The organism is Tumidithrix helvetica PCC 7403 (assembly GCF_965232925.1).
GTDB lineage: Bacteria > Cyanobacteriota > Cyanobacteriia > Pseudanabaenales > Pseudanabaenaceae > Tumidithrix > Tumidithrix helvetica.
Window position 1 is genome coordinate 1 of sequence record NZ_CBDDRA010000005.1, and the last position, 230,686, is coordinate 230,686.

At 45.3% G+C, this 230,686-nt stretch carries 199 protein-coding genes, 1 tRNA gene, 4 pseudogenes and 2 riboswitches (1 of these 206 cut by a window edge); of the genes and pseudogenes, 110 read left to right on the top strand and 94 right to left on the bottom strand.

The features are described 5' to 3' along the window. The 3 genes from ACP2WE_RS06040 to bchL all read right to left on the bottom strand — a co-directional run. Positions 1-544: ISAs1 family transposase (locus ACP2WE_RS06040; RefSeq protein WP_425214693.1), on the bottom strand; the 544-nt coding region annotated here is incomplete at its 3' end. A 229-nt stretch (positions 545-773) separates the two neighbouring features. Then, positions 774-2,171 carry a ferredoxin:protochlorophyllide reductase (ATP-dependent) subunit N gene (locus tag ACP2WE_RS06045; RefSeq protein ID WP_425214694.1) on the bottom strand — a complete coding sequence of 466 codons (1,398 nt, stop codon included), beginning with the start codon at positions 2,169-2,171 and terminating at the stop codon, positions 774-776. Between the two features lie 129 nt (positions 2,172-2,300). Next, positions 2,301-3,158, bottom strand: a complete 858-nt coding sequence (gene bchL, locus ACP2WE_RS06050; RefSeq protein ID WP_425214695.1) for a ferredoxin:protochlorophyllide reductase (ATP-dependent) iron-sulfur ATP-binding protein — start codon at positions 3,156-3,158, stop codon at positions 2,301-2,303. A gap of 647 nt (positions 3,159-3,805) precedes the next feature. On the opposite strand from bchL, the gene ACP2WE_RS06055 reads away from it, so the two are divergent. The 6 genes from ACP2WE_RS06055 to ACP2WE_RS06080 all read left to right on the top strand — a co-directional run bounded on the left by ACP2WE_RS06055 (position 3,806) and on the right by ACP2WE_RS06080 (position 10,679). Beyond that, entirely contained in the window at positions 3,806-5,563 is a 1,758-nt protein-coding gene (locus tag ACP2WE_RS06055; RefSeq protein WP_425214696.1) for a DEAD/DEAH box helicase, read from the top strand. A gap of 73 nt (positions 5,564-5,636) precedes the next feature. Continuing rightward, on the top strand, positions 5,637-7,073 hold the full coding sequence (locus ACP2WE_RS06060; protein WP_425214697.1) for an aromatic ring-hydroxylating dioxygenase subunit alpha: 1,437 nt from the start codon (positions 5,637-5,639) through the stop codon (positions 7,071-7,073). Between the two features lie 108 nt (positions 7,074-7,181). Further along, positions 7,182-8,018, top strand: a complete 837-nt coding sequence (locus ACP2WE_RS06065) for a Cof-type HAD-IIB family hydrolase (protein WP_425214698.1) — start codon at positions 7,182-7,184, stop codon at positions 8,016-8,018. A gap of 117 nt (positions 8,019-8,135) precedes the next feature. Further along, on the top strand, positions 8,136-9,197 hold the full coding sequence (locus ACP2WE_RS06070; RefSeq protein WP_425214699.1) for a glutathione S-transferase family protein: 1,062 nt from the start codon (positions 8,136-8,138) through the stop codon (positions 9,195-9,197). 403 nt (positions 9,198-9,600) lie between these two features. Beyond that, entirely contained in the window at positions 9,601-10,188 is a 588-nt protein-coding gene (locus ACP2WE_RS06075; protein WP_425214700.1) for a hypothetical protein, read from the top strand. A 38-nt stretch (positions 10,189-10,226) separates the two neighbouring features. Then, positions 10,227-10,679, top strand: coding sequence for a hypothetical protein (locus ACP2WE_RS06080; protein WP_425214701.1), 453 nt, complete (start codon positions 10,227-10,229; stop codon positions 10,677-10,679). A 76-nt stretch (positions 10,680-10,755) separates the two neighbouring features. Here ACP2WE_RS06080 and ACP2WE_RS06085 read toward each other — a convergent pair whose 3' ends face one another. Further along, on the bottom strand, positions 10,756-12,261 hold the full coding sequence (locus tag ACP2WE_RS06085) for a protein kinase domain-containing protein (protein WP_425214702.1): 1,506 nt from the start codon (positions 12,259-12,261) through the stop codon (positions 10,756-10,758). Positions 12,262-12,550: 289 nt separating this feature from the next. On the opposite strand from ACP2WE_RS06085, the gene ACP2WE_RS06090 reads away from it, so the two are divergent. Then, on the top strand, positions 12,551-13,078 hold the full coding sequence (locus tag ACP2WE_RS06090; protein ID WP_425214703.1) for a pentapeptide repeat-containing protein: 528 nt from the start codon (positions 12,551-12,553) through the stop codon (positions 13,076-13,078). Positions 13,079-13,135: 57 nt separating this feature from the next. On the opposite strand, the gene mraY is transcribed toward ACP2WE_RS06090, so the two are convergent. After that, positions 13,136-14,236 (bottom strand): phospho-N-acetylmuramoyl-pentapeptide-transferase, encoded by a 1,101-nt coding sequence (mraY, locus tag ACP2WE_RS06095; RefSeq protein ID WP_425214704.1) that lies wholly within the window; start codon positions 14,234-14,236, stop codon positions 13,136-13,138. 297 nt (positions 14,237-14,533) lie between these two features. Between mraY and ACP2WE_RS06100 the strand changes: the two genes are divergently transcribed. The 3 genes from ACP2WE_RS06100 to ACP2WE_RS06110 all read left to right on the top strand — a co-directional run bounded on the left by ACP2WE_RS06100 (position 14,534) and on the right by ACP2WE_RS06110 (position 17,255). Further along, entirely contained in the window at positions 14,534-15,904 is a 1,371-nt protein-coding gene (locus tag ACP2WE_RS06100) for a 16S rRNA (cytosine(967)-C(5))-methyltransferase (protein ID WP_425214705.1), read from the top strand. A gap of 202 nt (positions 15,905-16,106) precedes the next feature. Beyond that, positions 16,107-16,760, top strand: a complete 654-nt coding sequence (locus ACP2WE_RS06105; RefSeq protein ID WP_425214706.1) for a pentapeptide repeat-containing protein — start codon at positions 16,107-16,109, stop codon at positions 16,758-16,760. Between the two features lie 147 nt (positions 16,761-16,907). Next, positions 16,908-17,255 carry a hypothetical protein gene (locus tag ACP2WE_RS06110; RefSeq protein ID WP_425214707.1) on the top strand — a complete coding sequence of 116 codons (348 nt, stop codon included), beginning with the start codon at positions 16,908-16,910 and terminating at the stop codon, positions 17,253-17,255. Positions 17,256-17,312: 57 nt separating this feature from the next. Here ACP2WE_RS06110 and ACP2WE_RS06115 read toward each other — a convergent pair whose 3' ends face one another. Further along, positions 17,313-18,437 carry a tetratricopeptide repeat protein gene (locus ACP2WE_RS06115; RefSeq protein WP_425214708.1) on the bottom strand — a complete coding sequence of 375 codons (1,125 nt, stop codon included), beginning with the start codon at positions 18,435-18,437 and terminating at the stop codon, positions 17,313-17,315. 390 nt (positions 18,438-18,827) lie between these two features. On the opposite strand from ACP2WE_RS06115, the gene ACP2WE_RS06120 reads away from it, so the two are divergent. The 7 genes from ACP2WE_RS06120 to ACP2WE_RS06150 all read left to right on the top strand — a co-directional run bounded on the left by ACP2WE_RS06120 (position 18,828) and on the right by ACP2WE_RS06150 (position 22,885). Next, positions 18,828-19,295: a hypothetical protein gene (locus tag ACP2WE_RS06120; protein WP_425214709.1), complete on the top strand. Its 468-nt coding sequence runs from the start codon at positions 18,828-18,830 to the stop codon at positions 19,293-19,295. A gap of 147 nt (positions 19,296-19,442) precedes the next feature. Beyond that, positions 19,443-20,081, top strand: coding sequence for a thiopurine S-methyltransferase (tmpT, locus tag ACP2WE_RS06125; RefSeq protein WP_425214710.1), 639 nt, complete (start codon positions 19,443-19,445; stop codon positions 20,079-20,081). 21 nt (positions 20,082-20,102) lie between these two features. Continuing rightward, positions 20,103-20,567: a hypothetical protein gene (locus tag ACP2WE_RS06130; protein WP_425214711.1), complete on the top strand. Its 465-nt coding sequence runs from the start codon at positions 20,103-20,105 to the stop codon at positions 20,565-20,567. A gap of 54 nt (positions 20,568-20,621) precedes the next feature. Beyond that, the gene (locus tag ACP2WE_RS06135; RefSeq protein WP_425214712.1) at positions 20,622-20,894 is read left to right on the top strand and encodes a hypothetical protein; all 273 of its coding nucleotides are present in this window, start codon (positions 20,622-20,624) and stop codon (positions 20,892-20,894) included. An 83-nt stretch (positions 20,895-20,977) separates the two neighbouring features. Next, positions 20,978-21,265 carry a BrnT family toxin gene (locus ACP2WE_RS06140; RefSeq protein ID WP_425214713.1) on the top strand — a complete coding sequence of 96 codons (288 nt, stop codon included), beginning with the start codon at positions 20,978-20,980 and terminating at the stop codon, positions 21,263-21,265. Then, positions 21,234-21,512, top strand: a complete 279-nt coding sequence (locus ACP2WE_RS06145) for a BrnA antitoxin family protein (protein ID WP_425214714.1) — start codon at positions 21,234-21,236, stop codon at positions 21,510-21,512. Before ACP2WE_RS06140 ends, ACP2WE_RS06145 begins: the two co-directional genes overlap by 32 nt. 134 nt (positions 21,513-21,646) lie before the next feature. Beyond that, a complete protein-coding gene (locus tag ACP2WE_RS06150; RefSeq protein ID WP_425214715.1) occupies positions 21,647-22,885 on the top strand; it encodes a DUF4365 domain-containing protein in 1,239 nt (412 codons plus the stop codon). A gap of 201 nt (positions 22,886-23,086) precedes the next feature. Here the strand turns inward: ACP2WE_RS06150 and ACP2WE_RS06155 are convergent, their stop codons facing one another. Then, the gene (locus ACP2WE_RS06155) at positions 23,087-24,502 is read right to left on the bottom strand and encodes an anthranilate synthase component I (protein ID WP_425214716.1); all 1,416 of its coding nucleotides are present in this window, start codon (positions 24,500-24,502) and stop codon (positions 23,087-23,089) included. A gap of 384 nt (positions 24,503-24,886) precedes the next feature. Between ACP2WE_RS06155 and psbB the strand changes: the two genes are divergently transcribed. From psbB to ACP2WE_RS06200, 9 genes are all read left to right on the top strand, one after another. Then, entirely contained in the window at positions 24,887-26,419 is a 1,533-nt protein-coding gene (gene psbB, locus ACP2WE_RS06160; RefSeq protein WP_425214717.1) for a photosystem II chlorophyll-binding protein CP47, read from the top strand. Between the two features lie 6 nt (positions 26,420-26,425). Continuing rightward, positions 26,426-26,533, top strand: coding sequence for a photosystem II reaction center protein T (locus ACP2WE_RS06165; RefSeq protein ID WP_330485794.1), 108 nt, complete (start codon positions 26,426-26,428; stop codon positions 26,531-26,533). A gap of 247 nt (positions 26,534-26,780) precedes the next feature. Continuing rightward, on the top strand, positions 26,781-33,167 hold the full coding sequence (locus ACP2WE_RS06170; RefSeq protein WP_425214718.1) for an ATP-binding sensor histidine kinase: 6,387 nt from the start codon (positions 26,781-26,783) through the stop codon (positions 33,165-33,167). Between the two features lie 52 nt (positions 33,168-33,219). After that, a complete protein-coding gene (locus tag ACP2WE_RS06175) occupies positions 33,220-34,572 on the top strand; it encodes a hybrid sensor histidine kinase/response regulator (RefSeq protein ID WP_425214719.1) in 1,353 nt (450 codons plus the stop codon). Between the two features lie 50 nt (positions 34,573-34,622). After that, positions 34,623-36,365, top strand: a complete 1,743-nt coding sequence (locus ACP2WE_RS06180; protein ID WP_425214720.1) for a putative bifunctional diguanylate cyclase/phosphodiesterase — start codon at positions 34,623-34,625, stop codon at positions 36,363-36,365. Between the two features lie 96 nt (positions 36,366-36,461). Beyond that, positions 36,462-43,559: a PAS domain S-box protein gene (locus ACP2WE_RS06185; protein WP_425214721.1), complete on the top strand. Its 7,098-nt coding sequence runs from the start codon at positions 36,462-36,464 to the stop codon at positions 43,557-43,559. A 48-nt stretch (positions 43,560-43,607) separates the two neighbouring features. Next, positions 43,608-48,752: a PAS domain S-box protein gene (locus tag ACP2WE_RS06190; protein ID WP_425214722.1), complete on the top strand. Its 5,145-nt coding sequence runs from the start codon at positions 43,608-43,610 to the stop codon at positions 48,750-48,752. Continuing rightward, positions 48,749-50,830, top strand: a complete 2,082-nt coding sequence (locus ACP2WE_RS06195; RefSeq protein ID WP_425214723.1) for a GAF domain-containing sensor histidine kinase — start codon at positions 48,749-48,751, stop codon at positions 50,828-50,830. Before ACP2WE_RS06190 ends, ACP2WE_RS06195 begins: the two co-directional genes overlap by 4 nt. Continuing rightward, positions 50,823-56,435 (top strand): PAS domain S-box protein, encoded by a 5,613-nt coding sequence (locus ACP2WE_RS06200; RefSeq protein ID WP_425214724.1) that lies wholly within the window; start codon positions 50,823-50,825, stop codon positions 56,433-56,435. Before ACP2WE_RS06195 ends, ACP2WE_RS06200 begins: the two co-directional genes overlap by 8 nt. Before the next feature lie 224 nt (positions 56,436-56,659). Here the strand turns inward: ACP2WE_RS06200 and ACP2WE_RS06205 are convergent, their stop codons facing one another. From ACP2WE_RS06205 to ACP2WE_RS06225, 5 genes are all read right to left on the bottom strand, one after another. After that, positions 56,660-58,471: a ribonuclease J gene (locus tag ACP2WE_RS06205; RefSeq protein WP_425214725.1), complete on the bottom strand. Its 1,812-nt coding sequence runs from the start codon at positions 58,469-58,471 to the stop codon at positions 56,660-56,662. A 146-nt stretch (positions 58,472-58,617) separates the two neighbouring features. Next, positions 58,618-59,511, bottom strand: coding sequence for a 4-hydroxy-tetrahydrodipicolinate synthase (gene dapA, locus ACP2WE_RS06210; RefSeq protein ID WP_425214726.1), 894 nt, complete (start codon positions 59,509-59,511; stop codon positions 58,618-58,620). Positions 59,512-59,663: 152 nt separating this feature from the next. After that, positions 59,664-60,680, bottom strand: coding sequence for an aspartate-semialdehyde dehydrogenase (locus ACP2WE_RS06215; protein WP_425214727.1), 1,017 nt, complete (start codon positions 60,678-60,680; stop codon positions 59,664-59,666). Positions 60,681-61,127: 447 nt separating this feature from the next. Then, a complete protein-coding gene (locus tag ACP2WE_RS06220) occupies positions 61,128-61,400 on the bottom strand; it encodes a DUF3143 domain-containing protein (protein ID WP_425214728.1) in 273 nt (90 codons plus the stop codon). Between the two features lie 20 nt (positions 61,401-61,420). Beyond that, positions 61,421-61,915, bottom strand: coding sequence for a J domain-containing protein (locus ACP2WE_RS06225; protein ID WP_425214729.1), 495 nt, complete (start codon positions 61,913-61,915; stop codon positions 61,421-61,423). 274 nt (positions 61,916-62,189) lie between these two features. On the opposite strand from ACP2WE_RS06225, the gene ACP2WE_RS06230 reads away from it, so the two are divergent. Beyond that, the gene (locus ACP2WE_RS06230) at positions 62,190-63,053 is read left to right on the top strand and encodes a phosphatidate cytidylyltransferase (protein WP_425214730.1); all 864 of its coding nucleotides are present in this window, start codon (positions 62,190-62,192) and stop codon (positions 63,051-63,053) included. A gap of 47 nt (positions 63,054-63,100) precedes the next feature. Here ACP2WE_RS06230 and ACP2WE_RS06235 read toward each other — a convergent pair whose 3' ends face one another. Then, entirely contained in the window at positions 63,101-64,189 is a 1,089-nt protein-coding gene (locus tag ACP2WE_RS06235) for a hybrid sensor histidine kinase/response regulator (RefSeq protein ID WP_425214731.1), read from the bottom strand. 248 nt (positions 64,190-64,437) lie between these two features. Here ACP2WE_RS06235 and ACP2WE_RS06240 point away from each other — a divergent pair, with 248 nt between their 5' ends. The 5 genes from ACP2WE_RS06240 (at position 64,438) to ACP2WE_RS06260 (ending at position 69,273) form a co-directional block, all read left to right on the top strand. Next, a complete protein-coding gene (locus ACP2WE_RS06240; protein ID WP_425214732.1) occupies positions 64,438-65,343 on the top strand; it encodes a M15 family metallopeptidase in 906 nt (301 codons plus the stop codon). Positions 65,344-65,384: 41 nt separating this feature from the next. Continuing rightward, positions 65,385-66,077, top strand: coding sequence for a M15 family metallopeptidase (locus ACP2WE_RS06245; protein WP_425214733.1), 693 nt, complete (start codon positions 65,385-65,387; stop codon positions 66,075-66,077). Positions 66,078-66,117: 40 nt separating this feature from the next. Next, the gene (locus ACP2WE_RS06250) at positions 66,118-66,888 is read left to right on the top strand and encodes a hypothetical protein (protein ID WP_425214734.1); all 771 of its coding nucleotides are present in this window, start codon (positions 66,118-66,120) and stop codon (positions 66,886-66,888) included. Positions 66,889-66,999: 111 nt separating this feature from the next. Continuing rightward, a complete protein-coding gene (locus ACP2WE_RS06255) occupies positions 67,000-67,206 on the top strand; it encodes an NAD(P)H dehydrogenase subunit NdhS (protein WP_408648743.1) in 207 nt (68 codons plus the stop codon). A 213-nt stretch (positions 67,207-67,419) separates the two neighbouring features. Next, positions 67,420-69,273: an N-acetylmuramoyl-L-alanine amidase gene (locus ACP2WE_RS06260; protein ID WP_425214735.1), complete on the top strand. Its 1,854-nt coding sequence runs from the start codon at positions 67,420-67,422 to the stop codon at positions 69,271-69,273. 8 nt (positions 69,274-69,281) lie between these two features. On the opposite strand, the gene nrdR is transcribed toward ACP2WE_RS06260, so the two are convergent. Beyond that, positions 69,282-69,758 (bottom strand): transcriptional regulator NrdR, encoded by a 477-nt coding sequence (nrdR, locus tag ACP2WE_RS06265; protein ID WP_425214736.1) that lies wholly within the window; start codon positions 69,756-69,758, stop codon positions 69,282-69,284. A 168-nt stretch (positions 69,759-69,926) separates the two neighbouring features. Between nrdR and rpe the strand changes: the two genes are divergently transcribed. From rpe to trhO, 10 genes are all read left to right on the top strand, one after another. Continuing rightward, positions 69,927-70,616: a ribulose-phosphate 3-epimerase gene (gene rpe / locus ACP2WE_RS06270; protein WP_425214737.1), complete on the top strand. Its 690-nt coding sequence runs from the start codon at positions 69,927-69,929 to the stop codon at positions 70,614-70,616. 358 nt (positions 70,617-70,974) lie between these two features. Next, a complete protein-coding gene (locus ACP2WE_RS06275; protein WP_425214738.1) occupies positions 70,975-72,042 on the top strand; it encodes a S1C family serine protease in 1,068 nt (355 codons plus the stop codon). A gap of 352 nt (positions 72,043-72,394) precedes the next feature. After that, positions 72,395-73,660, top strand: coding sequence for a vWA domain-containing protein (locus tag ACP2WE_RS06280; RefSeq protein ID WP_425214739.1), 1,266 nt, complete (start codon positions 72,395-72,397; stop codon positions 73,658-73,660). Positions 73,661-73,698: 38 nt separating this feature from the next. Next, entirely contained in the window at positions 73,699-74,418 is a 720-nt protein-coding gene (locus ACP2WE_RS06285; RefSeq protein WP_425214740.1) for a double zinc ribbon and FHA domain-containing protein, read from the top strand. 355 nt (positions 74,419-74,773) lie between these two features. Then, on the top strand, positions 74,774-75,463 hold the full coding sequence (locus ACP2WE_RS06290; protein WP_425214741.1) for a (2Fe-2S) ferredoxin domain-containing protein: 690 nt from the start codon (positions 74,774-74,776) through the stop codon (positions 75,461-75,463). 53 nt (positions 75,464-75,516) lie between these two features. Next, the gene (locus ACP2WE_RS06295; protein ID WP_425214742.1) at positions 75,517-76,260 is read left to right on the top strand and encodes an amino acid ABC transporter ATP-binding protein; all 744 of its coding nucleotides are present in this window, start codon (positions 75,517-75,519) and stop codon (positions 76,258-76,260) included. Positions 76,261-76,390: 130 nt separating this feature from the next. Further along, positions 76,391-77,167, top strand: a complete 777-nt coding sequence (locus tag ACP2WE_RS06300; RefSeq protein ID WP_425214743.1) for a photosystem II electron transport protein, Sll1252 family — start codon at positions 76,391-76,393, stop codon at positions 77,165-77,167. 524 nt (positions 77,168-77,691) lie between these two features. Further along, positions 77,692-77,943 carry a hypothetical protein gene (locus tag ACP2WE_RS06305; protein WP_425214744.1) on the top strand — a complete coding sequence of 84 codons (252 nt, stop codon included), beginning with the start codon at positions 77,692-77,694 and terminating at the stop codon, positions 77,941-77,943. 589 nt (positions 77,944-78,532) lie between these two features. Further along, entirely contained in the window at positions 78,533-79,156 is a 624-nt protein-coding gene (locus ACP2WE_RS06310; protein WP_425214745.1) for a hypothetical protein, read from the top strand. A 137-nt stretch (positions 79,157-79,293) separates the two neighbouring features. Then, positions 79,294-80,118, top strand: coding sequence for an oxygen-dependent tRNA uridine(34) hydroxylase TrhO (trhO, locus tag ACP2WE_RS06315; RefSeq protein ID WP_425214746.1), 825 nt, complete (start codon positions 79,294-79,296; stop codon positions 80,116-80,118). Positions 80,119-80,158: 40 nt separating this feature from the next. Here trhO and mtnA read toward each other — a convergent pair whose 3' ends face one another. Next, positions 80,159-81,247 (bottom strand): S-methyl-5-thioribose-1-phosphate isomerase, encoded by a 1,089-nt coding sequence (gene mtnA, locus ACP2WE_RS06320; RefSeq protein WP_425214747.1) that lies wholly within the window; start codon positions 81,245-81,247, stop codon positions 80,159-80,161. Positions 81,248-81,296: 49 nt separating this feature from the next. Beyond that, positions 81,297-82,340 (bottom strand): cobalamin biosynthesis protein CobW, encoded by a 1,044-nt coding sequence (cobW, locus tag ACP2WE_RS06325; protein ID WP_425214748.1) that lies wholly within the window; start codon positions 82,338-82,340, stop codon positions 81,297-81,299. Between the two features lie 1,013 nt (positions 82,341-83,353). Here cobW and ACP2WE_RS06330 point away from each other — a divergent pair. The 5 genes from ACP2WE_RS06330 (at position 83,354) to ACP2WE_RS06350 (ending at position 89,141) form a co-directional block, all read left to right on the top strand. Then, positions 83,354-84,499, top strand: coding sequence for an imelysin family protein (locus tag ACP2WE_RS06330; protein WP_425214749.1), 1,146 nt, complete (start codon positions 83,354-83,356; stop codon positions 84,497-84,499). Positions 84,500-84,511: 12 nt separating this feature from the next. Then, positions 84,512-85,930, top strand: coding sequence for a di-heme oxidoreductase family protein (locus ACP2WE_RS06335; RefSeq protein ID WP_425214750.1), 1,419 nt, complete (start codon positions 84,512-84,514; stop codon positions 85,928-85,930). A gap of 11 nt (positions 85,931-85,941) precedes the next feature. Further along, positions 85,942-86,376 carry a ferritin-like domain-containing protein gene (locus ACP2WE_RS06340; RefSeq protein ID WP_425214751.1) on the top strand — a complete coding sequence of 145 codons (435 nt, stop codon included), beginning with the start codon at positions 85,942-85,944 and terminating at the stop codon, positions 86,374-86,376. 133 nt (positions 86,377-86,509) lie between these two features. Then, positions 86,510-87,163, top strand: a complete 654-nt coding sequence (locus ACP2WE_RS06345; RefSeq protein WP_425214752.1) for a Crp/Fnr family transcriptional regulator — start codon at positions 86,510-86,512, stop codon at positions 87,161-87,163. 241 nt (positions 87,164-87,404) lie between these two features. Next, entirely contained in the window at positions 87,405-89,141 is a 1,737-nt protein-coding gene (locus tag ACP2WE_RS06350) for an iron uptake porin (protein ID WP_425214753.1), read from the top strand. 177 nt (positions 89,142-89,318) lie between these two features. Here the strand turns inward: ACP2WE_RS06350 and ACP2WE_RS06355 are convergent, their stop codons facing one another. From ACP2WE_RS06355 to ACP2WE_RS06380, 6 genes are all read right to left on the bottom strand, one after another. Then, on the bottom strand, positions 89,319-91,850 hold the full coding sequence (locus ACP2WE_RS06355) for a VIT domain-containing protein (protein ID WP_425214754.1): 2,532 nt from the start codon (positions 91,848-91,850) through the stop codon (positions 89,319-89,321). 152 nt (positions 91,851-92,002) lie between these two features. Beyond that, the gene (locus tag ACP2WE_RS06360) at positions 92,003-93,313 is read right to left on the bottom strand and encodes a sensor histidine kinase (RefSeq protein ID WP_425214755.1); all 1,311 of its coding nucleotides are present in this window, start codon (positions 93,311-93,313) and stop codon (positions 92,003-92,005) included. Then, positions 93,313-94,614 carry a Sll1247 family protein gene (locus ACP2WE_RS06365; RefSeq protein WP_425214756.1) on the bottom strand — a complete coding sequence of 434 codons (1,302 nt, stop codon included), beginning with the start codon at positions 94,612-94,614 and terminating at the stop codon, positions 93,313-93,315. Before ACP2WE_RS06365 ends, ACP2WE_RS06360 begins: the two co-directional genes overlap by 1 nt. A gap of 591 nt (positions 94,615-95,205) precedes the next feature. Continuing rightward, on the bottom strand, positions 95,206-96,159 hold the full coding sequence (locus ACP2WE_RS06370) for an NAD(P)H-binding protein (RefSeq protein WP_425214757.1): 954 nt from the start codon (positions 96,157-96,159) through the stop codon (positions 95,206-95,208). 173 nt (positions 96,160-96,332) lie between these two features. Then, positions 96,333-96,488, bottom strand: coding sequence for a hypothetical protein (locus ACP2WE_RS06375; protein ID WP_425214758.1), 156 nt, complete (start codon positions 96,486-96,488; stop codon positions 96,333-96,335). 111 nt (positions 96,489-96,599) lie between these two features. Further along, positions 96,600-97,565, bottom strand: a complete 966-nt coding sequence (locus ACP2WE_RS06380; protein WP_425214759.1) for a Rieske 2Fe-2S domain-containing protein — start codon at positions 97,563-97,565, stop codon at positions 96,600-96,602. Between the two features lie 76 nt (positions 97,566-97,641). Between ACP2WE_RS06380 and ACP2WE_RS06385 the strand changes: the two are divergent. Then, positions 97,642-97,851: pseudogene (locus tag ACP2WE_RS06385) on the top strand (TetR/AcrR family transcriptional regulator); the annotation flags it as partial. Positions 97,852-97,932: 81 nt separating this feature from the next. Then, positions 97,933-98,028: pseudogene (locus ACP2WE_RS06390) on the top strand (transposase-like zinc-binding domain-containing protein); the annotation flags it as partial. 73 nt (positions 98,029-98,101) lie between these two features. Here the strand turns inward: ACP2WE_RS06390 and ACP2WE_RS06395 are convergent. Next, the gene (locus ACP2WE_RS06395; RefSeq protein ID WP_425214760.1) at positions 98,102-98,380 is read right to left on the bottom strand and encodes a hypothetical protein; all 279 of its coding nucleotides are present in this window, start codon (positions 98,378-98,380) and stop codon (positions 98,102-98,104) included. Between the two features lie 90 nt (positions 98,381-98,470). Between ACP2WE_RS06395 and ACP2WE_RS06400 the strand changes: the two genes are divergently transcribed. Then, the gene (locus tag ACP2WE_RS06400) at positions 98,471-98,599 is read left to right on the top strand and encodes a hypothetical protein (protein ID WP_425214761.1); all 129 of its coding nucleotides are present in this window, start codon (positions 98,471-98,473) and stop codon (positions 98,597-98,599) included. Positions 98,600-98,771: 172 nt separating this feature from the next. On the opposite strand, the gene ACP2WE_RS06405 is transcribed toward ACP2WE_RS06400, so the two are convergent. The 5 genes from ACP2WE_RS06405 to ACP2WE_RS06425 all read right to left on the bottom strand — a co-directional run bounded on the left by ACP2WE_RS06405 (position 98,772) and on the right by ACP2WE_RS06425 (position 103,179). Next, complete coding sequence (locus tag ACP2WE_RS06405; protein ID WP_425214762.1) at positions 98,772-100,874, bottom strand: caspase, EACC1-associated type; 2,103 nt, start codon at positions 100,872-100,874, stop codon at positions 98,772-98,774. Positions 100,875-100,882: 8 nt separating this feature from the next. Further along, positions 100,883-101,245 (bottom strand): hypothetical protein, encoded by a 363-nt coding sequence (locus ACP2WE_RS06410; RefSeq protein ID WP_425214763.1) that lies wholly within the window; start codon positions 101,243-101,245, stop codon positions 100,883-100,885. A gap of 99 nt (positions 101,246-101,344) precedes the next feature. Beyond that, a complete protein-coding gene (locus ACP2WE_RS06415) occupies positions 101,345-102,055 on the bottom strand; it encodes a DUF4230 domain-containing protein (protein ID WP_425214764.1) in 711 nt (236 codons plus the stop codon). 34 nt (positions 102,056-102,089) lie between these two features. Continuing rightward, positions 102,090-102,863, bottom strand: coding sequence for a hypothetical protein (locus ACP2WE_RS06420; RefSeq protein ID WP_425214765.1), 774 nt, complete (start codon positions 102,861-102,863; stop codon positions 102,090-102,092). Between the two features lie 16 nt (positions 102,864-102,879). Then, positions 102,880-103,179 carry a hypothetical protein gene (locus ACP2WE_RS06425; protein WP_425214766.1) on the bottom strand — a complete coding sequence of 100 codons (300 nt, stop codon included), beginning with the start codon at positions 103,177-103,179 and terminating at the stop codon, positions 102,880-102,882. Positions 103,180-103,379: 200 nt separating this feature from the next. Between ACP2WE_RS06425 and ACP2WE_RS06430 the strand changes: the two genes are divergently transcribed. From ACP2WE_RS06430 to ACP2WE_RS06440, 3 genes and pseudogenes are all read left to right on the top strand, one after another. Further along, positions 103,380-103,649, top strand: coding sequence for a prevent-host-death family protein (locus ACP2WE_RS06430; RefSeq protein WP_425214767.1), 270 nt, complete (start codon positions 103,380-103,382; stop codon positions 103,647-103,649). Then, positions 103,646-104,071, top strand: a pseudogene (locus ACP2WE_RS06435) (PIN domain-containing protein). The gene ACP2WE_RS06430 and the pseudogene ACP2WE_RS06435 overlap by 4 nt, the downstream one beginning before the upstream one ends. Positions 104,072-104,354: 283 nt before the next feature. Further along, the gene (locus ACP2WE_RS06440; protein ID WP_425214890.1) at positions 104,355-105,332 is read left to right on the top strand and encodes an FTR1 family iron permease; all 978 of its coding nucleotides are present in this window, start codon (positions 104,355-104,357) and stop codon (positions 105,330-105,332) included. A gap of 81 nt (positions 105,333-105,413) precedes the next feature. On the opposite strand, the gene hmpF is transcribed toward ACP2WE_RS06440, so the two are convergent. The 4 genes from hmpF to ACP2WE_RS06460 form a co-directional block, all read right to left on the bottom strand. Then, the gene (gene hmpF, locus ACP2WE_RS06445; RefSeq protein WP_425214768.1) at positions 105,414-107,096 is read right to left on the bottom strand and encodes a pilus motility taxis protein HmpF; all 1,683 of its coding nucleotides are present in this window, start codon (positions 107,094-107,096) and stop codon (positions 105,414-105,416) included. A gap of 218 nt (positions 107,097-107,314) precedes the next feature. Then, the gene (locus tag ACP2WE_RS06450; protein WP_425214769.1) at positions 107,315-108,343 is read right to left on the bottom strand and encodes an ABC transporter permease; all 1,029 of its coding nucleotides are present in this window, start codon (positions 108,341-108,343) and stop codon (positions 107,315-107,317) included. Between the two features lie 136 nt (positions 108,344-108,479). Next, a complete protein-coding gene (locus tag ACP2WE_RS06455; protein WP_425214770.1) occupies positions 108,480-108,662 on the bottom strand; it encodes a hypothetical protein in 183 nt (60 codons plus the stop codon). Between the two features lie 32 nt (positions 108,663-108,694). Then, the gene (locus tag ACP2WE_RS06460) at positions 108,695-109,525 is read right to left on the bottom strand and encodes a prohibitin family protein (RefSeq protein WP_425214771.1); all 831 of its coding nucleotides are present in this window, start codon (positions 109,523-109,525) and stop codon (positions 108,695-108,697) included. Between the two features lie 102 nt (positions 109,526-109,627). On the opposite strand from ACP2WE_RS06460, the gene ACP2WE_RS06465 reads away from it, so the two are divergent. After that, positions 109,628-109,709, top strand: a tRNA-Leu gene (locus ACP2WE_RS06465). A gap of 567 nt (positions 109,710-110,276) precedes the next feature. Here ACP2WE_RS06465 and ACP2WE_RS06470 read toward each other — a convergent pair. The 3 genes from ACP2WE_RS06470 to ACP2WE_RS06480 all read right to left on the bottom strand — a co-directional run bounded on the left by ACP2WE_RS06470 (position 110,277) and on the right by ACP2WE_RS06480 (position 113,111). Further along, positions 110,277-110,621, bottom strand: coding sequence for a slr1659 superfamily regulator (locus ACP2WE_RS06470; protein ID WP_425214772.1), 345 nt, complete (start codon positions 110,619-110,621; stop codon positions 110,277-110,279). 89 nt (positions 110,622-110,710) lie between these two features. Continuing rightward, positions 110,711-111,286 (bottom strand): slr1658 family protein, encoded by a 576-nt coding sequence (locus ACP2WE_RS06475; RefSeq protein WP_425214773.1) that lies wholly within the window; start codon positions 111,284-111,286, stop codon positions 110,711-110,713. Between the two features lie 184 nt (positions 111,287-111,470). Next, positions 111,471-113,111 carry an Ig-like domain-containing domain gene (locus ACP2WE_RS06480; protein WP_425214774.1) on the bottom strand — a complete coding sequence of 547 codons (1,641 nt, stop codon included), beginning with the start codon at positions 113,109-113,111 and terminating at the stop codon, positions 111,471-111,473. A 35-nt stretch (positions 113,112-113,146) separates the two neighbouring features. Here ACP2WE_RS06480 and ACP2WE_RS06485 point away from each other — a divergent pair, with 35 nt between their 5' ends. From ACP2WE_RS06485 to ACP2WE_RS06495, 3 genes are all read left to right on the top strand, one after another. Beyond that, entirely contained in the window at positions 113,147-114,079 is a 933-nt protein-coding gene (locus ACP2WE_RS06485) for a tRNA (5-methylaminomethyl-2-thiouridine)(34)-methyltransferase MnmD (protein ID WP_425214775.1), read from the top strand. A gap of 264 nt (positions 114,080-114,343) precedes the next feature. After that, the gene (locus tag ACP2WE_RS06490) at positions 114,344-115,312 is read left to right on the top strand and encodes a hypothetical protein (protein ID WP_425214776.1); all 969 of its coding nucleotides are present in this window, start codon (positions 114,344-114,346) and stop codon (positions 115,310-115,312) included. A 246-nt stretch (positions 115,313-115,558) separates the two neighbouring features. Then, a complete protein-coding gene (locus ACP2WE_RS06495; RefSeq protein ID WP_330485345.1) occupies positions 115,559-115,867 on the top strand; it encodes a DUF3155 domain-containing protein in 309 nt (102 codons plus the stop codon). 143 nt (positions 115,868-116,010) lie between these two features. On the opposite strand, the gene ACP2WE_RS06500 is transcribed toward ACP2WE_RS06495, so the two are convergent. Together ACP2WE_RS06500 and ACP2WE_RS06505 are read right to left on the bottom strand one after the other, a co-directional pair. Then, positions 116,011-119,163 carry a WD40 domain-containing protein gene (locus ACP2WE_RS06500; RefSeq protein WP_425214777.1) on the bottom strand — a complete coding sequence of 1,051 codons (3,153 nt, stop codon included), beginning with the start codon at positions 119,161-119,163 and terminating at the stop codon, positions 116,011-116,013. Between the two features lie 228 nt (positions 119,164-119,391). Continuing rightward, on the bottom strand, positions 119,392-119,919 hold the full coding sequence (locus tag ACP2WE_RS06505; RefSeq protein WP_425214778.1) for a pentapeptide repeat-containing protein: 528 nt from the start codon (positions 119,917-119,919) through the stop codon (positions 119,392-119,394). 109 nt (positions 119,920-120,028) lie between these two features. Between ACP2WE_RS06505 and ACP2WE_RS06510 the strand changes: the two genes are divergently transcribed. Next, positions 120,029-120,415 carry a YraN family protein gene (locus ACP2WE_RS06510; protein ID WP_425214779.1) on the top strand — a complete coding sequence of 129 codons (387 nt, stop codon included), beginning with the start codon at positions 120,029-120,031 and terminating at the stop codon, positions 120,413-120,415. 92 nt (positions 120,416-120,507) lie between these two features. Here ACP2WE_RS06510 and ACP2WE_RS06515 read toward each other — a convergent pair whose 3' ends face one another. From ACP2WE_RS06515 to ACP2WE_RS06530, 4 genes are all read right to left on the bottom strand, one after another. Beyond that, positions 120,508-121,125, bottom strand: coding sequence for a CPP1-like family protein (locus tag ACP2WE_RS06515; protein ID WP_425214780.1), 618 nt, complete (start codon positions 121,123-121,125; stop codon positions 120,508-120,510). Between the two features lie 327 nt (positions 121,126-121,452). After that, positions 121,453-123,042, bottom strand: coding sequence for a murein biosynthesis integral membrane protein MurJ (gene murJ / locus ACP2WE_RS06520; RefSeq protein ID WP_425214891.1), 1,590 nt, complete (start codon positions 123,040-123,042; stop codon positions 121,453-121,455). 420 nt (positions 123,043-123,462) lie between these two features. Further along, positions 123,463-123,762 carry a ferredoxin gene (locus ACP2WE_RS06525; protein WP_330482387.1) on the bottom strand — a complete coding sequence of 100 codons (300 nt, stop codon included), beginning with the start codon at positions 123,760-123,762 and terminating at the stop codon, positions 123,463-123,465. Between the two features lie 488 nt (positions 123,763-124,250). Then, on the bottom strand, positions 124,251-126,449 hold the full coding sequence (locus ACP2WE_RS06530) for a caspase family protein (protein WP_425214781.1): 2,199 nt from the start codon (positions 126,447-126,449) through the stop codon (positions 124,251-124,253). Between the two features lie 205 nt (positions 126,450-126,654). Here ACP2WE_RS06530 and ACP2WE_RS06535 point away from each other — a divergent pair, with 205 nt between their 5' ends. The 5 genes from ACP2WE_RS06535 to ACP2WE_RS06555 all read left to right on the top strand — a co-directional run bounded on the left by ACP2WE_RS06535 (position 126,655) and on the right by ACP2WE_RS06555 (position 133,237). Continuing rightward, positions 126,655-127,368 (top strand): 2-phosphosulfolactate phosphatase family protein, encoded by a 714-nt coding sequence (locus tag ACP2WE_RS06535; protein ID WP_425214782.1) that lies wholly within the window; start codon positions 126,655-126,657, stop codon positions 127,366-127,368. A 462-nt stretch (positions 127,369-127,830) separates the two neighbouring features. Beyond that, positions 127,831-128,730, top strand: a complete 900-nt coding sequence (locus ACP2WE_RS06540) for an XDD3 family exosortase-dependent surface protein (RefSeq protein WP_425214783.1) — start codon at positions 127,831-127,833, stop codon at positions 128,728-128,730. A 210-nt stretch (positions 128,731-128,940) separates the two neighbouring features. Continuing rightward, complete coding sequence (lnt, locus tag ACP2WE_RS06545; RefSeq protein ID WP_425214784.1) at positions 128,941-130,545, top strand: apolipoprotein N-acyltransferase; 1,605 nt, start codon at positions 128,941-128,943, stop codon at positions 130,543-130,545. A gap of 283 nt (positions 130,546-130,828) precedes the next feature. Further along, positions 130,829-131,143: a DUF6679 family protein gene (locus ACP2WE_RS06550; RefSeq protein ID WP_425214785.1), complete on the top strand. Its 315-nt coding sequence runs from the start codon at positions 130,829-130,831 to the stop codon at positions 131,141-131,143. A gap of 204 nt (positions 131,144-131,347) precedes the next feature. Next, positions 131,348-133,237, top strand: coding sequence for an Rqc2 family fibronectin-binding protein (locus tag ACP2WE_RS06555; RefSeq protein ID WP_425214786.1), 1,890 nt, complete (start codon positions 131,348-131,350; stop codon positions 133,235-133,237). An 11-nt stretch (positions 133,238-133,248) separates the two neighbouring features. Here the strand turns inward: ACP2WE_RS06555 and ACP2WE_RS06560 are convergent, their stop codons facing one another. The 4 genes from ACP2WE_RS06560 to ACP2WE_RS06575 all read right to left on the bottom strand — a co-directional run bounded on the left by ACP2WE_RS06560 (position 133,249) and on the right by ACP2WE_RS06575 (position 136,604). After that, positions 133,249-134,022, bottom strand: a complete 774-nt coding sequence (locus ACP2WE_RS06560) for a Uma2 family endonuclease (protein ID WP_425214787.1) — start codon at positions 134,020-134,022, stop codon at positions 133,249-133,251. A gap of 115 nt (positions 134,023-134,137) precedes the next feature. Beyond that, positions 134,138-134,488, bottom strand: a complete 351-nt coding sequence (locus ACP2WE_RS06565) for a hypothetical protein (RefSeq protein WP_425214788.1) — start codon at positions 134,486-134,488, stop codon at positions 134,138-134,140. Positions 134,489-134,508: 20 nt separating this feature from the next. Continuing rightward, entirely contained in the window at positions 134,509-135,972 is a 1,464-nt protein-coding gene (locus tag ACP2WE_RS06570) for a hypothetical protein (protein ID WP_425214789.1), read from the bottom strand. Between the two features lie 11 nt (positions 135,973-135,983). Beyond that, a complete protein-coding gene (locus ACP2WE_RS06575; RefSeq protein WP_425214790.1) occupies positions 135,984-136,604 on the bottom strand; it encodes an RNA polymerase sigma factor in 621 nt (206 codons plus the stop codon). A 179-nt stretch (positions 136,605-136,783) separates the two neighbouring features. On the opposite strand from ACP2WE_RS06575, the gene glgA reads away from it, so the two are divergent. Continuing rightward, the gene (gene glgA, locus ACP2WE_RS06580; protein WP_425214791.1) at positions 136,784-138,259 is read left to right on the top strand and encodes a glycogen synthase GlgA; all 1,476 of its coding nucleotides are present in this window, start codon (positions 136,784-136,786) and stop codon (positions 138,257-138,259) included. A gap of 25 nt (positions 138,260-138,284) precedes the next feature. Here glgA and ACP2WE_RS06585 read toward each other — a convergent pair whose 3' ends face one another. The 4 genes from ACP2WE_RS06585 to ACP2WE_RS06600 form a co-directional block, all read right to left on the bottom strand. After that, positions 138,285-140,159 (bottom strand): hypothetical protein, encoded by a 1,875-nt coding sequence (locus tag ACP2WE_RS06585; protein ID WP_425214792.1) that lies wholly within the window; start codon positions 140,157-140,159, stop codon positions 138,285-138,287. A gap of 35 nt (positions 140,160-140,194) precedes the next feature. Next, complete coding sequence (locus ACP2WE_RS06590) at positions 140,195-141,946, bottom strand: hypothetical protein (RefSeq protein ID WP_425214793.1); 1,752 nt, start codon at positions 141,944-141,946, stop codon at positions 140,195-140,197. A 27-nt stretch (positions 141,947-141,973) separates the two neighbouring features. Then, positions 141,974-142,663 carry a glycosyltransferase family 2 protein gene (locus ACP2WE_RS06595; RefSeq protein WP_425214794.1) on the bottom strand — a complete coding sequence of 230 codons (690 nt, stop codon included), beginning with the start codon at positions 142,661-142,663 and terminating at the stop codon, positions 141,974-141,976. Positions 142,664-142,853: 190 nt separating this feature from the next. Beyond that, positions 142,854-143,927, bottom strand: coding sequence for a cupin-like domain-containing protein (locus tag ACP2WE_RS06600; protein WP_425214795.1), 1,074 nt, complete (start codon positions 143,925-143,927; stop codon positions 142,854-142,856). A 65-nt stretch (positions 143,928-143,992) separates the two neighbouring features. Here ACP2WE_RS06600 and ACP2WE_RS06605 point away from each other — a divergent pair, with 65 nt between their 5' ends. The 7 genes from ACP2WE_RS06605 to ACP2WE_RS06635 all read left to right on the top strand — a co-directional run bounded on the left by ACP2WE_RS06605 (position 143,993) and on the right by ACP2WE_RS06635 (position 158,235). Further along, on the top strand, positions 143,993-144,610 hold the full coding sequence (locus ACP2WE_RS06605; RefSeq protein ID WP_425214796.1) for a hypothetical protein: 618 nt from the start codon (positions 143,993-143,995) through the stop codon (positions 144,608-144,610). 195 nt (positions 144,611-144,805) lie between these two features. Further along, positions 144,806-153,298 (top strand): hormogonium polysaccharide biosynthesis protein HpsA, encoded by an 8,493-nt coding sequence (hpsA, locus tag ACP2WE_RS06610; RefSeq protein WP_425214797.1) that lies wholly within the window; start codon positions 144,806-144,808, stop codon positions 153,296-153,298. A gap of 114 nt (positions 153,299-153,412) precedes the next feature. Then, on the top strand, positions 153,413-154,171 hold the full coding sequence (hpsB, locus tag ACP2WE_RS06615) for a hormogonium polysaccharide secretion pseudopilin HpsB (protein WP_425214798.1): 759 nt from the start codon (positions 153,413-153,415) through the stop codon (positions 154,169-154,171). 68 nt (positions 154,172-154,239) lie between these two features. Then, positions 154,240-155,397, top strand: coding sequence for a hormogonium polysaccharide secretion pseudopilin HpsC (hpsC, locus tag ACP2WE_RS06620; RefSeq protein WP_425214799.1), 1,158 nt, complete (start codon positions 154,240-154,242; stop codon positions 155,395-155,397). A gap of 16 nt (positions 155,398-155,413) precedes the next feature. After that, positions 155,414-156,019 (top strand): pilus assembly FimT family protein, encoded by a 606-nt coding sequence (locus ACP2WE_RS06625; RefSeq protein ID WP_425214800.1) that lies wholly within the window; start codon positions 155,414-155,416, stop codon positions 156,017-156,019. A 145-nt stretch (positions 156,020-156,164) separates the two neighbouring features. Beyond that, positions 156,165-156,746: a pilus assembly FimT family protein gene (locus ACP2WE_RS06630; protein WP_425214801.1), complete on the top strand. Its 582-nt coding sequence runs from the start codon at positions 156,165-156,167 to the stop codon at positions 156,744-156,746. Positions 156,747-156,789: 43 nt separating this feature from the next. After that, positions 156,790-158,235 carry a class I SAM-dependent methyltransferase gene (locus ACP2WE_RS06635; protein ID WP_425214802.1) on the top strand — a complete coding sequence of 482 codons (1,446 nt, stop codon included), beginning with the start codon at positions 156,790-156,792 and terminating at the stop codon, positions 158,233-158,235. Positions 158,236-158,238: 3 nt separating this feature from the next. On the opposite strand, the gene ACP2WE_RS06640 is transcribed toward ACP2WE_RS06635, so the two are convergent. Both ACP2WE_RS06640 and menA read right to left on the bottom strand, forming a co-directional pair. Then, positions 158,239-158,814, bottom strand: coding sequence for a Uma2 family endonuclease (locus ACP2WE_RS06640; RefSeq protein WP_425214803.1), 576 nt, complete (start codon positions 158,812-158,814; stop codon positions 158,239-158,241). Between the two features lie 39 nt (positions 158,815-158,853). Continuing rightward, a complete protein-coding gene (menA, locus tag ACP2WE_RS06645) occupies positions 158,854-159,774 on the bottom strand; it encodes a 2-carboxy-1,4-naphthoquinone phytyltransferase (protein WP_425214804.1) in 921 nt (306 codons plus the stop codon). Between the two features lie 214 nt (positions 159,775-159,988). Between menA and pds the strand changes: the two genes are divergently transcribed. Beyond that, complete coding sequence (pds, locus tag ACP2WE_RS06650; RefSeq protein ID WP_425214805.1) at positions 159,989-161,470, top strand: 15-cis-phytoene desaturase; 1,482 nt, start codon at positions 159,989-159,991, stop codon at positions 161,468-161,470. A gap of 10 nt (positions 161,471-161,480) precedes the next feature. After that, the gene (locus tag ACP2WE_RS06655; RefSeq protein ID WP_425214892.1) at positions 161,481-162,359 is read left to right on the top strand and encodes a phytoene synthase; all 879 of its coding nucleotides are present in this window, start codon (positions 161,481-161,483) and stop codon (positions 162,357-162,359) included. Positions 162,360-162,448: 89 nt separating this feature from the next. On the opposite strand, the gene ACP2WE_RS06660 is transcribed toward ACP2WE_RS06655, so the two are convergent. Together ACP2WE_RS06660 and ACP2WE_RS06665 are read right to left on the bottom strand one after the other, a co-directional pair. Continuing rightward, positions 162,449-165,514 carry a response regulator gene (locus tag ACP2WE_RS06660; RefSeq protein WP_425214806.1) on the bottom strand — a complete coding sequence of 1,022 codons (3,066 nt, stop codon included), beginning with the start codon at positions 165,512-165,514 and terminating at the stop codon, positions 162,449-162,451. Between the two features lie 52 nt (positions 165,515-165,566). Continuing rightward, the gene (locus tag ACP2WE_RS06665) at positions 165,567-166,937 is read right to left on the bottom strand and encodes a sugar ABC transporter substrate-binding protein (RefSeq protein WP_425214807.1); all 1,371 of its coding nucleotides are present in this window, start codon (positions 166,935-166,937) and stop codon (positions 165,567-165,569) included. A gap of 558 nt (positions 166,938-167,495) precedes the next feature. Between ACP2WE_RS06665 and ACP2WE_RS06670 the strand changes: the two genes are divergently transcribed. After that, the gene (locus ACP2WE_RS06670; RefSeq protein ID WP_425214808.1) at positions 167,496-168,785 is read left to right on the top strand and encodes a nickel pincer cofactor-dependent isomerase, group 22; all 1,290 of its coding nucleotides are present in this window, start codon (positions 167,496-167,498) and stop codon (positions 168,783-168,785) included. A 54-nt stretch (positions 168,786-168,839) separates the two neighbouring features. Then, positions 168,840-169,865, top strand: coding sequence for an AEC family transporter (locus ACP2WE_RS06675; protein WP_425214809.1), 1,026 nt, complete (start codon positions 168,840-168,842; stop codon positions 169,863-169,865). Here the strand turns inward: ACP2WE_RS06675 and ACP2WE_RS06680 are convergent. The 8 genes from ACP2WE_RS06680 to rpoD all read right to left on the bottom strand — a co-directional run bounded on the left by ACP2WE_RS06680 (position 169,858) and on the right by rpoD (position 175,342). Continuing rightward, the gene (locus tag ACP2WE_RS06680) at positions 169,858-170,352 is read right to left on the bottom strand and encodes a YceD family protein (protein WP_425214810.1); all 495 of its coding nucleotides are present in this window, start codon (positions 170,350-170,352) and stop codon (positions 169,858-169,860) included. The genes ACP2WE_RS06675 and ACP2WE_RS06680 overlap by 8 nt on opposite strands. Positions 170,353-170,365: 13 nt before the next feature. Further along, positions 170,366-170,866, bottom strand: coding sequence for a Jag family protein (locus ACP2WE_RS06685; protein WP_425214811.1), 501 nt, complete (start codon positions 170,864-170,866; stop codon positions 170,366-170,368). Between the two features lie 57 nt (positions 170,867-170,923). Further along, positions 170,924-172,231, bottom strand: a complete 1,308-nt coding sequence (gene yidC / locus ACP2WE_RS06690; RefSeq protein WP_425214812.1) for a membrane protein insertase YidC — start codon at positions 172,229-172,231, stop codon at positions 170,924-170,926. A gap of 94 nt (positions 172,232-172,325) precedes the next feature. After that, positions 172,326-172,724, bottom strand: a complete 399-nt coding sequence (locus tag ACP2WE_RS06695) for a PH domain-containing protein (protein WP_425214813.1) — start codon at positions 172,722-172,724, stop codon at positions 172,326-172,328. Continuing rightward, entirely contained in the window at positions 172,714-173,190 is a 477-nt protein-coding gene (gene rnpA, locus ACP2WE_RS06700; RefSeq protein ID WP_425214814.1) for a ribonuclease P protein component, read from the bottom strand. The genes ACP2WE_RS06695 and rnpA overlap by 11 nt, the downstream gene beginning before the upstream one ends. Before the next feature lie 107 nt (positions 173,191-173,297). Next, positions 173,298-173,438, bottom strand: a complete 141-nt coding sequence (gene rpmH, locus ACP2WE_RS06705; RefSeq protein WP_330483250.1) for a 50S ribosomal protein L34 — start codon at positions 173,436-173,438, stop codon at positions 173,298-173,300. 238 nt (positions 173,439-173,676) lie between these two features. Then, on the bottom strand, positions 173,677-174,144 hold the full coding sequence (locus tag ACP2WE_RS06710; RefSeq protein WP_425214815.1) for a DUF29 domain-containing protein: 468 nt from the start codon (positions 174,142-174,144) through the stop codon (positions 173,677-173,679). Positions 174,145-174,169: 25 nt separating this feature from the next. Next, complete coding sequence (rpoD, locus tag ACP2WE_RS06715) at positions 174,170-175,342, bottom strand: RNA polymerase sigma factor RpoD (protein WP_425214816.1); 1,173 nt, start codon at positions 175,340-175,342, stop codon at positions 174,170-174,172. Positions 175,343-175,688: 346 nt separating this feature from the next. Between rpoD and ACP2WE_RS06720 the strand changes: the two genes are divergently transcribed. From ACP2WE_RS06720 to ACP2WE_RS06730, 3 genes are all read left to right on the top strand, one after another. Next, on the top strand, positions 175,689-176,282 hold the full coding sequence (locus ACP2WE_RS06720; RefSeq protein ID WP_425214817.1) for a DUF2854 domain-containing protein: 594 nt from the start codon (positions 175,689-175,691) through the stop codon (positions 176,280-176,282). Between the two features lie 9 nt (positions 176,283-176,291). After that, a complete protein-coding gene (locus ACP2WE_RS06725) occupies positions 176,292-176,915 on the top strand; it encodes an L-threonylcarbamoyladenylate synthase (protein WP_425214818.1) in 624 nt (207 codons plus the stop codon). 228 nt (positions 176,916-177,143) lie between these two features. Further along, positions 177,144-177,752 (top strand): TFIIB-type zinc ribbon-containing protein, encoded by a 609-nt coding sequence (locus ACP2WE_RS06730; protein WP_425214819.1) that lies wholly within the window; start codon positions 177,144-177,146, stop codon positions 177,750-177,752. A gap of 20 nt (positions 177,753-177,772) precedes the next feature. Here the strand turns inward: ACP2WE_RS06730 and ACP2WE_RS06735 are convergent, their stop codons facing one another. The 3 genes from ACP2WE_RS06735 to ACP2WE_RS06745 form a co-directional block, all read right to left on the bottom strand. Beyond that, positions 177,773-178,573, bottom strand: a complete 801-nt coding sequence (locus tag ACP2WE_RS06735; RefSeq protein ID WP_425214820.1) for a DUF362 domain-containing protein — start codon at positions 178,571-178,573, stop codon at positions 177,773-177,775. Between the two features lie 93 nt (positions 178,574-178,666). Beyond that, complete coding sequence (locus tag ACP2WE_RS06740) at positions 178,667-179,536, bottom strand: methyltransferase domain-containing protein (RefSeq protein ID WP_425214821.1); 870 nt, start codon at positions 179,534-179,536, stop codon at positions 178,667-178,669. Between the two features lie 77 nt (positions 179,537-179,613). After that, a complete protein-coding gene (locus tag ACP2WE_RS06745; RefSeq protein WP_425214822.1) occupies positions 179,614-180,075 on the bottom strand; it encodes a hypothetical protein in 462 nt (153 codons plus the stop codon). A gap of 74 nt (positions 180,076-180,149) precedes the next feature. After that, a riboswitch (cobalamin riboswitch) is annotated at positions 180,150-180,359 on the bottom strand. 335 nt (positions 180,360-180,694) lie between these two features. Here ACP2WE_RS06745 and ACP2WE_RS06750 point away from each other — a divergent pair. Next, positions 180,695-180,916: a DUF4327 family protein gene (locus ACP2WE_RS06750; protein ID WP_425214823.1), complete on the top strand. Its 222-nt coding sequence runs from the start codon at positions 180,695-180,697 to the stop codon at positions 180,914-180,916. Positions 180,917-181,007: 91 nt separating this feature from the next. On the opposite strand, the gene ACP2WE_RS06755 is transcribed toward ACP2WE_RS06750, so the two are convergent. The 8 genes and pseudogenes from ACP2WE_RS06755 to pstB all read right to left on the bottom strand — a co-directional run bounded on the left by ACP2WE_RS06755 (position 181,008) and on the right by pstB (position 186,637). Continuing rightward, the gene (locus ACP2WE_RS06755) at positions 181,008-182,000 is read right to left on the bottom strand and encodes an SPFH domain-containing protein (RefSeq protein WP_425214824.1); all 993 of its coding nucleotides are present in this window, start codon (positions 181,998-182,000) and stop codon (positions 181,008-181,010) included. 80 nt (positions 182,001-182,080) lie between these two features. Beyond that, positions 182,081-182,191: pseudogene (locus tag ACP2WE_RS06760) on the bottom strand (TetR family transcriptional regulator); the annotation flags it as partial. A gap of 44 nt (positions 182,192-182,235) precedes the next feature. Beyond that, positions 182,236-182,529 (bottom strand): type II toxin-antitoxin system RelE/ParE family toxin, encoded by a 294-nt coding sequence (locus ACP2WE_RS06765; protein WP_425214825.1) that lies wholly within the window; start codon positions 182,527-182,529, stop codon positions 182,236-182,238. Continuing rightward, positions 182,526-182,825 (bottom strand): hypothetical protein, encoded by a 300-nt coding sequence (locus ACP2WE_RS06770; RefSeq protein ID WP_425214826.1) that lies wholly within the window; start codon positions 182,823-182,825, stop codon positions 182,526-182,528. Before ACP2WE_RS06770 ends, ACP2WE_RS06765 begins: the two co-directional genes overlap by 4 nt. Positions 182,826-183,058: 233 nt before the next feature. Beyond that, on the bottom strand, positions 183,059-183,496 hold the full coding sequence (locus tag ACP2WE_RS06775; protein ID WP_425214827.1) for an NfeD family protein: 438 nt from the start codon (positions 183,494-183,496) through the stop codon (positions 183,059-183,061). Beyond that, positions 183,493-184,743 carry an MlaD family protein gene (locus tag ACP2WE_RS06780; RefSeq protein ID WP_425214828.1) on the bottom strand — a complete coding sequence of 417 codons (1,251 nt, stop codon included), beginning with the start codon at positions 184,741-184,743 and terminating at the stop codon, positions 183,493-183,495. Before ACP2WE_RS06780 ends, ACP2WE_RS06775 begins: the two co-directional genes overlap by 4 nt. 5 nt (positions 184,744-184,748) lie before the next feature. After that, a complete protein-coding gene (locus tag ACP2WE_RS06785) occupies positions 184,749-185,564 on the bottom strand; it encodes an ABC transporter ATP-binding protein (RefSeq protein ID WP_425214829.1) in 816 nt (271 codons plus the stop codon). 269 nt (positions 185,565-185,833) lie between these two features. Then, complete coding sequence (pstB, locus tag ACP2WE_RS06790; protein ID WP_425214830.1) at positions 185,834-186,637, bottom strand: phosphate ABC transporter ATP-binding protein PstB; 804 nt, start codon at positions 186,635-186,637, stop codon at positions 185,834-185,836. A gap of 823 nt (positions 186,638-187,460) precedes the next feature. On the opposite strand from pstB, the gene pstS reads away from it, so the two are divergent. From pstS to pstA, 3 genes are all read left to right on the top strand, one after another. Then, positions 187,461-188,597, top strand: coding sequence for a phosphate ABC transporter substrate-binding protein PstS (gene pstS, locus ACP2WE_RS06795; protein WP_425214831.1), 1,137 nt, complete (start codon positions 187,461-187,463; stop codon positions 188,595-188,597). A gap of 140 nt (positions 188,598-188,737) precedes the next feature. Next, complete coding sequence (gene pstC, locus ACP2WE_RS06800; RefSeq protein WP_425214832.1) at positions 188,738-189,697, top strand: phosphate ABC transporter permease subunit PstC; 960 nt, start codon at positions 188,738-188,740, stop codon at positions 189,695-189,697. Positions 189,698-189,765: 68 nt separating this feature from the next. Further along, on the top strand, positions 189,766-190,689 hold the full coding sequence (gene pstA / locus ACP2WE_RS06805) for a phosphate ABC transporter permease PstA (protein WP_425214833.1): 924 nt from the start codon (positions 189,766-189,768) through the stop codon (positions 190,687-190,689). A 14-nt stretch (positions 190,690-190,703) separates the two neighbouring features. Here the strand turns inward: pstA and ACP2WE_RS06810 are convergent, their stop codons facing one another. The 6 genes from ACP2WE_RS06810 to ACP2WE_RS06835 all read right to left on the bottom strand — a co-directional run bounded on the left by ACP2WE_RS06810 (position 190,704) and on the right by ACP2WE_RS06835 (position 198,611). After that, positions 190,704-191,606 (bottom strand): alpha/beta fold hydrolase, encoded by a 903-nt coding sequence (locus ACP2WE_RS06810; protein ID WP_425214893.1) that lies wholly within the window; start codon positions 191,604-191,606, stop codon positions 190,704-190,706. A 66-nt stretch (positions 191,607-191,672) separates the two neighbouring features. Beyond that, entirely contained in the window at positions 191,673-194,300 is a 2,628-nt protein-coding gene (clpB, locus tag ACP2WE_RS06815) for an ATP-dependent chaperone ClpB (protein ID WP_425214834.1), read from the bottom strand. A 154-nt stretch (positions 194,301-194,454) separates the two neighbouring features. Then, a complete protein-coding gene (locus ACP2WE_RS06820) occupies positions 194,455-194,649 on the bottom strand; it encodes a hypothetical protein (protein WP_330485664.1) in 195 nt (64 codons plus the stop codon). A gap of 12 nt (positions 194,650-194,661) precedes the next feature. Next, positions 194,662-195,108, bottom strand: coding sequence for an HNH endonuclease (locus tag ACP2WE_RS06825; RefSeq protein ID WP_425214835.1), 447 nt, complete (start codon positions 195,106-195,108; stop codon positions 194,662-194,664). Further along, positions 195,098-195,400, bottom strand: a complete 303-nt coding sequence (locus ACP2WE_RS06830; RefSeq protein WP_425214836.1) for a hypothetical protein — start codon at positions 195,398-195,400, stop codon at positions 195,098-195,100. Before ACP2WE_RS06830 ends, ACP2WE_RS06825 begins: the two co-directional genes overlap by 11 nt. A gap of 13 nt (positions 195,401-195,413) precedes the next feature. Further along, a complete protein-coding gene (locus tag ACP2WE_RS06835) occupies positions 195,414-198,611 on the bottom strand; it encodes an NACHT domain-containing protein (RefSeq protein WP_425214837.1) in 3,198 nt (1,065 codons plus the stop codon). 328 nt (positions 198,612-198,939) lie between these two features. Here ACP2WE_RS06835 and ACP2WE_RS06840 point away from each other — a divergent pair, with 328 nt between their 5' ends. Then, on the top strand, positions 198,940-199,626 hold the full coding sequence (locus ACP2WE_RS06840) for a phospholipase D-like domain-containing protein (protein WP_425214838.1): 687 nt from the start codon (positions 198,940-198,942) through the stop codon (positions 199,624-199,626). Between the two features lie 51 nt (positions 199,627-199,677). Here ACP2WE_RS06840 and ACP2WE_RS06845 read toward each other — a convergent pair whose 3' ends face one another. The 3 genes from ACP2WE_RS06845 to ACP2WE_RS06855 are packed head-to-tail and all read right to left on the bottom strand — an operon-like array spanning position 199,678 to position 200,608. Then, positions 199,678-199,977, bottom strand: coding sequence for a hypothetical protein (locus tag ACP2WE_RS06845; RefSeq protein ID WP_425214839.1), 300 nt, complete (start codon positions 199,975-199,977; stop codon positions 199,678-199,680). A 27-nt stretch (positions 199,978-200,004) separates the two neighbouring features. Further along, entirely contained in the window at positions 200,005-200,292 is a 288-nt protein-coding gene (locus tag ACP2WE_RS06850) for a helix-turn-helix domain-containing transcriptional regulator (RefSeq protein WP_425214840.1), read from the bottom strand. Continuing rightward, positions 200,264-200,608: a type II toxin-antitoxin system RelE/ParE family toxin gene (locus ACP2WE_RS06855; RefSeq protein ID WP_425214841.1), complete on the bottom strand. Its 345-nt coding sequence runs from the start codon at positions 200,606-200,608 to the stop codon at positions 200,264-200,266. Before ACP2WE_RS06855 ends, ACP2WE_RS06850 begins: the two co-directional genes overlap by 29 nt. A 116-nt stretch (positions 200,609-200,724) precedes the next feature. Between ACP2WE_RS06855 and ACP2WE_RS06860 the strand changes: the two genes are divergently transcribed. Together ACP2WE_RS06860 and ACP2WE_RS06865 are read left to right on the top strand one after the other, a co-directional pair. Next, a complete protein-coding gene (locus ACP2WE_RS06860) occupies positions 200,725-201,270 on the top strand; it encodes a DUF4334 domain-containing protein (RefSeq protein WP_425214842.1) in 546 nt (181 codons plus the stop codon). 124 nt (positions 201,271-201,394) lie between these two features. After that, positions 201,395-201,847, top strand: coding sequence for a PIN domain-containing protein (locus ACP2WE_RS06865; protein ID WP_425214843.1), 453 nt, complete (start codon positions 201,395-201,397; stop codon positions 201,845-201,847). 243 nt (positions 201,848-202,090) lie between these two features. On the opposite strand, the gene ACP2WE_RS06870 is transcribed toward ACP2WE_RS06865, so the two are convergent. The 3 genes from ACP2WE_RS06870 to ACP2WE_RS06880 all read right to left on the bottom strand — a co-directional run bounded on the left by ACP2WE_RS06870 (position 202,091) and on the right by ACP2WE_RS06880 (position 205,374). After that, positions 202,091-203,098 carry an FHA domain-containing protein gene (locus tag ACP2WE_RS06870; RefSeq protein WP_425214844.1) on the bottom strand — a complete coding sequence of 336 codons (1,008 nt, stop codon included), beginning with the start codon at positions 203,096-203,098 and terminating at the stop codon, positions 202,091-202,093. Between the two features lie 173 nt (positions 203,099-203,271). Beyond that, on the bottom strand, positions 203,272-204,282 hold the full coding sequence (locus ACP2WE_RS06875; protein WP_425214845.1) for an adenylate/guanylate cyclase domain-containing protein: 1,011 nt from the start codon (positions 204,280-204,282) through the stop codon (positions 203,272-203,274). Positions 204,283-204,504: 222 nt separating this feature from the next. Next, positions 204,505-205,374, bottom strand: a complete 870-nt coding sequence (locus ACP2WE_RS06880) for a DUF3120 domain-containing protein (protein WP_425214846.1) — start codon at positions 205,372-205,374, stop codon at positions 204,505-204,507. Between the two features lie 233 nt (positions 205,375-205,607). On the opposite strand from ACP2WE_RS06880, the gene ACP2WE_RS06885 reads away from it, so the two are divergent. Beyond that, entirely contained in the window at positions 205,608-206,840 is a 1,233-nt protein-coding gene (locus ACP2WE_RS06885; protein WP_425214847.1) for a lipid-A-disaccharide synthase-related protein, read from the top strand. Positions 206,841-206,916: 76 nt separating this feature from the next. Here the strand turns inward: ACP2WE_RS06885 and psbO are convergent, their stop codons facing one another. After that, the gene (gene psbO / locus ACP2WE_RS06890; protein WP_425214848.1) at positions 206,917-207,750 is read right to left on the bottom strand and encodes a photosystem II manganese-stabilizing polypeptide; all 834 of its coding nucleotides are present in this window, start codon (positions 207,748-207,750) and stop codon (positions 206,917-206,919) included. Positions 207,751-207,899: 149 nt separating this feature from the next. On the opposite strand from psbO, the gene ACP2WE_RS06895 reads away from it, so the two are divergent. Beyond that, complete coding sequence (locus tag ACP2WE_RS06895) at positions 207,900-208,280, top strand: hypothetical protein (RefSeq protein WP_425214849.1); 381 nt, start codon at positions 207,900-207,902, stop codon at positions 208,278-208,280. Between the two features lie 16 nt (positions 208,281-208,296). On the opposite strand, the gene aat is transcribed toward ACP2WE_RS06895, so the two are convergent. Then, positions 208,297-208,884: a leucyl/phenylalanyl-tRNA--protein transferase gene (aat, locus tag ACP2WE_RS06900; RefSeq protein ID WP_425214850.1), complete on the bottom strand. Its 588-nt coding sequence runs from the start codon at positions 208,882-208,884 to the stop codon at positions 208,297-208,299. Between the two features lie 546 nt (positions 208,885-209,430). On the opposite strand from aat, the gene nagA reads away from it, so the two are divergent. Beyond that, positions 209,431-210,519: an N-acetylglucosamine-6-phosphate deacetylase gene (gene nagA, locus ACP2WE_RS06905; protein ID WP_425214851.1), complete on the top strand. Its 1,089-nt coding sequence runs from the start codon at positions 209,431-209,433 to the stop codon at positions 210,517-210,519. Here nagA and accD read toward each other — a convergent pair. The 4 genes from accD to ACP2WE_RS06925 all read right to left on the bottom strand — a co-directional run bounded on the left by accD (position 210,434) and on the right by ACP2WE_RS06925 (position 214,869). After that, the gene (gene accD / locus ACP2WE_RS06910) at positions 210,434-211,462 is read right to left on the bottom strand and encodes an acetyl-CoA carboxylase, carboxyltransferase subunit beta (RefSeq protein WP_425214852.1); all 1,029 of its coding nucleotides are present in this window, start codon (positions 211,460-211,462) and stop codon (positions 210,434-210,436) included. The two genes, nagA and accD, sit on opposite strands and share 86 nt — an antisense overlap. 256 nt (positions 211,463-211,718) lie before the next feature. Then, positions 211,719-213,578, bottom strand: a complete 1,860-nt coding sequence (gene dnaK, locus ACP2WE_RS06915) for a molecular chaperone DnaK (protein WP_425214853.1) — start codon at positions 213,576-213,578, stop codon at positions 211,719-211,721. Between the two features lie 145 nt (positions 213,579-213,723). Beyond that, positions 213,724-214,485, bottom strand: a complete 762-nt coding sequence (gene grpE, locus ACP2WE_RS06920) for a nucleotide exchange factor GrpE (RefSeq protein WP_425214854.1) — start codon at positions 214,483-214,485, stop codon at positions 213,724-213,726. An 87-nt stretch (positions 214,486-214,572) separates the two neighbouring features. Then, positions 214,573-214,869, bottom strand: a complete 297-nt coding sequence (locus ACP2WE_RS06925) for a (2Fe-2S) ferredoxin domain-containing protein (protein WP_425214855.1) — start codon at positions 214,867-214,869, stop codon at positions 214,573-214,575. Positions 214,870-215,145: 276 nt separating this feature from the next. Here ACP2WE_RS06925 and ACP2WE_RS06930 point away from each other — a divergent pair, with 276 nt between their 5' ends. Further along, complete coding sequence (locus ACP2WE_RS06930; RefSeq protein WP_425214856.1) at positions 215,146-215,982, top strand: universal stress protein; 837 nt, start codon at positions 215,146-215,148, stop codon at positions 215,980-215,982. 165 nt (positions 215,983-216,147) lie between these two features. Here ACP2WE_RS06930 and accB read toward each other — a convergent pair whose 3' ends face one another. Continuing rightward, positions 216,148-216,624, bottom strand: coding sequence for an acetyl-CoA carboxylase biotin carboxyl carrier protein (gene accB / locus ACP2WE_RS06935; RefSeq protein WP_425214857.1), 477 nt, complete (start codon positions 216,622-216,624; stop codon positions 216,148-216,150). Next, positions 216,625-217,185, bottom strand: a complete 561-nt coding sequence (gene efp, locus ACP2WE_RS06940; RefSeq protein ID WP_425214858.1) for an elongation factor P — start codon at positions 217,183-217,185, stop codon at positions 216,625-216,627. Between the two features lie 424 nt (positions 217,186-217,609). Between efp and rplC the strand changes: the two genes are divergently transcribed. The 21 genes from rplC to infA all read left to right on the top strand — a co-directional run bounded on the left by rplC (position 217,610) and on the right by infA (position 229,145). Further along, positions 217,610-218,251 (top strand): 50S ribosomal protein L3, encoded by a 642-nt coding sequence (rplC, locus tag ACP2WE_RS06945; protein ID WP_425214859.1) that lies wholly within the window; start codon positions 217,610-217,612, stop codon positions 218,249-218,251. A 52-nt stretch (positions 218,252-218,303) separates the two neighbouring features. Continuing rightward, positions 218,304-218,936 (top strand): 50S ribosomal protein L4, encoded by a 633-nt coding sequence (rplD, locus tag ACP2WE_RS06950; RefSeq protein WP_425214860.1) that lies wholly within the window; start codon positions 218,304-218,306, stop codon positions 218,934-218,936. A 45-nt stretch (positions 218,937-218,981) separates the two neighbouring features. After that, positions 218,982-219,296, top strand: coding sequence for a 50S ribosomal protein L23 (locus ACP2WE_RS06955; RefSeq protein ID WP_425214861.1), 315 nt, complete (start codon positions 218,982-218,984; stop codon positions 219,294-219,296). A gap of 115 nt (positions 219,297-219,411) precedes the next feature. Beyond that, positions 219,412-220,275, top strand: coding sequence for a 50S ribosomal protein L2 (rplB, locus tag ACP2WE_RS06960; protein ID WP_425214862.1), 864 nt, complete (start codon positions 219,412-219,414; stop codon positions 220,273-220,275). A 47-nt stretch (positions 220,276-220,322) separates the two neighbouring features. Next, complete coding sequence (gene rpsS, locus ACP2WE_RS06965; RefSeq protein WP_330483033.1) at positions 220,323-220,601, top strand: 30S ribosomal protein S19; 279 nt, start codon at positions 220,323-220,325, stop codon at positions 220,599-220,601. A gap of 6 nt (positions 220,602-220,607) precedes the next feature. After that, the gene (gene rplV, locus ACP2WE_RS06970) at positions 220,608-220,964 is read left to right on the top strand and encodes a 50S ribosomal protein L22 (protein ID WP_425214863.1); all 357 of its coding nucleotides are present in this window, start codon (positions 220,608-220,610) and stop codon (positions 220,962-220,964) included. A 2-nt stretch (positions 220,965-220,966) separates the two neighbouring features. Further along, the gene (gene rpsC, locus ACP2WE_RS06975) at positions 220,967-221,713 is read left to right on the top strand and encodes a 30S ribosomal protein S3 (RefSeq protein WP_425214864.1); all 747 of its coding nucleotides are present in this window, start codon (positions 220,967-220,969) and stop codon (positions 221,711-221,713) included. Positions 221,714-221,772: 59 nt separating this feature from the next. Continuing rightward, complete coding sequence (gene rplP, locus ACP2WE_RS06980; protein WP_330483036.1) at positions 221,773-222,186, top strand: 50S ribosomal protein L16; 414 nt, start codon at positions 221,773-221,775, stop codon at positions 222,184-222,186. 4 nt (positions 222,187-222,190) lie between these two features. Beyond that, positions 222,191-222,394, top strand: a complete 204-nt coding sequence (rpmC, locus tag ACP2WE_RS06985) for a 50S ribosomal protein L29 (RefSeq protein ID WP_330483037.1) — start codon at positions 222,191-222,193, stop codon at positions 222,392-222,394. A 67-nt stretch (positions 222,395-222,461) separates the two neighbouring features. After that, complete coding sequence (rpsQ, locus tag ACP2WE_RS06990; RefSeq protein WP_425214865.1) at positions 222,462-222,713, top strand: 30S ribosomal protein S17; 252 nt, start codon at positions 222,462-222,464, stop codon at positions 222,711-222,713. Between the two features lie 52 nt (positions 222,714-222,765). Then, the gene (gene rplN, locus ACP2WE_RS06995; RefSeq protein ID WP_330483039.1) at positions 222,766-223,134 is read left to right on the top strand and encodes a 50S ribosomal protein L14; all 369 of its coding nucleotides are present in this window, start codon (positions 222,766-222,768) and stop codon (positions 223,132-223,134) included. Further along, positions 223,135-223,503 carry a 50S ribosomal protein L24 gene (gene rplX, locus ACP2WE_RS07000; protein WP_425214866.1) on the top strand — a complete coding sequence of 123 codons (369 nt, stop codon included), beginning with the start codon at positions 223,135-223,137 and terminating at the stop codon, positions 223,501-223,503. A 93-nt stretch (positions 223,504-223,596) separates the two neighbouring features. Further along, the gene (gene rplE, locus ACP2WE_RS07005; RefSeq protein WP_425214867.1) at positions 223,597-224,139 is read left to right on the top strand and encodes a 50S ribosomal protein L5; all 543 of its coding nucleotides are present in this window, start codon (positions 223,597-223,599) and stop codon (positions 224,137-224,139) included. Positions 224,140-224,163: 24 nt separating this feature from the next. Beyond that, on the top strand, positions 224,164-224,565 hold the full coding sequence (gene rpsH, locus ACP2WE_RS07010; protein WP_425214868.1) for a 30S ribosomal protein S8: 402 nt from the start codon (positions 224,164-224,166) through the stop codon (positions 224,563-224,565). Positions 224,566-224,645: 80 nt separating this feature from the next. Beyond that, positions 224,646-225,185 (top strand): 50S ribosomal protein L6, encoded by a 540-nt coding sequence (rplF, locus tag ACP2WE_RS07015; RefSeq protein WP_425214869.1) that lies wholly within the window; start codon positions 224,646-224,648, stop codon positions 225,183-225,185. A gap of 35 nt (positions 225,186-225,220) precedes the next feature. After that, positions 225,221-225,583, top strand: coding sequence for a 50S ribosomal protein L18 (gene rplR, locus ACP2WE_RS07020; RefSeq protein WP_425214870.1), 363 nt, complete (start codon positions 225,221-225,223; stop codon positions 225,581-225,583). A gap of 84 nt (positions 225,584-225,667) precedes the next feature. After that, positions 225,668-226,288 carry a 30S ribosomal protein S5 gene (gene rpsE, locus ACP2WE_RS07025; protein WP_425214871.1) on the top strand — a complete coding sequence of 207 codons (621 nt, stop codon included), beginning with the start codon at positions 225,668-225,670 and terminating at the stop codon, positions 226,286-226,288. A gap of 135 nt (positions 226,289-226,423) precedes the next feature. Further along, positions 226,424-226,867: a 50S ribosomal protein L15 gene (gene rplO / locus ACP2WE_RS07030; protein ID WP_425214872.1), complete on the top strand. Its 444-nt coding sequence runs from the start codon at positions 226,424-226,426 to the stop codon at positions 226,865-226,867. A 110-nt stretch (positions 226,868-226,977) separates the two neighbouring features. Further along, the gene (gene secY, locus ACP2WE_RS07035; protein WP_425214873.1) at positions 226,978-228,279 is read left to right on the top strand and encodes a preprotein translocase subunit SecY; all 1,302 of its coding nucleotides are present in this window, start codon (positions 226,978-226,980) and stop codon (positions 228,277-228,279) included. After that, positions 228,279-228,842 (top strand): adenylate kinase, encoded by a 564-nt coding sequence (locus tag ACP2WE_RS07040; RefSeq protein WP_425214874.1) that lies wholly within the window; start codon positions 228,279-228,281, stop codon positions 228,840-228,842. The genes secY and ACP2WE_RS07040 overlap by 1 nt, the downstream gene beginning before the upstream one ends. A 66-nt stretch (positions 228,843-228,908) precedes the next feature. Next, the gene (gene infA, locus ACP2WE_RS07045) at positions 228,909-229,145 is read left to right on the top strand and encodes a translation initiation factor IF-1 (RefSeq protein WP_330483050.1); all 237 of its coding nucleotides are present in this window, start codon (positions 228,909-228,911) and stop codon (positions 229,143-229,145) included. 123 nt (positions 229,146-229,268) lie between these two features. Here infA and ACP2WE_RS07050 read toward each other — a convergent pair whose 3' ends face one another. Continuing rightward, positions 229,269-229,673, bottom strand: a complete 405-nt coding sequence (locus tag ACP2WE_RS07050; RefSeq protein ID WP_425214875.1) for a DUF1636 domain-containing protein — start codon at positions 229,671-229,673, stop codon at positions 229,269-229,271. Between the two features lie 22 nt (positions 229,674-229,695). Further along, positions 229,696-229,837, bottom strand: a riboswitch (cobalamin riboswitch). Positions 229,838-229,889: 52 nt separating this feature from the next. Next, positions 229,890-230,686, bottom strand: the 3' portion of a protein-coding gene (locus ACP2WE_RS07055) for an anthranilate phosphoribosyltransferase family protein (RefSeq protein WP_425214876.1). 256 nt of this gene lie beyond the right edge of the window; the window shows 797 of its 1,053 coding nt (coding positions 257-1,053); the start codon falls outside the window, past its right edge; the stop codon is at positions 229,890-229,892.

A 230,686-nucleotide genomic window follows, 5' to 3' on the forward strand; every position in this document is an offset into this window, starting at 1 on the left:
TTTTTTGGCAGTGCAGGGCATCTAGGGTAAACACGAATCCTTTCAAATCTAGGATTTCTAGCAGTTCTCGTACCGTTGTAATCTCACTAGTCTTTTTGTTTTCCATCACTTTTACCCCGAGTACAAGTCCTCTTTGGTGAGTGAAAAGGGAGACAATACTGATAAAGTTTTGCTCTGCCGAATCGTAGTCTGTCACTGTGTTTTTGAGTCCTTTGCCATCAATGCTTACCCATTCATGACTGGGTAGATTGCCATACTGACTTGCCCATTGGTTGAATACTTTTGCCAGTTCTTTATAGTCTAAGCCCATCATCACTCGACGAACGGTTGAGTAGGAGGGCACTCTTGCTTGCGGAATTGCTAGCGATTTAATCAAGTCTCGTCGATGGCGTTCGATAAATCTTCCTAGTCCTCGATAACCCCAATAACCGCTTGTGATACCCATGATGATGATGAGTAGGACTAGCCACAGTGGATGACGACATCCTTGCCGTTCACGAAAATCGGGGATCTCTTTGAGATAGTCAATTAAGCTCTTTTCCACGTCTTTCAGACTAAATATAGGTAAATAACTATATATTTACCTATATTTATCTTTTTTATTTCTTCTACCTCAAGAATGAAACAGCCCTGCCTGCCCTATCGGGCATCCCCCTTGAAAAAGGGGGACAAGTAAATTCTCCCCCCTTTTTCAAGGGGGGCTGGGGGGGATCCTTGGGATGTATAGCGTCTCAGGTTTTCTTATCCCGAACTGACGTTTTTTTTAATAAAAACTAGACCTTGGCTTCTTCGCGTACCAGTTTATCCCAACCTAAGTCTTTGAGACTGTTGTTGCGACGAAGCGGACGGGTTACTAGCTCTAGGATGTCACGGGCATTGCTAAAGCCATGAATTTGAGCGAAGGTAAATTCCACAGACCACTTGGTATTAATGCCGCGTGCTTCGAGGGGGTTCGCATGAGCCATACCCGTAATTACGAGATCGGGCTTGAGTTGGTGAATGCGCTCAATTTGATTGTAGTTATCGGGCTTCTCAACAATCGTGGGATAGGGAACACCCATGTCATTACAGGTTTTTTGCAGAAGCTCTAACTCAGCCCCTTGATAGCGCTTATCCATATAGGGAATGCCAATTTCTTGAACGTGCATACCGCAACGGGTCAAAAAGCGAGCCAAAGAGACTTCCAATAGGTTGTCACCCATAAAGAATACCGACTTGCCACGAATTAACTGCAAGTAGTCTTCCATGCTTTCCCAGATTTGCTGTTCGCGTTCTTCCAAGCCTTGAGGCGTGATGCCCATGACCGAGCAGATCTTCTCAATCCAAGCGCGAGTACCATCGGGACCAATGGGGAATGGAGCACCGATCAGCTTTGTCTTGCGACGACGCATCAGGGTCGTGGCAGTACGACTGAGGAAGGGATTCACGCCACAGGTGTAATAGCCTTCTTCGATCGCTGGCAACTCCGTAAACCGTTTAGAAGGCAACCAGCCAGCAACTTTAATCCCTTGCTTTTTGAGTTCCAAGGTGAGGTTAGTGACAACAGGATCGGGGAGCGAACCAAATAGAACCAGTGGCGCATGTTTGACATAGCCAGATTCTTCCGCTTCGACTTCTTCCTTCTTTTTGCCAAAGTTCAGTAAAGAACTAATTGCAAGTCTTTCTTTCTTTTCGCCTTCAGGGGCTTTTTCAGGACAGCGGGACGCCATAGCCGCTAATACCGTGTCTTCACCCTGCGTAAACGCATAGTCGAGACCGTTGGCACGCGCTACGACCACGGGAATTCCGATCTCAGCTTCTAGTCGAGGTGCTAGACCTTCTAGATCCATTTTGATGATTTCAGTGGTGCAAGTCCCAATCCAGACTATGACGCTGGGGTTGCGATCGCGTTTGATTTGCAAGCACAAACGCTTCAGTTCTTCATAGTCATTGAGCTGTGCGGAAATATCTCCTTCTTCTAGCTCAGCCATAGCATAGCGAGGCTCAGCAAAGATCATCACACCCATCGCATTTTGGAGAAAATAGCCGCAGGTCTTTGTGCCGATTACCAAAAAGAAGCTATCTTCAATCTTTTGATAAAGCCAAGCGACACAGCTAATTGGGCAAAAGGTATGATAGTTACCAGTTTCACACTCAAAGTTCAAAGCTTGAGGTTCAGCAGCAAGAGTCATAAGTTACTAGGTTCTCAGTTATCAGTTATCAGTTTTAGGTTTTAAGTTTTAAGGGGATTTCCAGATTCTCCCCCCTTAACAAGGGGGGCTGGGGGGGATCGAACCTCAAAACGAAGCAAAGAGAATTCCCTACACCATCATCAGGTCAAGTTCTTCAGACTTTTGGGGTGCGACGGGGTTGAGGTAGAAATCAGAGAGTAAGGTGAAGAGTTCGCGATCGGCGACATCCTTAGGAACGACACCTTCGGGCATGGCTAGAAGTTGATCGGCAATATTGAGATAGTAATCGCAGACATAGTTGAGGTCTGGATCGTTTTCTGCCATCTCAAACAGGGTTTTGCCCTTGACTCTAGAGACGCGAATGTCTTCAATCAGGGGCAAGATTTCCAAAACGGGCATGGGAACATTGTCAATGTACTTGTCGATCAAGTCGCGCTTGCTGGTGCGATTGCCGATCAAACCAGCTAACCGTAGCGAGTGAGTCCGTGCCTTTTCGCGAACAGATGCAGCAATTCGATTGGCAGCAAATAAAGCATCAAAGCCGTTGTCCGTCACGATCAGGCAGTAATCAGCGTAGTTGAGGGGGGCGGCAAAACCACCACAAACGACGTCGCCCAAAACATCAAACAGAATCACATCGTATTCGTCAAAAGCATTGAGTTCCTTGAGCAGTTTGACGGTCTCACCAACCACATAACCACCACAGCCAGCACCCGCAGGAGGTCCACCCGCTTCTACACAATCCACACCACCGTAGCCTTTGTAAATTACATCTTCGGGCCAGACATCTTCGTAGTGATAGTCTTTTTCTGCCAAGGTATCAATGATCGTAGGAATTAAGTAACCCGTTAGCGTGAAGGTGCTGTCATGCTTAGGATCGCAACCGATTTGCAAGACTTTTTTACCCCGTTTTGCTAAGGCAACGGAGATGTTGCAACTTGTGGTGGACTTACCAATACCACCTTTTCCGTAGACTGCTAATTTCACGTTGTATGCTCCAATGCTTCCTAAGTTGATCTGAATGAATTATTGACTATGCGCGGGTGAAAGAAAAGACTCTAGAAAATCAGATCTATGCCTAATTCAGTTTCTAAAGATTCATATAACTCTCTGAGAAAGCCTAGCATCTCTGAATAGCGCTCAAACCCGATAAATCCTTTTTTTAGGATTTTGTGTTTTAAATTATATAGAATATAAAACAAAAAACAAAAATATTGAAATCTAATCAGAATAAGTATTTCAAGTATAAAAGCTTAAAATAGCTCAGACGATATTCCTTGCTTCTAGGCTTGCACCTAGATTGAAGCCTGATTCACGGGATTTGGTAATCGTGAATTTTTTTATTACATGTTGTGAACCTTTTCATGAGTGATAGCTGCGATCGCTTTGTCTTTCAAAATTCGAGCATGGCGATCGGGCATGGGCAATTGGGGATCGATAAACCCGAAATAATTCTGGAGAATTTTTGGGGAGTTGAAACGGGTTTGGAAAAGTATCTTCGCAGAAAATTCAGAAATAGAAATTCAGAAGTCAGCTAAAAGCCCCTAAAAACATTAAAAATTTGAGAACAGCGACATTCAAGCGATCATCTAGTATGCTATCGGACGAATTGTCAGAAACTGGGACGATTGAATATGTCAAAGCTTCGCAACTACCAACATAGAGCTATCCAAGACATCTATGGCGAATGGCAGGCAGGCAGGCGACAAGTCCTATTGTCCATGCCTACAGGATCGGGGAAAACGCGCACATTTAGCGAGATTGTCAAGCATTTCTGCGATCGCGGCGAACAGTCCTTAGTGCTTGCCCACCGCGAAGAGTTGCTGATGCAATCGCAAAAAACCTTAGAAAAAATTACGGGGCAACCCGTTGGTACGATCAAGGCAGGACAGCCGCTCAATCTAGACCTACTGATTCAATGTGCTTCGGTGCAAACATTGGTCAAACGGCTAGAACAACGACAGTTTCAGCTATTGGATGTCAAGCTCGTAATTGTTGATGAGGCGCATCTATCGCTCGCCCCCAGCTATCTCAAAATTTTGACCTACTTTCCCGATGCTTACATTTTGGGCGTGACTGCTACGCCCTGCCGCTTGGATGGGCAGGGTTTTCAAGAGGTGTATCAATCTTTGGTATTAGGCCCCGACACCCACGAGTTGATCGGTTGGGGCTTTCTTGCTGACTATGATGTCTTGGCTCCAGAGAGCTTTTTGCCCCAAGAAGGCATCCGCATCACGGGGGGAGACTTTAATCAAGGAGATTTGGCAGAACAGATCGACAGACGCTATGTAGCAGGGCAAGCCGTCAGTACCTACCAGCAATATGCCCTAGGTCGGCAGTGCGTCACCTTTGCGATCAATATCGAGCATTCCAAAGCGATCGCCATGAGTTACCAAGAAGCGGGAATTCCAGCCGAACATATTGATGGTGACACCCCCACCAAAGACCGTCTTGCCACGCTCGATCGCTTTCGTAAAGGTGTTACCAAAGTTCTCACCAATGTCAATCTATTTACGGAAGGCTTCGATATGCCTGAAATCGAAGTCGTACAGCTTTGCCGTCCCACTCAGTCTGTGGCGCTACATCTACAAATGATTGGGCGGGGGCTGCGTCCCAAGAATGGGAACAAAGCCTTAATTCTCGATCATGCGGGGAATTGCCTGCGGCTAGGTGCAGCAAAAGCCATGCGCTACTGGTCGCTAGAGGGCATTGTCAACGAACCCTTCATCGAAGATTTTGTCGAGGAGGATTGGCCAGCGATCGCCGTTCCTGAAATGCCAGAAAAGCGCATCGTGGAAATTTTTGAAACGAATGTGGTCATGAGCCAAATTCCCAACACCAAGGAATTGGAAACCCATCTTGCCAATGCCTCTTACCGCGAGCCTCGCAGCCTCCGCCCCAATCCGCTGGCGAACCATAAGGAAATTCAAATGCCTGTGCTACCCCGTACAGCCCCTCGCCCAGTATTGCCCAGTTCGGCAGATGATGAATTCTATCAGCCATCCTATAACGAGCGATCGAATCTATATTCATCATCGCAGCTATCCAATGGCACTTCTCAAGGGTATTCCAGAACACCATCGAACTCCCCCCGCCGTCCATCCCAAAATTCACAGTCGCGCGAAGTCATCCGTCGCTCAGAAATGGGTTCGCCTGAATCTAGACCACGTCAAGCCCCTCAGCGCCGCAGAACTAAGCCTGCCCAACCGAGAAAATCAGGCATTGTCCGTCAGATCGGTAAAGCTGCTTTAGAATTGGCGACCCTGCTCGATAGCATTCTCGATTGGGTATGGAAGGTATGGTTTAAACCTGAGCCCAAGAAAAAGCGTCCGTCTGAGTACCCGCGATCGCGTCAGCCCCAACCAAGACAACGACAACCTGTCAAAAGGTAGAGCCAATCGAGCACCAAGAATTAAGATAATGGGTTAGGCTATTTTTGGAATTTCCTAGCTTTCACAATTTCTCATGACAACTTCTACGACAACTTTGGCAGATGGCGCGATCGGATCGAATCTTTTAGAAACTGGTACGATTCCCGCAGGGGGAAGCGATCCCACGCAGTTTGACTGCAAAGAAGCATGGTATCCCATCTTTTACGTAGAGGATTTAGATAAAGCAAAACTAGCCACATTTACGCTTTTAGAGAGAGATTTGGTGATTTGGTGGGATACACAGGCTCAAACTTGGCAGGTGTTTGCCGATCGCTGTCCCCATCGTCTTGCACCTCTCTCTCAGGGTAGAATTACCGAAGAGGGCTTGCTAGAATGTCCTTACCATGGCTGGGCTTTTACAGGGGATGGTTCCTGCGATCGCATTCCCCAACAGCCCGAAAATGGTACAGCCCAAAAGTCTAAACGTGCCTGTGCCGAGACATTACCCTGCATGGTTCGACAGGGCTTGCTCTTTGTCTATGCAGGTCCGCCCGAGAATGCCTTAAAAACGAAGGTTCCCACGATCCAGCCACTCTTAGAGACGCCAGACGAGTGGATCTGTCTCACAACATTTCGCGACCTGCCCTATGACGCGCTCACCCTGTTAGAGAACGTACTGGATTCCAGTCATCTTCCCTTTACCCATCATCGTTCCGTTGGCAATCGTGCCAATGCCAGTCCTGCCGATCTAGAGGTAGTAGCGTCAAGTAAACAGGGATTTGTCGGTACTTGGGCAGAAGGCCCTCGGCGGGGAAAATTGGGAAGACAAGACACCACATTCATCGCGCCCTCATTAATGTGGCACGATCTCACCTCTAAACAATTTGGTAGAACGCTCACAGTAGTCTACGCTACGCCGATTCGTAAAGGCGAATGTCGTTTGTTTGCAATATTTCCATTTAAGTTCGCCTCTAAAGTTCCAGCGTTTTTCCTGAAACTTGCCCCCCGTTGGTATTCCCATACCAACCAGAATGCGATTTTGGAAGACGACCAAATCTTTTTGCACTTTCAAGAGCGTTATCTAGAGGCACAGGGAGGAAGCGCAAATTTCGCAAAAGCATTTTATCTACCCACAGGAGCCGATCGCTTTGTCACTGAGTTGCGCAACTGGGTAAATCAATATCATGCCGATCCCTTTACTGGACAACCCTTGCCGCCTACAATTCCCACAGAGGTTCTCTTAGATCGCTATCATTCCCATACAGTCAAATGTGCCAGTTGTAGCGCCGCACTCAAGAACATCCAAAGGCTCAAACTAGTTATGGCGATCTTGGGTGCGATCGCTTGGGCAAGTACTTCTCTATTTACATTCCTCCACGCTCAACTTTCAACTCCCATCGGAATTCTCCTCATCCTAATAACGTTGATTTCAGGAGCCGCATGGTACGGTCTGAGCAAGCTGGAAAGACGTTTTTACGATGGACAAGCGATCGCACCCCGCAATCTTCCCGACAAACCCAAAAAATCATGAATGTTATCCTAAAGTGTTTATGTGGTTAGGTTCTAGAACTCATAAGTTCATCTATAGTTCTAGGTAAGAGCAGGTAAATCTATAAAGTACAACTATTCGATCTGAGTCATGAAACAATCAATTCAACTGGTCGTGGTAGATATTGACGGAACGATCAGTGGTGATGCCAATCAGGTCAACGAGCCCGTAAAACAAGCGATTAAGGCGGCTCAAGCAAAAGGGGTAAGAGTTGGGATCGCCACTGGACGCATGTATCGTTCGGCACTGCGCTTTCACGAAGCGATCGCATCGGATCTTCCTCTAATCTCTTACCAAGGTGCCCTGATTAAAGATCCACAAACTCAAAATGTGGTCGGTCACTGGCCTGTAGACCTCACCCATGCCCTCACCCTGATTGATGACTTTGCCGAATTTTCCACCGCCGATCGGCTGTCCGTACATCTCTATGTCAACGACAAGCTGTATGTAAAGGAAATGACGCCCCAATCTGCTGCCTATGCCGAACGCTCCAAAGTAGAGGCTATTCCCGTAGGCGACTTGCGCGAGTTTTTAATCGCCAACTCAGCCGAAAATCCTCCCACAAAGATTTTGGCATTAAGCGATAGCGCCGATCTAATTACCGAAATGCTGGCAAAACTCAAAAATCGCTATGCATCGGGCGAACTGTATCTCACCAAATCGGTAGCAACATTTTTTGAGGCAACCAATCCAATCGCCAATAAAGGCACAGCGGTCAAACATCTCGCCGAGAATATCTTGGGACTCGATCGCACCCAAGTTATGGCGATCGGTGACAATTTCAACGATTTGGAAATGATTGAATATGCTGGTCTGGGCGTGGTCATGGGCAATGCTCCCGATGCCTTAAAAGAAAAAGCTGACTGGATAGCCCCCAGCGTGGAAATGGATGGTGTTGCGGCAGCGATCGCCAAGTTCGTCTTGTAATTTTAGTTTTGTAATTTTAGTTTTGCAAGGTCGATTCAGCAATTCTACAAGCAAGGCAAAGAATATTCGTTAAGCTGGAGAAACCTATTTCCTGCACTTTTTCTGATATCTACCCCCATGACACAAGTTCCTCCACCCCCAACGGATAGCGAAAATTCCAGTAATGCCGCTCTTCCTAAAAAAAAGGGCAAATCCCTACCCCCTAAGCCCATCATCAAGTTTGGTAAGTTTGTGTGGACGACGATGTGGCGGGTGATGATGTCAAATCTTGCCCCACGCGATCGCCAAGGAGCCTATATTCGTCCTGCGACTCAGTTTCATCACAGTATTCATATCGATGGTACTTACGAACCTGCCGCAGATCGCTATCACCTCTATGTGGGCATGAGTTGTCCTTGGGCGCATCGCACCTTGGTAGTGAGAACGCTGAAGGGTTTAGAAGATGCCATCTCCCTCTCGATCGTGTCACCTGCCCCCGAAGAAGGCGGGTGGATCTTGAACCAGCCCGAACAAGGCTGTCGCACCCTTGCAGAGTTATATGAATTGGCGCAGCCCGGCTACAGCGGTCGCTGTACAGTTCCCGTGTTATGGGATAAGCAAACTAAGGCGATCGTCAATAACGAAAGCGCTGAGATTATTGTGATGCTCAATGCTGAGCTAAATCAGTTTGCCAAGTATCCCGACCTCGATCTCTACCCTCTAGAATTGCGAGAACAGATCGATCGCTTCAACGAAAAGACCTATAACGCTGTCAACAATGGCGTCTATCGCTGCGGCTTTGCCCAAACGCAGTCTGCCTACGATCTCGCTTGCCGAGAATTATTCACCACCCTCGACGAACTAGACGGGGTTCTGGAATCCAATCGGTATTTATGTGGTGATCGCCTGACGTTGGCAGATGTCCGCTTATTCACGACGCTATTTCGTTTTGATATTGCCTACTATGGTTTGTTTAAGTGCAATCAACGCCGAATTCAGGACTATCCTTACCTCGGTGCTTACCTGCGCGACCTGTATCAGATCCCTGGTATTGCTGCCACTTGCGACCTTGCAAGCGTGAAGCGCGACTATTACGGCAATCTCTTTCCGCTCAATCCGGGCGGCATTATTCCCCTTGGTCCCGATGTGACCAATTTACTCGCACCCCACGATCGCGATCGATTGTCGAGCAAAAATTAAGACTTACAAGAAGGGGTTGAGCGCTGCCCAGATCTACTGCTGCGATCCCTTAGTTTTGGGAGATAATAAGGGTGAAGGGAGAAAGAGGCAAAACCAAAACACAACTTTCGCAACTTTCACTGTGGATTTCAGTCTATATGCCTCAAAACATCCCTCGCGAAGAGTCGCGTGTAGAGAGGTAAAGGTTATGGAAATTTTCCCCGTTACAAATGGCATTATCTACCTAATCGTTAAGTTTGGCTTCCTCCTTTTAGTATTGCTGCTATGGCTGGCGCTCAACCCTAAACCTGCTGTGTAGTTAGGGGTAGGGACATAAAGGGGAATTCCCCGCCCTAACCCTCCCATTGCAAAAGGATTGGAACTAGATTCTTACAACTTCCTCAATCAAGAAGGGAGGATGGCTATGTGGCATCGAAATAGTCTCTTAAAACTAGTTGGGATAGCCGCGATCGCATTATTAACAGGTGCGATCCTCAGTGGTGATGAGGCGAATAGCGCGGAAATTCAGGCGATCGAGTCGTCGCATTTCCCTGTCAACCTTCTGGCAAATGGTCAAACTGCGATCGCGACTTTGGCAGATGGCAACTACCAATTTTGCACGAAACCGCAACCGCATGATTGGCGGAATGGGGCAGGGGTATGTTTCAACTTTGCCAAGATTGGCGATCGCTTGGATGGATATTATGGCTATCCGCACTCGGATGAGCTGATCTGTCTGCGCGGGAAAGTAGATGGCACAATAGTTACAGGAGAAGCCCTAGCAATATCTTGGGCTGGTAGAGAGTGGACTGTCATTCCTCAAACTGCTTTTAAATGGGATGAAGCAGGTCATTTAACCCTCGATCGTGGCAAGATCGTTCGCACGTCTCATGGGGGAATGGGACGTACGGACTGGATCTTGTTCCGCTATGCAGGATTGGATACCGAGGGATTTTATCAATACAGGAAACCTCTGATGACCTCCCCCTCGCAATTGTGCAACTGGAATTAAAACTTGGAATTCAAACTTTAGAAGGAGCGTAAAGCATCATGGCAATCAAATCTCAAGAGAAAATAATTAACCTCTGGATTGTGTTCTTGTTGGGTCTGCTGTTTCACACGGACTTGGGCTTAATGCCTCTGTTTCATGGGTTAGGTGTGGCAAATTCCCATTCTCAAACATTGGCAGAAATCGATCCGATCCTGTGGTTGATGCTAGGCTTTTTTGTGCTGCCCATGGCTGCCATTATTGGAACTTCGCTTATGGAATCAAGGCGTTATCGATGGGTTCATTTTGGCTTAACTGTGGTTTACTCCCTACTAAATTTCTCCCATCTTGTCGCTGATTTGATGGTTCAACCGATTATTTGGTATCAGATTGCACTAATGGCAATTTTGTTCGCGATCGGGCTTTTACTCAACTTGGTTTCATTTCAATGGATTAAAGAATGGGGTCGTAAGATGCATCTTAGAGAGCGAGAAATTCTCTACAATTCAGATTAGCGCCATGAAATTACTTAACGCCAATTTGAGATCGAAAAACAGACATGGCTGCGATCGCTGTCTCAATCCCGTAAGCTCACAGAAATGAATAGAGAAGCTGAAAGATCAACCGAAACAGTGCCATACAGGTAACTGTGGCAAATCCTGAGATCGCGCTCATCAGCGCCATATTTTCTAAGCTAGGAAGACTCTGTAACTGAGGTAGCTTGGTAAAAAAGTGCAAACCGACCACAACCAAGACAGTTCCGACATCCACAAAAATTAGGAGGTCTTTATTATCTAAAATTTGACTGATGCGCAACCAGAGAATTGACAGCATCACCCCCCCTAAAATTAACAGACTTGGCTGCATCCCGATTTGGGCAAAGCCCACATAATACGCTACTAGCCCTAAAAGCATCCCCTCAAACCCAATCAAGAATGCGGCAAACAACTGGTTTCCTAAAGGAGCTGACAGCACCCAAGGGGTGGCTGAGGGACTTGCTGGAACTTGACGCGCGGCTGGCACAGGCGGGGGAGAAGTTCCAGCAACCCGACGCGAGGCAGGTGCAGGAGGAGGCGTAACCGCCGCAGGAGGGGGAGCAGAAACAGGAACCTGCGAAGGGGCGGAAATAGAAGTTTGGGAGGGTTGAGCGAGAGTTTGAGATGTGGGGGTATAGATTTGCTTGAGGGCATCTAAAACATCCTTGGCAGATTCAAAGCGCAAATTTGGCGCAGTTTCTAGCATTCGATCTAGTAATCTGACCAAATCGGGATTAACCGCGATCGCGCTGTGCCAATTCCATTTATTTGTATTTACATCAAAAAGATCGTCAGGTTCCTTACCCGTTAGCAAATACAGACAAGTGACGGCAAAGGCATAAAGATCGCTAGAAGGAAAGACTTTATCGCCGCGCATCTGCTCGGGTGCGCCATACCCCGGTGTGAAAATCCCTGTAGATTTTTGTCCTGCGGCAGCGGCAGTTACTTGCTTAACTGCCCCAAAGTCTAAGAGAAAATAGGTTTGATCGGCTTTGCGAATCATGATATTCGATGGCTTAATGTCGCGATGAATCGAGCCATTCTCATGCACGAACTGCAAAACAGGCAGCAAACTATTCATAATTTCTACAACATCGGCTTCAGAGATCGCACCATGCTGTTCGACTAATTGCTCGAGCGTAAAGCCGTCAATAAATTCTTGGACGAGATAAAAGAAATTGTCCTTGCCAGCTTGGACTTCAAAAAAGGCAAGTAAATCTGGAATTTGGGGATGTGTACCCAAACGTTCGAGGACTTCTCCTTCGCGATCGAACATTTGCTTGGCAATTTCCAGTTGCTGCCCAGTTAGCCCCAGTGGCATTAGTTGCTTGACCACGCAACGTCTCATGGCGGGAGTGTAGCGATCGCGTGCCGTATAGGCTGCGCCAAAGCCCCCTCTTGCCAAAGGTTTTTCGGTGAGATAGCGACCTGCTAAAAACAGCGGCATCCCACAAGTCACGCAAAATTTTTGACTAATGGTTTTGATCGTGCCACCCGTATCCAAGTCTGGACATGCATTGACTGGCTTTGGGCAATTGGGGCGAGTGCAGTAGATATCCACTGTTTATGAGGAGATAGTGATAGAGATCCGATTATACAGGGGCTTTGGGCAGCAGTTCGTTATCTACGATCGGCATAAACACTGAACCTCGATCGCCGATTGCCAAATTGTCGCGTTCCTTAACTTGAGAAAACCGAAGAAATACCTGTAGTCCGCAGCTAATTCTAAGGCGATGCTAGGATACGGAAATCTCCGATCCCTGAGTTTACTACTGACCTGATGGAAAGATACAGGCGATCGCAGGACTTAGCAACCAATATTACGATCTTAAATTTAAACGTTTTATAGCATGAATCGCTTACACCATCGCCAAATTTCGCTCTGGACAATTTTTTTGCCAATCTTTTTAGCGATCGCCATTTTATCGTTCTCGCAACTGATCCCCCAATGGCAGGTCTCGGCATGGGCAAAACCCCTATCGTTTAGTCATGGGGCGTTAAAAGGGCGAGACTTCTCGGGGCAAGAACTGGCGGGCTCTGGTTTTGCGAATGCCAATATGGAAAGTGCAAACTTTACCAATGCTGATGTGCGAGGCGCCATCTTTAGTGCATCGATTTTACGCAATGCCAACTTGCATGGGGCAGATTTTACGGGTGGGATGCTCGATCAAACTGATTTTGCCAAAGCCGATCTGAGCGATGCCATTTTGGTCGATACGATTTTGTTACGCAGTACCTTCGATTTCGTCAATATTACAGGGGCTGACTTTAGCGAGGCTATTCTCGATGGCGCTCAGATTAAGTGGTTGTGTACCAAAGCCAAGGGCGTCAATTCTAAGACAGGGGTGAGTACCCGTGAATCGCTAGGATGTGATTAAACAAAAGCAGGGGCAATAAATTGCCCTGCTTTTAAGGATTGCTATGGTAGTGAAAATCTAGAGAAATTTCAGCATCAACGCAAAGATTACTAGCATGACACCAACGATATAAAAAGCTCTGACAACATGGATTTCATGCCAGCCGCTTAACTCTAGATGGTGGTGAAAAGGAGCCATTTTGAATAGACGCTGACCCACACCCGTTGAGCGTTTGGTTGCCTTAAAATAAGAGACTTGGGCAATCACAGAGATGGACTCCCAGACAAAAATTGCCCCGACGATCAGCAAGCCCCACAACATATTGCCCAGTAGAGCTACAGCAGCAAGTGCTCCACCTAGAGCTAGCGAACCCGTGTCCCCCATAAACACACTGGCAGGATTGCGGTTAAACCACAGAAAGCCCAAATAACTGCCGCTCATGCAAGCACTAAAGATAGCGAGTTGAGGCTGCTCGGGGAAAAGTAACATTGCCATACCGAGAAGTGCGATCGCACCCGTACCACCCGCTAGACCATCCAACCCATCGGTTAAGTTTGTGGCATTTGTAGTGCCCATGATCACAAAGATCGCTAGGGGGCAAAAGAGAATACCAAGGGGTAAAACTAACTGAAGCGGTAGGTGAACCGAGCTAAACGATTGCCAATCTTGGGTCAAACCCATCCAAGTACAAAAAGCGATCGCGCAGATAGCCTGTAAAGCCAGCTTAGTTTTTGGAGAAATCCCTTTATTCGAGTGGCGGCGAAGGATTTGCCAGTCATCTAACCACCCAACTAGTCCGAATGCGAGGGTGAGAATACAACAGGCCGCAACTCGCGGCTCAAAACCAGAAAAAACTAGGGCAGCAGCGATCCCAACTGGAATGATAAAAATCCCACCCATCGTTGGTGTGCCTGCTTTTTTTAGGTGTGCTTGAGGTCCATCCTCTCGCACAATTTGTCCTGTCTTTAACTGACGTAAGATAGGAACGGCTACACTACCGAGTGCAATTACACCCAAAACACAAACAAACAGAGGAATCAGCAAACTGTAGGTCAGATTCACATTTAAGGAAATGTCTATACCTAAAACTAGCAAGATGATGCTCAGTGCCAAACTTAAAGAAACATTCTGACCTGAAGGAAGCCTACGCTTTCTTATCCGCAATCCTGTATCAACCATTTCCTCACACCAACTTCACGTCAAATTTAGACAGATGCACACCACAATCTGAACCTTCTAAGCGTGCAAAGCGACAGTACTATACTACGAGTGCGACACTCTGAATACTTTACCGAGCCGCAGAGCTTACCTTTTAAGATGATTTAAGATTGCCCAGAATATATGACCTTAATATCAGAAACTCCTAGGGTTTGTCTACATAAAAAAAACTGTTTCTCAGAATTTTTGAGCATCTCCACCTAAAGGAGTAAAGATCGAAACCAAAGAAGCTTCAACCATTACAGAAAATTAAACATCATGGCTCCAGTAGCCGCTAACATTCAAAGCCTTAACGCCCGTCAGCTTACCCTTACCGCCCTGCGTCTAATTCAAAGACGAGGCGTATATGCTGATGTTGCACTGAATCAGGTCTTACAACCATTAACCGACAAGGAAACGCATCAGGTTTCTGCCAGCGATCGCCGTTTAACCACAGAACTAGTTTATGGCATTACCCGTCGCCAACGCACACTTGATTCGATAATTTTGCAATTTACCCGCAAACCTAACGCCAAACTCAATCCCGATCTGCGATCGATCTTGCAGATTGGAATTTATCAGATTTGTTTCTTAGCGCAAGTCCCCGCATCGGCTGCTGTGAATACTAGTGTTGATTTGGCAAAACACAACAAATTAGCGGGTTTGGCAGGTTTTGTGAATGGGGTTTTACGTGCCGTGGCGATCGCCCAAACCGAACAGTCCCTATGGCAAAATCTTCCCGATCTAGGCAGTAAATATAGTTTTCCAGATTGGCTGGTTTCCCTATGGATAGAAGAATTTGGGACACTTGAAACCGAGCAGTTATGCGACTGGTTCAATCAGTCCCCCCATATCGATCTGCGGGTTAATGGTCTGGTTGCAAATATTGACATGGTTTTGACTGCTTTTGCTGATGCGGGGATCGCTGCCTCTGCACTGGCTCATATTCCCAATGCCCTTCGACTAGAACAGGGATCGGGAGAGATCTCACAGTTACCCGGATTTAAGCAAGGGTGGTGGACTGTACAGGATGCCAGCGCCCAATTAGCTGCCCTTCTACTCGATCCTCAGCCCGATGATGTCGTGATTGATGCCTGTGCTGCCCCAGGAGGGAAAACCACGCACCTTGCCGAACTCATGGGCGATCGCGGCAAGATCTATGCCCTAGACCGTTCGGCAAATCGGCTTAAGCGTCTGAAGGAAAATTGCGATCGCCTCCAACTTAAAAGCATTGAAACCTTGGTAGGAGATAGTCGGGAATTTCCCCAGTTTTGCGATCGCGCCGATCGGGTTTTGTTAGATGTTCCCTGTTCGGGATTGGGGACATTGCACCGTCATGCCGATGCCCGCTGGCGACAAACTGCCGAGGAACCCTACAAGTTGGCACAGCTACAGCTAGAAATTCTCGAACAGGCGGCACAATGGCTAAAACGGGGTGGCACCTTGGTCTATTGCACCTGCACGTTGCATCCTGCTGAAAATGAGGCTGTAATTAGCCAATTTTTATCCACCCATCCCGACTGGCAGATCGCGGTACCTCAGCCTCCTAGTCCCTTAACCAATTTTCTGACCCCAGAGAACTGGATCAGAGTCTTGCCCCATCAGCAAAATATGGATGGGTTTTTTATGGCAAAACTTCAGCATTTATAAAATTGTGGATTTACCTTTTAACCGCTAAAACACACTTATTAAGTTGTTGTCTTTGCTTGTATCAACTTGTAAACATAATGTGGTAACAATATAAATAGTTTGGGTAACGTCGTTGTATCGATCGAACTAATTAATTAAGTAAGTTCCCCCATAGATTTTTTCCTCCCCATCAACCAATAAACCTCGCTAACAGGTGAATCCTATGAAGCTAAGAATTCTGAGTGCTGCGCTATTTCTAGCCACTGGTACAGCTATCAGTGCGATCGTGCCAACGCAGGCAAAAGCCCAAAGTGCCGAACATCTCAAGGTGTTGTTAGAAAGCCGTGAATGTCAACGTTGCGAACTGAGCGGCATCAATGCTAGTGGTGCTAATCTCAGAGGTGCTGTGATCGATGGCGCTGATTTTAGACGCAGCATCTTGACTGGTATCAACCTATCTTTTAGCACCATATACTACGGCGACTTTAGAAGTGCCGACCTGAGTAGTGCCGATCTGAGACATTCTTTTCTAATTAATGGGGATTTGATCGGAACCAATCTCGCTGGAACTAATGCTCGCAACAGCCGTTGGAAGAATGCTGACTTGACGGATGCAAACCTTAAAGATTCCAACCTAATTGATATTGAGTTAGTTGGAGCCAAGTTAAATGGGGCTGACTTGAGAAATGCTTCTATGCGTTATGCCAGTTTATATCGAGCTGACCTCAGAGGTGCAAACCTCAAAGGTGCCGATCTCTATCGTGCTGACTTGACCGAAGCCGATTTGAGTGGAGTCGATCTGAGCCAAACCAATCTCTGCCGCGCCACGATGCCCGATGGTACAACCTCCATGCAAGGCTGCCTCATTCCTAGATAGTTCATTCATTCGTAGTTTAGAAAGCTTGGTTCATTCCCATTAACCAAGCTTTTTCTTGTATTTATATAAACGAGAGGGCTAGGGTTTTGATATTCTCTAATCAATAGAAAATCTCCTAACACTATTGAAGACTTGGCGGAGATAGAAGTGCCCAGAAAACTATCGAGATTTGAACGGCGAATTAAAACATTGCGTAAGCTTAAGGATATCGAGATTATTCTGGAAAATCCTTGTCATGTTACATGGGAAGAAATGAAGGGCGACGATCGCGCACGGGAATGCGCTCATTGTCAGCATAAAGTCTACAATTTTGCGGGACTTCCAGCCGATGAGATTCTCGATCTGATTAATATCCACGAAGGTAAGCTTTGCGGTCAGGTGTATGTGCGCTTAGATGGAACTGTCTCGCTAGATTCGTGCAGCGGTAGAGAGGCAAATCTGGAGCTATTTCGAGGCGGTTTGGTTGTAACCAATAGCGATCGCGTTCAGCGGTAGAGAGGCAAATCTGGAGCTATTTCGAGGCGGTTTGGTTGTAACCAATAGCGATCGCGTTCAGTAGTCGCCGCCACAGCTTCCATAGCGAATTTTGGCATCGGGATAGCGATCGCGGAACCGACGATAGACTAGGGCGGCTAGGTCGCTATTCCCCTCATATTCCAATGCCACTACCAGATTGTTGTACATCTCCTGCGTAGGATTGAGTTTAGCTTTGTCAAAGATATCCAATACTCGATCGAGACGTTTTTGCTTGGCTAGGAGTTTTACAAAGCGATCGTAGCTGGTTTCTCTCACCACATGGCAACGCCGATCGCTGGGACGATGTTTCGGGAAGGCTTGGATTGCTTGCAGGTAAACTTGGAGCGCGCGATCGGGTTGTTTGGTTCTTTCCAGTAAATTCCCTAGATCCAAATAAACATTGGGTTGAGAGGGTTGATTTCGGATTAGTTGTTCGTAAATTTGCCTTGCCTCATCGTTACGCCCCACCGCTATAAGCTTAGTGGTCAGACTCCTCCAATACAGCCAAATATCGGTAGGTCTTTGCTGAATTGCTTCTCGATAGGCGGCGATCGCCTCCTCAGGTCGTCCCCAAGCCCCCAAGACATCGAGCAATTCCGATCGCGCTGGTTGGTAGTTGGGATAGCGTTGCACCAATTGGCGATAGAGGGCGATCGCGGATTTGTGTTTATAGACAGCGTGAGCAGCTCTAGCCAACTCGATCGCCTGTTCTTGTAACAGAGAATGCCCCAACTTTTCCTCTAAAAACGCCAAGCCTTGCTCTAACTGCTTTTTGGCTTCTAAGCCTGTGGCTAAGTCGCGATAGCCCCAAACTGAGGTGGGGTCAGATTGGATCGCCTTGAGTCCTTTGGCAATATCCATCTCAGCTTGCTGTAGCAGTTCGTTCACCTGCTCTAAAGCATTCTTTGCACTGTAGTTTTCTGGGTAGGCAGTTACGACTTCTTGAAAGATGGCGATCGCCTCGGCAAACTTGCCTTGGCTCTGAAGATTTCGCCCCAATTCCACCTGAATATAAGAGTACATGTAATCGTTCATCGATTCAGGACGGGGGTGCTTGAGAATTTGCCGATAGATTGCCTCTGCCTCCAGATAGCGGTGCTGGGCATCGTAGTCAGTTGCCTGACGATATAGTGTTGACCAATCAGCAATATTTGTTTGCACTGTTTTCTGGACAATTGTTCTAGCTTGAACAGGCACTGTTATTCCCATTGTGCAGGCGATTAGACAACAAAAATAACGGCAAGGAATCATCATCTTCATCTCTTTGACTTGGCTAGTTTTGCAAAGCCTACTCTCCCCAATAGCCATATAATCCAGAATTATGACACATCTTTCCGATCTGATGGTTATACCGTGAGGCAATGGCTGAATATATAATTGGAATCGTAAAATAACTCTCTCTGAGCCAAGAGATTGGGTTGGATCGAAGATAGTGTTCCCATTGATAGTGAGCTGAAATCACGATCCAAGAGAAGGAATTCCATCTAAATCTATCAAGATGGCGAGTATGTATGATGCGTTTAAATTCAACTCCTTAGCAATCACCCAAAAATGAAATCAACTTTTCACCTTGTAACGCTTTTATTTCTGGCATTAACACCCTGTGTCGCATTTGCGGAACCCATAGTTATCCAGACAAAACCAGCAAATGCAAATTACTATCCTTGGATCGTGCAGCTCTCTCAAAGTCCAATTGATTGGTTTGAAAAGGATGTCAATGCAAAGGTTCAGGGTCGTGCCTATCGTGTTGTGGTTCTGCTGACAGATATCTACAACAGCGTCTTTTTTGAGCAGGTAACCTTTGGTATGGAAGGTTGCTGTAAGAAAGTAGCAAGCGTACGACAGTTTGATATAAGAGCTTTCTCTACGAAATTTGGCTTCACTAGCGAAATCACAGGGTTTAAGTTTATGCGCTGGCTTAGCCCGACATCATTTATCTTCCGTTACAAAGATCGCCTTTTCGTTATGACCGAGATCGACAAGCCTGAAGTTCTGGTAGAACCATATTCTGGCGACTAGCTCAGGACTTCACTTGCTTGTATGATGTTCAAACACTTCACGATTATTGATTATGGGTGCGATCGCTTCGCTAACAGCGTGCAATCTAAGTACAACTTTATGCTTTCACGTTTACAATTACAGTGAATGGGCAAAAGAGGTTAATTTATGGATGCGAGTTTTTGGCACCAAAGGTGGGAGGGAAATAATATTGCGTTCCACGAAAGTGAAACCAACCCACTACTGGTCAAATATTTTAAAGAGCTTGCTTTAGGAAATGGCAGTCGTGTCTTTGTACCTTTGTGCGGGAAAACGCTTGATATTCATTGGCTACTTTCTCATGGCTATCGCGTTGCTGGCGCTGAATTGAGCAAGATAGCCATCGAGCAATTATTTACAGAGCTTGGGGTGGAACCAAAAATATCAAGCATTGATGAATTAGCGCACTACAGCGCTACAAATATCGATATCTTTGTGGGTGATATATTTGATTTGTCTAGCAAGATGCTTGGCTCAGTCGATGCAATTTATGACAGGGCAGCTTTAGTGGCTCTGCCAGAAGCAATGCGCGATCGATATACAGCGCACTTAATGCAGATTACGGACAAAGCACCGCAGTTGCTCATTTGCTTTGAGTACGACCAAAGTGTCATGGATGGGCCTCCTTTTTCAATCAGTAACGAGGAAGTAAATCGGCACTATCGTGATAGTTATGCTTTAACTCTTATGGAATGCACAAATGTACCTGGTGGATTAAAGGGGAAATGTGCGGCAAAAGAGAATACTTGGTTGCTAAAAAGTGATTAATACGCTCCACTTTCTTGTTCCATGTTCAAACACTTCATGATTATGGCGGCGATCGCTCTGACAGCCTGCAGTCCAGTTAGTGCGCCCAAGACTACTGTTCGCGAGATTACAGGAAACACCACTCAGAGAGTTGCTGATGTTTCAGCTATCCTCACTAAGCATAAGGCTCCACCCTCAGCTATTCTGGACGCACACTTTGTCGAGGAGCAGATCGGGGATGGTAATTTGGGCCCATCAGATTTCCGCGCATTTTACGTTCTAGAGGTCGCACCGCAAGATGTTCCCCGTTGGATGCAGCTACTCACTCCACTCACAAATAAGCCTGACTATAACGCACCAGCAGAATTTAAGAACTGGTGGATTGCCCGTGATGTTTTCCCTTCGCTTGAGTTCTATAAACCTGATGCACTGACAGGCAGGATGCATGGCTGGATTGGTATCTCACGGTGGAAAGGACGCATTTACATTTTCACGTTTACAATGTGATGGATTCAGTCTGGTCTGGAATTGATGTGATAATGAGTAAGGAGTAGCGAGCCAATGACTGAGTATGACTTTACGTTAAAATTTAATCTCCAAAACTTCCAAGCCGATCCTAATGATTATGTTGAGAAACTATATGAGAGTGGATGTGATGACTCCTTGATTGGAGTTGGGAAGAAAGGATGCATCGCCTTAAATTTTGTCCGAGCGGCATCGTCAGCTTACAAAGCAATTTCTAGGGCGATCTCTGATGTAAAAAGGGTGATTCCACATGCCACACTGATTGAGGTAACACCAGATTTAGTCGGTTTGACAGATAAGGTAAATTAAGTTGTTCCTACTTCATCATAAAAAATTTAACTTGGCGATCAGTCTAGCTTTTTGCTACATTGCAGATGAGGTGAGTTTAGTTCATGGATTTTGAGTGGGACTGGCTAAAAAACGAAGTTAACATTGATAAACATGGTTTCGATTTTGCTGACGCTTATCGAATATTTGATTTGCCGATGGTAGTTGACCTTGATGAGCGTGTCGATTATGGTGAAGATCGATGGATCGGTACTGGTATGCTGGATGGACGAGTTGTAGTTGTTGTCTACACTGAACCTAATGAAGAAACTATTCGTATCATCTCACTAAGAAAAGCCCTCTCACATGAAAGGAAGCATTATGACCAATATTTCAAGAACCGACTGGTCTAGAATTGATGCAATGACAGATGATGAGATTGACACATCTGATATTCCGCCTCTGACTGATGAGTTTTTCTCAAAAGCAAAATTACGTATGCCTTCTTCTTCATTTGCTACTGTCTCTATTCGTATCGACCCTGAGACTTTGGCATGGTTTCAATCAAAAGGTGAAGATGCTGAGCAACATATGGCTGCTGCCCTACAAATTTATGCAGAAGCTCAAAAAAATGCCGCTAGCATGCGTAAATCAGCATAACAAGCTTAGTACATCGAACGAAATCAAGTGAGTATTTATAGTTGGTTTGGATTTCCCTCAAATAGTGGTGCTATCCAGAAAGTTTTAGTAGAATTAATGTTCTGGTGTGTTTCAGCCTGATATTGCACTCAATTATGAAAGCTGACTCAAAATCTCGTACTGGAAGAATTGGTGTTGCTGGAACACAGTTACTCTTTGAAAGATTAGGTTGGATATTTCGTGAGCAAACTATAGAAGATTATGGCATTGATGCTCACGTCGAAGTTGTTGAAAATAATATAGCTACAGGTAAATTAATTGCAGTCCAGATTAAATCTGGAGAGAGCTATTTCAAGGAGAAAACAAATGATGGTATTGTTTTTCGTGGCAATATAGAACATCTAGAATATTGGCAAAAACATTCATTGCCTGTAACTATGGTTCTATATGATGATGGCGAAAAAATTGCTTATTGGCAGGCTATTAATAATAATACTGTTCAAAAGACCCAAAAAGCATGGAAGGTCATAGTTCCTTTTGAGCAAAAGATTGATGCTCTAGGGCTTGAAAAAATTCAAGAGTTTAGTAAAAAGATGACTGCAACTAGTGACTATACAATCCTCTCTTTTCAAGATGTTAGTCATAAGGGTGCAAAGAGATATTCTGCTAACATCCTTCTAAGCAAGGAATATGCCAAACCTGATATTACAGGAATCACAAAAAAGATTACTATCGAACTAAAAGCTAGAGAGTATTACAGGAACGACAAAGCAAAACAGCATTGGAAAGGTGAGGAAGCCCAAGTAGTCTGCCTATTCTTGTATTTATCGCTAGAAGACGTGAGTTCGGTAAACTGGATTTGTAGAACTCAGTGGATTAGCAAGAATATATCTCCTGAATTTGCTCCTATGAAGATGGGTGGTGAAGATATCGGTGATGAAATTATTATTGATTGGAACAAAAACTATATAGATTCTGCAATAGTTGCAAGCTCTTATAGACTAACAAAAGAAGATTATTTGGATGTTATGTATGAAATATTGAATAGCACGAAACCTATTGTTGATAAAACAATTGAATTAAGAGCAATGTTTAGACAGAAGCAACTAGTTGAGACTGATTATTTAGCTCGCATGTCGCAACTGGAACCAGAGATAGAACAATTGTATTTTCAGGCGATACGCATTGGTACAGCGCCAATTGAGTGTAGTGATTTGAGCCAACGGTTTCAAAGCTTAATGGCTGTCTCGCACAGTATAGTATTACCTTTTTCAGAAAAAGGATTAGAAACTTGGGAAGGAGGTAATAGATACTTTTTGGTAGACCAATTTATTAAGGACTATGAGAAAGAATTACGTAGACTAGAATTTGAGCTTGAGAAAATTCACGGATAAAGTAAGAAGTTTTGAATGTGTTATGAATAAAAGCAGTGTGTATATGCACACTGCTTATTGATGAGTTATTTGTTGTGATGCTTTATGGGAAACGGTAAGAGATAATAGAGCAATTCGCAAAATTCTCTGTGTAGGATAGGGCAATGGCAGGATTTCCTTGATTGCGGAACCCTATTTTGGGATTTTGGGTTGGGTAATTTTCTAACGAATTGCCAAAGCCTTTAACTGAGCTTCGGCTTTGTGGAGTGACTCGTGCCACTCTCGTTCTGGAATACTGTCAGCGACAATACCAGCACCCACTTGTCCCCAAATCCGATCGCCGCATTTCAGCAAAGTGCGAATCAAAATATTTAAGTCCAAATTACCTCGGCGATCGATGTAGCCACAGGAACCGTAAAACAAACTCCTGCGCTCGGTTTCGAGGGCTTCAATAATTTCCATACAACGCACCTTAGGGCAACCCGTAATCGTACCGCCGGGGAAAACCGCTTTTATTAGGTCTGCAAGGGTGCGATCGCGTCTCAATTCGCCCGTAACATTGCTGACAAGGTGCATGACATGGCTATAGCGCTCGATCGCCAGTAACTCATCCACTTTGACGCTACCCCAAGTACAAACGCGTCCCAGATCGTTCCGTTCCAAATCGACCAACATAATATGCTCGGACTGCTCTTTGGCACAGGCAAGTAACTCATTCTCTAAAGAAATATCCTCAGCAGGGGTGTTGCCCCTTGCCCGCGTGCCTGCGATCGGTCTGGTTTCGACATGGCGATCGCTGAGCTTGACCAGTCGCTCAGGGGAGGCACTGATTACCTCTCCCCAAGGAGTGCGCCAATAGCTCGCAAAGGGAGAAGGATTAATCTGCTGTAGTTGCCGATAGAGCGACCAACCATCTCCAAACCATTCCGTGCCAAACCGCAAAGACAAATTGGTCTGAAAAATATCCCCCGCATGGATATGTTGCTTGGCTTTTAAGACCATCGCTTGATATTCCTCAGCATTGGGCGAGAAATTTAGCTTTAAATCCAATTCCGAGGTGGGGCAATTCCCTATTTCCTTCGGAAACGCTTCGCGATCGGGATGCGTTCCGCCGCGAGGGTGAAAAATTAAAGGCTTATGCGCTTCAAGGCGATCGGAGATGGTCTGCCCCATCGCCTTTAGGGTTTGGCGATCGCTGGTGGCAAGCCAAATAATCTCTTTCGCATGATCGATTACAGCAAAGTTGGCAGGCTCATACCAAAACGCGATCGGAAAGGGTAGGGAATCATGCTTATTGTGGGGAAGTTTCTCAATTTCCCAAGCAAAGTCATATCCAAGCCAGCCTAGATAGCCACCCGTAAAAGGTAAGTTGGGATCGACTGCTAGATTCCCGCTTTCCCCAGTATCTTCAGGCTGAATTGGCAGTTGTTGCAAAAAAGGCAAAATTTCACCTAGGGGCGGCGTCCACATTTGGCGAGGCTTTCCTGCTGCAATCGAATAACGAGAGAGCGGAGATAAATTTTGGGCTGGACTTTCTAATAAAACTGCGATCGCTTCGTCTCCAAATAATACTTCCCACAAATCCGCACCCGTCACGCCTTGAGGTAGCGATCGCTTTTCCCACAACCAGTTTTCCATAAGTCAATTTTAGCGATCTAAACCATTGATATATCTTGCTTTGCCCCTACACCTACATACATGGGATTTTTATGAGTAGGTCGATCTTGCCTTGACCTTCAATTCAGTGCGGCAAGATTAAGATTCCGAGAAATCAGCGATCGCGTGCCCCAAAAAGTGACTAGATAATCTGCACCTTTTGATACTTGACCTTTACCTTTTGGCTGGAATGATTTACGTTAATATAAATAAACAAAAATATAGTTACAACTAGTTAAACCATTTTGTTTGGCTAAGCTGAATCGTAGCTTAACTCTATGGTTACTCGATTCAGAATCTTTTATCATTAAGATAAAGAACCGTTAAAATCTCACTCCATACTATAAATAGAGGAAAATTACTAAGATGGGATTACCTTGGTATCGAGTGCATACAGTCCTCCTGAACGATCCAGGGCGACTGATTGCCACACACTTAATGCACACTGCACTGGTGGCAGGCTGGGCAGGATCGATGGCTCTCTATGAGACTGCCACATTTGACCCAAGTGATCCTGTGCTAAACCCAATGTGGCGACAAGGCATGTTCGTCCTACCCTTCATGGCACGTCTGGGCATTACTGACTCATGGGGTGGCTGGAGCGTAACTGGTGAAGCTGCTGTAAACACGGGTGTCTGGACATTAGAAGGCACCGCCGTAGCGCACATTGTGCTATCAGGGTTGCTATTTTTAGCAGCGATTTGGCACTGGGTAAACTGGGACTTAGAACTATTTAGAGATCCACGTACAGGCGAGCCTGCCTTGGATCTACCCAAAATGTTCGGCATTCATTTATTTTTATCAGGGCTTCTTTGCTTCGGATTTGGTGCTTTTCACCTAACAGGTCTATTTGGTCCTGGGATGTGGGTATCCGATGCCTATGGTCTAACAGGCCATATTCAGCATGTTGCACCAGAATGGGGACCAAACGGCTTTAACCCCTTTAATCCTGGTGGTATTGTGGCTCACCACATTGCTGCGGGCATTGTAGGCATCATTGCTGGACTATTTCACCTCACGGTGCGCCCACCTGAGCGTCTCTATAAAGCGCTTCGTATGGGTAACATTGAGACCGTCCTATCTAGCAGTATTGCTGCAGTTTTCTTTGCTGCCTTTGTGGTCGCAGGAACAATGTGGTATGGCGCTGCTGCTACCCCGATCGAACTATTTGGTCCAACCCGCTATCAATGGGACAACAGCTACTTCCAACAAGAAATTGACCGTCGCGTCCAAGCAGGCGTTGATGCTGGCTTGAGCCGTTCTGAAGCTTGGTCAACAATTCCTGACAAATTGGCATTTTATGACTATGTCGGCAATAGCCCCGCTAAAGGTGGTTTATTCCGCGTTGGTCCGATGAACAATGGCGATGGTCTAGCCCAAGGCTGGTTAGGTCACCCAGTATTTACAGACAAAGAAGGTCATGAGTTGTCTGTACGCCGTCTGCCTAACTTCTTTGAAACATTCCCTGTTGTCTTGCAAGATAGTCAAGGTATTGTTAGAGCTGACATTCCTTTCCGTCGCGCTGAATCTAAGTACAGCTTTGAGCAAGCAGGGGTCACCGCTACCGTTTATGGTGGTGCCCTAGATGGCAAAACCTTCACAGATGCGCCTACAGTCAAGAACTTGGCTCGTAAGGCTCAACTGGGTGAAGCGTTTGATTTCGATCAAGAAAAGTTCAGCTCAGATGGTGTATTTCGCACCAGCACCCGTGGATGGTTTACCTTCGCTCATGCGGTATTTGCACTATTCTTCTTCTTTGGTCATATTTGGCACGGTGCTCGCACCCTATTCCGCGATGTGTTTGCTGGTATTGACCCCGATCTTGATGAAGAACAAATTGAGTGGGGCGCATTCCAGAAACTAGGAGACAAGTCAACTCGTATTACTGCTAAGGCATAGGAATATATGGAAACTATCACCTACACTTTGATTTTTGCTTGTCTAATTGGTTTGTTTTTCTTTGCGATCTTCTTCCGCGAACCGCCAAAGGTGATCACAAAAGACAAAAAGTAATTCGTTGGCTCTTATAGCTAGACAAGTTACATAAAAATAGCCCTAATCTTTAAAGATTAGGGCTATTGCTTTTGGGTGACTATTTCGATCGCGATGTTTGTAAGTAATCTAAATTTCAGTTGCATCTACAACAGATCTGGATCTGAGTCCCGCACGACATAAAGTTTGGTTGAAAAGGGTATAAATGCTTTAAGCCCCTCACAGGATGGAGCGACAAGACTAAACAACAGAAATGCATTAGGCAGCTATGAGTTCTAACGATCGCTTCCCTCTGATTGAGGGCTATCTCATCAACCAACTGGTCTGTGCTGGCAGCAGAACCCTTGTCTATCGGGGCATTCGGTTAGCAGATGGGTATCCTGTGGTGTTGAAGTTGCTCAGGAGCGATCGCCCCTCGATTCAAGACCTCCTGCGGCTTCGAAATCACTACACGATTACCAAAAATCTAAATTCGGCAGGAATTGTCCGACCACTGGGTTTGGAACCCTATGGTAATGGGTTTGTTTTACTCATGCCAGACGATCGCTGTATGGCACTCTCAGACTACCTTGTCTCTTATTCTTTGGAATTGCCTGAATTTTTGGCGATCGCCATACAACTGGCAGAGATTCTGCAAGATCTGTACCAACAGCGCGTCATCCACAAAGACATCAAACCTGCCAACATTTTGATTCAGCCTGAGTCAAAACAAATTAAACTGATCGACTTTAGCCTTGCCTCTTTACTACCCAAAGAAACCTCAGGGATCGTATGCCCAAATGTTCTAGAAGGAACGCTAGCCTATATAGCACCAGAGCAAACGGGGCGGATGAATCGGGGGATAGACTACCGTACGGATTTTTACGCCTTGGGCGTGACGTTATTTGAGCTATTGACGGGACAATTACCCTTCCAAGCTGACGATTCCTTGGAACTGGTGCACTGTCATATTGCGAAGCCAGCCCCCTCAGCGTGTGAACTCAAACCAGAAATTCCAGCCGAGATCGCACAGATCGTGACAAAACTGATGGCTAAGAATGCCGAAGATCGCTATCAGAGTACCTTGGGCTTGAAATACGACTTAGCAATCGCCTTGCATCAATTCAACACCACTGGAACGATCGCACCGTTCGTAATTGGAACAAGGGATCTGAGCGATCGCTTCTCAATTCCCGAAAAACTTTACGGACGGTCACAGGAAGTTCAGACTTTGCTGACTGCTTTCGAGCGAGTCGCCAACGGAGTCTCCGAACTGATGCTGGTGGCAGGTTTTTCTGGCATTGGCAAAACTGCGATCGTCAATGAAGTGCATAAGCCAATTGTGCGGCAAAGGGGCTACTTCATCAAAGGTAAATTCGACCAATTCAACCGCAATATTCCCTTGTCGGCCTTTGTCCAAGCCTTCCGCGACTTAATGGGGCAATTACTGAGCGAGAGCGATACTCAACTGCAACAATGGCAAGCCAAAATTCGGGCGGCTCTAGGCGAAAATGGCCAGGTGATCGTTGAGGTCATTCCCGAACTCGAACGCATCATTGGCAAACAGCCTCCCGTTCCTGAACTCTCAGGTAGTGCTGTCCAAAACCGCTTTAACCTAATGTTTGAGAAGTTTATCCAAGTCTTTACCACCAAAGAACATCCCTTAGTGATCTTTTTGGATGACTTGCAGTGGGTGGACTCAGCATCGCTGAAACTGATGCAACTGCTGATGAGTGAGTCTCAGAGTCGCTACTTGCTGCTGATTGGGGCATACCGAGATAATGAGGTCTTTCCTGCCCATCCCTTGATGCTGACTTTAGAGGAAATTAAGAAACAGGGAGCAACCCTAAATACAATTACCTTAGCCCCACTTCAGCGATCGGATATTAACCAATTAGTTGCCGATACCCTCAGTTGTACGCCCGCACTGGCTTTGCCCTTAAGCGAATTGGTCTATCAAAAAACCCAAGGAAATCCCTTTTTTAACAATCAATTCCTCAAGGCGCTTCAAGAAGAGAACCTGATTAGCTTTAATCGAGAAGTGGGCTATTGGCAATGTGATATTGCCCAAATTAAAGCCTTAGCGTTGACGGATGATGTGGTCGAGTTTATGGCACTTCAGTTACAGAAATTGCCGCCACAGACCCAAGAGGTCATGAAATTAGCCGCTTGCATTGGTAACTCCTTTGACCTAGAAATTCTAGCGATTGTCTATCAACAGTCGCCAGTGGAAACCGCAACTAACTTGTGGTCGGCGTTACAAGCTGGGTTAGTCTTACCCATTACTGAGATTTATAAATTCTTTCAAGGCAATGAGCCTGACTCGGACGCAAACCTCTTCGCTCCCACCTATGAGCAAATCCCTAAATACCGATTTTCCCACGATCGCGTGCAGCAAGCCGCCTATTCTCTGATTCCCGAAATACAAAAGAACGCAACCCATTATCGCATGGGGCAACAGTTACTAAAAAATATAGCCGACTGCGATCTAAAAGAACACATTTTTGAGATTGTGAATCATCTCAATATCGCGATCGAACTAATCAAAGAGCCAGCCGCACGAGAGGAACTCGCTAAGTTGAACTTCATCGCTGGGTGTAAAGCTAAGAATGCCACGGCATATAGTGCGGCTGTGAGATACTTTGCCCTTGGGCGCAGTCTTTTAGCCAGCGATGCTTGGTTAAGTCAGTATGACCTAGCTTTAGAACTCTATGTAGAAGCAACAGAGGTAGCCTATCTCAATGGGGATATCGATGAGATGGAAAGTCTTATCGAAGTGGTGCTGCAACAGGCAAAAACAGCTTTGGATAAGGTCAAAGTGTATACGGTGCGAATTAATGCCTATACATCGCAGGGACGTATGCTCGAAGCCATCCACACGGGACTTACAGCTTTGCAACAATTTGCGATCGATCTGCCTGAATCCCCCGATTTAGAAGATATTGCCCAGGCTCGTCAAGAAGTACAGGCTCTTCTAAGTAATAGGAACCCTGCCGATCTGCTCGATTTGCCAGAGATGACCAACCCTCAAATTTTGGCGGTTTTGCAAATTATGCATGAATTGTCTGTTCCTGCTTATTTGACAACCCCCAATCTAAATGTGCTGATCATTATGCAGCAGATGATTCTATCTATGACTTATGGAAATGCCCCTAGTTCTACATCAGGCTACTCTAGCTATGGGCTATTGCTTTGTGGTGAGACTGGAGATATTGAGCAGGGCTATGAATTTGCCCAACTAGCATTAAATCTACTAGCAAAACTCAACGCCAAAAAGATTGCCGCCCGAATTTTATTTGTGACCACTGCTTTTATTATTCATTGGAAAGTTCATGTCAAAGAAACCTTAACGTTGCTGAAAAACGCTTATTCTGTGGGTTGGGAAAGTGGAAGTTTAATGGACTTGGGCTACGCCGCATATGTTTACGGCTTCCACGCCTATTTGATGGGTGATGAGTTAACCAAACTAGAACAAGAAATAGCAGCTTATAGCAAAGTATTGGCAAAAATCAATCAGCAAACTCAGCTCAACTACAATGAGCTTTATCACGAGGCTGTTCTAAACTTACTCGGTCAAACAGCAAGTCCAACTTTCTTGTTGGGTGAAGCAGAGAAAGAACAGACCCTGCTAGCCAGATATCAGCAAGCAGATGACAAAACTGGATTATGGCATTTCTTTTTCGTTAAGGTAATGCTGTGTTACTTGTTTCAAGAATTTGAGCAAGCGTTTGCATATATCGAACGCGCAGAATATTACTCATCTGGGGGGAAAGGAATGTTTAACATTGCTGCCTTCTATTTTTATGCGTCGCTTATTCGCTTGGCTGTCTTGCCTAGTTATCCAAAGTCTGAGCAAGAGGATATCCTCCAGCAAGTCACTGCCGCGCAGGAAAAAATGCAGAGATGGGCGATTCATGCCCCCATGAATCATCTCCACAAGTTCGATCTGGTAGAAGCAGAGCGGTATCGAGTCTTGGGCGATCGCATGGCTGCCATTGAACACTACGATCGGGCGATCGCCCTTGCTAAGGAAAACGGCTTTATTCAAGACGAAGCCCTTGCCAACGAACTGGCTGCGAAGTTCTACCTCGATTGGGGCAAAGAAAAGGCGGCTCTAGGCTATATGCAGGAAGCCTATTACGGCTACGCCCGTTGGGGAGCCAAAGCCAAGACGGATGACTTGAAACAACGCTATCCACAACTGCTGTCACCGATTTTGAACCAAGTCTCAACCTCGATTCTGTCCAGAGACACGATTCCTTTATCCCAAACCTCTAGCTATGCCTCCACATCCCTAGATTTAGCCACGATTATCAAAGCTTCCCAAGCTTTATCGAGTGAAATCCAGTTGGAGAAATTGCTGCTAACCCTGATCGAGATCGTGGTCACCAATGCAGGCGCTGACAAAGCGGCCCTGGTTCTCAACCAGGACGGCACGTTAAAACTGGCGATCAAGTATTTCGACAATGCGGTGCAATCGCTGGAACGCAAGCCTGTGGATGAGTGTCAGCATATTCCCCTTGCCCTGATTCATTACGTTGGTCGCACCTTAGAAACGGTAATTACAGACTACAAAGCCCATGTCAGCACTGCTAGCGATCCCTATTGTCTGCAATACCAACCCAAGAGCCTCCTGTGTGCGCCCATTCTCAATCAGGGAAAGTTGGTAGCCGTGTTGTATCTGGAAAATGCCATCACGGCGAATGCCTTTACCGACGATCGGGTCGAACTCCTCAAAGTGCTCTGTGCCCAAGCGGCGATTTCCCTAGAAAATGCGAATCTGTTTCAGCAATCTCAATCCTACGCCCAACAATTAGAACACTCCCTGAACCAGTTACAGGCTAGTGAAACCCGCTTTCGCCATCTGGCTGCCAACATTCCGGGCATGATTTACCAACTCCAGATCGCAGCGGATGGATCGGTTTCCGTTCCCTATACCAGTTCCGCCTGTTACGACCTATATGAGGTGTCCGCCGAGGAGATGATGACAGGCAAGTATAACTTTCGAGATTTTGAGCATGTTGAAGACTCTCCGAGCGTTGACCAAATGCTAGCTCACACCGGACGCACGCTGCAACCGTTTAGCCTGGAATTTCGCATTGTCACACCGTCAGGAACGGTGAAATGGATTCAAGCCGTATCCCAACCGGCCAGACAACCTGATGGTTCGATCGTCTGGGATGGGGTGGTAATGGATATTAGCGATCGCAAACAATTAGAGCAGGAACAAGCTCGTCTACTCGCAATCCTAGAAGCCTCTTCTGACTTCATTGGCACTGCCAATCCTGATGGGCAAACGACTTGGATGAACAGCGTGTTTCGCCATCTGTATAACCTGACTCCAGAGGCCAATCTGACTGACTATCGCATCGGAGACTTGCATCCTCAATGGGCTTTAGATCTTTTGCAACAAGAGGGGATTCCGCAGGCGGTACAATACGGTTACTGGATAGGTGAGACGGCTTTACTAACCCCTGATGGACGAGAAATTCCCGTATCCCAAGTGGTGATGGCGCACAAGTCCCCAGACGGAACTTTGGAATATTTGTCCACCATTATTCGAGACATCAGCGATCGCAAAGCTGCGGAAGTCCAACTGCAACTGCAAGCGCAACAACTCGAAGAATATTCCCAAACCCTAGAACAAAAAGTCGAAGAACGAACCCAAGCACTTTCCCAAGCCCTAATCAACCTCCAAGCCACTCAAACAGAACTGATTCATTCCGAAAAGATGGCAGCCTTAGGGCAACTCACTGCCAGTGTCGCCCACGAGATCAACACACCTCTGGGCGTAATTCGCGCAGCCACGGGCAATATCGTCGCAGCAAGCAGTGTCTCTCTCCAGCAATTGCCTCAACTCATGCTAACCCTGACTCCTCAACAACAGGAGGAATTCCTAAGTTTGGTGAATGCCGCCATTCAGAAATCTCAACCTCTATCTACCAAAGAAGAGCGACAACTGCGGCGACAACTGCAAAGCGAACTAACAAATCAAGGTATTGCCGATGCTAGTAGTATCGCAGCTCAACTCAGCCAGATGCAACTGGGTTCCGATCTCCATCTCTATCAATCCATTCTGCAAGCCCCGAACTGTTACGACATTTTACAGGTAGCTTACAATCTGGCATTGCAACATCAAAGCACCCGCAGCATTCAACAGGAAGTAGACCGTGCCGCTAAGATCGTGTTTGCGCTCAAAGCCTATAGCCATCAAAGTCATAGCGACGAGAAGTGTCTTGCCCAAATCGCCGACGGCATTGAAGTAGCCTTAACCCTCTACCATAATCGCCTCAAACAGGGAATTGAGATAGTCCGTAATTATAAAGAAGTTCCTGAAATTTCCTGCAATCCAGATGAGCTCACCCAAGTGTGGGTAAATTTAATTGACAACGCGATCTACGCGATCGGTCAACAGGGTACGTTAGAAATTGCTGTATCGCAAGAAGCAGAGTATGTGGTTGTAGAGATCGTAGATTCTGGATGCGGAATCCCTCCAGAGATGCAAGCAAAAATTTTCGAGCCGTTTGTTACCAGCAAACCAAGGGGGGAAGGCAGTGGATTGGGACTCGATATTGTCCGACGGATCGTGCGAAAGCATGATGGGGACATTCAGGTCTCCAGCCAGCCTAGTCGAACAACTTTCAAAGTTCTATTTCCAATACCAAGCACCCAATGACTGTAAATTTCCTGAATTTTTTGAGCCGAGCCCTGAGATGCGGAGACACCCAATGCATAATCCCACTATTGTCTGTGTTGATGATGAGAGTAATGTGCTACTTACCCTTAGAAATCAACTCATGCGGCATTTTCCCAACTGCACTATCGAACTTGCCGAAAGCGGCACTGAAGCATTGGATTGCATCGATCAAGTTCTGTCTAGTGGGGCAGAGATTCCCCTCGTAATTGCCGATCAAATTATGCCAGGGATGAAAGGGGATGCATTATTGATTGAGTTACATACTCGCTATCCCCAGATTTTAATGGTCATGCTTACGGGGCAAGCGCGTGCTGAAGATGTTGGCAATGTGGTCAATCGGGGGAGTCTTTATCGCTTTATTGCCAAACCTTGGGACGAAATGGATCTTAACTTGACTGTAACAGAGGCATTGCGGCGCTACGAGCAAGAGCAGCAACTTTCCCAAAATCAACGGGATCTCGAACAAGCCAATCGCGAACTCGAGGCATACTCCCAAACCCTCGAACATCGGGTTGAGGAGCGAACCGCCGAACTCATCACTGCCCAGGAGCGCATTATCGCTCAAGAAAAACTGGCAGCCCTAGGCACGCTCACCGCAGGGATCGCCCACGAACTCCGCAATCCTCTCAACTTTGTCAAAAACTATGCCGAGGGTTCCATCGAACTCACTCAAGACCTACTGGATATTCTACAGCCAGTCATTCAATCTCAAGAGCCCAAAGCCTCCGTTCTCATAGAATCGCTGATCGCCGATCTGCAAGAAAATGCCGCCACGATCTGCCGCCATAGTCAACGAGCCGCACAGATTATTACTAGCATGATGCAACATGCGCGTACTGATACCGAGCAGAACTCCCCGTTGCAGCCCACGCCACTACATGACTTACTCAATGAAGCTGTAAAACTGGCATACCAAGGCAAACGGGTGCAAGATAGTCACTTCAATTTAATCGTTCATACTGACTATGCTTTTGACGTGGATGTGATTCAGGCAATCCCTAGCAACCTCATGCGAGCCTTCATTAATTTAATTGATAACGCCTGTGATGCCATGCGTTTTAAACAACATGAGTTACATACGCAGTCAACTCAGCCCGCTGCGGCGTATAGGCCCACCCTTGAGGTTTCGACCCGACTGGGTGAAGAACGAGTGGAAATTTGCATTCATGATAATGGCTGTGGGATTTCCCCCCAGATTCTCGCAAAAGTGCTTGACCCCTTTTTCACAACCAAACCACCTGGCGCAGGAACTGGACTTGGGCTTTCTATCGCCCATGACATCATTGTCAAGCAACATCAAGGAACTTTAGCAATTGACACAAAATTTGGTGAATTCACTGAAATTTTAGTCGCACTGCCCTATAGCCAGCGCACACTATCCTAGTGATATCTAAGTTGCAAAGAATTTTCGGAACTAGTTTTTAATTCGGAGTTATGAAAAATAAATCAAAGCTGATTTTAGTGATCGATGATGAGGTGGAAATACAACGCCTCATGAAACAAAGATTTAGAAAAAAAATTCAATCTGGAGAACTCAATTTTCAGTTTGCACAGAATGGTGTAGAGGCACTCCAGATCCTGCGGGATTCTAATTTAATTGACATGATCTTGACCGATATCCGCATGCCAGAAATGGATGGCTTAACTTTACTGTCAAACTTAGCAGAGTTCGATCGCCCCCTCAAGGCAGTTGTGGTATCAGCCTATGGGGACATGAAAAATATTCGGACAGCGATGAATCGAGGCGCATTTGATTTTTTGACAAAGCCTATAGATTTTGAAGATCTGGAAATTACGATTAATAAAACATTGGCATTTATCGATCATTTGCGAGAACAGCAGCAAAAACTTCAAGAAGCGCTAGATCGATTGCATAATCTGGTCTTTTATGACCAACTGACGGGCTTACCAAACCGCAATGGGTTACTCAAACAAGTGACCAAAAGTATTATTTCACGACAAATTCAAGGAGGATGCTTTGCCCTGCTGATCCTCGATGTCGAACGATACTCGATCGTCAAATCTGGATTTGGGCATGCACAGAGCGATCGCTTGTTAATCGAAGTTGCGCGTCGGCTGGAACAATGGGAAATGCCATCCAAGGCGATCGCTCGGCTAGAAACCAATGAATTTGGGATTTTGTTGCAACTAACCGAAACTCAGACCAGTATTCAGACCTATGTTAAACAACTACATCAGCTATTTGAGACTCCAATTCAACTCGATGAGATTGCCATATCCTCGCTAATTCATGTCGGCATTGCCTTAAGCGATCTCCCCTACGAGCAATCAGAAGATTTTCTCAGAGCGGCTGATACCGCGATCGATTTTGCTAAACAGGGTGGAGGCGATCGCACAATTTTCTTTAACAACAGCATGCAACAGACTGCCATGCATCGGCTGAGCTTGGAAGTCAACTTACAAGAAGCGATTAAATCTCAGCAATTGCAGGTTCACTATCAGCCGATTTTCTTGGTCAACACCATGCAGTTAATTGGGTTTGAAGCTTTGGTGCGGTGGCAACATCCAACCCAGGGGTGGATTTCTCCCCTAGAGTTTATTCCCCTCGCCGAAGAAACTGGCTTGATTGTGATTTTAGGTAACTGGGTTCTAGCGGAAGCCTGCCGACAACTTGGACGGTGGAAAGCCCAATTTACTGAGGCTTGTCCACATCGTATAAGCGTTAACTTATCAGGGGTGCAATTGCATAGTCCAACCTTGTTAAATCAAATCGATCGCAATCTCAGCGACGCTGGTTTAAGTGGAGAAAATTTGGTACTGGAAATTACAGAGACGGTGCTGATGGAAAACATCAAAGAGGCGGTTGATATATTAGAACATCTTCGAGAACGTCACATTGGATTATCCATTGATGATTTTGGCACGGGCTATTCATCTCTGTCTTATCTTCAGTCATTACCGATTACAGCTTTAAAAATCGATCGCTCTTTTATTCAGGATATTGACACCAACCAAACCAATCTAGAAATCACTTCAACCATTATCGAGCTAGCGAGGCGGTTAGGGCTCAAAGTGGTGGCAGAGGGCATAGAAAAAGAAGCCCATGTGGATATTTTGCGTTCTCTTGCCTGCGACTACGGTCAAGGTTTTTTGTTTTCTCGCCCGATTGATGCAACAGCCGCCACAGCCTTAATTGCGAAGCAATGCACCAGCTAATCGGGAGTCTGTGATGAAAGGGGGGATATCAACGATCGCTGTCTATTTTTTGCCATCAAATCAATTAGAGAAGCCAACTAAATCGGGAAATCAACCATGACGCCGCCAATCACAAATAAAAGCGATCGCTTCCCACAAATTGATGGCTATAGCATCAGCCAACTACTACACGCGGGTGCGCGTACCCTTGTCTATCGAGGATTGCGAGAAAACGATCGCTGTCCAGTCGCAATCAAGCTCTTGCGAAATCCACTCCCCAACTTTAATGAATTGGTACAGTTTCGCAATCAGTATGCGATCGGCAAAAACCTCGATCTGCCTAATGTTGTCAAGACGTTCGCACTGGAACCCTATGAAAATGCCTATGCCCTGGTGATGGAGGATTTTGGTGGGATTTCGTTGCAAGAACTGTTAGCGCGAGAGGGGCATCTCGGCAAAACACCTGAAACCTTGACCGCATTTCTCAAGATTGCCATTCAGATCGCAGTAGCCTTGGATGGACTGCACCGCGATCGCATCATTCACAAAGACATCAAGCCTGACAATATCCTGATCCATCCCCACAGCAAACAAATTAAGCTGATCGACTTTAGCATCGCCTCACTGTTGCCCCATGAAACCCAAGCAATTCAAAATATCAACACTCTAGAGGGTACATTGTCCTATCTTTCACCCGAGCAAACAGGACGGATGAATCGCGGCATCGATTATCGCAGTGACTTTTATGCTCTCGGTGTGACTTTCTATAAACTGCTGACAGGACACTTACCTTTTGTTTCCCACGATCCGATGGAATTAGTACATTGTCATCTGGCAAAGTTACCCGTTCCCATTCATCAAATCAATCCAGAGATTCCACAGGTCTTATCAAATCTTGTCAGCAAGTTGATGGCAAAGAATGCCGAGGATCGTTACCAGAACGCATTGGGACTAAAGCACGATCTAGAAAAGTGTCTAGCAACAAGTCCACTGGAGCTATTTACCCTAGGTCAGCAAGATATTAGCGATCGCTTTCTAATTCCAGAGAAACTTTACGGAAGAGAAACGGAAGTAGCCAGCCTCCTAGCCACCTTTGACCGAGTATCCCAAGGCAGTAGCGAAATGATGCTAGTGGCAGGTTTCTCAGGTATCGGCAAAACCGCCGTAGTGAACGAAGTCCACAAACCAATTGTCAGACAGCGCGGCTATTTTATTAAAGGCAAGTTCGATCAGTTTCAGCGCAATATTCCCTTTAGTGCTTTTGTGCAAGCCTTCCGCGACTTGATGGGGCAATTGATCTCAGAGTCCGATGCACAGCTACAAACATGGAAAGATCGAATTCTCGAAGCGATCGGTGAAAACGGGCAGGTTTTGATCGAGGTGATTCCCGAACTAGAACTTATTATCGGCAATCAACCACCAGCACCAGAGCTATCTGGCAATGCCATCCAAAATCGCTTCAATCTATTGATCCAGAAGTTTGTGCGAGTATTTACCACTGCCAAACATCCCTTAGTTCTATTTCTGGATGATTTGCAGTGGGCAGATCTAGCCTCCTTAAAATTATTACAACTGTTGATGCAGGATACGGGACATCTATTGGTGTTGGGTGCTTATCGCGATAACGAGGTCTCGCCAGTGCATCCGTTTATGTTGACCGTGGATGAGATCGTTAAGGCGGGAGCAACTGTAAATACAATTTCTTTACCACCTTTGAAGCAAAAGGATCTAAATCAGTTGGTGGCAGACACCTTGATTTGCGATTTATCCAGCGCCAAACCTTTGACAGAATTGGTGTATCAAAAGACTAAAGGAAATCCCTTTTTCTCGACGCAGTTCCTCAAAGCTTTATATAAAGAAAATAGCATTACCTTTAATTGGGACTTGCAGCATTGGCAATGTGATATTGCACAAGCGAGACTGACTCACGTCGATGATGTGGTCGAGTTTATGGCAACACAATTGCAGAAGTTGTCAGTAGAAACTCAAGATATCCTCAAAGTAGCAGCTTGTATTGGTGCACAGTTCGATCTGCAGACCTTAGCGATCGCTTCCCAACAATCTCCACAAAATACGGCGACAGCGTTATGGCAAGCATTACAAGAGGGTTTAATTATTCCCACGACAGAAACTTATAAGTTCTTTACACAATCCGAAGTGAATTCTATTGCCCAAACTGATGCGAATGCTACTTATAAATTTCTGCACGATCGCGTTCAGCAAGCCGCCTATACTCTCATTCCTCTAGAGCAAAAACAAGCAACCCACCTCAAAATCGGGCGGCTTTTGTTATCTAATACCACGGAGCACAAACTGCAAGAAAGTGTTTTTGAAATTACCTATCAATTGAATCGGGGAATCGAGTTGATAACCGACCCAATGGAACAGAAAGTACTGGCTCAGTTAAATCTAATAGCTGGTTGCAAAGCAAAAGCCTCCGCCGCCTTTCAATCTGCTTATAACTACGCTGAGATAGGGCTTAAGTCTTTGGGTAGTGCCGCTTGGCAGCGACAATATGACATGACCTTGAGTTTGCACAAATTAGCGGCGGAAATGGCATCAATCTGTGGAGAATTTGACCGTATGGATGAGTGGATTGATGCCGTGATGAGCCATACCAAAACTCCCCTAGATCGAGTGGAAGTTTGCATCGTGAAAATTCAAGCACTATCGCCTCAAAACCAACACTCAGCAGCAATAGCTGTAGGGCGATCGCTCCTGCAAGAATTAGGGGTAGAGTTTCCTGACATCCCTACCACAGAAGATATTCAGCAGATCGTACAGAAAATTAATACCTCGATCGGCGATCGTCCGATTGCATCGTTATTTCACCAACCCGTGATGGTGGATGCTGAGAAACTTGCCATCATCAAGGTGTTAGCAGCTATTGTGCCAGCTTGTTATCACATTGGTTCGCCACTATTTCCGCTGGTTGTAGCTTCACAGGTCAATTTATCGATCCAGTATGGCAACAGTGCTACTTCCGCCTATAGCTATGGGTGTTATGGCATTTTCCTCAATAACTTTCTCCAAGATGTGACGGCAGCTAACCAGTTTAGCCAATTAGCGTATCGTCTGGTCTCGATGGCGGATGCCAAAAATATTCGCGCTGAAACCTTGGTTCCGATCGCCCTCTTTTTGCATCATCGTCAGTCTCACTTACGAGAGACTCTCCCCATTTTTCAGGCAGGTTATCTAGCTGGAATTGAAACAGGCAAGTTCGAGTATGTGGGATTTCACGGGCATGGCTTTTGTTTCCATGCCTATTGGTGCGGTCAACCGTTAACGGAGTTGGAACTCCAAATTCGGATATACCATCAACAATTGCTCTCATTTAATCAACTCAGAATAGTAGACACTTGTGCCGTTCTTTGGAAAACCGTCTTAGATCTCCTAGGAAATCCCGATCGGATAGAGATTAACTTTGAACAGGCTCCAGATGAGGAGGATCTCTTGTCTCAGGCTCTCGCCATTGGCGATTTAACCTTGGTATTTCTTTTTTATCTATACAGAGCGTCGTTAAGTTACCTATTAGAAAATATTGCCCAAGCGATCGCAGATATGGAGCAAGCTAGAAAGTACATTGTAGGAGGTAAAGGATTTATTTGCGAAGCTATTGAATATTTCTATGACTCTCTGATCGTCCTTGCCACTGTCCCCGAAAAGATTGACTTAACGGCACAACAGCAGCGAGTTCAGGAGAATCAAGCCAAGTTACAACCTTGGGCAGAGCAGGCTCCAATGAACCATTTGCACAAGTGGCAGTTGGTCGAAGCCGAGAAATATCGGGTTTTGGCTAATCGCGTTGAGGCAATAGAACTATACGATCGCGCGATCGCTGGTGCAAAAGAAAACGGCTACATCCAAGAAGAAGCGCTTGCCAACGAACTCGCTGCGAAGTTTTATCTCGCTTGGGGTAAAGAAAAAATCGCTCAAGTCTATATGATTGAGGCATATTATTGCTATGCGCGTTGGGGTGCAGCAGCCAAAGTCAACGACCTAGAAAACCGCTATCCCCAACTACTCGCACCTATTCTTCAGAAAGCTAACTCCTTTAGCTCTGACAAAAAATCTACTAGCTCCTCTAGCAAATCCTATGAAGCACTAGATCTAGCCACTCTTCTCAAAGCCTCTCAAGCAATTTCTGAAGAAATTGAACTTGATAAACTCTTGGCAAAGCTTTTAGATATTGCGATCGCTAACGCTGGCGCAGATAAATGTGTCTTACTGCTGCGAGTAGAGCAGGAATTACAAACCGTGGCTCTAGGGTCATCTGGACAGCAACCGCAAATCTTATCCTCACCGATATCCCTAGAATCAAGCGAAGATGTAGCAATTAGTTTAGTCAATCAGGTCAAGCATAGTTTAGAGCCGTTAGTTCTAAATGATGTGCGAGAAGATGTTAAATTTGCAGGCGATCGCTACATCATCCAACATCAACCCAAAAGTATTCTATGCTCCCCCATACTGAAACAAGGACAGTTAAAGGGAATTTTATATCTGGAAAACAGTTTGACCGTGGGGGCGTTTACTAGCGATCGGCTAGAACTTCTAAACTTAATTTGTTCTCAAGCCGCGATTTCCATAGAAAACGCCCAACTCTATCAAACACTGTACGAGAGCGAGAATAAATTTAGAAGTCTAGTGGAAGGAGCCAACGATACGATCTGGGCTGCACGAGCAGACAGCACGTTGACCTATCTCTCTCCCCAATTTCAGTCCATGTTTGGGCTATCTACATCTGAATGGGTAGGACAATCCTTTGCAAAATTGATCCATCCCGATGACTTGGAAAAAACTGTTGCGTCTTCTAAATTTTCGTTAGAGCAATTAGAAAGTTTATCTAACATAGAGTTTCGTCACTTATGCCAAGACGGTAGTTATCTATGGGTAATGGTGAATATAACGCCCATCACAGATAATGAAGGTAAAGCGATCGGGCTGCAAGGTATTTTGAGGGACATCAGCGATCGCAAAAATTTAGAAAGAGAACAAGCCCGTTTGTTGGGAATTCTTGAAGCATCATCAGACTATATTGGTACAGCTAGTCTAGATGGTGAAATTACTTGGACAAATCAAAGATTACGCCAACTTCTAAAACTGGAGGAAAACGAAGCTCTAGCATGTCATCGGATACAAGATTTCCATCCTCAATGGGTCTTAGATCTATTCTACCGAGAAGTATTCCCTCAAGCAATTCAACAAGGTTATTGGACTGGAGAAACAGCAATATTGACTCCAGAAGGACAAGAGATTCCTGTATCGCAAGTTTTGATGGCGCATAAAGCCCCAACTGGCGAACTGGAATACCTATCGACGATTATGCGTGATATCAGCGATCGCAAACATGCAGAAATTGCACTACGCGAATCTCAACTGTTCCTCCAAACTGTAATTGACACTTTCCCCCTTGTCGTATTTTGGAAAGATCGACAGTCTGTCTATTTAGGTTGCAACCTAAAATCTGCGATCGCTTGCGGTTTGGACTCCCCCGCAGACATTATCGGCAAGACCGACTACGATATGCCTTGGGCTGAAACCGAAGCCGATATCTATCGCGCTGGCGATCGTAAAGTCATGGACTCTGGCGAAGCCAAACTTGGCATTATCGAGACTCAAGTGCGTGCAGATGGCTCAAAGATCTGGATTGAAACCAACAAGTTGCCTTTATATAACCTTAACGGTGAGGTAATTGGCATACTGGGGACTTATCAAAATATTACCGATCGCAAAAAAGCTGAAGAGGATGTGCGAGATAGCGAAGAACGCCTGCGTCTTGCACTAATGGCTGCGAATCAGGGACTATACGACCTCAATCTGCAAACTGGCGAAGCGATCGTCAGCACTGAATATGCCACCATGCTGGGGTACGATCCAGCCGAATTCCATGAAACAAACGCCAAGTGGATTGAACGGCTGCATCCAGACGATCTAGAGCGAGTTGCAGGTACTTATCGAGCATATGTGAATGGAGAAGTAGCCAATTACATAGTAGAATTTCGACAACGCACCAAAAATGGCGACTGGCAATGGATTCTCTCGCTAGGCAAAATTGTCGAACGGGACGAGTTTGGGCAACCCTTACGGATGTTAGGAACTCACACAGACATTAGCGATCGCAAAGCTGCGGAAGCCCAACTCCAACAACAGGCAAAACAACTCGAAGAATATACCCAAACCCTAGAGCAGAGAGTAGAAGAACGCACCCTGGAACTTTCGCAGGCATTATCCAATCTTCAATCTACGCAAGCAGAACTGATTCATTCCGAAAAGATGGCAGCCTTAGGGCAACTCACTGCCAGCGTCGCCCACGAGATCAACACGCCTCTAGGTGTGATTCGCGCCGCTACAGGCAATATCGTCGCAGCAAGCAAAGTCTCACTTCAGCAATTGCCCCAACTCATGCAAAGCCTGACTCCCCTACAACAGGAGGAGTTCCTGAGTTTGGTGAATGCCGCCCTTCAGAAAATACAGCCTCTATCTACCAGAGAAGAGCGACAACTGCGGCGACAACTGCTAAGCGAACTAGACACCCAAGGTATTGCCAACGCACCCAGTATCGCGAACCAACTCAGTCAGATGCAACAGGGTCTAGATTTGCATCTTTATCAATCCATTCTGCAAGACCCGAACTGTTACGATATCTTACAGGTGGCACACAAACTGGTATTGCAACATCAAAACACTCGCAGCATTCAACAGGAAGTAGACCGCGCTGCTAAGATCGTGTTTGCGCTCAAAGCCTATAGCCATCAAAGTCAAAACAACGAGAAGTGTCTTGCCAATATTAACGATGGCATTGAGGTAGCTCTGACGCTCTACCAAAGCCGTCTGAAACAAGGGATTGAAGTCATCCGCCGCTATGACGAAATCCCAGCTATTCTCTGCGATCCTGACGAACTCACGCAAGTGTGGGTAAATTTAATAGATAATGCGATCTATGCCATGGGGCAGGTGGGTACGCTAGAAATTTCAATAGCACAGCAAACAGACTGTGTCGTTGTTGAAATTACGGATTCTGGCGGTGGAATTCCCGATGAAATCCTACCTCGACTTTTTGAGCCATTTTTTACAACAAAGCCGAGAGGTGAAGGCAGTGGACTAGGACTAGATATTGTGCGGCAAATTGTCCTAAAACATGGAGGCGAGATTCGAGCACACAGTCAAAAAGGACAAACTACCTTTCGGGTGGTACTACCCTACGAATACCTGTAACGACTATCAAAAATCTGTCAAATTTAAGCGCGACTCTGGAAACAACTGATGAGCAAACCAACAATCCTCTGTGTTGATGATGAACGCAATGTTCTCCTCACCCTTAGAACTCAATTAATGTGTTACTTCCCTGACTTCACGGTTGAAATTGCCGAAAGTGCGGAGGAAGCCTTGGAGGTTGTTGAAAATCTCCTAGCCGATGGGCTAGAGCTGCCACTTGCGATCGCGGATCAGATCATGCCGGGTATGAAAGGCGATCGGTTCTTGATCGAACTTCACGATCGCCATCCAGAAACGCTGAAGATCATGCTGACAGGGCAAGCGCGTGCCGAAGATGTGGGCAATGCGGTCAATCGAGGCAATCTCTATCGTTTCATGGCAAAACCTTGGAATGAAACCGATTTGAAACTAACTGTAACCGAAGCTTTACGCAGCTATCAGCAAAATCAGGAAAACGCTCGGCAACGTTTGGAAATAGAACAAACCAAGTTGGAGCTTGAGGCGTTGAATGCCCGCTTAGAAAGCCAAGTGCAGGAAAACATCCAACAACTAAAACTGTTTGTCGAGCATACTCCTGCTGCTGTAGCGATGTTCGATCGCAACATGCATTATCTCCTGACTTCTCGTCAATGGAAAGAGGATTACAACCTAGGGGATCGAGAAATTATTGGGCGATCGCACTACGATGTTTTCCCAGACATTCCCGATCGCTGGCGAAAAATTCATCAACGATGTTTAGGGGGAGCGATCGAACGATGTGAAGAGGATTACTTCATTCGCAGTGATGGTTCTATAACTTGGACGCAATGGGAGATTCACCCTTGGTACGCTGATGCCAATAAGATCGGTGGGATTATCATGTTTACCCAAGTTATTACCGATCGCAAATTAGCAGAAATAGCCTTGCGCGAAAGCAAAGCCAGTCTGGCTATGGCTCAGAGACTTGCCCATATTGGCAATTGGGAATTCGATCTGCAAACTCAAGAAATTACCTGGTCAGAAGAGATTTATCACATGTTTGGGCTAGATCCCACCCAACCCGTACCACCCTATACTGAGTATATCGAGAAAATCCATCCAGACGATCGCCCTACATTGCTCCGCCATATAGAAGAGGCTGCTGTCAACGGTACGTCCTACACCATTGACTATCGAGCTATCTTTACGGATGGCTCAATTCGCTATCACGAAGGTCGTGGAGAAGCAATCCGAGATAGCCAAGGGGAAATCGTAAAACTACAAGGCACTGCATTAGATATTACAGAGCGCAAAAGTGCCGAAATTGCTCTGCGGGAAAGCGAACTAAGGTTTCGAGGCATTTTTGACCAGATGTTTCAGTTCGTAGGTTTATTGTCTCCCACTGGCAAACTTTTAGAGATCAACCAGCAAGCCTTACAGTTTACTGGGTTGAGTCGAGAAGAATTTCTTAGTTATGACTTTTGGGAAGTTCCTGCTTGGCATACACCTGAAGCGGTTGAATTTGTGAGAAATGCCGTTTTAAGTGCTGGTCGCGGAGAATTTGTGCGCGGTGAAGTGGAAGCATGTGGGGTAGGGAATCATTCGATCGCAATCGACTTTTCCTTACGTCCAGTTATGGATGAGGCAGGTAAGGTCGTATTACTGATCGCGGAGGGACGAGATATCACTGAGCGCAAGCATGAGGAACTGGCTCTGCAAAGCCTGTTGCATGGAACCGCCTCAATAACTGGTAAAGAATTTTTTCCCGAACTTGTCAGACAAATTGCGATCGCGCTGGATGTGTCTTATGTCTACATTACCCAGCAGGTCGGTGAAACCTTAGAAACGATCGCATGGTACGGCGACGATCGACTTCAACCCAATCTGACCTACAAAATCGCCCAAACTCCCTGCGAATTAGCAATGAGAGAAGGTCTCTACAGCTGTTCTAGCGTGAAACAGATGTTTCCGCTAGATGAGGATTTACTGGGATTGGAAGTTGATAGTTATCTTGGAGTAGCATTACAAAATGGTGCGGGTGAAAAGATCGGGGTGCTATGCGTGCTGGGTCGCAAACCATTACTCAATCCCAAACGAGCGGAACTGTTACTGCGGATTTTTGGGGCTCGTGCGATCGCCGAAATGGAGCGACTGCAAGTTCTCGAAGACTTGCAAAATCTGAATCTGGAACTCGATCGGCGCGTTCGGGAACGAACCCAAGAATTATTGCAATCGCGTAACTTTCTCGAAGTAATTATTGAAAATATCCCACTATCCTTATTTGTCAAAAATGGTAAAGCAGAAAAATTTGGCGAATTCTTACTGTGGAATAAGACTTCTGAACTGATGTTTGGTTTGACTAAGGAGCAAGCTATTGGGAAATCAGTATATGATTTTTTCCCGAAAGAGCAGTCTGATTTCTTTAATGAAAAAGATCGTTCATCCTTTGCCTTAGCTAAAATCGAAGATATTCCAGAGGAGCCGATCGATAGTTTGAGTCTGGGACGAAGAATTTTGCATACTATCAAAGTTCCGATGTTCGACGAACAAGGCAACCCCGATTATTTGATCTGTATTTCTGAAGATATTACCGATCGCAAACAAACAGACAACACCATGAGACAGTATGGGCGGATGATCTCATCCTCTCCAGATGGTATGGCTCTGGTTGACCGAAACTATACCTATCGCTTGGTCAATCAAACCTATTTAGATCGCAACGGTCAGGCATGGGAAGATATTATCGGACGCACAATTCCCGATTTATTGGGTGAAAATGCGTTCCAGTTCGTGATTAAACCAAGGTTAGATCGATGTCTTGCTGGCGAAATAATTCGTTATGAGGATTGGTTTCACTTCCAAAAAGTAGGCGATCGCTTTATTCGAGTTACCTATTCCCCATATTTTGAAGAGAATGGCACGATCTCAGGCGTAGTTGTTAGTACCCAAGACGATACTGAGCGGCGCAAGGTAGAGATATCCCTGCAACAGAGCGAAGAAAGGTTCCGCGCCACCTTTGAACAAGCTGCTGTGGGAATAGGACAGACTGACTTAAATGGACAATTTGTAAAACTCAACCAGAAATTTTGCGATATTCTTGGCTACCAAGAAGCCGAACTGTTCAATAAAACCTTTGAGGAAATTACTCATCCCGATGACATTGCCCTAGACAGAGAAAATGTTAGGAAACTGCTGACAGGAGAGAGTAAGGCATTTTTCATAGAAAAGCGCTACATTCACAAAGATAGTCGCATTATCTGGGTAAACCTTAATGTATCGCTAATCAATAACTTGAATGGAGAGCCAGAATACTTTATTGGGGTCGTTCAAGATATTAGCGATCGCAAACAAGCAGAACAAAACCTCCAAGCTGAGAGATTGCGTTTGCAAATTGCCCTAGAAGCCTCTGAAATGGGTACTTGGGAGTCCAATATGGAGATAGGCTATTGGTCAGAACGCACAGAAGCAATTTTTGGTTTTGCCCCTGGTACATTTCCAGGCGATCGCGAGGCTTTTATGAAATTGGTTTATGCCGAAGACCAAGAGCGCGTATTTAGCGCCCTTGCTCGTAGTTTTACCACCCAATCTCCCTACAAAATCGAATATCGGATTAACTACCCCCATGGAGAAATTCGTTGGGTGGTTGTGAATGGGAAAGTAGCACGAAATGAAGATGGTACTGGCTGGCGGATCGTTGGCGTAGCCCTTGACATTACAGAGCGCAAACGAGCGGAGGAATCCATTCGTTTAAGTCAAGAACAATTGCAACTGGCGCTTGAAGGCTCAGGTGATGGCTTGTGGGATTGGAATATTGTGACGGGTGAAGCCTATCTGAGTCCGCGTTGGCTGGGAATGTTGGGTTATGAAGTTGGTGAACCTCTAGGTCATGTCGATACTTGGATTCAAATGCTCCATCCTGACGATCTGCCCCAATTGATGGAGATGCTCAACGCGCACCTGCAAGACAGCTCAGTTCCCTATCAGGTTGAATATCGCGCCCTTTCTAAAGATGGAACATGGAAATGGATGGCGAACTACGGCAAAGTAGTTGCCCGCGATGCCGATGGCAAGCCTTTACGAATGGTTGGTTTGCAGAGAGATATTAGCGATCGCAAAGCTGCGGAAGCCCAACTTCAACATCAAGCGCAACAACTCGAAGAGTATACCCAGACTCTAGAACTGAGGGTAGAAGAACGCACCCAAGAGCTTTCGCAAGCATTATCCAATCTCCAATCTACGCAAGCAGGACTGATTCAATCCGAAAAGATGGCAGCCTTGGGACAACTCACTGCCAGTGTCGCCCACGAGATCAACACGCCTCTAGGTGTGATTCGCGCAGCTACGGGCAATATCGTCGCGGCTAGCAGTGTCTCCCTGCAGCAATTGCCCCAACTCATGCAAAGCCTGACTCCCAAACAACAGGAGGAGTTCCTGCGTTTGGTAAATGCCGCCCTTCAGAAATCTCAACCGCTATCTACCAGAGAAGAGCGACAACTGCGGCGACAACTGCAAAGCGAACTGGCTACCCAAGGTATTGCCAACGCAGTTGGCATCGCGAATCAACTCAGTCAGATGCAACTGGGTTCCGATCTGCACCTTTATCAATCTATTCTGCAAGATCCGAACTGTCACGACATTTTGCAGGTTGCCTACAAACTGGTATTGCAACATCAAAATACTCGCAGCATTCAACAGGAAGTAGACCGCGCCGCCAAGATCGTGTTTGCGCTCAAAACCTACAGCCATCGCAGCGAAGCTGGTGAGAAGAGTCTCGCTCAAATTAGCGATGGCATTGAGGTAGCTCTGACGCTCTACCAAAGCCGTCTGAAACAAGGAATTGAAGTGATCCGCCGCTATGCCGAAATCCCAGCAATTCTCTGCGACCCTGACGAACTCACGCAAGTGTGGGTGAATTTAATCGATAATGCGATTTATGCCATGGGGCAAGTGGGTACGTTAGAAGTTACATTGACCCAAAATCTAGAACATGCGATCGTGGAAATTACAGATTCGGGATGCGGAATTCCGACAGAAATTCAAGCAAAAATCTTCGAGCCGTTTGTGACCTCCAAACCGAGGGGAGAAGGTAGCGGACTAGGACTGGACATTGTGCGACAAATTGTTCGGAAACATGATGGTGACATTCAGGTCAAGAGTCAATCGGGACGAACGACCTTTAGCCTTTACTTTCCATTGCCTATAGACCTCAAGGACAGGAGGGAAAAACTGCCATGAATCCACAAGATTTAGCCACACTCCTTAAGGCATCTCAATCGATTTCCAGTGAAATTGAACTTGATAAGCTCGTGGAAACGTTCCTCAATATCGCGATCGTCCATGCGGTTGCAGAGAAGGGCGTCTTATTACTACAAGTGGAACAGGAGCTACAGATCGCCGCCCTAGGAACCTCTGGACAGCAGCCGCAAATCCTATCCGCACCGATATCTCTAGAATTAAGCCAAGATGTGGCAAGTAGTTTGGTAAATTGGGTCATATGCAGTTTAGAACCTCTAGTCTTAGCCGATGCTAGGGAAAATACTCAGTTTGCTAGCGATCGCTACATCATCCAGCACCAACCCAAAAGCGTTCTATGTACTCCCATTCTGAGACAAGGAAAGTTGCTGGGGGTTTTATATCTAGAAAACAATCTGACCGTGGGGGCATTCACCAGCGATCGGATTGCCGTTCTCAACCTCCTCAGTACCCAAGCCGCGATCTCTCTTGACAACGCTCGCATACTCAATGAAAGCCAGCAATCTAAGCTCGATCTCCAGCAGAGCAACGCTTTTCTGGAAGCTCAGCGAGAAGCTTCTCCAGATGGCATTTTAGTGATTGACAAAAATCGACGGGTTAGTGCCTACAATCGGGGATTTGCCGAACTATGGAACATTCCTCAGAGCGTTCTTGACACCAAAGACGATTACCAGCTTTTAGGATTTGTCCTAGATCGCCTAGAGCAGCCAGAGGAGTTTTTAAAAAAGGTGGAATATCTCTACGAGCATCCGTATGAAGCTAGTTTTGATGAGATTAACTTGAGGAATGGATATGTTTTGGAACGGGCTTCTACCTCGGTAATACTGCCATCTGGAGAGCATTGTGGGAGAATCTGGAGCTTCCGTGACATTAGCGATCGCAAAGCCACTGAAGCCAAACTCCAACACCAAGCACGACTACTTGAAGAGTATTCCCAAACCCTAGAGCAAAAGGTGGAAGAACGCACGCAGGAACTCTCTCAGACTTTAGCCGACCTCCAAGCTACCCAAGCAGAACTGATTCAAGCGGAAAAAATGGCAGCGCTCGGACAGCTCACTGCCAGCGTTGCCCATGAAGTCAACACACCTTTAGGGGTAATTCGCAGTGCCACAGGCAATATTATCGCTGCGTTTAACGTTTCACTTCAACAATTACCAGTATTGATGCAACGGCTAGCTCCTTCACAACAGGCTGCTTTTATCGCTTTGGTAAATACTTCGCTTCAGCAACAGCAGTCTCTCTCAACCAAAGAGGAACGACAACTGCGGCGGCGATTGCAAACTGAACTCAGCGATCTGGGGATTGTCGATGCTCAAGCGATCGCTTCTCAACTCGCCATCCTGCGAATAGACTCAGTTCTCGAAGCCTATCAGCCCCTTCTCGAAGTTCCTGATTGCTATGACATTTTACAGGTTGCTTATAAGCTGGTGCAGCAAAGCCAGAATGCCAGTAACATTCAACAGGAAGTCGATCGCGCGGCAAAAATCGTGTTTGCGCTCAAAACATACAGCCATCGCAGTGAAGCTGGTGAGAAAAGTCTCGCCCAAATTAGCGATGGCATTGAGGTAGCCCTGACGCTCTATCAAAGCCGACTGAAACAAGGGATTGAAGTGATCCGTCGCTATGCCAAAATCTCCGCAATTCTCTGCGACCCAGATGAACTCACGCAAGTATGGGTAAATTTAATTGACAATGCCATCTATGCGATGGGGCAGCAAGGTACGCTTGAGGTTGCTATAGCGCAAACTGAAGAACATGCGATCGTGGAAATCACAGATTCAGGAGGCGGGATTCCTGTAGAGATGCAAGCCAAGATTTTTGAGCCGTTTGTAACCACAAAGCCAAGGGGCGAAGGGAGTGGGCTGGGGCTAGACATTGTTCAGAAAATTGTGCAGAAGCATGATGGTGAAATTCAAGTTTGCAGCCATCTGGGGCGCACAACATTTACAGTTATTTTACCCTTGGCAAATATCTGTGATAAACCTTCCTCTGGATACCCTTTAACGACAGGAGATGTCATACCATGCGATCGTAGCGATCGGGAGATGCCCAATGAATAAGCAAACTATCCTCTGCGTTGATGACGAACGCAATGTTCTTCTCGCTTTAAGAACCCAGTTGTTGCGGCATTTTCCTGACTGTAAGGTTGAAATCGCCGAAAGTGCGGATGAAGCGTTTGAACTCGTTGAAGATTTATTGTCTGAGGGCGTAGAAATTCCCCTGGTCATTTCTGACCAAATCATGCCAGGCATGAAGGGCGATCGATTTCTGATAGAACTACACCATCGCTATCCTCAGATTTTGCAAGTGATGCTCACGGGGCAAGCCAGCGCCGAGGATGTCGGCAATGTTGTCAATCAGGGGAACCTCTATCGCTTTCTGGCTAAACCTTGGAACGAGATCGATCTCAGTCTAACAGTGACAGAGGCGTTACGCCGCTATCAGCAAGAGCAGCAACTAGCCCAACAACAAGTGGCCCTCGAACGAGCTAATCGCGAACTAGAAGCGTTAAATGCCGATCTAGAGCAACAGGTGCAGGAGCGCACCCAGCAACTACGGCGCAATCAGCAACAACTACAGTTATTCGTGGAATATAGCCCAGTAGCAGTAGCAATGTTCGATTGCCAGATGAACTATCAGGTAGCCAGTCAGCGCTGGATATCAGACTATAACTTAGGCGAACAACCCATCATCGGGAAATGTCATTACGATGTGTTTCCTGGAGTTCCCGATTACTGGAAAAAGATTCATCAACGCGGCTTAAATGGATTTGTAGAGAGAAACGAACAAGACACATACATTCGTCCCGATGGGAAACAGGAGTGGGTGCGTTGGGAGGTTCGTCCTTGGTACGATACAGAAGATTCTATCGGTGGCATCATTATCTTTGGCGAAGTGATCACCGATCGCATTCTGGTAGCAGAGGCACTTCGGGAAAGCGAACGACGTTATCGCCTCCTTTCAGAAGTTAGCCCCGTTGGCATTTTTCACAACGATCTGAGCGGATCTTGCATTTATGCGAATGCTAAAACCCTACAAATTACAGGGCTATCTCTAGAAGAAAATTTAGGTAACAACTGGGGCAAAAATTTACACCCCGACGATCGCAGCTGGATGTATGCCGCTTGGACTAACTTTGTCGAACAGATAAATCTTGGGCATGATGCCGAATATTGCATCGAACACCGATATCTCTACCCTGATGGTTCGATCAAGTGGGGCTTTGTTCAAGCCGTTCCCGAACGCAATATAAATGGCGATCTGGTGGGATTTGTCGGTTCGGTTGTTGATATTACCGATCGCAAACAAGAGGACCTAGCCCTGCAAAGCTTGGTAGAGGGTACTGCTTCTGTTACAGGTAAAGAATTTTTCTCTGAACTGGTTAAACAAATTGCGATCGCCCTTGATGTGTCTTATGTTTATCTTGACCGACAAGTGGGAGAAAACCTAGAAACGCTTGCCTGGTATGCCGAAGATCGGCTTCAGCCCAATTTAGTCTATAAAATCGCCCATACTCCCTGCGAGTTAGTGCTTCGAGAAGGTGTCTACGCCTGCTCTGGCGTGAAACAGTTGTTTCCACTTAATCAAAATTTGGTTGGGAGGGATGTAGATAGCTACCTAGGTGTTGCCTTGCAAAATGCCGCAGGTGAAAAGATCGGAGTGCTTTGCGTGCTAAATCACCAACCATTATTCAATCCCAAACGTGCCGAACTATTGCTCCGCATTTTTGGAGCGCGAGTCACTGTGGAATTAGAAAGATCGCAGACTTTAGACGATCTAGAATCTCTCAACCAAAATCTGGAAGAACGAGTAAATAAACGCACCCAAGAATTAGCAGGATCTAAACTAATACTACAGGAGAGTGAAGAAAGATTTCGACAGCTAGCAGAAAATATCGATCAAGTCTTTTGGCTTGCGCCTGCGGATCAAAGTCGAACCATGTATGTCAGTCCAGCCTTTGAGAGAATTTGGGGATATACCTGTGAAGAACTCTACCGCACGCCCATGCTTTGGTTAGAAGCCATCCATCCGCAAGATCGCGATCGCATCATGATATCACTAGAGAAGACTGCTGAGAACGGACACGATCGAGAATACCGTATAATTCGACGCGATGGAGAGATTCGCTGGATTCACGATCGCGCCTTTCCGATCCGAGATCGATCCAGTCAGGTGTATCGCATTGCAGGAATTGCTGAAGATATCAGCGATCGCAAACGTACAGAACAACAACTCCAGTCAGAGCGATTGCGTTTGCAACTGGCTCTGGAGGCTGCTGAGATGGGAACTTGGGAATCTAACCTAGATACGGGGATTTGGTCGGAACGAACGGAAGCAATTTTTGGCTATGCACCAGGCACTTTCCCCGGCGACCGCGAAGCCTTTCTGAAATTAGTTTATGTCGAAGACCAAGAACGAGTATTTCAGGCACTTTCCCATAGTTTTGCCACCCAATCTCCCTACAACGTTGAATACCGAATTAATCACCTCAAGGGAGAGATACGATGGGTCGCAGTGCGTGGAAAAGTCGTGGAAAATGAAGAGGGTAATGGTTTGCGTATGGTAGGTGTTGCCCTTGACATCACAGAACGCAAACAAGCAGAGGAAGCCCTACGTCAGAGCGAGATGAAATATCGACGTATTTTTGATAATTCTCAGGTGGGGATTTTCCGCAGTCGCATTGAAGATGGGCTGGTTCTCGCCGCCAATCAATATTTTGTAGAGCTAACAGGCTATCAGTCTATCAATGAAGTTGTCGGCAAGAAAAAAACGGCAGACTTTTATAGTATTGACTTGCGCCAGCAAGTTCTCGAACACTTACGTCAGTTCGGTCAACTCAACAACTTTGAGTTTGAGTTCCAGCAGCATGGGGGCAAACAATGCTGGGGATTGGTTTCCTTAAGTCTCAATCTAGAGGAGCAATGCATTGATGGAGTCATTAATGACATTAGCGATCGCAAACAAGTCGAAATTGCCTTGCAAGAGTCCCAGCAGTTTATTCAGAGTATTGCCGAAAACACGCCTAATATTATTTATATCTACGATCTGAGCGAACAGCGTAATATCTATTGCAACCGCGAAGTTTTTAGCATCCTTGGTTACACAATTGACGAAATAAAAGCCATGGGGAAAAACGTCTTACCCTCGCTTGTCCATCCAGATGACTGGACAAAAGTCTTAGAGTATCAACAGACAATCGCTGCGGCTCAAGACAAACAAATTATCGAGCAAGAATATCGAATGCTTCATGTCGATGGCAGTTGGCGATATCTATTAGATCGAACGAGCGTCTTCAAACGAGATGCAGAAGGTCGCGTGCTTCAGTACATCGGTGCAGCGCAGGATGTGAGCGATCGCAAACTAGCCGAGGCAGAGTTAAGAGATAGTGAAGAACGGTTGCGCCTCGCTCTGACAGCAGCAAATCAAGGACTCTACGATCTCAACCCACAAACGGGGATAGCCATTGTCAGTCCAGAATATGCCACGATGCTGGGGTACGATCCCTTGGAATTTCAGGAAACAAATACCAAATGGATCGAGCGGCTACATCCAGATGACATCGAGCGCGTTGCAGCAACCTATCAGGCCTACGTTTGCGGAGAAATTTCCGATTACAAGGTAGAGTTTCGACAACGGACTAAACATGGAGATTGGAAGTGGATTCTCTCCATCGGGAAAGTTGTGGCATGGGATGAAACTGGACAACCCCTGCGGATGTTAGGAACGCATACGGACATCAGCGATCGCAAACGGGCAGAAGCTGCTCTGCGCAAGAGTGAAGCCCTCTTGCGACGTGTTTTTGAATCCAATGTGGCAGGTATGGTTTTCTCTAACTTTGACGGTTACATTGTGGATGCCAACGATCGCTTTTTGCAAATGTTGGGCTACAGCAGGGAAGATTTACAATCGGGTTTACCGCCATGGAATGAGATCACACCGCCAGAGCATGTTGCCGCAGATATGCACGCGATCGAAGAACTTACGCGCACGGGTGAAATCAAGCCTTGGGAAAAAGAATACTTCCGTAAAGATGGCAGTCGCGTACCCGTGTTGATTGGCGCTGCGTTTATCGAGGGTAGCGATCCTCAAACCATTGCTGTCGTCGTAGATATCAGCGATCGCAAACGTGCTGAAGAAGCATTGCGTCAAGCCAATATAGACCTTGAAGTTCGCGTAGAAGAACGCACGGCTGAATTAAAACAGGCTAAAGAAGCTGCCGAAATGGCTAATCGCGCCAAGAGTGAATTTTTGGCAAATGTCAGCCACGAACTACGTACACCTCTGAACGGCATTCTCGGTTATACCCAAATTTTGCAAAATTCAACAACCTTGACCGATCGCGATCGAGAGGGTCTAGGCATAATTTATCGCTGCGGCACCCATCTTTTGACCTTGATCGGCGATATTCTCGACCTTGCCAAAATCGAAGCAAAGAAGCTAGAACTTCAGATTGCCGAGCAGTATTTAGCCCCATTTCTGCAAGACTTAATAGACATTTGCCATATCAGTGCGGGGCAGAAAAACATTGATTTTATTTATGAATCTTCTTTCCCGCTACCGAGAGAAATCTATGTCGATGCCAAACGGCTGCGTCAAGTACTGCTCAACCTACTGGGCAATGCGATCAAATTTACAGACCTTGGCAGTGTTACCTTTCGAGTGGATGTTCTTGGGCAAGAGCAACAGCTTCTAGCAAGTGGTGCAGAAGGATGGACGGAATTTACAATTCGTTTTACGATCGCTGATACGGGAATTGGAATCTCTTCAGAACAGTTAGAACGAATTCTTTTACCCTTTGAACAGGTAGGAGATACCACTCGTCAATCAGAGGGCACAGGCTTAGGTTTAGCAATTACCCATAGTCTCTTGACCATGATGGGTTCTACCCTAGAAATTCAAAGTCAACTGGGTCAAGGTAGCGTATTTGGGTTTACACTTCAAGTCCGTGCAGCCGCAACTGCGATCGAAGAACCTAGAACAACTCCTCCACCTCAAATTATTGGCTTTAAAGGACAACCGCGCAAAATCCTTATTGTTGACGACAAACCAGACAACCGCCTTATTTTCCTCGATTTACTTCAGCCCTTAGGGTTTGAGATGCAGGAAGCCGAAAACGGGCGATCGGGCATAGAGCGTGCAGTTTCATGGCAACCCGATCTGATCGTTGTCGATTTATCCATGCCAAGTATGGATGGCTGGGAATTGATTCGTCGGTTGCGTCAACTTCCCCAAGGTGAATCTTTTGCGATCGTGTTATCCTCAGCCAGAGCATTTGAATCCGATCGGCAAAAGAGTTTAGAGATGGGAGCGAACGCCTTCCTAGAAAAACCATTTCATGCGGAAAAACTCTTGGAGATTCTACAAACCCATCTAAATTTAGAGTGGAGCTATGCACCTATTGACAGACAAATCATCCAGAAAAATGCCAGCGATCCTGAAGTCACTTCAGTCACAATCGTTCCGCCATCCCCAGAGATCCTAGATCGGCTTATGGACTTGGCACTTAAAGGAACGTTGAATAAACTGATCGATACTGCAACCCAATTAGAAACATCAGATCCTAGTCTGGTTCCCTTTGCTTCTAAACTCCGATCTTTGGTAGAAAGATTTCAAATCAAGGAACTCAGGAAATTTATCCGTTCCTATAGAGAGGAATCAATCTGATACCATTTTCAAAAAATGATGCAACGCATCTTTTTGAAAAGACCGCGCTCTGCGCGGAACTCAAACCTCGATCTGTTGCAAATTTAAGTGAAATTGGTATGATTTTCATGAAATTTCTATCATAGGGCAATTCATGAATTGTCCTGCCATAAAAAAGAACATCACTTCCTCAAGGATAAAACCCGTACGAAGCAATGTTCTGTCAAGCTATGAATCGCAGATATTTATGAAACTGCCGCCGCTGTGCGACGACGCTTGCCAGCCGCAGGCGTACCATTGGGGTTTGGCGTTGCGATCGCAGCACCAGTAGCCACTGATGTAGCAGTTTTGCTGCCAGCAGGTGTTTGCAGTAACAGCACCAACATCGGACGACTCTGAATCTTATTTTTGATCATGCGATTCACGTCGCGCTCTAACTGATAGCGAATGCCCGTCCAATCGACCTCTTGTTGGTCGCCAAGATTCCGAGCAAAAGATTCCCAGCAGTTACTCAGCGAAGTTTCAAGAGTTTGGGTGAGGTGTGCCATCAAATCGGAGCGATCCATTGCCAAGACTACGCCATTGAGTTGTACATCTGGCGTTGCAGATAGTTTGCCATCGGCTCCCACGGAAACCGCGATGGTGACAATGCCATCTCCTGCAAGCTGTTGGCGATCGCGCAGCACATCGCCCTTGACAAAGCCATCACGCGAAGAATCCACCAACTCCACGCCCGAAGGAACCTTATCCGCAACGCGAATATGGTCTTCGCAGACTTCCACAACATCGCCATTTTCCGCAATGATGATATTTTCCTTAGGAATACCCATGGCTTCTGCCATTCTGCCATGTTGCAAGAGCATGCGCAGTTCGCCGTGAGCAGGGAAAAAGAACTTAGGACGAACCAGCGCCAGCATCATCTTTTGATCTTCTTGAGCGCCATGTCCAGAAACGTGGATGCCCTTATCTTTACCATAGACAACATTCGCACCCATTGCCATTAGCTTATCGATCGTGCGCACCACAGGAATCGTATTTCCAGGAATCGGATTGGCAGAGAATACAACCGTATCGCCCTGCTGAATCTGTAATTGTCTGTGGCTACCATTTGCCATGCGGGTCAGCGCAGACATCGGCTCCCCTTGCGAACCCGTGGTGAGAATGAGGATTTGGTCATTCTTATAATGGCGCAGATTTTGCAAGGGTTGTAATAACTCATCGCGGCACTTGACATAGCCAAGGGTACGAGCATGAGCAATGACATTCAACATCGATCGCCCGACGATACCCACCACACGACCTTGCTTTTCGGCAATATCGAGAATCATGTTAACGCGGTGAACCGACGAAGCGAAAGTGGTGACAATCACTCTTCCCTTGGCAGTGGCAAAAGCTCTCTCAAGGTTGGGGTAAACCGAACGTTCTGAGGGAGTTACGCCAGGAATTTCGGCATTGGTAGAATCGCTGATCAGGCATAACACACCTTTCTCACCATGCTCAGCAAGGCGATGGAAGTCAAAATACTCACCGTCAACAGGCGTATGGTCGATTTTAAAGTCACCCGAGTGAATTACTAATCCTGCAGGCGTATTAATCGCGATCGTGCAGCTATCGGCAATGGAGTGGGTATTGCGAATAAATTCGACAAAGAAATTACTACCGATGCGGACGACATCGCGAGGCATCACCCGTCGCAATTCGGTTTGGTGCAATACGCCCGCTTCTTTCAGTTTGTCTTCTAGAAGTGCCATGGCAAGGCGGGGACCGTAAATCACGGGGATATCAAACTGCTTGAGATGGAAAGCGATCGCGCCGATATGATCTTCGTGACCGTGGGTCACAATCATGCCCTTAATCTTGTGGCGATTTTGGCGCAGATAGGTCATATCTGGCAGCACGATATTCACCCCTGGCATACTGCCTTCGGGGAAGGATAAACCTCCATCTAGGAGCATAATTTCATCATTGATTTCAAACACCCATGTGTTTTTGCCAATTTCTTTCAAACCACCTAAAGGAATAATCTTCAGTGCTGGAGAATTGGATTTGTTAGTCATATGTTGTTTCTGTGTTTCGGTTTGTATTGAAGTAAAAGGAAAATCTGTTTGGTTGCGAGCGATCGGTAGTTAAAAGTCAATTTGCAACAAACTACTGACAACTGGACAACTGGATAATTGGAAAGTTAGCAACTGGAAAACTCAATCTATGACGTAATGCCCAAGCGATTCATTACGGCTCTGAGTTTGGTTTCAAGCTCTGGAGAACTTTTCACAAGGGGTAATCGTAGGACTCCTGTATCTAAGCCAACCATATGCAGGGCTGCTTTCACAAGAATAGGATTTGTGGTCAGAAATAAAGCTTTAAACAGAGGCAATAGTTGAATATGAATCTCTGTAGCGCGTTGGACATTCCCCGTAATAAAAGCCTGAATCATGGACTGCATCTCATTCCCAACCAAGTGAGATGCCACACTAATAACTCCTTTTGCGCCTACAGCCATCAATGGCAAGGTTAGAGAGTCATCCCCCGAGTAGATGTCAAAACTAGTGGGTGTAATCGCCCGAATCTGACTGGCTTGATCGAGATCCCCAGTGGCTTCCTTAATGCCAATAATACTAGGAATTTCAGCCAACTGCGCAACTGTTTCTGGTTCCAGCTTACAACCAGTGCGCCCAGGTATATTATACAAAATCATGGGGATATCTGGTGCGGCTTGCGCGATCGCGGCAAAATGCTGATACAACCCAGCTTGGGGGGGCTTGTTGTAGTAGGGCGTGACCTGCAATGTACCATCTAGCCCTAAGTGCGCGGCTTTTTGGGTAGCAGCGATCGCTTCAGAGGTAGAGTTAGAACCCGTTCCTGCAATAACTTTGGCTTTGCCAGATACAGCTTTTTGGATGACTTGGAATAATTGATATTCCTCATCCCAACTCAAGGTCGGCGACTCACCCGTCGTGCCACAAATCACCAGAGAATCTGTGCCGTTTTCGACCAGATGTACTGCTAATTTTTCTGCACGGACATAGTCAACTTTACCCTCTAGATCGAAGGGAGTGACCATTGCAGTAATTACCCGACCAAAGTCAATCGCACTCATAGGCTGAGAAAGTTATCCCTTATTTAGATCGAACATAATGATAGGAATGAGAAGCATGTGTCATCAATCTCAGGTTGTGAATATCTCTAATATTTTGTAGAAGAATAAACTGGGAATTTGGTTCTGGCAACAGGGGCTTTTACGATCGCGGATTAGAGTAAGTTCTTGGCAATCAATAACTCCGCAATCTGAACCGCATTGAGAGCAGCCCCCTTACGAATTTGATCGCCACATAGCCATAGATCTAATCCAGCAGGATGAGAAATATCCTGACGAATACGACCCACAAGTACCTCATCTTTGCCACTGGCATCGATCGGCATTGGGAAGTAATTTTTGCCAAAGTCTTCTACCAGCTTGATGCCTGGAGCTTTTGCCAAAATCTGACGAGCCGCCTCAGGGCTGAATGGTTCGTCAAACTCTAGATTAATCGCCTCAGAGTGGGCGCGAAGTACGGGAACCCGTACACAGGTAGCTGTAATCCTCAGATCGGGGGCGCTGAAAATCTTGCGAGTTTCATTGACCATTTTCATCTCTTCTTCGCAGTAGCCCTGCGCGTTAAGGGCAGAGTTGTGTAAAAACAGATTAAATGCCAAAGGATAGGGCAAAATCTCGGCTTTCGCAGGCTCTTGATTGAGAATTGCTTGGGCTTGTTGCTTGACCTCTTCCATGGCTCGTGCCCCCGCACCACTTGCCGATTGGTAAGTCGCGGCAACAATGCGTTTAATCGGTTGGACTTGATGCAGGGGAAACACCGCCACACTCATGAGAATTGTGGTGCAATTGGGATTTGCAATAATTCCTTGGTGTTGTGCAACGGCTTCGGGGTTTACCTCAGGAACGACTAAGGGGACATCAGGATTCATCCGAAAAGCGCTGGAGTTATCGATCGTAACTGCTCCTGCCTTGGCAGCGATCGGGGCCCATTGCTTAGACACGCTGCCACCCGCTGAAGCCAAAACTAGATCTATGCCATCAAAGGAATCAGCCTGTACCGTTTTGACCGTCAACCTGTCTGTGCCAAACTGGATTTCTTTACCTGCGGAATATTCCGAAGCGAGCAGTGTTAGCTCGCTCAGCGGGAAATTTCTCTCGCGCAATAACGCCAATAACTCTGTACCGACTGCTCCTGTTGCGCCTAGTATGGCAACTCTATAGGATTTACTCAATGAACCTCCAAAAACATATGAATAAATGAATATCTCTGTGCTGAATCGTTAAATCTACTGTTTAAATTTGTGGTTTAAAGCTTTTATTAGGATGTCAAAAGCAATAGCATCAAGATTCTGTCTGTCTTTCAATCCTTCACGTTGAGCTTTTCTGTGCTGAAGTCTGTTGACTGAATCGTTTTATGACGGTGTGTTTATACTGCATCTTCAGTTTGAATACACTTGCGCTTTTATAACTTACGGCTTTTTTGTCTTGCTTCGACTGGAAATTTTGCGAGGACTTGAATGCGATCGCTCAGACCCCTACTACATTTCTAATGCCATGCCCCCGATTGGGCGTTTTTATGCTACACCGTTGTTGGCTTAAACTGCTATGGAATATCTTGCGGCATTACTAACCATAAACCATATAAGTCAGGTATAAGTCAAGCTTCTGAAGCTAAGTTATTAAGGGCCAATAAAGATGGCATCTTCAATGTCTTTACGGCTCAGCGAATAGGGGAAAACTCGTTGCAAATCTCGATTTCCTGCGATCGCATTGATATAGCGCACCCTGATTTCTTCGACTTCCATAGAAATCTCAGCTTCCCAACTCGGACGTTTAACTCGCCACACACTCAAATTAGAACGATCTTGTCGGCAGCCCTGAATCTTGAGCCAAGACTCTAGCACGGGCAGTGTGTGGTTATACAGCGGTGTTTCAGCAGGTGGAAGGATCATTATGCAATCATGCCTTAAGGTTATGCAAACGGTGAAAAATTCATGGAGGTAGATAGGATTTCAGGTAGGAGTGCATCTCCGCGCAGCCAACCAATTAGCAGGACAAGCAGCACGCAGGCAATCAAGGTGACTGCCATAAGAAAAAGGACAAACAATTCGCCACCAGATAGGGGTCGTTCGCAGGGCAACCCATCGTCCTCCTGTAGGGGATGGCGATACCTATTACCTAGATTCTGTGTTTCCGAACTATCTGTTTGATGATTTAGATAGTTTAACCGTGAAAATCGAATCATTTGGTCGTAGGTGTTACGCCGCTCTGGGTTACTTAGGGTGGCATAGGCTTCATTAATTTGCCTAAATTGTTCGATCGCAATTTCTTTAGAGAGCTGGGTAGTGTCAGGATGGTAAAGTTTGCTCAGATCTCGATATGCTTGCCGAATTTGGACTGCACTTGCCCATGGCGTTAGTCCTAATATAGCGTAATAGGTTTTGGCTTGTTTAGGGGCGGACTGCATGGAAGACTGCAAATCGATCTAGGGGGCTTAAGCACTCTGTATTGTACTGCACTACATCTAGCGAGATCGCACTTACGATCGCTACTGAAAAAATACAGGCAGAATGGCTGTGTGTAATTTTAACGAATTGGTGGTTTCTACGCTCAGATCGTTTACGCTAGATTACTTAGCCTATAGCAGTCCAACTCAAATTCATTACGCCGAAATCATTGTGCTGGAATAACTGAACCTGCGATCGCAAAAATCATGGAATTGTCTGAAAGGTAGAATCTTCATGCCCTGGACTCGCATAATTAGTGCTGTTGTTGCCATTCCTCTGGCATTGGCAGCGATCGCATTTGGTGGTTGGGCATTCACCATCATCTTTGCAATCTTGATTTGTCTGGGGCAGTTGGAATATTTCAACTTGGTCAAATCGAAAGGGATGTCGCCAGCAACCAAAATCACCCTACTGGTGAGCCAAGCTTTACTGATTGTGGCACAGGTAAAAATAGAGTTTGCGGATGCCGTCTTGCCCGTCGCTGGCACATTTATCTGCTTTTATCTGTTATTTCAGCCGCAATTTGCCACGATCGCCGATATTTCAGCCTCAATTTTAGGGTTATTTTACGGGGGCTATTTACCTAGCTTTTGGGTGCGTCTGCGCGGTCTAGAACAAGGAGATCCTTTGCACTTAGCCGGCCAGTTGGGTGCAAACTGGGACTGGGACTTTTACTTAAGTCAGGGGGGTATCTATGTGTTGATGTCCTTTAGTTGCATCTGGGCCTCAGATATTGGCGCTTATGTGATGGGCAAAATATTTGGACGCACAAGGCTATCAGATATCAGCCCTAAAAAGACTGTAGAAGGTGCAGCTTTTGGCTTAGTGAGTTGTGTAATCGTCGCTCTAATTTGGGCGTTTTGCTTAGGCTGGCAGACTTGGTGGCTGACGGGTTCTATGTTAGGTCTATTGATTGGCTTAGCAGGCTTGTTGGGAGATCTTACAGAGTCGATGATGAAACGAGATGCGGGTGTCAAAGACTCAGGTCAGATTATGCCTGGGCATGGGGGAATTTTAGATCGTGCGGATAGCTATGTATTTACTGCACCGCTGGTTTACTATTTTGTGACGCTAATACTGCCCCTGATATCGATTTAACTGCCTCGATCGCAATAAGTTCCCCTACTAAAAACCTAGACTAAAACCTAGACTAAGGGGAAAGTGACACACACTTCGGTCAACTCACCAAAGATGCTATGAATCGTCAGTTCGCCCCCATAAAGCAGGGTGAGTCGCTTGGCGATCGCAAGTCCTAGACCAGTACCTTGCTGTTCGTAAAGTTTGCGCTCAAACTGCATATATGCCCCGACATTGGCAATCTGTTCGGCTGTCATGCCACGACCGCGATCGCTCACAGATAAACTGAGGCGATCGTCAACAACTTGACTAACGATCAGAACAGGTGTGCCCACCTCTGAATATTTGAAAGCATTGTCTAAGATTTCTTCGATGATTTTTTGGAATTTAGCGCTTGGCAAGCCGATGGAGGCATTCTCTAAGGTTACTCTGAGGTCTGATTCTCGACGATTTTCTTGGGCTTTTTGCACGGCTTTTTTGGTGACAATCGTTTTCACATCTGCGCGATCGCTCGGCGTTGCCAAGTCGATCGCTTGATTTGCCGCAGCAATTTCTAGCTCAGCGTACATCAGAAAATTTTGAATCAGCCGATATAACCTTTCCCCACAGCTATGAATATCTTGCGCCAACTCCAAAACCTCATCTGGTCTAAGCGTCTGATGCTCCTCGATCAAAGCTTCAGATAGCCCCAAAATTCCACTCAAGGGGGTGCGAAGTTCGTGGGGCAAAAGCAAGGTGATGCTACTGCGCAATTCATCGAGTTTGACGCGAAACTGCTGGTCGATCGCTGCCTGCTTACCGAGTCGGGTCGTAATTGCCTTTAATAACTCAGAACGACTAATGGGCTTTGTGAGATAGTCATCAGCACCCAAGTTCATGCCATAGCGCAAGTTATCTTTTTGAACTTGGGCGGTCAAAAAAATAAAAGGAATCGTAGCAAAACTAGGATCTTGTCGTAACTCTGAAATTACTCCATAACCATCAAGCTCTGGCATACTGACATCACACAGGATCAGATCTGGCTTATGATGCTTTGCCATTTGAATGCCTGCTTTACCGTTGCCTGCTTCAATTGTCAGAAAGTTATCGGCACTTAAAACATCTAGAATCCCCTCACGAATATCATCTTCATCTTCAATGACGAGTATTTTGATCATGGCTTTGCGACAGACTAGATTATGGATGTTAGGGCATTTCTAAATAACGACAATTTTTAACCTAGTTCCGTTTTTCCCTTACATATACTAAGGCAAGATTGAGGATAATACTGTTATGGAGTTTGCTCAAAAATAAAATGAAGTACTCTATTGGTCAGATTTACTGATTCAAGGTTTATGCCTAAAATCTTGTAGTTGTCTGCTAGCTGGAAAGCGATATATTACCCCGACTGGACTTCGCCACATCTATGCCTATCCCCAACGATATTCCTGTTGCTCAACGTGTTAGCGATCCTCAAAAGGAGGGACAATCCGCACAACATAAAACAGGTTCTACAAATCCTGTGATGCGATCGCTGCGAGCAGTCCCTTGGTGGGGGTATGGCTTAGCAGTCATAGCGTTTCTCACACCCTTAATCACAACTCGTTTATTGTTTGTGTTGAGTGAGTTGAGGCAGCCTCAAGTTTCTCAAACTTCACAGCCTCAAGTTTCTGCATCCCCATTGCCCGACTTGACAGCAAACAAGCCTCAACCAACCGTAACGACACCCCCCGAGCCGATCGCCGATAGCCAGCCTTCAAACGGAGCATCCGTGATGTTTGGGCATTTTGCCTATGAAGAAGCTCCTGCTAATACCTTGCGTCCGATTTCTAGGGCAGGGGATGGCTATGAGATCAAACTGCGGGACGCTGCTGCTAAAAGTTATTTGAGCATGGTCGAGGCAGCCAGAGCTGAGGGGATCGACTTAGTCGCTATTTCAGGTTTTCGCTCTAAAGAAGATCAACGCCAATTGTTTTACGACATTAGTCGCGAGCGCAATCAAACCCCCGCTCAGAGGGCTCAGGTGAGTGCGCCCCCAGGCTATAGCGAACATCACACAGGCTATGCGGTAGATGTGGGCGATGGCGCAAACCCCAGTACAAACCTATCCCCTAGCTTTGATAAGACCGTTGCTTTTCAGTGGCTAGAAAAAAATGCGGCGAGATTTAGCTTTGAACTGTCTTTTCCGCCCAACAATCCCCAAGGCGTGATGTACGAGCCTTGGCATTGGCGATTTGTTGGTGACGATCAAAGTCTGGCAACATTTTACAAACGTCGAAATTCTACGACCTCGGGCAATCCTTCCTCTTTTACTGCCCCATCTGCACGTTAGTTTAGGCACATTAATTTAGGCATATCCACTTTAAAGCCAGCATGTACAACCGAATTTTTAGCATCATCCTGTTGGTTCTGCTGGGACTGGCTGTTGGTATCTATCCAATGGGAGATCGTCATGCGATCGCTGAAAGCAAAAAAACGATTGCACCACCCTCAGATACTTCATCAACCACACCTTCGAGCACACCCGTAATGTTTGGGCATTTTGCCTACGAAGAAGCCCCCGCCAATACCTTGCATACAATTTCTAGGGCAGGAGATGGCTATGAGATCAAACTGCGGGACGCTGCTGCTAAAAGTTATTTGAGCATGGTCGATGCAGCCAGAGCCGAGGGGATCGATTTGGTAGCAATATCAGGTTTTCGGACAAAAGAAGTGCAACGCTATCTGTTTTATGAAATCGCGCGGCAACGCAACCAAACCCCTGCCGAACGCGCTCAGGTAAGTGCGCCCCCTGGCTATAGCGAACACCATACAGGTTATGCAGTGGATATTGGGGATGGCGCCAACCCCGGTACGAACCTATCTTCCAGTTTCGATCGCACAGTTGCCTTTCAGTGGCTAGAGAAAAATGCGGCGAGATTTAGCTTTGAGCTGTCTTTTTTGCCCAATAATCCCCAAGGCGTGATGTACGAACCTTGGCATTGGCGATTTATCGGTGACGAGCAAAGCCTGGCAGCCTTTCGCAAAGATCGAGAACTGACCCATTCAGCCGATCCCTCTCGCTAATTTCCCAGTCTGCATATACAAACCACGATCGGTATAACCCATGATCAATAGCCTCGACATTTTGGCGATCGCCATTTTTAGCATTACGATGTTGGCTCTGCTGGGGCCCGTTGTGGGGATATCACCATTTGTGCCAGCAGGAATTGCCGTTTTGCTGTTAGGGCTGTATGCGATCGATCGCGCTCTGTGGCAGGGAAAAGGGGGTGATTTTTTGATGTCATGGTTGCGGCAGCGATCGCCCCAATATTCTCAACAGGTTTTGTATCATGAGACTGGACATTTTTTGGCGGCTCATTTGCTCGGCATGAAAATTTTGGGATATCGCCTCAGATGTTCGGGGGATTACAAATTTGGGCAACAAACCGTGGGAGAAATGCCCGTAGGAATTGAGAGGGGTGTGGCGGTTGAGGGCATTTTAGAGCCTAAAACTGCGAAAGATGCCAAATCTGAGCCTCAGGTAAATGGGAAGATTACTCCCAACTACCTCGATCGCTGCTGTACTGTCTGGATGGCAGGAATTGCCGCAGAGCAACTTTTTTGTAAGGGTACGGAAGACTATGGTGGCGCAGAGGATATTCGCCAACTGCGTGCGGCGATCGCGACGTTTAAACCAGCATTTCAACAGGATGTAGAACTAGAACAGCGATGGGCGCTCCTCCGCGCTAAGGTTTTGCTACGCGATCGTAAGGATGCCTTTGAGGCACTTGCCGCTTTGATGGATCGAGGTGCAAGTATTGAGGAATGCTGTGAAGCGATCGATCTCAACATTGAAAAATCCATAGAAAAGAATCTATTCATAACGGCAGAATAATAGCTTTAGTCATGGACTTCGTTATGGATATATAATCACTGTTAGAAAGATTGCACCAACAACAATTCATACGAAGATATAGCAACGGAGTAGAAGCTGAATATGAGTACCATGATTTTCCCCGGATCGGCTGTGAAGGTGATCAATGCAGGTGACACCTACTATGGTTTTGAGGGACAGGTGCAAAGAGTCACCGATGGTAGGGTTGCTGTGATTTTTGGCGGTGGCAACTGGGAAAAAATCGTCTCTTTTCGCGCCTCTGAGTTAGAGTTGGTCGATGCTACGATCGGGCCTGGCAAAGGCAAGAAGAAAAAATAAGCACATTTCTGATTTGGAAATTACCCCACCCCAACCCTTCCCTTGCACTAGCCGCGAAGCGACTTCCCGCAGGGTAGGGGAAGGAACACAAGATATTTCCAGTCTTCCCCCTTTGCAAGGGGGAATTAAAGGGGGTAAGTCCGACTTATTGTGCGCATAGCAGTTCCCTTATAAGGTCGATCGCTTTCCCGTAACCTTAGGTATTGAAGCTTCATGAATGTAAGACGCACCCTCCAAGGCTGGACTAAACGCTTTTTCCTGAGTGTATTTCTAGCAGTCGTCACGTTACTTCTCACCTTAGCTGCGGGAGCGCAGATGCGATCGCCGCAACTGCACCTCACCTATCCGCCCTTAAAGCACGAAACCTACAGTAACAAAATCTTTTTCATTGGTTCGGCTCCGCCCGAGGGGGTAGTCACAATTAACGGTGTGGCGATCGAACGCAATGCGGCGGGGCATTTTGCACCTAGCTTGCCATTACAACTGGGGCAAAACAGCTTCACGCTTGAATATCAAAATTCTCAAGGGCAAAAACAGGCTTCGCAGGCGATCGCTACGAACATCATCCGACTTGCTACGAGAATTGCGCCGCCTTCTGAGTTGGGATTTATCTCTGATTCTTTACTTCCCAAACAGGATATAGCGATCCAACCCAACGAACGAATTTGCTTTGAAGCGATCGCCACACCGAATGCCGATGTTTCCGTATTTCTAGGCGATCGGACGATTTCTCTAAAGACTAGCCAGTCAGAGACACAACTGCCACCTAACTACGCAGTCTTAACGGGCAATAATCAACCCTCGGTGGAACCAGCGATCGGTAAATATTTAGGCTGTACTGCTTTTGCGAACTCTGGAATCCTAGGCAAACCTGAGTTTCGAGTCACCAAAGCTAATCAAACCATCCGCCAACCAGCCCAAGGAATAGTGGAAGTACTATCGCCCGATCGCCTCCAGATCGTGGAAGTTACCGTTCCTTCTGCCATAACTCGCACGGGTGCGAGTAGCGACTTTTCACGGTTGACCCCACTGCCCAAGGGTTCAAAAGCTCTAATTACAGGCAGACAGGGGGATTGGTTTCGACTCGACTATGGCGCTTGGATTAACCGTAAATCTGTGCGAATCCAAGATGTAGAAGCCCCCATCCATTCAACCATCCATAGCCTCGGCACGAAAAAAGTCTCCAATTGGACAGAGATTACTTTCCCTTTAGAAGTTCCAGTTCCCATGACCGTGGCGCAGGGCGATCGCACCCTCACCCTCACCCTCCACAATGTGACCGCCCAAACCGATACGATTCTGATTGGCAACGACCCCGCGATCGGGCAAATCACTTGGCAGCAAATCGCCTCGCAACAGAATGCCCCCAGTCAGGTGGTTTACACGATCGGACTCAAATCTAGCCAGCAATGGGGCTACAAACTGCGGTACGAAGGCTCGAGTCTGGTGCTCTCGATCAAACATCCCCCCCTCCTGCGATCGCAACCTGCTGCGCCTCAACCCCTTGCAGGCATTAAGATCGTGCTCGACCCCGGGCATGGTGGAGATGAAGACTTGGGGACGCGATCGCCGACGGGCTATCCAGAAAAAACAGCGACGCTGATTACCTCTAAATTCTTGCAAGCCGAACTGCAAAAGCGCGGTGCTACCGTCGTCATGACCCGCGACAAGGATATCGATTTAGGTTTGGAAGAACGGGTAGACACGATCGATCGAAACGAACCCGCGATCGCGTTGAGCATTCATTACAACGCACTTCCCGATGATGGGGATGCAATTAATACGGCAGGAGTTGGCGCTTTTTGGTACCATCCTCAAAGTAGCGATTTGGCGAGATTTTTGCAAAATTACTTAGTCAAACAGCTCAATCGTCCCGACTATGGCGTTTATTGGGCAAATTTGGCACTCGTTCGCTCGACTACAACGCCATCCGTGCTTTTGGAACTCGGTTTTATGATCAATCCTGATGAATTTGAATGGATTGTCGATCCAGAGCAACAGCAACGACTGGCAACAGCGATCGCCGATGGCATCACGGCATGGTTCGCCAAGATTCCCGCCTCATAGGGAAGAATTCACCCAATATTATGCTCATTATGAGCATTTTTATCTAGCTGGCTAAGGGCTTCAGCAAAATCTCTAACGCCTTTAAACTGGCGATAGACAGAGGCAAAACGCACGTAAGCCACCTCACTCACGGTTTGGAGATGCTCTAAAACCATTTCACCAATCTCTACGCTCGTAACATTGTGATTTTCTCGAAGCTGAAGCTGCGACTCGATTTCATCGATCGTTGCCTCTAACTTTTCTTGTAATACCCCCGTTTTTTCGCAGGCCCGAACCATACCGCGCAGCAATTTAGAGCGATCGAAAGATTCTGCCGTCCCATCGCGTTTAATCACGGTAATTGGCACAAATTCAATTCTTTCGTAGGTCGTAAACCGACGTTGGCATTTTAAACATTCTCTTCGGCGTCGCACGCTATGCCCTGCCTCTGCTGCACGAGACTCTAGTACGCGACTTTCCATGTTTTGACAAAAAGGGCAGTGCATAGCGCATCCCAAAAAATTTGGTTCTGTAGGCAACCATTCATTATATAGGCTAGGCTACGCAAATCTAGGAACAGTCTCAGCTTGGCGATCGCATTTTAGAATGCGAAAGGATGTCGCTGAAAATGTTAACATTAAGAAAATCTGTAACTATCACTACCGCGTAAGCATATGGCACAAAAATCTACAGTTATTTCTCCCTCAATTCTGTCAGCCGATTTTAGTCGATTAGGCGAAGAAATTAGTGCCGTTGATGCTGCTGGCGCAGATTGGATTCACGTTGATGTCATGGATGGTCGGTTTGTCCCCAATATCACGATTGGGCCATTAATCGTTGAGGCAATTCGTCCTGTCACCAAAAAAATTCTGGATGTGCATTTAATGATCGTCGAGCCAGAACGTTATGTGCCTGATTTTGCCAAAGCAGGCGCGGATATTATCACCGTTCATGCCGAGCATAATGCTTGCCCTCACTTGCACCGCAATTTAGGTCAAATTCGCGAACTCGGTAAAATGGCTGGCGTTTCACTGAACCCCTCTACACCCCTCAGCTTTATCGAGCATGTCTTGGATCTTTGCGACCTCGTGCTGATCATGAGCGTTAACCCAGGTTTTGGCGGTCAAAGCTTTATTCCTACCGTTATCCCCAAGATTCGTCAGTTGCGTGAAATGTGTGACGAACGCGGTCTCGACCCATGGATCGAAGTTGATGGTGGTCTTAAGGGCAATAATACTTGGCAAGTTTTGGAAGCGGGAGCCAATGCGATCGTGGCTGGTTCAGCCGTATTTAAGGCGAAGAACTACGCTCAAGCGATTTCTGATATTCGCCACAGCAAGCGCCCTGAGTTGGTAACTGCATAGATCGTTATAGATCGCACAAAAAAGGGAGCGTACTATATTCAGTTAACGCTCCCTTTTTCGATCTCGTAAAGATTTGCTCTCTCACCGATCCAACCTAAATTCTTATCCTGCCCTAAGGTTATACCAATTTCTCTTGAAATTGCGACAGATCGGGTTTTGTGTTCCGCGCTCCGCGCGGTCTTTTCAAAAAGATGCGTTGTCATTTTTTGAAAATGGTATTAAATCAGTGCGCGATCGCCCATTCGGGTGATTCATAGCGGATTCGTGTTTTTGGGGAACCGTGCGATCGCTCTTGCCGTCAAACGCTTACATATCAGTTCCCATCACACATTCCAAGCTTACGGAGTCAACTTTGACTATGAACCTCAAGTCCACCTTTTTAGGTGTTTTTTCGGCTGCCATACTTAGCTCCCCCGCAGTGTTGCAGATCGCACCTGCCCAAGCAAATTCTATTCCCTATAGTGGAGAAGAACTGGTTTCAGTTCAAGTGTATCGTGCCGCTTACCCAGCGGTTGTTACGATCAGAGCAGGAAGTAGTACGGGTTCGGGTAGCATTATTACTCCCGATGGCTTGGTGTTGACAAACGAGCATGTGATTCGCGGCGTAAATCGAGTCAGTGTGACACTGCCCAATGGCAAAACCTATGCTGGGCGAGTGGTTGCCACTGAGAATAAAAACGATCTTGCCTTAGTAAAGTTGCAAACTAACGATCGCTTGCCAACAATTCCTTTGGCTGGTGCAGATAGTATTGAGGTTGGACAGAGAGTGTTTGCGATCGGCAGCCCCTATGGACTTTCAGGTACGTTAACAACAGGAATTGTCAGCCGTATTGGGGTTAATGGAGACTTACAGACAGATGCCGCCCTGAATCCAGGGAATTCGGGTGGGCCTTTACTCAATTCTCGTGGAGAGTTGATTGGGGTGAACAAATCGATTTTGACTCCAAATGGGAAAAGCAATGTGGGGATTGGCTTTGCCACCAGCGCTACGATCGCTCGAAGCTTCATCGCACAAAGTACTTCTGGTTCCAACCATATCGCCACCGTACCTAATCCATCTCCATCTTTAACTTCCATTCCAAAATCTGTTACTCCCAATCCAGTTACATCCACTTCAGCTACTGCAAATCCAGCGATTCCTAATTCAGTCATTCCCGTAGAGTCCGAAGTTCCATCGCAAGTTGCTCCCAATCGTCCTCATCTAGGTGTGGCATTACAGACAAACAGCATGATTATTCAAGCTGTGCAACCAGGTTCGATCGCCAGTGAATTGGGCTTAAAGGAGGGCGATCGCTTGGTAGCTCTAAATGGATATCGCCTCACAGATGTTCGACAATTGATTAACTTCCTCGATCGCCGCCCAAGTTCGGCAATTTTAACGGTCGCCCGCGATCGGCAGTTTGCTAATTTACATGTATTTTTCTAGAACCCTCAGGCATCCAAATTTTCATAAAAATACCCTGATTGCATGCATGACGCTCCAGATCGGATGTTGAAAATTAGTTGAAGAATAGCGGCTCAAATGTGATTCATACCATTTTCAAAAAATGATGCAACGCGTCTTTTTGAAAAGACCACGCTCTGCACGGAACCCCTAATCCGATCTGTTGCAAATTTAAGAGAAATTGGTGTCAGTTCAATAGTGATGAGGTTAAAGGGAAAATGTTTTCGCCTTGTATAAAGATTTTCTGCAGCCATCAGACCAAGAAATCCCCCAATCTTGTTGAGTCTTGGTATTCTAGTTAGTGAATTCTTTCAGCGAATTTATAGAGCCTGCCATGAGTGTAAATCTGTCTTGTAGCCTAAGCGATCGCTGTCTTGACAGCTCCCAACCCAATAGTCAGCGTCAACTGGCGATTACAGTATCTGCTACTGCGGAAATTGGCACTGGAGCCCCGTTAAATCTTTGCCTCGTGCTCGATCACAGTGGTTCCATGGGGGGAAGACCTTTAGATACCGTCAAAAAAGCTGCCCGCGATCTAGTCGATCAGATGGTGTACAGCGATCGGCTCAGCGTCATCGGCTTCGATCATAAAGCTACAGTGGTCGTAGAAAATCAAAACGTCGATCGCACGGAAGCGATCAAGGGCAAAATTCAGTCGCTCAAGGCGTCAGGGGGAACCTGCATCGACGACGGTATCAAGTTGGGCTTGCAAGAAATGACCAAGGGCAAGGAGGGCACAATTAGTCAAGCCTTCGTGCTCACAGATGGTGAGAACGAACATGGCAATAACGATCGCGCTTTTCAGTTTGCGCGTCTTGCCACCGAGTACAACATGACACTGCATACCTTAGGTTTTGGGGACAACTGGAATCAAGATGTTTTAGAGCAAATTGCCGATGCAGGCGGCGGCACGCTCACCTATATTCAGTCGCCTGAGGAAGCAGGGGAACAGTTTCGACGGCTCTTGCGTCGAGTACAATCCGTGGGGTTAACCAATGCCCATTTGGTTTTACAACTAGCTCCCAACGTGCGCATTGCTGAATTAAAGCCGATTGCCCAAGTTGCGCCTGACACGATTGAGCTTCCAGTCCAAATGGAAGGTGACACCGTAGTGGTGCGCCTTGGCGACCTGATGACCGATGTCGAACGGGTGGTCATTGTCAATCTGTATATCAATCAGGCAAATGCCTTACCTGGCAGTACACCCGATGCGATCGAAATTTTGGCAGCCCAGATTCGCTATGACGATCCTGCCCAAGGTAAAGTCAACTCCATGTCTGCCCCAGTGCTAGTTGAAGCCACTTTAACCAAGGACTTTAACTCCCAGATCGATCCGCAGGTGCAAACTCAAATTTTAGCGCTGGCGAAATATCGTCAGACACAACTGGCTGAGGCGAAACTACAGCAAGGCGATCGCACAGGAGCAGCCACAATGTTACAATCAGCGGCAAAGACTGCTTTACAGATGGGCGATCGAAATGCAGCCACAGTCCTTCAAACCAATGCTACCCGCTTGCAATCTGGTACTGAGCTGAGCGAAGCTGACCGTAAAAAAACTCGGATTGCTTCCAAGACTGTCTTGCAGCCTCCTTCCCCATAAGTTGCTAATCCATAGAATCCATTGTTAACAACCAGACTATGATTATTTGCCCAAGTTGCGCTCACTCAAACCCTGACGGTGCTACAAACTGTGAAGCCTGTTTTACACCTTTGCCAGTGGTTGTGATGATTAACTGCTCTAACTGCGGTGCTTCTGTCCAATCAGATGCCAGTTTTTGCGGACATTGCGGCTTCGACCTCAAATCGACAAAAGCGGCAGAAGTAGCAGTATCCGTCGCACCAGAAACAGCTGTGCCTCAGCCTGTAGCTGCAGCATCAACATCTAGTCCAGTTGCACCAGATCCTTCACCAGTTGCCCCACCTCTTACGTCACCCGACGACTTAACCGAAATCAGTACCGTGCCACCCCCCGTAATCGCAGCTGTGGCGGCTCAATCGGTTGGAACCAGTGCTAAGACACAACTGCAAACGATCAGAGCTTCACTTTTACACATCCAAACCAATATCACACTAGAATTACCTGCCCATCTGCCTGTAATTCATTTGGGCAAACCCAATAACGTTATTCCACCTGACATTGATGTCTCAGGATTTCCCGACTCAGATGTTGTCTCTCGCGTCCATGCTGATATTCGCTTTGAGGGAGATGCCTTTTACTTTGAAGATACGGGTAGCTCTAATGGCAGCTATATTAACAACACCGCATTACCCGCAGGCAATCGGCATCGCCTCCGCGCTGGCGATCGCATAGCGTTAGGCAAAGGTGACAAAGTCAGCTTTATCTTCCAAACCACCTAAACCGAGGAATTAGCAAGCAACTCAGGCAAGGAAAAGTGCTATCGCACTTGTGGCAACACATTTTTTCCCATTTCAACCTTTAGGGATATTACTTTGGACTTATTAAATTTAATTCTCATTTAGGATAGTCTGTATTTAATGATTAAATCGATCCTCTTTTGGTTTGCTTAGGTGAAGAGCTGAGCCTTTTCAGTCTTAGGGTTTAGCTCTTATTTATTGCATTCAATCATTGAGAAAACTGCTGGTTTTCAATGGGAGAGTCTCGATCTACCTTTAATTCTATTGCGAATAATTCTACTAAATAAATTTTAAGATATTATGGAAATTTCGCTCGAACTGGAGATGTTGTTGAGAGATGAGTAAGCTTGACTGTGGCTATCAAGCCAACCCGACATTCTTTCAAGGTAGTTTGCAGGAAAGAAAAAAAGTAAAAGGTAAAAGTCAAAAATCAGACTTCCAGTTTGAAGGGCGATTTCTGGGATTTTTGACTACTGAAGATCGGGAAGCTCGCTGTAAATATTTTCGCATTCACACATCTAGAGGGGAATATACGATTAAATTGGCAAAGCAGTTCAGAGCCACACTAGGTCAAACCCTCGTACAAGGCAATTGGATCGAAGTTTCAGGTGTCCAAAAATTTAATCCGACCAAGGGTACGTTCAGATTTAAAGCTCATCATGTTGCGGTAACCAATGTCACGCCAGTCAACAGTGCCAAGGCAATCCTTGCCGCTAAAGTAATTCCTCAAGCTCAATCAAGTCAGCCAAAAACGAGTATATCCTCTAAGCCTCAAGCCAGTATCTTGATTTGTCAAAAAGCAGATTGTGTCAAACGTGGCAGTGGCAATGTCTGTAAGGCTTTAACGCAAGCTCTAGACGATTGCCAACTCAGCGATCGCGTCCACATAAAATCGACGGGTTGCCTCAAAGACTGTAGTGCCGGACCTAACTTAGTGGTGATGCCAACCAAAACTCGCCATAGCAAAGTTAAACCCAAGCATATTCCCGCGATTGTGGCAGCGATCGACAAACAGTTAAAAAACTGAGTCCTTCCAGCTAAATTGTTCTATCATGCCTGTAGCTAGTGGAGGTATAGGAAGTGGTAACACAATCTGAGCCAGCGATCGTCGCGACAAACGTACATAAATGGTATGGCAGTTTCCACGTGCTCAAGGGGGTGAGCTTAACCGTCAGTCGAGGCGAAGTCGTTGTAATTATGGGACCATCTGGCTCGGGAAAGTCTACCTTTGCCCGCACGTTCAATGCCCTTGAAGATTATCAACAGGGCAGAATCGAGATCGATGGCATTGAGCTATCGGATAATCCTAAAAATATTGATGCCATTCGCAGCGAAGTGGGCATGGTATTTCAGCAATTTAATTTATTTCCCCACCTAACCGTACTGCAAAACATTACGCTAGCCCCGATGTGGGTAAGACGGTGGTCAAAGGCAAAAGCCCATGAAATCGCCCTGCAACTGCTAGAAAGGGTTGGAATTTCGCAACAGGCAAATAAGTATCCTGGGCAATTGTCTGGCGGTCAGCAACAACGGGTGGCGATCGCCCGCGCTCTAGCCATGCAGCCCAAAATCATGCTGTTTGACGAGCCGACCTCCGCCCTCGATCCTGAGATGGTGCGCGAAGTTTTAGACGTGATGCGATCGCTCGCAAACTCTGGTATGACCATGGTCGTAGTCACCCACGAAGTCGGCTTTGCCCGTGAAGTTGCCGATCGGATTATTCTGATGGATGGTGGCACAATTATCGAAGAAGGAACCCCAGAGTCCTTTTTCCAAAACCCCCAAGAAGAACGCACCCGCAAATTTCTATCCCAAATCTTGTAAATTAAGAATAAAGAGGGCGAAGCATTCGGGTATCAATTCCTGCAATTTGAATCAGCTTATCTTCCGAATGCTTCGCCCCTACACCGAAATCTCCCCTAAGATCGATTACGAATTACTGACAACTAAAATTATGCTTCCCCGCGATTTATTAAATGGATTAGAACATCGAGATGTGGTGAGTCGTTTGCTCGATCGCGGCGATCAGGCTTTGCAAAAATGGGAAACCGTCTGTAGTGATTTTCTCTCCCCACCTGAGCTAATTGAAGCAACGACAGTTTTATCCAAGCTCACAGAAATTCAATTCATGGCATGGGGTGGCTACGCGCAGGCAGAACGGCAGAGGTTAGCGATCGCTAGAGCCGATCTTCCCCTAGATCTGAGTATGGTTAGCCTTGCCGCTGTGGATGTAGCTGGAAATTTTTTGTTTGACACTGCCACCCATCCAGACTTTCTCGGTGCGATTTTAGGATCGGGTATCGAGCGGCAAAAAGTTGGCGACGTGAATGTTTTAGGGGAAAAGGGAGCGCAAGTAATTTTAGTACCCGAACTGGTGGAGTATGTGGAACTCCATCTCACCCAAGTCAGAACTGTTCCCGTTAAAACGCGAAAAATAGAGCTTACTGAGTTAAAAATTCGTCCGCCACAGGTCAAGGAAATTGCCACAGTAGAAGCCTCCTTGCGACTCGATGCGATCGCTTCGGCAGGTTTTGGCATGTCTCGCAGCAAAATGGTGGACTTGATTGCGTCAGACGATGTCCGCGTCAATTGGAAAAGTGTCACCCAATCTAGCTATCAGCTTAAAACAGGCGATCTAATTGCGATTCGAGGTAAAGGTCGTCTAACGGTAGGTGACATCTCAGTCACCAAAAAGAATCGCTATCGGGTACTCTTAAATCGTTCCATGTGATCTAGTAATTCGCATTTTGCGATTCAATTGCTCGACACCATTGATGCTGAGGATTATGCGCGATCGCATTTTTATAAAACTCGTAAAGATTACCTCAAGCAAAATTTGTGTTGGTTGTTAAAGATTATTACGAAATCAATCTATGGTTATGATATTTATCTAAAATAATATTTACTTGTTAGATTGTTTACCTATAGCAATCCTAAATGACACATAGCAATCCGATCTGATTTGTGAGAACAGAAAATGTTCGTAGAGTTCATTTCACCAAACACTGTCTCACGATTGATTTAGGATTGCTATATAAGAGATTCTTTCTTCTGTATAGAATCGTACGGGCAATTCATGAATTGCCCGTACATACAAATCAAGGAGGATTGCTATATAAAAAAGTGGAAGCCGTAATAACCAAAATACTTTTTGGAACGGATTTAAAAATAGAGCAAATATATTCCTTACATTACTAACAGTTGAGACGCACAAATCGATTTTAATAATTTATTAATTAGGAGATTTACTCAATCATGTTACACAAATTTATTGCTACTTTTGTCATTCTTTCAACTGCTTCTCTATCAATTTCTCTAGGAGCAACTGCAGAAACTTACGTTGGTACTCCTATTACTGACAAGTGTTCAGAAGTTATTCAAAGATCCAAATCAGACATGGAGAGCAAATCAATCCAGCCAAGCGAAAAAGTTACTATTGACACTGCTGCAATCAAGGTATGGGCTGAGGAAGTTGGGGTATTGCAGTTAAGATCTATTAGGAATTAGTCTCAGATGGTAGTTTTCATATCAGGGCTATTTCAGCCCAATTGAATCCTTGACAAGGCGGTTTGTTACCCTTGAATTGGCGGTTGATGTACCATTCCTCGATCCGCCAATGTTGCAGTAAACGGTCGTCTAATGCTGGTGCAATCTAGACCGAACAAAAAAATGGCGTTGCTGCGGACTGGGTACAACCTCTGCTATCAACTCTAACAACGCCATTGGTTCTACAGTCATCGTCGCGATATCTTCAGTTTGTTGCTTTTCTTCTGTAGATGTTTCCCAGAATGTTAATCCTCTTATTGCTTTGAATAGTGCGCTGTAACCTCAGCGAAATAACGGATTCAGACTTAACTGCACTACACTTGGGGCGCGATTATTACTACAGAGTGCATCCAGCAAGTCCATCGCACTATCTGCTCGTTGCTTAATCTGGTTGTATATCTGTTCTCGGAATTTCTGAAGTTCACTCTCTGTAACAACTATTGGCATAATAGATTTGGGGATAACGATCTGTTTTTGATTGAAACTGTCATTATCCCTTCTTCCTTTGCTTTCATCTCTTTTTTACTTCATTCTTGTCCAAAGTCCAAAAATGAATAAACCATTGAGCAAATCCAGAGGTAAAACTTTAGTATGGCTTATCGTTACTTGTTTAACGTTGGTAGGGGTAAAAGTTTTTCAAGTCACAATTTTGTGCATCCCAATTTTTGGGGTCATCATTTGGATGCTATGTCAGCTTTTATTAATCGTCCCGTTGGTTTTGGCGATTATTTACCTTCGGCAGCAGTTTAAAACAGCAAAATTTCTGGCTTTGATTCCTTTGGCGATCGCAACATTAACGACTCTAGTTGTTTATCTTACCGATCCGATCGTTACAGACTTCTATATTTATTTACCGATGCGGCAAAGCGCGATCGATGGAGCTTTAGCTACTCAAAATGCTCCAAATCAATACAGTTTAGAGAATTTCTTATTAGGAAAAGTTCAAGTAAAAAAAGAAGTGTGGGGAACGCAAGTAACTTTCCCTAGATACACAATTGGAATGGGAGATGGAGGAGCAGATTATATTTACCGTTCTGACGATCGCGATATTTCTATCACTAGAGAGGAATATCAAAAAACTAGAACGACTCCACCAAAATTTCCTGTGCCACCAACTTTCAAACAAATTCGACGAATTACCAATCATTGGTTTTGGCAGGAGGAAGAGTGGTAAAGGCTTACAATGATATTAATTCGAGGTAAGGGTGAAGCCTTTAGATATCTACCATGTGGTTTTACTGTAATCTAAATCTTCCGAATGCTTCGCCTCCCTTGGAAGTTATATGATTAAAAAGTTACGCGATTAAAGCAATGAACGAGCGAAATCGAAAAGTGCCAGATTTGAATACAACCGAAAAACTGCAAAACCCATTGGAACATGTTGTAATCGCAGCGTTTTATCACTTTGCAGATTTGCCCGACTATCAAGAAATCTGTCCGATCCTAAAATCCTTTTGCGATGCGCAGAATCTTAAGGGAACAATTTTATTGGCGCGAGAAGGAATTAACTCGACGATCGCTGGGAGTCGTGAGGGTATCGATGCTTTGCTCGATTATTTGCGCTCTGACCCCAGACTACAAAGTCTAGAGCATAAGGAATCCTACAGCGATCGCATCCCGTTTCAGCGGCTCAAGGTGCGGTTAAAAAAAGAGATTGTCAAAATGGGCGTACCTACGATCGATCCTACGCGCACGGTGGGAACCTATGTAGAGCCAAAAGATTGGAATGCTTTGATTGCCGATCCGACAACGATCGTGATTGATACTCGTAACAATTATGAAGTCGAGTTGGGTACGTTTGAGAGGGCGATCGATCCCAATCTGGAGATTTTTAGCGAATTCCCTAGCTATGTAGAGCAGAATCTGAATCCTGAATCCCACCCCAAAATTGCCATGTTCTGTACGGGTGGGATTCGCTGTGAGAAAGCCAGTGCTTTTATGTTAGAGAAGGGCTTTACTGAGGTCTATCACCTCAGAGGTGGCATTCTGAAGTACCTTGAGGAAGTACCTCCCGAAGAAAGTCTCTGGCAAGGAGAATGCTTTGTGTTTGACGATCGCCGAAGCGTCGATGCCCAACTGTCGCCAAAATATAGCATCCCAACATCAGAACAACACAGCACCAACCCACAGGCATGAATGCTTCCGCCCCTATATCCTCTATCCTCTTGAATTGATTTTATGGCATTAGATCGGGAAACATAGCCGCGATCGCGGTTTCATTTGCGACACAAATGCCGCGTTCTGTAATCAACCCCGTGACCAGTCTTGCAGGCGTGACATCAAACCCGTAATTGAGGGCGGGGGTTTCTATGGGGGCAACTCTCACCTGTCCGATGTCTCCACTTGCCAAGAGTCCCTGCATATAGAGAACTTCGTCAGCACTGCGCGTTTCGATTTCAATTTCTTTGACTCCATTGGAGACCTGCATGTCGAAGGTGGAACTCGGCAACGCCACGTAGAATGGAACTTGATTGTCGTAGGCGGCAAGGGCTTTGAGATAGGTTCCAATTTTATTGGCGACATCGCCACTACGGGTGACGCGATCGGTTCCCACAATGCACAGATCGACTTTGCCGTACTGCATCAGCAATCCGCCCGTATTGTCAGCAATGAGCGTATGGGGGATTTGGGATTGACCTAGTTCCCAAGCGGTCAAATTTGCACCCTGATTGCGGGGGCGGGTTTCATCCACCCAAACATGAATATCAATGCCGCGATCGCGTGCTTCGTACATGGGGGCAAGGGCAGAGCCGCGATCGACGATCGCCAGCCAACCCGCATTGCAATGGGTGAGAATATTCACCGTTTTTCCGCCCTTCTGCTCGGCTATTTTCGCAATGACATCGCAGCCAAATTCGCCGATTTTTTGCGAACCCAGCGCATCCTCATCAGAAATCGCGATCGCTTCTTGGCGTGCCGTCGCAATAATGTCTTGCGGAGAATTCGTGGATTCTAAAGCCTTGAGCATGCGATCGACTGCCCACATCAAATTTACAGCCGTAGGACGGGCTGAGCGAATCCGTTGCGCTAAGATTTCGATTTTCTCCAGATTGCCCTGACATTCCAAAGCGGCAAGATAGACCCCAAAGGCCGCCACGCTACCAATGACGCCTGCGCCGCGCACGGTCATGTCTTTAATCGCATGGACGGCATCCATGCTGGTGGTGAGACGTTTGGTTTCGTAGCTAAATGGCAGCTTGGTTTGGTCGATGACGATCAGACTTTCACCTTCTAACCAAAGGGCTTTGTATTTTCCTTCACTCATTGGGGGCTAGTTTAATTACGCGCTATGCAGTCAAGATAGCAGATTTGGGTTAATGAATGGCAGCTTCAATCGCCTCCCGATCCAAGTCTTTACCAATAAACACCAGACGGGTTTGACGCGATTCAGAGACTTGCCAGGGGCGATCGTAAAAATGCTCGAATCTGGCGCCAACTCCCTGCAAAACGAGACGCATGGGCTTATTGGGAACCTCTACAAATCCTTTAATGCGATAGATTTCCTGCTCTTGGACTAACTTCTCTAGTTTGGCGACAAGTGCAGATGCCTCAAAGGCGCGATCGGCTGAGATACACACAGAGGTAATGCCATCATCATGCTCGTGCTCTTCTTCGGTGTCGTGATGGCTAGGACGGCTCTCTAGGTTATCTTCTACGGCAGCATTAAAGCCGAGCAAAACATCGGCACTAATCGCCCCATCCTTACAGGCAATAATTTTGACATGGCTGGGCAGTTCCTTGTGCAACCAGGTTTCTACTCTGGTTTGGGTGGCAGCATCGACGCGATCGACTTTGGTTAGCAAGACTAGATCGGCGCAAGCAAGTTGATCTTCAAATAGCTCTTCTATCGGAGTTTCATGCTCAAGGTTCGGATCGGCTTGGCGTTGGGCTTCTAAGGCATCTAGATCGGTGGCAAATTGTCCGCTGGCTACGGCTTCGCAATCGACCACAGTAATCACACCATCAACCGTTGCCCCTGTGCGGATCGTCGGCCAACGAAAGGCTTGGACGAGCGGCTTGGGCAGAGCTAAACCCGATGTTTCAATTAGGATGCAGTCGAGGCGATCGCTTCGCTTGAGCAGTTCCTGCATCGTGGGCAAAAATTCCTCTTGTACGGTGCAACAGAGGCAACCGTTGGTTAGCTCGATAATGTTTGTGTCGAGGGTTGCGGTATTTTCGGTTTCATCATCGCAAACTTGGCACGATCGCAAAAGCTCCGCATCTATGCCGACTTCACCAAACTCGTTGACGATAACGGCGATACGCCGACCTTGACTATTTTGTAAGAGATTGCGCACAAGTGTGGTTTTACCAGCTCCTAAAAAGCCTGTGATCACTGTAACGGGAATTTTGTGCATAGAGGATTTAGAACTGATTTGCCCATAAGTTTGTATGTTTACATCCAATCATAATTTGCCCAGCAATCGATCGGGACTTGCCAATTGCAAGCATAACTAAGAAGAAGTAGCAATTATTTTAGATCTTGACTCGTATATCCTATATGCATAAATCTCTGAACTGCATTTAACACTGTTGCAATTCACTCTTAAAAATTTGTTTGGGTTTCTTTAGAATCTAATCGACAAGGACGAGTATGTGGGCATTAACCCTATCTAAACATCGGGAGGAAATCCCTCTAAGCTTGACATGTATAGCAGGCGTCTGGTGAATTAGGAGATCTTTTGCGGATAGTTATCATACGTAGCAAGGCTTATACAAAAACTAATCGCTAATTACTGAATGCTAACCGCGATGATATGTCTAAATATTTTTCTAATTTCTTATTGCAAGATATAGTCATTTGTACTAGAGTGAAAATACGGAGTCTAGTAGGAATTACTAGCATTAACTGTATCGGCTGTCTGTCTGGCGCTTTGATACAGATTTGGGTGATGTTGATTGGGTGCTGTTAACTCAACACCCAATTTCAAAGGTTAGCTAGCAAACTGGTTGATGCTCAAGGTAAAGCATTAACTTTAGGTACATATTTAGCTTAAATACCGTCTTGATAGTTGTTGTTTAGGATGATTGCGTGGTGACACTGTTGAAATTTTCTTGTCTCTCTTTTCTTGGGTTGTTTGCTTGTCTGGGAGTTTTAAGCGGTTGTAGTGATAATTCCACCCCTTCATCTTCCTAAATCTAGTTTTGTAGGATGCGTAACGCATCGCTGATGTCGCGATCCCAAACTCCAACAGATTCAGTTCCATAAAAAGAAATAAATTAAAAATTCAACCACAGATTTTGGATTAGCTTTTAGCTGCTCAGGGTTTTGTCTACCCAAAATTCGTTTCAAGATGCTCTACAGATCCACTTTATAAGTTTTCGATACCCATTCTTTTTTGAACTTCACCTTACTTTCCCCTCAAAATTTATGAAACGATTTCGATTTAATTTATCTAAAAAAGTGGTAAGCATTGCGCTTGTCACAGCCCTGCTGACAATTGCTTGCAGTCAAGCTACTGGAATAAATTCCACAATTTCTACAGTTCCTCCCATCGCAAACGCCTCTGCTAAAATTGCTTCTGCTAAGTTTGCCGATCGGCAAGTGGTGGTGGATTTTGCCGATCGCGTGGTGGTTCCGACTTATCAGAAGTTTACCCTTAAAACTAAAGAGTTAAAGACAGCCGTGGATGCTTTCGCGGCAAACCCTAACGAGCAAAACCTCAAAGCTGCTCAAGATGCTTGGATGGCAGCGCGCGTGCCTTGGGAGCAAGGCGAATCTTTTACGATTGGACCAGCGAAATCTTTGGGCTTAGACGCCGCGATCGATACATGGCCTTTGGACAAATCAGATGTTGAAAAGATTTTAAAAAGTAGCGACAAGATTACGTCCGAATATGTCCAAAATCTCCAAGAAAGCCAAAAGGGATTTCATACGATCGAACTACTTTTGTTTGGCGGAGATGGTAAAAAAGCGATCGCTGACTTTACCCCACGCGAATTTGATTATTTAAAAGCGGCAACAGTTGTGTTGGACGCTGATGCCAATAAACTGCTCGCGGCTTGGACGAGTGGGGTGGATGGTAGAGCCCCCTATCGCGATTCCTTTGCCACCGCTGGAAATAATCCAGTTTATCCTTCTTTACCCGATGCCGCCCAAGAAATGGTGGAAGGGATTATCGAGAGCACGACAGAGGTAGCAGAGAAAAAGCTGAGCGAGCCATTTACCAAGAAAGACCCCAAAGCGATCGAATCGCAATATGCCACGGCTAACCCACTCAACGACTTTAGAAGCAATCTCAACTGCGTTAAGAACGTCTATTTTGGCACTACGGAGAATCACGCCCTAGGTAAATCGGGGCTAAGTGCTTACGTTGCAAAAGTCAAACCCGAACTAGATGCAAGGGTGGAAAAAGAAATTAATTCGGCGATCGCGGCAATCGATGAAATTCCTACTCCTTTCCAAACTGCCATTTCCGATCCGAGTGCTGCTGAAAAGATTAAAAAAGCGATCGCGGCAGTAACCACAGTCAAAGAGACCTTTGAGAAGGACGTTAAACCTCTAATCGTGCAATAGTTCAGGAACCCTATGAAAGCTCATTCCCTTTCCCAGAGACCGTTGCATAGATGGCTGAGACATCAAGTTGCCAAGTCTTTAATTCTACTGGTAATATCCGCCGCGATCGCCATTGGTATTCAGACATCACTCGACGCTCAAAAGTCTCAGCAGTTGAATGTTGACCCCTTCTCTGGTGGTCAAACTTCGATTTTCAATCGCACTTCTCGCGCCTTTGATAATCCTGCTGCGAACCTCACGGAATTGGAACAACAAAAGCATAGCGAAGCCAATGCCACCTTTAACGATATCTTTGTGAGTGCGCCTGCCGATGTGAATCCGGGATTGGGTCCTTTATTTAACAATACTTCCTGTAACGGCTGCCATCTCCAAAATGGTCGAGGAATGCCCGTCATAGGGTCGGCGACATCGCTCAAATCTCAGCTTTTAGTACGAGTCAGCCTACCACAGGGGCAACCAGAAGTCCCTGGTGGAGAGGTTCCCGTGCCGAATATCGGGACGCAAATTCGCGACCATGCCATCTATGGCTACACGCCGAATGCCAGCGTTACGGTTAAATGGGAAGAGACCGAAGGTAAATATGGAGATGGTACTGCGTATAAATTGCGATCGCCAGTCACCACAATCCAACTCCCCGATCGCAAATCCCTTCCACCTGAAGTCATGACTTCTCTGCGACTGCCTCCACCGGTAATTGGTTTGGGCTTGCTAGAGGCTTTAGAGGATAAAACCCTTTTGGCTCTTGCCGATCCTGAGGACAAAAATGGTGATGGTATCTCTGGGAAAGTGAATGTGGTTTGGGATGTGGAGAAAAAAGCCACTTCTCTGGGGAAATTTGGGTTAAAAGCCAATCAGCCCAACCTACGCCAGCAATCGGCAGCGGCTTATTTTAATGACATGGGCGTGACCAATCCTGTCTTTCCCGAACCTGATGGGAAGACCAGCGATATTACGGATGAGAAGTTGATATCGGCAACCTTTTATACCCAAAGCCTCACGGTTCCAGCGCGTCCGGTGGCGATGCTGAACGATCCAGTGGTTAAAACTGGCGATCGCTTGTTTCATCAGGCAAACTGTGCCAGTTGTCACATTCAAACCCTACGAACTGGCAAACACGAACTGGCAGCGGTCGCCAACCAAACCATCCATCCTTATACAGATTTGCTTTTGCACGACATGGGCGTAGGGCTGGCGGACAACCGACCCGATTTTCTCGCCACGGGAACCGAGTGGCGTACCTCGCCTTTGTGGGCGATCGGCTTAACCCATACCGTACTTCCCTATTCTGGATTTCTGCATGACGGACGCGCTCGCACCCTCGAAGAAGCAATTCTTTGGCATGGTGGCGAGGCAGAAAAGTCTAAAGAATCGTTTCGGGCAATGCCTGCAAGCGATCGCGCCGCACTTTTGCAATTCCTGCATTCTCTATAACCCCCCAAAACATGAAAGAACTCGATACCCAAGCTACGATTGACCTGCTCAACACCATTATGGAATTTGAGCTGGCTGGAGTCGTTCGCTATACCCATTACTCCTTAATGGTTACAGGCGCGAATCGCATTCCCATTGTTGCTTTCTTTAAAGCACAGGCGAGTGAATCCTTATTACATGCCCAGCAAGCGGGTGAAATTTTGACTGGACTGGATGGTCATCCTAGTTTAAGGATTGCAACCATTGAAGAAACTGACAAGCACACCGTTCAAGATATCTTGGCTGAGAGTCTCAGTCATGAAAAGAAAGCGCTTGAACTCTATAAGAAGCTTTTGGACGTGGTGGACGATCGCAGTGTTTACCTAGAGGAGTTTGCACGCACCATGATTGGTCAGGAAGAACTTCACACCCTAGAAATCAAAAAAATGTTGCGAGATTTTAGTTGATCTGACTTTACGTAGAACCAAGTATCGCGATCGCAGATGTCTGCGGGGTAGGTACATACCCTCTCCCTCAAATAATTGCTATAGGGGCATGCCCTTCTTTACATAAATTGTCATTCCTTAGAGAGGCTGAAATATGTTTGAATTCGTGAATGATGGTGAATACCCTAGCCTAGAACTAGGGTATTCAGGTAGCTCACCGCAAAGGGAAATACGTCCTTCCCCTTTGCTACCACTACACTTGATGCAGCATAGCTTTCAAAAAAATGAGATTATTCCTTGCCAAGTTGGAATTCTCTGGCAAATTCGCCAAGGGGTTGTACGGACGACCACATGGTCTTTTGAAGGTGAGAAAGCTACGCTCGGACTTTGGGGAATGGGTGATGTGATTGGCGAACCGCTATCAAATGTAAGCCCCTATGAGATGGAATGCCTGACCACTGTGATAGTTGACTTTTTACCTTCAGGGCTTTGGTATCAAGCGCTCGATGCGATTTTTCAGCATGTTCAGCTTACCGAAGAACTTTTAAGTATTATGCATTGGAATCCGATCGCCGATCGCTTAAAACTTTTCTTGATTTGGCTTGCCGAGAAATTTGGTCGAGAGATTCAATGCGGCAAGTCAATCGATGTAAAGCTAACGCACCAACAAATTGCAGAAATTATCGGCACGACTCGAGTAACCATTACTCGTTCGCTGATTGAGTTTGCCAAACAAGGGTTGGTTCTGTATGATGGCGGTTGTTTTATACTCACCTCGACATTTATCAATCAATACTATCGATACTGAATGTGAAAATGTTTGGCGGTTGGGTTGACTGAGTTTGACAGTTTGTCTGTTGACACAAGGTCAACCAAAGATGAACTTGGGCTGGGGTTCGTACCGATCGCCTACGAATGGCTTCTTAAAAAGTTGTTTTCACGACATAAATCATGATTTTGATAATCATTATCATTTTTGGCTTATGATGGTTTAATTTAAATCTACTTGTCTGAATCAAGTTGTCTACTCTATTTCGTGTGAGGAATCTATGAATTGCGATCGTTTATCCAAAAATCTGGCGCTGATTGGCGTGTTGGGCAGCATCCTCAGTTTAGGGAGTACTGGCATTGCTTCTGAGTCTATGGCTGAGACAATCCCTGCAAGCAATGCAGCGACTACACTGAATCCTGCAACGACTCCTGTATTCTCACCAGAAATACAGAAGTACAGTCAAGATTACAGTCGGCTATCAGGTAAAAACGACACCACCGCTCAGAATGTCACTTCTGTGTCGCAACTGTCGGATGTCAGACCCACCGATTGGGCATTTACAGCTTTGCAATCTCTGGTAGAACGATACGGCTGTATCGCTGGCTATCCCGATCGCACCTATCGCGGACAAAGAGCCTTGAGCCGCTATGAGTTTGCCGCAGGTTTGAATGCTTGCCTCGACAAGATCAATGAAATTATTTCGGCGGGCTTGGCTGACAAAGTCAGCAAGGAAGACCTAGCAGCTTTACAAAAGCTCCAAGAGGAATTTGCCGCAGAATTAGCCACCCTACGCGGTCGCGTTGATGCCCTCGAAGCCAAAACTGCCAAACTGGAAGCGCAACAGTTCTCAACCACAACGAAGTTGGACGGACAGGTAATCGTCGCAATTAGTGGAGGCACCTCAGGCACGAGTACGTTATTTTTACCTAACGACGATCCGACATTGCCACCGACTAGCGGACAACCAGGGAGAACTAATACGACGGTGATTTCGCGGGTGAGGTTGAACTTTAATACCAGCTTTACAGGAGAAGATTTACTCTACACCCGTCTGCAAGCAGGAAACAATGGCGGAAATGCAGGTTCTCTCTTAGATGCAAGTACATTTAATACAGGCTTTATTGGATTCCAAAGTAGTTCCATTTTTGACTATAATGCGGCTGGAACTGCCTTTGCTTTAGATAAATTGCGTTATTCTTTTCCTCTGGGTAAAGATGCCACTGTGACCATTGCCGCAGCATATTCACTGAATGAATTTCTCGACACCAATAGCTTTGCCAACAATGAGGCAGTGGACTTCTCAACGCGCCTATTTATCAACAATCCCCTGATTATGCCTGTCAATGATGGTGCAGGGGCTGCCTTTAGTTGGAATATCGGTGGAAGTGCCTTTACCCTAAGGGCTGGCTACGTGGCTGCTGATGCAGCGGCTGCAACGACCGATCCAGCCACTGGCATTAATCGGGGCTTGTTTGGCGATCGCAACCAGCTCACCGCAGAGTTGGAATTTGCCCCAAAAGTATGCGACAAAGATGATTGCAATCCAGGCCCATTTGCCCTGCGCTTGCAATATACTAGAGCCTCTCTAAATAACCTCGACCTCGATGCAGGCGGTGTCAATGCGGAATGGGCGATCGCTAAGAACTTTGCTGTGTTTGGTCGTTATGGTTTTGGTAGCATCAGTAGCCGTAGCACTTTGATTTCCACTGCCCTGCCAAGCTATATCAATGCTGGGTTTACAGGTACGAGCATCAGTCCGCAAACTTGGTCGGCGGGTTTTGCCTTCCCCAACCTGTTTAAAGAAAATGCGGTGGCAGCGATCGCGATCGGACAGCCTTTTATTGCGAGTACTGTGGGTAACAGCACGCAAACCAATGTGGAACTGTTCTACAACTTCCCCATCTCCGACAATATTCGGATTACGCCCGATTTGCAATTTATCTTTAACCCCAACAATAACAGTGCCAACAGCACGATTACTGTAGGAACGCTTCGCACAGTGTTTACGTTCTAAAAAAATCTATCTGTCTTTGTTTCAAGGTTTCGCTCCCCCTTAATTCTTCCTGCTTTTCAAGAAGAATTGATTCTCCCCCCTTTTTCCTAGCCGCGAAGCGACTTCCCGAAGGGTAGGGGGGCTGGGGGGGATCGAGTGGGAGGTATAGTCTCCACACTTACGGATCCCGAATTCATGCTAATTTATCTGCAAGGTCAGGCGAATCGTACCTTGAGCAGAGGCAGGAACAGACCAAGTTAAGAGCGATCGCTTGATTAACTCCACTAAGCTCGTATCAGTCAGGGTCGAAGCTGTATCGTCTAGGATGATTTTTCCCACACGACCGTTGACCACTGGGAACTCCAGCACGATCGTACCGCTACCACTGGGTAGGCTCAGGGTTCGCAAATGCTGTGCGATCGCCTGTTCCAAACTCACATTAGAGACACCCGTAGCTCCCGTCACACTCATAACTTGAATGCGTGGATTAGACTGGAAATTAGACTGAGTCTCAGATGCAGGTTTTTTAGCCGTAAGATCCGCAGGATCGACTTTGGCTTCCTCTCTCATGGGAGTCGTATTGAGACTAGGCTGCGCTCTTCCAGTTCGGGCTGGATAGGGGGCAGGGGGTGCCAAAGGCATCACCGTGCCAGGTACTTGAGCGCTATCTTTGTCCGCACCAAAAATGCCATCATAGCTGACCCCTTGAGGGATTTCTACAGGAACCTGTACCCTTTCGCTGCCTCCGTCAGGATTGACCCGTACCTCTTCGCTGACTGCCACAAAAGAAGTGTATTGAGACATTAAGTGATAGCTCAACGCCGTATTCGTCACCGCATCGACCAAAGATTTGACTTCATTGCCAAACATCTGATTCATCAGGTCTTTGATCCTTGCCCGTCCCCATAGTTGGGCGATGCCAGTATTGCCGCGGCGGGACGCATCCTGCAAGGAATCGCTTCCCGTGGGAAAATTAACGCTAATCGTCTTCTCATAGCGCTTGCCGCCTGCCGCCGTACCCGTAATTCGCAAGATGCCACTGGTTGTGTCTTGCTTGCGCCCATACAGTACCAAGGGTTGATTGGCGAAGAGGTCAGGAGCCGCACTGGGATAGATTTCTGGGGCAACACCGCTGCCCTCCCACTTGACTTGAATGTTCGTCAGCACGGGATTGTTGATCTGCTGAAAGAACTTCTCGGCAACGGCTTGGGTGGGTTCATCTTGGCGCACCACTTGGGCTGTGCCCCTTCCCACCTCGGCTAATCGATTCAGCAAAAAGCGATTGGTCGAACTGCCCACACCAAAACTATAGAGGCGATTTCCCGGCTTCAGACGTTTCTGAACTGCGGCGATCACCTCATTATCATTACCGATATAGCCATCCGTAATTAAAACAATACTGCGCACGCGACCGTCAGATGGCGAAGGGAAATTCATTACGGCATTGATGCCATTCATCAGTTCGGTTCCGCCTTCCGCATCGAGCTTGTCAACATAAGCGATCGCTTTCTGACGATTTGCCGCCGTATTCTTTAACGGATAGGAAGATAGTTGTTTGGTTGTGGTAGCAAAGTCAATAATCGTGAAGGTGTCATCAGGATTTAGACCATTGATAAACCGACGCATGAGTTCCTGAGACTTCAGTAATGGATCGCCCGATTGCGAACCCGATGTATCCATCAAAAACACCACATCCTTCGGTACGATTTCGTTGGTGCGATAGTCGATCGCGGGGATCAAATAGGTAGCAAAATGACCGCCTTGGTCGGTACTCGTCGAAAGGACTGTGGACTGAGCCTGTTCGCTCGCCACCTGATAGCGCACGATCAAATCTTTATTGGGAATGGTATCTTCGGGGGAAAGCTTCAGTTCGATGCGATCGCCTGTACGACGCATATTCAATTTGTGCGAAGTGGAACGAATATCTTGAATCGGTACGCCTGCATCTAGATTGACCGTGACATGGATATCATGCCCCGAACGCGTGCCTGGGGTCAGCACAGGGGGCGTAATCCGCGAGGCATCGGGCACTTGTGTGGTATCTTTCCCATTTCCAAGGGGCTGACCGGGGATATAGCGCGAGCCTACCACCATCGGGAAGACAAATTCGTAATTTCCCTTCTCAAACTTGAGGCTTTCGGTATAGCGAATCGTGACATCGATTTGTTCGCCCGGTTTGATGTTCGCGAGGGACTGCGTAAAAATATTATCCCGTTCTTGATCGAGCAACGCTGCGGTACGCCCCTGTTGCCGCGCTCGATCGTAAATCGCTTTGGCTTCGTCCCGTTTTTTGATATTGCCTTTAATGACGCGATCGCCAATCTTAATCTCCATCTCATCGACGGCTGCCTCATCAGGCAGGGGAAATACGTAAATCGCTTCGAGGGGGCGATCGAAAGGATTTTGGAAGGTCTGCGTCACCTCTACCCGCGACACATTGCCAGTCACATTGGCTTTGACCTCTGTATGTTTGAGTGGAAAGACCTGCTGCTTGCCATCTTTGACCTGAACGAATAGCCCCCCTGTGGGACGAGGTTTAGCGTCTTTGTTGGGATCTTTCCCTTGATTTTGGCGATCGCCTGTAGGCTCGATTACTGCATTCGAACTAGCCATAACATAGGATGATTTACTTGCTTGAGGATTAGTCTGAGAATTAGCCTGGGCAAAGGAATAATGGACAGCAAACCCAGTTAAGGCGATCGCTGCGGGTATGATATATGCGAGTTTCATAGGTTGATAGCTGAGTGCTTATTCAACACAATGACACCGATATCACGCCTCGCAATCTCAGTTGCAGTTTTTGTAACGACAATTTTCTTATAAGATATCAAATGCGTTCTATATATGGGAACTGATATGGCTCTGTCGCTATTTTAAACGCTCTAACTTTTGAATTTAGATTTTAGTAGAGGTAGAACAGTCGTGAATGTTGTGCCTTTACCCACTGTACTTTCGACACGAATCTGTCCTTGATGACTTTCGACAATAGCAAGCGCGATCGCCAATCCTAGACCTGCACCACTCGTGTTTTGAGCGTTCGCTTTATTATTGGATTGCGGTTGATAGCGATAGAAGCGTTCAAAAATTTCAGGCAGTACGGTTTCAGGAATTCCAATTCCTGTATCTTTGACTTGAATTTGAATTTGATTTTGCGGTTGCAGTACTTGCTGGATGATTTGAACGTTACCACCTTCGGGCGTATAGGTAATTGCATTACTGACCAGATTGGTAAATAAACGCGCCAGTCGATCGCGATCGCCGACCACAACAGCCCCTAAATCTACTTGAGCCATTTGCAGATCGACCTGTTTCGCTTGGGCAATGACTCTTTGTTCCTCAAACACCTCTTGAAGGATCTGCATCAGCACACAGGATTCCTTTCTAGTTGATGCCGAACTGCTATCTTGTCTTGCCAAAAACAGAAGGTCATCTAGCAATCGCCCAAGACGGCGCGTCAAGCGTTCGATGACTTCTAACTGATGTTGTTGAATTTCCCAACTAGGATTGGGGTCAGCAAGCGCCACTTGAACATTGGTTTGAATCACGGCGATCGGATTGCGCAATTCATGGGAAGCATCGGCAGTAAACTGTTTGAGTCGCTGATAGGAATCTCGCACGGGCTGCATCGCAATGCCTGATAACCACCAACCACATACACCCACGACGACAACCATCAAGGTCGTACCAATCAAGAGTTCGAGAAAGAGTTCTTGAATCGGTTTTGTGAACTCAAACCAAGGATGGCTAATGCGGAGATATCCTAAGAGACGATCGCTGAGTTCGATCGGATCTGTAAGTTGGCGTAAAGGCTCGGCAGGACTTGGGTAGATGGTTCTATACAAAGGCTGAAGCGAAGGAAAATCTTGGAGATCGAGCGGTAGGGAATTTGCTTTAGACATGGTTGTCCATAACAGTTTTCCCTGCGGATCGAACCATTCAATATCTATGTGATCTGCCTCTAAAACTTCCACATTGCGATTGAGGCTGAGACTGAGCGTGTCTTCGAGGTCAATCAATTGCGATTTGATCAGCGATCGCTCCAAAACTTCGGCGACATGGGCGATCGTGTCATCGATGCGATCGACCAACGTAAAACGCACATAGCTATAAAACCCACTGGCAAACAGCAGCAGCAGAATTGCGGTCACAATACTGTACCAAAGTGCGAGGCGGCGGCGGGTTGTTTGAAACATTAAGTGTTGATCGGATCGCTCAATCTCACTTGAGAAAAAATACGATATTCACCCAAACTCAGCAAAGGCAGACTGGTGGTTGATTTGTTTGCCCTAGCCTTACGATCGGGATTCATGCACACCAAGTTATAGCGAATTTCTTCGGTGTAGATTGTAAATGCGACATTGAGCATATCAAGAAAACGGATTACTGACCGACATTCCGCTTCCGAATATTGACTGTAATAGCGAATTAGTTCGGCAATTCTGACATCTAGAAAAGATTGGCAAGCCCCACAGAGCAGGACAAGTTTTAAAAGCACGATCGCGAAGTATAGAGGATTGGTTTGATTAATTAAGATTGAAAATATTTCTGTGGGTTGCTTTTTGTCTTGCGTGGTAAGGTAGCTAATCACCTGCTTACAAATTCTGAGCATGAGCGCTGGACTGATGGGTTGATCGTCATACTGACATTGAAACCCCACTAAGTTTTCAAATAGTTTAACCGTAAAGGTTTCTGAAATTTCTGGATCGTCTTTTTCAAAACCAAGATACGCACAAAGTTCAAGCTTAAACTCACCGCAATCCAATCTACTCGTTTTTTCGATGAAGTTATCTGCAAAAATTCGATAGCTCAAACTGCCTCGCTTTGTGAGCATGGTTTTGACCATCTGGATGACATTACTTCCCAGACTGGTAGGATCTTCCCAAGAACTCCAAGGTCTATTCATGGGTCTGAGCCTTGACGTATACATGGCAAGATCAAACTTAAACTGAGTCCTAATTTTTCGCGCTAATGCATCGGCAACTTGTCTTTGTTCGCTTGAGCTATTGGCATCGGCGCATTGATACATGAGCAAATAGGATGTGTAGCGATCGCTCCATTTTAAAGAACCACCACTCACCTGCCTTAAGGTAAATAACTTCAGGGTTTGGTAGCTTTCACTACCGACAAAGTTTTTAAGCCAAAGCCGCAAAGTCTTGAGCTTAGGGGAGTTCGTTTTTTTATCAAGAATCGGATCGATAAATAGGTCAACTAGAGCCTGCACAGGGGCTTGGTTATTGATAACACTCCAGTTATTGACCAAGATGTAACAGCATCGTTTCAACGTGTAATGAAACTCATTCTCATCATAGGCTACGACAATGCGATCGAGTGCCTCGAAAACCCCTAGGTACTTGACAGCAGTAAAGTCTATGAACAACTTTTTGAACTCATCTAGGACTTTTTCTGGTCGGTAACGTCTAACAATGTCTAAGAAAAAGTCGTAGATTTGTCTCTGAGCTTGCTCAACACTTTGAGAATTTTTTTGGTCTACCATCCAAAACAAGCTAGTTTACCTCTCACATAGTTCTCTTACCACAATATGAATGAATGCGTTTGCCAAATTGCTAACAAAACTCTGCCCGCAGACCGAAAGTTTTAAGGTAAATACTTTGGCTGCGCTAAGTCACCATCATGGATTACTTCAAAAAAGATAGTAAAAACATTCTGGCACTAGGCAGTTAGGGTAGTAAGCGACTTAGGAGACACAAACAATATTGAAGTGTTTTCAAACATGAACGAAAGAACTTCACTTAAAGCCTTACATCATTTGCTGATATACATCAGACGATTTGTAATGCAAGATGTTTCAATTTTTATTTTTGAAACGTTAAGAACTAGCCAAACTGAATCTACAGCAATAACAAACAGCTACCAAGTATCTGTAATCAGATGACCATACTGAGTGTTATTACTCATTTCTAACTATATATAACGACACCATGGTTTCTGATTGCTATATCTACTCCATTATTCATATACCTGAGCTTTTAGCAATGGCTCAATAGTTATTGGAAGTTAGCAAAAAACAGCAAAAAAGTTATATAAAAGTTATATTTCAATCTGAGTGTCGTTATTTCTAGGCTGACTAGAAGGTTGTTTTCACCGTAGGTTCTTTGTAATCAAGCTCTTTCAGCTTTCTAAGAATGCGACCAAAGTACTCCTGTAAATAAGACTCTAAAGTCGTCAATTCATCCTTGTCGATCCCAAATAACTCACAGGTTCGATCCATCTCTGCAGTAAAGGGGATGCCACTCGCGAGAACTTCGGCATAAGCCATGCGCTCGGCAAAACTCCAGCCCCATTCAAACCCAAGGGCAACTTTGCGGGAAAATCGCAGTAATCCCAGTGGCATACGGGCTGTCCGAGCTGTTCGTCCTGATAGACGCTCGCATTGCCGCAGAATGTCTGCGGGCAACCAAGCTTTAACGCCAGCGATCGCAAAAGATTCACGCTCAGCTTGCTCTAGAGTAAGGGCGCGCACGGCAAATTTAGCAATGTCTTGGGTATTCATGTAAGCGATCGGCGAAGATTCACCGCCTACCCAGATCGTCTGATTTTCTAAAATTGGGATGGCATACTCTGCGATCAAATTTTGAAAGAAGCCGCAGGGCTTGAGAATGGTGTAATTGAGATTGGTTTGGGCTAAAAACTTTTCGGTGCAATGCTTAATATCCATCAAAGGTACATTGGGATATTTCTCAGCATTGAGGATCGAGAAAAAAATAAACCGTTTGATATCAGCTTTTTCAGCGGCTTGAATCAGAGAGACTTGACCTTGCCAGTCCACTTCTCGGATGCGTAAGGTATCGGTAGCTCTTGTGGTGGCAGCATCAATGATTTCGGTTACGCCTTCTAATGCTGCGGCGATCGTCTCTGGTTTTGTCAGGTTACCAACTGCCAACTCGGCTCCCCACTCTTTGAGAAAGCTAGCTTTTTTAGGATAGCGAACAAAGCATTTAACTTTTAGCCCCTGATCTAACGCATGGCGAGTAATTTGGCGACCAAGTGTGCCTGTGGCACCAACGATCAGTAAGGTCATAAATATTTTTTTATTAAATCAAGGTTTGTAAACATATATAAATTTAACAGATTAGGTTAACAGATGTGTGAATAGCTCTAGTGAGACAGTCATTCTCATCATGAGAATGGCTGGGTTGGAAGAATCCCCCAAGGCATGATGGGGCTTGAAAATTGAGGCACGATCGCAGCGCATCATCTTAGGATCGTCGATTGCAATGCTTGAGTTGAATCTAACTTAAGACTTATCTTTAGAAACTGAGATGGTCGAATGGTGACGATCGCAATAAAATCGGGATCGTATATATGAATACTGCGATCGCAAATTGCCTCGCTAAAGATCCAAAGCATAAAATCTTTGGCAATGTTGCTCTTATCTACAATGATTCATGGTGGATCCAGAGATCGTAGGGGCAATTCATGAATTGCCCCTACGATGCTGGGTAGTTAAAGAGAATTCGCTTACCATTCGCGATAGAGCTTTTCGGCGTAAAACATAATCTCTTCGTTAGGAAGTCGAATTTTGGGTTTTTCTCTAGGATAAAGGCTTTCAAGAGCATTGCTATCTTGCTCGACAACCGTACTAACTGCCCTAAGAAAGGATTCCTTTAATAGATTTTTTAGGAAGGGATATTTCAATTTCGCAAATGCCAGCACAAAGGTCTTAGTTCGATTGGCTGTTTCAGGGTAGAGAATATGAACTTGGGCGACCTTGCCGATCGCTGTCTGGGTTTCAAAGACAGTCGTTGAGGGAAAAGCATATTCCAAATAGCCCCGATAGACTTTAGGAACTGTGAGCAAAACAGGGTCGCGCAAAATTTCCCTGAGACTATTGCTGGCTCTGTATAGATCTTGGGTAACTTTGGTGTAATAGCCATTTTCTTCAAACTGCGGAATCTCGTTTTTGACGATTCTAAAGAGTTCGCGATGGGTTCCATTTTGGTGATTAAAGTCATAGTTAACCATGAGGGAACTCAAAAAATCTGACTGAATGCTTTTTTCTCCTGCCACACCAATAAATTCAAATTTATCGACAATACGTTGATGTAGCTCTGGAATCGGTAATTTTGGTGCAAATCCTCCATAGGTCCAGATGCAATCGTTGGAAACAATTAGCTCTAAAGCCTGAATCAGGGGTTTCGCTCCCGATTTGGAGTTGGGTTTACCTTCTTCGCAGAGCCTTCCCAGCGTGTCAAACTCTAGGGCATGAAAAGGACAGGCGATCGCATTGCCGTCCTGACAAATCCAGCCATCTGAGAGGGGAGCCTGCATATGCGGACAGATATTATCGAGGGCAAATACTTCTCCTTGGGAATTTTGCCAGAGTACGTAATCTTTTCCTTGAAAAGTAATCTTGTGGGGCTGGTTTATGCCCAGCATAGAGCGATGTGCGATTAACCAAGGAGCACCTGCGAGAATTGATTCCATTTCATTCTCCAAATTTATGGGTTTAAAAACGTAGAATATAATGTGACATATTATTCATGATTTCATTACTCCTGAGATGTTTCAACTGTTTGGCGATCGCTATGTGCGTCAACTGATTGAGACGATGGCAAACTTGCTGCGATCGCGCAACTCCACATTAAATCCCCAAAAATGTGAATTGATGGCTGAGGTTTGTCACTATTGCTATAACACGGTTTTGCTGCAAGCACTACGCAGCAATGAAGCGCATCAGCAAAAGCTGTACGAGGAGTTGCAAGCCTTGTTAGTGTCCTATTTACAACCCCATGTCGAGCCTGTTTCTTTAGAGAGCAACCCTCAGATTGAGAATCCCAAGGTAATGAAAGTAATGATATGCCCTCGCTGTAACTCTAACCGCATCTCAAAAAATGGTCATCGTCATGGCAAACAGCGGTATATTTGCAAAGACTGCGATCGGCAATTCTTGCAATGAGCCAGCCAATCTTTCTCCTAAAAAGCCGATCAGGTTTAGTATTTGGATGCAAATAGACGTCGATCTAGCGATCTTCGTTAAGAGCAGTTTTCAAAAAATCCCAAGTTATTTGCTGTTCAGATGTATCTTCGTCATCATCAAGCCAAGAATCTAACAAAGCGATCGCAGCTTGATTTTTTTGTGCTTGCTCGGCATTGACAACGGGTGAGGTGGCTGATGGAATTTTCTGCCGAAACTGACGTAAGGCACTCAGTAAATCTGCCCAATACTCTCTAGGAGTTGCTTCAATTTCATAAAGTAGCAATTTGAGAGAGGTTGTAGTCGCGCCAGAGCTGTTTACCATAGAGCGAGATTGCGATCGAAGGTGATTAACTCGATTTTAACGCAAGTATTACAGGAGTTGTAGAACTTGTCTAAATTTGATTGATTTTTAATGTGGGCTGAGCCAGCCAATCTTTCTCCTAAAATGCCGACTGGTTTTGGTAATGGAACGCGATCGCAATTCTATCATTTCCCCTGTAGGGGCGATGCCCCTGTGCTCGCCCTACCTGATTTACCGTAGGAGGATTTGTCATAAAGCCAGAAAATCGAGGTTTAGGAATATCTATGATTTGTGTAAATCGGGAAAACCCTGATGTGGATTGTCCCATCACGATGTAAGTTCGGGCAACCACGGGGGGATTGCCCCTACCTCAATTGAAAAGAAGTCCTCACACTCAAACAAAAAAGAGAACTCAAGAAACAACAACGCGAAAACCGAAATTGACGATCCTAACATCTAAAATGAGCCTGCAGCGACTCGCCGAACGACAATTGATTGCATTGTTGCACCACGAGCCACCCCGCAGAGCGCGTCTCGATCGATCGCCACCATTGAGCCAAGATTTACCATCGGTCGGTGCGCCTTGATAGTTTTCATGCCACACATCTTCGCACCATTCCCACACGTTACCATGCATCTGATATAAACCCCAAGCATTTGGGCTAAAACTTTCTACATCGACAGTTTTTTCTCTATATTCACCTTTTGGCGCACCAGCATAAGGATGATTGCCATAATAATTTACCAACTCAGGTGTAATCGTTTCGCCAAAATGAAAGGGTGTGGTGGTTCCAGCCCGACAAGCATACTCCCATTCTGCTTCGCTAGGTAGCCTTACATTCTTTTTTGTCTTTTCAGAGAGCTTTTTACAAAACTCCTTGCAATCATCCCACAAAACGCCCACCACAGGCTGGTTTTTGCCTTGAAACTTTACATCATATTTTTCTGATGGCTTGGTTCCCATCATCGCTTCCCATTGGGAATTTGTCACGACACATTTTCCCATCCAAAACGATGAAAGTGTGACCTCATGAATTGGTTTCTCGCTATCATGTTCATTACTTCCCATCATAAATTTCCCTGCGGGGATGTTCACTAAATCAAGGGTCACTCCATTCCCTAAATCTAAACGAATATACTCCGCTTTTCCTCTTTTGCGCTCTAACGACACGATTACTTGCTTTTGCGCTGTGTCAACTGATTTTCTACCAAGTCCCAAGAAACCATCAGGCACTTGTTGCGGGACAATCACAATTTTTGTGTCTAACTTAACTTGAACAATATCAAATTCAAACTGAGTAGACGTACTCTGCTGTTTTAAACGCTCTTCCTCTTTGGCTTGCTGTCTCAACTGGTCTAACATCGAAGACATGCTCTGCTGCTGCCTCGCCCATTCTGTTACTTCTTGCGTTCGGATTTCCCTCAATTGCCTCTCATATTCAACTTGTTTCGGTGTGAGAATTCTATGCTTGATTTCTTTGATATCTTCTTCTCGCAAGCCTAGAAGATTTTCATAATTATCTAACTGATCCAGCACGACTTTACTAAAGGGAAATCCTTGGGCAATCTCGTCTTTCAAATCTTGTTCGTACTCTTCAAGTTTTTTTGCATATTCCACATACGGGCGTAAAACTTCTCTAACTATCTCATCACCCTCTAACCGATCAATTTTTAGCTCTATCCTATACAGATCCAGAGATTTCTTCGCAAACGTGGAAATCCTGCCGTTACTGTTACTAGCTGTTTTTTCAGCCTCTTTCCGAAACTTGAGCTTTGGATCGCCTTGGGCAGCTTTTGCCAATACAATCCGATGTCCTTCTTTGACTGGATAAAACTCTGGCGACATATTATCGTTTGTGCTTTTAACCTTATCCCGCACATACTCATACAAGTCCTCAACCGAAATATCCTCATTGTCATTCTTTGCGGCTGCCCCAGTTTTTAGTCCTTCAACCAAAAAATGTGTATAGAGTGACAAATCAAATCCTTCTTGCTCAAATGCGTATTGGGTTGAACTCGATGCAGTCAAAATCGCCCGACCTTCGCCACCCAGTTTGGGCAACACGTTCACAGTGTCAATATTTTTCATCGGCATTCCCTTTGGAAACGCTCCACTATGGCAGCAGTCCAAAATTATTACCTGACGCTTAGATCTGCTCTGATTCATCGCCTTATGCACGTAGTCTGAGGGCATAGCGGTGGGTGGTAAGGCATCCTTGCTCGTTGACAGTACGGTGAAATAAAAATCGCTACGGCTATCAGTTACACCATGTCCAGAAAAATAAAAAAGCAACAAGTCATCCGTTTTGCGGTTTGCAAATAGGTTGTGAATCGCTGTTTCGATCTCGCCCTTCTCAACATCCTTTAAAACCGTCACATCTGACTCAGCAAAGCCACCCACTTCAGGGTTTACCAAAACTTCTCGCAGCGCTTCCACATCCCGTACCGCACTGGGCAAAGGATTGAGTCCAGCCGTGTAGTTACTATTGCCAACCAGTAGCGCGTATCGCCCCATAGTTCCTACTAATTACCAATAAATTCCTTAGCCTGCTGAACTGCCAACACTAAATCTTCGCGGCTGCTGGCAACAACCTTTAGTTTTTTGCCATTACCTTCAGCCTCAAGCGTGATTGGCTTATTATTCAAGCGATCGCCCAAAAAACTCAACACTTTCTTGGCATTTGCCACGCTGACCTCAGCCTTCAATACTCCCACCAAAAAGCCACCAACACTCATATTGCCCTTTGGTGGGTTGGGGTCGCGCACGCGATCTACGGCTTCGATGTCACTGCGATCGCTCAGGTCTCCTAGCAACCGCACCACCTCTTCGTCAAGCTCTTCATTCGTCAGATCGGGATCGGTAAACGTAATGGTTAAAGCAATCATCGACAATTCCTTCGGTAAGACTAGCGATTTTCAAATCAATATTCTTTGCCCAAAGTAGGGGCAATTCATGAATTGCCCCTACTTTGGAATACGCAATTTTTAGATGCAGGCATCCTTCGCAGGGGGCTGCGTTTCAATTGTAATCTTAGAATACCCTGAAAAACTCACTAATCTTGTCACCGTCAGTTCGGCTTTTTCGTTAGCCATTTCGAGCAAGCCATTGTTGCAAGCTGCCGTACTGATTTTACCGATCGCCTCCTGTTGGGCGAGGGTTTGCAAACTGTGGCTGATGTCTGGAGCCAAACCCATCACGCCCTTCTCGTAGTTATAGACCCGCGAACGATTTACATCAATCTTGCGATCGAGAATCTTAGGCGGTGGTAAGTGAATCACAATGGAATCTCCTTGGACGACAACATCTTGCCGTTGGAGTTTCGATAAATCCACCCCTGCCCGCACTTCCCCATAGGCGACATACAGCAGTTTGCTCGATCCAACCGTCCAACTTCCCAATGTCCAATCCTGTTGGGTGGGAACCACAGCTTCCATCACAAAAATAGCCGTGGTCAGATCGCTAGCGCCGCGAACTTGACTGATCACGATCGTGGATACATCCACCTTGGGTGCAGGCTGTGTCAGCGACACCATGGCGCCGAGGTCGTCAAAAAACTTCCCTCCCTTGTGCCACATTCCCACAAGCGATAACGCGATCGCGACACCAATTCCCCCCGTCACCATCAGGGTCACATTATGGAAAAAAGTTTTGATGCCACTGGTGGCTGGCTGCTGATTCTCTACTCGCTCAATCACGATCGCGCTCCTCGCTGGATAAGGTATCCATAGCCTAACATCCTCCAGGGCAAGGATTCACACAGGAAACATTGGTTGTGGGGATTGTTTCAATTTTCTCAGTTTTGAGGTTGAGTCGCCATGCCTGCCGAATTTGCTTGAATAGATCGGCATCGCGATCGCTCTTAGTCACTTTCACCAATGCCACAATCCCAGCATCAGGTTTACCGTCGAGCATACAGCTACTGGTATTGACAAATTCTTCATCTAAAAGTTGCGGAATCAGTTGCACGTCTAAAACTGCGTTTACAGGTGTTTGCCCACCCGTACTAGTAGGACGATAGCGCACGGGTTTGAGCAACATCAGAATGCCACCAAAATCATTCTTTTTGATGACTCGCTCAGTCCCCTGATTAGAATTGTCCCCACTAAAATTAGGGGCGACATGGGTGACGATATACTGACAAATCGGTTCACCTAGACAGCTACCTCCAATGTACCAATTGGGTGGTGAGGTATCTTTTAAGTCCCACGTTAAATATTCAGCCAGAGCTTGGCTTTTGTAGGCTTGTTCGGTGTTGCTGTCTTGAGCGAATAGGGCAGCAGCTTTTTTTAAGGCAGCGATCGCGCCGCGAAAATCTTGCCTTTGGGTTTTATGCAGCGCTTGCTGAAATAGCGCCTCGGCATCTTGAGGGTTAGAATTTTGGGCGATTTGCTCAAATTGAGGCAGGTTAGTGGGTGCAGCATAGATAGGCTGAAGGATGCCAGCAAATCCTGCTAGCAAGCTAATTGATAAAATGCCAAGTCCCACACTGTTTTTCTGCCTCATAGATTTCCATTTATGGTTATTGCGGTAATGTTAGTTTGCTTTGACCCACCATTTGCATGACCACATTGCGGCAACCTGAGCAGTCACAGCCCCGCTGAGAGATCGCCAAGTCTCCCACGCGATCGCTGTACAAAAGAGTATTTTGATCGTCTGCTTGAGAGTCGGAAGGATCTGCCGATCTTGTGATGACAATCGAGGTAACAGATGCGGGATCGATCTGGCTAGATAGTTGACCAGCGTGAGCGGAAGAACTTCCCAGTAGCATGAATGTGAGAAAGAGGGGACTGGTGAGCAGAACTAAAGCAAATTTTTTCATGATTAGCACTGAAATCGTATGCCTAATAATACCCCAGACTTTTAACATTCTCGATTAGTTCCAAAGTGTTTCAGCGCATTGAAATCCAGCAAGTAAGTTGAATATTGTAGTGAGAGATTTTGACCTGTGGGCGATCGCCAATAATTTATCGCTTATGTTATTGTGTACTGAAGTGTACACTTTTTGTCGATCCACGTCCTATGGAAATCCAATCTGTCGGAATTAAAGAATTTCGCGCTAATTTACACAAATACACCAAGCAAACATCGGAACCTATAGCTGTTACTTCTCATGGCGTGCCCATAGGCTATTACATCCCTACACAACCCACACCCCAAAGACAAGATTTGCTAGCTTTACAAGAAGCAGTGCAAAAAATCACACAATTATTACAAACAAAAGGTATCAGTGAAGATGAACTACTAGCTGATTTCCAAGATGCGAAGAGGAAAAGTGCACAGGAACAATGAGGAAGTTACTTGTCCTAGATACCAATATTCTCGTTCGGGCGGTGTTAGGAGAGCGAGTTCCCAATTTACTAGAGAAGTATAGTTCTAACTGTAGTTTTGCTACTCCCTCCAGTTGTTATGACGAGTTGAACGACCATTTGCCCAAAATTTTATAACAAAGGAATCTTCCATTAGAGCCATTCTTGAATGCGATTGAGAATCTGACAAAAGTGGTAATACCATTAGCTCAGGAAATTTATAGCGAATATGAGTATGATGCTCAACGGCGAATAGAAGATCGAGATATCAAAGACTGGCAAATAGTTGCTCTTGCTTTATCGTTAAATTGTCCAATCTGGACGGAAGATCGCGACTTTTTTGGAATTGGCATTGCAACATGGAATACTCGAAACGTAGAGATATATCTTGCATTGGGTAATTGATCGAATTAGCAAGAGATGGTTTATCTTCACGATCGCCGATCGAACGCGTCGAGCTTGACAAGTAATTCCTTACCTGGGACGCGAGAATAATTCTCATTTCCCTATAAGAATTTAAATCATGCAAGTCAATCCTAAATGTGCGATCGGTTAGAGTAAACTCCAATGCCTTATTACTCCAGAACGAACTAGGGCAAAAGTGTTAGTAAAATTTGACAAATAACTACTCAGCCAATTACGAAAAAGAGGCGATCGCAGCCCAGAACCAATCATCATGAACCTACCTATAGACATTAGTTCCGCCTTACCAACTTTTGCGATCGCTCTGCGCGAGGGCGTTGAGGCATCCCTCGTGGTCGGCATTGTGCTTGCCTATCTCAAAAAAGCCAACCGTTCAGAATTAAATGCCCAAGTCTACTGGGGAATCGCTACGGGCATTGCCGCAAGCTTTGGCTTAGGCATTTTATTTAATGTGGGGCTGCAAAGTTTTGGCATAGAGGACTCGCCTCTATTTAAGCAACTGTTTGAAGGCACGTTGAGTGTAGTCGCGATCGCCATGCTCAGTTGGATGCTGCTGTGGATGACCCAAAATGCCAAAACCTTGAAAAGTGAAATCGAAGGCGCAGTTGGTACAACCCTCTCCAGCACTTCTTTAGGCAAGGGATCGCGATGGGGAATCTTTAGCCTGATTTCGATCGCAGTCTTGCGCGAAGGTATCGAGGTAGTTCTGTTTATCTTTGCCAAATTTCAATCAGGACTGATCCCGATCTCGGCAACGATTACGGGCACAATCGGAGGTTTGGTCGTTGCTACGGCAATCGCCGTGGCGCTCTTCAAATTTGGCGTAAAGATCGATATCCGCACCTTCTTTCAGATGATGGGAATGTTCTTGCTACTGATCGTGGCAGGGCTGGTGATTAGCGCCCTCGGTCATTTTGACAAGGCGGTGGATGCTTGGTCGCAACTACCTGCTGCTACCAACCTTTGTTTTTTCTCCGATCGCGCTGCTCAAATTCATTCCTGCATCCTCGGCCCCACCTTTTGGGAGGCAAGCCAAGTTTTACCCGAGCGCCAATTTCCTGGAGTTTTGCTCAAAGCCCTATTTGGCTATAAAGACAGGCTATATGTGGTTCAAGCGATCGCCTATCTTAGCTTTTTAACCATTGCAGGCTCTCTCTATTGGAAAAGTTTAGGCAGCAAACCAACCCCTCCTAGCACTACCGCCAAAGAAAAGCAGGCAGATATTAGTCCTGTCAAGCTATAGCTTCGACTCCGCTCAGCTAAGACCACTAAGCCAAGAGAGGTCAGCGAGCGAAGTCGAACTGCGCTGAATCGAGCTAAAGGTTTACGACATGAGGCTGGCGATCGCGTTTTGCAACTCGGTGGCTAGTGCGATCGGATCGGCGGCAGGATCGGATGTATTCAAAACATTAGCAACTGCCTCTAGCTGAGGACGCACGAGATCCATTACATCTTGCACGGGGCGGAGGATTTTTTCTTGGGTATTTACCTTGCCGAGTAACTCCCCTGTGACAAGCATTTGTTCTTGTAACTGATCGAAGGCTTGTTGAATCTCATGCTGTAGTTGTTGATGCTCGTGGGTCTGACGGCTCAGTAGCTCTTGCTGTTGCTGTGTATAGTTCTTTACCGTCTCGATCTGATTTTCCATCTTCTGAATTTCTTGTTCTTGTCGAGTCTTTTGCGTCTCAACTTGAACGAGTAAGGGCAGTAAATTTTGGATCGGACTCTCAATTTTCTGTCCGCTCTGACGACGCTCAAGGATGGCTTTTTGTTGGGTCAGGATCGATTGTCTTTCTTGAATATTTCGCCTTTGACCAGTCAACGCTTCTTCAAGTAGTTTGTACTGCTCTTCAGCAAACTCTTTGTTACTTTCTAGCTCGATGCGGGCAAACTGATCGGCTTTAACAATTTGACTTTGAAAGTCAGCAATTTCTCCCTCTAAAGCAGCCAGTTCATCTTCTTGAGCGCTAAAATAGCTCGACATTTTATCAAATTCAGCTTGCCAACCATTGATTGAGGCTTCTAGCTCATGGATGGGCAGATCCTCAAGCCGCTTTGCCTCATCGGGGTCGAGGATACCTATACTAGAGCCACCTAAAGATTCAACAATTTGGCTGGTTTGGGCAAAAAGTTCGGTCTGTGCCTCTAGCTGAACCCGCGCGATCGCCAAGTTATTTTCTTGCAACTTTAAGATACCCCTTTGTGCCTTTAGCTCGGCTTGGGCATCAGCCAGAGCAAGTTGTGTCTGCTGCCATTGGTTTCTGCGGTTTTTTAGTTCTTCTGAGGCTTTCGTTAAGGTGCTTTTCTGTTTTTCTGCTTCTTGCTTTTGGGTATCTAGCTCTTGCCAAAACCCTGTCAAAAGTTCCTGACGTTCGTACATCACGTTCAAAGAGGATGCGATCTTATCTTGAATATCGTGAGGGCTAACCAAACAGGTCATTAACTTGCTGACTAAATCCCGTAGTTGGGCTGCTTGCTCAGTGTTAAGAGAAGCTGCTTGAGCATCAAGGCGTTGTTGCTCAGATTCTAAACGTTGTCGCCACTTTTCAAACTCCTCACGCTCTTTGCGAAGCTGTTCTTGTGCTTCGTCTACTTCTTGCTTTTTAAAATCTAGCTGCTCAAACTCTTGCTCTTTTACCTCTAGCTCAGTTTCGCGGCGGTGAAGCTCTTGACTCTGAAAGTTTAAAGACTGCTTCCACTGCTCGACTTCTTCCTCAGCCGATTTATATTTTTCCTGAGCGCGGGAAAAGGTTTGCAAAATTGACACAATGCGTTTAGAAGCATCCTGTAAGCTTTGCAATTGATTGCTGGCAGAGACATCGGCAATGACTAATTGCCCATCTTTTGCTTCTTTGGCTTGATTGGCATCTTGGATGGGGATGGTTTGCTCGTTGTTAATCGTTTGCCAGTTATTTTCACCAGCATTGCGTGCCAGCAGACGAACTACTGCTTTCCCTCCTACCCCAAAAGCTGCCGTTTGCTTTTGAACTTCTGCTAAGTACTGCACGCTACTTATTCTCCTATGTTTCCGATGGTAACTCTCAGACTGCCACTTAAACCGATCATGTTATAGCTGACTATCTAAATTAAAACATTATGAATAAGCCTTATATTAACCGTCATATTAATCTCCAGTTGGCGAAAATACAAACCAATTTGAGTGGAATTTTATATTAACGAATCATCAGGAGAAATATTTTGCCAGCGATCAAAATATCTGTTACCTCATCGCTGCACGTTTTGCGGATCGAGGGCATCGCGCAAACCATCTCCCAATAGATTGAAAGACAGAACAGTCAAAACAATCAATGTTGCAGGTGCCCAGATCAGCCAAGGCTGAAGCACAATGATCGAGGCATTGGTAGATAAGGATAGCATATTGCCCCATGATGGTGCAGGGGGTTGAATGCCCAGCCCCACGAGACTTAACACTGCTTCAGCGCTAATAAAACTTGGAATCGATAATGTTGCTGAAATAATCAAGTAGGTGGCAGTTTGCGGCAATACATGCCGCAGAATTATTCTCATAGGGTTTGCACCCGTAGCTTTGGCAGCGGTGATAAACTCTTGCTCTTTGATCGAGAGTACCTGCCCGCGAATCACTCGGGCTAAACCTGCCCATGAAATAAAAGAGACAAGCGCCACGATCAGCCCAAATCTCTGCATATTGTCGATCTGAGGTGGTAAAACCGCAGCCAACGCCACCAACAAGTAGATCGAGGGCACAGACATTAAAACCTCAACCAAGCGCATTAGCACGGTATCGATCAGTCCGCCGAAATAGCCCGAAACAGCCCCAACGATACTACCGACGCTAAATGTGATCGCTGTGCCGATAATTCCAATAAACAGGCTAAAACGTCCGCCAAATAACAGGCGGGTTAGCTGATCGCGTCCTTGTTCATCGGTACCTAGTAGGTTTAAACGTCCTGCATCACTTGTGCTAAATAGATGTCCATTTTGAAACAAGAGGATTTTAGAAGGCTTAGTGAAATCTACAAGAAGAGAGCGATCGCCTGTTTCTAAATTTACGGTTCCCTGTGTAGTGGGATAGACATGCGGCCCTATCAACTCACCCTGTGGGGTTTGCCAATAAATTTGGGTTGGCGGCAGCAAAGCTGCATATTTGACCGATTCTTCTGCTTTGTAGGGCACGATTAGGTCTGCAAAAATGACAGAGGTATAGAGCACGATCAACACGATCGCGCCAAATTTTGCTAATGGATTTGCTTTAAGCCTTTTCCACCAATTCATGAGTTTTTGTAGTAATCGAGCAGGTAGGGAGATGACAGTCGCACGAAACCGAGAATAACCCTTACACAGGGTATACGTAAGGAATTCGCGAACAGATTAAAATCAGACTTTGCTTTTCAAGCTCGACTTTTGAGGATTAGCCTTTAAGTGCTTTGGTAAAATTACGGCGATAGTTGCCATTCATAATGAAAAGCACGGGCCATAGTAGGGCTAGTCCGATGCGGTTTTGGGTGAAGTTTGTGCGATCGAAGCCTGACAAAAACTTCCAGATTCCAAGGACATAGACGACTAGGATCGCAATTCCAATCAGTTGTGGCATAAACTTTACTCCAATTTAAACTCATTCATATTCTACTTATTTGACTGTGTTGATTTGTTTTGCAGCCCCAACAAATCAACATTAATAAATGGTAGCGGGGAGCCATCATAAATCAAAGGAAATTTGCCATCCCATGCTTCTAAGGCTTTGTTTTTTAATACTTCAGGTGTCAGTGTAGATTGGATCAACGATTGGGCTTCAGCTCGACCTTTGGCGCGATTGACCTCAGCTTCAGCTTCCCGCTCTGCTTTTTGGGCAATATAAACAGCTCTTTGCGCCTCTTGCTCGGCAACCTGCTTTTGCTCGATTGCATCGGCAAACTCTCGGGTAAATTGCACATCTAGCAAGGACACCCCATCAAGGATGATGCCATAGACCTTGAGGCGATCGTCGAGATTGGCATCAATTTCGGCTTTGAGTTCGGGGCGTTTGGTCAAAATTTCCTCGGCATTCTTTTTGGCAGCGGCGGCTTTAATAATTTCACCCACAGCAGGGTTAAGAATACGATTGACCACTTGGACTTCGTCGCCAATGCTTTGGTACACCTTATTGACTTTGGCAGGATCGACGTGCCAGTTAACCGCGACATCTAGCTTTACCTCTTGCAAATCTTTAGAGCCAACCTGCGACAAGATATCTGTCTTTTGCACCCTCACACTAATTTGCCTGATTTCAGTCATGATCGGTACGCGCCAATGTAGCCCTTCATTGAGAATCTCGTCTTGGACTTGACCAAAGTTCATGATTACGCCTCGATAACCAGCCCCAACCACAACCAGGGGACCTGCGGAGGCTAATAAAAAGATAAGGGCAACGACAAAACCAGCTGCCACAATGAGATTTTGATTAAGCTGACTACGCATAGCAAAAGTGTTTGAGTTTTGAGCAACAAAGTTAGATTGAAAAAAAATGACATTTTCTTGTGTAAGAAGTTGCCAAGTTTGTTATTATAGTACTCTCCAGTTGGGCGGATGGCGGAACTGGTAGACGCACCAGACTCAAAATCTGGCGAAGAAATTCGTGAGAGTTCGACCCTCTCTCTGCCCATAAATTTCACCTATAGTAATCCCGCATAATACATGAGAGATTTTTCTCTGACTAGAATATTAGGGACTTGCTCAAAAAAGTTAAACTGTTTTCTCAAAAATAATTTTCAGTAACTTCGCGTTGTAAATTGGGTTGAGCAAATGAGTGACCTACCATTTCTCACAGCTATATCGTTGGCAAGAGTCTACAGTTCGCGAGCTAAGCTAAGAAGAGATGCTGCGCTTATACGAACGTAACTGGCGTTATTTGGGAGTACTTGAAAACCCTACAACAGAGGAAAAGGCACTTACGAACTACTTCAAGATCTAGGTGCATCAGCTCGCTTAGTTCAGCATGTTAAATTAGTTGGAGAAGCGGCAGAGTCCCTGATTTTACAGTTTCAAAAACTTGGCATATCATTTGATTCAGACTGGATTCGGTTAGGTGTTGTTTCCCATGATGTTGGGAAAACCTTACATCCTTCAGAGCTATTGGAGAAAGGGAATCAACATGAAGTATCAGGTGAGCTGTCATTATTAACTCTAGTACTCCAAATTTGACCTTATGAGGCGTAGTCTTTCATTCCATTCAGCTCCATTCCAGTTCTAAAGAAGGCATAAGTCGCTGTAAATTCTTTAACGATTTACCCTGCCAAGGAATATTCTCAGAGCCTTGAACGATGATGTGAATGTTTCCATTTTGACGCACTTTAATCACAAACTTGGATAAAACATTAATTCCTGAACTATTGAGAAACTGCAAAAGCCTTAGATCCAGAACTATTTTGGCAGGATTTTCATGAATCACTTTATCCAATAGATTGACAATCGGAGCATACTCCTCAGTTCCAGCTAATCTTAAGGAGCCTTCACAACATATCGTGGTATCGCCTTCCTCATGCCATACATGATAGTCTTCACCCTTAATGTCCATTCTCCATCAACTCCTATCTTTACCTTAAATAATATTTCGCTCGATGATTGCTAAATTTTAAACAAAAACTTGTTTTAAGACTGCTCTACCTACAGTGGCAACTGTACCATTGTAGTGACAGTAACAATTTTAGGTTCCGATTGAATTTCTTGAAACTTCCAGCCCAACGATGCGCCATAGTCATTGATTAAGGTCAGATAGCCTAGCCCAGATTGGTTGTCTTCTTCTGCAATACTTTCCACTTTTTGAATATAAAGCTCGTAGGGATCGTGCGTGGTTAACTCCGTAAGAAATGCTTGAAACCGATCGAGCATACTCAGAACAACACAGTTTGCAGACAAAAAGATTAACTTGTCATTAAAAAGATAAAGACTGAGGCTAATCGGTTGCTCTACATTGTCATCGCTATACTTCATAGCATTTTCTAGTAGTTCATTGGCAATGTAGCTAACCACGCCTTTAATCTCAGATTGCTTGCTGATGCCCTTTGTGCTTGTTGGCTCGCCAGGGAAAAAAGTTGTCATGTAATCTGCTAAAAAATCGGCGGACAGACCGTTATTACGCCATCTTTTTTGGATTGGGAGCGAGCTAGGTGAAAATCCAAGAACTAAAAATTCAGTCTGTTTGGGTAAGTTTTCTAAGAAATCTCCAAATACTTTTACCATGTTTCTATGCAGCGAATTGTTCGGTTATTCATAGCTTGTTATTGACCTTTGTATTGTTTACTATAATTTCGCTCAATTTTATAAAACATGCCTCAATAGAAAATATTTTGCCCTAGAATCGCGACTTATGGCGATCGATTTACCAAAATGTGAGGCGATCGCAGCATAGATCTTTCTTTTCCGTTTAGGGGAGCCAGCGAGGGTGCGAACCCGAGAGCAATAGAGGTTCAGGCTGGGAAAAACCAGAAGCAGCATTTAATTTGAGCAATTTGAGCTGAGGCAGTGATTGTCTTGTTGAATCTTGAATTGCGGCAGTTGTGGTGCCAAGGTTATCGGTACGGAGATCGCTGCGTTGTTCTCTGTTATTTGTCCTATTTCTAGGATCGGAATCAATCTTCAGATCGTCTTTCCTAGCATTCCGTTTTTCATTTTTAATAGTGGAAGTCTCTCCTGTGGAAGCCTCAGGTAGATCGACAGGATCGAAGGTAAGCAATGACCCATCTGGTGAAATACTGATTTGGAGGTTTCGTTGTCCTGGTAGATTGAGGAGTCGATTCATTTTTGCTGTCTTTAAATCAATCGCCGCAAGATAGGGTGTTTCTTCGTACTTACCTTGAGTCTGATCGACATCTGTCATCAAGCAATAGAGCGTTTTTTCTTGCGGATCGAACTGAGCGCTGAGAATGGAACCACTGGCTTTTGCGAGTTCTTTCTGGATGCCTTGATTGTTGACAACATAAAGCGATCGCGTGTAGTCCTTGTTATATTGAATCATGGCAGCTTGAGTGCCACTGCGACTAAAGTTCAGTACTGTACCAAATCGGGGCAAAAAATCTAACGGTGGGGCTTGGGGTTCCAAGGGCAGAATGGCGATTCCTTCTCCTTGGGCGATCGCCACAGAAGTGCTGTCAGGTGTGATCATAAAGTCACCACCAGGTTGATTATCTAAGGGTTTTGCTTTCTCCCCAGCTTTAATCACCCAAAGCCCATACCGCCCTGCCACCACTCGGCTCAAACGCTGAACTACAATTGACTTCCCATCCGCAGATAGATCGAATTTGAAGTTTTGGTATTCATCACTATCCAATACCAATTGAACCGAGTTCCCCTGTTGATTGGAGCGATCGGAAGTCAGCTCCATGGTGTAAAGCTTTTGGTCGAGCGGATTCACAAACGTGGTTGGTGGATTTGTCGATGGATTCACAGATCGCGGTGATGGTTCCGCTCTTTGGGTAGCGCTAAATAGAACCTTATTGCGGTTGGCATAGATCCGAAAGTCTGATACTACCAAATCGGTAGGGGTGAGTATGCGCTTAGATTTTTGGATGAAGTCATATAGGATTAATCGTCCCGCCTCCTCACCCTCCGCACCGATGTACATTAATTGGGGTTCTGGCGTGGAGAATTTACTGCTAAAGGGCTGAATCGGTATTTTCTTGCCTGTCTCATTGGCAAAGAGATCGAAGGCATTCTCTAGTTTTACGGTGTAGGACTTTCCATAAATCGCAGGAGCAATCAAGGTATAAGCCAACTTTCGCCCTGCCCAACTGGTCTTACCCGCTAAGGGTGGATCGAATTTAAGATTTGCCACCACACTTTCTTGATTCATGGGGCGGTTAAAGGTCATGGTAAAGGCAGTATCATCAGCACTGACGCGCTTATCTTGCCAGCTAAAATCCCGCACTACAGGTGCAGTGCGATCGCCCACCCATAGCAATACAATCGTCAATAGGGTGAGAATAGCAATAACTGCGATAGCGAGGCGATCGAGTGGCTGGGAGAACCACCGAGAAAACCATTGAGAACGAGAGTTTCGAGACTGCATATTTGACATGACATAATTCGCCAAAGAAACGTTCTATGACAACTAGAGATGACCTCACTCTATATCCTACTGCTGATGGCTCCACAACCTTTTGGTCTGAAACCTTTCAAGAAGCCTTTCACAGCCAGTTTGGGGCAAAACAAGAAGCTCAAGCTAAATTTGTGATCCCTGCCCAGATCCCCGAGAAAGCTGCAATTTTAGCTACGGCAACGAATTCGCAGACCAATAGTCTCAATATTTTAGATGTTTGCTATGGCTTGGGCTACAACTCAGCGGCAGCGATCGAGTCCGTGTCTTCTGTACTCGCTTTGAGTAAAGAAGCAACGGATCGGGAAAGTTCACCATTTCTACATGTCATTGCCTTGGAGAATGATTTGCAGGTGCCGCAACAAGCGATCGCGCAAGGACTGGCGAATATTTGGTCGCCTAGCGTTGTTGAAATTTTGCGAGAAGTCGCTACCAACCAGCAGATCGTCACAACGGGATTGCAGATGCAATTACTGATTGGCGATGCCCGCCAGACGATCGCAACCGTACCCGAGCGCTGGGCAGACGCAATCTTTTTAGATCCATTTTCACCGCCCCATTGCCCCCAACTATGGACTGTTGAATTTATGCAGCTTTTGGCAAACTGTCTCAAATTCGATGGCTATCTTGTCACCTATTCCTGTGCTGCGGCAGTGAGGGCTGCCATGCTTGCAGTCGGTTTTACCATCGGCAATACGATTCCTGTAGGGCGTAAATCGCCTGGGACGATCGCCAGTTTGTCACCCGATTTAATTTCACCTTTGTTAAAAGCAGATCTCGAACCACTCCAAACCCGGGCTGCGATCCCATATCGCGATCCCACGCTGAGCGATGTAGCGATGACGATTCTCAATCGCCGCCAGACCGAACAAAATGCCAGTAGCTTACCTTCAAGTTCTAGTTGGCGAAAGCAACACTTCAAATCAGCGCAATTCTCTTAGGGTAATTCTTATAAATTTTTAGCTTGATTCTTATGAATATCTTGGCGAATTCACAAAGTAGCTGTATCAAGAAAAGCCACTTTGCGAACTCAGGCAATTTAGCCGATGCCCTATACTGCCTTAAAAATTGTAAAGTTGTTACTCTAGATTAAGAAGTTCGCGCTTCATCACTCGATCAATAACTTCTTTACGGAGTAAATATCAAATTAACTCTAAAATTAATTTTAAACTCCCCAGCCAACCTTAATTTATCCAAATTCAGCTATGTCTCAGTTATCTACTGCTGAACTTGCCCAACAAGGAGATGCAAAAGCGATCGCGGAGTTACTCAGTAAATCGCTCTTGCCCTATGAGATTGCTGTAGATGCAAACTTGATGGATGGTTGTCTCCTACTCCATCTGATTTCCGTTCAAGTGATGGATCAGGTCAAACTGATGAACATCGTGCAGTCGGAGCTAGCTCCTTTACAGATCGCATCTATTACAAGAGTGAAAGTTCACGGCTGGCGCAAGGATTCGGTGATTCACGAACGCCGCTTGTTTTGGACCGATCAGTTTAAGCTAGAGCCATTCGTTAAATCATCACATAAATCTGAGACTAGCGATCCAAATCTGACTGGGGAATCTACATTTAACCAGGTCATTCATGAAATTGCCCAAAAGCGTGATGCTTCCTCTGTTTCGGTTTCTAGTGATAAGGTCAAAAGCGACAGGTCAGATCTGGCAGATACACCAAACACTTTGACTGGGGCTGCGATCGGCTCATCTGCTGCCAACGCAAATCATCTAAGCTCCAGTGCTTCTCATAAATCTGGGACATGGCAACTTTTACTACTCAGTTTATCGATCGTCGTTCTTGGCTTGGCGATCGGCGTGGTGATTCGGGTACTTACGGCTAAATCCAATAGCATCCCTACGGACACTCCTACAAATATCGTCCCAACTCCTACGGTACAAGCCCCAGCTACCCCCAAGCCTGACGCTACACCGACACCTGATGCGAGTCAGGCAGCGGAAATCAAAATTACGCTCGAAAAGTTTAATCAAGTCCAAAAAGGTATGACCTTGCAAGAAGTCCAAGAAGTTATTGGTAGCCAGGGAAAACTAATTGCCGAAAGCAAAATCGGTGAGGTGACTGGGCAGGTCTATTCTTGGAAAAACCCCCAAGGTAGCAACGCCATTATTGAATTTAAGAATGGCAAGGTCGTTGCTAAAGCACAGGCAGGCTTGTAAGTAAATCTTTTTAATTTTAGACAAATATCTTGTTTTCCTGAGAAGTTAACAAAAATTAACAATATTTGAGAGCGAAATAGGCACTCAAAATGATGAGATTTCGATTAAAAAAGCCTTAAACCCGCTCTGTGTAGACTAAAGAACATTTGTAAAGAAAGTTTGAACTCTTAAGGGAAGTATCGATATAATTACTGAGGTTTTGTAACCCTGATCACACTTTGAGGGTCTAAAATAGGAGGTAAAAAGTTGGCTAGGAGACGTAAGCGCAAGAGTAGACGTCGCCAAGAGGGGCGAAAGATTCTAGAGCATATTCCCCAATTTAATATTGACAGTGGTGAGGATAAACCTGTGACGGCTGCCCGCAAGTTTATTCATTCTTCTGGAATTTTGCCACCAGCATTATTGCTAGTTAGGCGAAATGAGCATACTACAGATCGGTACTTCTGGGCAGAAAAAGGCTTGTTCGGAGCTCAGTATGTTGAAGAAAATCACTTTTTATTCCCTAGCTTAAAGCCGCCTGAAGAAAAACTTGAAGCCGTTGGTGCTGCAAGATAAATCTTTATTTATAGGTTGCTTTTAGTCAATCGCCAATTAAATAATTCCCAGGACTTTACTTCCCCCATCGTTGCTTAACTAAATCTCACATTTGTGAGTTGTTAAGTAACGGTGGGGGATAGTTATTAGAATCATTTGTATTGTCATCCCCCTGCTTTCAAATACTTATACAACCAACCACAACCACCGAGACAACTACGTTTGTCTTCTTCAGAAACGTTAGAACTGGTGCGTAAGTATTCTTGTAACCACTGACAACCACGCATCAGTAGATTTTCTAGATCGAGATTCCACATCACGATCGCACCATCTTCACCCGCAGAGACGAGGATGCGACCATTGGGGCTAAAGCTGACAGTCCTGACGGGGCCTTTGTGCCCGTTAAAGGTTCTCAGCAACGTGCCGTCAACGCTCCAAAACTGGACGAGCGAATCTTCACTGGCGGAAGCAATCGCTTTGCCATCAGGACTAAAGCAAATACTGGTTACTTCAGCACTATGTCCGTTCAGGGTCTTGATTAATGTGCCATCGATGCTCCAGATCTTGACACTCTGGTCCATACTGCCTGTCGCTAATAGCAACCCATCGGGGCTAAAGCAGACTGTATAAACTTCAGCGCTGTGACCATCCAAAGTTCTTAACAGGACGCCATCCCAACTCCAGATATTGACGATTTTGTCTTTACTAACCGAAGCTAACATACTGCCATCTGGACTAAAGCAGACACTATAAACTTCAGAACTATGTCCGCTCAGGGTTTGCAGCCACTTGCCATCTGCGGTCCAAATTCTCACGGTGCTGTCTGCACTACAAGAAGCAAACACCTGTCCATCACATCGATAGGCAACGCAGTAGACAGCGGCTCGATGCCCGCTGAGGGTATCAATTAAGGAACCGTCCTTGCGCCAAAAACGAATACTGGCATCACCACTGGCGGAGAGGAGTGTTTCAGAGTCAGGGCTAAAGGTAACTGAATGCACGCGATCGTTATGACCTTCAAGCGTTGCCGCTAAGGTTCCATTGGCATTCCAGAGGTTGATCGTTTTGTCTTTACAACCCGAAGCCATTAATTGTGTATCTGGGCTAATTGCCACGGAGGACACTTCTTCAGCATGCCCCAAGAGCCTGCGGATGGGTGTGCCCCGAATATTCCACAATTTAACGGTGGTATCGCGACTTGCCGAGGCGATACTTTTGCCATCGGGACTAAAGGCTACGCTTTGGACGACGTCGCCATGCCCGCTAAAGGTTTTGATCAGCCCCTGTTCGATATCCCAAACGCGAATGGTTCGATCCCAAGCTGCTGAGGCAAGGGTTTTACCGTTGGGACTAAAGCAAACTCCCCAAACCTTGTCTGTGTGACCGTGGAAAGTTTTGAGTAAAACACCATCAGTTCCCCAGAGCTTGACGGTTTTATCGCGACTGGCGGAAGCGATCGCTTGACCGCGCGGGTCGAAGCACACGCTTTCTACAAAACTGTCATGCCCCCTGAGTCTGCGTTGAATTACCCCTTGAAGATTCCAAATGATCAGCAGGCGATCGGCACTACCAGAAATTAGGGTCTTGCCATTGGGGTGAAAGGCTACACAGGTCACCCAACGCTCATGTCCACCTCTAAGGGTACGCAGTAGGACCCCATTCAACTTCCAAAGACGAACCGTTGTATCTTCACTTGCCGAGGCTAAAATCTCACCATCTGGACTAAAACAGACATCCAAAACTGGTCCTTCATGACCTTTGAAGGTTTGGGTCGGCTGCTCTTTAAACAACCCTGTCTTTTCATCCATCTGCCATATCTTTACCATATTGTCTCGGCTGGCAGAGGCAAGCATTTTACCGTTAGGGCTAAAGGCAACGCTGGTCACCCAGTTACTATGTCCTAACAGGGTCTGGATCAAATTGCCGTTAGAGCCCCAGATCTTGATGCTGCGATCGCTACTGGCAGAGGCAATCAGTTTGCCATTGGGGCTGTAGCAGACACGATTGACCCAAAAACCATGTCCCTCAAGGCGGTTATATTCATGAATGCCATAGACAACTTGCTCTAAGGCGGTAATCGAGCGAATTTGCGTATTGGCTTTGAGATTCGCTAAATTCTCGGCAGAAACTTGGGTGACGAGGCGCTTGAGTTGGACGCCTCCGATCACGCCCGCGATTAAGGCCTCAATATAATTATTTGATAAATAGAGTGCCTCTGAGGAAATTGTCATCGCCACGATGCGTTCGTTGATTTCGCCCATTTCCGCAATAATGCGTTGCTGGCGCTCGGTTTCAAGGCTGATTTCGAGATCTTGACTTAGCTTTTCGAGGCGATCGGCATCGGCAGCTCTTGCCGCAATTAACTGTTCTTTTTCGCTGATGCGCTTGCTGGCTTCCAAAAAATCTTGGTCGAGCTTTCCTAGATTGGGCTGGAGTTCTGCCCAAGCTAAAGCTTCGACCAATCGGCTTCCTCGTAAAAGCGCAGACGTATCTTGTTCTTCTGACCTTGCCCATGCTTGTAGGGCTTCTTGATAGGGGCAATCTCTCAGTTCGTGAAGTTGAACTTTGCGATCGAGCTTAATCACCACAATCGAGACATCGTCTTCTGGCTCATCCCGCTCAGAAAAACGGTCAAGCTCGACTTTTAAGCCAGTCAAAATCTCTTTTGCAGGCAAATGTGCCAGATTAATCAAAGATTTTTTAAAGGGTGAGATGCCATCAAGACCCGCTGAGCCAAATTCATCACCGTCTGGGCTGACCGCTTCAAACAAACCATCGCTGCAAAATACAACGATATCTCCTTCTTCTAGCGTTCGCTTGGTTGACTTAAAGAAGGTATCGTCATACCTGCCCAAGGCGATCGCGGGATTGACAACTTCTTCACATTTGTTGGTTGCTGACCGATAGATAATTGGGCCTGGAATGCCAGCATTCCCCAAATGAATCTCGTAGCTGCCTAAATCTAAAGCTCCGTAACAGAGTGCTACCGCATCTTCGGTGCGACTTTTGCAGAGTAGTTGATTGAGCGATGACAGCATGGACACTGGGTTTTGCAGTCTACCTTGCTGGGCGTAGGCATCGAGTTGACCTTTAAACAAAGCTGCATGAATTGCCCCAGCCACAGATTTGCCTGAAGAGTCGGCGATCGCGACGGCTAATGTGCCAGGCTGCTCTAAAAACTGATAATAGTCGCCACCAAGATCTACTGCCGTCCAAACTTCAGCAGCAATATCTAATCCCAAATAAACTGGTAAGGTCTGCGGCAGCAAACTTCTTTGCAGCAATCGACCACTGGTTAAGTCACTGTTAGGCTGCATACGCGGCGCGTCAATAAACCTCAAAACGTAGAAGTAGGCAAATCAGTGAGCAGTATAGGTAGCAACAGATGTGCAGCAATGGTTAAGAAAACTATAAGGGTATAGTAACCTCTAAAACCTAACGATAAAACTTGTAAATTGGGTATCTAAGCGGAACATTCAATCCCCTAAGTTCAAGTAATGTGCTAACCATCCTACTAATTGTATCGCTACCTATATCGCTGTAACCTATAAATCGCACTCCAAAGTTTCACGAGTTAGCCGCCCTGTTATTGGGTTTTTGCCACTAGCAACCTTGCAAAGTTTCTGGCGAACATTTTGGCGAAAGTCTACATCGGTAAAATCAGCTCCTTCGACGATCGCTCCATCAAAACTAGCGCCATAGACAAAGGCTCCTTCAAACAGCGCATTGGTTAGGTTCGCTTCATTCATTCTTGCTGTATCTAGGGTGCTATATCTCAAATCTGCATCAGTAAAATTTGCACCAGTCATATTTGCCCCAAATAAACTGACTCCTTTAAGGTCAGATTTAACAAACTGGGCATCGTGCAAGTCAGTTTTATTAAACTGAGAACCTTGCAATGTTTTGTTTGAAAAGTCAGCACCCGCTAAGCTCTCTTTGTCATATTGGTCAGCGAATGCTGCGCTGCTATCAATTCCGCTACTCACAAAGATCAGTACCAGACAGATCAAGGTAAATGTGACTTTGGTGATTTTTAGCATTTCAGAACGCATAACAGATGTAAATTTCATCATTGCGATTACAAAACAGATAAATTATGGAGCGAGATATTCTTATTATCCACCTATATCATGAATCGTTATCTTGAGAAAATACCAGATAGCTAGTGTATATAAGCAAACTGTGAAAGAACGCTCAACATCAAAAGGTATCGGCAACAAGGGGGAAGCTTTTGTTACCGATCTACTCAAAACAAATGGCTGGCAAATCATTGCTACACAATGGAAGTGTCGTTGGGGAGAAATCGATATTATTGCCTGCGATCGCCATTGGTTGATTTTTGTGGAGGTAAAAACTCGCAGCGATCGCAACTGGGATCGCGATGGTGCCTTAGCAATTACACTGCGCAAACAACAGAAACTCTACAAAGCAGCGAGCGAGTTTCTCTTGCAGTACCCAAATTTAGCCCTATTACCCTGTCGATTTGACGTGGCGTTGGTACGTTACCAACAGGATGCCATCGATTTACAGGACTACCTTGAAGCTGCGTTTACTGTCAGCGATCGCTAAAGCAGCTAGCAGACTGTTAAGAATTTTTTTGGGGTTTCACCCAAAACCCCTCCTTGCCTGTCCAAAATCCACAGGTTCAGTATTGAAATACACTAGCGAAGGAAAGCGGTAAACACCCACATAACTAGCAAAATCACAATCATTGTCAAAGGTCCAGGGAAAGTTCCTCCCGAAAGGCGCGACAAAATTAGCACCTGATCTAACAGCCCTGCCAGTACAAGACCTACAGCGATTCCTGCAAATGCGATTAATAAAGCTCGTCCAAAACGGTTTTCTTTACGCGTAACTAAATAAATACTAGAGAGTATCCCTAAGGCTAAGCATGTTGTTGAGGCAGTGGGCAATAAGGCGCTCAATAAGTCTAATCCGACAAATACCCCACCAGAGATGAGCAGTTCTTTACGAGTAGGTTGGTCGATCAGGCGAGACAGCCAAGCAGGCATGCCTTTGGGGGGACTAGCTTGAACCGTTAGTGGTAAATTGGTAGACAATCGCTCAGGAAAACGAATCCGATCGGGGACTTTAATTTTTCCTTCCTGTCTGGCACGTAGACGGTCCATCAGTACCGCATCATAGGCAGCCTCAATTAGCTCTTGTTGCACTTCGTCACCATCAAGCTCACCAAGTAAGCGATCGCGTGCATCCCTCACTTCTTCAAAAGAGGCGTCTTCCGTTATTCCTAATCTCTCGTAGGGAGTTGGGTTATTCATTAGTCTTGGCTTGGGTCTTAGCTTTTAGGTTTAGCTTTTAGTTTTGCTTGCATTTTTGGGTGGTTAAATTTGCAGTATCGGCTTCTGTTCTTAATGGGCAGTAGTCAAAGACTCTAACCGAGTCTGCCGATTAGATTTAATCACACCTCAACGCTGCTTTCTTAAAGCAATCCTAAAGATAGTATAGCGTCTCGATCAAACTGTGAACTGCTTGATTAATTACGTGTTTGTTAAGGGATTTGTTTGATCGTTTGGCTAATCATCAATCTAATCGCCCAAGGGTTCTTGTCATTCTGTTAAAAGCCATAAGCGAATTTCGAGGGAATCTTACCGATTGCGCTTGAAACGTCTTTCGATCTGCGCGATCGCGCCATCCACTTCAGGTAATTTTAGCTGCAAGGCGATCGCACCAAAGATACCTAAGCCAATTCCACCTGAGAGGACTAGTTCGAGGAGCTTAATCCATAGTCCTTGACTGCCCCAGATATTTTGCAACCCTGTGAGGGTTGCCCAACTTGTTACCCCAGCGATCGCACTTGCGATCGTCAATCCGATCAGGGGCACGCTCCAATCACGCCAAGGCAATCCATTCAGCTTGCGATCTAAACACCACAGCAATGCCACCATCGATAAAACATTGACCGCTACGGTTGCTAGCACTAATCCTGGCGCCCCAAATGGTTTGACGAAAAGATAATCAAACACCCCATTCAAGAAAATATTGACAATACTGATGCGAAACGGCGTATTCCCATCCCCCAGTGCATAAAATACCCGCACCAAGACATCACGACCTAGATAGGCAAACATACCAATGCTGTAGGCAACCAATACCGCCGCTACAATCTCAGAAGCTGACTGGTTAAAGGCATAGCGTTCGTAGACAATGCTGACGATTGGCTTTGCCAACACGATCATCAAGGCACTGAGTGGCAGCATGGTGATGCCTGTTAAAACCAGTCCTTGCCGAATGCGCAGCTTGAGTTGTTGCCAATTTTCGGGCTCGGCAAGACGCGAAAAGATCGGAAATAAAGGGACGAGAATTACGTTAGAAATAATACCTAAGGGCGTCTGCACCAGCAAGCCCGCGTAACCAAGGGCAGAAGCCGCTTGAGGAATGTAGGATGCAAAAAATAAATCTGTATAGACATTAATTTGCATCATGCCCGATGAAAAGGTAGCAGGTCCCATGATCTTAAAGATCTCGCGTACCCCAGGCTGATGAATATCTAAACGAAAGCGAAGACCCCCTAACCCAGATTTCCATTGCGCTGGAACCTGTGCTAGCCACTGCAAAACTGCGCCTGCTACTGTGCTATAGGCGAGAATCTGACCGCCCAAACGCGCATATTGGGGGTCAATAATGTTTTTCCCCAGTGCGATCGCCAAGCCACCTAAGCCAATCAAAACCGCCACACTTGAGAGGAGCGGACTGATGGAGGGCAACCAAAATTGATTTGCAGCATTTAGCGTGCCAAACCCAATCCCGATCAGTCCTGATAGCAGTGCCATCGGTGCCATAATCCGAAATTGCTCGATCGCCACCAATCTCGTGCTTAGGCCCAAGTCCGTTTTACCTAAACCAGGGGCAACTAGATCGATCAAGGGCTCTGCAAAAACAAATAGCAATGCACTTACAACCAACAAAACCATCCCCACAATCGTGTTGATGGTTTCAACGAGGGGAGCAGCTTCTTCGGGTTTGCGTTTTGATAGTACGCTGACGATCGCGCTATGAAAGGGCCCATTGATCCCACCCAAGAGAATCAGCAGGAACCCCGGAATCACATAAGCATAGTTGTAAGCATCAACCGCAACCCCTACCCCAAAGGCGGCAGCGATCGCCATTTGACGTAGCAATCCAGCGACCTTGCTTAGCAGCGTGGCACAAGCAACAATCGTGGCGATACTGAGCAGCGATCGTTCGGGATTTTCCTTTTGATTCTCAGGTTCTACAGGTTTTTCTGCGTTTTTTTCTTCGCTAGCCTCTTCACTCGTTTCTTCACTTAAATTTTCATTGACTAGCTCGTAACTCGTTTCAGAAGTAGCAACAGAATCTACCCCTGTCTCGTCATGGTTGTCAGAACTAGGACTTGAATCAGGGTTGGAATTTAAATTAGGGCTTGATTCAGGCAATCTTCTCGCTTCCCATCTCATAACATAAACAACAGGGATAGCATCTCTACAATCCCTCAAAATTCAAAGTCACCAGTATAGCGGTTCTCAGGCAACCTGTCCCATGAGTGCTCCATACGATCGGGGAAAGAATTTCCAATCAAAAACTCCGACCTCACACAAGATCGGAGTAATCTCTATCGAATCTAAATCACTTACGTATTAGTACAGAGCTTCTTCTTGATGAGTGATTACCTCTAGATCGGACTGAGGGTAGGTTACGCATAGCAAGGCATAACCTGCTTCAATTTGCTCATCATCCAAGAAAGATTGGTCGGATTGATCGATTTCACCTTTGACGATCTTGCCTGCACAGGAGGAGCAAGCACCAGCACGGCAGGAGTAGGGTAAATCAATTCCTTGTGCTTCCGCGACATCGAGAATGTACTCGTCTGAAGGTACATCGATAGTTTTATCTAGACCTTCAGCTTCGTTAATCAGTCTTACCTTGTATGTAGCCATCTGTGTAATGATCCTCTCAAAATTGCGAAGTTGTATCTAGGGAATTATCTGCATAAACTTGGGCTTTCAGCAAGACAAAGGTTAGATCAGATTCACCTAGTTACGATATTTGGGTATGCGATCGCATCATATCGCTCTTGGAATCTAAAGTATAAATTAGAAAAAATTTCCGCCGAGAGATATAGCGGATGGTTATCTGAGCGATCCTAATGAGAAAAAAACAGTAAAAACCTTTCTGGGCAAAGACTTGAGTCACTTATCGCCTCTGGCAAACTGATGAGTTTTCGATCGTTTTGCTTCTTATTCCATTGCAATCGCTAATATAATTGCAAAGAGTAATCATATAGTGGCTTTATGATAGGAAATTCCAATATATCGGTTATTAAGAGCTGGTTAACCGTTATAGGTAATCAAGGTTATCGGTTTTCAGTTTTTAGTTGTCAGCTATCGGTCGATAGGGTTCAGAAAAGCTGATGAGCGCTCTATGACTAAGCCACATGATACGAAAAACCTAAGGTTGCCCATTGACTCACATCGAGCATCCAAAGATCTTCACTACTAGCTGACAGAGAAGCCTGACCCGCTTGATGTAAGTCTAAAAGTAATGCTTGGGCAACTTTTAACGGCTCTGAAATCACCATCATGCCTGTGGGTGAAGAGGCTTGTCGCATTGAGCTTTCTAGCACAAGTGAGGTTTGAGATAGGGGTGAACTGCTGACAACCACCTGCACTTCCACCATACCTTGGGGGGCTGAGACTACCCAATTAAAGGGCGTTTTGGGTTGAGGAACTACCAAGGTTTCCTTCGGTTGAATCATACCGTCGCTGGCATAGGGGCTAGTGACAAAACTAGGGGTAAGCACTTTGCCCCTCGGATCGAAACTAAAGATGCGGACGTACAGGGTTCGATCCGTGAGATTTTCTAGGTGGCAAGCAAGGCGATCGCCAATTGCCAGAGACTTATTCCATGTTGCAGTAAGGCCGTCTTGTAATCTTTGGGTTACTTCTATCGTGCGATCGGTGACTCTGCTACAGAGAATTTTGGGTTGTAATTCTTGTCCGATCGCCGCTGCCATCGTTGCTCTCAAACCCAAGCAGGAAGAAGCCTGATTGGCGGTAAGGCGAATTAATTTGGCGGCAAGTAAGCCTTCAAATAGGGGTTGCAACCGTTTAATTGCTGCACCTACCGATTCACCGACAGACCCAAATGAGCCGAGAATGGGACTGTGTCCGACTGTAAATAGCCCATAACTCGTAGACTCAGCCCCAAACAAACAGTCAGCACATTGCTCGGTGGCGTTGAACCCAAGCATACTAGGCAGCGCTGAGATTGCACTGGTAGCATCAATACGCTCAATCTTACTCAAGCTCAAATCTAAAGCGATCGTTAACCCCAAATTACGCGGCAAGGCGCGAATTTTCTCTTGCAATAACTGTCCTGGTTCGAGTTTTTGAGCAGCATCCATGACTTCAACTTTGGCAGTTAAGCCATTGTGCGATCGCACCTGTACGAGACGATCTGCACTGCTAGGGGACTGCATATCTAAAGAAACTTCAGGGGTGACAGCCAGTACAGAGCCGACCCCATAGTAGCCAATCGAGGCGATCGGTAGTCCTGCCAACCAAGTTTCACCCATTTTGCGATCGGATGTTGTGGCACGAATGACACCATCTGCACTTGGAATCAATAGGGGCGATGGGAGGCTTGTTGCGAGCCAATCGATCTCTTGTTTGCCTAATTGAAAGGTAGGCTTATGCGCTTCTGCTTTCGGAAGATTGCCCTCAACGTGCGACTCCATTTGCTTGTCAAGATTAATTTCCTCCGAACGAAATGCCTTTTGAGCGAGGGTGTTGACCACGTTATTCAAAACGACATGCAGAGAAGTCGCAGGGGTAATTTGCCAAAGTTGCTGTGTGAGGGCATAGGTAAAGACACCGCTACTAAATCCCGACCATAGGGCATCGGCACAGAGTTCGTCATTGTTTGCCGCTCTCAAAATCATGCCTGCTCGATCGTCTGATTTTTTTCGATCGAATTTTTGGCTGAATTCTTGTTGCAAAGCAATCTCTGCGGCACTGGGTTGCCAATCACGCTTACCAGGGCGCGCGCGAATGCGGAAGTTTCCTACCACAGGTGTGCCTGGGTAGTTATAACCTGTGTCGAGAATTGTGACGATCTGATCGGTGGCGATCGCTTGCTGCCAGCGAGTTAAAGTTTCTTCCGTAATGTCATGAATCGGTTCGCCCGCACTGGGCAATCCACTGTCTATCGGTACGAGCGTATTTTGCTTGCCAAGCCGCGAACCATGACCGCTAAAGTGAATCACCACCAAATCATCAGGTAGTGTTTGACCGATCAAGTGTTCCGCGACTGCCTCCGCGATCGCCTGCCCCGTAGCTTGTTGGTCTGTAAGCGTCAGGATATCTTTACTGTCAAAGCCAAAACGGTGAATCAACAGCTCTTTTTGTAGCTCTACATCCGTAACGCATCCTGTCAAAGGGAGCCAGTCACCTTTAGCACTGTACTGGTTGATGCCAATAAGCAAGGCAAGCTTTCGCTTATTTGGTTGAGCCAATTTTCGCGCATACCGATCTGCCGCCCATGCTGCTTGATGCCCAAAGACGAGTTGTCCTCCGATCAGACTAACCAAACCACCCTGTAAGAACCGCCGCCGTGCAATTCCCATTACAATTTTCCAAATCAGTTATTCGCTGCACCCTTATATCTATTAAAGCTTATTCCCATAAGGGTTTTTGCTTTTTTCGATCGGTGAAAATACTTATCTTTTTAAGACTCACGTTTAGAGAAAGTCCTGAGAATGGCTGAAGATTGAGTTTAAAAGTTGAGATCTTTCTATGATAATTAAGATTCTCATTATTCACACCCAACTAATGAAACTATCTGTTTTTCATACACCTGAACTTACGCCAGAAGGCGTGCTTCCTGATTGTGCGATCGCAGTGGACGTATTGAGAGCCACAACCACGATTGCCACTGCCCTTGCCGCAGGTGCTGAGGCAGTGCAGGTGTTTGCCGACCTTGATGCGTTAATCCGCACGAGTGAATTACACCCAGCAGAACTGAGATTGCGATCGGCTGAAAGGGGGGGCGGTACGGTAGAAGGTTTCGATCTGGGTAATTCACCGTTTGACTATACTGCCGATGTGGTCAAGGGCAAACGTATTTTTATGAGTACCACCAATGGCACGCGATCGCTACAACGGGTACAAGATGCACCAGTGGTTCTTGCCTGTGCCATGATTAATCTCGGCTCAGTGGTCAGCTATCTCAAGCAAGCAAAGCCCGAAACGATTTGGGTGGTGGGTTCAGGCTGGGAAGGTAGTTATTCTTTAGAGGATACTGCCTGTGCGGGCGCGATCGCTGCGGGTCTAGAAAGCGATTGTGAGTGGGCAAATGATGAAGCGATCGCCGCCCTAACCCTCTATCAAACTTGGCGCGATCGCCTAGAGGAGCTTTTTTGCCAAGCCAGTCACGGTCGTCGCTTGCTTCGCCTTAACTGTGCTGCCGATATTGCCTATTGTGCCAAGCTCGATCTACTGCAAGTACTGCCCAAACAGACTGCCCCTGGCGTTCTGATGGCTTAGGCTAAGCAATGAGAACTAAATAAGATCGAATTTTTTGGATGTGTTAGACGTTAGCGATAGCGGATCGATCCTTGGTATCGGCACGTTAACACATCCTTCGAAAGAATTCCAAGGCATTAAAGCCACAATCCTAAAATCTACAGAATCAGGATAGAAGATTTTCGCTCGAGCTTTGCCAATTCACAGCAAATTAGCTTCAAAAGCACCGCAGACAGAAATCTAAAACCCAATGCGGGGCTACGCTCTGCGACCCATTTTCGTGGTGAATTGGCTCGAAAACTGCTGTAAATGAATAACATTTAGATAACTTGCAAGTAACCTACTGCTAACTATTAGTAGCTGACAGGAACCAGCAAAAGATTGAGAATAGTGGAATTCAACTACATAGCTTCAAAACAAGTAAGGCTTTATGGAAGTTTGTAGTAAGAGTCTCTAGTCTATATTCTACGGTGGGGAAATTTTATGAAATCTCAATTTAACAAGGCTCTACTTGGTTCGCTGGCACTTGCATCTATACTCTCAGTAGCTCCGTCATCCGTAAACGCCTCAACACTGATCAATGGTTGGAGCTATGCCGCAGACTCTACGATTGATGGTTCGGATACTTCTGGCTTTAGCAGTTCTAGTCGTTTTAATTTCTATGGAGCTGGGCTCAAGCAAGTTGGAAGTGAAATTTGGTTTGCGGTTAATTCCAACCTAGATCTTAACGGTGTAAATCTTTCTGGCAAACAGGTTGGCTATGGCGATCTACTATTTGATTTTTCCCCAAGTACTAGTTATCAAGCCAATCATTTCGAGTATGGGATTCGTTTTGCGCCAAACGATAATAATCCTAATAGCTCAAACAATGGGCTTTACAGTAATGTAACAGCACAGGCCGTAGCTTTATCAAATCAGGGGTACAGTAGCTTGTCACATTATGCGAGCACAGCGAAGAATTGGACTGGTAATGATGCCAAAATTGGCGATCTAGCCGTGAATGACCCCTATTACCGCGATATCAACTCTACCGTCAACAATCCAACCTTTAACAGTGGTATTCCTAACCTCATCAATCATGGCAATTTTGTCTCAGCCATTGAGTTCTTAAGTTCCTCTGATTTAGATGCTCAAGGTTTTAATAAAAACAGCATGGGATTTAATGGTACTTCGACCTATGGCTTTAAGTTTACAAAGCCCCAAGGGTTTCAAGGAGATTTTGTTGCTAGTTTGTTTTTTGAGTGCATTAACGACTCGATCGCGATTAAAGGAAACGTTAAGCCTGTGCCCGTGCCCGGATTAGCTTTGGGTGTTGTATTTGCAGGAGCTTGCGGTTTTGGACAAGTATTACGAAACAAGCGCAAACAAAAAGCTGTTGCTTAGATCTCAGCTTGGGAATCTAGAGAAGCGTAAATTCTTTGCAAAGTTTCCGATCGTGACTAAGTTCCAGATTTTGAGCATTGGAAGGGGGAAAATAGGTTCCAGTGCTTTTTCTACTTAGTTCATTTTCATTGGGTTCATTTCATTTCAGGAGTATAGATGCTTCCTTGCTAGACTGGCACAAGGCAAAATCTATACTCTTTTTGACTTTGTATGCAACTTCTCCGCAATTTAGTAACCGCAGCGATCGCAGGGATATGCATGGGGCTGGCACCCGATCCTTATAGCTGTTGGATATTAGCTTGGGTAGGACTTGTGCCCTTATGGTTGCTTACTCAAAAGCTCAAGATCCGTGGCGCGATCGCTATGGGAGCAACCTGGGGATTTTTTTATCACGGCATGTCGCTATTTTGGATTACGGGCATTCATCCGATGACCTGGATCGATGGCGTGTCTTGGTGGAATAGTCTGGCGATCGCAGCGGCAGTGTGGCTGATTATCACAGCATGGGGCATGGTGATGTCAGGGTTGTGGGCAGGGGGAATGGCATGGTTCACGCCCAAATTGAATGTAACGGGACGGGTAATTGTGGGATGTGCCCTCTTGTGCGCGTTAGAAACAATTTGGAGCTGGGGACCCCTTTACTGGACAGCATTAGGCTATACCCAAAGTCCTCACGATCTTTTACTGCTGCAAGTCAGTCGGCTTTCGGGGCAACAAACGCTTACTGCTGCGATTGTTGCCGTCAATGGGCTCTTTGCCGAAGCATGGCTGCAAAGACAACGCATTTCTTCAAAGAACTCTTATCGACAAACTTTTGTGCAGAAGGCAAGAGGAACGATTGCCTGGCGATATGCGATCGCTGCTGGTGTAATGCTTGCCGCAATGACGATCTATGGGCTATGGGAGATGAATCCCGAACGGGTAGCAGCGAACAATGGCAGAGCAATTAAATCAGGCATCATTCAGGGCAACATTCCCAATACGCTCAAATATAAAGGCACGCTGATTGCCGTAAATAACTACACCAACGGTTACGAGCAATTGGTGAAAGAGGGTGTAGAGATGGTGGTGACACCAGAGACCGCCGTACCGTTTCTCTATCCCGATCCAGATAGTCGGCGTGCCATCTTCGATCGCTCGGTAGCCAACCATCGCGTGTTTACATGGTTAGGAGCCTTTGGTCATTCACGCAAACCTAATCCCGAAAATGCCTATGACTATACCAACAGCCTGTTTTTGATTGACGGCTCGGGGAAAATTTTCAGTCAGTTTGATAAGGTGCGACTTGTACCGATTGGCGAATATATTCCGTTTAAAGCGATTCTGGGTACGCTGATTCAGCGCCTATCGCCGCTGCGTGGTGAGGTCGAAGCAGGGGCTACCGATCAGTTGGTCGATACGCCTTGGGGGCGTTTTACCGTGGGAATTTGCTATGAATCTGCCTATCCCGCTCATTTTCGCTATCAAACTGCTGCTGGTGGGCAGTTAATTCTTACTGCTTCTAATAACGCCCACTTTACCGAAGTGATGACGGCACAGCACTTTGCTCAAGATGTGGCTAGGGCTGTCGAGAGCGATCGCTGGGCAGTAAGGGCAACCAATACTGGTTACTCGGCATTTATTGACCCCAACGGTCGCACGATCTGGATTTCAGGCATCAATACCTTTGAGTATCATGCGGAGACTGTTTATCTGCGACAAACTAAGACGCTATACGTGCAATGGGGAGACTGGCTGACGCCATTACTCTGTCTGATCGGTATTGGCATGGCGATCTGGCAGACGGGTGCTTGGCATACTTGGCAGCGCAGATAAGCGATCGCTGGAAGCTTGAGAAATTTTGATGTTTAATTGCGTTGGATTTCTCGTTGAATTTCTAAGCGATCGGCATTGTTCTTTGTTCTGTAAATCCTCATGTTTCCCCAAACAAAAAAGTGATTTTGGTACTAATTACCTAGGATTTGGTACAGGGGATCACAAAATTTCTACCCAGTCTATTACAATAGTAAAAGTTTAGATGCCATACCTAACACAAATAACTTGTAGATGGTATTCTCTAAGCCTTAAAACGCAATGTAACCCAGAGGAACGAAGCGAAATGCTACATCGCAAGATTTATCAACTCTGCGAAGCCAAGAGCGATGTGTGGATTTATCTGAGGGATCAAGGACGTTGGCTAGAACGAGCGAAAGTTCTAGATATCGAAGGAGATGTGGTTACCATTCGATATGAAACTGAGGATGAAGAAGAAGTTTGTTCTTGGGAAGAAATGGTAAGGCTAGAAAGTATTGGAGCCGTAACGCAAAGACTCTCTTCTGTGCCAAAAATCAATGTGGCTTCTGCCGATATTCTCGTATCGGAAGACTGCCCAGAATCAGAGCAAATTCATCCGCGACCTGATGCCGAAAAATAAGTAGTGAATTCTGCCAATGATAAAGACGTGAAAGGCTGAAATTTGTATTCGATCGTCGCTGCCAAAAATCTGAGTATTGATGGCGGCGTTTTTATGGGTTCGATTATTTTGGTTTTCCTGCCCCGTGGGCATCTTCAGTAGGGGCAATTCATGGATTGCCCCTACTAGGGGATCGATACACTCTTCACAACTACCTTCAAAAAAATGCAGCCTGTTGACCTCACAACACTTGTGGCAGTTTGCCATGAGATTACCGAGAGCTGCCTACCTGCTAGGTTAGAGCAAGTACACCAGAGCGATCGCTATACGATTTATCTTTCTCTGCGCACGCTCAAGCAAAACCTGTGGCTACTTTTATCTTGGCATCCACAGGCAGCAAGACTACATCTGAGTAAATCGCCTCCCTCCGAGCCAGATACATTTACGTTTAGTCAGCAAATTTGGCACCAAGTCTCTGGCTTAGCATTGGTAGCGATTAAACCTGTAAGTGATTGGGAACGGGTCATCGATCTACAGTTTGCCAAACGTCCTGATAGCGAAGTGTTGTGGCATCTGTATCTAGAGGTGATGGGCAAATATAGCAACGCCATTTTTGTGAATGCTGAGAATGCGATCGTCACTGCGGCCCATCAGGTAAGTACCAAACAATCTAGGGTGCGTCCGATTCAAACTGGGGATGTTTATGAGTTACCTCCTGCTTTATTAGAAACAATTCCCAGCTTAGATGAACCCTTTGAGCAGTGGCGCGATCGCCTAACGATCGTTCCCCAATCGATCAAACGCAGTTTATTGACGAATTACAGAGGCGTGAGTTCGGTCTTAGCGCGATCGCTTTTAACAGATGCGGGTATTCCTAATTCGGATACAGAAAAATCTACCGATAGTCTCTCCGCTTCCGATTGGCAAAACCTATTTCAAGCTTGGCGACATTGGCTATCGTGTTTAACCCATAAAAAATTTCAGCCAACCTATACCGAGGGCAGTTACAGCGTTATCCCCGTACAAAATGCCGAAACCAGCACAGTTCTTGACTTACCCCAAGGCATTAACGCTCTGCTCGATCGCTATTACAGACAGGAACTGCAACGCTCGAACTTTCAACAGCTGCACCAGCAAATCAACCAGATTCTGATCGGACAAATTGCCAAACTGCAAGTAAAAATTAATGACTTTGAGGAACGACTGCGCCAATCAGCCCAGGCCGACCAACTCAAAGATCGCGCCGATTTACTGATGGCAAATTTATCGCAATGGCAAATCGGCATGAAGGCGATCGCTTTACCCGATTTTCAGACTTCGGAACTCATTACGATTGCGCTCGACCCGACGCTGAATGCCGTGCAAAATGCTCAGGCACTTTACAAACAACACCAAAAACGCAAACGAGCCAAAGAAGCGATCGCGCCACACCTCAGTAGCGCCCTCCAAGAAATTTACTATCTCGAACAGGTCTCTACATCCGTGGCTCTGCTTGACCCGAGAGATTTGGACGATCTAGTGGCATTACAGGAAATCAAACTAGAGCTAGGGCAGCAGGGCTATTTAAAAGGAACGAATAGGAAATCAAACGAGCAAGGTTCAACGAACGGCACTTCTAAAAGTAATACCAGAAGTGTCCATCATCAGAATTCTCAAGCAAGATCGAGTAAGTCTGGCAAAAGTAAAGCAAAGAATAGCAAGGGCAAAAGAGACGAGCTACCGAACTGCTACCGTTACAAAAGTCCTAGTGGTTTTGAAATTTGGGTGGGACGTAACAACCATCAAAACGATCTGTTATCCTTTCGGGTTGCCACAGATTACGATCTATGGTTTCATAGCCAAGAAATTCCAGGAAGTCATGTTCTGTTGCGACTGCACCCAGGCACAATCGCCGAAACCCAAGATCTACAGGTAGCGGCAAACTTGGCGGCTTATCATAGCCGTGCCCGCCAAAGCGATCGCGTCCCCGTTGTTTTTACCGAACCTAAGCATGTGTTTAAACCCAAAGGCGCACAACCGGGCATGGTGGTTTACACCCACGAAAAAATTATTTGGGGGCAGCCCACCAAGCTGCGGGAAATAGATCTTAGTGAGAATCCTGTGAGCCGCAATTAATCTAGCTGATTTTATGCCAAATCTTCTAGATTAATTCCCAAACTGCTGAGTTGCTCAGGAGTTAGTCCAGCCATGAGCTTTTCGGCAAGTCCTAGCCGCTTTTGATGTTCTAGATCGGCACGTTCTTCACCTGTCAGCAATAAATTCCCTTCAACATCCCACCACCGTAACCAAGGTAGCTCCACATTTTGATAAACACCATGCCAAATACCTAGCTCTACAGCCAAAGGCGCGATCGCATAATGTCCCCGCTCATTTGCCGTAACTTCCTGATAGGTATTATCTATGAGGTGATACATTTCAACCTTTGCCTTTCTCACCTCATAGATGGCGTAGTAGGGAATGCGAATGGCTTGCTCATATACCCAAAACTTACCAGGCTTGCTCTCTTGGCTTTGAGAAGGAGGCGTGCGATCGCGTTCTTCTTTGCCATTACCTGAGACAAACTCGATCGCAATTAAAGGCGCAATATACTCTTGCCATAGGACATACGAACGCCGCATTTGCCCATCCAGCGTAGGTGGCACGTTCGGGATGTAACACCAGTCAGGTGCTTCTGCTCCTTTTTCGGGTGGATCGGTCAGCCGCCAATAGATGCCAGAATCTTGACCAATGCAGTACTGTCCATCAGGATGATGTTGGCGAAGTACAGGTTGAATTGCGTCAGTCAGCAGAATGCTTTGAGGATGTTCTTGATAGTTTTTCACAAACGTACCGTCTGACTCTGGCAATTGAGTATGGTCAGGTAAAGTCAAGATTAGGTCTGGTGATGTAGCATGAGTCATGCGCTTCAACCCTAAACTTAGTAGTGAATCTTGGGGGGATATTAATTTGCAAATAATCTTGATTCTATACTTTTCCTACAACTCAACCATCTCCTGTTGCTCCGATTCACTAAGATTAAACGACACCCAAGGCTCCACCTAGCAGCGTGATAATCAAGGAGATCGCCGCAGGATGAATCAATACTGACCACAGGGCGGGAATTTGAATATTGCCAAAATAAGGCAGTACCAATTTGCCAAGTAGGGCATTGAATCCAAAAAATACGAGTATCCAGATCGGAATCAACTTCAAGCCAATTCCTACCAATATGAGCCAGATCGCCAGATTGGCGATCGCGATCGAGCCAATTCCCTGCAACCATCCTAGGCTTTTTTGAATGGGTTGAGCAGGCGACATCCACACTAAACCAGCCCAAGTCAAGGCAGCTAGTACACCACAAGCGATCGCATCAAAGAGTAATTGCATTTAATGGCAAGAATCTAACATTAGTTAACTCTGGCAGGAATGCCCTGACGACGCAACTCATTAGCGCGTTGACGGGCGGCATTTACATCTTGGTAAGCCCCCACTTGGGTTTGACCATCCGAGCGCACAAAGGCATCCTTTTCAACTTGCTGTACTTTCGAGGCGTAGCTACCATCGACTACAACCCGATAGTTGCTTCCACTGTTGGCAGTAGAAACCGAAGAGATCGGTGCCGAATATTTCACAGGAGGAGATGTACTGGGTACCGAGACCGTAGGAGCCGTTTGGCGTTCGGGAGCAGGTGCTGGCGCAGTCCGCACAGCAACATTTGTAGAACTTGTAGAAGGTTTTGTGACTGGACGAGAAACCTGTTGCGGTCTGCTGCGTGTCGTTGTGGACTGACTGGGTGTATAGGTTTGTTGTGGTTCTGAATAAGACTCTATGGGGCGCAAAGCCTTAGGCGTTTCGTAGCTAGAAGATACAGGGGGTAGGGTAGTACTAAGATTTGTATTAGGCAGCGATCGCAGAGCAACAGAAGGGGTCGGTTTTGTATTGTTATTTGTAAGGTTAGGTGAAGTATTGGTAAAACCTTGATTTATCTGCCCAGGTTGGTTTCCGGGTAATGGCACAAATGGAATTAGACCATTTTTGTCCGTCGAAAGCCCAGAATTGGGTGCAATCAGAGAAGGTTGGCGATTTTGCGAGCTAATACTGACATCGCTATTTGGATCGGACAGTGCCGCAGCGCGATCGTTCTTTTGCTCGTGCTTTAACAGCCTTACGAGTCCTGAAGGATCGACAATTAAAAAGCCTATGAGCGCACTAGAAACTAGTAATAGCAGCAAAGAGATCGCCCCCACTGGGTTCATCAAACTGCTAAAAATATTGGTTTCGGTTGGTGTCGCCGCGATCGGTGATTCGACGAACTCGTCTTGTTCTTGATAGCTATTGGCAATGTCTCGTAAAAGCTCATCATCATCAACGGTTCTCGCACTGGTGTTTGCGGTAACATTTGCTGCTTGAACGCTTGGGGCAGATCCATAACCTGCATTATAGGCAAAAGCTTCTGGCTGTGTCACGTCAGCATAGGGGAAGGGACGGAGTGAGTCATCCGCTACCTTCTGATTGTGGGGCAATTGCAGTTCTTTGATTGCCGCACTTGCATCGATTCTGGCTGGTATTTTGCTCGGATTCATCGGAATCGTTGGCAGGGTGGCATTGTCTACATACCGATCGTCCTTACGCCCATCTCCACGCACGGGTGACCAAGCAGATGACTTGCCTGACGGTCTAAACGGATTCAAATAAGAATAGCTCTGTCCATTTGACTGCCAATGACGATAACGCTCTAGCTCATCATTGAGGTTGGCGTCCAATCCACTCAGTGCAGTTTGGAGTACAGAAGACTTGGCAATCGAGGGAAGGTCTTCGTCTTCAGCAGGCTCGGTAGCTCTAGATATAATATTTGGACTAAGGGTTTGCATAAGTCTTTGCCTCACGCAGTAACTAGGGTTTTTGCTAAGTAAATCTCTCGAATATCTTCGGGTAGCGCCTCATCAAGGGCTTGGTAGGCTTCGGTGAGTAACTGTCTCGTATCATTTGCCGATACGTTTTCTCCTTCAGCTTGCAAATATGCCGCGATGCGAGCGGGGCTCCATTTAAACGTTTGGGACAACAGCAATACAAGACGTAAATTGCCAGCTAATTGATTTAAGGCTTGATTGAGATAGCACCATAGCACGGGTGGTGTTTCGGTAAGCGAGTACTGAATGTCTTCTACCAAAGGCAAGTCAGCCCGATTAATCATCATCGCCGCAATATTGATCAGCCAACTCTGCAACGATATTTTAGGAGTTACAGCCCGCAGGTCTAGCGATCGCATCTCATGGTAGATATACTCCCAAGTCTTGACGAACAGATAGTCTGACTGCACGGGCGATCGCGTTGCCGTACTCATTAAGGTATAGAGTACCTGTCCGTAGCGGCAGAAAACCGCAGCAAAATATTGACCTGCGTCAGGGTGACGCTGAAATAGTGTCACAAGCTCTTGATCGCTCTTCTGAAACAGAGCTTGTACCTTGGGATGGTTGATTTCAGGGAGAGGTGGAAGCTGCACTGTAACTACCTAAAATATGAGGTGAAATTGAGGTGGCATTATTAATGCACACATAGTAGCAGCAATGCAATAGAAAGCAAGCTGATATTGATAAGCTCTGTAAACAAAGACTCATCACATCAAGGGGATGCGTTTCCTGCTTAAATGATAAAAAATCAACTTTTTTAATTCAACGGATTATGTACATTGTACAAATAGCTTCTGAGTGTGCTCCTGTCATTAAAGCTGGGGGGCTAGGTGATGTAGTTTATGGACTCAGTCGAGAGCTAGAAGTACGCGGTCATGCGGTCGAGGTGATATTACCTAAATACGACTGCATGCGCTATGACCATGTTTGGGGCATGCATGATGCCTATCGCGATCTTTGGGTGCCCTGGTACGGTGGCACAATTCACTGCTCGGTTTATTGTGGCTGGGTGCATGGGCAACTATGTTTCTTTATCGAGCCTCATTCTGGCGATAATTTTTTCAATCGAGGCTTTTATTACGGTGCGAATGATGACAATATGCGCTTTGCTTTTTTTAGTAAAGCTGCCCTAGAGTTTCTGCTGCAAAGCAATAAGCGTCCCGATATCCTGCACTGCCATGACTGGCAGACGGGCTTAGTTCCAGTCATGCTGTTTGAAATGTACAAGTTTCATGGTATGGGGACGCAGCGCGTGGTCTATACCATTCACAATTTTAAACACCAAGGGATGGCTGGCTCGGATGTGCTGCGGGCTACAGGACTCAATAATGATGCCTACTACTACAGTCGCGATCGCCTCGTAGATGATTTTCATCCAGGGGCAATCAATTTCATGAAAGGGGGAATCGTTTACTCCAATTTCGTGAATACGGTTTCACCTCACCATGCATGGGAAGCTCGCTTCTCTGACATTGGCTGCGGATTGGGACGAATTTTGGAAGTGCATCAGAGCAAGTTTGGGGGTGTGCTCAATGGCATTGACTACAACCTGTGGAATCCTGAGTCCGATCGCTATATTCCAGGCTTTTACAACAAGGAAGATCTTGAGGGGAAAGCCAAGGATAAAAAGGCGCTACGGGAAAGATTATTGTTACGGGATTCAGATAAGCCGCTAATTTGCTATATCGGTCGCCTAGACAATCAAAAGGGCGTACATTTAGTTCATCATGCTATCTATTATGCGCTGCATAAAGGTGCGCAGTTTGTTCTCCTCGGTTCCGCGACTGAAGCTGCGATTAATTCTAAGTTCTGGCATGAGAAACAGCATTTAAACAACAATCCCGACTGCCATTTGGAATTAGGATTTAACGAGGAACTTTCGCACCTGATTTATGCTGGCGCGGATATGATCGTTGTGCCCAGTAACTACGAACCTTGCGGACTGACTCAGGTAATTAGCTTACGCTATGGTACGGTTCCGATTGTGCGCGGTGTGGGTGGTCTAGTCAATACCGTCTTCGATCGCGACTACGACCCAAACAAGCCCCTAGAAGAACGGAATGGGTTTGTCTTTTATCAATCTGACTATCAAGCCCTTGAGTCAGCGATGAGTCGAGCCCTAGCCCTGTGGGAAAAAGAACCCGAAGAGTTCCAAAAACTAGTCAAACAGGGAATGGAATATGACTATTCGTGGAATCTTCCTGGCGAACAATATGTGGGAATTTATGACTACATTCGCCACAAGTAAAACAAGAGATTAGGAAACCCTAAATTTAGGGTTTCCAATAGATCCCAAATAAGCCATAGTCAAAGAAAGGTGCCATAGAAGCAATGCCTGTAATGTCTATATTGGCAAATAGGAATGTGAGTACAACCCCACTATAGGCGTAGTAACTCTTGATAGAACGATCCGCGATCGCTGCTAAAGCAATGGTAAAAATTGGATAGGTGTAGAAAGCCAACCTTGGCAGCATACCCGTAGGACTCCAGCGGTTGGCTTCAGGTGCTACCAAAATAGCCGAAAGTAAGACCAGAGAGATAACTGCACTGGAAACTACCAAGGGTAAAAGACTATCGAGATCTTGCTTCGAGCGATAACGATTCCATAAATCAAGCAAGTAAATGCTTGCAGCTAAAAAGCCAACTATCATGCCCCCATAAATTAAAGCTTCTGTGCCTCTCCAAATAAACTTAAGAATCCAAGCAATATCTAGATGCGTAAGCGTGGTAAGCCAAGTTTTAATACTATTGGTTAAAAACTCTACATTCTCCTGCCATCCGATCGTTCCTAAAACCTGTTTCAAAAATATTTCAGTCCAGAGGATTGCAATTAAAATCTGTACGGTCAAAACTGCGATCGCGGTCGCTCTTTTTCTAAATATCCATAAGGTGAATGCACAGGCAAGTGTGAGGTGATACACATCGTAGATGGGCGAGCCGATGAGAATCAGCAAACTCATGAAAGCAGTTTTTTGAAGATTGTGGCTATGAATAATTTCTAATGTTGCCCATATCATAATTGCAGCGGTGGCAAAGGATGCTGCATACATAGCGGATTGCCCAACAAAGCTTACAAAACCCCAACTTGATGCACAAGACAAGATTGCGATCGCTGCAGCTCTTTCACTGAGATTAAAGATCGAGCAAGTTTTATATAACGCCGCGCAGGCAAACAACCAAAACAGTAGATTTAGAGAGAAACTGGCTACCCAGCGATGTCCATCAAATCCAATTAGGGAGCTTAAATAGCCAAAAAAGAATCTTCTTAGCTTTTTTGAGTAGCTGGCATCAAAATTTGGCTCGACAAATATTCGTTCTAAAGCCGTAAAGTGATTGAGGTCGCAGTTGACCATAAACTCTGGGTGCTCGTGAGGGCAAGCAAATGGATAATTTACAGCAACTCCTGGAACATAGGTATAAGGTGAATTTGAAGACACATGTGCTAGAGAATTATATAGAATCAATATGCCTGTGAGAATCAGTAAAACTAGCTTTTGTCTAACTTTAAAATAGTTAGTTATTTTGAAGAGAACTAAGCCAATTACAATAAAATAAATAATCCAGTTAAAAGGTTCTAAGTTGCGTGAAATGGTTGCAGGGAATCTTAAAGTTAGGATGAATACCAGTAAAAAAATCTGCCAAAAATATTTTGTAAATGGTTGGGTGTTGAACTCGATTTTGATAAAGAAATACCAAATCGCTAAAACTAAGAAAGTGGGAATTAAATTTAATAGACCGACTTTTAAGGAAGTGAAGAGAGCCATCCAAACGGCTTGCAGTAGGGTAAACCCTAAAACGATTCCTAGGTCTTGGGTCAATTGTTGAATTGAGTTGGAACCTTGGAAATTATGGCTGAACTGCTCAAACCAAGTTTTTGAATTTTTAATAACACCATCGATAAAGCGATTACCTTGAGTATGCGTTCTGTCACGACGGACTTCTTGATTGAGGCTATCTTTTAAAAAATTTACTTCAGGGGTGAACAGTTCGCGACTCGAACTATTTTGGGATGATTCTTCAGTGAAATCATCTGTAAAAATTGCATGGCAAGCAGCACACTCGTAAATTTGCTTACCCTGTCTCTTTTTTTCGTATTTGACTTGCCCATGGTTGACAAATTTTGTGTGACCACACAAAGGACATTCCATAATTTGTTTTAGCGTTTATTTTCAAGTTCTTAGACTTACTTCCAATACAAACCGATCGCACCGTAATCAAAAAGTTGTGACATCGATGCCAAACCAGTCAAATCTAAATTAGAAATATAAAATGTACCCACCGCAATAGCATAGGCATATTGTTTGAGCAACCAATTAGAAATCGCCGCGATCGCAATGATATTGACGGGATAAACAAAGGCTGCTAGCCTCGGTTGCATGCCCGTTCCACTCCAGATATGTGCTTGTGGTATTGTGAAAATTGTTGCTAAGAGCATCACAATCGTAAGAGAAAGGCAGATTGAAAGTAATAATTGACTGGAACGATCGGGTTGTTTGATTTGCTTTCTAATTAAATAAACTACAAAAATCAGTGTCGCGATCGCACCAATGATATAACTTCCATAAATGTAAGATTGAAACCCTTTGGCAATAAAATAAAACCCTTTATGCCAGTCAAATTTCAAGAAAATATCTAACCAAGTCTGCAAGCTATAGGCCAGATTTTTGATACCACTACTTTGACTTTCTATATTGCCAAGAGTACCCAAAAATTTAGTAAGAGATACTTCCTTCCACACGATAACCAAGCAGATTTGCGTTGCCGCGATCGCAATGGCTAAAAACCTCTGGCGATAAATGAGAAGCAAGATCGCACTGACTAGGGTTAACGGATAGATCTCATAGGCAAGTCCACCAGAAATAATAATTAAGGCAAGGAGCGCGATCCAAGAATTCTTTTGCTCTAAATCTACTTCACCATTGAGAATATTGTTCTCCGTTGCGCTCTCTTCCGTCTTAAGTTCTTTTGTAGCAATCGGTCCTATTTGAGAAATATGGATAACTTCTACAGTTGCCCAGATCGCGATCGCCGCAAAAGCATAGGCAGTGAGTTGTGGCGATGGTTGACCGACAAAGCTGACAAATTCCCAACCCGAAGCACAGCAAATCATTGCTGTTAATGCAATTCGTCGCTCTAGCCCTGCCAAAATACAGATTCTAAATATAGAGGTACAGGCACAAAACCAAAGGAATAGATTGAGACTAAAACTAGCAAACCAGCGATGCCCTTCTATGCCTACAAGAGAGCTGACATAGCCATAAAAGAACCTACTCATAAAGACTGAGAAACTAGCATCGTAGTTTGGTTCCGTAAATATTCTCTCTGGTGCGATAAAGTGACGCATATCGCAACTGACCGCAAGGTTGGGGATTTCATAGGGACATTCCCAAGACTGGTTATTTTCAACCCCTGGCGTATAGTTTGAAGCAACATGACGCACGGTACGAAAGGCATAGGTAAACGGAGAGTTAAGGGAAATATGTGTAATCGCGTTAAAGATAATAATGGTGATGACAGCGATCGCAAAAACAAGCGACTGCTTAACTTTGAAGTAATCAATGATTTTTCGTAAGACCAATCCTGCCATGCCAAAATAGATCGTCCAATTGATTGGTTCTAAGGCGGTCGTGAGTGTAATTGGCAGCCTTAGAGTTAATAAAAATCCCAGACCAAAGCACAGCCAAAAGTATTTTTTGGTGGCTACGACTTTGACGCAGAAGTACCAAATCGCTAGAAATAAGCTTGTGGGGAGTAAATTGACCAATCCCACTTTTACAGAAGTAAACTGGCACATCCAGAGACATTGTGCCAAGGTGAATCCCAAAATTATGCCAATATCAAGAATGAATCTAACTTTTGTTGATTGAGATGGGCTGCTCTTACCTGTCTCTCCATTTGTCAATGTGTCAGAATTAGTTGAATTTTTTGGAATCATTTCTAGCTGAGTAGTAAAGAAAATTTCTTATCGAAACAAGTTGTATTTAAGTATGCAATAAATTGCCCAAACCCCATCTTTCCAACTGATTTTTTTACCTTCTTTATAGCTGCGTCCATAATAGGAAATACCGACCTCATAGATACGACAATTCATTTTTGCTACTTTTGCCGTAATTTCTGGTTCAAATCCAAAGCGTTTTTCTTCGATTTTGATCGCTTGAACGATTTCGCTCCTAAAGGCTTTGTAACAAGTTTCCATATCAGTCAGATTGATATTAGTAAACATATTTGAGAGTGTTGTTAAGAAGCTATTGCCAACGCGATGCCAATAGTACACAACACGATGGGGGGAACCACCTTGAAATCTTGAGCCAAACACAACATCTGCCTTATCTCTTAAAATCGGTTCGATCATAATTGGATACTCCTGAGGATCGTATTCCAGATCGGCATCTTGCACGATTACAATATCCCCCGTCACGACAGCAAACCCTGAACTTAGTGCTGCTCCTTTCCCTTGATTGCACGAATGATAAATTACGCGATCGACTTGCGATTCTAGTTCATTTTGTAAGAGTTCTCTGGTGCCATCGGTCGAGCAATCATCTACGACAATGATTTCACATTCTTTGATCGGTGAAACTTTCACGTCACGAATTACTTGAGTAATCGTCCTAACTTCGTTGTAGCAAGGAATAATGACAGATAATTTCAATCGACTGACCTCATGATTGTTTATATAGCAATCCTATTTGATACATGTTGAGATTCTTTTTTCTGCATAGACCTGTAGGGGCAATTTATAAATTGCCCCTACGCACTCATTTAGGATTGCTATATATTACCCAGAGAGAGAATTGCATAACCAATTCCCCAAAACTCGAATGGGCTATCAAATTAAGAACCTATCGCTTAATATCAGGAAAACTCCATTGATATTGATTGGGAAAGATAAAATTGATAAACGAAAGTGAGATGCTGATATCTAACGATCGCACGTGATGCCACCAACCAACAGGGACAAAAATCACTTCTCCCGGTTCCAACAACACATCGATCGTTTTGATCTGTTTAAACAATGGATAGCGATCGTAATCAGGGTTGTCTAAATCGACCTCACTAAATACGCCTCTGTAGTTATAGATCAAATGGTTGTAATAGGGGGGAATCATTTTCCAATGCTTGCGTCCATAGACCTGCGCCATCATTAAATTAGCTGGATCGTGGTGTAGGGGTGTGATCGTACCCGCAGGGCCGAGCCAAAAGTACGTTTTGCCTTTTGTATCTTTGGGATCTAGGTATTCGGGAAACAATTCGATTTGGTCGATGAGACTTTTCATTTCGTCGCGATCGAGATTGTGATTGTTGGCAACCATATAATAATCATTGGTCGAACCACCATGGACAATCATGTCAACATAGTCGCGCATTAACAGATTCTTGCGATGTCGATCGACATTGATTTCATATAAGGCATCGGCATTTCGGTTGGTTTGAACTTCAATTTCGACATCTCCATAGTTCGCTTTTAAATATTCAGGACTCCATAAAGATAAAGCCTGCCAGTTCTCCATAATTCCAGTCAAAATCACTGGGGTACTGGTGGCATAATAATTTTCTAAAAACTCTTGTCTAGTGAGCTTGTCTCGCCGCTCTATTTGTTGTTGTTTCGGCGACAACTCCGCTAGTTTTATGCTGATATTGGCATGGGATTCCAGCTTTTTGAGGGCATCGGTAAAGTTTCTGCCTGCCTGAAAATAAGGATGCGATATAACAATTTGTAACTCTTTCCGTGCCTCATTGGCATCAATGCCATGCTGAACTAGCGTTTGCACGAGCGAATCATCATCCGCACCTAGCAGTTTATTCTCGGCAATCCATCGTTTCCAGTCATCGGTTAGAGGCTTTGAGGTAACGACAAAAGGATTATATTTGAGAGGACTAAATTCTTGAGTACTCAAATGGTTGGAATAAGTCATAGTCTTTAGCTCTGCTAACTTAACTGTTACTTTAGTTCACTAATTCAAAAGATTTTGAAAAGATTATGTATATCAAAATCAAAGGTGTATTTATCCGAGTCATTCTGTTGATCCAGCTAGCCGTTTTATTACTGGGCTACAGTTTTCTCGGTTACTACTTAAACAACCTATATCGCGGGCAGCAATTCCTTGAAGGGCTGCTTTTGCTCAGTATATCTCTCGGCGCAACATGGGCGATCGCTTTCAACTTGGGTGGCTTAATTGCCGTGGCAGTAACAGCTCTGATCGCTTTTTTCTATGCGGGGCTTGTCCCTAGTCTGATCGCGACGGGCGCAGGTGGTGCATTTCTATTTTTTTGTCTTTGGGGCGATGACTACGAAGCACCCGATCGCAAAGATGAAAATTTAAATAAACTCGATTGGTTGGTAACCATAACCACGATCGCTTTCGCTGCCATATTTGCCGTACTTGTACTCAATACAGTTCCCAATGTTTGGATTGCCTATCTCTTAGCTGGGGGCATGACAGGAGCATTAGCTACCGTGGGGATGCAAACAAAATCTGTCAATTTAACCCGATGGAAAACATTTTTGCTCTTGATCGGTTTGGCTCTGGTTGGCATGGCGATCGGTGTGATTTTTGAATCGATCTGGTTTTCGTTTACCTTCCACCGACCTTCTTAAAAACAAAAATTCCAAAAATCTATACATACAGGCAAGACAGTGTTAACTTTGCTGAGTTGTGTGGGTAGCATCATGGCGTTAGGGCTAGCTCAACGGTAGCCAACAGATTTTAATTAGCAGTCTCGCTTTACTTTTTTGTTAGCAGATCTCCTAAACACCGACAAACAATAACGGATTAATCAACGGGTTAAAGGCATGTCAAACCGCAATCAGAGAAGCATCAACCAATTTTTTGCCAACTTTATTGCCAAACTCAGAAAGTGGTTGATCAAAATTGGCAGCCCATTTCGTATTAGTCGCCGCTTTGTACGAAGTCTCTTAAATCAAAGCAAGCGAAGTACGGCTGGTTTTGTGCTTCCTACCACGATTATCGTCACGCTTTTGGTGACCTTGCTGGTGACTGTGATGATTGCTAGATCTAGCGATCGCGCCAGAACTGCTGCCAATGCTCGGGTTGATGAGGTGTTTAAAAGTGCTACGACACCAGCTCTAGATCGAGCTAGAGCCAAACTCGCCCAGTTGATTGCTGACCCCAACCTACCTAGATCCACCCCATCTGACACAGACATTTACGGTGTTATCAACGGCAACAGCCTCTATACCTTTGGCGACGAGATCCGCCTCCAACTTTATCAAGATTTAGATGGTAATAGCGTCATTAGTACAGTGGGGAATGCAACTCCCACGAGTGAAACAGCGAATACGGCTTGGAAATTCCCAATTGATACGGATGGCAACGGTAGGTTTGATACCTATGGTCTCTACAGCATTCTATTCCGCTCACCAACGGTTGGCGCAACTGGACTCCCCACTTTAGGTTCTCGTTCTAGACCTATGGCTACTGGGGCTGTGAGTGGACCTTGTGTAGCTGCTGCTGTTGCTGGTACGCAAGGCGGTGGTGGTGGCTGGGAAGTTCAAGGGACTAAAGTCAAAAAGAGCTTCTTTGTCTATGCGGCAACTGTACCGATTACATCCTTACCTGGCGTTGCAACGACGATCGCAGGTAACCCAGCTTTCGATCCTACTAGATATGAACTATTTCCTGGTGATGCCAACTCAAACCAATCTTTTAACGCGATCGAGTTACAACAAGATCGCGCGCGCACAGCTCTCAACAATAACGCGGTTTGGTTTGATGGAGACCTAGAATTAGCTCGAAGTGGCGGTACTTTTCGACTCAACGGTCGCGTTGTCACCAATGGCAATTTTTTAGTTGGAGCTTATGCCTCCACTCCAACTACCGTTGGGAATACGACGGATACCTTCCAAAGTATCAATTTTTATCAGGTCAGCGACCCTGCATCTTGTAATTACACCGAAGAGAATGCCAAGGTCACGGTTGGGGGCGACGTCGTCGTGGGTGACGCGCTTAGCAATAACACGAGTTTAAATGGTGTCAACTTCCATCTATTTAAAGGGACACCCGGTCAAACGGTCAATCCCAGCACCTTGAGTCCTAGAGCTCTTGCTGGTGGTCAAATTACAGTTTCTAATAATGCGCTTTCTGCTACCAACGAACTGCCAACCGTAACCAATGTCGGGCAAGAAGTTGCCTCTAACGATGATGCTTTTAACAAGCGCATCGATGTACTCGTCCAAGGTGCTTTCAAGCGCTGGCTCCCCGCAGGCGGTCCTCCTGTGACACCACCACAGACGGTTTACCCCTTGCCGACTGCAGGGGCGCCAAACGATCCGCGATCGGTTATTGAAGCTGTTGAAAAACGTCTAAATAGCCAAGGAGTAACCCTAGCGAATGCTCCTGTGGCTCCGCTAATCGCTGCATCTACAGCTCAAAAAGTCGATGCCTATAACACCGAGTATCAAGCTTACTTTAAAAGCTTACTTCGCAAAGTTCCTTTTAAAGAGGTTAACTTTAACGACTTTACGGGCACTAAAGCCGATCCTATTGCTGGGTATAGTGCCGCTACGTTTACTTTTGCTGGCGGGGCAGGAAACGGCTCGACTGTTGTAAACGCCAACGATACGATTTTGCTCCCCCCCTTAACTTGGCGGATGCCGCTAGATTACAGTTCTCTGGGCGTAGCTGGTTATACTGATAATGGCACTGGCTTTCCTCTAGGGACTGCAGCAAACAACTTGCAGCTTAGAGTTAGTGGCACTAGTCTGGCCTTGCGTGCTACGCAACCAGATGTACAAGCCGCAAATGCCCGAGAAGATCTTCTCGGCGATCGCATTAGAGTTGGAAATAATTTGCCATCTCAGTGGTTGCTTACAAACTCGCTGATCACCTCAGACTCAACCACCAGTCACAACGTAGGCGGGGGTGTTATTTGGGATGCTGGTGGTGGTAATCGCGCGCGTAAGTCCCAAATCAATACATTGGTTGACACGGGTGATGTGAGTCGCGACGGCTTTTGGGAAACCAGCGCAGCCGCTAACCCTGTGGTTCCACCTGCCACTAGCAATCAAACGCCAACAACAGGTGGCTTGCGGGTAATCACAGGTGCAGGAATCTTTGAGCGCAAATACTCATTTCTCCCTCCGACTCCCGCGTTAACTCCAGTGGCAAACTCCATTTTGGATGTCACAGAAAACTCGATCAAATCGATTGCTACTGGGGTAGACGAATCCAAGTTTCCCGTGGTTTGGTCGGACAAAATGCCAATGACCCCCAGTGATACCTTATGGGACGGTCAAGCATTGGCATCTGTTCCAACGGCAATCGTAGCACCCAGTGTTGAAAGCACTGCAAACAACAACGCCTTCCGTAAAGGCGATCTAAGGATGCGCGCTTCGGTGGTCTATCACTACAAAACCTCTAATGGTACGACCCAAACCCCAGTTGCTTGCGTTGCGAACTACTACGACCCGACCAATAGCATCACAGCTCGAAACATGTTTGGGTTGCCCGATGTTAGCGGGGTTGTCGATTTACCTACGGGTTCGCCCCCTACCTTTGATGGTACCCCTGATGTCATGGCTGACGGTAAGGCACTTAGCCCTGCATTTAATGCAGTGATTGCTACCACGGGTGCCAAGTCAATTAACGGGGTTGTCTATGCTCCCCCAGCCGCGATTAGCACCATAGCCTTTGTTAATGGGCTTAACAAAATGGACTCGACCAATGCCGCATTTCTCGATCGCGCATTAGGTGAGGCGGCTACGACTGTTGGCGATCGGCTAATTTATCAAGCCAACTTGGTTTACCCAGATGGTCGGTTTGTCAATGCCCCCCTCAGAAGGGCCCTGTTTCGTCTGATTTCAAGTGGCACTGCTGGCTTGACGCTAGCCGATGAGTCCGCAATTCATGCAGCGCAATGCGGATTGGACATTTTAGCCAATCCCGCTGGTTTTGCAGTTGGTACTCCACCTGTTCCAACTACGGGCATTCAGCTTCCTCACGGTGCGATTAAAGAATCTGCCTTTTTAGACGGTCGTGAGGTCAAGTCGATGACCCGCAACGAAAAAACCATGAAATCACCTGGAGCTGATGGTGTAGTGGGTGGTACTGGTAATAACACTGATACTGCGACTAGCGATCTAGAAATCGAACAACGTCAGCCCCTAGAAATTCGAGTCACTGACATCGATCTCAACCTGTTGCGCAGCAGCACTGCTGTTGGACCTACAAATAACGCAGCTGCACCTAATGGGGTTCCCACTGACTATATGCTGCCCTACAGCGGCTTGGTCTATGCCAGCCGAGATGATGCCCTTTTAGATCTGAGCGATTCATCGAACTCACTCACCTCACGCCAACGACTTAGCTCCGCCGACTTTTTACTCGACCCTACTCGCCGTCCCAATGGAATTAGATTGATCAACGGACGCAGGTTGTGGCGGGGTACTGGTACGACACAGCCCGTACTTGCTAACCCACCTACATCCGATGCTAAGTTTGGCGAAAAGGGTTTGGTGATGATTACCAATAACCCGATCTATGTCAAGGGTGATTTTAATCTTCACAGAAATGGGAACACAGCCGTTGAGGAATTTAATACGGCGCTGGCAGCTAACTGGTCGAACTTCTACACCCGCAATAACAATATAACGCTGCAATCAGGCGGCAACCTCAACCCCAACTTTGCCTGCCGACCCGTAGCTTCTGGATCGAATTGCACTTCGGGTGATGAGTGGCGTCCTGCAACAGTCATTTCCGATGCAACCACGATCGTTTCTTATGGCTCTTACGATGGCTTCCGCGACGAGGGTGATTACGACCTCCGCAACAACATCGATACATCGATTGATAACTCGCTCCGACCCGTAGGAATAAGCTCTTACAGTCTTGCCAGAAGACGTAACGGGCTTTATAACAACAATTTTGTCACCAGTGCCAACTGGATCGATACTGCTGCCAGTCCTTACCCAGGCGCAAATCGCAATACCTATCTTGCCAATGGCGTAACGCCCATTCAACGTCGTCTTACCTTCTCTGAGTATGGCATGGAAATTTGCCGCAAACTCCCTGCTTATACTTGTCAACCTTCAGATTGGCTAAAGATTCGCGCGGGCACTACTACGTTACCCGTTGCGGCTACACCCGTGGGTGCGCCACGCTACATCGCACCAGCAGACAACCGCTATGCCCGTCGTCTATCTTTCTTGCGTTACAACGACATCTACGGTGATGGCAATAATTCTCTCGTGATGACGAGGCAGTGTAATACCCCTGGTAGCAATTCCTCGCCTTCGTTTGATAATGGTAGTTCGATCGTTGGTAACGACCGAGACGATCGGATTGTTTGGCCGATGCCTTTGGGTGTGGTGAATGGTAGTACGATTGCTGGCTACACTTACCCACAGGTGATGGCAAGTACCACAGTCAACACGACTAATCCCTTTTCGACAAATAATCGCTATCTATATGGGGATGTCGGCTGCCCATTGCCACCTCCCGTCCCAACGCCCCAACTGGAAATCCTTAACAATGCTGACAATGATGGTTTAAATCAAAACAATACCGCAGAGGGTAGATATCAAAACTATGCTATCTATAGCGGCTCTGGTGCTAATAATCTTCCTGCAACGCTTCCAGCACCCATATTTAGTACGACAGAGACTGCTGCTCCAGTTCCAAATAACTCAAGTACGACCTGCGTTGCTGGTAATAACCCTCGTAGTACAGGCTCTAATGTCACGAATTGTAATGACTCTGTGCCCAACGCAACACCCGCAGCAAACACAAGACTGTCTGTTGCGTTTGCATCGCGTTACCTTTACGGTACAGCAGCAACAACCACTCCTGCGACTGCTGCACCCAATGTTGGGAATAGCAACCCTCACTTTACGGGTACTGTTGCTTCCCCAGCATTAGACTCTGCTTTCTACAGACGGATTAATTTCAGAATCAATATCAAGAATTGGAGTGCCACAACTGCCACTGCAAATGTGACCGTAAATGTCAAAACATACCCTTGGACGGGAGCCAACCCTGCGACTCCCTATAACTTAAGCGCATGGGATGGCACAACTGCAGGTTTCCCAGTGGCTGCATCCTCAACGGGTATTGACTATCTCTCTACTGTCTTTGGAGCTAGAACTCCAACGGATAATACGGGCTGTCCTGCCTTGGGAACTCCAATCGACACGAGCGCAAACCCCACGGGTACAATTACCTTCAATAGTGCCAGTCTTAACAGTACCTGTACAGTTTCGGTGTTAGTCGTAAGAGACGCGGTGACCGAACCTGATGAAAGATTTATATTGCATATTTCTAACCCAGTAGGTGCTAGTTCGTCATTGCTACAGCAACCGCCCAATGCTACGAATTCTACTAATGTAAACACACTGGCAAGTAACGCCACGTCAAACTCCGATCACAGCTTCGGTTTAATTAGAAACGCTGGTGCTAATGCCTACAGAGCGCCAACACCTGCAACGGTTTGTCCTCCTCCTGTTGGTACGATTGGTGGCAATGCTGAAGTAGCTGGTTACCCAGGAGATGATGCGGCGCAACCTGCTGACATTGCTCCTACACCTACACCTTGTCCCACACCTACACCTACACCTACTCCCACACCTACTCCTACACCTACTCCTACTCCCACACCTACTCCCACACCTACACCTACACCTACACCTACACCTACTCCCACACCTACACCAGGTGGTAAGGGAAGCTCGTTGACACCTCCAGTATTTGCACTTGTGCCAACACCAAGAACGCCAATGGCAGCAATGTTGCCATTGATTAGTGCCTCTCATGTAGGTGCAGGTGCCAATGCAACTGCATCGCATGTTGCAGCAGCTTATCCTTCTACGTTAGATCCTGCAAGTACTGCAGCATATACGCAGTTTAATGTCGCTAGCTCGACTAATGCACCACCTTTTAGTACAAATGTACCTTTAATTACTGCAGGTCAAGGTGTGGTAGCCCCTGGTGGTGGTACACCGCCTACAGGTACGGCTCCAATATTTAGTCCAAGCACACAGGGCAATATGCCGATGTTGCCCGGCATGGACAACCGCAGACCAAACAGCATAGGTTCTGCTCAAGCTGGTTCGCTTTGGTTTAGAGGTACGAGAAGTACTGGTGACAGCATTGGAGCATCCGAGCGCGTTCAGTATGGCGACCAGAACCTTTGGATTGCCTCTAATTACAGCCTCGGTCGATCTGGGTTTGTCAATGGTACAACTTTCTTGCCAACGCCTCTCAGTCCGAGCCGTCTGGTTTTACCTCAAACCGCTTGCATGAGTACGCTACCTGCTGATGGTGGTAGTCTAGCCAACCCCGTTGTGATTGAGTGTTTAAAAAATGCCAACATGGCTTCACCTGCTACAACTGGCATCACCGGTACGGCGGCGGCGGGTGTGATTAACCTCAATTTACCGATCAACGCAAATCAAGACGCAGCATCTAACTATCTAGTTTGCAACTGGCAAGGTCGTAACAATAGTAATGCTCTACTTCCAAATACTGGTGGCATCGAAACTTATCAAGCCGAGACGAGTTTACTAACCGGTATTACAACTAGTGGCGTTTGTCCTACATCAAACAATGGTGGTGCACCAGTTTCAACTATTGGTGTGATTGATGACACCTATGCTAAATTAGCTGCCCTGACTCGCACGGGTACGTTTGCCTCCACGCTGACCGCTACGCAAGCCGTCAATATCATCGATGCGATCGCTCCTAATACAACCAGCCCTGCCATCCCCAGAAACACGACACTTACGCTGACCGCCACGGTTGCAGTCCCCGACCCGATCTTTGTGATTCGCCTCAGACCCACTAGTGCTGCGGGTACAAACTCTTCGTCTGATGCGCCGCTCACCGTGGCACAAGGCACGCTTGACGGATTGCGAGTTGTGCTGCAAGGCGTCGATCCAAACAAAGTCTTTTGGTTAGTGCCTCCAGGTGACTCTGCGGCTACGCCAAGATTCTCGACGCTGACGATTTCGTCTGATGACAGCTTGGCATCACCACGCGATAGCATCGTTGTCGGTAACTTTATCTCCAAATTTACGAGCAATGCTGGTGGGGCGCTCACATCTGGAGCTGGAGTAACAAACACCTCAACCTTGATGGTAATTCGCGATAACAAGACAGACTGCGAGCAGCCCCCAGGCCCACTCTCTGGTGCAGGTATTCCCGATTCGCTTAGACCTTTTGCCACCCCAGATCTTACCAATACCTATACGCCTTCTGGAAGCACGGGTGCTGGTGGCAATGCTACGGATAGATGTGTCTCGCTGCGTGGTGTGAGGTTCTTGGGCTTTGAGGCAATTCGTCCAGATAGTGGAGCCAATGACTTTAACCGTGATGGCGACACTACAGACACCGCTGACCAAATGCAAAATGCAGTCGTTACTGCCATGACGACGGTCGATGAGCCTCTGGTCGTGCCTGTCTTACAGTTCCACGCTCCTGAGACTACAAACAATAACTCACATACCATGCCACAGCCTAGTACTTCAGCTTCGGCAACTACAGGCTTTATTAATGGTCCCGCAGGTAGATGGACAGAGCAAGCCGTAGATACCACAGTCAATGCTTACTTTGTGACGGGTAATGTGCCATCTCGCTCGTTTCTGAGCTTTACTACCAATGGACTCTCTAACCCAGGCAATCCTTCTGCGCTGAATACTTCTGGGAATGCTGCCTATGCTCTGGCTACGCCTACGCTGATTACACCTAGCGGTGATAGCGGTGGAGGTTTACAAAACTTCATTCGCTTTATCGAAAACTGGGTTGTTAATGCTTCAACAACTAGGGAAATAAAAATTCTCGGAGGCTTTTTGCAAAATGGTCGAAGTGGCTATGCTACTGCTCCATTCTCTAGTACCGCGCCCTACAGAAGTTTGGCTAATATCTACGACAGTGGAGATCTCGGCACCATATTTGTCGATCCCGCACAAATTAACTCGCCATTGAGCACTTATAAGCGCTTTTATATGTCTTATACCGATGCGGCGCAGTCATTTTATGCTCCCCCGTCGAGATCTTGGGGCTATGATGTCGGTCTCTTAACCCAGTCACCAGACTTATTTGCCTTACAATTCACTAGCCCTGTTTCACAAGCTAATGAATTTCTCAGAGAGGTCGATCGCAGCGATCGTTGGGTACAAACGCTACTATGCGCCACACAGCCTGGGACTTTGTCGGCAACAACCCGCAATGGGGCAGGTGTGAACAAAAATGCTTACACGAGCTTTGCGATCGGCGATCCAAGACAGCGTCCGACTACTTGCTCGACTGCTGCGCCCCCTATTCCTACTCCATAACGTTTGACCGTCCTCTGGCTTTCGCTAGAGGACGGCGAACGGCATTTAAGAAATTTAAGAATTAGAATTGATTTAATGGCAATTTGACCAATCACTGTTAATCGGATGTTTCCTATGAAGACTACATTTCATCTGAGCAAATATAATCAACCTGCTTTAGTTTGCCTAGGCAAAAAAGTCTTGAGTAGTCAGACCCAAAAGACTTCAAGTCAGGCAGGTTTCTCTTTGGTTGAGTCTCTGGTTGCCGTCGTCGTCGTGAGCGTTTTGCTGACAGGGATAGCTCCGTTTTTGGCACTTACGTTTGGACAACGCGTTCAAGCCAGACGCATAGATCAAGCCACTCAAGCAGCGCGTGCTTATATTGATGGCTTGCGATCGGGAACAATTCAAGTGCCAAACGATCCTGCCCTTAATCAGACTGACGCTAGGTTTGACGATCCTGTAACTTACCCTAATCTTAATGTTGATGTTTTGACAGCTTTACCAAACACAGCTCTTACTCCGGGGACTTTGGTTTCTACAGATGGCACTCCATTTAGCACATCCAACCCACAGCATTTGGTGATTCAGGCGATGCGAAGTAGATGTTTGCCAGTTGCTACCTGTAATAACTCAGATGTAGCTGCGATTAGACTGCAAGGTTATCGCGTTAGCATACGAGTTTATCGTGCGGATGCCTTTGTTGCTCCGATAGCCTTACTGCCGCCAGTTAACACAGCAAATGGAAGTAGTTATACTCAATCTGCATTTTCAGGTACCTTAGGCTCTAAATCTCGCCCATTGTTAGTTATGCAATCAGACATTACCGCAAATTCAACTGGTACAACCACTGGCACAACCTTTAGAAACTATCAAGATCGTCTGGGCAATTGATGATTTGCTGATAGTTTTAATGCTTTTTAAGCTTGTAAATAACGTTATTGAAATCCATGGTTAGGTCTATGCGAAAACAGCTAAATTACTTCTTCCGTCGTTTCCTTAACAAGCGTTACAGGCTAAACGGTCAGGTACGAGGTTTCACATTATTGGAACTCTTGATCGCCTCGGTTATCGGTGTATTAATTGTTGGCACAATGATGACCTTTGTGTTTAGCGTCGCTGATACAGACCGACAAGAACAGGCAAAATCAACCAGTCAAGAAGAAATACAAGCGGCGCTCGACTATATTGCCGACGATATGCGCGAGGCGGTTTATATTTACGATGCGGATGGTCTTAATCCTCTTGCTTCTAACCCGTCTGGTATCGGCAACTCTTTGCCAGTTGTTACAAATGGCGTACCCGTACTTGTATTTTGGAAACGCTATATTTACAAAAGTACAGACACGGTTGTGACTTTAGATGGCTCGAGGGCTGTAAGCTGCGTTCCTTATTCATTGACTATTGCGCCATTGGGTACCCCATCGGCAAATTGTTTTGGTGGCGATCTATTTAGCTATTCGATCGTGGCTTATTACCTAGTTAAAAACAATGCCACCCCAAGTGCCACTCAGCCCTGGTCAAATGCCGCAAGGATTGTGAGATTTGAGCTTAAAGATGGCATTAGTACGAGTTCGAGTGCTTATGCTTGTTCGGTCAACTGCCCAACTACGCAAGTGGTAAACGGTACTATCTATTACAAGGTTCCTGACACTGGCTTTGCTCGGTTTAGTTTGGGAGCTGGGGTTCTCTCTGCTCAAATGAATGGTTGGGCTACTGTTCCTCCTGGCTGGGATGCAGGTAGTGGCGTAACACTCGTAGATTTTATTGACGATACTACCTTTGGTGCAACGCCCTATACTCCTCCAGTTTTAATCGGTAACAATACTGTTGTTGTTGGCGCTCCCTCTACAAACGTTGACTGTAATAGTGATAATGGCGTGGGGTCAAATACAACGACTTCGCAACGAGTACCAGGCACGTTTACTGCAACCAGTTTGACCAGCTTTTATGTCTGTGTAAACTCTGGTAGTTCAACTGCACGCATCTATATGCGGGGTAATGCTTTAGTCAGACTCAATGATAATCGCAGCATTAAGTTTCCCACCGCTAACAATACGCCTTTCTTGCCGACAGCAAATGTGAGAGTGTTTGGGCGTGGGGTACTAATTCCAGGCTAAACCTAAAGGAGATTATATGAAAAAGTTATTTTTGTTTAGATTTTGGAAATCATGGAAACGTAAGCATCCTCATTGGTCATTGGGTAGGGCTATATTTGGGTTTACTTTGATCGAAATGCTGGTGGTGATGGCGATCGTGGGTGTGCTAGCCGCGATCGTGGGACCGACATGGTTAGGTTCGCTCAATCGTCAAAGGCTGAGCGAATCGCAAAATCAGATTTATCGGGCGATCAAAGAAACCCAGAGCTATGCCAAGCGAGATAAAGTAATTTGGCAGACTAGTTTTAGAACATCCCCAGTAGACGGCGTTACAGCGCAGGTCGCCGTAACTAAGGCTTCAAACCCAATTGGTACCCAAGATTGGAAACCCGTGGTCTCTAATGTAGTGATTAATACTGCTCTTACAACAGCTCCGACAATTGCAGGCATTTATGTTTTGCAATTTGATGGAAAGGGTCAACCGATCATTCCCAATACTTGTGTTATTCCTCCTGGTTCTGACTTAATACCCTGTGGAAAAGTAACCTTAGCCTATGGAAGTCAGACTGGCGCAAAAGCATGTGTGAATGTAAGAACACTCATTGGTGGTATCACGAATGAGTTTGATACTGGCTGTAACTAAGCATTTCGTCGTAAAGTTTAATATAAATAGCGAAATATTTGGGTATTAATCTTCATAATTTATATTAAACTTATCTTTATGAAAGCTTTTCTCCCACTCATGGGTCAATGGCTAGTACTAAGGCTGACAAAATCGATTGGATTATATGAAGAAGTTATTCTTATTCATATTTTGGAAATTATGGAACCGCAAACGCCCTAACTGGTCATTGGGTAGGGTTATATTTGGGTTTACTCTGATCGAAATGCTGGTAGTGCTGGCGATTGTGGGCGTGCTGAGCGCGATCGTTGGGCCCACATGGCTAAACTCACTTAATCGCCAAAAGCTAAGCGCATCGCAAAATCAGGTTTATCGGGCTATCCGTGCGGCTCAGAGCAATGCTAAACGAGATAAGGTAACGTGGCAGACTAGTTTGAGAAGTTCGCCAGTAGATGGTACAGCGCAGGTTGCTGTACATAAGATTACAACTCCAATTAGTAGCGTAGCTTGGGAGTCGGTTGCCTCGAATGTAGTCATCCATACTACGCTTACAACTGCCATACCATTGGGTTGTTCGACTTACTGCGCTCTTCAATTTGATGCTAAAGGTCAACCAGAACGCGGGCTCAATGATGTTAGAAGAATAACCTTAGCGTACGGAAGTCAAACGGGTCCAAAAGCTTGTGTAATTGTAAGTACCCTGATTGGAGCTGTCAGAACTGATTTTGACGATCGCTGTATTCCCTAACCTAATTGGTATTTATAATGCCTTCACCGATGATTAACAGATAATGACTGACGCTAAGGCTGACAAAATAGACGATTCCTTGCAGGATGCATACTGCCGCGTGCGTCAGCAATTTGACTACAGCCCCTATCCGCGCGTGCCGATCGCTACGTCAGTCAAAGCGCTTACCCACTTATTGTTTCCTGCTTCGCTGGCGACAGTAAATTACATTCGCGATTCCCTATTTCCTTCGGAAACGCTTCGCGATCGGGATGCTTACAGCCGGCGTATTGTTTACTCAGAGGGTAAGCAAATCTTAGATGTGGGCTGTGGTAGCGGACTGACCTCGTTGGTTTTAGCAGAAGCCAATCCTGGTGCAAAAATTGTAGGAATCGATATCTCTCAACCTTCGATTGAGATGGCGCGACAACGCCTGCAATATCATGGTTTTGCCCATGCCGAATTTCACGTTATGGGATTTGAGCAGTTACCCCAACTCGATCGAAAATTTGACTACATTAACTGCGATGAAACCCTTTACCTCTTACCCGATCAAGTTGCAGGATTAAAGGCGATGCGATCGGTTTTGCAACCAGATGGAACGATCAGGGCAAATCTACATAGTTTCTATCAGCGGATTGAGTTTTTTCGGGCTCAGAAACTGACAAAACTACTGGGGTTAATGGATGGAACTCCCACAGAACGAGAGTATGCGATCGCGAAAAGCATCATGGCTTCTCTGCAAGATACTGTGTTGTTAAAGTCGGGTACTTGGCTGCCCAACCCAACCAATGACGAGTTTATGCAGGCAAATTACTTTTTACAATCAGACAAAGGCTTTACGATTCCCGATCTGTTTAGCTTGCTCCAACAATCAGATTTGCAGTTCGTTAGCATGGTAAATTGGAAAGGTTGGGATCTAGCAACGCTCTTCATTCAGAACCAAACAGCCCACCCCACCGAGGCGCAAAAAATCCCAGAATATTTGGCGCAATTCCTTGCAACCGCAACGACCGAACAGAAATTACACTTTTACGAGCTACTCAACCCTATCCATCGCTTGCTAGATTTTTGGTGCGGTCATCCAGAGCATGTATCCTCAGTTACCCCCACCCCAATTCAAGAGTGGCAGCAACCAACTTGGGAACGTGCTAAAGCCCATTTACATCCTGTATTAAAAACCAAGGAAATCAAGGAGAAAATAGATCGCGCGATCGCTTATCTCAAACCCTTTAACTTGATTGAGCCAGTTGAATCTAATCCTCATTCTGTCAATAAAGCGATATGCTTGAGGCTGTTGTGGGATGGCGTAAAAACTGGTGGTGAATTGGTGGCGGAATGGCTCAAAATCAAGCCCAAGATTAACTTAAGTATGCGATCGGCAATCTGTGGGAATTTAGATAGTCGCGATTTGCCACTTGAAGCGATCGCCGAAATAGAAGCCTTTAACGAAGTTCGACAAACCCTGCTCGATTTGGAAGCTGATAAGTTCGTTTTACTGGAAGTATAGTGATTAGGTATCAGCAAGTTGTACGGCAAGTAGCTGAGCTGCGGTTACCCCTAAATCTGGAAAAGTCTGTGAAATAATATTTTGCTCCCCTTCAAATTCAGATTCTTCGTAAAGACCATCCTCTAATAATAGGACTGAGACTTTGTGCTGCAGTGGATCGACTATCCAGTATTCTGGAACACCCAACGCTGCATATTCCGCTCTTTTGTAACGATAGTCTCTTTTGATCGAGTCGAGACTAACAACCTCTACAACCATCACTGCTGCGGATTCGCAAATTGCTGATGTGTCAATGAGTTCCTTTACCTGTTCGGCTGTAAGAATCATGACATCCGTTAGTCTTGAACGATTGATGCCAGTCCTCACACCTGCCTCTCTGATGCAGACCCAACTTGCTTTAATCCGAAGAATTTCAGCAGATAAAATTTGTTCGATCGCCTTAGCAATGAGTAAATGCCTAAATGTGGGTGGATTCACAAGTACTAATTCTCCGTCCACTAGTTCATAACGGTGTTCGGGATGCTCTGCATAGTTGCAATATTGCTCAAAGGTGATCTTGGTTTTAAGTTCGGCAATCATGACTTAACCTCTACCATGCTCAAACTCAATGTGCTTAAACTACAGAATAAACCCTAACCCCAAGCAAATGCCACTCCAAAAATGTAGCCCCACGGCAATAAATTTGCAATTTTGGACTCGTTCGGGATAGTCGTGATACTCATTTACCAAAGTACAAAGTTTCCAAGTTGCAGGCAGGCTGGTAATCACCAAAGCTGTCCAAATTGGAAAAGCTCCTAGACCGATACAAATTAAGGTTGTGACGTAAATACTGGCGCATACCCAAGGGAGTAGTTTTGCCGAATTTCCTGTACCCAATCGGACAATCGGCGATCGCTTTCCAGCGGCGATATCATCGGCAACCTGATGAAAGTGGGAGCAAAATAAAATCAAACTGGTGGCAACACCGACCACAATCGAGGCAACTAAAGCCCTAACTGACCAAGTTTGGGTTTGGCTATAGTAAGCCGCAGAAACTGCCAGAGGACCAAAACAAAAAAAGCAGATTGCCTCACCCCAGCCCTGATAGCCAAGGCGAAAGGGAGGTCCTTGATAGCTATAACCCAAAATACAGCAGAGTGCAATTAGGATGAGGATCGATCCATCCTGTTGCCATAAAGAAATCCCCAAAACGCCGCCAATTCCCAAAAGTAAACAAATCGTGCCGATCGCAAAAATTAAGTTTTTTTTGCCCGTAAGGTTGACTAAGGAATGAGCCTTGTTTTTATCAATGCCCGTCTCTGAATCAAATACGTCATTGCATAGGTTTTCCCAAACTAGAAGAAGTATGGCGGAGAGCAAAAAAGTGATAAAGACAACCCAGTTAATTTTTCCTGTTTCACCAAATGCAACAGCCGTACCCGTGGTAATCGGGATGATGGAGACGCTATACATAGGGGGCTTAATTGCCGCTAACCAAAGCTTACGTGGCGAAGGAGTGGGGAAGGATTGATTGGATAAGGGTTCAACGCTTTGCAGCATAAGGGATTTGGTGAAACAGAGCTGGGCTAAATCATTGTATCAAGCTGCTAGGCATACACAGGCTGGAATCCGCAGATTGTAATAACCTGTTAAGAAATCCTTACTTAATTATCGTTCTGTTGAAATAAATTGATACTTAAGCCAGAACATTAGAAAATTGTTAAGCTTTGCAACGTAGAATAATAAAGATAGATATAAACTAACTGGATAATATATGCGAGTTGCGATCGCTGGAGGCGGGTTGGCAGGACTAGCCTGCGCCAAGTATTTAGTCGATCGGGGGCATACTCCCATTGTCTTTGAGCGTGGAGACACGTTAGGGGGACTGGTTGCTGCTTGGAAAGACAAAGACGGTGATTGGGTCGAAACAGGCTTACATGCCTTTTTTGGCGCTTATGCAAACATGCTACAACTGCTCAAAGAGCTAGGCATCGAAGATCGATTGCAGTGGAAGCAACATACCCTCATCTTTAACCAACCTGAAAAGCCTGGTACTCTGTCTCGCTTTGATGTACCCAATATTCCTGCTCCCTTTAACGTCATTGTGTCGATTTTACGGAACAACGACCTGTTGACATGGCAGCAAAAAATTAGGTTTGCGATCGGGTTGTTCCCAGCGATCGTGCGCGGCAATAAATACGTTCAGGACATGGACAAATTTAGCCTCTCAGAATGGCTAAAACAGCATGGCATCGACGAAAAAATTAGTAGCGATATTTTTGTTGCTGCTTCTAAAGCGCTTACCTTTATCGATCCCGATGAGGTTTCGGCAACGGTTATTCTCACTGCTCTCAATAAATTTTTACAAGAGCGCTACGGCTCAAAAATTGCCTTTCTTGATGGCGCTCCTCCAGAACGCCTATGTCAGCCGATCGTGGACTATATTACGGCGCATGGTGGAGAGGTAAGGGTAAATGCCCCACTCAAACAAATTGTGCTCAATCCAGATGGTACGGTCAGTCACTTTGCTATTCGGGGGCTAAACGGTGCGGCAGACTACGATGTCACTGCTGATGCTTATGTGTCAGCCATGGCGGTGGATGCTTTGAAGTTGATGATGCCCGAACCTTGGAAGCAAATTGACACCTTTCAAAAGTTAGAGCAATTAGAGGGTGTACCCGTAATCAACGTTCAAATCTGGTTCGATCGCAAGTTAACCCATGTCGATCAACTCCTGTTTTCGCGATCGCCTTTGTTAAGCGTCTATGCAGATATGAGCAATACCTGCCGCGAATATGCTGACAGCAACAAGTCAATGCTAGAGTTAGTATTGGCACCAGCAGCAGATTGGATCGACAGACCTGAGCAAGAAATCATTGAGGCAACGATCGCAGAGCTGGCAAAGCTTTTTCCCGATCGAATTCCTCAGCCTGCTAAAGTCTTGAAAGCAAAGGTCGTTAAAACGCCTCGCTCAGTTTATAAAGCTATTCCTGGGCGCGAACAATATAAACCTAGCCAAAGCACCCCAATTGCTAATTTCTTTTTGTCTGGAAGTTATACCAAGCAAGAGTATCTTGGCAGTATGGAAGGGGCTGTACTTTCTGGTAAGCTGACAGCACAGCGTATTCACCAATCATCTGCAAACTTAACTACGGGACCATCAGTTCAAGACTTTGATCAAACCTCTAAACAGACCCCTAAGCAAGCAACTCAGCCTTCATCAGACCAGTCCATCGCTGCTAAAGCCGCTGTCTAATCCCATGGGAATGCGTCACCCAGTCTCTCTGGCTGAAGCCTACGAAATCTGTCGTTGTATTACCGCGAAGTATGCCAAGACTTTTTACCTTGGCACCATGTTGATGTCGGAAGCAAAACAACGGGCGATTTGGGCAGTTTATGCTTGGTGTCGTCGTACCGATGAGCTTGTAGATGGGATTCAAGCGGATACAACTACAGATCAAACGCTCGTAGATTGGGAATCTCAGCTAGAAATGGCATTTCAAGGAGACCCCTCAAATGCTCCTGATGTCGCCTTAGCCGATACGATCAAAAACTACCCAATTCAAATCCAGCCATTTAAAGACATGATCGCGGGGATGCGGATGGACTTGAGTTGCGATCGCTACGATACTTTTGACGACCTGCATTTGTACTGTTATCGCGTCGCGGGTACTGTGGGGTTAATGTCGGCAGCGGTAATGGGGTTTGAGACCGCAGATGCCAGCGTCATTGCTACTGCCACAGAGGCAGCGATCGCCCTAGGCATTGCCATGCAGCTTACGAATATTTTGCGAGATATTGGTGAAGATGCACAACGAGGACGAATCTATTTACCCCTAGAAGATCTTTCCTATTTTGACTACACCGAAAAAGATTTACTCAATGGTGTGATTGATGAGCGTTGGGTTGACCTCATGCGATTCCAGATTCAACGTGCCAGAGAGTTTTATGCCCATGCCGAACAGGGAATCTCAGCGTTATGTCGGGATGCAAGATGGCCAGTATGGGCTTCGCTGATGTTATATCGCAATATTTTGTCAGCGATCGAAAAAAATCACTATGAAGTGTTTAAGCGTCGAGCCTTTGTTACTACCTCTAACAAGGTAGTAACTATCCCTTGGGCTTGGCTGAGAGCGCAGATATAGATAAGGTAAAAAGTTATCGGTGGTCGGGCGATGATATTAATTTTCGTCCTCTATAAGCTGAAGACTGAAAACCTCATTACTGTTAACCCTCAGTTTGCGACTTTCTCATCAACAATCATGAATGAAATCACATTCTCTAGCCCTTTTTGGAGATGGAGTTCTTTCTGTTGATGTGAAAACTTAGAGTTAGAAATAATCATATCTGGCTGAAGCTCAACGGCTTTTGCTAACAGTTCCTCTCCACTAAATGCCTTCGCGACTTTATAGCCTTTAGATTGCAAAAGTTCAGATAGCGTACTTACCGTGTTGAGATTATCATCAACAACTAACACCTTTTTCTGTGAAGTTCCCTCTGAAAGTAAAGCTTCGACTTCAGACAGCAGTAACTCAGAATTAATCGGCTTGTTAATATAGCGATCGACCCCTAAGTGATAGCCTCTTTCTGCCCCATCCAAAATGGAAACAATAATGATGGGAATGTCCATAGTTACGGGATCTTTCTTTAACATGGAGGCTAAAGCATAGCCGTCAATTTCTGGCATTAGCACATCGAGGGTAATCAGGTCAGGCTTAGATTTTTTTACCTGTTCGATCGCATCTGCACCATCGCAAGCTTCTCTGACAAAATATCCTTTCGACTCAAGTTCTTGCCTCAGTAACTTGCGAATATTTTCATCATCATCCACGACAAGAATGGTTTTACGGTGTTCGGATAAAGACTTAATGCTAGAGGTTGAAGATGCTGGCTGTAATTGCATCACCAGAGCATCAACATTGAGCGCTCTTACCTGAAACTCCGAACCGATCTCTGAATTAGTTTCAATTTGTAGGGCAGGCGGTTGAGACTCGATACTGATTGTTTGAAGGCTTTCGCTCTGTTCTTGCTGAATCGGCAGTGTAAAAGAAAAGGTACTGCCTTTACCCAGTTCGCTCTCTACCCAGATCGTACCTCCATGATGCTCTATGATTTCTTTTGAAATTGGTAGACCTAATCCCGTTCCCTTAGGCTTATCTGTGAGCGTGTCCCCTACCTGCTTAAATTTCTCGAAGACCTTGGGTCTATCCTCCTCAGAAATGCCCATCCCTCGATCGATGACACTAACAGTAATATAGTTGTCTGTCTGTTTAACCTTACAAGTTATGGAACCTCGATCTTGGAACTTGACAGCGTTAGAAATCAAGTTAATCACGACTTGAATTAATCTATCTTTATCGCCTGTCATCATAGGCAAGTCTGCTTGAATATCCTTAATGGGTTCCAACCCTTTTTGGTCAAATAGAGCTGTGGTTGCAGCGATCGCGCGATCGACGACCTCAGAAATCACCATGGGTTCCATTTTCCAGTCAATCTTGCCAGCTTCCATTTTGGCAATATCCAAAACTTCGTTGATTAACTTGGTCAGACGCATTCCTTCTGAAACAATAATTTCGATATTCTCCCCAACCTGACGAACTGCCCGTTGAGTTTTTTTGTCATCGGTTTGAATGAGCGGGAATATCGTATCGTCAAGCTTCTTTTGAATCAGTTTGGCAAATCCCAAAACGGATGTAAGTGGAGTTCGCAATTCGTGGGAAACCGTCGAGATAAAGTCGGTTTTCATCCGATCGACTTCCTTCTCAGCGGTGATGTCACGAATAATAATAATCGAGCCCAAATAAACAATTGTAGATTCTAGATCCGACTGCCCAGGGGGAGATGGATCTTCGCGAAAGATTGAGGTGGCAACTGCTTTCCCCAAGCGTTTGTCAGGCAGAGGAATTTCGGCAGTAAATACGCGTTTGGGATTGTTTTTAGTATTTTCAACGATAACAGTTGCTTCAGATTTCAAGATATCCTCGCAAGATTTACCCAAAATCTCTACTTTGGTTAAGCCCATCATGTTGCAAAGAGCAGGGTTAAACTGGGTAATTTTGCCCTCTAGATCGACAACAACCAAGCCATCCACCATGTTGTCAATAATTGCCTTTAGCTCACCCGTGCGTTGGTTGACTTTTTGTTCGAGCGTACGACTATAGTCTGCCAGTTGTTCGCCAGATTGCCGCAACTGCCCAGTCATTTGATTAAAAGCTTTTGCCAGTGCCCCAATTTCATCCTCAGTTAACACGGGCGCCTGATTGCTCAAGTCACCTTTAGATACCAACATGGCTGTGTCAGCGATCGCCAAGATCGGTTGGGTGATCCGACGAGACAATAAATACACTGCCACGAGTAACAAGAAAACCGAACTTAGTCCCAGTAATAAAATTTCTTTGGCAAGGCGATCGGCAGGCGCAAACGCCTCTTCTTGACTCATTTCAGCAATCATCGCTAAGTTGAGTTCTTCAATCCAGTTATATACCCCGATTACAGGTACGGTCTTATAGTTGTTATATAAACCGCTACTGTCTTTACCCTTTAGTGCGAGATCGATACCCTCACTTTTCACCCCATCAGCGAATTGCTTCTTGTCCGCAAATTCTCCACCACCTGAGATAAATGCACTTTTTGCCTCTAGGTTTCCCACAAGGTAAGTTTCACCGCTCGCACCCATACCTTTATTTTGTCGAATTAGCACATCGACATCTTGAAGATTTAGATCGACAGCCACGTAGGCTATTTTACTCTTTTCCCGATCGGCTATGGAGGTAGCGTAGGTAATCATGGGCTTACCCGATTGCGTTGAGGTGTAAAAATTTGGCTTCACCAAATCTTTATCTGTAGCAATGAAAAGAGTGGTTGTATTCCCTAAAGGTTGATATTTCCCGACTTTAGTTTTATCGGTCGAGTAAATAATGATGCCCGCATTGCTTAAAACTGAAATCTGATCGATTTGAGTTTTTACACGAGCAATGCTTGAAAGGCTACTATCTAAAGCTTTATATGCTTGTTGATATTCAAGCTCTTCAGGCTTTTTTTTAAGTAGGATTTCAACTTGGCTTCTGACTTCAACTAGGTCACTAATCAAGACAACGTCATTACGACGATTATCAAACCATTGAATGACTTGATATTCTTTGAGTGAGTTTGCCACATCAAGGCGATCGAAGATTGATTGCTTCAACGCAGCTCTACCACGAACATTCGTAGTAATGGCTACGATCAGAACGGTTACGCTCGAAACTAGAAAAAAAGAGCCAACTAGCTTAACAAGTAAGCTTTTGTTCAAGAATTTCATGCACTACCTCTGACCTACATTATCTAGATATGAAGGCTCACATTGCAGAATGTTACTTCCAATCTGAAAATATTTGTTTAATATCAGCGATCGCTTTGTCCGCCACTTGTTCAGGAGATTTCCCTTCAACATTGATGCTTCTAATCGCTTTCCCCCATATATTCTGTGATTGTACCTCAGTGTAGGCAGGATTAACCACTTGGTAAAATGGTCTTGTATTCTTGAGCTGTTTGACAGCTACTGAAATATGCGGATCTTTTACGTCATTCCAAAAAGGATCGCTGAGTTGTTTTGTCATTACAGGGAAAAATCTTCCCTGCGATCCCTTAACAAATTCTGACAAATTCTCGGGGTTGATCAAAAAAGACAAGAAGTTTTTTGCAATTTCCTTATTCGTTGAAGCTTCAAATAAACAGGCTTGTTTGACAGCAACCAAATAGGTTAGAGGTTTTCCATCAACCCGATTTGGCCACTCAACGGTTGCCATTTTATTAAAGTAAGTTTCCTTATCCTGCCGCTGAGATCCCGGAATTGACAAGGAGGGATTAGGCGTCATTAGTGTTTTACGACTGAGAAACTCAATGTTGTTATCAGGATCTGCCCAATCCACTGCTTTAGGTGGTACCTGACCATCTTTATAGAAACTTGAATACTGCGTTAAAGCTGCAACGATCGCTTTGCGCGTCTCTGGTGCATCAAGTTGCAATCTTCCGTCTTTATCGATTAATTGCACATTGTACGCTTCTAGAAATTCTTCAAACTGATAAAATGTATCAGTAGCAGTCACAGACATCGGCAGACCCATAGCAAAGAGCTCACTTTTGCCCTTTTGACGAAGGCTTGTCTGACTTTCGCCCCAAAACTTCCAAAAGGCATTCCACTCTTTGGGGATCTTTTCACTACTCGAGCCGCTTTCTTCTAAGAGATCCTTCCAATAGTGAATATAAGTAGTATTTTGTGAAATAGGAATGGCATAAAAACTACGTTTCTTAGTCGTGTTGTTTTCATAACTTACAGCTTGTAAAGCGCTTGGCTCATACAGATCTTTGGCTGGCTGAATTACATCTGAGACATCTGCAAGCTTGTTTTGCCAAGCCAGTCTAGGCATAAGGTTAAAATCACCGCTGTAGCTATACAAGATATCAGGTGGATTGTCGCGCTCGATCGCGTTCTTAACTTCACGGGCTAGATCTTTTTCACTGTAAATTGTCAGATTTACCTGTTTGCCTGACTGCTTTTCCCATGCAGAAACGATTTTTCGAATGGTAGCAGTTTCTTCTGGGAAATATCCCTCATTCCACCAAATTCGGAAAGAGGTATCTCGATTTGGATTTGGTGGGTTGGTTGACGTTTGATTTGGGCAAGCAATCAACCCAAAGGTAATAAGGAACAATAGCAGGACTGTAAGTATGCGATGACGCATGGTTGATTGTCTTTTACCTCATCGTAATATTTTTCGTTAAGGAGCCATGGTCGGGCTGATATCACACAGCGATCTATAATCAAGATCCTCATCTAGTAAATTTATGCCTTTGCTTATTTTCTGTCAAAAAGGTAATTAAAAATTTACAAGTTAGATCTACTCAGCCTTATTAACTGTATAAAAAACTATAACTTAACTTGATTGGCAAAAAAACATCTTAAACACTGATGTAAGTTCTGTGCAGTAACGATAGAGAGATATTTTTTCGACACTTGAGCTATTTGACCGATGCCTGCAAATTCTACTTTGTGCCAACCTTGTTTCTAAAAGATGTCCCACTCCCCTTACAGATAGGGAAACATAAAGTTTAAATCAATGGAGTTATATGACCAGCCTACGTCAACTCAATTTAAACTAATAATGCTATTTATCTGGGAAATTAATCGATGGCTAAGAGCAGTGTCTACCCACATAATTACCTTGTAGGTTGCGGGCATGACATAAATCATCGTTCATAACCTTAGTAAATTAAGATTAAAAATCTCAAGGACTTCAACCATGGATTATCCCAGAATGTTTCGTATGAGCCAAAGGTTTGAGGATCGCATTCTAACAGATATACCCGAAATCATACGAAAAGAGATTAGCTGCCTAAACCCTAGTGCGCTGATTCGACCTAATCAAACTGTGGCTGTGGCGGTAGGTAGTCGAGGCATTGATAATCACAGCTTGATTGTTAAATCGGTAATTGATGAATTGCTGGCATTAGATGCTAAGCCTTTTATTGTCACTGCGATGGGTAGTCATGGTGGAGCTACTGACGAAGGCCAAGCAGCGATCTTGTCTGGCTATGGGATTACGGAAGAACAAATGGGTGTACCCGTGCGTTCATCCATGGAAGTAGTCCAGATTGGTACGACTGATTTTGGCATGCCAGTATTTTTTGGACGTATCGCTTCGGAAGCAGACCATATTGTATTAATTAATCGCATTAAGCCCCATACAAGATTTGCAGGTGAAATCGAAAGTGGCATGTTAAAGATGATGGCGATCGGGTTGGGTAAGCGCGTAGGTGCCGAGACCTATCACCGGAACTTCGTGCATTACTCTTTCGATCGCGTGGTCAGAAGTGTGTATAAAATCGTCATGCAAGAGATGCCGATCGCTTTTGGGATCGGTATTATCGAAAATGGCTATCAGCAGACAGCGGAAATTAAAGCGATCGGGCGAGATAATATCGAACAGGAGGAACGAGAGCTTCTGCGCATTTCCAGAGCTTGGTGTCCAAAGTTGCCATTTGATGACGTAGATTTACTCATTATTGATGAAATCGGTAAAAACATCAGTGGTGCAGGAATGGATACGAACGTTACAGGGCTGAAAAAAATATTTTGCCCTGAACTCATTCACTCGCTACCGCGTGTGAATAAGATATTTGTGAGAGACTTAAGCGAGGGAACAGGTGGCAATGCCATGGGGCTTGGGCTTGCTGATTTCACAACAAAACGACTTGTCGATAAAATTGACTTTAACTCTTTCTATACCAATGCACTCACTGCGCAGAACCTACGGGGGGCTAAAATACCCATGTTCTTTAACACCGATAGAGAGGTTTTGGATGCTGCATTCAAATCCTTTGGTTTAATTGAACCTCGAAATGCCAAAATACTTCGGATCAAAAATACCTTGCAGATTTCTGAAGTAGAAGCTTCCATTTCTTACCGAGATAGAGCAAGAACTAGACCAGACATTACGTTGCTTAGCGAACCTCGTTTACTTGAGTTTTTACCCGATGGAAACCTACCAGATTTTGTGTTGTCTGGAGAAGCAGCTTATCAAACTGCTTAAATCCTTCTCGTGCTCGTCTTTTAAACCAATCACTTATACTTAGCAATCTTAGCAATGGATAACCTCATTCAGCTTTACGGCACTTTGATTGGTTGGGTACTTTTAGGCTTTGCTCTAGGTCGCTACCTTGTGCCCAAAAAGACCTCGCTATATATCGGTAAATTTTTGTTTTGGTTTGGTGTACCGCTGCTAATTGTTGCCTCTTTGCGGGGACGCGATCTGTCTGGGGGGGTGTTGGTCGCACCTGTAACTGCGTGGATTGCTATTTTAGTTGGCGCTGCATTTGCTTGGATCTGGATTGATTTGGGGGTCACAGATGAAAGGCTGAAATCCTTTTCAAGTGGGATTAAATTTGTCGATCGCTCAGGTGGCGAGCTTGCCGTTGAAGATGGGACAGCAGTCCGAGCTAGTTCTTGGAGCAATAGCACGCAGGGTAGCTTCCTCTTGGCTATGATGGTTGGCAATACAGGCTATATGGGCTACCCAGTAATTTTATCTGTCGTAGGCAAGGAATACTTTGCTTACGCTGTTTTCTACGATCTTTTAGGTTCGACATTGGGAGCCTATGGTTTGGGCGTTGCCCTTGCTGCCTATTATGGTACGAGTGCAAACGCTCAAAATCAGAAAAAATGGTGGATCAACATTTTCGATCGCCTTCTTCGCAATCCCGCGCTTTGGAGCTTAGTCCTTGGCTTGTCGATTAGTAATGTTAAATTGCCAGAAACTGTCGAGCAGGTTGTTAAAACCCTATCGATCCCGATTGTGCCTTTATCTTTAGTGATGATTGGCTTGCAGTTGAGCCAATTACCTTCTATTCGTAAGTGGGGACAGGCTTTAACCTGCTTGATTATCAAGATGTTATTAGTCCCATTAGTCGTTGGTACAGGATTGATGTTTTTTGGGGTAACAGGTGCACCAAGGCTAGCAATGGTACTACAGATGGCTATGCCTCCTGCGTTTGCCACCTTAGTAATTGCGCAAGCCTATAACCTAGACAAAGATTTGGCTGTGACATCCCTAGCTTTTGGTTCTGTGGGACTGCTATTTACGCTACCCGTATGGATCTGGCTATTTAGTTAAGATGATTGATTTGAAGTGCTGAGAGGGCTGACCAACGCTTATCAATGGTTGGAGAAGTTTCTGAAGATTGATTTACCTCTGGAGCATCAGGCGAAATTTTAGGGAAGGGGATTGCTAAACAAAATTGTTCGTAGAGCCAAGTTTCAGGCTCGAAATAACCGTTAGGAGGTAGGCTTTCAACCAACTCATCAATCGCTATTTCCTTTTCTTTCGTATGTTTTTCCGCAGGAAGTGGAGCAGCCAACCAAATTAGTTCGGAAGCATCGATCGTGAGGCGGTGATTAAACTGCACTAGGGTGCGATCGCAGGTCAATGTCATAATTGCCCACCCCGTCGCCTTAACCTCGAGACAAGAGCCTAGGTGTTTAACGGTTAAAACTCCTTGAGCAGGGGTAAGGGTTTCTAGCCCATCAATAAATTCTTTAAATTCGATCGCCTCGGTAGCATCTACTGCTTTTGCCAACTGAGGAATATAAATTTTATCCATAGGTTTGAATTCCCTAATTTTGAACGAGCCGCACAATTAGATGCCGATGGGGTTCCTTGCCCTGACTCAAGGTTTCTATATCGGAGAGTCCTTTCAAGAACATATGCACTTGTCTGCGTTCTGCTGATGAAAGGTTTTTGATGGCAAATTCTTGTTGGGTTTCTCTGACGCGATCGGCAGCCTGTTCGGCTAACTCTTGCAGCTCAATTTGCCGCTTTGCCCGATAACCATTAAGTTCGATTGTATAAAAGCAATGATCTTCTTCTGACGGTAAATGCATGTTTAACGTCGTATTCGTGAGATATTGCATAGCATCAAGAGTGCTACCATCTATACCAATCAGGGCTTGGATCTGATGAGGGCGGAGCGAACTATGGTCAATTTCCAGCCAATAGTTAGGCGTATTTAATTCAGGATCGCTATTGGCTTTCAACTCTGCACGCACGGTGCAAAGATAACCCATTAGCTCTAGTAAATGGGTCAGCCACTTTACACCTACTTCAGCTTGGCTCATAGATTGACTCTTGTCTACTTCTTAACTCCGCTCGGAACCATAAAGACCGTTATTTCTTCAGTCTTTCTTCTTTTTCTTAGAAGAACCCGGCTCAAAGGGTAATGGCGCTTTTCCTTCAGCTTTATTCTCAGCTTTGAGATCTACCTTCTTTGCATCTACCTTCGTTTCGGCTTTATTATCTTTGGCTTTAAAAGGCATTTTGCTAGGTTCGGCTTTGCTTGGAGCAATAGCTTTATTAGGCTCAGCTCTTTTAGTAGGTTGAGCGGGCGATGCAGAAGTATCCACTAACTTTTGTAGATTTTCTGGCAGAGGCTCTTTTGACACGATAAAGGCTTGCACAGTCTGAAAGACGTTAGCGATCAGCATGTACAGTAAAACCCCTGAAGGCAAAGGAAAGAATAAAAACATGCCAGAAAAAATGACTGGTGTAATTTTATTCATAGTTTCTTGCTGTTGCTGGCTATCAGAGTTAGCCTTTTGCCCAGAAGAATTGCCGCCAGAGATGGCTTGGTTGATATAGAGGCTCAAGCCAAAGCCCAGAATCATGACCATAATATCCCAGTTGATGCTGCCGTCAGGATTTGTAGCGCCAACTTTACCTAAAGCTTGGATAAATAAGAAACCCTTGCTAGATGCTAGACCCGGTACGGTAGCTTGAACGGTAACGTCCCCTGGTTGTAGAGCAGTAATTACACCATCAGGCGACACTTCAGCCAGACCTTGACCTTTAGTGATTTGCCATTTGGGGGTTAGATCGGTGTCTGGGAATTTGGCGTTCAGTACATCAAAGCTTTCCTTTTGGATGGTTTGAAGCTTTATCGTTTCTTTCGCACCTACGGCAAGACTTGTACCAGATGGCGCAATTGCTTGCACGGGGTAATGAACTTTATCTGCAAAGTAAACATTTTGAGTAGGTGAAACAAAAGGTTGCGACTCAACGATCTGCTCTGGTGGTGAAATCTGAAAATTTAGAGTGTAGTTAATGTCGGCGAAAGGCGATCCCCGAAGGGTTGCAAACAGGGCAAATAGGATAGGTAGCTGTAGAATCGCAGGGAGGCAACCTGAGAGTGGATTGCCAAACTCCTTAAAGTTTGCCGAGTTTACCTTGCCCATTTCTTCCTGTTGTTTAGCAGGATCGCTCTTATAGCGCTCTTGGACTTCCTTAATCCGCTGTTGCATGATCGGGTTAGCGATCTTCATGCGGCGCATACTCCTAAGCTGATTTGCGCTCACGGGAAAGAGTGCAAGTCGAACCACTAATGTGAGTGCAACAATTGCCAACCCATAACTAGGCACAATGCCATAGAAAAAGTCTAGGAATGGCAACATGACACTGTTTGACAGGAAACCTACACCAAAATCCATGCTTTAACCTTTTCTTTTAACTTTTAACTTTTAACTTTCTATGCTTTATGCCTTGGGAAAATGCCTATATACATTCCTGTATACAGCTTGGGAACTAAGTTGTCCCCCCAACGCCACCACTGACTTCTCTCGCCTTTAGGCTGAGTTTTGACTCTATATAGTCGTAGACTTCACGAAACTTTGGGACAGACCTTAGCTCTAGCCGCGAACCATCCTTTAAGGTAAGTACCATATCACCCCAAGAGCCTAAGCCACGAGGGACTGTGACGATTTTAGCAATCTCAGCATAAACAATATCTGTACGATTGCGCCCAAACCAACCTCCAGTTACGGTGATTCGCCGATTTGTAATTCTATACCTTAACCATATAGCTCTCACTACCGCACCGATTGTAATGGGAATAGTAATTACAAATACACTGAGCAGCAAACCGACGATCAGGTCTCCAATATGCGGGGCACCTTCGTAATAAACTTCTTCGTTAATTGCCATGCAAAACTTTAGCCTTGACTAATAATGTTATTAAATCATCCCAAAGTTGCTTAAAAGTTGGACTCCCCTGTAGGGTGGAAACCGTTACAACTATCTGCAAACCTTGCCTTAATTGTGACAGAAGTTGACGAAAAATTGCACGTAGCTGGCGCTTAATTCGGTTACGGGTTACCGCCAGTTTGCTAACCTTTTTGCTAATCACAATGCCAATCTGTATGTCAGTGCCAGACTTTTTACTTGTTTTATTCAAGTCGTAAATGCGTAAACGCAGATACTGACCACTGTAGCGATCGCCTTTAGCATAAACTTCAGCAAAGTCTTGCCTTCGCCTCAGACGATTTTGAGCAGGCAGCACGGTATTGGCAAAAGATAGGTGTGAAACGGAGTAAGCAACATGAGGTGAGTAGGCACACGACTGGCAGGATGCAGTATCGAGCCGTAAATGTGAAATGAGATGGTAACTCATTGTTCCTAGCGTATTTTCGTCTTTTTTAAAGCTATTTTTTAGCTTGTTGTTTAAACGAGTGCTTAAACGCGCCTTGGAACCCGATCTTCTAAAAATGGTCTTTTAAACTAAACAGTGGTGAGGCGTACACGACCTTTACGGCGACGAGCTTTAATCACGTTTTGACCTGTGGGACTTTTCATTCTGGCACGAAACCCAGAGGTGCGTCTTTTTTTACGGGAAGTACCGCCTAGAGTGCGTTTGGTCATAGCAGTTAATTATTTGGTTTCAAATCATGTCTTTTTCACAGGCTTCTAAGTATAACACCTGTGTTTAGGCTAAGTACAATTTTATTGAGAAGGCAGAACAATTCCAAATTTGGAGAGACTCACCAAGTAACAGGTTTAAAACTATAGCGCTCCTATATTGTTTGAGGGCGTAGCACGGCCTTTCAGCCTATGCAGACATGAGCCATGCACTACAAATTAATTACAACTCTCTTGTGCGTTAAATTTCTTCCCAAAAATCAATAGTTAATAGTGAGTCAATATCGTGGCTAAATTGCCATGCGTCGGGAAATGTAAAATTACGATACTCTTGGCAAGTATTTTTTAGCGCCGATCGCCACGCACTATTAAAAGCCTCTTCCCAGATTGCCTTTAGGCTTGGAGACTGTTCGAATATGTCTTCTAGTTGAGATCGCTGTTCTCTAATCGTGATTTCCCAACCATTGAAGCATTCGGGCAGATTGATATATATCCGCTTGAGTAAATGCTCTAGCAATGTTCTCAATCTGCTTTTTAGCTCTCGTCTATCCCTGCCGGCCAAACCTTCTAACTCCTCAATTAGATTGACAACATCAAGATTGTGAAAATCGCCAGACTTTAATTGCGAGATCGCCTGCTCTAACCAGAGATTAAGATCGCGCTCATAAAGTGAGATTTTTGAGGGTTCAGACGCAATTACTTGTGTCATGGGTTTGAGAAATTAGCTTGAGAAATTAGCGAATGTACTCTTTTAAGACGCTATTGCGATTGGGGTGGCGCAACTTGCGCAGTGCCTTTGCCTCAATTTGGCGAATGCGTTCGCGGGTAACGTTAAAAATCTGCCCGATTTCTTCAAGGGTTTTCATGCGCCCGTCGTCTAGCCCATAACGCAGACGCAAAACATCGCGTTCCCTAGGACTAAGTGTTCCCAAGACACTCTCAAGATCTTCGCGCAGCAAACTCTTGGCAACTTGGTCGTCTGGAGTTTCTCCGTCTGACTCAATAAAATCACCTAGACGCGAGTCTTCTTCTTTACCAATGGGAGTTTCTAAAGAAATTGGCAATTGAGCAGACTTGGCGATAAAGCGCAATTTCTCAATAGTCATTTCCATGCGCGTAGCGATTTCCTCTTCGGTAGGCTTGCGCCCCATTTCTTGAGAAAGTAGCTTTGTGGTTTTTTTGATCCGCGAAATGGTTTCGTACAGGTGAACGGGTAAGCGGATCGTGCGGGACTGATCGGCGATCGCACGGGTAATTGCCTGCCGAATCCACCAAGTTGCATAGGTTGAGAACTTATAGCCCTTCTCATGGTCAAACTTTTCGGCGGCACGGATCAGACCAAGGCTACCTTCTTGAATCAGATCTTGAAACGACAGACCGCGATTCATGTATTTCTTGGCGATCGAGACAACCAGACGCAGATTTGACTGCACCATCTTGTCTTTGGCGCGTCTGCCTGAATGCAAACGTTGGCGAAAAGCACCCAGAGACATTTCCATGCGCTCTGCCCATTCTGACTCTTTGACATCATCAGGTGGACAGTCGTGTTGATTGGCAATCTCTTCGCGTTTTTGCTCAAGCTCTAGCAAATCAGCAATTTTGCGGGCAAGCTCAATTTCTTCATCCGCTCTGAGTAGGCGAATACGACCAATTTCTTGAAGATATAGCCGAATTGAATCTTCGGTAAAGTGCTTTTTCTTGGTCTGACTGGCTCGTGTTTTTTTTGCGCCCTTCGTTTTGGCTAACTTACCACCATCTTCCTCATCGGAAGCAATATCTAAAGGGTCTGCTGAATCTAGATCGTCACTTCTGTCATCATCTTCTAGATCAATGTCTTCTTCTTCACTGTCCTCAATTTGATCGGTAGGCAACATGACCTCAGGGAGTAAGTTGATGGCTTTGCTCATGCCAGATTCCTCAGATTCCGTACTTGTCTAAACTGCAATGCTTTGTAATCTATGTATGTGGGAAGATGCAGACAGGATACCTAGCTGTATATGCTACAGGAAGGTGTGTCTGAGAACTAAAGCCATAGGGCTTAATTCTAACTTCAAAGTCAGCGTTTCATTCAGTGCTTTTGGACAGCAATGCAGGCAACGCTTTACTATTCTGGCACATCCACAAATGTAACAAGATTGATTGTAGCCTTTCTAACACAAAAGTGAGGCTCTATGACATGCTGTCTTACAACTTTTTACTCGGATGACACCGAAACCAGATAGATTGATTAAGTATTGTTAAGCTAATTGAATTATGTTGCGTAAAGTGTCATTAGCCTCAGTGCTCCTCTTGGTTGGAGCTTCGCTGAGTTTGGTCGGATTTTTTGCCTACGCTCAAGGTAACTCAACCTTAAACTTGGTTGGTTTTTTTTATGGCATCCCGATTTTGTTGGGGGGAGCCGCGCTAAAGTCGTCTGAAGTGAAGCCAGTGAAGGTTTTATCTCCTGCTTCTGCTGCTGTTGTGAAACTGCGAGAAACGCAGGCAACCTCAACCCAAAATCAAGTACGTAAGGATGTAACGCGCTATCGCTATGGCATTGAGGCGCATTTAGATCAGGTGTTAGACAAATTGGGCTTGAGTCCTACCGATGAGGAGCGTCCAGTTTTATCAGGTCTGTATGAAGAAATTTCTGCTTCTGAGGCAACTCAGGGTGCTTATAGTTTGGTCTTACGATTTAACTCACCGCTAATTGGCTGGGATACTTGGCAGCAAAAACAGGAAAAATTTACGCGATTTTTTGGTCCAGGGGTTCTCGCTCATGTCCTACAGCCTGAAGATCGGGTGGTCGATTTATATTTGACCGCACTTACTGGAGAGTCTGCTAAAGAAATCGAAGCAAAAGTTTAAATTGGGATTATGGCACTAGTCTCTATGGCAGCATTGGTTGCAGGTGCGCGATCTGGGAGACTTGTAAGTTTTCCTACTGACACTGTGCCAGCTTTAGCTGCGATCGCTAGCAGAACCGACGAAATTTTTGCGCTCAAGCAACGTCCCAAAGACAAGCCGCTCATTTTAATGGCAGCGAAGCTGGACGAGCTATTGAGGTTTGTAGATACCGAACATTCTGCCTTACCGCTTTGGCGTAAAGTGGCGAAACAATACTTACCAGGGGCTTTAACCTTGGTTTTGCCAGCAAATTTTCTAGGTCGTCAACTGAATCCCGACTTTGATACGATTGGGGTGCGCATCCCCGAGCACCCAATTGCGCTCGCCCTGCTACAACAAACAGGAGCCTTATTAACGACGAGCGCCAACCCAAGCGGACAACCACCGATGCGAAAGATGTTAGAGATTTCTAACTATTTTCCTGAAGTACTGGTTTTAGGCGATCGCTTAGAGAATGGGCTAGGTAAGGAAGAAAATCTTGAAATCGTGACAGGAAGTGGCTCCCCCTCCACAGTGGCAGAGTGGACTGACACAGGTTGGCAAATCAGACGGCAGGGCTCGGTCAAGCTTTCTGAAATTATTGGATCGCATTAATTTGGATCGAAATCATTTAGCTGGGCTAGAAGTTGAAAATTCGCTCGATCTAGGTTTTGACAAAACCTTTTGCTAAGACATAGAGTACTCGGAAATTAATTTTTTGAGGCTTCAGAAAGTTCATTTTTGGGTTTCGCCTGTATGATGTCATGCAAAGATTCTTGATTTTGAATCCGCAGTTTTGGAGCATGTCAATTTGTCAAACTTTTGGGAAAACGGAGAACTTTGATGCGATGCCCTAAAGATAAACAGGTTCAACTGGTGGCAAGTCAGCTCAGTCAGGGTCTATCCGTTTGTCATTGTTCGACCTGTGAAGGCAATTGGATCCCCTGTGTCGAGTACGAACAATGGCAGGCACAACAACTGATCGCTCTCCAAGAATCTGTGGAGTTGCCCGTGACAGAACCAGCATTTCTCGATGAATCGCTGAATTTTGCCCCTGCTGCAACGGATGCAAAAGCGGGTTTATGTCCAGAATGTGGGAGTTACTTGGCAAGGACGAAAATAAGTCTTAAACAACCTTTTTATCTAGAGCGTTGTCCAGTTTGTAGCGGAATTTGGTGTGACAAAGGCGAATGGGAAGTTTTAGAAAAGTTAGAGTTAACGACAAAAATTCCACAGCTTTTTTCGAGCCCATGGCAAGCACAAATGCGCGAGAAGGTGCAACTCGAACAGGAACGACAGGCTGTGATTGAAAAATTAGGCATAGAATTAGCACAACGAACTTTCGATCTGGCGGATGCCCTAGAAAAGCATGAGAATGGCAGCTTTGCGATCGCTTACGTGATCCGTCGATTCGATAAAAACTCAGATAAAGACGCCAAGGGCAATGCCTGAGCGATTCCGCTAAATTTCATCTAAATTTCGTCCGCTAAATTTCGCAATTGCGCGATCGCATCCAAATAGCTAGGCATGGGTTCCTCGCCAACCGCACAGGCTTCTCGGTCTACAGAAATTGGATCTTCACCCCAAAACACTTTGCCCAAAGCGATCGCCCTGCCTTTGTCAGGTTTCCAATCAGGACTGAAATATTTGCGATCGCCATCTACAACAGCGCCATCAAACAAATAGCCGAGGCTAAAGTAAACATCCTGCAAAATTAACGGAACCGAAGGACGATGCAATTGCCCTCGCGAATTTGCACTTCTGGCTTTGTAATGCGATCGGGGGAATAGCCCATACAGATTTTTTAAAGAAGCGGAAACCAGCGATTCGCCCTTGAGATGCGTGCGTTTGAGCGCACCGATAGTAATACGGCAGTCAACTTCTTGTAATAGAGCAGGGGCAAACATGCTTTTAAATCGAACGGGTTGGGGCGATCGATTCACATATTCAACAAGGGGTAAGGTGTCCGCATCGAGCAACTGCATTCCATCGTCGAGAAGTTCATCTAAACCATGGCGACGGGCAATCTCAGAGAGGCTGACGGGCGAACATACGCCCTCTACGATTAGAATCTCAGCCTTGGGGCTGGCTAACCTTAACCCTTTTAGAACTGCATCTAAGACCTGCATGCTCACGGTTACGGGCGGCTTGACAGGATAGCCGAGGTTGGGTTTTACCAAAATCCGTTTTGCCGCGATCGCACGGGCTGGCGGTTGATAGATAAACGCATCGGTGTCTGCGATTTGAACTTCAGAATTTCCCTGACCTAGCATTCCCTTGTCTCCGACTTATACCAATTTCCCTTGAATTTGCCACAGATCGGGTTTTGGGTTCCGCGCAGAGCGCGGTCTTTTCAAAAAATGGTATTAGACTTTTACCGAGGCGGGATCGGCTAATTGCCAAAGTTGAATTTCGTAGCAAAGATGTTGCTTGAATAACGATGAAGCGGCTTCACCCTCAGCGACGAGCTTCTTGAAGCGATCGCCAAATAGACGATCGATCAACGCGTATATCGGAGGAACGGCAATCTGGACGAGATTTGACAAATAGTGGATCGTTGACAGACCAAAAATCTGGAAGTTATGCACGCAAATATCGATGGTTGGCGCAATATGAGCCGAAATATCCTCAGACTTAACCAGTTTGAACCCCGCTCGTTCCATTGCAGCCTTTAAGTCGGCTACAACATGGCAGTTTGAGAACATCCCTTCACGGTACTCTGCGTTGGTGCGTAACATATCAGCGAGCAAGACATAGCCACCCTTTACGGCTAAGTGGGCTGCACCCTCTGCAATATCTTTTGCTGACATATATTGACTGCTTTCGCTAAATAGCAACAGATCGTAAGCAGGTGAGGGATTTTTGGCGTGAGAAGTTTCTACAAATTTCTCGAATGTTGACATATGAAAGGGCGCTTCACCGCCCGTGCGAGTGAGAAAACCTTCCTGTTGGGATGGATCTGGAGCTAAGCCTTCGACTTTAAAGCCTTGCTTAAGTAAATAAGCGGCATTCCCACCGATGCCACAGCCGACATCAAGGATGGTGTGAACTCCTTCAGGAATAAAAGCAAGTAAATGATAAGCGTAGGATTCTTGGGCTTTGCGGAGCCCTAAAATTGTCAGATCGTCGAATGAGGTGGGGATTGGTTCCCAATAGCCATAGTGGAGGTACTGAGAACCCGTGATCTCCATATAGTATTGGAGTGCGGCATTTTGATAGCGAGTTACTTTATTCATATAATTTGTGATTCATATAATTTGTGATTTATCTAATTTGTGATAGGGATATTGGTCTAAATCTGAGATCGATCCTTTCAAACTCGTTGAGATGGACTGAACTCAAACTCTTCCCAACGATTGCAAACTTGGTCGTAGCATTCAGACGGAGCGATCGCCATATTTTGCAAGAGAGTAAACTCAGCCTGGCGACCAGCCGCCAATAACATAATTGCTTCTCGGTGCGGATTGTAAGTCTGCACCACTTGCAGAAGCATTTCGATTACATCTGGCTCTAGACTGCCAATGGGAGGATGGTCGGGTATCTGCGTTTGTGAAATAAATTGAATTTGAAATGGAACTAAATCGGTAATTGCTGTGGAAGAATGAATGATTTTGGCATCGACAGTACAATCTACAATTCCTCGACCCGATTGCAGAAAGCCTTTCCAAGCATGGTATCCAATCATCATTAGGTTGGCGTGAATAAATCCACTTTGCCAATAGCCAAAATTTCCTTGCCAGTCACTATCGTTAAAGCGCAATGAACCGCCCCGCACCTATAGATTGGGACAACGAGCTTTTTAAATTTATAAACATCATCTATACCTCGCAGATGAATCATTGTTTTGATGGGTCGATGGCGCGATCGGCGGGCATTCTGACTCAAAAGTTACCAGTGATTAGTTCGCAGTTTTTCGTGAAATTACCAACTCACTGTGTGCTGCTAAATGTTTGCTGGCTACTAAATTTACAGTTGCGGGACAGTACTGGACTCACACCAGGTTTTCCCCGTTACCTCTAGTGGCTGTTTCCCACTAGAACCGACAGTTTCTCAACTTTAACATACGAGAGATTCGGTCAGCGTAACAACCAAAATTTCAGCGATCTTGGCTAAAAATCAAAAAATCCAGATATAGAATTTGCAAAATATGGATTTCAGGTGTAATATGCAAAGCTGGCAACGCAGAATGTTGGCGTTTAGTCCTTTACCAATTTTTAAGCTAAGTTTAAATAGGCAAAGTCGAGATCGGGCAAGTTTGAGACTCTTTGAGTTGATCGAATTGCCCAGATCCTAAGCTGCCAAGAGATTGAATTGCCACAATATTCAGGTTGACGATCTTAAAGTTTCAAAAATCGCACCTGTCTTATAGAACGAATGCAACCTTTACGGAGTTTATGAATACACAAGTAGCTCACCCTATGGTGAAGTTTCAAAACCAAGTGCGATCGCTGGTTAAATCTAAGTTGGTCAAGCCAAGCGATTGCCTATGGCAAATTTCCTTGATTTTTGGGGACGAATGGCAGCACTGGAAACAGGAACTGTCAGAATTTGGTTTTAGTACCCAAGATGCCATCAGCAGCCTATTAGAAGTAGAAGCATGGGATGAAGAAGAGTAAATAGCATTTAGCTAAATACTTTTAGCTATCAGTTGTCAGTTGCAACCTGAATGCTGATAGCTAAGTATTTTCTTGCCATATTTGCACTTAGCTATTTGCCCCAGTCACTGGGTAAACCATCGACGGGCATTGCGTCACTGGGCTCACTAATAATCGACTTCATCCCTTCTAAAGTAGCGGGAATCGTGCGCGGATCCATAAACATGACTTTGCTGCTGTTACTGGCACCGATTGTCGCTCCCATGTCGATGTAGTTTTGGGCAAGCAGGAATTGTAAAGCAGACTGCGCTTGGGGATTTCCCTTGGTCGCTTGAACCAAAACTTGGAGGGCTTGGGCTGTACCCTGCGATCGCAGCACCTGCTCTTGCCGTTGCGCCTCAGCTCTAAGTACGCGAGCTTGCTTTTGACCCTCCGCTTCTAGAATTGCTGCCTTTTGCTGTGCTTCTGCCGCTAAAACCTGAGCATCGGCTAAACCTTTGGCTTTATTGATGGCTGACTCGCGTTCTCCTTCCGATGTGAGAATTGTCGCTCTTTTTTTACGTTCGGCGGTCATTTGAAGTTCCATAGACTCCTGTACTGCCTTAGCGGGTAAAATGTCACGCAATTCTACCCTTGTAACTTTTACACCCCAAGGATCGGTGGCATCATCAAGATCCCGTAAGAGAATCTCATTGATTTGAGAACGCGCAGTAAAGGTTTGATCGAGCTCCAAGCTACCTAACTCAGACCGAATCTGGGTTAGCACAATATTGGTCATGGCTTGACGCAGATTCTCAACACGATAAAAAGCTTTCTCCATATCGACGATGCGCCAGTAAATTACGGCATCAGCCGTAATCGCAACGTTATCTCTGGTAATACATTGTTGGGGAGGAATATCGAGAACTTGTTCTTTGATCGAGCCTTTGTATGCGATCGTATCGACAATGGGGACGATAAAATTTGGTCCCGCTGAAAGCTTGCGTTTATATTTACCAAAGGTTGCAACCAAAGCTTCTTCACCTTGATTGATAACCTTAAACGAATTAGCTCCAATGCCTAAAACAACGACACTACCAACGATTACACTAATAAAGTCGGCCATATTTGCTAATTTTGAACTCTATCTACCAGCATACCTCAGTCTTTAAAAGTCACGCGATCGCGTGACTTCTTACAGGAGCATCAAGAGATTTCCGCATCTTTAAGAAAAAAACGTAGGGCACGGCTTATGTAAGCCGTCCATGATTCGGTTGTGGGCTGAAAGATTAAGGCATACAGCATAATTCCACTCATTCGGCCGATCGCTCATAGATGTGAGTAGCTAGAAAGGAATCGGATTAGTTTTTGTTGAAAACAAACTGTAGATCTCGATAGCCACTAACTACCCTCAAGATTTCAATCCCCCCTTCAACAATTTGGTAAAAGATGATGTAATCCATCAACGATATTCCTCGCAAACCAGAAGCTAGTGGATCGTAAGATCGCCCCAAGTATGGAAATTGGGCGAGATGTTGGCATTTTTTACCAAATCCTTCAACAAAACGATCGCCTGCATCTATGCTTTGCTCTAGAAAATAGTCTGAAATTTCCGAGAGGTCTCGACTCGCATCAAGCGTAATGACCAACTTCATACTTTGGCTTCTTTGACTGCTTTGGCAGTTTGCACTTTAGCTCTTAGTTGAGTCAGCACCTCATCTACCTCTAGCACTTCACCTCGTCTTGCCTGTTCCCTTGCAGCATTAATTTTTCGGCGGGTCGCTTCAGCCCAGATTAAGTATTCTGGACTATTGTCTGGCTCGGGCAGTACAACTTCATCAATCAGTAATAGCAAAGCTGTGTTGAGAGCTTCTTCTAATGAGGGGTATTGCCCTTGTTTAACTAGTGTTTCGAGGATTTGGGTTTGTGCTTGGCTGAGGGTGAGTTGCATGATTTATTCGACCCATATGAGGAGAATAGCTTTACTATAATGTAGCCTTTTGGCGATCGCGTCTAGTTTCTTTGGGTAGCTTTAAGGAGCATCACTTATGGGGATTGGAGGTTGTGGGAGGTCGCTTAGTTCATCGAGCTACAAACATCTGTTCGATCGTTCGCTTTTGGAAATTCGTCAAGAATTTGACCTGTTTCCATTTTTCCGATAAATCGATATATGGATTATGACAACTAATCACCATGCAGCCAATATTCAGGTACGACGATTAAAGTCGTGCCCTGACGACGCACGATTACTACCTTTTGCTGCGCTGGAATTGTCAGATCGGGATCTTCGCAACGGGCTTTCCACGAATTACCTTCATACTGTACGCGTCCTGACTCCCCTGCGGGAATGGCTGTGAGCGTTATACCTTCGGTGGCATCTTTGAGTTGATGCGAATCTTTGGGGATAAAGCGGCGAGAATACCAAATCAGACCAGCCGAAGCCAAAATCCACAACCCAATTTGTATTTCTATGGATGGAATGACAAACGCGATCGCTGCCACAAATAAGGCTGCCAGACCCATTGCACCCGCAATTAAAAATGTTGGAATAGGAACGAGCAATTCCACCAACAGCAGGACAACAGAAATTACAAGCCATATTTGGCTAGGCGTCAGGTTCATTCATTTTTAGGATCGGGCGGGACATCAGAAGGCTTACCAATGACGGTATTGGGTTTGAGACTATTGACTTTAATTTTTTCTTGTTTGTGTTTGTCAGAGGGATTGACAGGCGACTTACTTTTGGCAACCTCAACGGGTAGTTTGAGATCGGGAGCAGGATTTGCCGCTGTTGGAGGAACCGTTAGACTAGGGGCAGTTGACAGTAAACCACTGAGTCCATTCACCAAATTGCGAATGTTGTTGCGAAACTTGGGATCGCCCGTGAGTTCGTCTAGATCGGCGGTAATCTTTTGCGCATTGGCAAAGGTTGCCCGAGCAGAGTCTAGGGTCTCTCTAAGCGTTGCGATCGTGGCAGGATTATTCATCTCGCCCGTGAGTTTGCGCAGGTTAGAAGCTGTTTCTGCGGCATTTTCAGAGAGCTTTTGCAGACTTTCCACAAACTTACCATCGGCAAGTAAAGGCTTGGCACTGGCGATCAGCGATCGCGCTTCTCTCGATGCTGCGGCAATCCCATCAAGGGTCTGTGCTAATTTTTCACGGTTGACTTGAATCAAATCATCCGCACTACTAGCCGTAATTGTGACTTGGTCGGCAGCCCGTGCGATCGCAGTAGCCGTATCCCCAAATTTGGAGGCTTGACCTTCAAAGGTGCTAATGGCACGAGTGGCAGTCTCTGATAGCTTTTTAAAACTACGGGCAGTGGCTTCAACGGTTTGTAAGGTACTACTCAGTTTCTCGATCAGCCCCTGTTCGTTAACTTTGCGGAGTGCAAGTGTAGTTTCTCTGAGGGTTTGCGTAAAGTTAACACCGCGTTCCCCCTCGATCGTTTTGCCCTGACAGACAATGACTTGGGCATTACAGTTTTGGGCGATCGGGTCAAAGCCAGAATCGCTACCAATATTTGCCTGGGGGAAAATATCGATGGATGTGCCACCTAACAAACCACTTTGCGTAGTTTCTACCGATGATTGCAGTGGAATTGCTAACTTGGGATTCTCAATCACAACGGTGACTTCAACATTGGCGGATGCGGCGACAATCTTTTGGACTTTACCTACCGCGACTCCACGAAATTTAACGGGGGAGCCGACATCTAAACCACTGGTGTCAGGAAATTTAATTACAAAGCTGAACTGAGGATCGCCGATGCGTAGACCTTTCAGCCAAAAGATGGCACCACCAAATAAAAAGATGCCAACTAAAATCAACAATCCCAATGAGCCGTCGCGTAACGATCTTGACTGCACTACAACTATGCCTCCTTACCCACAATCTGAATTGGTCCTTCCGTACTACCACTAAAAAACTGGCGTATGTGCGGATTATCGGTTGTATCAATTGTACTGATGCTTCCAGAATACCTGATCTCGCCTTTATAGAGCATAATCAGGCGATCGCTGGTGCGGCGAATCGTACTTTCTTGATGGGTGACCACAATAAAACTATCGCAGACCTGCTGTTCTACCTTTAAAGATTTGATCAGATCCTCAATAATGGTCGAGGCTACGGGATCTAGCCCTGCTGTAGGTTCGTCGTAGAGCAGGATCTTTTTGGCGGTGTTGGTCACGGTCGGATCTTCTAAAATGGCACGGGCAAAACTGACCCGTTTGCGCATCCCGCCTGAGAGCTGGCTGGGAAAGCGATCGCAAATATTAGGTAACCCTACCAAGGCTAGTTTCTCCTCGACCAGTTCTAAAATTTGTTTGCGAGACAGGTGCGATCGCTCAAACAAAGAAAAGCCCACATTCTCAGCCACAGTCAATGAGTCAAAAAGGGCTGCCTGCTGAAACACCATGCCAATGTTAACCTCAGCTTCTGCCTCTATAACACCGCGTACAGGCTTGCCATTGAGCAGTACCTCACCCTCGTCAGGCTCCAGTAGCCCACAGATAATGCGCAAGATCGTAGACTTGCCAGTACCTGAGGGACCAATGATTGCGATCGCTTCCCCGGGGTAAACCTTGAGGTCAATACCATCGAGGATGACATTGTTGCCAAAACGTTTATGGATTCCTCTTAGTTCCAATAAGGGAGGTTTTTGCAGCGTGATGCTCGATGAGCTAGTCATAAGCTAAGTGAAAAGCTAAACGAAAAAACTAGGCGAAAAAGCTAAATGAAAAACTCTGTGAACTACAAAAAGATCGCATACCCATAAAACATAGCATGAAGCACATAACCCCACTTACTGCAACGATAGGCAATAATGCTGAGGGGCTTATGAATTCAAGTGCTAAAAAAAGCCTACGTTAGCAGGCTTTATAAAATCGATGAATTTTTAATTTGCGCAGGAAAGCTGTTTTAGACTATTTGTTTTATTCAGTCTAGTGAAAAAACTACTTAGCCAAAGCGACCGCTGACATACTCTTCGGTGGCAGTTTGATTGGGCGAGCTAAAGATCACTGGCGTGCGATCGACTTCTACGAGTTTGCCAGTGCGTTGTCCGCGCTTATCGAGCTCTGTATTAAAAAAGCCTGTTATATCTGATACTCGTGAAGCCTGCTGCATATTGTGGGTAACGATCACAATCGTGAAGCGCTGTTTGAGTTCTGTCATCAGTTCCTCAATTCTCAGCGTAGAAATCGGATCGAGGGCAGAACAGGGCTCATCCATCAAGATCACTTCTGGTTCCACCGCGATCGCACGAGCAATACACAATCTTTGCTGCTGACCGCCAGAAAGAGCGAGTCCACTTTCGCCCAATTTGTTCTTAACTTCATCCCAAATGGCTGCCTGTTTTAGGGATCGTTCGACGAGATCGTCCATATCGCTCTTGCTGCCCTTAAAGCCATTGATGCGGGGACCAAAGGCGATATTTTCATAGATGGATTTTGGAAATGGGTTGGGGCGCTGAAACACCATGCCTATACGTCGGCGCACCGCCACGGCATCAATTTTAGAGTCGTAAAGATCGTGCTTACCAAAGGTGATTTTACCTTCTACTCTAGCACCAGAAATTAAATCGTTTAAGCGATTGAAACAACGTAAAACCGTACTTTTCCCACATCCAGAAGGACCAATAAACGCGGTAATTTGGTTGGTGTTGATTGTTAAGTTGACTCCAGAGACGGCAAGAAAAGAACCGTAATAGACTGCGACGTCATCACATTTGATAATCGCACTTTCTGTAGGATTTGAATTCATGATCGCTTTTGATGATTTTGGGGTTAATTAAGGTTTATCCAGAGATCAAAGCCTTTTACAAGCTGCACAGTTTGGATATCTGTATCTCAGCTATGTACCTTTTGCTTGCTTTCTTATATTCAGTTGGCTGGAGTTTAGTCTCTAGCCGAAATCATTCCTCATATCTAGGTAAACTTAACCATGAAAGTAGTAGAGGTAATTAAAATTGCAAGTAGGGAAAGATGCTTCCTCCGTTTATCCAAATCTGATGAAATTGATGATTTGGGAGGATTGTTTTGTAGGATTAATGGAACTTTTTAGAATAAATTCTTCTCAATTCATAATTATTTTGAATTTACCGTTCACGATAATAATTACATACCCTAACTCTATATTACGCTATTAATCGAAAATTATAGTTATAGGGTAATAGGATGCAGCTCATTTAGAAATATATATCACCTTGGGTACACTTTCGTGAAAAGCTTTTAAAAACCCTAAGACCCTTGCTATAAGATAATTTTGGCGCTAGTAAGCATGCGAGATTAGTATAAAATCTTTGATTTACTGCATAAATATTTAGATTGTTTTGCTACTTTTAATACTGTATTTTTTCCGCCTTAACTTTCCCTTTACCTTTAAGTTGTATTGTAATTTTGTTTGAGCTTTAAAACTTTGGCTTATCTACAAGCTGTTGATTTTAAATGGTTTGAAGTTAACGCAGTGTGGTATTACGCATTGTAGTTTTTTTGAGCAAACACTGTAGCTCATCTAAAAGTATTTCCTTGGAAATATTTTATGTAAGCAACTCCAGAACTATTAAAGGTTTCATCCCATCATCACTATGCGTCCTAGCTTGAAACTATCTCGTCGTAAGGCAATCTATCTATCTCTTGGCGGACTTGGTTTTGCCATGGTATCTTGTACCTCGTCAACTCCTACTGCTACGACCGAAACGAAACCTGCTACCAGCAGTCCTGCTTCTACTACTGCTGCTAACACACCTTCATCTACATCAGCTCAGCTAGCAGGTGGTAAGACCATATCCATCAGTGGTGCTGGTGCTTCATTTCCCGCTCCCCTGTACCAACGTTGGTTTTCAGAATTTAACAAAAAATATCCAAATATCCAAATTAGCTATCAATCTGTAGGTAGCGGCGCTGGAGTCAAGCAGTTTGTGGCTGGCACTGTTGATTTTGGTGCAAGTGACGATGGCATGAAAGAAGCTGAAATTGCTAAAGTTGCCAAGGGCGTAATTCTTGTACCTGCAACAGCAGGTAGCATCGTAATTGCTTATAATTTACCTGACGTTAAGGAACTTAAGCTCAGTCGCGAAGTTTACGTCAATATCTTCTTGGGCAAGATTACGAAGTGGAACGATCCTGCGATCGCTAAGATTAATGAAGGTGCTAAGCTTCCCGATCTACCAATTTCTGTTGTTTACCGTTCCGATGGAAGCGGCACTACTGCAGTATTTTCCAAGCACTTGAGTGCAATTAATGCTGACTGGAAGGGTGGTCCCGGTGAAGGTAAGTCTTTGCAATGGCCAACAGGTACTGGTGCTAAAGGCAATGAGGGTATTGCAGCACAAGTTCAACAAACCGCTGGTGCAATCAGCTACACCGAATATGGCTATGCAGTCAAGAACAACATTGCAATCGCTACGTTAGAGAATAAAGCTGGCAAGTATGTCAAAGCTGATGGAGATACTGCTTCAAAATCTCTCGCTACAGTAGATTTACCCGCTAACTTCTTAGGATTTGTTTCAGATCCAGCAGGTGATACGGCTTATCCAATTGTTACATTCACTTGGATTATGGCTTACAAGAAGTATGACGATCCTGTCAAAGCTGAAGTTATCAAGGCAATGTTGGAATGGGGTTTAACTGACGGACAAAAGTTCAGCAGTGAATTAGGTTATGTGCCTTTACCATCTGAGGTCGTTAGCAAGGTTAAACCTGCTATCGCAACAATTGCCTAATCGGTTGTCGAATGGCAATCTTCTCTGAGACTGTTTTCTGGTTTAGGGCAAAGTTTAGAGATGTAATTCTCGACCTTGCCCTTTTTCTCTTAGATTCTGATTTTGCGATCCATTTAACCTATTACATCAATATTTGAACAATGAGTTCCGAAACTGTAGACATTGAAGTAAAACTGCCGCAACGTTCGGGCGTAGCTCAAGCGCTTGACCAAGGCTTTGTCTGGCTAACTCGAATTTTTGGGATCGGTGTCGCTGTCATCCTGATCTCGATGGTGATTAAGGTAGCGATTGATGCCTCTCCTGCAATTGGCAGGTATGGATTGGGCTTCCTTTTTTCTAGTGACTGGGATGCCACGAGAGATGCCTACGGCGCTTTACCTCAGATTTATGGCACGTTGGTTAGTTCTTTTATTGCTCTGTTAATTGCTGTGCCGATTGGTGTCGGCGTTGCAACTTTTTTGAGTGAAGAGTTTGATTTTCTTCCGAAGAAAGTTCAAGAAGTTCTCGTGTTTTTGGTGGAGCTTTTGGCGGCGATTCCCAGCGTGGTTTACGGGCTGTGGGGTATTTTCGTTTTAATTCCCATCGTTAAACCTTTTGGTGATTTTCTGTATGCCAATTTTAAATGGTTTCCGCTGTTTAGCACACCGCTAAGCGGAACGGGAATGCTCCCAGCCGCGCTTGTTCTGGCAATTATGATTCTGCCGACGATCGCATCGATTTCTCGCGAAGCCATGATCGCTGTCCCCCCAGACTTGCGACAAGCTTCAATGGGTTTAGGCGCTACGAGATGGGAGACGATCCTTCAAATCTTAATACCTGCTTCTTTCTCAGGTATTGTTGGTGCGGTGATGTTAGCCCTTGGTCGAGCTATGGGCGAAACCATGGCAGTAACTATGCTAATTGGCAACTCATCACAAATCAACCTCTCTATTTTGGCTCCTTCCAACTCAATCGCGGCAAAGTTAGCAAACGAGTTTGCCGAGGCGGATGGCTTTCAGGTCTCAGCCTTGATGTATGCTGCGCTGGTTCTATTTGGTTTAACGCTATTGGTCAACATTTTAGCCGAACTGCTAATCATGCGGGTTCAAAAAATAAAGTAACTCTGACAAGCCTTTATTAACCGTAAATAATCTTCCGAATCTCCAGCCCACCGAATCTTTCATTTCATATGAATTCTGAATCTGAAAATATCATTTCAAGTAAAATCCCGATGGGAGCCTTGATACGCAGCGCTTCTGCACCGCGCAACCTTTTTGGCAATCTGATGACCGTGCTTACGGTCAGTTCGGCAGCGATCGCGCTCTTACCCTTAGTAGCCGTGCTCACCTATGTAATCCTCAAAGGCGCGAGTCGATTGGACTGGGGCGTGTTTACCCAACTACCCCCTGCTCCTGGCATCGCTGGAGGTGGCTTAGGCAATGCGATTATAGGGACTTTAGTTATGGTTGCGATCGCAGGATTAATTAGCGTCCCTTTTGGGATAATGGCAGCCATCTTTGTCTCTGAGTTTGGTGGCAAGAAGCCGATTGTTTTTTGGATTCGCTTTGCGACCAACGTTCTGAGCGGCGTGCCATCCATTGTCGTTGGCGTGTTTGCTTACGGCATCATTGTGGTTAAAGGAAATCTTTCTTTTGGGCTAGGCTTCTCTGCTGTGGCAGGCGGTGTAGCATTGTCTGTCTTGATGTTGCCTATTATTGTGCGCACCACCGAAGAAAGTTTGAAACTCGTACCCCAAGAAATTCGCCAAGCTGCCGTGGGAGTCGGGGCAACCAAATTTCAAACCGTATTTTTGGTGGTTTTACCTGCGGCTTTACCCGCGATCGTTACAGGTGCAATGCTCGCCGTAGCAAGAGCGGCAGGAGAAACGGCTCCTTTAATCTTTACTGCGTTATCCAGTCAATACTGGACGACGAATATCTTAGAGAAGACTGCTTCGCTATCCGTACTCGTTTACGATTTTGCTAGAGTTCCCGGAGGTCCTCAGTTTATCAACCAACAGCAACTTGCTTGGGCAGGTGCGCTCGTTTTAGTGGGATTAGTTTTGACAACCAGTATCGTTTCTCGCTTGGCTACAGGTAAGAGAACCTATTAAAAAGTTGTTAACGATTAGCAATTTGCTTTTTGGATCTCCGCGATTAGAATCGGATTGACCAGCTCAGGGGCTTCATCTTGCGGACAATGACCAACATTCGCAATGGCAATGAAGTCCCTCACACAAGAGAACTTTGTAAATTCTCTGCCTAGCGCTATCGGTTCCCAAGGATCTTTTTCTCCCCATAGCACGATCGCACTGCAAGGCAATTTTTCTAACAACTCCTCTGGGGTGGGACCTTGGGAATAGCGCACAAATGCCATAAACACATCCACGGCATGTTTGTCCTGCGCGGGTTTTACCAGAATCTCTACGAGTTCGTCGGTTACGGCTTCGTCACGCACATAGGCTTGCTGGAGAATTTTTCGTACCGTTTGGGGACGTCGCACAAAATCGAAAAAGAATTTGGCGATCGCGCGGTTTCCCAAAATATTTTGCATCACTTTTGCCCCTACCCGTTGCGACCAAGGTAAGGCGATTTGCTTTTGTTCCTGCAAGAGGCGGAGAGAGCAGTTAATCAAAATTGTTTTTGCGACCCATTCGGGGGCGAGGATCGCTGTCTGCATAGCTACCACAGCACCGATGGAGTTCCCAATCAAAATCGCGGGGCTACCCACAACCTCCCGCACAAAATCAGCTACTTGGGCTCCCCAAGTTTCAAAGGTATAGGGCGATCGACTGGGATGGGGTTTCTCAGATGCCCCAAACCCAATCAGATCGATCGCAAATACCCGACTGACCTCAGCCAAAGCGGGTATATTTTTGCGCCAATGTCCTACGGATGCCCCAAACCCATGAATCAAGACAACGGCAGGAGATTCTACACCTCGATCGAGACCCGCTGCACGATAGCAGATTTTGTAATTTCGCCACATCCAAAAGCGATCTGTAAGGGCTTCAGCATTGATTTCGGACAGGGAATTTGGTCGATCGTCGTTCGGTGGGGTTTTCACGTTGAGTTTAATCATAGGTTCGAGGCTGATTTAGCTGCCCTGAGTAATTAGCAATTCCGCAGGGAGTTTCTTGAATGCTAAGCGTTCGTTTTCGATATCTACGAAAATGATGTCGCCATCGACAAACTCACCGCGCAGCATCGACTTGGCAAGCTGCGTTTCGAGTTGACGTTGAATAATCCGCTTGAGCGGACGGGCGCCATATACGGGGTCGTAGCCAACCTCAGCGATGAAATCTAAGGCAGCATCAGAGATTTTAAGGGACATTCTGCGTTCGGTCAGACGTTTCTCTAGGCGTTTGACCTGAAGTTTGACAATTTGGCGCAATTCCTCACGTCGCAAGGCATGGAAGATAATAATCTCATCAATGCGATTGAGAAACTCAGGACGGAAACTGGTACGCATCACCTCCATGACGCGATCGCTCATTTCGTTATATCGGGTGTCATCGCCAGCAATATCCAGAATGAATTGGGAACCAATATTACTGGTCATAATAATCACAGCATTTTTGAAATCTACCGTGCGCCCTTGAGAATCGGTGACGCGACCATCGTCAAGGATTTGCAGCATGATATTAAACACGTCGGGGTGCGCTTTTTCGATTTCATCAAAGAGAATCACCGCATAGGGGCGACGACGAATTGCCTCCGTCAGTTGACCGCCTTCTTCATAACCGACATAGCCTGGAGGGGCTCCCACCAAGCGCGAAACGCTATGTTTCTCCATATATTCTGACATGTCAATCCGAACCATCGCCTCTTCGGTGTCGAACATATAGGCAGCAAGAGCCTTGGCTAGCTCAGTCTTACCTACACCCGTTGGGCCTAAAAAGATAAAGGAAGCGATCGGGCGATTGGGGTCGGCTAACCCCGCACGGGAACGCTGAATCGCATCAGATACCGCAGTTACCGCCTCAGATTGACCGATGACACGCTTATGTAGTTCGTCTTCGAGGTATAGTAGCTTTTCCTTCTCAGATTCCACCAGTTTACTGACAGGGATGCCTGTCCATTTTGAGATGATTTCAGCAATATCTGCTTCCGTAACTTCTTCTCGCAGAAGCGATCGCCCCGAGGTTTGGGTTTCAGTTAAGCGCGCTTCTGCTTCTACCAGTTGACGTTGCAAATCTGTAAGTTTGCCATATTTAAGCTCGGCGGCTCGATTGAGATCGTAATCGCGTTCTGCTTGTTGAATCTCAAGATTAATGTGATCGATCGCTTCTTTAACTTTACGGATATTGTCAATCACACCCTTCTCAGATTGCCACTGCGCCGTCAGGGTAGACTGCTCGGATTTCAGATCGGCTAGTTCCTTGCTGAGCTTCTCTAAGCGTTCCTTCGACTCGGGATCGGTTTCTTTTTTGAGCGAAAGACGTTCCATTTCCAGTTGCAAAATCTTACGGTCAATTTCATCTAGATCCTCAGGTTTGGAGGTGATTTCCATTTTGAGCTTTGCCGCTGCCTCATCCACCAAGTCGATCGCTTTGTCTGGTAAGAAGCGATCGCTGATATAACGCGTCGAGAGCACTGCCGCTGCCACCAAAGCACTGTCAGCAATTCTGACGCCATGATGCACTTCATAACGTTCTTTGAGTCCGCGTAAAATCGACACCGTATCTTCGACACTGGGCTGATCGATAAAAACTTGTTGGAATCGACGTTCTAGTGCTGCATCTTTTTCAATGTATTTGCGATACTCATCTAGGGTGGTTGCGCCAATACAGCGCAGTTCACCCCTTGCTAGCATCGGTTTAAGTAGATTGCCCGCATCCATCGCGCCTTGGGTCGCACCCGCCCCCACGACCGTGTGAATTTCGTCAATAAACAGAACAATTTGTCCTTGTGATTCCATCACTTCTTTGAGCACGGCTTTGAGGCGTTCCTCAAATTCACCTCTGTACTTTGCGCCTGCAATTAAACCGCCCATATCGAGGGCAATCAGTTTGCGATCGCGTAGAGACTCTGGTACATCCCCACTGAGAATTCTTTGGGCAAGTCCTTCGGCGATCGCGGTTTTACCCACCCCCGGCTCGCCAATTAAGACGGGGTTGTTTTTGGTGCGTCTTGACAAAATTTGAATAGTGCGGCGGATTTCATCGTCGCGACCAATCACAGGATCGAGTTTTCCTTCCCTAGCTAACTCGGTCAGATCGCGCCCATATTTCAAGAGCGATTCGTATTTATTTTCTGGTGTTTGGTCGGTCACAGTTTGCTTCCCCCGAATTTGTGTAATCACGTTGCGTAGTTTGGATTCGTCGAGCCCGACTTCTTGCAGTAAAGCCTTGCCAAAGCGATCGTCTTTGCAATAAGCCAATACGAGATGCTCGATCGAAATAAAGTCATCTTTAAAGCTTTTTCGTTCTTGTTCGGCACGGTCTAAGAGGGTATCTAAGCTGCGCCCCAAATAGACTGAAGTGTTGCTACCTGAAACTTTTGCCTGTCGGTTAATAAACTCTTCGGTGCGATCGCGTAATTTTTGGACGCTGACATTGGCTCGATTAAAAATACTGGCAGCCAACCCCTCATCCTCTAGGAGCGATTTCATTAAATGCTCGCTCTCGATTTGTTGCTGCTGCGCAGCTTTAACTAAGTCAGGGGTGCGCACGATCGCTGCCCATGCTTTTTCGGTAAATTGATTTGGGTTGGTTGGCTGCATACTCTACCCTCTGTTTCTAGAATGCGTATATGCAATATCTTATGCTGTCTAGATTTATTCGAGGATCGGTTGAGAGTGCGTGTTGCCGAACCTCTAGGGTAGCCTTAATTGCTGAGCATAATTTAAGATCGGGAATATCGGCAATGTAAACTTCCTACAGGTCTTGCCATGCTTCGTCTTCCTCTGGGCTAAGCCAGTCTTTTGCTAAGGATGATTCGCTCATAATGCTAATCTCTGTTTTTTCTTGTAAGTATTTGGACTTGAGAGATAGTAGAAATTCTAATACTTGCTCTAATAATGGTTCTGGAACTTGCTCAATTTCACGGGCGATCGCTTCTTTGGTGTTCATAGTATCTCCTAATCAAATCAAGGATTGTATTGGGTCGTTTTCAGGTGGATGACGATTGATAGCTATATCTGCAACACGAATGCTAATTAGCCGATCTCGATTACACTCTAAAGCATTGACTGTTGCTCTACCTGTTGGGGTGATTCCCAGTAAATACAGTTTGTCATTAGCCCACGCAAAATGGTCTTGCCAGCGATCGCGACGCGGATTAAAAAGAGCCGTTTCTATGCCTGTATCTGGGTCGATGGCGCTGTTTTTAGTATATTTCTTACGATTGCAATGAAAGCAAGCAAGGGCAAGGTTATCAAGGCTATCTGTCCCACCTTGTGATTTTGGCAGAATATGATCGATTGTGAAGCAAACAAATTGCCATTTTTCTACGGCATGACAGTATTCGCATAAGCCTTCAGCACGTTGACGAATCTGGGCTTTGAGTGTTTCAGGTAAGTTACGCGCCATGTTGAATTTCTGGCAGAGTTTTGTTGGTAGATTCGAGGATAAAGTTGTTGCGAATCATACGATTGACAAAGCTGAGATAATCATCGATCGCGGCATAATCATCTAGTTCTTGTTCTTCTGTTTCTGTGAGTGGGGTTTCTTCGCGTTTGTCGAGTAGGTTCTCGATACGTTCTTGGATGTTATGGGATGCGCGGAATATCATTATTCCATCTTGAAGTTCGAGCGCGATCGCGCCATCTAGTGGAATATTTTTGGATAGTGCGGTAATTGGTGCAATTATTGATGCTGTCATTATGTTTTTCTCGCTAGATAAAGGTTTCAGAAAGCCAAGCTTGAATCTGTGCGATAAGTTGATCGGTAGTTTGTACTTTTGGGAAAGAACGGATATGGATGGAGGAGATCGCTATTTGTCGGCATAGCTGCGCGATCGCTTCAGTTTCCTCTCGGCAATATAAAGCGATCGCTAGTTTTTTCCCTTGTTGCTTTTGCCGTTGATTCAGTTCGTACTCTAGATCGCCGATATCATTCACTCTTGGAAGATTGGAATCAGGGAAATGCTTTTGCAAGCCATTCCAGATTCTTTTTGAAAGTAAATTTCGATCTATTTCGTTTTCAAGATGGGTAATGTTGATAACTAAACAGTGTATTTTGGGATAAGTAGAAAAGCGATCAAGGTATTCTTGTACTGAAGTGCAATCTATCAAATAACTTTCTAGTTTTTGGCAGTCATCAAATTTTCCATTCCAAGCTTCATAAACTAGCGGATATTTCATATCTTTCATAAAAAATAATAAAATACTCCACAAATCCTCATAACAATTATGATTTTTATTAAACGAATTTTTTTCTTCGTTCTCATTACCAAGAATCATAAATAACTGAATTATTTTTTCTTTAACCAAAGATATGACTTCAAAATAATTTTTTGGAATAACTATAATTTTTAAAATATCAATATAATTACTATAATTTTTATCTACGAAACTTCCCCATACATCCGCACCCCTAATTGAGATCAAATCAATTATTGAATTAACTATTTCAATATTTCCGATTCCAACTCTTACGATCTTATTTAGAATTGCAGTTTCCACGAACAACGCATAGGAAGAAGTGTCAACTTCATTTTCCTCATAAGATCGATAGATTTTATAAAGCAGATCCATTATTCTGGTTGGTTCACTTGGCAAAGGTATTTGAGATGCATTTCTATGTATGGAATCTACTGTATCGATCAAATTTTGCCCGCATTTAATAAAATGCTCTGAAAGAGCACTAACTATTTCCTTGATTTTATTCTCGGTACGTTTTACATAAAGCTGTGCTTCTGGGATATTGAATTTCTTGTCAACTACATATTGAGCAGTGGCTCTCCTGAACCTATCTGTTGTCAATGTTTCGGATGTGATGATTTCAGTTAGGATATCTATAGATATTTTGTTGTTAGGATCGATTTCAAGTAGAGTTTTTGCTAGATCGCATTTTTTACGTATTTTTTCTTCTTTCGCAAGGATTATTTCGATACACTTCACTAAATGAATTGATTTCGATTGTTGAATTATCCGAATTCCATCCCTTGCAATATCATTACTTAAAACCCATATTTTATTTTTATTTTCAAAGCTTACTTTAGGCTCATAAAACAGAAATTCTATTACATGATTACAAATTTCATCGATATTTTCAATATTGTTATACTCCGCTAATAGTGTTATATAAAGAAACTTTGCCTTCCATGTAAAGCTCGTTATACATCCACTTCTAAAACTTGATAGTGAGCTAAAAAATAGTTTTTTTTGAACACAATCTATATTTAATCTACCTATCCATATTATTATTACGTCTCTCCAAATCTCGTCAAAAATTCGATATTTTCTATATTCTCCAAAATTATCTTTTAATGGTTTATCGATGTGCTCTTTCGGTAAAAAGAAATCCCAATCATTGATCGCTAAAGCAGCAAAATACTCTTTAAATGAATCATGAAGAAAATCATAAAGTTCTTCATGCTCATCTATTGGCTTTAGCCATCCGAGTCCGAGAGCTTTTTCAAGCCTGTCACCTAACTTTTCCTTGACTTCAATATCCGTTAATTGACCTTGAGTATCTATTGCTTTTATTGCCAACTCTCCTAAAGACTTAACTAAATCCGCATCAAATCGATCTTTTGTAATCTTCCGTTTGTACAGTCTTTTAATAAATTGATCGAATAATTCTGCTTTAGTTGTAGCAAAAGCAAAATTTAATTCGGATTTTTCATAAATGGAGCAAAGCAATGATAGGTAAAGTGGATATTTAATTAGGTCGTTAATGCGATGTCTAGTAGCTTGTTGAAGTTCTAACTTGAGAAGGTTCGCAGATTCTGAATCATCACCAAACCAAGCATCTATAAAATTACTAGGCTGATCAGAATTATAGCCAAGACATTCATAAATATCATATTCAAAAATTTCAAAATCTGTTTTATCTGAATCCCATCGACTTTTACGACAAGTTAAAGCTATTTTGGGCTTATTTATCCATTCATCAAACTGCCCAATAACGCTATATATTCTGTCAGGTATATCTTCAAGCCCATCTAATAGTAACCAAACACAACTATCCCTAAGCTTGTTCTCAAATTCTTGTTTCCATTCATTATTGGATACTTCAGAACCTTTGAGCCAATCATCCAAAATGTATTCCCAGATGGATATCTTTCTATCTCTAACTTCTTTTAATGAAATCCAAATCACAGTATTTTCGGGCTGTTTGAGCAGTGCAAACCCAATTTGCAATAGAAGTGTAGTTTTCCCCGATCCAGTTTCACCAATAATTGCTAATTTTTGCCCTTTTTCCTTAGAACTTGTACCTGCCGAACCACGATGAATAATCTTATCGAGAAAATCTTGTTGGCATTCAAATTTTTGAGTAATTTCATACCGTTCAACTTGCGGATTTTGTTGTCGATCGGTATTTTTAGCTTGCGGATCTTCCTTCTTTAATTTTTTCCATAACCCCAAAGGAACAAATGTTCGATCGATGTTGTCGAAATTTAGGCGATTATTCCCTATAAACAGATCGATATTCCGCTTCCTCCAATGCTCTAACTTGTCATAACAAATTTCATGCCAATTCTGGCTAGTCTGTTGATGTCTAGAGCTATTTCCATACTCTTTTTTTTGTTCTTCGATCCATTGAATATATTGATTTTTTAGCCAAGCACCCAAAATATTTTTTTTGTCATTTACATTTTTGGGATTTTTAAGTTCAGAACATTCTTTTCCCGCACTAGCATATACAGCAGTCATTTGCTTTGCGTAATTTCCTTTGTCACAGGAATAAATACGAGGATGATTTTTTTGAGCTTCCTCAGATCTTAGCCATTCAATAAACTCATCATCCGTAATGTTTAGATTTTCCAGAGTAAAACGAGCCTCAAAGAAATTTTTGGGCTGTTTATCTATCCCCAGCCTTACAGCTATGGTCTGGAGAAAATCATTCCAACGTTTTATTTCTGTCATTGTTTGGACTAGAAAATGATCTAGGCAAAAACTATACCTAGTCTAACTACATACTCAAATAATCGCCAACTGGAAAAATTGTTCTAGTTAACTAGACTTTTTCTGGGATTGTTACACATAGGGGAATACAGCAATATGAATTGCATAAAGATTACGAACAAAAAGTCATGCAAGTATTTCAAAGTAGCTACCTGCCAAATTTCAAGCCAATCCCTATCGAACAATGCAAACCCAAGCGATCGCGTCATCGTTTACCACGACCCAAATCAAGCAAGTCAACCAAAGGCATGCAGCTAGAAATTATTTGGAAAGACTAGGGGAAACTACCATGCACCAAAACAGCGCCGATATCAAAGATCTCTATCAACTGCTCGCTCAAGCCGAAACCATGATCGATAAATACAATCTGCCACCTGAGCTATTTCTAGAAAGATTAGGAATCCTTCAACCCCAATTAGAAACAGAGATTGTATTTGGGAAGTCAGGAGGTCGCTTTCTTCTATTCAAAACTCTCGAAGAAGCCAAAGAACGCATCATCATCAAATGTCCTTGGGCAAGCAATTACGGCATCGATAACGATTTAATGTTGCGACTCAACTACGCCCTCGATCGCGACGTACAAATCAATATTGGTTGGGGCTATCAATACGACATCGGTAATGTCATCAAGCAAGACAGCCATGGTAACTTCACATTCTCCCGCGAGGGACAACATCGCTATAGTGCCATGAACAAACTCTTTCAGTTGCAAAAGAGATATCCCGATCGCTTGCAGCTAAAGCTCACAGGCGGACATAGCAAGTATTTTGTCTGCGATCGTAAATTTGCCTATGTTGGCAGTCATAACGTCCTCAGTTCCACCATTCCCAATCTCAAAGCTTCCTATCCTGACATTCAAGGCGATGAAACTGGAACAATTCACCGCAGTTCCCATGAAATCCAGAGGTTAATCTTGCGCTATGACAATGCTCCCGATCTCAGCCATGAAATATGCGATCGAGCCACCAGTGCTTAGAGGTGTTCCTCGCTTGGTTCCAGAATAACTTTAAACTTCACGATCGACTTCTTATTGTTGTTTCTGTTTGATTTGCACTGTTAACTGCAATCCCAATGCACATAGCCACTCCGCCAACTCATACACAACCTGAGATTTATTATTCGCGCCAAAATCTTTTACCCATTGGCGATCGCTTTCATCTCCCATTGCCAAAGCCACATCATCAAGTGCCGCAGGTAATAACTCAGGCTCAGGATTTTCTTCCTCCAAAATTGCTGTGATATAGCCAGCCGCTCTTTCAGGATCTTGGAGAGAGTTAATTAGATGCTCTTGATAATCTCTACTCGTTGGAGCTTTCACGCATTGCATAATCTTTCCAACATTCCTTAGCGAGTATTACTTAGTTGTTACAGTTAACTGTAATCCCAACCCATTCAACCACTCAGCCAACTCGTACACAGCCTGAGATTTATTATTCGCGCTAAAATCTTTCACCCATTGGCAATCCTTCTCATTTCCCAATGCTGCCGCAACGTGACTTAAACATAGAGGCAATAACTCAGGCTCAGGATCTTTTTCTTCCAAAATGGCAGTAACATAAGCTGCGGCTTCTTCAGGATCTTTGAGTGAATCAATTAAAAAGACTTCGTAACTTTTAGAAACCTGTGCCTTTACGCTTTGCATAGTCCCTCCAATAAGACTTAGCCGTTTGAATATCTCGATCTTGAGAGCTTTTATCACCACCACACAATAACAGTATAACTCTAGCCCCAACCTGCCCAAAATATATGCGGTAACCGCCGCCATAATTGATTCTAAGTTCATATACCCCCTCACCCACGAACTTAGAATCGCCAAAGTTCCCTAGCGATAAACGTGCTAACCTTGCTTGAACTTTAACCCTTGCCGTGCGATCGCGAAGTCCCTCGAGCCACTCATCAAAAGGATAATTGCCATTTGCATCTTGATAAAGCTCGACTTTTCTAGGTTGTGACTCCATACATCAGTTCCGTAGGATTGGTTTCTTATCTCAATCCAACCTGCAAAACAAAGACTTGTTAATTATTGGCACTTGAACTGATATTTTTAAAATACCCCCTTAACCAGCAGAAAACAATGGAAATATTAGCAGGCTACCCGTCGCTCCTTACAGATGGGAAAGCCACAACCGAAAAGGCTTTACAGTTGTTTGACACTTTAGAACCTGTAAATCTAGACTTTATGCTCGGTCGTTGGCAAGGTTCTGGACTGCATACATCTCATCCAATGGATGGCTTACTGGAAGCATCCAATTGGTATGGAAAGGAATTTATCGATCCTGAGAACGTGCATCCATTATTGTTTTTAGATGGACAGGGAAAGGTAATTAAAGTTGCACCCAATCCCACTGCGATGAATTGGGTATTGAAAATGCCGTTTCTCAAAAACGACTTTCTAAAACCTTTACTTACGCTGACAAATTCCCTCCTAAAGACAGAAAGAAGTCAAGCCAGACTGCGAATGATGGAATATCGCGGGAAAGTCAGTGCCACGATGCTCTACGATTATTTACCGATCGCTGACTCGTTTAGAAAAGTGGATAAAAACACTGTATTGGGAATTATGGATTTTAAAAACTTACCCCAACCCTTCTTTTTTGTTCTCAAGCGATACTCTGTATAATAAGGGCATTTTTAGGCGGGAGATACCTATTATAAGCCTTACCTAGTTCTTGTAAATATTCGACTCGACAAATCAGTATGCAATCAGAGAGATACAATAGGCTGGATTTTCTCTATGCAACTGCATGATAAAAGTATATCTAGACACGAGTGCTTATAATCGCCCATTCGACGATCAAACCCAGCCCAAAATCTTCCTAGAACTGCAAGCAGTCGTGATAATTTTACAAATGGTAGAGACAGGGATCGTCGATTTAGTCAGTTCTTCAGTACTAGAATACGAAAATAGTCGCAATCCCTATCCCATCAAGCAAGAAGCCATGAATCGCTATCTTCAGATGGCTAGTGCGAGACAAATAGTAGATGAAGCCATCCGACAAAGAGCCGAGCAATTAGAGCATAATGGACTCAAAGCAGTTGATGCATTGCACGTTGCTTGTGCTGAAGCAATCAGTAGTGACTATCTCGTCACTTGTGATAAGCGGCTGATTAATCGGTGTTCGAGTCTGGCGTTGAAAGTGATAAACCCAGTCGATTTTGTTTTGGAGATAAACAATGACGATCCAAGTGAAAAATGAACAACAAGTTTTACAGGAAGGATTCCGTATTCTGTTAGCTAATATGGAACCATCGAAGGTTGGGCGATTCTGGTCGGCTTGTAATTTTGGAAGTGGAGATTATCTAAAACTTAAAGATGAGCTTTTTGGGCAAGAATCGGTAGCAACTTTATATTCCAAAGTCTTAGAGTTTCAGAACTCGAAGCTCAACATATAGAAACGAGCAAGAACAGATTCGCTAATTGCCTGTTACCGCACAAACGGTTATTCTCCAGTTGAGCTATCGACTTGTCCTTGCACTTTCTCTAAAAAGCTCTCTAACTGGGCAAACGTACCTGCATAGGTCGTGGTCGCCGCATCATAGCCCTTGAGCATAACGGAATGCTGCTGAAAAGGTAATAGAGCCATTGCTTGGGGAGATTGCTCGAAAGTCGTTTCACCCAAGGCAATATCTAAACCCAATTCCTTCGTAGCAGATTCCAACCGAAACGCAGCGTTTACCGTATCGCCGAGGGCAGTGTACTCTGGGCGATCGCCTGCACCCATTTGTCCCACAATCGCATTGCCCGTATTCACTCCCGCCCCAAAACGCAAAGGAAAAGGCAGATCGAATTGGTGGTTTAGCTGATCGCTGACCTTATAGAGCGCGTGAAGTGCTTGAAACACGCGCAACATTTCTTGGGGTACGACCTTGTCAGTGCCGCGTATGGTGTTATGCACCCAGACCGCCATCACAGCATCGCCAATATATTTATCTACTCCACTGCCATACTGCTTAATAATTTGCCCTGCTTTACCGAACCAAGTTCCAATCACCTGCGAAAGTACTTGTTCCTCTAATTGGCGCGTTAATTTAGTGAAATTGCGAATATCGATCACCAGCACAGAGATCATGCGGCGTTGGTGCAGCATAATCGTCGATCGCTGTTTTGCCCCCGCCGTAACATCGGGTGAGGGGCGATTGGGAGGGCAGACCAATTCCATATCAGTCATGCCCAGCGTGATCCGATCGCCACTTTGCAACACAATGGGAATACTGACGCGGCGATCGTTCACAAACGAGCCATTCAGGCTTCCCAGATCGATTAAGTAAAAATTGCCCGACTCCATAATTTGGATGACGGCATGGTTTCGCGAAGCCCATTTGTCTTTTAAAACTACGGTGTTTTCTTCGCCTCTTCCAAATGTCCATGAGGTAGCATTGACGAGTGGAAATGTTAGATCGCCATCCGCATAGTGAATTTTTAGGTGAGGCTGTGAGGAAAGTTCCATAGGTTAAAGTTCACAATTGCTTGCTCAACCCCATGTGCGCATTCTAAATACTCAATCCAGATTGCAAACTTTGCGATCGGGATCTGGCTAACACATCTGAGTCGATCGACTCAGCATTACAAGTGTAACGGTCAAATTTAGGTACGAGGGTATTGTAACAAGATACCCACAATTTACTCTTGAGGTGTAATCTTATGCAGAAATTGCGCTAAATCTTCAAACGTACCTGCATAGGTCAAGGTGGGATTGTCATATCCCTTGAGGTTAACAATTTGCTGTTTAAAGGGAAGCAAAACTGCCGCATAGGGCGTGTGGGCATAGGTTTTCTCACCCAAGGCGACATCTAAGCCTAGTTCTTTGGTGGCAGACTCTAAACGAAAAGCTGCATTTACCGTATCGCCGAGTGCCGTATAGTCAGGGTGTTCGCTGGTTCCCATCTGCCCCACCATGGCATAGCCTGTATTCATGCCTGCTCCTACGCGTAGGGTAAAGGGTAGGTCAAATTCACTATTGAGCTGATTGCTCATGTCAAACAACGCATGCAGTGCCTGAAAGGCTTTAAGCATTTCTTTGGTAGGTACTTGATCGGTTCCAGGGCTTGTGGTGTGAATCCAAACTGCCATCACAGCATCGCCGATGTACTTATCTACCCAACTGCCGTAGTGGTTGATAATTTCCCCTGCTTTACGAAACCATGTCCCGATTACTTCCGACAGGATATGTTCGTCTAACTGCTGGGTTAACTTTGTGAAATTGCGAATATCAATTACTACCACTGTGATCAAGCGGCGGCTGTGCAGCATCACGGTGTCAGTATTTTGCTCTTGAACCAGCCCATCTTCGTTGGGTGCTGTATTGGTTTCAGGGCAAAAAAATTCGAGATTGGTTTCCCCTAGTGTGATCCGATCGCCATTTTTTAAACTTACAGGGATGGTCACCCGCCGCCCATTCAAAAACGAACCGTTACGACTACCCAGATCGATCAGGTAGTAAGATCCTTGCCCAATAATTTGCACCATGGCATGACTGCGTGAGGCACATTTGTCTGATAGAGGAATATCATTTTCGCGATCGCGTCCTAATTTCCACGCACTAGCGTTTACTAGTGGGATGTGCTTAATACCACGAGCACCGTGCAACGCGAGATAGGGTTGTGTCTGTAAAGCTGCTTCCGTATCATTCACGAATCTCTCTATCCCCTCAATTAATCTCTAGGCAACCTACCAATACTGCAAGTGATTAAGAAACATAGCTAACTTTTTTGACAAGTAGCTAAAGCTTTAAGAATAGCCTTAAACATGAATTTTCTCTAAAACCCAGATTTCTCACGGCAATAATAGATCGCTGAGAATTTGAGTAAGAGCGACCCTATTATCTTAGCTGTAACCGATTGAGTTTATTTATAACTAAGCGAAATATGCCAAGAACGCAAAGAGCAGATCGACAAAAATAGTACCAAATACAGCACCCGCAAATGCCCAATAGCAAACCTGCTTGGAACGCATGGCGCGACTACCTAACAAGAGTAAAACCGCTGCCAAGCCAAGTGCCCAACCCATGCCCCAACTTGTTTGTACTTGAGATAAGGCACTTTGAAAAATTGATTGCACCTGTGCGGGGTCGGTCTCGACCTGCATAATCGCCCGCCAATGGGGAAACAAGTTAACCAGATAGAAATATAGATCGGTGACACCCGTGCCAAAAAGCGAACCGATATAAAACCAGCCGCCAATGCGATATTGCGATTGATTGGGTGTTTGACTGACTGCCCAAATTGCCCAAGGCAAGGCGATCGCTTCGATGGGTAAATGCCAAGAAGGTTCCGATCGCAGCCATCCCCAATAGATTGCGCCGCAAAACCAAGTAAGACTAAAGCCCCATAGCAAACTACCCCATAGTTGATTTTTGGGATTTTCTCGCAGTTGGCGACTAATCGATAACCAGCCCACCGTCAGCACAATACTCAACCAAGGTGCAAAACGCACGAGGGGAGCTTCAAAAAAGACGGGTGCAGATACCAAAAAAACAGTTGCCAGCCAAGCCTTCCAATGCAGCGATCGCGAACTTTGCGATCGGGGCTGAGCGAGCGTCGATGCGGGCGGGAAGGGAAGTAAAGGCAAACCGTCAGTGGTTACCCCCGTCAGTGAGGACAAAGAAGCACTGGACAAGTTGATGCTTTCTTCGGGTAAAAGATGCTCTCTAACCTGTTCGGGCTTTTTTTCCTCCTCTGGGAATGCCTCTTCTAAAGCATTTGTGCCAGTGGTATATAAAAACAAATTTTGTTTAAAGTTATATTTATTATTAATCCTTAATATACTAGCAAACGCGATCTTGGTGAAGCGAGGTCAGTTGACAGTTATCAGTTGGCAGTTAAGCTATCTATGAGGAATATCCATAACTGAAAAAATCCATTTGCAATCGATCGCGAACAAAGGACAATAAAAAATTCACCGAAAATTTAGTAAAAGAATTGGCAACAAATGCCTGACAACGGACAAATTGGCTATCCATGACAAAAAGAGTGTTATTTCTCAGTAATGGGCATGGAGAAGATCTAAATGCCAGCTTAGTTTTAAAAGCCTTTCAGCAAAAATACCCAGAGGTTGAAGTTGCGGCTTTGCCAATTGTGGGAGAGGGGAATTCCTATCTTCGTCTTGATGTCCCTATTATTGCGCCGACGCGATCGCTGCCCTCTGGGGGGTTTGTCTATATGGACAATCGTAAATTACTTTCTGACCTGCGATCGGGTTTGCTAGGGCTAACTTGGCAACAAATTCAAGCCGCGCGTGCCTATGGTCGTACTTGCGATCTGATCTTTGCCGCTGGCGATATTGTGCCTTTGGCGATCGCTCGTCTCACGGGTTGCCCCTATGCTGCCTTTATCGTGTCGTCGTCGAGCTATTACGAAAATCGCGTCAGTTTGCCTTTTTTGACCATGCAATTGCTGCGATCTCGTCAATGCCAAGTCATCTTCACCCGAGACGCCTTTAGCGCCCAACAGCTAAATCAGCGGGGTATTTCCAAAGCCCTATTTGCTGGCTATCCCATCATGGATGTGCTTGAGCCCACGGGCAAAAATTTAGGACTAGTGCCGCAATTGCCGACGATCGCTTTATTGCCTGGTAGTCGCTTACCCGAATCTGTCCGTAATTTTGGCTTGTTATTAGATCTGGCGATTGAAATTTCCCGTGAATTTGCACCTCATTCCGTACAGTTTCAAGCTGCCTTGACGCCAAACATGATGTTACCCCAGCAAGGAGTTGAGTCGAATCGAGTAGAGGCATGTTCACCTTTACAAACCGTAGCATTACAGAAAGGCTGGCAATATCAAGAAAATGGACGGCTCTACCATGCCCAACAGGATGCGATCGTCAACTGCCACTGCGATGCATTTGCCACAATTCTGCAAAAATCCGATCTCGTAATTGGGATGGCTGGCACTGCCGTCGAGCAGGCTGTGGGATTGGGTAAACCTGTAATTCAAATCGTGGGGGAAGGGCCTCAGTTTACCTATCGGTTTGCAGAGGCTCAGATGCGCTTGTTGGGGCGATCGGTGCAGACGATTGGCAAAGCACCAGCGACATCTCAAGACTTGATAGAAACAGCTAAACAGGTCAAACAGACTTTAGGGAACGCTGAATACTTACAACAATGTATCCAGAATGGGTTGGAACGGGTTGGCGATCCAGGTGGCTCGGCTCAAATTGCTGAGATGTTTGCCCACCAGCTCGGAATTGCATAAAAATGCTCCCGCCTGTTACATCGATAGTTTCAAGGCAGGAGCAATTAAGTTTAAAAAAGCTTACGAAAAAGCAAAACTAGCTGATATTTGCGTAAAAGATGCCACGGATAATGACTTCTTTGGCTTCGATCGCGCCTAAATCTGTACCAGAAAATTGTTCGCACTCAAATGTGCCAGCAATTTCACCAGTTTCGCTGTTGAGTTTGGCAATTTGGAGAGAAATTTTTCCTTTAGAAGTCCTGTCATCTTTTGTGCTCTTAGAATAGCTATCGCGTTTACCAGGTAGTGCTTCAGCAGCATCATAACCAATAGCAAGACCGCGACCTTTAGGATCGATAAAGTTCGCACCACGATAGGTAGGTACGTCTGTTTCACCCTCAAAGTCAGTAGAGGTACTAATTCCAGTAAAACCTGGGCGAGTAGTTGCTGTGAAACCTTTAATCGAGAACAAAATTGCCACTCTCTCACCACCAGGCATTTGCACGGTGATGGGCTGGTAGTCCATGCCCTCTTTTTCTGTTAAAGTCAAGCTGCCGTCATCGTTGAGCTTAACCTCTGCCTTGACATAGTCAAGACTAGAAGTTGCGCGAGTCATCAACTTAGCTGCGACAAACTCAGCCTCTTTGCGCTTATTATTAGATTCCTCTTTAACAAAAAATGAGGTTGGCTGTAAACACATATTGGTGATCTGCACGCTTCCACCCTTGGGGATTGGAATAATGCTACGACTGCGCGAACTGCTGAAAACATCTGGACAAGTATTTGCCAGACCAGTTCCTCTAATCTGATCGTAGGTCAGGGGAAGATTAGTGCCGGCGATCGCACCATCTGTAAACACGATCCCTGAAACGAAAGTTGCTAAGCTGATACACAAAGCTAAAATCACTTTAGTAAAAGTGCGAAACCTCATAAATAACCTCTTGTTTAACCCGTAAGTAAAACTGAAATAAATCATTGATATAAGTTATTGTCGCTTTAAACTGACCCTAGCGTTAAGCGTACAAAAACTTTACTGCAAAATTCCATTCATCATATTACCGTGCAATTGAGGGTACTTGCTTGGAGCAAACGAAAAAGCAAAATCAAGAGGTCGTTAAAAGTGACTCTGGAGAACTAGAGGCGATCGCCGATCGAATCAAATCCTTGGCTCAAAAGCATGAGGGGAATGCCGTTCAACTTTTAGAGATTTTGCGGGTTCTAGAAAGTTTACATAGTCAGATCTGTAATGACTTATTTCAACCCGCCATGCCCGATAGCCGCCATGCTCTGTTCGATCTGCTCAGAAACATCGAAGCCAATGGCGGTTGGCCTTATATTTATCGAATAAAACTCAAGGATTTACTGCAAAACCTAGAGGCTTCAGATCTAGCAAATCTGCAATTCGTCCCAAAGATACCAGAGCAGGTGGATGCTTTAGGTAAAGATCCAAGTGGCAAATAATAGTTCCTGAGGGGACTCAAAGCATGGAGCAATTTTGGCGCAGGGCAACCTGTAAAAGCTGTTGGTACTGCTCGTCATCAATTTCATAGGCACCAAACCGCTCTAGATGAGGATTCATCATTTGAGCGTCAAATAAAACAAAACCCCGCGATCGCAAATGTTCGACCAACTTGACCATGGCAACTTTTGAGCCTTCGGGAATGCGATAAAACATCGACTCGCCGATAAAGGCTCCCGCGATCGCAATGCCTAAAATCCCCCCTGCCAACTGCTCCCCCTGCCAAGTCTCAAAGCTATAGGCAAAGCCTGCTTGGTTGAGATCGTGGTAGATCTGCTTGAGTTCGGTGGAAATCCAAGTGGTATGGCGATCGGCGCATCCCTCAACTACGCGATCGAAGGCAGTATTAATTTTTACTTCAAACCAATTTTGATTAATCGCGCGCCGCAGAGATTTTGGACAATGAAAGCGCTGGTCGAGGGGAATCAATGTGCGGTGATCGGTGTAGTACCATTCCAAAGGCTCCCCCTCACACTCTGCCATGAGAAAGTGACCTTGTGCGTAGCCATCAATAATGTTGTGAATACTGAGCCTATCGACAGGCATGTATAAGTCCTAGCTAAACTACAGAGTCATGACATTATTCTAAATGTAAGTCAATGATGCAGCCAGAATTGCTTGCTTTAATTTAGAGCTAATTTAGAACAATTTGTGAGGGTTTCAGCATATTTTTGGCTTTTGAATTACAAAGAAATCATGAAGAAAGCTAGGTTGAAATTTAACCCAAAAAAGAAAGATGTAGCAGATTGAGATAACGAGTTAAAAACTCTAGACTCAAGTGCTACACCTTTCTGAAGTTGATTATTAAATTTGCTTTTATATTCAGAACCTTTATATTCGCTGGTTCCGTTTGATGAGTATTATTGTGCCTGAAGTTGCTAAAAAATGGGGATCGCTTAATAATTTCTTTGTATTGTTAGCCACAGAATATTTAGTTAACAAGAATAAGTACTGAAAGCATGTAAATCTTTCCTTCGCTTTTCTTACATATATTATCCAAAGTAATTCATTCCAGCCTAAGACCTTACGAAGGGTAGTGATTTTGTTGCATATTTCAATCTCCACATATTTCCATAGGATGAACGGAACTGAATGCTAAGCAATCCTGAGACTAAAATTCCTGCGAATTCAGAAATTATTTGCTACTCCCAAGGAGGGTGCGATCTACAAATTAATGGGGCATTGGGTGTAGCCTTTAACGATCTAAGTCGTGGAAATGCCTATAAACTGCCTGAAATTTGTAGCTATCTCTGGCAGCAAGGTGTCGATGAGTTTTTACCCACTTTAGTGACTACCTCTCTTGAAAAGGTTCATGAATCACTTGGGATCGTTGCTGAGGCTATGGGGAGCGCTTGGCAAGGAGAAAACAGTGCCAAAATTTTGGGCGTACATCTTGAGGGCCCTTTTCTAAACCCTGATAAGCGAGGTGCTCATCCCAGAGAATATTTGCGATCGCTCAACATCCCGCAGATCGAGCAGGTTTTGGGTGATTATGGCGCGATCGTCAAACTAATGACCCTTGCGCCAGAGCTAGATCCCGAGCAAAAGGTAATTCCATTTTTACGCGATCGGGGCATTATTGTCAGCCTGGGGCATTCTTGTGCCACAGCGCTGCAAGCAAGACAAGCTTTTGCCCAAGGTGCAACCGCGATTACCCACGCTTTTAATGCCATGCCGCCGCTCCATCACCGCGAACCTGGACTGTTAGGGGAGGCTCTACTCAATCCTAACGTTTGGTGTGGTCTGATTGCCGATGGTGTCCATGTCCATCCCCAAATGGTGGAGATGGTCTATCGCGTTAAATCCGATCCCCCTAACTATTCCACAGAAGACACGAACAATCCATCGTCACTTTTTCTCGTTAGTGATGCTTTGGCTCCTTTGGGCTTACCTGATGGCAAATACCCTTGGGATCGACGCGAGATCGCAGTAAAAGCAGGAACTGCTCGCCTAGAGGACGGCACACTATCGGGTACGACCGTACCCTTACTAGATTGCGTTAAAAATTTGGTGCGTTGGGGCATCTGCAACCCACAACAGGCGATCGCACTTGCGACAGAATCACCCCGTCGAGCACTTCAGCGATCGCCCAGTTCTAGGAACGACTTGGCACAGGCACATTCTCATCCTCTAGCTTGGTATTGGCAGAAGAATGGTGATTTAGCTTGGTATCGCTGCTAGAAACCTTAGGACTAGAAACGGAAACGGTGGGATTTGTGTGGCTTTGCTCCAAATTATCCTTAACGGCATGTAATCGTAGAATCATTGCCAAAGTAGACTTAAGCCGCGTACGGGGTATGACGGAATCTACAAACCCATGACCGAGTAAATACTCAGCCGATTGAAAATCATCAGGAATTTTTTGTTTGAGCGTTTGTTCGATTACGCGCCTACCCGTAAACCCGATCATTGCCTTGGGTTCAGCCAAAATAATATCGCCTAACATGGCAAAACTAGCAGTTACACCACCTGTGGTGGGATTGGTTAAAACAGGGATGTACAGAAGGTTATCCCGACGATGGCGTTCTAGTGCTGCAGAAGTTTTAGCCATCTGCATCAAACTGAGAATGCCCTCCTGCATTCTTGCTCCACCTGACGCACAGAATAAAATAACTGGCAAGCGTTTTTGGGTAGCTGATTCAATTAAACGAGTAATTTTTTCACCCACAGCAGACCCCATGCTGCCCCCCATAAACCGAAAGTCCATAATCGCTAGTGCGGTTGGATTTCCTTCAATACTGCCGATCCCTGTAACTACCCCTTCTTCTAAGCCAGTTTTTTGCTTGTATTCTTTGAGGCGATCGCTGTAGGGTTTGCGATCGCGAAATTCTAAAGGATCGCATGAGGACAATTGAGCGTCGATCTCTACCCAAGAGCCAACATCTACTAACTGAGCGATGCGATCGGGCGCACTGACTTGGTTATGATGTCCGCATTCAGGACATACCATTAAGTTGGTCCGTAAATCCTTGATATATGTAAGGACACTGCAAGAACTACATTTATGCCAAAGTCCATCGGGAATTTCACGTTCCTGATATTGAGGTGTTGAATTTTTAACCTCACGACGATGTACCTCATTGGCACGCGATCGCGTCTCAGCAAACCAATCAAATAGTGACATAGGGCTTAAAGCAATTAATAGGCGCAATTGACTCAGACAGATATCAGACAAATAGGCATTAAGACCTACTACAAGCCCAAGTATGTTGTCATCATATCATCACATTAGAAGCAAGCTAACTGTAAGCTTATTCCTATAGCTTGGCAGTCTTGATTTTTATATCTAAGAACGAGTAAGTCTCTATTCAAAGATATCCTGTTTTGCAGCCTATTATCGTTTAAGGTCAAATCACCTAGCAATGCCGCGATCGCTCAAATTATGAAAGCTCGTCGGCACCTTTTTGCTTGACCCGCTCAACCTGCGAGTATTTCTCCACAGCTTGGGTGATTTCAAACAAAGATTGCTGTAGCGGCTTGATCGTCGCCTGCATTTCCTCCAGTTCTATGTTGTCTTGTTCGATTAAACTGCGGAGTTTCGTCACATTATTTTGCGTTGGCTCCCGCAGACTCTGGGAAATAACCGTGGGACCATTGTCCTTGAGAATTTCTTCCACCGTACGAATAAGGTTTGAAGCTTGGTTTCGCATATTTGCGATCTCTTTGCGGGCAGAGTCCTCATCCGCATAAACCTCAGCCTCCATGCGCATTCTCTCGATTTCACTGGGACTCAAACCACCAGTATTGGTAATACTAATGCCCTGTTCGACAGCGGTATCAGCATCTCTAGCCGCGACTTTAAGAATGCCATTTGCGTCAATATCAAAAGAAACTTCAATTTGAGGAATACCTCTAGGTGCGGGACGAATACCCTCTAATTCAAATCGCCCAAGACTTTTATTGTCTCTAGCCATAGCCCGTTCGCCCTGTAAAACGTGAATTTCCACCACAGATTGGTTATCTACAGCCGTTGAGAAAATTTGTGACTTGCTGGTCGGAATTGTGGTGTTGCGATCTAGAATTTTCGTAAATACTTCGCCCTGTGTTTCCAACCCTATGGATAGAGGAATGACATCCAGTAACAGCAAGTCTTTGACTTCGCCGCCCAGAATCCCAGCTTGAATCGCTGCACCAACTGCCACAGCTTCATCTGGATTAACAGATTGGTCGGGTTTTCTGCCATCAAAAAATTTGCTAATGGCTTCTTGGACGGCTGGAATGCGTGTAGAGCCACCCACTAAGATAATTTTTTGGATTTCTTTAGGGACGACACCTGCATCTTTGAGGGCTTGCGCAGTAGGCTCTAGGGTCGATTTAACCAAGCTTGCAGTAAGTTGATCGAACTGAGCGCGACTAAAGTCCAATTCAATTGTCTTGGGACCCGTAGCATCACTGGCAATAAAAGGCAAGCTAATCAGCGTACTTGGGGCAGTAGATAATTCAATCTTGGCTTTTTCAGCCGCTTCTCTCACCCGTTGCAGTGCCGTTTTATCTTCGTTAAGGTCAATGCCTTCTTTTTCTTTAAAATCTCCGATGATCCAATTCACAACCGCAGCATCAAAATCATCGCCACCTAAGTGATTATTGCCTGAAGTTGCTTTAACTTCAAAGATGCCATCCCCAAGTTGCAGCACCGAGACGTCAAAGGTTCCTCCACCTAAGTCAAACACCAAAACGGTTTGGTCTTGATCTTGCTTATCTAAGCCATAGGCAAGTGCCGCTGCTGTTGGTTCGTTGACAATCCGCAATACTTGTAGACCCGCAATCAGCCCCGCGTCTTTAGTCGCTTGCCGTTGTGCATCCGTAAAGTAAGCAGGTACTGTAATTACAGCTTGCTCGACGGGCTCGCCTAAATAGTTTTCAGCATCTTGCTTCAGCTTTTGCAAAATCATGGCTGAAACTTCTTGGGGGGTGTACTCCTTGTCAGCGATCGCTACATTGACCGTATCATCTTTTCCTTTAACCGCTGTATAAGATACGCGCTTCCGCTCATCCTCCGTTTCATCCCAACGTCTACCAATAAAACGCTTAATACTAAAGATAGTATTTGTAGAGTTGGTAACAGCTTGACGCTTTGCTACCTGCCCAACAATGCGTTCGGCACCATCCTTAAGAAACCCAACGATACTTGGAGTAGTGCGCCCACCTTCGGCACTAGATATGACTACAGGTTTGCCACCCTCCAAAACAGAGACGCAACTATTTGTAGTACCGAGGTCAATTCCAATTACTTTTGACATAATCGCCAGTCCTGCTAGAGCCTTTTCAAGAGTTTAGCTTACCCAGTTATGCTTTGTAGTGTTCAATTCAGCAACAACTACTGTTGTCATTAAACAACTACTGTTGTCATTAATTATGTAAAAAAATTACAGTTTTCTATCAAAATCAACTATTTGACTCAGCCTGCTCTGATTGCTCTTCTTCAGATCCAGCGCTAGACCCTGTATCTGTGGAAGGTTCTAAACCAGAAGATACTTTTACCAAGGTATGGCGAAGTACTCGATCGCCCAAAAGATACCCTGGACGTAGCTCATCCATCACAATACCTTCACTGTATTCAGGAGATGGACTCTGCGCGATCGCTTCATGAAAGTTGGGATCGAATTCCTGACCGACAACATCCATGCGCAACAGACCAGCCTCTTTGAGACACTTTAGTAACTGCTTGTAGACAGATTGATAGCTCTTATGAATGAGCGCTTCTGCATCAGTTTTAGGATTGATTTGCAGCTGTGCTCTCTCAAAATCATCGACTACAGGCAAAAACTTTTTGAGTATCTTAGCATTTATCTTATCTTCAGTTTCTTCTTTCTCTCGCTCTGTGCGCTTGCGAAAATTTTCAAAGTCTGCATATAGGCGAGTATATTGGCTGCTGCGCTCTTCAAACTGACGCTTGAGCGTAATGATCTCCGACATCAGTCCGTCTATTTTCTCAGCGCTGGCATCAGCTTGTTTTTTTTCTTTCGTAGCATTGTTTGCAGTGGCATTATTTGAAGCCTCAGTTGCGTCAGTTTTAGCTGGGCTAGCTGCTTCTTTATGCTCAGATCGTTCTTCTTTTTCAGCCAGTTGATTTAAGGAGGCTTCTAGATCGAGTTCATCATCTACTAACTCGTCTAAATCGGGGAGTTGATTTTCTTCGTCAATCATTGTGTTAACACTATTTGCGCTTCACAGTTTGGTGTTTTAGCTTAGCAATTATTATAGGAATTAGATAGAAATTAGAAAAACAAATTTCTAAGGCAGAAATTGCGAAGGATTGGGATGCAATCGCGGGTGCATCATTGTACAAAGAGGTTGGTCATTCAGCAGGTGCTTTTCAACCAGTTGAGCTACTTCTTTAGGTTGTACATGCCAATAGTAGATGTTATCGGGTAAGACAACAACTATTGGACCTGAACCACACAATCCCAAACAGCCACAAGCCGACACCGTAACATTGGGAATTGGCTCAGCTTGAAAAACCTTTAGCACGTTGGCTGAACCATCCTTTTTACAGGTACGGTACTGACAGACGAGGACTTGTCTTTGCAATCGGTTTTACTCCCAGATTTCCCAGTCTTCCCAGGGTAGATAGCTTACCTAATTCCTATCTTAATCTAAAGACTGCGATCGGAAATTCACGGAGCCATCATATAAAAATGTACCGAGGGCTGTATCACTTTAAAAAAGAAACTATAAATCCTAAAACTCCCTTAATTTACCTAGAAGATAACAATTTTAAGATTCCCAACATTTTGTCTGCATCCACCCTTAAGTGAGATTTACTCAAAGAATAGGAAATAATAATTTTTTGGGGCTAAGAATAAAATGTTTGAGCAAATTTTATTGGCAGTAGATGGATCGGGGCGATCGCGTGAAATGATGAATATGCTGCTGGCACTTCCCAGTATGCAGCGTACCCAAGTTACGGTATTACATGTCATTCCAGTCTCTGCGAGTTCTGAAGGGTTGACAGAATATCGTCTGGCAGGGGAAAGAATTGTAGACAAAGAAACCAAGAGCTTGAGACTAAACCCAGCGAATACTTCTGTAGCGATCTTAAAAGAGGGAGATCCCAAGGATATTGTTTGTAAGGTTGCAGATGAGCTAAAACCTTCGATGTTAATCATGGGATCGAGGGGCATGGGTCGATTGCAAGCAATATTAGCCAATTCTGTGAGCCAATATGTGTTTCAACTTGCCGCTATACCTATGCTTTTGATTAAAGATGATGTATATATCAAAACGATCAGAAGCGTTATGGTTGCGATAGACAGTTCAACCTCGTCTAGAGATAGCCTAGATTTTGCAGTTAAATTGGTGGAAGGAGCAGAAGACATCGAAATTTTCTTAACGAGGGTGTTTAAGAAAAAAGATGACGCCACTGCTGAATCTGACCCGATGCTATCAGAAGCGATCGCCAAATTAAAAAGGATGAATATTCCCTATCGCACTTTTTTACGTGCAGGCGATCCTGGTAAAGAAATCTGCAAGGCTGCGGAAGAAAGCAATGCCAGTTTATTGGTGCTAGCCTCTCCCGATCGTCGCCCATCGATCGCTCGAAGTTTACCCGATCTCGATCGCCTGCTTGGTACATCTGTATCTGATTACGTTCGGGTTCATGTTGGTTGTCCTGTTTTACTAACTCGTCCTCAAGAGGAGTAATCAAGATGTCAATGTAGATTGCATTCTTGACTTTTTGTAGATTTTCTTCTATTCGCAGAAAAAACGCATAAAGAAGGGGTCGGATAAATCTGACCCCTTCTTTATTTCTACATCAAAGGCACTCATCTATTCGTAAATTCTTTACCAAAGATTGGGAGGTCTTCGCTATACCAGCTCGACGCGCATCAAAACCTGTCCGTACTCGACAGGTTGCGCATTCTCAACCAAGATTTCAGCAATTCGCCCAGAAACTTCTGTTTCTATTTCATTCATTAGCTTCATCGCTTCGATAATGCAAACGGTTTGCCCCTTACGCACATTATCTCCACCTTCGACAAAGGGAGCTTCATCAGGAGCGGGCGAACGATAGAACGTTCCAACCATGGGTGAAACGACATCGGCTAATTTCTTAGCTGGAATGGCATCGACAATTGGACTAGATGCAACAGGAACGGGCTCATAGGTTGATGAGGTCTCAAAAGCACCTGTCGGTGGCGATAAAGAAGGCATTACCGCAATCGGCTTGGTATCGCTCTTGCGAATATTCAAGCGTAGATCGCCAGATTCTAAAGTCAGTTCTGTAATATCAGTCTGATTTAGAATCGTGATCAGTTCCCGTAGTTGCTCCAAGCTAAATTCCACCTAATTCTCTCGCCCCAGATATGAGTCATCACGAGTGTCGATCTTAATGCGATCGCCAATATTTACAAACAAAGGCACCATAATTTGTGCGCCTGTTTCGACAATTGCAGGTTTGGTGCCACCGGTCGCTGTATCACCACGCAGACCTGGATCTGTTTCAGTTACTTCAAGAGCTACCGTATTTGGCAGTTCCACATCGATGACTTGGTTGCCCCAACGCACCACATTGACTTCCATGCCCTCTTTGATGTACTTGACACGAGAGCCAATTTGCTCGGCACTTAATATAGCTTCCTCGTAGGTAGCCATATCCATAAATACTAAATTTGCCCCATCCTTATAAGTATGTTGCACTGTGCTTTTCTCAAGCACCGCCTGCGGAACGCTCTCACCTGCACGAAATGTCTTTTCTAACACGCTGCCAGTTTGAGCATTCTTTAGTTTAGTGCGTACAAAAGCTGAGCCTTTACCAGGCTTGACGTGTAAAAATTCAATAACACGCCAAACGCCTCCGTCAAGCTCGATCGTTACGCCAGTTCGAAAATCGTTGCTGGAAATCATTGTTAATAGATTAATAGCCAAGGCTAATTCTAGCGTAGAGATGTAACATCTGAGACAACGTAACCCCTTGACATTTTTCTTTTCTGCAAAACTCTACCAAAACATCCTGAAGGGCAAGGTTTTAGCGGGGGGCAAGGAAAATACAAAGAAATTAGTGAAATGCTATAGACAATCTGTATTGTCTTAAGGTAGGATTGTTAACTGTGACTAAAAAAAGGAAACTGAGCAGCTAAGTTCAGGGTTTAACTTGAAAAATCAAGCGTCTTAAGTCCTGTCACAATTTAGGGTTGGCAAATGCTTCTATCCCTAACAAAAGCTTGAGTGTCTGAAACTTCAATCAACGTTTCGATAGTTCTATCAGCGTTTTTAAATAGTTCATCAGAGTTCTCTCAATACCTTCACTTAGAAGCAAGGGAGTTTATCCATGTCTGTCGGAATTCTCGGCACAAAGCTTGGCATGACCCAAGTGTTTGACCAAGAGGGTAATGCTGTGCCAGTTACCATTGTTCAAGCTGGTCCCTGTACCATTACTCAGATCAAAACTGAGACCAAAGAGGGCTATCAAGCCATCCAACTTGGTTTTGGTACTACTCGTGAAAAGCTATTGACTAAACCAGAGCTAGGACACCTAAAAAGGTCTGAAAGCTCTCCAGTTAAGCATTTAAGAGAATATCTTGTCTCCGATCCAAGCATTTATGCATTGGGGCAGAAGCTTGATGTCAGTCAGTTTACTGAAGGTCAAGAGATCGATGTAGTTGGTACAGGAATTGGAAAAGGCTTTGCTGGGTATCAAAAACGGCATAACTTTAAGCGTGGTCCTATGGCACACGGTTCTAAGAATCACCGACAACCTGGTTCTACCGGTGCGGGTACAACACCTGGTCGTGTTTATCCTGGCAAACGGATGGCAGGTAGATTAGGGGGCAAGCGCATTACCACCAAAAAGCTGATTTTGTTCCAAATTGACGTTGAACGAAACCTACTGTTAATCAAAGGAACTGTACCTGGTAAGCCAGGAGCATTAGTAAGTATTTCACCCGCCAAAGTCATTGGTAACGCCAAATAGTGAATTGGACAAGACGGTTAGGTTGAAAGGTAATAAGAAAAGAGAAGAAGTTATGCCTGCAGTGCAAGATTGGAAAGGAAATCAAGTTGGTGAGGTCAGCCTTGAGCTTAGCGTCGCCAAAGAGTCTAGCGCCTCAGATATTGTGCATCGTGCGCTAATTCGACAATTAAATAATGCTCGGCAAGGTACGGCTTGCACAAAGACCCGTGCTGAAGTTAGAGGTGGTGGTCGCAAGCCTTGGAAACAAAAAGGTACAGGTCGTGCTAGAGCAGGTTCGAGTCGTTCTCCGCTATGGCGTGGCGGCGGCGTAATTTTTGGCCCTAAGCCAAGAGATTTCAACCTCAAAATGAACCGTAAGGAAAGACGTTTGGCATTGCGGACAGCGCTTGTGAGTCGTTTGGCAGACATCATTGTGGTTGAAGATTTTACCGCTAACCTGCCACAACCAAAGACAAAGGAGTTAGTCCAAGCCCTAAACCGCTGGGGAGTAGCCTCTGAGCAAAAGGTGTTACTGATTGTCGATCAAAAACAAGAAGTAGTGACGCTATCAGCTCGTAATATTCCTTCGGTCACTCTTCTTGCTGCCGATCAGCTAAATGTGTTTGACATTATCAATGCCAAAAAATTAGTGATTACATCTGCTGCCATAGAAAAAATCCATGCTGTGTATGGAAAATCTGCCTAGTCAGTAGATAGCTAGTCGTCAATAAAGAAGTAGAGGAAAGAAGAAATGGCTAAGATCCCAACAGAATTTGATGCTCGCCGACTACCTGACATTATTCGCCGCCCCTTGGTAAATGAAAAGGCTACTCGGATGTTAGAGCTTAATAAGTACACCTTTGAAGTAGTTAAAAATGCTACAAAGCCCGAAGTAAAGGCTGCGATTGAAAGTTTGTTTTCTGTCAAAGTCACCAAAGTTAATACGCACCTATTACCTGCTAGCACACGTCGGGTTGGTAAGTTCGCTGGAAAGCGATCGCAGTACAAACGAGCCATTGTTACTCTTGCTGCCAATGACAAGATTGACTTGTTCCCCGAAGTCTAGCCCCTTCAATTTTAGATATTAAGTTTAGATCGATTTCTCAAGCCTAAACTTTCTATTCAATTCTGGAAATCTTCCAAACGCTGATTAAAAATATTGACCCGATAAATCAAAAACTATGGGCATTCGCGTATACAAACCATACACAGCAGGTACAAGACAGCTAACTGTCTCTGACTTTGCCGAAATCACGAAATCAGAGCCTGAGAAGTCTCTTACTACCTACGTCCATCGTAAAAGAGGACGTAATAACCGTGGTGTAATTACGAGTCGCAGACGTGGCGGCGGTCACAAGCGACTCTATCGCATCATTGACTTCAAGCGTGACAAACGCAATATCCCTGCAAAAGTCACAGCGATCGAATACGATCCAAACCGCAATTCACGGATTGCTTTACTTGCCTATCGTGATGGCGAAAAGCGCTACATCCTTCATCCTAAGGGGCTTGAGGTTGGTGCGATCGTTCAAGCAGGTGAATCTTCTCCTCTAGAAGTTGGGAACGCTCTACCTTTGCACAGCATTCCTCTAGGTACTGTTGTACATAATGTGGAGTTGACTCCTGGTAAAGGTGGTCAGATGGTACGCTCGGCTGGAGCTGGTGCTCAAATTGCTGCAAAAGAAGGCAATTTTGTCACACTTAAGCTGCCCTCTGGTGAAGTTCGCATGGTACGCAGAGAATGCTATGCCACCATTGGACAGATTGGCAACTCTGACCATAGCAACCTCAGTATGGGTAAGGCTGGTCGCAATCGTTGGAATAATCGTCGCCCAATGGTCAGAGGTTCGGTCATGAACCCTGTCGATCACCCCCATGGAGGTGGTGAAGGTTGCGCTCCTATCGGTCGTAGCGGTCCTGTAACTCCTTGGGGCAAACCTGCTCTTGGATATAAAACTCGTAAGAAGAAAAAACTAAGTAGTGCGCTGATTGTGCGCCGCCGTCGTAAGTCTTCCAAGCGTGGTAAAGGTGGACGCAACTCCTAGATTTCTAGACATTTGATTTGAAAAAGCCTGAGTAAAAGATAAAAGTTATGCCGCGATCGTTGAAAAAAGGTCCTTTTGTAGCCGACCACCTCCTGACAAAAATAGAAAACCTGAACGCTAAAGGCGACAAACAGGTAATCAAAACTTGGTCTCGTGCCTCCACGATTCTGCCTCAAATGATCGGACATACTATTGCCGTACACAACGGTAAGCAACATGTACCCGTTTATGTGACTGAGCAAATGGTAGGACATAAGCTAGGGGAGTTTGCACCCACCCGCACATTTAGAGGTCACGCCAAGAGTGACAAAAAGGCAAAGAGGTAGATAGAGATGATTCTTGATATAGACGAAACCCCAGCTACAGCTAAGTACATTCGGATGTCACCATTCAAGGTGCGTCGAGTACTCGATCAAATTCGTGGGCGTAGCTACCGCGAAGCCTTGATGGTTCTAGAGTTTATGCCCTATCGTGCCTGCGAACCTATCACCAAAGTACTACGTTCTGCCGTAGCAAATGCCGAACATAATGCTGGTCAAGATCCCGCCACCCTCATGGTTAACCAAGCCTATGCAGATATGGGACCAAGCCTAAAGCGGTTCAGACCTAGAGCGCAAGGGCGTGCCTATCAAATCCGTAAGCCAACTTGTCACATCACCATAACCGTTAGACCAATGGAGGAAAAATAATCATGGGTCAGAAGATTCACCCCACTGGTCTGCGCCTTGGTATTACCCAACCACACCTATCTCGTTGGTTCGCCGATCCAAATCGTTACCCTACGCTGATTGCTGAAGATTATCAGATTCGCTCGTATATCGAGAAGACCTTAAACAACGCTGGGATTGCTGACATCTTGATCGATCGCAAAGCCGATCAAGTCGATCTAGAAATTCGTACCGCTCGCCCGGGTGTTGTCGTTGGTCGTGGCGGTTCTGGTATCGAACAGTTGCGTCAAGGATTAGTGAAACATCTCACACAAGCAGGTTCGCTGGCAAAGTCTGGTACAAGTCAAATCCGCATTAATGTCGTCGAGGTTGCTCGCGTAGATGCAGAAGCACCTTTAATTGCTGAGTATATTGCCCAACAGATCGAACGCCGCGTTTCTTTCCGTCGGGTTGTACGTCAAGCGATTCAACGGGCACAACGAGCTGGCGTAGAAGGAATTAAAGTGCAAATCGGCGGTCGCTTAAACGGCGCTGAAATTGCCAGAACTGAATGGGTGAGAGAGGGAAGAGTTCCTTTGCACACATTGAGAGCTGACATTGACTATTCCTACAAGACTGCCCAAACCATTTATGGCGTTATCGGCATTAAGGTTTGGATCTTCAAAGGCGAGATTATTTCTGGTGAAGAAGTAGCTCCTCCTCCTAGTCAACCGAGACGTCGGCAACAACGCCGCCCTCAGTTTGAAGATCGGTCAGGTACCGACAGTTAAATTGAGCTTTGAGAAGTTCTCTTTAACCCTAATGAAAAGTGTAACAAGCTGAAAATACTATGTTGAGTCCCCGACGCACAAAATTCCGTAAACAGCAAAGAGGTCGTATGTCTGGTCCAGCTACCAGAGGTGCGGAGCTAAATTTTGGTGACTTTGCGATGCAAGCTCTTGAGCCTGCTTGGATTACCTCTCGCCAAATCGAAGCTGGAAGACGGGCGATGAACCGTTATATCAAAAGAGGTGGCAAAATCTGGATTCGCGTTTTTCCCGATAAGCCAGTCACCATGCGCCCAGCTGAAACCCGTATGGGTTCTGGGAAGGGCGCTCCAGAATTCTGGGTAGCTGTGGTTAAGCCAGGTCGTATCATGTTTGAGGTTGCAGGTGTAACCGAAGATATTGCGAAGGAAGCGATTCGACTTGCTGCTGCCAAAATGCCCATTAAAACCCGATTTATCAAGCGAGAGAAGGAGTAAATCTATGGCACTCCCTAAAGTCCAGTCTGCAAGAGAGCTATCTGACGAAGAGTTGCAATCTCAAATTTTATCTGTCAAGAAAGAGTTATTTACCTTAAGGCTCAAATCTGCGACAAGGCAACCCGTCAAGCCTCATGAATTTGGTCATGCTAAACACCGCCTTGCTCAGCTAATGACTGTAGAGCGTGAACGGCAGTCAAGGGCATAGCACGTCAAGGTTTGTAGTATTCGAGTAATTAGCACAGGCTTAGTTTATAGAGGTTAGATATAGAGGTATGGCAGTTAAAGAAAAAGTTGGTCTGGTTGTAAGCGACAAGATGGAAAAGACAGTGGTAGTGGCGGTTGAAAATCGCTCTGCCCATCCCAAGTACGGCAAGATTGTCGTGAACACAAAGCGGTTTAAGGCACATGATGCTGAAAACAAGTGTCAGGAAGGCGATCGCGTTCGTATTCGTGAAACTCGTCCTCTCAGTCGTACCAAACGCTGGGAGATCGTTGAGATTCTCACCTCTATCTCAGATGCATAAGCCCGAATACACAAGCCCAAATATAGAAGCTTGATCGCACAGACGTAAAGTTATGATTCAACAAGAAAGTTATTTAAATGTGGCTGACAACAGTGGAGCAAAGAAATTACTTTGCATCCGCGTGCTAGCTGGCGGTAATCGCAAGTTTGGTGGTGTAGGTGATGTCATCATTGCCACTGTCAAAGACGCTACTCCCAATATGCCCGTTAAAAAATCGGATGTCGTAAGAGCAGTAATTGTCCGCACCAAAAGCGCCATTCGACGTGAGAGTGGTATGAGTATTCGATTTGATGATAATGCTGCCGTAATTATCAATCAAGAGGGAAACCCTAAAGGTACGCGGGTATTTGGTCCCGTTGCCAGAGAACTTCGTGATAAAAATTTTACGAAAATTATATCCTTAGCACCAGAGGTACTCTAGATGTTAAACAAGTTAAAATCAAAGCCCAATGGCAACCGTACAGCATTTAAGATGCATGTAAAAACGGGTGATGTCGTTCAGGTTATCTCTGGTAGTTATAAGGGCAAAGTTGGCAAGATCTTAAAGGTTTTCCCTGAAACCAGTCAGGTGATTGTTGAAGATGTGAATAATAAAACAAAGCATCTGAAAGCTCAACGTGAAGGAGAAGCAGGACAAATCGTTACCCGTGAGTTTCCCATTCACAGTTCTAAGGTAATGATTTACTCGGAAAAGGAAAAGAAAGCCAGTCGAGTCTGCTACACCTTTACCGATGACGGGAAGAAGGTACGAATGCTCAAGAAAACAGGTGAGATTCTTGATAAAAAGTAAGTGGCTTCGCTGCTGAATGATTACCAAGATTACTTGCTAGCCCTGAATTTCTAATCCTGACAAAGTCCAGGAAATATACAACACAACACAACAATGTCTACTAGATTTAAAGAACTTTATGAAAAACAGGCTGTGCCTAAACTGATGGAACAGTTTAAGTACACCAATATTCACCAAGTACCCAAGTTTGAAAAGGTTGTTATCAACCGTGGTTTAGGTGAAGGTGCATCAAATGCTAAGTCACTGGAAGCTTCTCTCGCTGAGATTGCTACCATTGCAGGTCAAAAGCCTGTGGTGACAAGAGCAAAGAAAGCGATCGCAGGCTTTAAGTTGCGCCAAGGTATGCCTGTAGGGATGATGGTTACGCTTCGTCGCGATCGCATGCATGCTTTTTTAGATCGTCTAATCAACTTTGCGCTCCCACGTATTCGTGATTTTCGCGGTGTAAGTGCTAAGAGCTTTGACGGTCGAGGCAACTATACGTTGGGTGTGCGCGAACAGCTAATATTCCCAGAAATTAGCTATGACAGCATCGACCAAATCCGAGGGATGGACATTTCCATCATCACGACTGCGAATACAGATGAAGAAGGACGTGCGCTGCTCAAAGCAATGGGTATGCCCTTTAGAGAATAACAAGTGGGATCATAGGAGATAAAGATGGCTACGAACGATACCATTGCGGATATGCTGACACGCATTCGCAACGCCACAATGGCAAGGCATCAGGTCACAGCAATTCCTGCTACCAAGATGACACAGAGCATCGCCCGTGTACTCAAGCAAGAAGGCTACATTGGAGATTTTGAAGAAGTTGGTGAAGGAATTGACCGTAGGTTAGTGCTGTCACTGAAATATCAAGGTAAGAATCGTCAACCGATTATTACGACACTTAAGCGGGTTAGTCGCCCTGGATTGAGAGTTTACTCTAATCACCAGGATCTACCTCGCGTTCTTGGCGGTATTGGGATTGCGATTATCTCCACCTCTAGAGGCATCATGACAGATCGTGAAGCTCGCCGCCAAAAGGTCGGTGGTGAAATTCTTTGCTACATCTGGTGATGGCAGCATTTGGCAATTAGGACTCAAGAATCAGAACTATTTATGATTCTGCATTCTCAATTCTGAAGTTAGGAGTAATTATGTCTCGTATTGGAAAACGCCCAATTCCTATCCCTGCTAAGGTTAATGTGGCTATCTCGGGTCAAGAAGTGACTGTCAAAGGTCCTAAGGGCGAGTTAAAGCGAACCTTACCCGATCAGGTGGAAGTATCTCAAGAAGGTGAAGTGCTTGTTGTCAAGCGTCGCAACGATCTGCGTCCTGCTCGTCAACAACATGGTCTCTCTAGAACCCTTGTTGCCAATATGGTGCAGGGGGTTTCAGAAGGTTTTCAACGCCGATTAGAAATTCAAGGTGTCGGTTATCGTGCTGCTGTCCAAGGTACGACCTTAACCCTTAACGTTGGTTATAGCATTCCCGTGAAGTTAGAGCCACCTGTAGGCGTGCAGTTAACAGTAGAAAATAACGTAAATATCGTCGTTACTGGCATTAACAAAGAAGATGTTGGTAATACGGCTGCTCGTATTCGCGATGTGCGCCCCCCTGAAGTATATAAGGGTAAGGGTATTCGCTATGCTGGAGAAGTCGTGCGTCGTAAAGCTGGCAAGGCTGGCAAGAAATAACTAGGAGTCAAGGCAACAAAGCTAAGGGGTAAATTATGAAAATAGACCGTAAGCAAGCAACTAAAAGTCGTCATCAGCGCGTCCGTCGCAAGCTGTCAGGTACATCTGAACGCCCTAGGCTATCTGTGTATCGTTCTAACCAGCACATCGTGGCACAGGTGATTGACGATGTATCCCAACATACCCTAGTTGCAGCATCTACCCTCGATCCAGAGTTAAAGCCTGAGCTTAAGTCAACAGCAAACCGTGATGCCTCTGCTAAAGTGGGGGAATTGATTGCTAAAAGAGCGATCGCTAAAGGAATTACACAAGTTGTGTTCGATCGCGGTGGTAATTTATATCACGGTCGCGTACAAGCCTTGGCAGAAGCTGCCCGTGAAGCAGGTTTAGAATTTTAGAAATCAGCCTAAATCGCTTAATTTTTAAATCTCTCCATAACTTAAATTACGATCATCAGTAACTAACTCATCCACAACAGAAAAATGGCAGAACGTAGAAATAGAGATAGTAAAGGCACCCGTGATGGTGGCGGTGGTAGCGGAGACGGCGAAAACCGCGACGAAAAACGCAAAGGTAAGCGCAACGAAGCTAAAAAAGCTGAGCGTAGTCGCACAGAAAAGGAATCTGAGTGGCAAGAACGGGTAGTTCAAATTCGTCGTGTTACCAAAGTGGTAAAGGGCGGTAAGAAGCTCAGTTTTAGAGCGATCGTGATCGTTGGCAACGAAAAAGGTCAAGTAGGCGTTGGCGTTGGCAAGGCAAGCGATGTGATCGGAGCCGTGAAAAAAGGCGTATCCGATGGTAAGAAGCATTTGATTCAAGTGCCCTTAACCAAAGCTAATTCTATCCCTCACCCTAGTAATGGTGTTGGTGGTGGCGCTAAGGTAATGATTCGCCCTGCATCTCCTGGTACAGGTGTAATTGCTGGGGGGGCAGTAAGAACTGTGCTCGAACTAGCAGGGGTTAAAAATATTCTGGCAAAGCAGCTAGGTTCTGATAATCCTTTGAATAATGCTCGCGCTGCCGTGAATGCACTATCTGCTCTTCGTACTTTCAGCGAAGTTGCAAAGTCTAGAGACATTCCGCTTGAGCATCTCTATAACTAAGCTATAACTAAGTTTGGAGTGGGCAGTGAACAGTTATCAGCGAGCATCGAACGGCTTGATTGTTAAATAACTGATAACTGCCGCTAAAAGCCAATCGTCAAAAATTGATAACTGATAACTGATAACTGATTAGCCATGAATTTAGAAGATCTCAGACCCCAGGTAGGGGCTAAACATCGTAAACGTCGCGTCGGTCGTGGTATCTCCGCAGGTCAAGGTGCAAGCTGTGGCTTTGGGATGCGCGGGCAAAAATCACGTTCGGGTAGACCGACTCGCCCTGGCTTTGAAGGTGGTCAGCTACCTCTCTACAAGCGCGTACCTAAACTAAAGCATTTCCCAATTGTGAATGCGAAACATTTCACTGTTATCAATGTTGACAGCCTGAGTGAATTACCAGCAGGAACTGAAGTTACCTTAGAGTCGCTCATGGATGCAGGTATCGTTACACAGAATGATGGTGCTTTGCGCATTCTTGGTCGTGGTGAAATTGGTGTTGCTTTAAACGTTCACGCGCACTCATTTACTGCTGGTGCAAAAGCTAAGATTGAAGCTGCTGGTGGCACCTGCACTGAAATCTAGTCGCTTAGTAAATGGTCGCAAGCCACAGTGATACAGAAAAATAGTATTCTGCATTACAATACAACAAAGATACTTACACCTCTCTTACTAGCTTCAAGGTAGGCATAGCAATGGTAGTTAGCAAAGGGAAAAACCCTACTCCTCAAGAAACTTTCCTACAGATGGCACAGGCAGCGGGTCTGCGCGATCGCCTTCTGATTACGATGGGCATTCTCGTCCTAATTCGTCTGGGGATTTACCTGCCTTTACCGGGAGTGGATCGCCAGATTTTTGGTGAGGTTGTCAAAAATAATTCTGTCGTTAATTTCTTGGATATCTTTTCTGGTGGTGGTTTATCCCTACTTGGGATCTTCGCACTAGGGATCATCCCATTTATCAATGCTTCGATTATTTTGCAACTCCTAACTGCGGCGTTACCTACCCTAGAAAACCTCCAGAAGAATGAGGGGGAAGCGGGTAGACGTAAAATATCTCAGTACACAAGATATCTGGCTTTGGTATGGGCTTTAATCCAAAGTTTAGGTATTTCTTTTTGGATCCAAAATGTTGGAGCAGCGACCCAACCTGGACCTGCTTTTATGATTGAAACCATGCTTGCTTTGTCGGCGGGTTCCATGTTTGTGATGTGGGCTGGTGAGGTGATTACGGAAAAAGGTGTGGGTAATGGTGCATCCTTACTAATATTTATCAGTATTGTTGCTGGCTTGCCAAGATCTTTAGGTGACACAATCGCTTTGGCACAACAGGATAGTTCTAGGGTTGGTGGCGTAATTTTGCTAATGGTGATCTTTTTGGTCATGATTGTTGGCATTGTGTTTGTCCAAGAAGGAACCCGTCGCATCCCGATTGTTTCAGCGCGTCGTCAAGTTGGGCGTAAATTGTTTAGAGAGCAAGCGTCTTACTTACCTCTAAAGCTAAATCAAGGGAACGTAATGCCGATCATTTTTGCTTCTTCGGTTTTAATTCTTCCTGCTAGCCTTGGACAATTTTCCAGTAACGAAATACTTGTTAGTATTGCCAACTTTGCATCCCCAAGTGGTCCAGGGTATATTCCAATCTATTTGTCACTGATTTTAGGGTTTAGCTATTTCTACTCAACCCTAATTGTTAACCCTGTCGATCTGGCTCAAAACCTTAAGAAAATGGGCAGTAGTATTCCAGGGATTCGACCAGGGAAAGCAACATCAGAGTATATTTCGGGTGTTCTCAATCGTCTTACGTTTCTCGGCGCTGTTTTTTTGGGCGCGGTAGCAGTAATTCCTACAGCTATAGAGCGTGCTACGGGTGTAACAACCTTTAGTGGTATTGGTGCTACATCTTTATTGATCTTGGTTGGTGTGGCAATCGAGACATCGAAGCAGATACAAACCTATGTGATTTCTCAACGCTACGAAGGTATGGTTAAGCAATAATGCCTAAGATCATTTTGATGGGGCCACCTGGTTCTGGTAAGGGTACTCAAGGCGAAATCTTATCTGCTCTATGGAATGTGCCTCGGATTGCACCTGGTGACATTTTCAGAGCAGAGATCAAACAGGGAAGCGAGTTAGGTCTAAAGGTCAAAGCTTTTAGCGACTCGGGTCGGCTTGTTCCTGATGAGGTGGTAATCGATGTCATGCGGACTCGTTTCAGTCAACCTGACACCCAATCAGGATGGATTTTAGATGGGTTTCCTCGCACTGTGCCACAGGCAGAGGCTCTTAACGATCTTTTGGCTGAACTCGATCAAAAATTTGATCGCGTGATTAATTTAGATGTGCCCGAGCCAGTACTAGTCGAGAGAATCCTTTTACGCGCTCAAGAGCAAAATAGGGCTGATGATACCGAAGAGGTGATTAAAAACCGCCTTGAAGAATATTATGCAAAGACAAGACCTCTGTTAGAATTTTACGGGACTCATGTTGTTCAAATTGATGGCATCCCATCTTTAGAGAATGTGACAGAGGCTATTCAACAGCAACTATCGATCGCTTAGCGATCGGGGACTTTCGTGAGAAAGACCCTAGTGATTTTTAAACCAAGTTTTTAACGGAGAGGTTATTTGTCCAAGCAAGATGCAATTGAAATGGAAGGTACAGTGACTGAGTCACTGCCTAATGCCATGTTCAGAGTCGATCTGGATAATGGGTTTAACGTACTCGCTCATATCTCTGGCAAGATTCGTCGCAACTATATCAAGATTTTGCCCGGCGATCGCGTCAAGGTAGAGCTGACTCCCTATGACTTGACTAAAGGACGCATTACTTATCGCCTGCGCAATCAGGGTGGCAAAAAGTAGCCAATCCTAAATCTTTAAATCTAGATATTTGAAGCACAAAAATGAATATTGCTGAAATGGCAAGTACTTTCAGATAGTTGATATCTTGTAAGCACTTGCCTTAGTTTTTGGTGTCAAAAAACTTTATCCAATTGCTGCTAACTCCTGCATCGGTGGAATTTTTGCAACAATCCCTTTTTTAAGCGGGGCAGGTCTCTCTGCCCAAGGTAGGTTGCCGTCTGTTTGCGCATTATATTTACTGGCACAGACTAAGATTGCTGATGCGGTGGTTGCGAGGGATGCGGCATCCACAGGGAGATCGCCAAATAAATAGGTGTATTTTCCTTCAGAAGCGATCGCGACAACACAGGGACGATTGCAAGCACTCATGCATTCAACAGACTGAATTAAGAAGCTTGACCTCAAACTCCAACTTTGATTGAGCTTTAGCAACTCGTCTAGTAGTAGCTGTCCGCCACTAGTACCAACCCGTTTGCCATCTTTCCAAGTACTGGCACAGGTCGTGCAAACAAATAATTTATGAACCATCTATACCTCGCAGATGTATTTTTTTTGTCGATCGCAATCGGCGGGCATCCTGACTTAGACAATTACTGCCTTTACAGTTGCGGGACAGTGTAGGACTTGCACCATACTTTCCCCGTTTCCTCTAGTAGCTGATCCCTACCAGAACCGACCCCCTATCTTATAGCATTTCAAACAAATTGAATTGGATTTACGGCAGATTGAATTTAGGCTTCGCGCTCAGCCAGCGGTGAAGGCGGCGATCGCTTCCTTAACATCCTTAAGTTTGCGCTCGGCGATGCCCGTATTGAGAATTTCTTTGGCGCGATCGAGCCCAGACTGTAGATCGGCAGAAATGCCAGATAACCAGAGATAAAATCCACCATTCCAAATCGCAGACTGCATATATTCCGAGGGCAAGCCCTTGAGCGTAGACAAAATCATCTGAGACATTTCTAGTGCCTCGGCAATTTCCACATCTTTACCCTGCAAGTTGTAGTCTCTGGCTGAAAGGGTCAAGCGCTCGAACGTACCGCCACGATGAATGCCCAAAATCGCGGTGCGATCGCGGGGTAAATCGACGCTTCCCTCTAAACCCTTAATCGTGGCAAATTCAGTCACGCCGCGCAGGGCAAATGCCTCGCGGATATTGGTTTCCGTGGGGGGATGTACAAACCCTGACACAGTTAGGGTTTTGCCTAGGTAGGGAACCCAAATTAGTTCTAGGGTGGCAAAGGGAGGTCTTTTTCCCACTTGATCTCTATAGGGCACAATGCCCTGCGCCAAGGGAAAATGCTTGGGCAGATAGACAAAGCCTAAATTCGTCGCGCTTAGAACCTGTCTCACCTGCGCTAAGGATAGCTGCTGCCAATTGACGCCCAAAGCCTGCCAGATATCGATTAAGGGTAAACCGTCTTTGGTGGGCATGCGATCGCCGCCATGCAAGATCGTGGGACAGCCTGCACTTGCCAAGATCAAACTAGCGATCGGACTGATGGGTGCAGTGCGCGATCTGCCATCATAGGGCGAACCCAGCA

Excerpts from the sequence above, each read along its gene's own strand:
- ACP2WE_RS06045 (WP_425214694.1), bottom strand. The coding sequence starts at position 2,171 with ATGACTCTTGCTGCTGAACCTCAAGCTTTGAACTTTGAGTGTGAAACT.
- ACP2WE_RS06055 (WP_425214696.1), top strand. The coding sequence starts at position 3,806 with ATGTCAAAGCTTCGCAACTACCAACATAGAGCTATCCAAGACATCTAT.
- ACP2WE_RS06060 (WP_425214697.1), top strand. The coding sequence starts at position 5,637 with ATGACAACTTCTACGACAACTTTGGCAGATGGCGCGATCGGATCGAAT.
- ACP2WE_RS06065 (WP_425214698.1), top strand. The coding sequence starts at position 7,182 with ATGAAACAATCAATTCAACTGGTCGTGGTAGATATTGACGGAACGATC.
- ACP2WE_RS06070 (WP_425214699.1), top strand. The coding sequence starts at position 8,136 with ATGACACAAGTTCCTCCACCCCCAACGGATAGCGAAAATTCCAGTAAT.
- ACP2WE_RS06075 (WP_425214700.1), top strand. The coding sequence starts at position 9,601 with ATGTGGCATCGAAATAGTCTCTTAAAACTAGTTGGGATAGCCGCGATC.
- ACP2WE_RS06080 (WP_425214701.1), top strand. The coding sequence starts at position 10,227 with ATGGCAATCAAATCTCAAGAGAAAATAATTAACCTCTGGATTGTGTTC.
- ACP2WE_RS06090 (WP_425214703.1), top strand. The coding sequence starts at position 12,551 with ATGAATCGCTTACACCATCGCCAAATTTCGCTCTGGACAATTTTTTTG.
- mraY (WP_425214704.1), bottom strand. The coding sequence starts at position 14,236 with ATGGTTGATACAGGATTGCGGATAAGAAAGCGTAGGCTTCCTTCAGGT.
- ACP2WE_RS06100 (WP_425214705.1), top strand. The coding sequence starts at position 14,534 with ATGGCTCCAGTAGCCGCTAACATTCAAAGCCTTAACGCCCGTCAGCTT.
- ACP2WE_RS06105 (WP_425214706.1), top strand. The coding sequence starts at position 16,107 with ATGAAGCTAAGAATTCTGAGTGCTGCGCTATTTCTAGCCACTGGTACA.
- ACP2WE_RS06120 (WP_425214709.1), top strand. The coding sequence starts at position 18,828 with ATGAAATCAACTTTTCACCTTGTAACGCTTTTATTTCTGGCATTAACA.
- tmpT (WP_425214710.1), top strand. The coding sequence starts at position 19,443 with ATGGATGCGAGTTTTTGGCACCAAAGGTGGGAGGGAAATAATATTGCG.
- ACP2WE_RS06130 (WP_425214711.1), top strand. The coding sequence starts at position 20,103 with ATGTTCAAACACTTCATGATTATGGCGGCGATCGCTCTGACAGCCTGC.
- ACP2WE_RS06135 (WP_425214712.1), top strand. The coding sequence starts at position 20,622 with ATGACTGAGTATGACTTTACGTTAAAATTTAATCTCCAAAACTTCCAA.
- ACP2WE_RS06140 (WP_425214713.1), top strand. The coding sequence starts at position 20,978 with ATGGATTTTGAGTGGGACTGGCTAAAAAACGAAGTTAACATTGATAAA.
- ACP2WE_RS06145 (WP_425214714.1), top strand. The coding sequence starts at position 21,234 with ATGACCAATATTTCAAGAACCGACTGGTCTAGAATTGATGCAATGACA.
- ACP2WE_RS06150 (WP_425214715.1), top strand. The coding sequence starts at position 21,647 with ATGAAAGCTGACTCAAAATCTCGTACTGGAAGAATTGGTGTTGCTGGA.
- ACP2WE_RS06155 (WP_425214716.1), bottom strand. The coding sequence starts at position 24,502 with ATGGAAAACTGGTTGTGGGAAAAGCGATCGCTACCTCAAGGCGTGACG.
- psbB (WP_425214717.1), top strand. The coding sequence starts at position 24,887 with ATGGGATTACCTTGGTATCGAGTGCATACAGTCCTCCTGAACGATCCA.
- ACP2WE_RS06165 (WP_330485794.1), top strand. The coding sequence starts at position 26,426 with ATGGAAACTATCACCTACACTTTGATTTTTGCTTGTCTAATTGGTTTG.
- ACP2WE_RS06170 (WP_425214718.1), top strand. The coding sequence starts at position 26,781 with ATGAGTTCTAACGATCGCTTCCCTCTGATTGAGGGCTATCTCATCAAC.
- ACP2WE_RS06175 (WP_425214719.1), top strand. The coding sequence starts at position 33,220 with ATGCATAATCCCACTATTGTCTGTGTTGATGATGAGAGTAATGTGCTA.
- ACP2WE_RS06180 (WP_425214720.1), top strand. The coding sequence starts at position 34,623 with ATGAAAAATAAATCAAAGCTGATTTTAGTGATCGATGATGAGGTGGAA.
- ACP2WE_RS06185 (WP_425214721.1), top strand. The coding sequence starts at position 36,462 with ATGACGCCGCCAATCACAAATAAAAGCGATCGCTTCCCACAAATTGAT.
- ACP2WE_RS06190 (WP_425214722.1), top strand. The coding sequence starts at position 43,608 with ATGAGCAAACCAACAATCCTCTGTGTTGATGATGAACGCAATGTTCTC.
- ACP2WE_RS06195 (WP_425214723.1), top strand. The coding sequence starts at position 48,749 with ATGAATCCACAAGATTTAGCCACACTCCTTAAGGCATCTCAATCGATT.
- ACP2WE_RS06200 (WP_425214724.1), top strand. The coding sequence starts at position 50,823 with ATGAATAAGCAAACTATCCTCTGCGTTGATGACGAACGCAATGTTCTT.
- ACP2WE_RS06205 (WP_425214725.1), bottom strand. The coding sequence starts at position 58,471 with ATGACTAACAAATCCAATTCTCCAGCACTGAAGATTATTCCTTTAGGT.
- dapA (WP_425214726.1), bottom strand. The coding sequence starts at position 59,511 with ATGAGTGCGATTGACTTTGGTCGGGTAATTACTGCAATGGTCACTCCC.
- ACP2WE_RS06220 (WP_425214728.1), bottom strand. The coding sequence starts at position 61,400 with ATGATCCTTCCACCTGCTGAAACACCGCTGTATAACCACACACTGCCC.
- ACP2WE_RS06225 (WP_425214729.1), bottom strand. The coding sequence starts at position 61,915 with ATGCAGTCCGCCCCTAAACAAGCCAAAACCTATTACGCTATATTAGGA.
- ACP2WE_RS06230 (WP_425214730.1), top strand. The coding sequence starts at position 62,190 with ATGCCCTGGACTCGCATAATTAGTGCTGTTGTTGCCATTCCTCTGGCA.
- ACP2WE_RS06235 (WP_425214731.1), bottom strand. The coding sequence starts at position 64,189 with ATGATCAAAATACTCGTCATTGAAGATGAAGATGATATTCGTGAGGGG.
- ACP2WE_RS06240 (WP_425214732.1), top strand. The coding sequence starts at position 64,438 with ATGCCTATCCCCAACGATATTCCTGTTGCTCAACGTGTTAGCGATCCT.
- ACP2WE_RS06245 (WP_425214733.1), top strand. The coding sequence starts at position 65,385 with ATGTACAACCGAATTTTTAGCATCATCCTGTTGGTTCTGCTGGGACTG.
- ACP2WE_RS06250 (WP_425214734.1), top strand. The coding sequence starts at position 66,118 with ATGATCAATAGCCTCGACATTTTGGCGATCGCCATTTTTAGCATTACG.
- ACP2WE_RS06255 (WP_408648743.1), top strand. The coding sequence starts at position 67,000 with ATGATTTTCCCCGGATCGGCTGTGAAGGTGATCAATGCAGGTGACACC.
- ACP2WE_RS06260 (WP_425214735.1), top strand. The coding sequence starts at position 67,420 with ATGAATGTAAGACGCACCCTCCAAGGCTGGACTAAACGCTTTTTCCTG.
- nrdR (WP_425214736.1), bottom strand. The coding sequence starts at position 69,758 with ATGCACTGCCCTTTTTGTCAAAACATGGAAAGTCGCGTACTAGAGTCT.
- rpe (WP_425214737.1), top strand. The coding sequence starts at position 69,927 with ATGGCACAAAAATCTACAGTTATTTCTCCCTCAATTCTGTCAGCCGAT.
- ACP2WE_RS06275 (WP_425214738.1), top strand. The coding sequence starts at position 70,975 with ATGAACCTCAAGTCCACCTTTTTAGGTGTTTTTTCGGCTGCCATACTT.
- ACP2WE_RS06280 (WP_425214739.1), top strand. The coding sequence starts at position 72,395 with ATGAGTGTAAATCTGTCTTGTAGCCTAAGCGATCGCTGTCTTGACAGC.
- ACP2WE_RS06285 (WP_425214740.1), top strand. The coding sequence starts at position 73,699 with ATGATTATTTGCCCAAGTTGCGCTCACTCAAACCCTGACGGTGCTACA.
- ACP2WE_RS06290 (WP_425214741.1), top strand. The coding sequence starts at position 74,774 with ATGAGTAAGCTTGACTGTGGCTATCAAGCCAACCCGACATTCTTTCAA.
- ACP2WE_RS06300 (WP_425214743.1), top strand. The coding sequence starts at position 76,391 with ATGCTTCCCCGCGATTTATTAAATGGATTAGAACATCGAGATGTGGTG.
- ACP2WE_RS06305 (WP_425214744.1), top strand. The coding sequence starts at position 77,692 with ATGTTACACAAATTTATTGCTACTTTTGTCATTCTTTCAACTGCTTCT.
- ACP2WE_RS06310 (WP_425214745.1), top strand. The coding sequence starts at position 78,533 with ATGAATAAACCATTGAGCAAATCCAGAGGTAAAACTTTAGTATGGCTT.
- trhO (WP_425214746.1), top strand. The coding sequence starts at position 79,294 with ATGAACGAGCGAAATCGAAAAGTGCCAGATTTGAATACAACCGAAAAA.
- mtnA (WP_425214747.1), bottom strand. The coding sequence starts at position 81,247 with ATGAGTGAAGGAAAATACAAAGCCCTTTGGTTAGAAGGTGAAAGTCTG.
- cobW (WP_425214748.1), bottom strand. The coding sequence starts at position 82,340 with ATGCACAAAATTCCCGTTACAGTGATCACAGGCTTTTTAGGAGCTGGT.
- ACP2WE_RS06330 (WP_425214749.1), top strand. The coding sequence starts at position 83,354 with ATGAAACGATTTCGATTTAATTTATCTAAAAAAGTGGTAAGCATTGCG.
- ACP2WE_RS06335 (WP_425214750.1), top strand. The coding sequence starts at position 84,512 with ATGAAAGCTCATTCCCTTTCCCAGAGACCGTTGCATAGATGGCTGAGA.
- ACP2WE_RS06340 (WP_425214751.1), top strand. The coding sequence starts at position 85,942 with ATGAAAGAACTCGATACCCAAGCTACGATTGACCTGCTCAACACCATT.
- ACP2WE_RS06345 (WP_425214752.1), top strand. The coding sequence starts at position 86,510 with ATGTTTGAATTCGTGAATGATGGTGAATACCCTAGCCTAGAACTAGGG.
- ACP2WE_RS06350 (WP_425214753.1), top strand. The coding sequence starts at position 87,405 with ATGAATTGCGATCGTTTATCCAAAAATCTGGCGCTGATTGGCGTGTTG.
- ACP2WE_RS06355 (WP_425214754.1), bottom strand. The coding sequence starts at position 91,850 with ATGAAACTCGCATATATCATACCCGCAGCGATCGCCTTAACTGGGTTT.
- ACP2WE_RS06360 (WP_425214755.1), bottom strand. The coding sequence starts at position 93,313 with ATGTTTCAAACAACCCGCCGCCGCCTCGCACTTTGGTACAGTATTGTG.
- ACP2WE_RS06365 (WP_425214756.1), bottom strand. The coding sequence starts at position 94,614 with ATGGTAGACCAAAAAAATTCTCAAAGTGTTGAGCAAGCTCAGAGACAA.
- ACP2WE_RS06370 (WP_425214757.1), bottom strand. The coding sequence starts at position 96,159 with ATGACCTTACTGATCGTTGGTGCCACAGGCACACTTGGTCGCCAAATT.
- ACP2WE_RS06375 (WP_425214758.1), bottom strand. The coding sequence starts at position 96,488 with ATGCTTTGGATCTTTAGCGAGGCAATTTGCGATCGCAGTATTCATATA.
- ACP2WE_RS06380 (WP_425214759.1), bottom strand. The coding sequence starts at position 97,565 with ATGGAATCAATTCTCGCAGGTGCTCCTTGGTTAATCGCACATCGCTCT.
- ACP2WE_RS06395 (WP_425214760.1), bottom strand. The coding sequence starts at position 98,380 with ATGGTAAACAGCTCTGGCGCGACTACAACCTCTCTCAAATTGCTACTT.
- ACP2WE_RS06400 (WP_425214761.1), top strand. The coding sequence starts at position 98,471 with ATGTGGGCTGAGCCAGCCAATCTTTCTCCTAAAATGCCGACTGGTTTT.
- ACP2WE_RS06405 (WP_425214762.1), bottom strand. The coding sequence starts at position 100,874 with ATGGGGCGATACGCGCTACTGGTTGGCAATAGTAACTACACGGCTGGA.
- ACP2WE_RS06410 (WP_425214763.1), bottom strand. The coding sequence starts at position 101,245 with ATGATTGCTTTAACCATTACGTTTACCGATCCCGATCTGACGAATGAA.
- ACP2WE_RS06420 (WP_425214765.1), bottom strand. The coding sequence starts at position 102,863 with ATGAGGCAGAAAAACAGTGTGGGACTTGGCATTTTATCAATTAGCTTG.
- ACP2WE_RS06425 (WP_425214766.1), bottom strand. The coding sequence starts at position 103,179 with ATGAAAAAATTTGCTTTAGTTCTGCTCACCAGTCCCCTCTTTCTCACA.
- ACP2WE_RS06430 (WP_425214767.1), top strand. The coding sequence starts at position 103,380 with ATGGAAATCCAATCTGTCGGAATTAAAGAATTTCGCGCTAATTTACAC.
- ACP2WE_RS06450 (WP_425214769.1), bottom strand. The coding sequence starts at position 108,343 with ATGAATTGGTGGAAAAGGCTTAAAGCAAATCCATTAGCAAAATTTGGC.
- ACP2WE_RS06455 (WP_425214770.1), bottom strand. The coding sequence starts at position 108,662 with ATGCCACAACTGATTGGAATTGCGATCCTAGTCGTCTATGTCCTTGGA.
- ACP2WE_RS06460 (WP_425214771.1), bottom strand. The coding sequence starts at position 109,525 with ATGCGTAGTCAGCTTAATCAAAATCTCATTGTGGCAGCTGGTTTTGTC.
- ACP2WE_RS06470 (WP_425214772.1), bottom strand. The coding sequence starts at position 110,621 with ATGGACATTAAGGGTGAAGACTATCATGTATGGCATGAGGAAGGCGAT.
- ACP2WE_RS06475 (WP_425214773.1), bottom strand. The coding sequence starts at position 111,286 with ATGGTAAAAGTATTTGGAGATTTCTTAGAAAACTTACCCAAACAGACT.
- ACP2WE_RS06480 (WP_425214774.1), bottom strand. The coding sequence starts at position 113,111 with ATGCAGTCTCGAAACTCTCGTTCTCAATGGTTTTCTCGGTGGTTCTCC.
- ACP2WE_RS06485 (WP_425214775.1), top strand. The coding sequence starts at position 113,147 with ATGACAACTAGAGATGACCTCACTCTATATCCTACTGCTGATGGCTCC.
- ACP2WE_RS06490 (WP_425214776.1), top strand. The coding sequence starts at position 114,344 with ATGTCTCAGTTATCTACTGCTGAACTTGCCCAACAAGGAGATGCAAAA.
- ACP2WE_RS06500 (WP_425214777.1), bottom strand. The coding sequence starts at position 119,163 with ATGCAGCCTAACAGTGACTTAACCAGTGGTCGATTGCTGCAAAGAAGT.
- ACP2WE_RS06505 (WP_425214778.1), bottom strand. The coding sequence starts at position 119,919 with ATGATGAAATTTACATCTGTTATGCGTTCTGAAATGCTAAAAATCACC.
- ACP2WE_RS06515 (WP_425214780.1), bottom strand. The coding sequence starts at position 121,125 with ATGAATAACCCAACTCCCTACGAGAGATTAGGAATAACGGAAGACGCC.
- ACP2WE_RS06525 (WP_330482387.1), bottom strand. The coding sequence starts at position 123,762 with ATGGCTACATACAAGGTAAGACTGATTAACGAAGCTGAAGGTCTAGAT.
- ACP2WE_RS06530 (WP_425214781.1), bottom strand. The coding sequence starts at position 126,449 with ATGGGAATTGCACGGCGGCGGTTCTTACAGGGTGGTTTGGTTAGTCTG.
- ACP2WE_RS06535 (WP_425214782.1), top strand. The coding sequence starts at position 126,655 with ATGAAACTATCTGTTTTTCATACACCTGAACTTACGCCAGAAGGCGTG.
- ACP2WE_RS06540 (WP_425214783.1), top strand. The coding sequence starts at position 127,831 with ATGAAATCTCAATTTAACAAGGCTCTACTTGGTTCGCTGGCACTTGCA.
- lnt (WP_425214784.1), top strand. The coding sequence starts at position 128,941 with ATGCAACTTCTCCGCAATTTAGTAACCGCAGCGATCGCAGGGATATGC.
- ACP2WE_RS06550 (WP_425214785.1), top strand. The coding sequence starts at position 130,829 with ATGCTACATCGCAAGATTTATCAACTCTGCGAAGCCAAGAGCGATGTG.
- ACP2WE_RS06555 (WP_425214786.1), top strand. The coding sequence starts at position 131,348 with ATGCAGCCTGTTGACCTCACAACACTTGTGGCAGTTTGCCATGAGATT.
- ACP2WE_RS06560 (WP_425214787.1), bottom strand. The coding sequence starts at position 134,022 with ATGACTCATGCTACATCACCAGACCTAATCTTGACTTTACCTGACCAT.
- ACP2WE_RS06565 (WP_425214788.1), bottom strand. The coding sequence starts at position 134,488 with ATGCAATTACTCTTTGATGCGATCGCTTGTGGTGTACTAGCTGCCTTG.
- ACP2WE_RS06570 (WP_425214789.1), bottom strand. The coding sequence starts at position 135,972 with ATGCAAACCCTTAGTCCAAATATTATATCTAGAGCTACCGAGCCTGCT.
- glgA (WP_425214791.1), top strand. The coding sequence starts at position 136,784 with ATGTACATTGTACAAATAGCTTCTGAGTGTGCTCCTGTCATTAAAGCT.
- ACP2WE_RS06585 (WP_425214792.1), bottom strand. The coding sequence starts at position 140,159 with ATGGAATGTCCTTTGTGTGGTCACACAAAATTTGTCAACCATGGGCAA.
- ACP2WE_RS06590 (WP_425214793.1), bottom strand. The coding sequence starts at position 141,946 with ATGATTCCAAAAAATTCAACTAATTCTGACACATTGACAAATGGAGAG.
- ACP2WE_RS06600 (WP_425214795.1), bottom strand. The coding sequence starts at position 143,927 with ATGACTTATTCCAACCATTTGAGTACTCAAGAATTTAGTCCTCTCAAA.
- ACP2WE_RS06605 (WP_425214796.1), top strand. The coding sequence starts at position 143,993 with ATGTATATCAAAATCAAAGGTGTATTTATCCGAGTCATTCTGTTGATC.
- hpsA (WP_425214797.1), top strand. The coding sequence starts at position 144,806 with ATGTCAAACCGCAATCAGAGAAGCATCAACCAATTTTTTGCCAACTTT.
- hpsB (WP_425214798.1), top strand. The coding sequence starts at position 153,413 with ATGAAGACTACATTTCATCTGAGCAAATATAATCAACCTGCTTTAGTT.
- hpsC (WP_425214799.1), top strand. The coding sequence starts at position 154,240 with ATGCGAAAACAGCTAAATTACTTCTTCCGTCGTTTCCTTAACAAGCGT.
- ACP2WE_RS06625 (WP_425214800.1), top strand. The coding sequence starts at position 155,414 with ATGAAAAAGTTATTTTTGTTTAGATTTTGGAAATCATGGAAACGTAAG.
- ACP2WE_RS06630 (WP_425214801.1), top strand. The coding sequence starts at position 156,165 with ATGAAGAAGTTATTCTTATTCATATTTTGGAAATTATGGAACCGCAAA.
- ACP2WE_RS06635 (WP_425214802.1), top strand. The coding sequence starts at position 156,790 with ATGACTGACGCTAAGGCTGACAAAATAGACGATTCCTTGCAGGATGCA.
- ACP2WE_RS06640 (WP_425214803.1), bottom strand. The coding sequence starts at position 158,814 with ATGATTGCCGAACTTAAAACCAAGATCACCTTTGAGCAATATTGCAAC.
- menA (WP_425214804.1), bottom strand. The coding sequence starts at position 159,774 with ATGCTGCAAAGCGTTGAACCCTTATCCAATCAATCCTTCCCCACTCCT.
- pds (WP_425214805.1), top strand. The coding sequence starts at position 159,989 with ATGCGAGTTGCGATCGCTGGAGGCGGGTTGGCAGGACTAGCCTGCGCC.
- ACP2WE_RS06655 (WP_425214892.1), top strand. The coding sequence starts at position 161,481 with ATGCGTCACCCAGTCTCTCTGGCTGAAGCCTACGAAATCTGTCGTTGT.
- ACP2WE_RS06660 (WP_425214806.1), bottom strand. The coding sequence starts at position 165,514 with ATGAAATTCTTGAACAAAAGCTTACTTGTTAAGCTAGTTGGCTCTTTT.
- ACP2WE_RS06665 (WP_425214807.1), bottom strand. The coding sequence starts at position 166,937 with ATGCGTCATCGCATACTTACAGTCCTGCTATTGTTCCTTATTACCTTT.
- ACP2WE_RS06670 (WP_425214808.1), top strand. The coding sequence starts at position 167,496 with ATGGATTATCCCAGAATGTTTCGTATGAGCCAAAGGTTTGAGGATCGC.
- ACP2WE_RS06675 (WP_425214809.1), top strand. The coding sequence starts at position 168,840 with ATGGATAACCTCATTCAGCTTTACGGCACTTTGATTGGTTGGGTACTT.
- ACP2WE_RS06680 (WP_425214810.1), bottom strand. The coding sequence starts at position 170,352 with ATGGATAAAATTTATATTCCTCAGTTGGCAAAAGCAGTAGATGCTACC.
- ACP2WE_RS06685 (WP_425214811.1), bottom strand. The coding sequence starts at position 170,866 with ATGAGCCAAGCTGAAGTAGGTGTAAAGTGGCTGACCCATTTACTAGAG.
- yidC (WP_425214812.1), bottom strand. The coding sequence starts at position 172,231 with ATGGATTTTGGTGTAGGTTTCCTGTCAAACAGTGTCATGTTGCCATTC.
- ACP2WE_RS06695 (WP_425214813.1), bottom strand. The coding sequence starts at position 172,724 with ATGGCAATTAACGAAGAAGTTTATTACGAAGGTGCCCCGCATATTGGA.
- rnpA (WP_425214814.1), bottom strand. The coding sequence starts at position 173,190 with ATGAGTTACCATCTCATTTCACATTTACGGCTCGATACTGCATCCTGC.
- rpmH (WP_330483250.1), bottom strand. The coding sequence starts at position 173,438 with ATGACCAAACGCACTCTAGGCGGTACTTCCCGTAAAAAAAGACGCACC.
- ACP2WE_RS06710 (WP_425214815.1), bottom strand. The coding sequence starts at position 174,144 with ATGACACAAGTAATTGCGTCTGAACCCTCAAAAATCTCACTTTATGAG.
- rpoD (WP_425214816.1), bottom strand. The coding sequence starts at position 175,342 with ATGAGCAAAGCCATCAACTTACTCCCTGAGGTCATGTTGCCTACCGAT.
- ACP2WE_RS06720 (WP_425214817.1), top strand. The coding sequence starts at position 175,689 with ATGTTGCGTAAAGTGTCATTAGCCTCAGTGCTCCTCTTGGTTGGAGCT.
- ACP2WE_RS06725 (WP_425214818.1), top strand. The coding sequence starts at position 176,292 with ATGGCACTAGTCTCTATGGCAGCATTGGTTGCAGGTGCGCGATCTGGG.
- ACP2WE_RS06730 (WP_425214819.1), top strand. The coding sequence starts at position 177,144 with ATGCGATGCCCTAAAGATAAACAGGTTCAACTGGTGGCAAGTCAGCTC.
- ACP2WE_RS06735 (WP_425214820.1), bottom strand. The coding sequence starts at position 178,573 with ATGCTAGGTCAGGGAAATTCTGAAGTTCAAATCGCAGACACCGATGCG.
- ACP2WE_RS06740 (WP_425214821.1), bottom strand. The coding sequence starts at position 179,536 with ATGAATAAAGTAACTCGCTATCAAAATGCCGCACTCCAATACTATATG.
- ACP2WE_RS06750 (WP_425214823.1), top strand. The coding sequence starts at position 180,695 with ATGAATACACAAGTAGCTCACCCTATGGTGAAGTTTCAAAACCAAGTG.
- ACP2WE_RS06755 (WP_425214824.1), bottom strand. The coding sequence starts at position 182,000 with ATGGCCGACTTTATTAGTGTAATCGTTGGTAGTGTCGTTGTTTTAGGC.
- ACP2WE_RS06765 (WP_425214825.1), bottom strand. The coding sequence starts at position 182,529 with ATGAAGTTGGTCATTACGCTTGATGCGAGTCGAGACCTCTCGGAAATT.
- ACP2WE_RS06770 (WP_425214826.1), bottom strand. The coding sequence starts at position 182,825 with ATGCAACTCACCCTCAGCCAAGCACAAACCCAAATCCTCGAAACACTA.
- ACP2WE_RS06775 (WP_425214827.1), bottom strand. The coding sequence starts at position 183,496 with ATGAACCTGACGCCTAGCCAAATATGGCTTGTAATTTCTGTTGTCCTG.
- ACP2WE_RS06785 (WP_425214829.1), bottom strand. The coding sequence starts at position 185,564 with ATGACTAGCTCATCGAGCATCACGCTGCAAAAACCTCCCTTATTGGAA.
- pstB (WP_425214830.1), bottom strand. The coding sequence starts at position 186,637 with ATGAATTCAAATCCTACAGAAAGTGCGATTATCAAATGTGATGACGTC.
- pstS (WP_425214831.1), top strand. The coding sequence starts at position 187,461 with ATGCGTCCTAGCTTGAAACTATCTCGTCGTAAGGCAATCTATCTATCT.
- pstC (WP_425214832.1), top strand. The coding sequence starts at position 188,738 with ATGAGTTCCGAAACTGTAGACATTGAAGTAAAACTGCCGCAACGTTCG.
- pstA (WP_425214833.1), top strand. The coding sequence starts at position 189,766 with ATGAATTCTGAATCTGAAAATATCATTTCAAGTAAAATCCCGATGGGA.
- clpB (WP_425214834.1), bottom strand. The coding sequence starts at position 194,300 with ATGCAGCCAACCAACCCAAATCAATTTACCGAAAAAGCATGGGCAGCG.
- ACP2WE_RS06820 (WP_330485664.1), bottom strand. The coding sequence starts at position 194,649 with ATGAACACCAAAGAAGCGATCGCCCGTGAAATTGAGCAAGTTCCAGAA.
- ACP2WE_RS06825 (WP_425214835.1), bottom strand. The coding sequence starts at position 195,108 with ATGGCGCGTAACTTACCTGAAACACTCAAAGCCCAGATTCGTCAACGT.
- ACP2WE_RS06830 (WP_425214836.1), bottom strand. The coding sequence starts at position 195,400 with ATGACAGCATCAATAATTGCACCAATTACCGCACTATCCAAAAATATT.
- ACP2WE_RS06835 (WP_425214837.1), bottom strand. The coding sequence starts at position 198,611 with ATGACAGAAATAAAACGTTGGAATGATTTTCTCCAGACCATAGCTGTA.
- ACP2WE_RS06840 (WP_425214838.1), top strand. The coding sequence starts at position 198,940 with ATGCACCAAAACAGCGCCGATATCAAAGATCTCTATCAACTGCTCGCT.
- ACP2WE_RS06845 (WP_425214839.1), bottom strand. The coding sequence starts at position 199,977 with ATGCAATGCGTGAAAGCTCCAACGAGTAGAGATTATCAAGAGCATCTA.
- ACP2WE_RS06850 (WP_425214840.1), bottom strand. The coding sequence starts at position 200,292 with ATGCAAAGCGTAAAGGCACAGGTTTCTAAAAGTTACGAAGTCTTTTTA.
- ACP2WE_RS06855 (WP_425214841.1), bottom strand. The coding sequence starts at position 200,608 with ATGGAGTCACAACCTAGAAAAGTCGAGCTTTATCAAGATGCAAATGGC.
- ACP2WE_RS06860 (WP_425214842.1), top strand. The coding sequence starts at position 200,725 with ATGGAAATATTAGCAGGCTACCCGTCGCTCCTTACAGATGGGAAAGCC.
- ACP2WE_RS06865 (WP_425214843.1), top strand. The coding sequence starts at position 201,395 with ATGATAAAAGTATATCTAGACACGAGTGCTTATAATCGCCCATTCGAC.
- ACP2WE_RS06870 (WP_425214844.1), bottom strand. The coding sequence starts at position 203,098 with ATGGAACTTTCCTCACAGCCTCACCTAAAAATTCACTATGCGGATGGC.
- ACP2WE_RS06885 (WP_425214847.1), top strand. The coding sequence starts at position 205,608 with ATGACAAAAAGAGTGTTATTTCTCAGTAATGGGCATGGAGAAGATCTA.
- psbO (WP_425214848.1), bottom strand. The coding sequence starts at position 207,750 with ATGAGGTTTCGCACTTTTACTAAAGTGATTTTAGCTTTGTGTATCAGC.
- aat (WP_425214850.1), bottom strand. The coding sequence starts at position 208,884 with ATGCCTGTCGATAGGCTCAGTATTCACAACATTATTGATGGCTACGCA.
- nagA (WP_425214851.1), top strand. The coding sequence starts at position 209,431 with ATGCTAAGCAATCCTGAGACTAAAATTCCTGCGAATTCAGAAATTATT.
- accD (WP_425214852.1), bottom strand. The coding sequence starts at position 211,462 with ATGTCACTATTTGATTGGTTTGCTGAGACGCGATCGCGTGCCAATGAG.
- dnaK (WP_425214853.1), bottom strand. The coding sequence starts at position 213,578 with ATGTCAAAAGTAATTGGAATTGACCTCGGTACTACAAATAGTTGCGTC.
- grpE (WP_425214854.1), bottom strand. The coding sequence starts at position 214,485 with ATGATTGACGAAGAAAATCAACTCCCCGATTTAGACGAGTTAGTAGAT.
- ACP2WE_RS06930 (WP_425214856.1), top strand. The coding sequence starts at position 215,146 with ATGTTTGAGCAAATTTTATTGGCAGTAGATGGATCGGGGCGATCGCGT.
- efp (WP_425214858.1), bottom strand. The coding sequence starts at position 217,185 with ATGATTTCCAGCAACGATTTTCGAACTGGCGTAACGATCGAGCTTGAC.
- rplC (WP_425214859.1), top strand. The coding sequence starts at position 217,610 with ATGTCTGTCGGAATTCTCGGCACAAAGCTTGGCATGACCCAAGTGTTT.
- rplD (WP_425214860.1), top strand. The coding sequence starts at position 218,304 with ATGCCTGCAGTGCAAGATTGGAAAGGAAATCAAGTTGGTGAGGTCAGC.
- ACP2WE_RS06955 (WP_425214861.1), top strand. The coding sequence starts at position 218,982 with ATGGCTAAGATCCCAACAGAATTTGATGCTCGCCGACTACCTGACATT.
- rplB (WP_425214862.1), top strand. The coding sequence starts at position 219,412 with ATGGGCATTCGCGTATACAAACCATACACAGCAGGTACAAGACAGCTA.
- rpsS (WP_330483033.1), top strand. The coding sequence starts at position 220,323 with ATGCCGCGATCGTTGAAAAAAGGTCCTTTTGTAGCCGACCACCTCCTG.
- rplV (WP_425214863.1), top strand. The coding sequence starts at position 220,608 with ATGATTCTTGATATAGACGAAACCCCAGCTACAGCTAAGTACATTCGG.
- rpsC (WP_425214864.1), top strand. The coding sequence starts at position 220,967 with ATGGGTCAGAAGATTCACCCCACTGGTCTGCGCCTTGGTATTACCCAA.
- rplP (WP_330483036.1), top strand. The coding sequence starts at position 221,773 with ATGTTGAGTCCCCGACGCACAAAATTCCGTAAACAGCAAAGAGGTCGT.
- rpmC (WP_330483037.1), top strand. The coding sequence starts at position 222,191 with ATGGCACTCCCTAAAGTCCAGTCTGCAAGAGAGCTATCTGACGAAGAG.
- rpsQ (WP_425214865.1), top strand. The coding sequence starts at position 222,462 with ATGGCAGTTAAAGAAAAAGTTGGTCTGGTTGTAAGCGACAAGATGGAA.
- rplN (WP_330483039.1), top strand. The coding sequence starts at position 222,766 with ATGATTCAACAAGAAAGTTATTTAAATGTGGCTGACAACAGTGGAGCA.
- rplX (WP_425214866.1), top strand. The coding sequence starts at position 223,135 with ATGTTAAACAAGTTAAAATCAAAGCCCAATGGCAACCGTACAGCATTT.
- rplE (WP_425214867.1), top strand. The coding sequence starts at position 223,597 with ATGTCTACTAGATTTAAAGAACTTTATGAAAAACAGGCTGTGCCTAAA.
- rpsH (WP_425214868.1), top strand. The coding sequence starts at position 224,164 with ATGGCTACGAACGATACCATTGCGGATATGCTGACACGCATTCGCAAC.
- rplF (WP_425214869.1), top strand. The coding sequence starts at position 224,646 with ATGTCTCGTATTGGAAAACGCCCAATTCCTATCCCTGCTAAGGTTAAT.
- rplR (WP_425214870.1), top strand. The coding sequence starts at position 225,221 with ATGAAAATAGACCGTAAGCAAGCAACTAAAAGTCGTCATCAGCGCGTC.
- rpsE (WP_425214871.1), top strand. The coding sequence starts at position 225,668 with ATGGCAGAACGTAGAAATAGAGATAGTAAAGGCACCCGTGATGGTGGC.
- rplO (WP_425214872.1), top strand. The coding sequence starts at position 226,424 with ATGAATTTAGAAGATCTCAGACCCCAGGTAGGGGCTAAACATCGTAAA.
- secY (WP_425214873.1), top strand. The coding sequence starts at position 226,978 with ATGGTAGTTAGCAAAGGGAAAAACCCTACTCCTCAAGAAACTTTCCTA.
- ACP2WE_RS07040 (WP_425214874.1), top strand. The coding sequence starts at position 228,279 with ATGCCTAAGATCATTTTGATGGGGCCACCTGGTTCTGGTAAGGGTACT.
- ACP2WE_RS07050 (WP_425214875.1), bottom strand. The coding sequence starts at position 229,673 with ATGGTTCATAAATTATTTGTTTGCACGACCTGTGCCAGTACTTGGAAA.